The sequence below is a fragment of the Streptomyces harbinensis genome (assembly GCF_900116145.1).
GTDB classification, from domain to species: Bacteria; Actinomycetota; Actinomycetes; order Streptomycetales; family Streptomycetaceae; genus Streptomyces; species Streptomyces carpaticus.
In genome coordinates, this window is sequence record NZ_FPAB01000006.1 from 114583 (window position 1) to 333184 (window position 218602).

The 218602-nt window shown below is 72.9% G+C and carries 183 protein-coding genes, 1 tRNA gene, 2 rRNA genes and 1 other RNA gene (1 of these 187 cut by a window edge); 87 read left to right on the plus strand and 100 right to left on the minus strand.

Features of this window, described 5'->3' with window-relative positions:
- The 3 genes from pepN (BM385_RS18200) to pepN (BM385_RS18210) form a co-directional block, all read left to right on the plus strand.
- Positions 1–1819: the 3' portion of an aminopeptidase N gene (gene pepN / locus BM385_RS18200; protein ID WP_093843811.1), read on the plus strand. It extends 770 nt beyond the left edge of the window; only the last 1819 of its 2589 coding nucleotides appear in the window; the start codon falls outside the window, past its left edge; it ends in the stop codon at positions 1817–1819.
- Positions 1820–2149: 330 nt separating this feature from the next.
- On the plus strand, positions 2150–5482 hold the full coding sequence (locus BM385_RS18205; protein WP_093843694.1) for a S8 family serine peptidase: 3333 nt from the start codon (positions 2150–2152) through the stop codon (positions 5480–5482).
- A 119-nt stretch (positions 5483–5601) separates the two neighbouring features.
- A complete protein-coding gene (pepN, locus tag BM385_RS18210) occupies positions 5602–8175 on the plus strand; it encodes an aminopeptidase N (RefSeq protein WP_093843695.1) in 2574 nt (857 codons plus the stop codon).
- Between the two features lie 196 nt (positions 8176–8371).
- Here pepN (BM385_RS18210) and BM385_RS18215 read toward each other — a convergent pair whose 3' ends face one another.
- On the minus strand, positions 8372–9358 hold the full coding sequence (locus BM385_RS18215; RefSeq protein ID WP_019432819.1) for a helix-turn-helix transcriptional regulator: 987 nt from the start codon (positions 9356–9358) through the stop codon (positions 8372–8374).
- An 88-nt stretch (positions 9359–9446) separates the two neighbouring features.
- Here BM385_RS18215 and BM385_RS18220 point away from each other — a divergent pair, with 88 nt between their 5' ends.
- Positions 9447–10325, plus strand: coding sequence for an NmrA family NAD(P)-binding protein (locus BM385_RS18220; RefSeq protein ID WP_019432818.1), 879 nt, complete (start codon positions 9447–9449; stop codon positions 10323–10325).
- 96 nt (positions 10326–10421) lie between these two features.
- Here BM385_RS18220 and BM385_RS18225 read toward each other — a convergent pair whose 3' ends face one another.
- From BM385_RS18225 to BM385_RS18235, 3 genes are all read right to left on the minus strand, one after another.
- The gene (locus BM385_RS18225; protein ID WP_051131079.1) at positions 10422–10610 is read right to left on the minus strand and encodes a hypothetical protein; all 189 of its coding nucleotides are present in this window, start codon (positions 10608–10610) and stop codon (positions 10422–10424) included.
- Positions 10611–10761: 151 nt separating this feature from the next.
- Positions 10762–11052 carry a hypothetical protein gene (locus BM385_RS18230; RefSeq protein ID WP_019432816.1) on the minus strand — a complete coding sequence of 97 codons (291 nt, stop codon included), beginning with the start codon at positions 11050–11052 and terminating at the stop codon, positions 10762–10764.
- Between the two features lie 153 nt (positions 11053–11205).
- A complete protein-coding gene (locus tag BM385_RS18235) occupies positions 11206–11745 on the minus strand; it encodes an HNH endonuclease (RefSeq protein ID WP_019432815.1) in 540 nt (179 codons plus the stop codon).
- 191 nt (positions 11746–11936) lie between these two features.
- Here BM385_RS18235 and BM385_RS18240 point away from each other — a divergent pair, with 191 nt between their 5' ends.
- Genes BM385_RS18240 through BM385_RS18250 form a run of 3 tightly spaced genes read left to right on the plus strand, consistent with a single transcriptional unit; the run spans position 11937 to position 14454 of the window.
- Positions 11937–12845: a mechanosensitive ion channel family protein gene (locus BM385_RS18240; protein ID WP_019432814.1), complete on the plus strand. Its 909-nt coding sequence runs from the start codon at positions 11937–11939 to the stop codon at positions 12843–12845.
- Between the two features lie 31 nt (positions 12846–12876).
- Positions 12877–13785 (plus strand): NADP-dependent oxidoreductase, encoded by a 909-nt coding sequence (locus BM385_RS18245; RefSeq protein ID WP_093843696.1) that lies wholly within the window; start codon positions 12877–12879, stop codon positions 13783–13785.
- Between the two features lie 30 nt (positions 13786–13815).
- A complete protein-coding gene (locus BM385_RS18250; protein ID WP_093843697.1) occupies positions 13816–14454 on the plus strand; it encodes a GNAT family N-acetyltransferase in 639 nt (212 codons plus the stop codon).
- Here BM385_RS18250 and BM385_RS18255 read toward each other — a convergent pair.
- Together BM385_RS18255 and BM385_RS18260 are read right to left on the minus strand one after the other, a co-directional pair.
- Positions 14451–15026 carry a GNAT family N-acetyltransferase gene (locus BM385_RS18255; protein WP_026047255.1) on the minus strand — a complete coding sequence of 192 codons (576 nt, stop codon included), beginning with the start codon at positions 15024–15026 and terminating at the stop codon, positions 14451–14453. The two genes, BM385_RS18250 and BM385_RS18255, sit on opposite strands and share 4 nt — an antisense overlap.
- Before the next feature lie 118 nt (positions 15027–15144).
- On the minus strand, positions 15145–16224 hold the full coding sequence (locus tag BM385_RS18260) for a glycoside hydrolase family 5 protein (protein ID WP_093843698.1): 1080 nt from the start codon (positions 16222–16224) through the stop codon (positions 15145–15147).
- Between the two features lie 247 nt (positions 16225–16471).
- Between BM385_RS18260 and BM385_RS18265 the strand changes: the two genes are divergently transcribed.
- From BM385_RS18265 to BM385_RS18280, 4 genes are all read left to right on the plus strand, one after another.
- Positions 16472–17974 (plus strand): GlnX family signal transduction membrane protein, encoded by a 1503-nt coding sequence (locus BM385_RS18265; RefSeq protein WP_367889608.1) that lies wholly within the window; start codon positions 16472–16474, stop codon positions 17972–17974.
- 183 nt (positions 17975–18157) lie between these two features.
- Positions 18158–19300 (plus strand): glutamate ABC transporter substrate-binding protein, encoded by a 1143-nt coding sequence (locus BM385_RS18270; RefSeq protein ID WP_246338272.1) that lies wholly within the window; start codon positions 18158–18160, stop codon positions 19298–19300.
- Positions 19301–19415: 115 nt separating this feature from the next.
- Positions 19416–20663, plus strand: a complete 1248-nt coding sequence (locus BM385_RS18275) for a hypothetical protein (protein WP_019432807.1) — start codon at positions 19416–19418, stop codon at positions 20661–20663.
- Complete coding sequence (locus BM385_RS18280) at positions 20660–23212, plus strand: serine/threonine-protein kinase (RefSeq protein ID WP_093843700.1); 2553 nt, start codon at positions 20660–20662, stop codon at positions 23210–23212. The genes BM385_RS18275 and BM385_RS18280 overlap by 4 nt, the downstream gene beginning before the upstream one ends.
- Positions 23213–24839: 1627 nt before the next feature.
- On the opposite strand, the gene BM385_RS27230 is transcribed toward BM385_RS18280, so the two are convergent.
- Entirely contained in the window at positions 24840–25325 is a 486-nt protein-coding gene (locus BM385_RS27230; RefSeq protein ID WP_175543032.1) for a hypothetical protein, read from the minus strand.
- Positions 25326–25401: 76 nt separating this feature from the next.
- On the opposite strand from BM385_RS27230, the gene BM385_RS18290 reads away from it, so the two are divergent.
- The 5 genes from BM385_RS18290 to BM385_RS18310 all read left to right on the plus strand — a co-directional run bounded on the left by BM385_RS18290 (position 25402) and on the right by BM385_RS18310 (position 30390).
- On the plus strand, positions 25402–26289 hold the full coding sequence (locus BM385_RS18290; protein ID WP_093843701.1) for a PP2C family protein-serine/threonine phosphatase: 888 nt from the start codon (positions 25402–25404) through the stop codon (positions 26287–26289).
- Entirely contained in the window at positions 26286–27563 is a 1278-nt protein-coding gene (locus BM385_RS18295; protein ID WP_019432803.1) for a vWA domain-containing protein, read from the plus strand. Before BM385_RS18290 ends, BM385_RS18295 begins: the two co-directional genes overlap by 4 nt.
- Before the next feature lie 42 nt (positions 27564–27605).
- Complete coding sequence (locus BM385_RS18300; RefSeq protein WP_093843702.1) at positions 27606–28577, plus strand: FHA domain-containing protein; 972 nt, start codon at positions 27606–27608, stop codon at positions 28575–28577.
- A gap of 62 nt (positions 28578–28639) precedes the next feature.
- Complete coding sequence (locus tag BM385_RS18305; protein ID WP_019432801.1) at positions 28640–29317, plus strand: ABC transporter ATP-binding protein; 678 nt, start codon at positions 28640–28642, stop codon at positions 29315–29317.
- On the plus strand, positions 29314–30390 hold the full coding sequence (locus BM385_RS18310) for an ABC transporter permease (protein ID WP_237751260.1): 1077 nt from the start codon (positions 29314–29316) through the stop codon (positions 30388–30390). The genes BM385_RS18305 and BM385_RS18310 overlap by 4 nt, the downstream gene beginning before the upstream one ends.
- Positions 30391–30435: 45 nt before the next feature.
- Here the strand turns inward: BM385_RS18310 and BM385_RS18315 are convergent, their stop codons facing one another.
- Positions 30436–30840: a globin gene (locus tag BM385_RS18315; RefSeq protein ID WP_019432799.1), complete on the minus strand. Its 405-nt coding sequence runs from the start codon at positions 30838–30840 to the stop codon at positions 30436–30438.
- A 108-nt stretch (positions 30841–30948) separates the two neighbouring features.
- On the opposite strand from BM385_RS18315, the gene BM385_RS18320 reads away from it, so the two are divergent.
- The gene (locus BM385_RS18320; RefSeq protein WP_019432797.1) at positions 30949–31803 is read left to right on the plus strand and encodes a helix-turn-helix domain-containing protein; all 855 of its coding nucleotides are present in this window, start codon (positions 30949–30951) and stop codon (positions 31801–31803) included.
- Positions 31804–31903: 100 nt separating this feature from the next.
- Here BM385_RS18320 and BM385_RS18325 read toward each other — a convergent pair whose 3' ends face one another.
- The 4 genes from BM385_RS18325 to BM385_RS18340 form a co-directional block, all read right to left on the minus strand.
- Entirely contained in the window at positions 31904–32551 is a 648-nt protein-coding gene (locus BM385_RS18325) for a DUF8010 domain-containing protein (protein ID WP_037755638.1), read from the minus strand.
- Complete coding sequence (locus BM385_RS18330) at positions 32551–32979, minus strand: acyl-CoA thioesterase (RefSeq protein WP_019432795.1); 429 nt, start codon at positions 32977–32979, stop codon at positions 32551–32553. Before BM385_RS18330 ends, BM385_RS18325 begins: the two co-directional genes overlap by 1 nt.
- 13 nt (positions 32980–32992) lie before the next feature.
- Complete coding sequence (gene ettA / locus BM385_RS18335) at positions 32993–34657, minus strand: energy-dependent translational throttle protein EttA (RefSeq protein ID WP_019432794.1); 1665 nt, start codon at positions 34655–34657, stop codon at positions 32993–32995.
- Positions 34658–34850: 193 nt separating this feature from the next.
- Entirely contained in the window at positions 34851–36266 is a 1416-nt protein-coding gene (locus BM385_RS18340) for a thioester domain-containing protein (protein ID WP_026047252.1), read from the minus strand.
- Positions 36267–36692: 426 nt separating this feature from the next.
- On the opposite strand from BM385_RS18340, the gene BM385_RS18345 reads away from it, so the two are divergent.
- The gene (locus tag BM385_RS18345) at positions 36693–37556 is read left to right on the plus strand and encodes a DUF1684 domain-containing protein (RefSeq protein ID WP_093843703.1); all 864 of its coding nucleotides are present in this window, start codon (positions 36693–36695) and stop codon (positions 37554–37556) included.
- A gap of 199 nt (positions 37557–37755) precedes the next feature.
- Here BM385_RS18345 and BM385_RS18350 read toward each other — a convergent pair whose 3' ends face one another.
- Both BM385_RS18350 and BM385_RS18355 read right to left on the minus strand, forming a co-directional pair.
- Complete coding sequence (locus BM385_RS18350; RefSeq protein ID WP_019432791.1) at positions 37756–39783, minus strand: GTPase; 2028 nt, start codon at positions 39781–39783, stop codon at positions 37756–37758.
- A 56-nt stretch (positions 39784–39839) separates the two neighbouring features.
- A complete protein-coding gene (locus BM385_RS18355) occupies positions 39840–41480 on the minus strand; it encodes a GTPase domain-containing protein (RefSeq protein ID WP_078575894.1) in 1641 nt (546 codons plus the stop codon).
- A 246-nt stretch (positions 41481–41726) separates the two neighbouring features.
- Here BM385_RS18355 and BM385_RS18360 point away from each other — a divergent pair.
- From BM385_RS18360 to BM385_RS18375, 4 genes are all read left to right on the plus strand, one after another.
- Positions 41727–41799 (plus strand) — tRNA-Arg (locus BM385_RS18360).
- A 474-nt stretch (positions 41800–42273) separates the two neighbouring features.
- A complete protein-coding gene (locus BM385_RS18365; protein WP_093843704.1) occupies positions 42274–44175 on the plus strand; it encodes a heavy metal translocating P-type ATPase in 1902 nt (633 codons plus the stop codon).
- A gap of 44 nt (positions 44176–44219) precedes the next feature.
- A complete protein-coding gene (locus BM385_RS18370) occupies positions 44220–44927 on the plus strand; it encodes an RDD family protein (protein WP_093843705.1) in 708 nt (235 codons plus the stop codon).
- Between the two features lie 68 nt (positions 44928–44995).
- Entirely contained in the window at positions 44996–45400 is a 405-nt protein-coding gene (locus BM385_RS18375) for a hypothetical protein (RefSeq protein WP_026047249.1), read from the plus strand.
- Between the two features lie 227 nt (positions 45401–45627).
- Here BM385_RS18375 and BM385_RS18380 read toward each other — a convergent pair whose 3' ends face one another.
- Positions 45628–46353, minus strand: a complete 726-nt coding sequence (locus BM385_RS18380) for an alpha/beta hydrolase (protein ID WP_093843706.1) — start codon at positions 46351–46353, stop codon at positions 45628–45630.
- 159 nt (positions 46354–46512) lie between these two features.
- Between BM385_RS18380 and BM385_RS18385 the strand changes: the two genes are divergently transcribed.
- Positions 46513–46896, plus strand: coding sequence for a winged helix-turn-helix transcriptional regulator (locus BM385_RS18385; RefSeq protein WP_093843707.1), 384 nt, complete (start codon positions 46513–46515; stop codon positions 46894–46896).
- 275 nt (positions 46897–47171) lie between these two features.
- On the opposite strand, the gene BM385_RS18390 is transcribed toward BM385_RS18385, so the two are convergent.
- The 3 genes from BM385_RS18390 to BM385_RS18400 form a co-directional block, all read right to left on the minus strand.
- On the minus strand, positions 47172–47408 hold the full coding sequence (locus BM385_RS18390) for a DUF397 domain-containing protein (RefSeq protein WP_254791639.1): 237 nt from the start codon (positions 47406–47408) through the stop codon (positions 47172–47174).
- Between the two features lie 146 nt (positions 47409–47554).
- Entirely contained in the window at positions 47555–47764 is a 210-nt protein-coding gene (locus BM385_RS18395) for a DUF397 domain-containing protein (RefSeq protein ID WP_078575892.1), read from the minus strand.
- 8 nt (positions 47765–47772) lie between these two features.
- Positions 47773–48666, minus strand: a complete 894-nt coding sequence (locus tag BM385_RS18400; protein WP_343043580.1) for a helix-turn-helix domain-containing protein — start codon at positions 48664–48666, stop codon at positions 47773–47775.
- Positions 48667–48870: 204 nt separating this feature from the next.
- On the opposite strand from BM385_RS18400, the gene BM385_RS18405 reads away from it, so the two are divergent.
- The 6 genes from BM385_RS18405 (at position 48871) to BM385_RS18430 (ending at position 52121) form a co-directional block, all read left to right on the plus strand.
- Positions 48871–49299 (plus strand): ATP-binding protein, encoded by a 429-nt coding sequence (locus BM385_RS18405; RefSeq protein ID WP_078575890.1) that lies wholly within the window; start codon positions 48871–48873, stop codon positions 49297–49299.
- Entirely contained in the window at positions 49296–49562 is a 267-nt protein-coding gene (locus tag BM385_RS18410; RefSeq protein WP_019432782.1) for a hypothetical protein, read from the plus strand. Before BM385_RS18405 ends, BM385_RS18410 begins: the two co-directional genes overlap by 4 nt.
- Entirely contained in the window at positions 49559–49924 is a 366-nt protein-coding gene (locus tag BM385_RS18415) for a hypothetical protein (RefSeq protein ID WP_093843708.1), read from the plus strand. The genes BM385_RS18410 and BM385_RS18415 overlap by 4 nt, the downstream gene beginning before the upstream one ends.
- Before the next feature lie 61 nt (positions 49925–49985).
- The gene (locus tag BM385_RS18420) at positions 49986–50918 is read left to right on the plus strand and encodes a LysR family transcriptional regulator (RefSeq protein WP_093843709.1); all 933 of its coding nucleotides are present in this window, start codon (positions 49986–49988) and stop codon (positions 50916–50918) included.
- A 42-nt stretch (positions 50919–50960) separates the two neighbouring features.
- The gene (locus tag BM385_RS18425) at positions 50961–51503 is read left to right on the plus strand and encodes a DapH/DapD/GlmU-related protein (protein WP_093843710.1); all 543 of its coding nucleotides are present in this window, start codon (positions 50961–50963) and stop codon (positions 51501–51503) included.
- Between the two features lie 63 nt (positions 51504–51566).
- Positions 51567–52121 carry a GNAT family N-acetyltransferase gene (locus BM385_RS18430; RefSeq protein ID WP_093843711.1) on the plus strand — a complete coding sequence of 185 codons (555 nt, stop codon included), beginning with the start codon at positions 51567–51569 and terminating at the stop codon, positions 52119–52121.
- Between the two features lie 70 nt (positions 52122–52191).
- Here the strand turns inward: BM385_RS18430 and BM385_RS18435 are convergent, their stop codons facing one another.
- The 10 genes from BM385_RS18435 to BM385_RS18480 form a co-directional block, all read right to left on the minus strand.
- Positions 52192–52842: a hemerythrin domain-containing protein gene (locus BM385_RS18435; RefSeq protein WP_019432777.1), complete on the minus strand. Its 651-nt coding sequence runs from the start codon at positions 52840–52842 to the stop codon at positions 52192–52194.
- Positions 52839–53465, minus strand: coding sequence for a DUF6875 domain-containing protein (locus BM385_RS18440; protein ID WP_093843712.1), 627 nt, complete (start codon positions 53463–53465; stop codon positions 52839–52841). Before BM385_RS18440 ends, BM385_RS18435 begins: the two co-directional genes overlap by 4 nt.
- Positions 53466–53483: 18 nt before the next feature.
- Positions 53484–55280: an acyl-CoA dehydrogenase gene (locus BM385_RS18445; RefSeq protein WP_093843713.1), complete on the minus strand. Its 1797-nt coding sequence runs from the start codon at positions 55278–55280 to the stop codon at positions 53484–53486.
- On the minus strand, positions 55277–56383 hold the full coding sequence (locus BM385_RS18450; protein ID WP_093843714.1) for a pyridoxal phosphate-dependent aminotransferase: 1107 nt from the start codon (positions 56381–56383) through the stop codon (positions 55277–55279). Before BM385_RS18450 ends, BM385_RS18445 begins: the two co-directional genes overlap by 4 nt.
- 92 nt (positions 56384–56475) lie before the next feature.
- Complete coding sequence (locus BM385_RS18455; RefSeq protein WP_019432773.1) at positions 56476–57483, minus strand: acyl-CoA desaturase; 1008 nt, start codon at positions 57481–57483, stop codon at positions 56476–56478.
- 44 nt (positions 57484–57527) lie between these two features.
- Entirely contained in the window at positions 57528–58484 is a 957-nt protein-coding gene (locus BM385_RS18460; protein WP_093843715.1) for an SDR family NAD(P)-dependent oxidoreductase, read from the minus strand.
- 4 nt (positions 58485–58488) lie between these two features.
- Complete coding sequence (locus BM385_RS18465; RefSeq protein WP_093843716.1) at positions 58489–59496, minus strand: SDR family oxidoreductase; 1008 nt, start codon at positions 59494–59496, stop codon at positions 58489–58491.
- Entirely contained in the window at positions 59493–60821 is a 1329-nt protein-coding gene (locus tag BM385_RS18470) for an FAD-dependent oxidoreductase (protein WP_093843717.1), read from the minus strand. The genes BM385_RS18465 and BM385_RS18470 overlap by 4 nt, the downstream gene beginning before the upstream one ends.
- Before the next feature lies 1 nt (position 60822).
- On the minus strand, positions 60823–61734 hold the full coding sequence (locus BM385_RS18475; RefSeq protein ID WP_093843718.1) for an SAM-dependent methyltransferase: 912 nt from the start codon (positions 61732–61734) through the stop codon (positions 60823–60825).
- Positions 61731–61967 (minus strand): acyl carrier protein, encoded by a 237-nt coding sequence (locus BM385_RS18480; protein WP_246338276.1) that lies wholly within the window; start codon positions 61965–61967, stop codon positions 61731–61733. The genes BM385_RS18475 and BM385_RS18480 overlap by 4 nt, the downstream gene beginning before the upstream one ends.
- A gap of 218 nt (positions 61968–62185) precedes the next feature.
- On the opposite strand from BM385_RS18480, the gene BM385_RS27235 reads away from it, so the two are divergent.
- Genes BM385_RS27235 through BM385_RS18495 form a run of 3 tightly spaced genes read left to right on the plus strand, consistent with a single transcriptional unit; the run spans position 62186 to position 65689 of the window.
- Positions 62186–64072: a thiamine pyrophosphate-binding protein gene (locus BM385_RS27235; protein WP_093843719.1), complete on the plus strand. Its 1887-nt coding sequence runs from the start codon at positions 62186–62188 to the stop codon at positions 64070–64072.
- Positions 64073–64079: 7 nt separating this feature from the next.
- On the plus strand, positions 64080–64676 hold the full coding sequence (locus BM385_RS18490) for an SRPBCC family protein (RefSeq protein ID WP_019432766.1): 597 nt from the start codon (positions 64080–64082) through the stop codon (positions 64674–64676).
- Positions 64673–65689 carry a 3-oxoacyl-ACP synthase III family protein gene (locus BM385_RS18495; protein ID WP_093843720.1) on the plus strand — a complete coding sequence of 339 codons (1017 nt, stop codon included), beginning with the start codon at positions 64673–64675 and terminating at the stop codon, positions 65687–65689. The genes BM385_RS18490 and BM385_RS18495 overlap by 4 nt, the downstream gene beginning before the upstream one ends.
- Positions 65690–65736: 47 nt before the next feature.
- Here BM385_RS18495 and BM385_RS18500 read toward each other — a convergent pair whose 3' ends face one another.
- Both BM385_RS18500 and BM385_RS28250 read right to left on the minus strand, forming a co-directional pair.
- Positions 65737–66462: a 4'-phosphopantetheinyl transferase family protein gene (locus BM385_RS18500; RefSeq protein WP_019432764.1), complete on the minus strand. Its 726-nt coding sequence runs from the start codon at positions 66460–66462 to the stop codon at positions 65737–65739.
- 2 nt (positions 66463–66464) lie between these two features.
- Positions 66465–68339 carry a LuxR C-terminal-related transcriptional regulator gene (locus tag BM385_RS28250; RefSeq protein ID WP_107407824.1) on the minus strand — a complete coding sequence of 625 codons (1875 nt, stop codon included), beginning with the start codon at positions 68337–68339 and terminating at the stop codon, positions 66465–66467.
- A gap of 435 nt (positions 68340–68774) precedes the next feature.
- On the opposite strand from BM385_RS28250, the gene BM385_RS18510 reads away from it, so the two are divergent.
- Entirely contained in the window at positions 68775–70418 is a 1644-nt protein-coding gene (locus tag BM385_RS18510) for an AMP-binding protein (protein ID WP_093843722.1), read from the plus strand.
- A 20-nt stretch (positions 70419–70438) separates the two neighbouring features.
- A complete protein-coding gene (locus BM385_RS18515; RefSeq protein ID WP_019432762.1) occupies positions 70439–71455 on the plus strand; it encodes a beta-ketoacyl-ACP synthase 3 in 1017 nt (338 codons plus the stop codon).
- 91 nt (positions 71456–71546) lie between these two features.
- Here BM385_RS18515 and BM385_RS18520 read toward each other — a convergent pair whose 3' ends face one another.
- The 3 genes from BM385_RS18520 to BM385_RS18530 all read right to left on the minus strand — a co-directional run bounded on the left by BM385_RS18520 (position 71547) and on the right by BM385_RS18530 (position 74870).
- Complete coding sequence (locus BM385_RS18520; protein ID WP_019432761.1) at positions 71547–72938, minus strand: C4-dicarboxylate transporter DctA; 1392 nt, start codon at positions 72936–72938, stop codon at positions 71547–71549.
- 152 nt (positions 72939–73090) lie between these two features.
- Positions 73091–73540 carry a universal stress protein gene (locus tag BM385_RS18525; RefSeq protein WP_093843723.1) on the minus strand — a complete coding sequence of 150 codons (450 nt, stop codon included), beginning with the start codon at positions 73538–73540 and terminating at the stop codon, positions 73091–73093.
- Between the two features lie 7 nt (positions 73541–73547).
- Positions 73548–74870, minus strand: coding sequence for an SLC13 family permease (locus BM385_RS18530; RefSeq protein WP_093843724.1), 1323 nt, complete (start codon positions 74868–74870; stop codon positions 73548–73550).
- A gap of 170 nt (positions 74871–75040) precedes the next feature.
- On the opposite strand from BM385_RS18530, the gene BM385_RS18535 reads away from it, so the two are divergent.
- Positions 75041–77302: an MMPL family transporter gene (locus BM385_RS18535; RefSeq protein ID WP_093843725.1), complete on the plus strand. Its 2262-nt coding sequence runs from the start codon at positions 75041–75043 to the stop codon at positions 77300–77302.
- Positions 77303–77393: 91 nt separating this feature from the next.
- On the opposite strand, the gene BM385_RS18540 is transcribed toward BM385_RS18535, so the two are convergent.
- Positions 77394–78437 carry a zinc-dependent alcohol dehydrogenase gene (locus tag BM385_RS18540; RefSeq protein WP_217650959.1) on the minus strand — a complete coding sequence of 348 codons (1044 nt, stop codon included), beginning with the start codon at positions 78435–78437 and terminating at the stop codon, positions 77394–77396.
- Positions 78438–78611: 174 nt separating this feature from the next.
- On the opposite strand from BM385_RS18540, the gene BM385_RS18545 reads away from it, so the two are divergent.
- The 3 genes from BM385_RS18545 to BM385_RS18555 are packed head-to-tail and all read left to right on the plus strand — an operon-like array spanning position 78612 to position 82189.
- Positions 78612–79997, plus strand: coding sequence for a dihydrolipoyl dehydrogenase family protein (locus BM385_RS18545; RefSeq protein ID WP_093843727.1), 1386 nt, complete (start codon positions 78612–78614; stop codon positions 79995–79997).
- A gap of 44 nt (positions 79998–80041) precedes the next feature.
- A complete protein-coding gene (locus BM385_RS18550) occupies positions 80042–81802 on the plus strand; it encodes an ABC transporter ATP-binding protein (RefSeq protein WP_093843728.1) in 1761 nt (586 codons plus the stop codon).
- 42 nt (positions 81803–81844) lie between these two features.
- Positions 81845–82189: a heavy metal-responsive transcriptional regulator gene (locus BM385_RS18555; RefSeq protein ID WP_093843729.1), complete on the plus strand. Its 345-nt coding sequence runs from the start codon at positions 81845–81847 to the stop codon at positions 82187–82189.
- A gap of 53 nt (positions 82190–82242) precedes the next feature.
- On the opposite strand, the gene clpX is transcribed toward BM385_RS18555, so the two are convergent.
- The 11 genes from clpX to BM385_RS18610 all read right to left on the minus strand — a co-directional run bounded on the left by clpX (position 82243) and on the right by BM385_RS18610 (position 93033).
- A complete protein-coding gene (gene clpX / locus BM385_RS18560; protein WP_093843730.1) occupies positions 82243–83496 on the minus strand; it encodes an ATP-dependent Clp protease ATP-binding subunit ClpX in 1254 nt (417 codons plus the stop codon).
- Between the two features lie 96 nt (positions 83497–83592).
- The gene (locus tag BM385_RS18565) at positions 83593–86562 is read right to left on the minus strand and encodes a BTAD domain-containing putative transcriptional regulator (RefSeq protein ID WP_093843731.1); all 2970 of its coding nucleotides are present in this window, start codon (positions 86560–86562) and stop codon (positions 83593–83595) included.
- 24 nt (positions 86563–86586) lie between these two features.
- A complete protein-coding gene (locus BM385_RS18570) occupies positions 86587–87039 on the minus strand; it encodes a TadE/TadG family type IV pilus assembly protein (RefSeq protein WP_093843732.1) in 453 nt (150 codons plus the stop codon).
- The gene (locus tag BM385_RS18575; RefSeq protein WP_282614202.1) at positions 87036–87419 is read right to left on the minus strand and encodes a TadE/TadG family type IV pilus assembly protein; all 384 of its coding nucleotides are present in this window, start codon (positions 87417–87419) and stop codon (positions 87036–87038) included. Before BM385_RS18575 ends, BM385_RS18570 begins: the two co-directional genes overlap by 4 nt.
- 35 nt (positions 87420–87454) lie before the next feature.
- Positions 87455–87925: a TadE family protein gene (locus BM385_RS18580; RefSeq protein ID WP_093843734.1), complete on the minus strand. Its 471-nt coding sequence runs from the start codon at positions 87923–87925 to the stop codon at positions 87455–87457.
- A gap of 82 nt (positions 87926–88007) precedes the next feature.
- Entirely contained in the window at positions 88008–88253 is a 246-nt protein-coding gene (locus tag BM385_RS18585; protein ID WP_093843735.1) for a hypothetical protein, read from the minus strand.
- Positions 88254–88275: 22 nt separating this feature from the next.
- The gene (locus tag BM385_RS18590; RefSeq protein WP_175543042.1) at positions 88276–89178 is read right to left on the minus strand and encodes a type II secretion system F family protein; all 903 of its coding nucleotides are present in this window, start codon (positions 89176–89178) and stop codon (positions 88276–88278) included.
- 50 nt (positions 89179–89228) lie between these two features.
- Positions 89229–90158, minus strand: a complete 930-nt coding sequence (locus BM385_RS18595) for a type II secretion system F family protein (protein WP_093843737.1) — start codon at positions 90156–90158, stop codon at positions 89229–89231.
- A gap of 10 nt (positions 90159–90168) precedes the next feature.
- On the minus strand, positions 90169–91470 hold the full coding sequence (locus BM385_RS18600; protein WP_093843738.1) for a TadA family conjugal transfer-associated ATPase: 1302 nt from the start codon (positions 91468–91470) through the stop codon (positions 90169–90171).
- Positions 91467–92366, minus strand: coding sequence for a hypothetical protein (locus BM385_RS18605; protein ID WP_093843739.1), 900 nt, complete (start codon positions 92364–92366; stop codon positions 91467–91469). The genes BM385_RS18600 and BM385_RS18605 overlap by 4 nt, the downstream gene beginning before the upstream one ends.
- A 25-nt stretch (positions 92367–92391) precedes the next feature.
- The gene (locus tag BM385_RS18610) at positions 92392–93033 is read right to left on the minus strand and encodes a hypothetical protein (RefSeq protein WP_093843740.1); all 642 of its coding nucleotides are present in this window, start codon (positions 93031–93033) and stop codon (positions 92392–92394) included.
- Positions 93034–93387: 354 nt separating this feature from the next.
- Between BM385_RS18610 and BM385_RS18615 the strand changes: the two genes are divergently transcribed.
- Both BM385_RS18615 and BM385_RS18620 read left to right on the plus strand, forming a co-directional pair.
- Entirely contained in the window at positions 93388–94224 is an 837-nt protein-coding gene (locus BM385_RS18615) for a hypothetical protein (RefSeq protein ID WP_175543034.1), read from the plus strand.
- 151 nt (positions 94225–94375) lie between these two features.
- A complete protein-coding gene (locus BM385_RS18620; protein ID WP_093843742.1) occupies positions 94376–94636 on the plus strand; it encodes a WXG100 family type VII secretion target in 261 nt (86 codons plus the stop codon).
- A 93-nt stretch (positions 94637–94729) separates the two neighbouring features.
- Here BM385_RS18620 and BM385_RS18625 read toward each other — a convergent pair whose 3' ends face one another.
- Entirely contained in the window at positions 94730–99241 is a 4512-nt protein-coding gene (locus BM385_RS18625) for an FtsK/SpoIIIE domain-containing protein (RefSeq protein WP_093843743.1), read from the minus strand.
- Between the two features lie 151 nt (positions 99242–99392).
- Here BM385_RS18625 and BM385_RS18630 point away from each other — a divergent pair, with 151 nt between their 5' ends.
- The 3 genes from BM385_RS18630 (at position 99393) to BM385_RS18640 (ending at position 101355) form a co-directional block, all read left to right on the plus strand.
- Positions 99393–99659 (plus strand): WXG100 family type VII secretion target, encoded by a 267-nt coding sequence (locus BM385_RS18630; RefSeq protein WP_093843744.1) that lies wholly within the window; start codon positions 99393–99395, stop codon positions 99657–99659.
- A gap of 91 nt (positions 99660–99750) precedes the next feature.
- Positions 99751–100758 carry a hypothetical protein gene (locus tag BM385_RS18635; protein ID WP_093843745.1) on the plus strand — a complete coding sequence of 336 codons (1008 nt, stop codon included), beginning with the start codon at positions 99751–99753 and terminating at the stop codon, positions 100756–100758.
- A 60-nt stretch (positions 100759–100818) separates the two neighbouring features.
- Positions 100819–101355 (plus strand): hypothetical protein, encoded by a 537-nt coding sequence (locus tag BM385_RS18640; RefSeq protein ID WP_093843746.1) that lies wholly within the window; start codon positions 100819–100821, stop codon positions 101353–101355.
- On the opposite strand, the gene BM385_RS18645 is transcribed toward BM385_RS18640, so the two are convergent.
- Together BM385_RS18645 and BM385_RS18650 are read right to left on the minus strand one after the other, a co-directional pair.
- Complete coding sequence (locus tag BM385_RS18645) at positions 101339–102724, minus strand: PE-PGRS family protein (RefSeq protein ID WP_254791643.1); 1386 nt, start codon at positions 102722–102724, stop codon at positions 101339–101341. The genes BM385_RS18640 and BM385_RS18645 overlap by 17 nt on opposite strands.
- Positions 102725–102840: 116 nt before the next feature.
- Positions 102841–103524: a hypothetical protein gene (locus tag BM385_RS18650; protein ID WP_093843748.1), complete on the minus strand. Its 684-nt coding sequence runs from the start codon at positions 103522–103524 to the stop codon at positions 102841–102843.
- Positions 103525–103707: 183 nt separating this feature from the next.
- Here BM385_RS18650 and BM385_RS18655 point away from each other — a divergent pair, with 183 nt between their 5' ends.
- From BM385_RS18655 to BM385_RS18670, 4 genes are all read left to right on the plus strand, one after another.
- Entirely contained in the window at positions 103708–104604 is an 897-nt protein-coding gene (locus tag BM385_RS18655; protein WP_139275202.1) for a DUF8017 domain-containing protein, read from the plus strand.
- Positions 104594–105706, plus strand: coding sequence for a hypothetical protein (locus tag BM385_RS18660; RefSeq protein WP_093843750.1), 1113 nt, complete (start codon positions 104594–104596; stop codon positions 105704–105706). The genes BM385_RS18655 and BM385_RS18660 overlap by 11 nt, the downstream gene beginning before the upstream one ends.
- Positions 105707–105881: 175 nt before the next feature.
- The gene (locus tag BM385_RS18665; protein ID WP_093843751.1) at positions 105882–106550 is read left to right on the plus strand and encodes a hypothetical protein; all 669 of its coding nucleotides are present in this window, start codon (positions 105882–105884) and stop codon (positions 106548–106550) included.
- Entirely contained in the window at positions 106547–107593 is a 1047-nt protein-coding gene (locus tag BM385_RS18670) for a hypothetical protein (RefSeq protein WP_093843752.1), read from the plus strand. Before BM385_RS18665 ends, BM385_RS18670 begins: the two co-directional genes overlap by 4 nt.
- Positions 107594–107603: 10 nt before the next feature.
- On the opposite strand, the gene BM385_RS27885 is transcribed toward BM385_RS18670, so the two are convergent.
- The 7 genes from BM385_RS27885 to BM385_RS18700 all read right to left on the minus strand — a co-directional run bounded on the left by BM385_RS27885 (position 107604) and on the right by BM385_RS18700 (position 118604).
- Positions 107604–108059, minus strand: a complete 456-nt coding sequence (locus tag BM385_RS27885; protein WP_254791645.1) for a N,N-dimethylformamidase beta subunit family domain-containing protein — start codon at positions 108057–108059, stop codon at positions 107604–107606.
- Between the two features lie 5 nt (positions 108060–108064).
- On the minus strand, positions 108065–109141 hold the full coding sequence (locus BM385_RS27890; RefSeq protein WP_254791647.1) for a N,N-dimethylformamidase beta subunit family domain-containing protein: 1077 nt from the start codon (positions 109139–109141) through the stop codon (positions 108065–108067).
- A gap of 65 nt (positions 109142–109206) precedes the next feature.
- Positions 109207–109926, minus strand: coding sequence for a Clp protease N-terminal domain-containing protein (locus BM385_RS18680; protein WP_093843753.1), 720 nt, complete (start codon positions 109924–109926; stop codon positions 109207–109209).
- 89 nt (positions 109927–110015) lie between these two features.
- Complete coding sequence (locus tag BM385_RS18685; protein ID WP_093843754.1) at positions 110016–110672, minus strand: hypothetical protein; 657 nt, start codon at positions 110670–110672, stop codon at positions 110016–110018.
- Positions 110673–110785: 113 nt separating this feature from the next.
- A complete protein-coding gene (locus BM385_RS18690; RefSeq protein WP_175543035.1) occupies positions 110786–115636 on the minus strand; it encodes a DNA repair ATPase in 4851 nt (1616 codons plus the stop codon).
- A 189-nt stretch (positions 115637–115825) separates the two neighbouring features.
- On the minus strand, positions 115826–117856 hold the full coding sequence (locus BM385_RS18695; protein WP_093843755.1) for an SPFH domain-containing protein: 2031 nt from the start codon (positions 117854–117856) through the stop codon (positions 115826–115828).
- Positions 117857–117977: 121 nt separating this feature from the next.
- Positions 117978–118604, minus strand: a complete 627-nt coding sequence (locus BM385_RS18700) for a hypothetical protein (RefSeq protein ID WP_237751355.1) — start codon at positions 118602–118604, stop codon at positions 117978–117980.
- 420 nt (positions 118605–119024) lie between these two features.
- On the opposite strand from BM385_RS18700, the gene nhaA reads away from it, so the two are divergent.
- The gene (gene nhaA, locus BM385_RS18705) at positions 119025–120248 is read left to right on the plus strand and encodes a Na+/H+ antiporter NhaA (RefSeq protein ID WP_093843756.1); all 1224 of its coding nucleotides are present in this window, start codon (positions 119025–119027) and stop codon (positions 120246–120248) included.
- A gap of 126 nt (positions 120249–120374) precedes the next feature.
- Here the strand turns inward: nhaA and BM385_RS18710 are convergent, their stop codons facing one another.
- The 8 genes from BM385_RS18710 to BM385_RS18745 form a co-directional block, all read right to left on the minus strand.
- A complete protein-coding gene (locus tag BM385_RS18710; RefSeq protein ID WP_254791649.1) occupies positions 120375–121616 on the minus strand; it encodes a CehA/McbA family metallohydrolase in 1242 nt (413 codons plus the stop codon).
- 154 nt (positions 121617–121770) lie between these two features.
- The gene (locus BM385_RS18715; RefSeq protein ID WP_093843758.1) at positions 121771–122856 is read right to left on the minus strand and encodes an ABC transporter ATP-binding protein; all 1086 of its coding nucleotides are present in this window, start codon (positions 122854–122856) and stop codon (positions 121771–121773) included.
- Complete coding sequence (locus BM385_RS18720; protein ID WP_019435258.1) at positions 122856–123683, minus strand: carbohydrate ABC transporter permease; 828 nt, start codon at positions 123681–123683, stop codon at positions 122856–122858. Before BM385_RS18720 ends, BM385_RS18715 begins: the two co-directional genes overlap by 1 nt.
- The gene (locus BM385_RS18725; RefSeq protein WP_093843759.1) at positions 123680–124582 is read right to left on the minus strand and encodes a carbohydrate ABC transporter permease; all 903 of its coding nucleotides are present in this window, start codon (positions 124580–124582) and stop codon (positions 123680–123682) included. The genes BM385_RS18720 and BM385_RS18725 overlap by 4 nt, the downstream gene beginning before the upstream one ends.
- Positions 124557–125924: an extracellular solute-binding protein gene (locus BM385_RS18730; protein WP_093843760.1), complete on the minus strand. Its 1368-nt coding sequence runs from the start codon at positions 125922–125924 to the stop codon at positions 124557–124559. Before BM385_RS18730 ends, BM385_RS18725 begins: the two co-directional genes overlap by 26 nt.
- A 78-nt stretch (positions 125925–126002) precedes the next feature.
- Complete coding sequence (locus BM385_RS18735; RefSeq protein WP_019435255.1) at positions 126003–126743, minus strand: GntR family transcriptional regulator; 741 nt, start codon at positions 126741–126743, stop codon at positions 126003–126005.
- Positions 126744–126777: 34 nt separating this feature from the next.
- Positions 126778–127824, minus strand: a complete 1047-nt coding sequence (locus BM385_RS18740; protein WP_019435254.1) for a Gfo/Idh/MocA family protein — start codon at positions 127822–127824, stop codon at positions 126778–126780.
- 32 nt (positions 127825–127856) lie between these two features.
- On the minus strand, positions 127857–128753 hold the full coding sequence (locus tag BM385_RS18745; protein WP_019435253.1) for a sugar phosphate isomerase/epimerase family protein: 897 nt from the start codon (positions 128751–128753) through the stop codon (positions 127857–127859).
- Between the two features lie 177 nt (positions 128754–128930).
- Between BM385_RS18745 and iolC the strand changes: the two genes are divergently transcribed.
- The 7 genes from iolC (at position 128931) to BM385_RS18780 (ending at position 135856) form a co-directional block, all read left to right on the plus strand.
- Positions 128931–129932 carry a 5-dehydro-2-deoxygluconokinase gene (gene iolC, locus BM385_RS18750; protein ID WP_093843761.1) on the plus strand — a complete coding sequence of 334 codons (1002 nt, stop codon included), beginning with the start codon at positions 128931–128933 and terminating at the stop codon, positions 129930–129932.
- Positions 129929–130816 carry a Cgl0159 family (beta/alpha)8-fold protein gene (locus tag BM385_RS18755; RefSeq protein ID WP_093843762.1) on the plus strand — a complete coding sequence of 296 codons (888 nt, stop codon included), beginning with the start codon at positions 129929–129931 and terminating at the stop codon, positions 130814–130816. Before iolC ends, BM385_RS18755 begins: the two co-directional genes overlap by 4 nt.
- Positions 130817–130865: 49 nt before the next feature.
- Positions 130866–131771, plus strand: a complete 906-nt coding sequence (iolB, locus tag BM385_RS18760) for a 5-deoxy-glucuronate isomerase (RefSeq protein WP_107407825.1) — start codon at positions 130866–130868, stop codon at positions 131769–131771.
- A complete protein-coding gene (iolD, locus tag BM385_RS18765) occupies positions 131768–133648 on the plus strand; it encodes a 3D-(3,5/4)-trihydroxycyclohexane-1,2-dione acylhydrolase (decyclizing) (RefSeq protein WP_093843763.1) in 1881 nt (626 codons plus the stop codon). Before iolB ends, iolD begins: the two co-directional genes overlap by 4 nt.
- Positions 133649–133664: 16 nt before the next feature.
- Positions 133665–135158, plus strand: a complete 1494-nt coding sequence (locus tag BM385_RS18770; RefSeq protein WP_093843764.1) for a CoA-acylating methylmalonate-semialdehyde dehydrogenase — start codon at positions 133665–133667, stop codon at positions 135156–135158.
- A 179-nt stretch (positions 135159–135337) separates the two neighbouring features.
- The gene (locus BM385_RS18775) at positions 135338–135526 is read left to right on the plus strand and encodes a MerR family transcriptional regulator (RefSeq protein WP_019435247.1); all 189 of its coding nucleotides are present in this window, start codon (positions 135338–135340) and stop codon (positions 135524–135526) included.
- Between the two features lie 111 nt (positions 135527–135637).
- The gene (locus tag BM385_RS18780; RefSeq protein ID WP_019435246.1) at positions 135638–135856 is read left to right on the plus strand and encodes a heavy-metal-associated domain-containing protein; all 219 of its coding nucleotides are present in this window, start codon (positions 135638–135640) and stop codon (positions 135854–135856) included.
- Between the two features lie 290 nt (positions 135857–136146).
- Here BM385_RS18780 and BM385_RS18785 read toward each other — a convergent pair whose 3' ends face one another.
- The 6 genes from BM385_RS18785 to BM385_RS28255 form a co-directional block, all read right to left on the minus strand.
- Positions 136147–137451 (minus strand): citrate synthase, encoded by a 1305-nt coding sequence (locus tag BM385_RS18785; protein ID WP_175543036.1) that lies wholly within the window; start codon positions 137449–137451, stop codon positions 136147–136149.
- 225 nt (positions 137452–137676) lie between these two features.
- A complete protein-coding gene (recD2, locus tag BM385_RS18790; protein WP_093843765.1) occupies positions 137677–139887 on the minus strand; it encodes an SF1B family DNA helicase RecD2 in 2211 nt (736 codons plus the stop codon).
- 191 nt (positions 139888–140078) lie between these two features.
- Complete coding sequence (locus tag BM385_RS18795) at positions 140079–141020, minus strand: LLM class flavin-dependent oxidoreductase (protein WP_026047690.1); 942 nt, start codon at positions 141018–141020, stop codon at positions 140079–140081.
- A 43-nt stretch (positions 141021–141063) separates the two neighbouring features.
- Positions 141064–142098, minus strand: coding sequence for a DUF1015 family protein (locus BM385_RS18800; protein ID WP_246338347.1), 1035 nt, complete (start codon positions 142096–142098; stop codon positions 141064–141066).
- Positions 142088–143326 (minus strand): ATP-grasp domain-containing protein, encoded by a 1239-nt coding sequence (locus BM385_RS18805; protein WP_093843767.1) that lies wholly within the window; start codon positions 143324–143326, stop codon positions 142088–142090. The genes BM385_RS18800 and BM385_RS18805 overlap by 11 nt, the downstream gene beginning before the upstream one ends.
- Positions 143327–143380: 54 nt before the next feature.
- A complete protein-coding gene (locus BM385_RS28255; RefSeq protein WP_019435242.1) occupies positions 143381–143509 on the minus strand; it encodes a hypothetical protein in 129 nt (42 codons plus the stop codon).
- A gap of 214 nt (positions 143510–143723) precedes the next feature.
- On the opposite strand from BM385_RS28255, the gene BM385_RS18810 reads away from it, so the two are divergent.
- Together BM385_RS18810 and BM385_RS18815 are read left to right on the plus strand one after the other, a co-directional pair.
- Positions 143724–144653 (plus strand): helix-turn-helix transcriptional regulator, encoded by a 930-nt coding sequence (locus BM385_RS18810; RefSeq protein WP_019435241.1) that lies wholly within the window; start codon positions 143724–143726, stop codon positions 144651–144653.
- Complete coding sequence (locus BM385_RS18815) at positions 144654–145643, plus strand: helix-turn-helix transcriptional regulator (RefSeq protein ID WP_019435240.1); 990 nt, start codon at positions 144654–144656, stop codon at positions 145641–145643.
- A gap of 36 nt (positions 145644–145679) precedes the next feature.
- Here the strand turns inward: BM385_RS18815 and BM385_RS18820 are convergent, their stop codons facing one another.
- On the minus strand, positions 145680–146624 hold the full coding sequence (locus tag BM385_RS18820) for an AraC family transcriptional regulator (RefSeq protein WP_093843768.1): 945 nt from the start codon (positions 146622–146624) through the stop codon (positions 145680–145682).
- An 81-nt stretch (positions 146625–146705) separates the two neighbouring features.
- Between BM385_RS18820 and BM385_RS18825 the strand changes: the two genes are divergently transcribed.
- Together BM385_RS18825 and BM385_RS18830 are read left to right on the plus strand one after the other, a co-directional pair.
- Positions 146706–147545 (plus strand): NmrA family NAD(P)-binding protein, encoded by an 840-nt coding sequence (locus BM385_RS18825; RefSeq protein WP_093843769.1) that lies wholly within the window; start codon positions 146706–146708, stop codon positions 147543–147545.
- Between the two features lie 53 nt (positions 147546–147598).
- Positions 147599–148222 (plus strand): NAD(P)H-dependent oxidoreductase, encoded by a 624-nt coding sequence (locus tag BM385_RS18830; RefSeq protein ID WP_093843770.1) that lies wholly within the window; start codon positions 147599–147601, stop codon positions 148220–148222.
- A 120-nt stretch (positions 148223–148342) separates the two neighbouring features.
- Here BM385_RS18830 and BM385_RS18835 read toward each other — a convergent pair whose 3' ends face one another.
- Positions 148343–149350: a LysR family transcriptional regulator gene (locus BM385_RS18835; protein ID WP_093843771.1), complete on the minus strand. Its 1008-nt coding sequence runs from the start codon at positions 149348–149350 to the stop codon at positions 148343–148345.
- 90 nt (positions 149351–149440) lie between these two features.
- Between BM385_RS18835 and BM385_RS18840 the strand changes: the two genes are divergently transcribed.
- Positions 149441–150826, plus strand: a complete 1386-nt coding sequence (locus BM385_RS18840) for an MFS transporter (RefSeq protein WP_107407826.1) — start codon at positions 149441–149443, stop codon at positions 150824–150826.
- Here the strand turns inward: BM385_RS18840 and BM385_RS18845 are convergent.
- From BM385_RS18845 to ftsE, 6 genes are all read right to left on the minus strand, one after another.
- Positions 150715–152655 (minus strand): penicillin-binding transpeptidase domain-containing protein, encoded by a 1941-nt coding sequence (locus BM385_RS18845; RefSeq protein ID WP_254791651.1) that lies wholly within the window; start codon positions 152653–152655, stop codon positions 150715–150717. The genes BM385_RS18840 and BM385_RS18845 overlap by 112 nt on opposite strands.
- 98 nt (positions 152656–152753) lie before the next feature.
- Positions 152754–153124: a transfer-messenger RNA gene (ssrA, locus tag BM385_RS18850) on the minus strand.
- 94 nt (positions 153125–153218) lie between these two features.
- Positions 153219–153725: an SsrA-binding protein SmpB gene (smpB, locus tag BM385_RS18855; RefSeq protein WP_019435233.1), complete on the minus strand. Its 507-nt coding sequence runs from the start codon at positions 153723–153725 to the stop codon at positions 153219–153221.
- A 44-nt stretch (positions 153726–153769) separates the two neighbouring features.
- Complete coding sequence (locus BM385_RS18860) at positions 153770–154912, minus strand: S41 family peptidase (RefSeq protein ID WP_175543037.1); 1143 nt, start codon at positions 154910–154912, stop codon at positions 153770–153772.
- 78 nt (positions 154913–154990) lie between these two features.
- Positions 154991–155902, minus strand: a complete 912-nt coding sequence (gene ftsX, locus BM385_RS18865) for a permease-like cell division protein FtsX (RefSeq protein WP_019435231.1) — start codon at positions 155900–155902, stop codon at positions 154991–154993.
- 46 nt (positions 155903–155948) lie between these two features.
- Complete coding sequence (ftsE, locus tag BM385_RS18870; RefSeq protein ID WP_019435230.1) at positions 155949–156638, minus strand: cell division ATP-binding protein FtsE; 690 nt, start codon at positions 156636–156638, stop codon at positions 155949–155951.
- Positions 156639–156866: 228 nt separating this feature from the next.
- On the opposite strand from ftsE, the gene BM385_RS18875 reads away from it, so the two are divergent.
- Positions 156867–157067 (plus strand): hypothetical protein, encoded by a 201-nt coding sequence (locus BM385_RS18875; protein WP_019435229.1) that lies wholly within the window; start codon positions 156867–156869, stop codon positions 157065–157067.
- A gap of 114 nt (positions 157068–157181) precedes the next feature.
- Here the strand turns inward: BM385_RS18875 and BM385_RS18880 are convergent, their stop codons facing one another.
- The 4 genes from BM385_RS18880 to BM385_RS18895 form a co-directional block, all read right to left on the minus strand.
- Positions 157182–157946, minus strand: a complete 765-nt coding sequence (locus BM385_RS18880; protein ID WP_093843774.1) for a hypothetical protein — start codon at positions 157944–157946, stop codon at positions 157182–157184.
- Between the two features lie 248 nt (positions 157947–158194).
- Entirely contained in the window at positions 158195–159301 is a 1107-nt protein-coding gene (gene prfB / locus BM385_RS18885) for a peptide chain release factor 2 (RefSeq protein ID WP_026047684.1), read from the minus strand.
- A 140-nt stretch (positions 159302–159441) separates the two neighbouring features.
- The gene (locus BM385_RS18890) at positions 159442–160689 is read right to left on the minus strand and encodes a serine/threonine-protein kinase (protein WP_093843775.1); all 1248 of its coding nucleotides are present in this window, start codon (positions 160687–160689) and stop codon (positions 159442–159444) included.
- Positions 160690–160817: 128 nt separating this feature from the next.
- A complete protein-coding gene (locus BM385_RS18895) occupies positions 160818–162560 on the minus strand; it encodes a serine/threonine-protein kinase (RefSeq protein WP_019435225.1) in 1743 nt (580 codons plus the stop codon).
- 355 nt (positions 162561–162915) lie between these two features.
- On the opposite strand from BM385_RS18895, the gene BM385_RS28260 reads away from it, so the two are divergent.
- The 4 genes from BM385_RS28260 to BM385_RS18915 all read left to right on the plus strand — a co-directional run bounded on the left by BM385_RS28260 (position 162916) and on the right by BM385_RS18915 (position 171272).
- On the plus strand, positions 162916–167373 hold the full coding sequence (locus BM385_RS28260) for an FtsK/SpoIIIE domain-containing protein (protein WP_139275203.1): 4458 nt from the start codon (positions 162916–162918) through the stop codon (positions 167371–167373).
- Between the two features lie 288 nt (positions 167374–167661).
- A complete protein-coding gene (locus BM385_RS18905) occupies positions 167662–169008 on the plus strand; it encodes an ABC transporter substrate-binding protein (RefSeq protein ID WP_019435223.1) in 1347 nt (448 codons plus the stop codon).
- A gap of 24 nt (positions 169009–169032) precedes the next feature.
- Complete coding sequence (locus tag BM385_RS18910; protein ID WP_093843777.1) at positions 169033–170343, plus strand: ABC transporter permease; 1311 nt, start codon at positions 169033–169035, stop codon at positions 170341–170343.
- Positions 170340–171272 carry a carbohydrate ABC transporter permease gene (locus BM385_RS18915; RefSeq protein ID WP_019435221.1) on the plus strand — a complete coding sequence of 311 codons (933 nt, stop codon included), beginning with the start codon at positions 170340–170342 and terminating at the stop codon, positions 171270–171272. The genes BM385_RS18910 and BM385_RS18915 overlap by 4 nt, the downstream gene beginning before the upstream one ends.
- A gap of 63 nt (positions 171273–171335) precedes the next feature.
- Here BM385_RS18915 and BM385_RS18920 read toward each other — a convergent pair whose 3' ends face one another.
- Positions 171336–171929 carry a GNAT family N-acetyltransferase gene (locus tag BM385_RS18920; protein ID WP_093843778.1) on the minus strand — a complete coding sequence of 198 codons (594 nt, stop codon included), beginning with the start codon at positions 171927–171929 and terminating at the stop codon, positions 171336–171338.
- Complete coding sequence (locus BM385_RS28485; protein ID WP_496560006.1) at positions 171929–173341, minus strand: NsdA family TPR-like regulatory protein; 1413 nt, start codon at positions 173339–173341, stop codon at positions 171929–171931. The genes BM385_RS18920 and BM385_RS28485 overlap by 1 nt, the downstream gene beginning before the upstream one ends.
- Before the next feature lie 37 nt (positions 173342–173378).
- Here BM385_RS28485 and BM385_RS18930 point away from each other — a divergent pair, with 37 nt between their 5' ends.
- The 12 genes from BM385_RS18930 (at position 173379) to BM385_RS18985 (ending at position 183851) form a co-directional block, all read left to right on the plus strand.
- On the plus strand, positions 173379–173816 hold the full coding sequence (locus tag BM385_RS18930) for an ATP-binding protein (protein ID WP_093843780.1): 438 nt from the start codon (positions 173379–173381) through the stop codon (positions 173814–173816).
- Entirely contained in the window at positions 173806–174084 is a 279-nt protein-coding gene (locus tag BM385_RS18935) for a hypothetical protein (protein WP_093843781.1), read from the plus strand. Before BM385_RS18930 ends, BM385_RS18935 begins: the two co-directional genes overlap by 11 nt.
- Positions 174081–174446: a hypothetical protein gene (locus BM385_RS18940; RefSeq protein WP_093843782.1), complete on the plus strand. Its 366-nt coding sequence runs from the start codon at positions 174081–174083 to the stop codon at positions 174444–174446. The genes BM385_RS18935 and BM385_RS18940 overlap by 4 nt, the downstream gene beginning before the upstream one ends.
- A 49-nt stretch (positions 174447–174495) precedes the next feature.
- Positions 174496–174786 (plus strand): putative ATP-grasp-modified RiPP, encoded by a 291-nt coding sequence (tgmA, locus tag BM385_RS18945; protein ID WP_093843783.1) that lies wholly within the window; start codon positions 174496–174498, stop codon positions 174784–174786.
- 3 nt (positions 174787–174789) lie between these two features.
- Positions 174790–175758 (plus strand): ATP-grasp ribosomal peptide maturase, encoded by a 969-nt coding sequence (gene tgmB, locus BM385_RS18950; protein ID WP_093843784.1) that lies wholly within the window; start codon positions 174790–174792, stop codon positions 175756–175758.
- Positions 175755–176930 (plus strand): methyltransferase domain-containing protein, encoded by a 1176-nt coding sequence (locus BM385_RS18955; protein ID WP_093843785.1) that lies wholly within the window; start codon positions 175755–175757, stop codon positions 176928–176930. Before tgmB ends, BM385_RS18955 begins: the two co-directional genes overlap by 4 nt.
- Positions 176931–177183: 253 nt before the next feature.
- Complete coding sequence (locus BM385_RS28265) at positions 177184–179337, plus strand: bifunctional glycosyltransferase/CDP-glycerol:glycerophosphate glycerophosphotransferase (protein WP_175543038.1); 2154 nt, start codon at positions 177184–177186, stop codon at positions 179335–179337.
- Positions 179334–180923, plus strand: a complete 1590-nt coding sequence (locus BM385_RS18965) for a glycosyltransferase family 2 protein (RefSeq protein ID WP_093843787.1) — start codon at positions 179334–179336, stop codon at positions 180921–180923. Before BM385_RS28265 ends, BM385_RS18965 begins: the two co-directional genes overlap by 4 nt.
- A gap of 14 nt (positions 180924–180937) precedes the next feature.
- Positions 180938–181912 (plus strand): UDP-glucose 4-epimerase GalE, encoded by a 975-nt coding sequence (galE, locus tag BM385_RS18970; protein ID WP_019435209.1) that lies wholly within the window; start codon positions 180938–180940, stop codon positions 181910–181912.
- 25 nt (positions 181913–181937) lie between these two features.
- A complete protein-coding gene (locus tag BM385_RS18975) occupies positions 181938–182420 on the plus strand; it encodes an ArsR/SmtB family transcription factor (RefSeq protein ID WP_093843788.1) in 483 nt (160 codons plus the stop codon).
- A gap of 9 nt (positions 182421–182429) precedes the next feature.
- Complete coding sequence (locus tag BM385_RS18980) at positions 182430–183236, plus strand: M23 family metallopeptidase (RefSeq protein WP_093843789.1); 807 nt, start codon at positions 182430–182432, stop codon at positions 183234–183236.
- A 27-nt stretch (positions 183237–183263) separates the two neighbouring features.
- Entirely contained in the window at positions 183264–183851 is a 588-nt protein-coding gene (locus BM385_RS18985) for a helix-turn-helix domain-containing protein (RefSeq protein ID WP_019435205.1), read from the plus strand.
- Positions 183852–183879: 28 nt separating this feature from the next.
- Here BM385_RS18985 and BM385_RS18990 read toward each other — a convergent pair whose 3' ends face one another.
- Together BM385_RS18990 and BM385_RS18995 are read right to left on the minus strand one after the other, a co-directional pair.
- On the minus strand, positions 183880–184284 hold the full coding sequence (locus BM385_RS18990; protein ID WP_019435204.1) for a GtrA family protein: 405 nt from the start codon (positions 184282–184284) through the stop codon (positions 183880–183882).
- Complete coding sequence (locus tag BM385_RS18995; protein WP_019435203.1) at positions 184281–185342, minus strand: glycosyltransferase family 2 protein; 1062 nt, start codon at positions 185340–185342, stop codon at positions 184281–184283. Before BM385_RS18995 ends, BM385_RS18990 begins: the two co-directional genes overlap by 4 nt.
- Positions 185343–185483: 141 nt before the next feature.
- Here BM385_RS18995 and BM385_RS19000 point away from each other — a divergent pair, with 141 nt between their 5' ends.
- The 3 genes from BM385_RS19000 to BM385_RS19010 are packed head-to-tail and all read left to right on the plus strand — an operon-like array spanning position 185484 to position 190949.
- Complete coding sequence (locus tag BM385_RS19000; RefSeq protein ID WP_093843790.1) at positions 185484–187031, plus strand: DUF6056 family protein; 1548 nt, start codon at positions 185484–185486, stop codon at positions 187029–187031.
- A complete protein-coding gene (locus BM385_RS19005) occupies positions 187028–189811 on the plus strand; it encodes a bifunctional glycosyltransferase/CDP-glycerol:glycerophosphate glycerophosphotransferase (RefSeq protein WP_093843791.1) in 2784 nt (927 codons plus the stop codon). Before BM385_RS19000 ends, BM385_RS19005 begins: the two co-directional genes overlap by 4 nt.
- A gap of 1 nt (position 189812) precedes the next feature.
- Positions 189813–190949, plus strand: coding sequence for a glycosyltransferase (locus tag BM385_RS19010; protein ID WP_093843792.1), 1137 nt, complete (start codon positions 189813–189815; stop codon positions 190947–190949).
- A gap of 46 nt (positions 190950–190995) precedes the next feature.
- On the opposite strand, the gene BM385_RS19015 is transcribed toward BM385_RS19010, so the two are convergent.
- From BM385_RS19015 to BM385_RS19040, 6 genes are all read right to left on the minus strand, one after another.
- Positions 190996–191508: a hypothetical protein gene (locus BM385_RS19015; protein WP_093843793.1), complete on the minus strand. Its 513-nt coding sequence runs from the start codon at positions 191506–191508 to the stop codon at positions 190996–190998.
- A gap of 44 nt (positions 191509–191552) precedes the next feature.
- Positions 191553–193355, minus strand: a complete 1803-nt coding sequence (locus tag BM385_RS19020) for an alpha/beta hydrolase (protein WP_139275204.1) — start codon at positions 193353–193355, stop codon at positions 191553–191555.
- Positions 193355–193753 (minus strand): hypothetical protein, encoded by a 399-nt coding sequence (locus tag BM385_RS19025; protein ID WP_019435197.1) that lies wholly within the window; start codon positions 193751–193753, stop codon positions 193355–193357. The genes BM385_RS19020 and BM385_RS19025 overlap by 1 nt, the downstream gene beginning before the upstream one ends.
- 114 nt (positions 193754–193867) lie before the next feature.
- Complete coding sequence (locus tag BM385_RS19030) at positions 193868–198841, minus strand: NAD-glutamate dehydrogenase (protein WP_093843795.1); 4974 nt, start codon at positions 198839–198841, stop codon at positions 193868–193870.
- A 283-nt stretch (positions 198842–199124) separates the two neighbouring features.
- Positions 199125–199814, minus strand: a complete 690-nt coding sequence (locus tag BM385_RS19035) for an HAD family hydrolase (RefSeq protein WP_093843796.1) — start codon at positions 199812–199814, stop codon at positions 199125–199127.
- A gap of 40 nt (positions 199815–199854) precedes the next feature.
- Positions 199855–200316, minus strand: coding sequence for a DUF6912 family protein (locus tag BM385_RS19040; RefSeq protein WP_093843797.1), 462 nt, complete (start codon positions 200314–200316; stop codon positions 199855–199857).
- 117 nt (positions 200317–200433) lie between these two features.
- Between BM385_RS19040 and BM385_RS19045 the strand changes: the two genes are divergently transcribed.
- Entirely contained in the window at positions 200434–200943 is a 510-nt protein-coding gene (locus BM385_RS19045) for an Rv3235 family protein (protein ID WP_107407827.1), read from the plus strand.
- 142 nt (positions 200944–201085) lie between these two features.
- Here the strand turns inward: BM385_RS19045 and secA are convergent, their stop codons facing one another.
- Positions 201086–203878 (minus strand): preprotein translocase subunit SecA, encoded by a 2793-nt coding sequence (gene secA, locus BM385_RS19050; protein ID WP_093843798.1) that lies wholly within the window; start codon positions 203876–203878, stop codon positions 201086–201088.
- A gap of 123 nt (positions 203879–204001) precedes the next feature.
- Between secA and BM385_RS19055 the strand changes: the two genes are divergently transcribed.
- Complete coding sequence (locus BM385_RS19055) at positions 204002–205222, plus strand: winged helix-turn-helix domain-containing protein (protein ID WP_093843799.1); 1221 nt, start codon at positions 204002–204004, stop codon at positions 205220–205222.
- A 9-nt stretch (positions 205223–205231) separates the two neighbouring features.
- Here BM385_RS19055 and BM385_RS19060 read toward each other — a convergent pair whose 3' ends face one another.
- The 6 genes from BM385_RS19060 to mtrA form a co-directional block, all read right to left on the minus strand.
- The gene (locus BM385_RS19060; RefSeq protein WP_175543039.1) at positions 205232–206020 is read right to left on the minus strand and encodes a response regulator; all 789 of its coding nucleotides are present in this window, start codon (positions 206018–206020) and stop codon (positions 205232–205234) included.
- Between the two features lie 140 nt (positions 206021–206160).
- Positions 206161–206859 (minus strand): ribosome hibernation-promoting factor, HPF/YfiA family, encoded by a 699-nt coding sequence (gene hpf, locus BM385_RS19065; protein ID WP_019435189.1) that lies wholly within the window; start codon positions 206857–206859, stop codon positions 206161–206163.
- Positions 206860–207016: 157 nt separating this feature from the next.
- Positions 207017–207739 carry a ComF family protein gene (locus tag BM385_RS19070; RefSeq protein WP_037756385.1) on the minus strand — a complete coding sequence of 241 codons (723 nt, stop codon included), beginning with the start codon at positions 207737–207739 and terminating at the stop codon, positions 207017–207019.
- 49 nt (positions 207740–207788) lie between these two features.
- Positions 207789–209654 carry an LpqB family beta-propeller domain-containing protein gene (locus BM385_RS19075; RefSeq protein WP_139275205.1) on the minus strand — a complete coding sequence of 622 codons (1866 nt, stop codon included), beginning with the start codon at positions 209652–209654 and terminating at the stop codon, positions 207789–207791.
- On the minus strand, positions 209644–211449 hold the full coding sequence (gene mtrB / locus BM385_RS19080; protein ID WP_093843802.1) for an MtrAB system histidine kinase MtrB: 1806 nt from the start codon (positions 211447–211449) through the stop codon (positions 209644–209646). The genes BM385_RS19075 and mtrB overlap by 11 nt, the downstream gene beginning before the upstream one ends.
- Positions 211450–212127 carry a two-component system response regulator MtrA gene (gene mtrA, locus BM385_RS19085; protein ID WP_019435185.1) on the minus strand — a complete coding sequence of 226 codons (678 nt, stop codon included), beginning with the start codon at positions 212125–212127 and terminating at the stop codon, positions 211450–211452.
- A gap of 194 nt (positions 212128–212321) precedes the next feature.
- Here mtrA and BM385_RS19090 point away from each other — a divergent pair, with 194 nt between their 5' ends.
- Genes BM385_RS19090 through BM385_RS19110 form a run of 5 tightly spaced genes read left to right on the plus strand, consistent with a single transcriptional unit; the run spans position 212322 to position 217925 of the window.
- Positions 212322–213575 carry a DUF7544 domain-containing protein gene (locus tag BM385_RS19090; RefSeq protein ID WP_093843803.1) on the plus strand — a complete coding sequence of 418 codons (1254 nt, stop codon included), beginning with the start codon at positions 212322–212324 and terminating at the stop codon, positions 213573–213575.
- 39 nt (positions 213576–213614) lie between these two features.
- Positions 213615–214307 carry a DUF4129 domain-containing protein gene (locus BM385_RS19095; RefSeq protein ID WP_019435183.1) on the plus strand — a complete coding sequence of 231 codons (693 nt, stop codon included), beginning with the start codon at positions 213615–213617 and terminating at the stop codon, positions 214305–214307.
- Positions 214304–215638, plus strand: coding sequence for a DUF4350 domain-containing protein (locus BM385_RS19100; RefSeq protein WP_093843804.1), 1335 nt, complete (start codon positions 214304–214306; stop codon positions 215636–215638). Before BM385_RS19095 ends, BM385_RS19100 begins: the two co-directional genes overlap by 4 nt.
- On the plus strand, positions 215635–216618 hold the full coding sequence (locus BM385_RS19105; protein WP_019435181.1) for an AAA family ATPase: 984 nt from the start codon (positions 215635–215637) through the stop codon (positions 216616–216618). The genes BM385_RS19100 and BM385_RS19105 overlap by 4 nt, the downstream gene beginning before the upstream one ends.
- A complete protein-coding gene (locus tag BM385_RS19110) occupies positions 216618–217925 on the plus strand; it encodes a DUF58 domain-containing protein (RefSeq protein WP_019435180.1) in 1308 nt (435 codons plus the stop codon). The genes BM385_RS19105 and BM385_RS19110 overlap by 1 nt, the downstream gene beginning before the upstream one ends.
- Positions 217926–218247: 322 nt before the next feature.
- On the opposite strand, the gene rrf is transcribed toward BM385_RS19110, so the two are convergent.
- A 5S ribosomal RNA gene (rrf, locus tag BM385_RS19115) occupies positions 218248–218364 on the minus strand.
- A 52-nt stretch (positions 218365–218416) separates the two neighbouring features.
- Positions 218417–218602, minus strand: a 23S ribosomal RNA gene (locus tag BM385_RS19120); the annotation flags it as partial.

Consider the following 218602-nt stretch of genomic DNA (forward strand, 5'->3'; position numbering starts at 1 on the left):
CGACCACTTCGACTTCCCGTACCCCTTCGGCAAGTACGACCAGGCGTTCGTGCCCGAGTACAACCTCGGCGCCATGGAGAACCCGGGCCTGGTCACCTTCCGCGAGGAGTACGTCTTCCGGGGCCGCACCACCCGCGCCTCCTACCAGGCCCGCGCCAACACCCTGCTGCACGAGATGGCGCACATGTGGTTCGGCGACCTGGTCACCATGGAGTGGTGGGACGACCTGTGGCTCAAGGAGTCCTTCGCCGACTTCATGGGCGCGTACGCCTCCCACGGCGCCACCCGCTTCGACGAGGCCTGGATCACCTTCGCCAACCGCCGCAAGGCCTGGGCGTACCGCGCCGACCAGCTGCCGTCCACCCACCCCATCACCGCCGACATCCGCGACCTCCAGGACGCCAAGCTCAACTTCGACGGCATCACCTACGCCAAGGGCGCCTCCGTCCTCAAGCAGCTGGTCGCCTACGCCGGCGAGGAGGCGTTCCTCGAAGGTGCCCGGCGCTACTTCAAGCGGCACGCGTACGGCAACACCCGGCTGTCCGACCTGCTGTCCGTCCTCACCGAGACCTCCGGCCGCGACATGGCCGAGTGGGCCCGCGCCTGGCTCCAGACCGCCGGGCTCAACTCGCTCACGCCGCAGGTGCGATACGACGCGGACGGCCGGATCGCCGAGCTGGCCGTCGAGCAGGACGCGCCCGAGGAGCACCCCACGCTGCGCCCGCACCGGGTGCAGATCGGGCTCTACCGGCTGGACGGCGGCCGGCTCGTCCGGTACGCGCGCGCCGGCGCCGATGTGACCGGCGCCCGTACGGTGGTCGACGCGCTGGCGGGCGCCGAGCGGCCCGAGCTGGTGCTGGTCAACGACGAGGACCTGACGTACTGCAAGACCCGGTTCGACGCGGCGTCCCTGGACACCCTGCGCCGGCACCTGGGCGACATCGAGGACCCGCTGGCCCGCGCGCTGTGCTGGTCGGCGCTGTGGAACCTCACCCGCGACGCGCTGCTCCCGGCCGCCGACTTCCTGGAGCTGGTGCGGCGGTTCGGCGGCGCCGAGACGCAGATCGGCGTCCTCCAGATGGTGCTCACCTGGGCCGATTCGGCCCTGGAGTGGTACCTGCCCCGGGCGCGGCGGGAGGCCGAAGCCGTCCGGCTGGCGGAGGCGGCCCGGGCGGAGCTGCGGCGCGCCGAGCCGGGCAGCGACCACCAGCTGGCCTGGGCCCGGTTCTTCGCCGGCCGGGCGGTCACCGACGCCGACTTCGGGCTGCTGGAGGGGCTGCTGTCCGGCAAGGAACGGATCGCGGGGCTGGTCGTCGATCAGGAGCTGCGCTGGACGATGCTGCTGCCGCTGGCCGCGCACGGCCGGGCCGGTGAGGCGGAGCTGGCGGACGAGCTGACCCGGGACGACACCGCCTCGGGCCGCCGCCACCAGGTGCGCTGCCTGGCGGCGCGGCCGTCCGCCGAGGTGAAGGAGGCCGCCTGGGAACAGGTGGTGGAGTCGGACGCGCTGTCCAACGCGCTGGTGGAGGCCACCATCGACGGCTTCGCCCGGCCGGGGCAGGACGCGCTGCTGGCGCCGTTCACCGACCGCTACTTCGCGGCGATCGAGCGGGTGTGGCGGGAGCGGTCGATCGAGATCGGCATGGCGGTGGTCCGCGGGCTGTTCCCGGGTCTCCAGCAGGAGCGGGCGACGCTGGACGCCACCGACGCCTGGCTGGCGGCGCACCAGGACGCGGCCCCGGCGCTGCGCCGGCTGGTGCTGGAGCAGCGGGACGATCTGCACCGGGCGCTGCGCGCGCAGGAGGACCGGGCCGGCTGACCGGCGGGCGGGGGCGGGGGCGGACGGCGCGGGAACGTACCGTCCGTCCTCGCCTCGGTACGCCGGGGTCGCGCCGGGGATCCGGCGGCGCCCGCGGTCCTGAGCCGCCGTCACCCGTGGGGCCCGCGGGGTGCCGGTGGCGGGTTCGGCCGGATCGGTGGGGCGGTTCGCCCCTCATTGCCCCGATCCTTGCGCGTAGATACCCCGGGCACGATTTCTTCAATCGTCCCTGACAGGAATGCGACAACTATCTTGTAAAGCCATTACATCAGGTGATCATTTACGTATGATGACCGGTCATCCGGTTCCGGAATCCGAACAAGGATGCCCATGTCACATACTTCTCCCCTGTCCCCCGCTGCCCCACGCAGGAGACGATCGGCCCGGGCCACCCGGGTCGTGCTCGCCACCGGGCTGGTCAGCGCCCTGGCCATCACGGGGGCGCTGCCCGCGTTCGCCGCCGAGAGCGACGCGCTCACCCGTTCGGCCGCCGACAAGCCGATCGACGACAAGTTCGGCACCCACGACGCCACCCTGCTCGCCGAGGCCAAGGCGTCCGGTGAACCGCACGTCACCCTGATGATCGCCACCGAGCCCGGCGAGACCGACGAGGTCAGCGACGCGCTCGACGCGCTCCCGGGGGCGTCGGTCGGCTACACGCTCGACGAGATCGGCTACGTCCGCGCCACCGTGCGCACCGGCGCCGCCGACGACGCGATCGACGAGGCCCGCGCGCTCTCCTCGGTGTACGCGATCGACCTCAACGAGGAGATCCAGGTACCGGATCCGCTGCCCGACGCCGGGCGCGGCCCCGGCGGCGGGAACGGCAGCGGCACCAGCTACCCGGCGCCCGACGCGACCACCAAGGCCGCCAACCCGTACCAGCCCTCCCACGAGACGGGCGCCGTCGACTTCGTCAAGCAGAACAAGAAGTACGACGGCCGCGGCGTCACCATCGGCATCCTGGACACCGGCGTCGACCTCGCCCACCCCGCGCTCCAGGAGACCACCACCGGCGAGACCAAGATCACCGACTGGGTGACCGCCACCGACCCGATCGTCGACAACGACGGCTCGTGGCGTCCGATGACCACCAAGGTCTCCGGAGAGACGTTCAGCTACAACGGCCGCGACTACAAGGCGCCCGCCGGCGAGTACTACGTCTCCATCTTCCGGGAGAACATCGCCGCCGGTGAACTGGGCGGCGACGTCAACCGCGACGGCCGCACCGACGGCTCCTGGGCCGTGCTGTACGACCCGGCCGCCGGCACCGTCCGGGTGGACCTGAACAACGACGGCGACTTCACGGACGAGACCCCGATGAAGCCGTACCGGGAGAACCACGACGTCGGCTACTTCGGCACCGACAACCCGGACACCGCCGTCGCCGAGGCCGTCCCCTTCGTGGTGGAGATCCGCGAGGACGTCCCCATGGACCCCTACGGCGGTGACTGGATCGGGCAGACCGCCGACTTCGTCAACATCGGCATCGTCTCCGGACGGCACGGCACCCACGTGGCCGGCATCACCGCCGCCAACAGCCTGTTCGCCGGCCAGATGAACGGCGCCGCCCCCGGCGCGCAGCTCGTCTCCTCGCGCGCCTGCCGCTTCGGCGGCGGCTGCACCGCCACCGCCATGTTCGAGGGCATGATCGACCTCGTCGTCAACCGCGACGTGGACCTGGTCAACGTCTCCATCGGTGGCCTGCCCGCGCTGAACGACGGCAACAACGCCCGCGCCCGGGTGTACAGCGAGCTGATCGACACCTACGACGTCCAGCTCTTCATCTCGGCCGGCAACGACGGCCCCGGCGTCAACACCGTCTCCGACCCGTCGGTCGCCGACAAGGTCGTCAGCGTCGGCGCCGCCATCTCCAAGGAGACCTGGGCGGCCAACTACGGCTCCGGCGTGACCACCAAGTACGCCATGCTGCCGTTCTCCTCCTCAGGACCGCGCGCCGACGGCGGCTTCAAGCCCACCATCACCGGGCCCGGCGCCTCCATCAACGCCATCCCGATGTGGCAGCCGGGCGCCCCGGTCGCCGAGGCCGGCTACGACCTGCCGCCCGGGTACGGCATGCTCCAGGGCACCTCGATGTCCTCGCCGCAGGTCGCCGGCTCGGCCGCGCTGCTGCTGTCCGGCGCCAAGCAGCGCAACATCGAGCTGTCGGCCGCCGATCTGCGCACCGCGATGATCTCCTCCGCCGACCCCATCGCCGGGGTGCAGGCGCACGAGCAGGGCGCCGGTCTGGTCGACACCGTCGCCGCCTGGAAGCTGATCACCAAGGGCGCCACCGCCCACGAGTACACGGTGAAGGCCCCGGTGAGCAGCGATCTGGCCGAGTACCTGGCCACCCCGGGCTTCGGCACCGGCGTGTACGACCGGGAGAGCGCCCCCAAGGTCGGCGAGCGCAAGACGTACGACATCACCATCACCCGTACCAGCGGCCCCGACCGCAACGTCCAGCACAAGCTCACCCTGGACAACAACCACGACAAGACCTTCTCGCTGGTCGGCAAGAGCACCGTCTCGCTGCCGCTCAACAAGCCGGTCACCGTGCAGGTCCAGGCCAAGCCGCGCTCGACCGGCGCGCACAGCGTGCTGCTCGGCGTCGACGACCGCTCCACCAAGGGCGTCGACCTGCACGTCCTCAGCACCATCCTGGTGACCGAGAAGCTGGCCGCCCCCTCCTACGCGGTCACGAAGTCCGCCACGGTGCAGCGCAACGCCAGCACCTCGTACTTCGTGAAGGTTCCCGAGGGCACCAAGACCCTGGAGGTGCGGCTCGACGGCCTCACCGAGGGCAGCCAGACCCGGTGGATCGCCATCACCCCCTGGGGCACGCTCGCGGACAACTCCTCGACCGTCAACTGCTACCCCAACTACGACAACCCGGCGAACACCTGCCGCCCCGACCTGCGCTCCTACGACAACCCGACCCCGGGCGTCTGGGAGATCGAGGTCGAGGCCCGGCGCACCTCGCCGCACCTCAACAACCCCTACACGCTGACCGCGACCGCGCTCGGCACCGTCTTCGACCCGGACACGGCCACCGTCGAGGAAGCCGTCATCGGCACCCCCGTCCCGGTGAGCTGGGAGGTCAGCAACGCCCTCGCCCCGGTGGAGGGCACCCTCGCCGCCGGTGAGCTGGGCTCGGTCCTCACCGACCGGCCCACCATCGCCACCGGTGAGTACCAGACCAGCACGATCGAGCTGGCCGAGGGCGTCACCCGCTTCGAGGCCGTCATCGGCAACACCTCCGACCCGGCCGCCGACCTGGACCTGTACGTGTACCGGGACGGCACCCTGGTCGGCCAGGCGGCCTCCGGCGGCTCCGAGGAGAGCGTGGTGCTGACCGACCCGGCGGCCGGCACGTACACCGTCGAGGTGCACGCGTACGCCGTACCGTCCGGCTCGACCGCCTACGACTACCGGGACGCCTACCTCTCCCCCGACCTCGGCTCGGTCGCCGTGGACGAGGAGCAGGTCATCTCGCTGGCCAACGGCGCGACCGCCGCGATCGACGCCGAGGTCACCGTCGTGGCCGCGGCCGGCGACGCCTCCGCCGGACGTGAGTTCTTCGGCGAGGTGCGGCTGCTCAACGCCGCCGGCACCGTCACCGGCAGCGGCGGCATCATCATCGAGAAGGTGAGCGGCGCGTAAGGGGTCTCCCCCTGCCGTTACGGGCACCGGGGCGGGCGCGGCACGGTCGCGCACCGCCCCGGTGTCCGTATGGCGTGGAAGGATGACCGGACGGAGTACGGACGCACAAAGGAGAACTGGTGCCTGGCACGAATCTGACCCGCGAGGAGGCCCGGGAGCGGGCCCGGCTGCTGAGCGTGGACAGCTACACGATCGCGCTCGACATCTCCGGTGCCCAGGAGGGCGGCACCTTCCGCTCCGAGACCACCGTGCACTTCACGGCGCGGGAGGCCGGGGCGAGCTTCATCGATCTGGTGGCCCCCTCGGTCCGGCACATCGCGCTCAACGGCGAGGTCCTGCCGGCCTCCGACGTCTTCGCCGACTCCCGGATCGCCCTGCCGAACGTCCTGGCCGGCCACAACGAACTGGTCGTCGTCGCCGACTGCGCCTACACCAACACCGGCGAGGGCCTGCACCGCTTCGTCGACCCGGTGGACGAACAGGCCTACCTCTACACCCAGTTCGAGGTGCCCGACGCGCGGCGGGTGTTCGCCTGCTTCGAGCAGCCCGACCTGAAGGCCACCTTCCAGTTCACCGTGCGGGCGCCCGAGGGCTGGACGGTCATCTCCAACGCGCCGACCCCGCAGCCCGCCGACAACGTCTGGCGGTTCGAGCCCACCCCGCGCATCTCCAGCTACATCACGGCGCTGATCGCCGGCCCGTACCACTCGGTGCACAGCAGCTGGGAAGGGCCCGGCGGGCGTTCGGTGCCGCTGGGCATCTACTGCCGGCCCTCCCTCGCCGAACACCTGGACGCCGAGGCGATCTTCGCCGTCACCCGGCAGGGCTTCGACTGGTTCGAGGAGAAGTTCGACTACCCCTACCCGTTCGCCAAGTACGACCAGCTGTTCGTCCCGGAGTTCAACGCCGGCGCGATGGAGAACGCGGGCGCCGTCACCATCCGCGACCAGTACGTCTTCCGCTCCAAGGTCACGGACGCGGCGTACGAGATGCGGGCCGAGACCATCCTGCACGAGCTGGCCCACATGTGGTTCGGCGACCTCGTCACCATGGAGTGGTGGAACGACCTGTGGCTGAACGAGTCGTTCGCCACCTACACCTCCATCGCCTGCCAGGCCCACGCGCCCGGCAGCCGCTGGCCGCACGCCTGGACCAGCTTCGCCAACTCCATGAAGACCTGGGCGTACCGGCAGGACCAGCTGCCGTCCACCCACCCGATCATGGCCGAGATCCGCGACCTGGACGACGTCCTGGTCAACTTCGACGGCATCACCTACGCCAAGGGTGCCTCCGTCCTCAAGCAGCTGGTCGCCTACGTCGGCATGGACGCGTTCTTCGCGGGCGTGCAGGCGTACTTCAAGCGGCACGCGTGGGGCAACACCCGGCTCAGCGATCTGCTGAGTGCCCTGGAGGAGACCAGCGGCCGGGACCTGGGGGCCTGGTCCAAGGCGTGGCTCCAGACGGCCGGCATCAACGTGCTGCGCCCTGAGATCACGGTCGACGGGGACGGCGGCATCACCTCCTTCGCCATCCGCCAGGAGGCCCCGGCCCTGCCGGCCGGCGCCACCGGCTCCCCGACGCTGCGCCCGCACCGGATCGCGATCGGCCTGTACGAGCTGACCGACGGCGCGCTGGTGCGGCGCGAGCGGATCGAGCTGGACGTCGACGGCGAACTGACCGAGGTGCCGCAGCTGATCGGGCAGATCCGGCCCGCCGTCATCCTGCTCAACGACGACGACCTGTCGTACGCGAAGGTGCGGCTCGACCCGGAGTCGCTGACCGTCGTCACCCGCCACCTGGGCGACTTCACCGAGTCGCTGCCGCGCGCGCTGAGCTGGGCGTCGGCCTGGGACATGACCCGGGACGGCGAACTCGCCACCCGGGACTACCTGGACCTGGTGCTCTCCGGCATCGGCAAGGAGAGCGACATCGGCGTGGTGCAGTCGCTGCACCGGCAGGTGTCCCTGGCGCTCGACCTGTACGCCGACCCGGCGTGGCGCGAGAGCGGCCTGCTGCGCTGGAGCGAGGCGGCGCACCGGCATCTGACGGAGGCCGCGCCGGGCAGCGACCACCAGCTGGCGTGGATGCGGGCGCTGGCCTCGGTGGCCCGCACGGACGAGCAGCTGGAGCTGCTGGCCGGGCTGCTGGACGGTACGCGGACGGTGGAGGGGCTGGCCGTCGACACGGATCTGCGCTGGTCGCTGCTCCAGCGGCTGGCGGCGACCGGGCGCGCGGACGAGAAGGAGATCACGGCGGAGCTGACGCGGGACCGCACCTCGGCGGGCGAGCGGCACGCGGCGTACGCGCGGGCGGCCCGGCCGACCCGGGAGGCGAAGGCCGAGGCGTGGGCGCTGGTGGTGGAGAGCGACAAGCTCCCCAACGCGCTCCAGGAAGCGGTGATCGGCGGCTTCGTGCAGACCGACCAGCGCGAGCTGCTCGCCTCGTACACGCCGGAGTACTTCGCGGCGCTGAAGAACGTGTGGGAGACCCGCAGCCACGAGATGGCGCAGCAGATCGCGGTGGGCCTGTACCCGTCGATCCAGGTGAGCGAGGCGACGCTGACCGAGACGGACGCCTGGCTGGAGGCGGCGAAGCCGTCGGCGGCGCTGCGGCGGCTGGTGACCGAGTCCCGGGCGGGCGTGGAACGCGCACTGCACGCCCAGGCGGCGGACAAGGCGGCGGCCCGGCGCTGAGCCCTTCCCGGGTGGGCGGCCGGGCTCCGTGGAGTCCGGCCGCCCGCCCGGTGGGTCGTGGTCCGGTGGGCCGTGGTCCGGTGGTGCCCGGCGGACGCCACCGCGGGAAACGGGCCGCCCGGGCCGGCCGTACCCGCGCGGCCCCCGCCATGACGGTCAGCCGGGTGCCGGCCGCGCGCGCTGTCACGGCGGCCCGTCACATATCGGTGTCAGGTGCCGCCGCGGCCGCCCGGGCGACCAGGGCGCGGGTGGCGCGGGCCAGTTCCGGTGGGCCTTCGACGCGGTACGGCACGCCGACCGCGGCGAGGGCGGTGGCCAGCCACTCCCAGTCGTCCGGGCCCGTGCGGTATCGGCAGCGGTCCGGGCCGGCCGGTTCCAGGACGCCGGCCCGCGCCGTCAGCCGCCCCGCCACCGCCGCCGCCGGGGCGAGGAACAGCACCGATCCGCCCCCGGCGGGCGGCTCGGACGACCCCGCCGGTATGGCCGGAGCCGCCTGTCCCGCCGGTGCGAACGCGCCGGGTGGCAGCGGTCGCGGGCCGAACGTCGTACCCGGCACCCGCAGGGCGGAGATCCGGTCCACCCGGAACGTACGCCAGTCCGCCCGCGCCTCGTCCCAGGCCAGCAGGTACCAGCGGTGGTCCAGGAGCAGCAGGCGGTGCGGCTCCGCGCGCCGTTCGGTGGTGGTGCCGTCCCGGGCCGTGTGCCGGAACCGGACCCGGGAGCGCAGATGGGCGGCGGTGGCCAGCCGTCCCACGGTGTCGGGGTCGCCCGGATCTCCGGCGCCCGGTTCACCCGGCCCGGGCCGGGCTTCGGTGGCCGCCAGCAGGGCCTCGATCCGGCCGCGCAGCCGGGCCGGCAGCGCCGCCTCCAGCTTGCGCAGCGCGGTGTCGGCGGCCGGACCCGCCCCGTATCCGGCGGCGTGCCGCAGTCCCACCGCCGTGGCCACCGCCTCCTCGGCGGAAAGGACCAGCGGCGGTACGCCCTGCCCGGGCGGCAGCCGGTAGCTGCCTGCCCCGCCGGGGGACGACTCCACCCGGTAGCCCAGTTCCCGCAGCCGCCCGATGTCCCGGCGCAGGGTGCGCGGCGAGACGCCGAGCCGGGCCGCGAGGTCCGCTCCGGTCCTGGGCACTCCGGCGGCCAGGAGCGACAGCAGTTCCAGGGTGCGGGCACTCGGATGGGACACGCGCTCAAGCCTCGCACCGTCGCGGCCGGGTTGTGGCCGCGACGGCCTCTACCGTGACCGACCGATGGACGAGATGCGAGGAGGTCCCATGACGGTTGTCGTCACCACCCCCACCGGACAGGTCGGGTCGCGGGTGGTCGGGTTGCTGCTTCAGGCCGGGGTGCGGCCGCGGGTGCTGGTACGCGATCCGGCGCGACTGGCGCCTGGGGTCCGGGACCGGGTGGAGGTGCGGCGCGGTGATCTGACCGACGCCGATTTCGTGGCCGGGGCGATGGCGGGGGCCACGGCCGCGTTCCTCGTCGATCCGACCCCGCACGCGGTCGAGGACCCGGTGGGTACGTCGCGCCGCACCGGCGCCGGGCTGGCGCGGGCGGTACGGGAGAACGGGGTGGGGCGGGTGGTGTTCCTCAGCAGCGGCGGGGCGGAGCTGCGGCACGGCGCCGGGCACATCGACGGACTGGCCGCGATCGAGGAGCAGCTGGACGCCACCGGCGCCGACGTCACGCATCTGCGGTGCGGCTACTTCTACCCGAACCTGCTGCTCTCCCTGGAGGAACTGGCGGCCGGGGAGCTGAGCACGGCGGGCGACCCGGACCGTCCGCAGCCATGGGTGGACCCGCGTGACATCGGGGAGGTGGCGGCGGCCCGGTTGCTGAGCGATGCCTGGCGCGGGCGGGTGGTGCAGGGCGTGCACGGTCCCGAGGACCTGTCATGGCGGCAGGTCGCGCGGACGCTGACGGGGGCGCTCGGGCGCGGGATCCGGCTGCGCGTGGTGTCGGACGACGAGGTGCGGGCGGCGCTGGGCGGGGCGGGGCTGCCGCCGGGCGCGATCGAGGGGATCGTCGGGATGACGGCGGGCACCCGCGGGCTCACTCCGGAGCCGCCCCGGGACGTGCTCACCACCACCCCGACCACGCTCGCCGGCTGGGCGTACGCCCGGCTGCGGCCGCGGCTGGACGTGCGCTGACCCCCGCGCTCGCCGCGCGGGGGCGGCGGGCCGGGGGTGTGGGACCGCGCGGGGCGGTGGGGAGCCGATCCGTGCGCGGCGGGGCCGCGCGGGCGGTCAGCTCTGCTTGCCGCTCGGCTGCTTCTTGCGGTCGCCGAGGATCACCAGGCCGGTGATCAGGGCGAACAGCGCGATGGGGGCGGCCACGAACAGGCCCAGGGTCTCGATGGCGCTCAGGCCCGGGCCCGGGTCGTCGCCGTCCTCCCGGTGCGCCGCCTGGGCGAGCGGGGAGGTCATGAGCAGCATCAGCAGCGTGCCGGCCGTGAGGGCTCCGGCGCGCAGACCGTGCCTGCTCGCCTGCTTCTGCCCACGGGCGTTCTTGTTCGCGTTCACCACGCCCCCACAGTAACGAACCCCTTCCGGGCCTTCTCCCACGCCCCCGCCGTTTCGTACCGGATCAGTGCGGATCGGCGTGCGTGAGCCCGGCGGTCGGCTCGGAGGTCAGGGGCAGCTCGGCGGCGGACAGTGGCTGCTCGGAGGTGAGCGGGGTGGTACCGGCGGGTGCGGGTTCGCTGGTCAGCGGCGGGTCCAGGGCGCGGGCGGCGGCGTCGGGGTCGGTCAGCTCGGACAGGTCGAACTCACCGGTCTCGTCCCACGGCATGGGGGGCAGCTCGTCCTGCGGGACGGCGGGCTCCCCGATCAGCGCGGGCGGAAAGGGGGCGACGGCGGGTTTGCTGGGTGCGGCCACGGGCCTCACTCCGTTCACGGGCGGTAACGCGGACTTCGGTGCCCTCGTTGCCCTACCCAGTCAACGCCACCCCATCCGTCCCCGCGACCGGAATTGCGGGAAAGCGAGCGATATCACCCACGGTCGGCGAAAAGATTTGCGGTCGGCCCGGGGTCAGGCGGAGGACCGTCCCTCGATCCGGGCCAGTGCGTCGTCCGCGCCGTACGGCTGGAGATACGGCAGCCACCGCGGATCGCGGTGGCCGGTACCGATGATGCGCCAGGCGAGACCGGACGGCGGCCCCGGCTTGTGGCGCAGCCGCCAGCCCAGCTCGGCGACCTGCCGGTCGGCCTTGATGTGGTTGCAGCTGCGGCAGGCGGCGACCACGTTGTCCCAGGCGTGCGCGCCGCCCCGGCTGCGCGGGATCACGTGGTCGACGCTGGTGGCGACAGCGCCGCAGTACGCGCACCGGCCGCCGTCCCGGGCGAACAGCGCCCGGCGGGTCAGGGGCACGGCGCCCCGGTAGGGGACACGCACGAACCGTTTGAGCCGCACCACGCTGGGGGCGGGTATGGCGTGGGTGGCGCTGCGCATGAGGGCGTCCGAGTCCTCCAGACTCACCGCCTTGTCGTTGAGCAGCAGGATGAGCGCGCGGCGGATGGGGACGACGCCGAGAGGTTCGTACGAGGCGTTGAGGACCAGGACTTGTGGCACGGATGCCCTCCAGTTCCGTCGGCGGCACGTGGCTCGCGCCGGGACGATCTCCCACAGTGTGTCCCGGCCACGGGGGATGGCGCCACCACGGACCGGTAATACACCGATGGTGTCATTCGCCACACCCGCCCCGTCCTGACCGTTTTTCCCCGGCGTCCCGGGGTGCGCGGCGCGATTACGGTGGACGGGTGATGAGGGAGCACTGGGAAGCCTGGCTGGGCACGGGCCTGCGGATCGCGCTGATCGTGGTGATAGCCCTCGTGCTGCGCGTGGTCGTGCGCCGGTCGATCAGCCGGCTGATCAAGCGCATGCACCGGGACGACAAGCGCCGCGCCGGCAGCCCCTCGCGCGGCTCCGCCCTGCTGGCCAACCCCGAGCGGCGCATCCAGCGCGCCGCCGCCATCGGCTCGGTGCTGCGCTCGGCCGCCTCCGTCCTGGTGCTGGGCACGGCGGCGCTGATGGTGCTCTCCCAGCTGAGCATCGAGCTGGGCCCCCTGGTGGCCAGCGCCGGGATCCTCGGGGTGGCGATCGGCTTCGGCGCCCGCAACCTGGTCACCGACGTGCTCAGCGGCATGTTCATGCTGCTGGAGGACCAGTACGGGGTCGGCGACCGGATCGACGCCGGCGAGGCGAGCGGCACCGTGGTCGAGATCGGGCTGCGGGTCACCACGCTGCGCGCCGACAGCGGCGAGCTGTGGTACGTGCGCAACGGCGAGATCAAGCGGGTCGCCAACCTCAGCCAGGGCTGGGCCACCGCGCAGCTGGACGTCGAGGTGCGGGCCGAGGCCGACTACGCGCAGGTGCACAAGGTGATCACCACCGTCGGCGAGGAGCTGCACGGCGGCGGACCGCCCTGGGACGAGCTGCTGTGGGAGCCGCTGGAGGTCCTGGGCCTGGAGTCGGTGTCGATGGACACCATGGTGGTACGGGCCAAGGGCAAGGTCGCGCCCGGCAAGGCCGCCACCGTCGAGCGCGAGCTGCGCCGCCGCGTCAAGGAGGCGCTGGACGCCGCCGGGATCGCGCAGGTGGACCCGGCCGCCGTCACGCTGGAGAAGCTCCGAGCTGCGCCCCCGGGAACGCTCCGTAACACTGAGGGGTGAGGAGCGAAGCGACCTGGGAGGCGATTCCACGATGCGCGCACTGACGTACACGGATTACGACGACCCCTCGGTGCTGCGGGTCACCGACCAGCCCGAGCCGCACGCCGGACCCGGCCAGGTCCGTATCGCGGTGCACGCGGCGGCGGTGAACCCGATCGACTGGAAGATCAGGCGCGGACTGTTCGACGACACCTCCCCGCTCGCCTTCCCCGCGATCCCCGGCTCGGACGCCTCCGGCGTGGTCGACGAGGTCGGCCCCGGGGTGGCCGGGGTGTCGGTCGGCGACGAGGTGTTCGGCTCCGGGCGCAGCGCCTCCGCGCAGTACGCGGTGCTCGACCACTACACGGTGAAGCCGCCCGAGCTGACCTGGGAGCAGGCGTCCGGGCTGCCGATGGCCACCGAGACCGCGCGGCGCGCGCTCGGACTGCTCGGGCTGCGGGCAGGCCAGACGCTGCTGATCGAGGGCGCGGCCGGCGGCACCGGCAGCGCGGCGGCGCAGTTCGCGATCGCCGACGGCCTCACCGTCATCGGCACCGCCAGCGACCGCAACCAGGACTATCTGCGCTCGCTGGGGGTGCGGCCCACCACGTACGGGGCCGGGCTGAAGGACCGGGTGGCGCGGCTGGCGCCGGACGGGGTGGACGGGGTCTTCGACACGGCCGGCTCCGGCTCGCTGCCCGAGCTGATCGAGATCGCCGGCGATCCGGGCCGGGTGGTGACCATCGCGGACTTCTCGGCGCCGCAGTACGGGGCGCGGGTCACCTCCGCGATGTCGGACGACCCGGCGTACGACGCGCTGCCGCAGGCGGCCGAACTGGCCCGGGAGGGGCGGTTCACGGTGGCCATCGACTCGGAGTACCCGCTGGACGCCGGCGCCAAGGCGCACGAGCGCAGCGAGGGCGGCCATGTGCGCGGGAAGATCGTGCTGAAGGTCTGGTGACCCACCGGGGCGGGTCCGAGAATGATCCGCATGACACGCACTGCTGGGGATGTACGGATCCGCCCCTACCGGCCCAGAGACGCCGTGGACGCGGCGGCACTGCGGCGGATCTGTGTACGCACCGGGGAACTGGGCGGGGACGCCCGGGGCCACTTCCACGACCCGGGCGTCCTGCCCGCGCTCTTCGCCACCCCGTACGCCGAACTCGACACCGGCCTGGCCTTCGTGGCGGACGACGGCGACCCGGACGGGCCGATCGGCTACATCGTGGGCGCGCCCGACACCGAGGCGTACTACCGCGACTTCCGGGCCCGGTGGCTGCCGCGGATACGCGACCGCTTCCCGGTGCTGCCCGGCCGCACGGACCGGGACGGGGAGTTGCGCGCGCTGCTGCACGAGCCGGAGCGCATGATCGACGCCGAGGTGGTGCGGGAGTACCCGGCACACCTGCACATCGACCTGCTGCCGCACGGGCAGCGGCGCGGTCTGGGCACCCGGCTGATGACGGCGTACCGCGACGCGCTGCGCGAGCGCGGCGTCCCGGGCCTGCATCTGGCGATGAACCCGGCGAACGCCGCCGCGCACGCGTTCTACCTGCGGTACGGCTTCCGTACGCTGCGCGAGCCGAGCGAGGAGAGCCCGGTGCTGCTGCTGGGGCTGCGGCTCTAACCGGGCGGCGCGTCCTGCGGGTACCGCTCCCAGGTGAGCAGGGTGACGGGGCGGCCCCTGATCTCGCGGTGCAGCGGCGGGTCGGGGGCCACCACGAAGCCGGCGGCGCGGGCGACGGCGTTGGAGGGGGCGTTCTCCGGCTCGATCCGCAGGATCACCCGGCGCACGGCCAGCTCGCGCAGCGCGTACTCGGCGAGCACCCGCACCGCGCGCGCCGCCAGGCCCCGGCCCCGGTGGGCGGGCCCGACGGTGTAGCCCAGCTCGGCCTCGCGCGGGGCGTCCGGGTTGGGGAAGAGCACCACCTCGCCGAGCGGGGTGCGGCCGTCGACGGTGATGGCCAGCTGGACCCGGCGGCCCTCGGCCCGGTGATCGAACGCCTTGGCGAGGTAGTCGTGCGCCGCCTCCAGGTCGAACGGGGAACGCAGCGGGGTGAAGCGGGCGATGTCCGGGTCGTCGAACAGCGCGACCATGGCCGCGCTGTCCTGCACCGTCCACTCCCGCAGCCGTACGCCGTGGCCGGCCGGCCGCAGCGGGGCCGGGGGCAGCTCGTATACGGATTCGTCGCCGGTCATGCTGGTGATCTTGCCCAATGATCACCGATCTTGGAAGCGGTTGATCAGCGGAGGGAAACCGGCGCGGCGGCCGGCCGGAGGGTTCCGTCCGGCCGGCCGCCGCACCGGCGCGCGCGGGTCACACGCGGTCGCGGACCCAGATACCGGCCTCCTTCAGCGGGGCGGTGCCGCTGAACTGGCCGGCCGCGCAGGAGCCCTCGCGGAAGACGGCGCCCGAGCGCCAGTCGTCGGAGAAGTTCCAGTTGGTCCAGCCGATGCCCTTGGCGGCCATCAGGTCGAGGTAGCGCTGGGCGTTGGCGAAGTCGTTGGCCCCGTCGCCCGTGTAGTCCTGGGTGCCCCACTCGGTGACGAACACCGGCAGCTGGTCGGAGGCCCGGTCCAGGGCGGCGAGGTAGTTGTCGCGGTGCGAGGCGGCGTAGAAGTGGAAGGTGTACGCGATGTTCTCCGCGTCGACCGGGTTCGCGATGATCTCCCGCTCGTCGGAGCCCTCGGAGACGCCGAGCGAGGACCAGCCACGGGTGCCGACCAGCACGACGGCGTCCGGGGAGCCCGCCCTGACCACCGGGATCAGCTCCTCGGCATAGCTCTTGATGCTCTGCCAGCTGACGCCGTTGGGCTCGTTGGCGATCTCGTACAGCAGGTTGTCCTGGTCGCCGTGGCGGTCGGTGATGTCGGTGAAGAACCGCTTCGCCAGGTCGGTGTTGGCGTTGGGGTCGCCGGGGGTGAGCATGTGCCAGTCGACGATCACGTACAGGCCGCGCGCGGTGGCCTGGTCGATGACGCGGCTCGCGAGGTCGGTGAAGTACTGCGGATCGGTCGCGTAGCCGTCCTCCTGGACGTAGGTGGACAGCCGCAGCACGCTCGCGCCCCAGTCGTGGGCGAGGGCGTCCAGGGACGCCTCGGTCAGGCAGTGCTCGAACCACTGGGTGCCGTGGCTGCTCATGCCGCGCAGCTGGACGGGGGTGCCGTCCTCGCCGCACAGCCGGGTGCCGCAGATCTCCAGGGCGCCGTGCTGCTGGTACGGGGTGACGGCCGACGGCTCGGGCCCGGTGGGGGCGGGCCCGTTCCCGGTGGAGGTCGCGGTGGCGGTGCCGCCGCCGAGCCAGAGGGCGGCGGCCGTACCGGCGGCGGTGAGCAGGGCGGCGAACGAGGCGAGCGCGCGGGTGGGGCGGGCCGGGCGGGATAACGAGCGGCTCATCGGATCTCTCCATTCGTGGTGGGGGGACGGAGAAAAGACCGATGCGACGGTAGGTGCAACCTGACGGGTGGTCAATGCGTGTCAGGGGATGACGGGACGGGCGACGGAGCGGGAACGGGGACGCGCGCCGGGCGGCCCGCGCGGAACAACATCGCGATCGCGACAAGATCCCCGCAAACCCTGTCTGGAATCCGTCCGGGCGGCCATACTTCTGGCCGTGGCCACACACGAGGGGGGAGGCCCGACCGTGACGCAGCCACCGCACTCCCCGGCGCGGCCCGGCCTGCCTCCACCCGGCCCGCCACCACCGGCCCTGCCGCCGGCTTCCCTGCCTGCCCCGCCGGCCGTACCGCCCGTACCGCCGCCCGCCCCGCCGGTGCCGCCCCGGCCGCCCGGCAGACCCCGGCTGTCGGACTGGGCGAAAGGGGTGCGCTCGCTGCGCGCGGCGGCCCGTACCGAACCCGGCCGGCTGCGGATCATCGGCGCGGCCGTGGTCGCCGCCCTGCTGCTGTTCGGCGCGGCCACCGCCTGGCAGATCGCCGACCGCGCCGAGGCCGCCGACACCCTCATCGACTCCAGCCAGCCGCTGAGCGCGGAGGCCGCCGACATCTACCGCTCGCTCGCGGACGCCAACACCAGCGCCGCCGTGGCGCTGCTGACCGGCACCGGCTCCGACCCGCAGGTACGGGAACGGTACGAGGAGCGCGTCGCCACCGCCGCCGCCCTGCTGACCCGGGCCGCGGCGCACACCGGCAACTCGCCCCGCGCGCAGGAACTGACCGCCGAGCTGAACGCCGAACTCCCGGTCTACACCGGCCTGGTGGAGACGGCCCGGGCCAACGACCGGCTGGGCCTGCCGCTGGGCGGCGCCTATCTGCGGTACGCCGACAGCCGGATGCAGGAGGTCCTGCTGCCGGCCGCCGCGTCGCTGTACGCGCTGGAGACCGAGCGTTTCCAGCACGATGCCCGGCGGGCCGCCGACTGGCCGTGGTTCTCGCTGGCCGCCGCCGGCCTCGCGCTGGCCGTCCTGGCCTGGGTCCAGCGCCGGCACTGGCTGCGTACCCACCGGGTGTTCAACCAGGGGCTGCTCGCGGCGACCGGGGCGGCGCTGGTGCTGCTGCTGTGGCTGACCGGCTCGCACACCCTGGCCCGGGCGGCGCTGCACGACGCGGACCGGGGCGGCGCGCAGTCGCTGAGCGCCCTCAACGACGCCTGGATCGCGGCGCTCCAGGCCCGCGGCGCCGAGGGCATGACCCTGGTGGCGCGCGGCTCGGGCACCGGGTTCGAGGAGAGCTACCAGGAACGCATGACCGAACTGGCGGGCCTGCCCGCCGGCAACGGGGAGAACGGCGCGGCCGACGGCGACGCGGCGGACACCCCGCAGGGGCGGCTCGGCACCGCCTGGCAGCTGGCCGACGACGAGGCCGGCCGGGCCCCCGTCGAGGCGGCCCACGCGGCGGTCGGCGAGTGGCGCGGGCTGCACGAGGAGGCCAGGCAGCGGGAGAATGCCGGGGAGTACCAGGAGGCGGTGGAACTGGTCATCGGCGAGGGTTCCACGGGGGAGGCCTTCGACCGGGTGGACGAGGCGCTGGCGCAGGCACTGGCGCACGAACAGGACCAGTTCACCCGGGCCGCCGAACGGGCCGTGACGGCCAGGACCGGGCTGCTGGTCGGCGCGCTGTCCCTGGCGGTACTGGCGGCCGGCTGCGCCGTGCTGGGGATCAACCAGCGGCTGGCGGAGTACGGGTGAGCGGGTGGGTGCGGGGGCGCGTGCGGGTGCGGGTGCGGCTGTGAGGGAGGAGGGACGACGGTGACGGAACGGGCGCGGACAGACGCGGCGGGAGCGGCGAACGCGACGGGAGCTGAGCGCGCCGACGCGACGGCGGCAGGACCCGCGGGTACGGCAGGAGCGGACACCACGGCAGCGGGACCCGTGGACGCGACGGACCCGGCCGCGTCCGCGGCCTCCGCCGCGGCTGCGGCCCTCGCCTCGGCGCCAGCCCGGGCACGTACCCGGACCGGGACGCGTACCCGCCGACGGCGGCCCGGCGGCGGCCGTCCGCTGCTCACCGCCGCCTGCGGCCTGGCGCTGGCCGGCTGGATGCTGGCCGGCTCCCTGCCCTCCCCCGGCGACACCGCCGGTGCCGGCCACGCCCACGGCGAGCCGCCACCGGTCGCCGGCGGCCGGGTGGTCCAGGTGGACGACACCACGGACGACGACGACACCATCGGCTCGCTCGCCGCCCGCGAAACCTGCGCGAACGGCACCGACCCCGCCGCGTACAGCTGGTCGCCCTCCCGCGACGGCGGCGAAGCGGTCCGGCGGATCACCGAACGCGGCCGGCTGATCGTGGGCGTCGACCAGAACAGCTACCTGTGGGGCTACCGCGCCCCCGACGACCCGCAGACCGTCATCGGCTTCGACATCGACCTGGCCCGCGCGGTGGCCGCCGATCTGCTCGGCGACCCCGGACGCGTCACCCTGCGGCCCATCCCCACCGACCAGCGGATCCCGCTGCTGGAGAACCGGGAGGTGGACATGGTCATCCGCAGCATGTCCATCACCTGCGACCGCTGGGAGGCGGTGGCGTTCTCCGCCCCGTACTTCGACACCGGCCAGCAACTGCTCGCCCCCCGCTGGTCCGGCATCACCGGCTTCGACTCCTCGCTGGCCGGCATGCGGGTGTGCAGCGGCGACGACACCACCGCCCGCGTCCTGCTGGAGCGGGAGCCGCACGGCGCCGAACTGGTCACCGCCGGCGGCCACCTGGACTGCCTGGTGCGCATCCAGCTCGGCGAGGCCGACGCCCTGATGACCGACGGCGCGCTCGCCGCCGCCCACGCGGCGCAGGACCCCACCATGCGGCTGATCGGCGAGCCGATCAAGGAGGAGTCCTACGGCATCGCCATGAACCTCGACGACCAGGACCTGGTGCGCCGGGTCAACGCCATACTGGAGGACTACCGCTCCGGTGGCGACGGCAGTGCCTGGCAGCTGGCGTACCGGACCTGGCTCGCCGACTGGTTCCCGCCGGACATCTCGCCCGAGCCGGCCGCGCCCCGCTACCGGGACTGACGGTGAACCGCACCCGGGCGGGGGAAGGATCAAGCAGCAGTCGGAACCGAGCAGATCAGACCAGGTGAGCAGGCATGCAGCAGAAGCAGTGGCGGACGGGACAGAGGGGAGAACAATGGCCCCGGATTCCGGTCAACGGGTGCTGAGCCGGGAGGAAGTGGACCGCGCCCTCGTACGGCTCGCCGCCGAGCACGAGGCGATCGAGTCCTCCCTGCTCACCCTCCAGGACCACGCCGGCCGCCGGCTGCTCGAAGGCGCGCGGCTCACCGGGCTCACCCGCGAACGCTGGCAGCGTGCCGAGGCCACCGTCGCCGACCTGTGGTCCTGGTTCGAGACCTGCACCGAAACGCTCACCACCGCCCGTGAGCTGCGCGCCCGCCGCCGCTTCCCCGGACGCGAGGAACTGACCCGGCTCAGCCTGCTCCTGGAGGGCCGCAACCTGGTGATCTCCGGCGGCGAACTGCTCGCCGAACACACCAGCTGGCAGCAGCTGGTGGCCCGGATGAACCGCGGGTACGCCGAAGTCCTCGACGTCGTCGCCGCCGCCGACGCCGTGTGGTCCGCGCTGCCCGCCCGCATAGACCTGCTCTCCGCCGAACTGCGCCGGGTCAGCGAACTGGCCCACTCCGCCGGGGTGCGCCCCGGTACCCACCCGGCCGGCGACGACCTGGAACGGGTCACCGGCGAACTCACCGCGCTGCGCGCCGAGGTGATCTCCGACCCGCTGGCGTTCTGGCTGCCCGACCCCGGCCGGGCCACCCCCGGCGGAGGCCGCCCCGACACCGCACGCTACGACCGGGCCGCCCGCACCCTGGACGACATCCGGCGCGAGGTGGACGCCGTCTTCGGCGTGCGCAAGGACGCCGAAGCCCGGCTGCTGGGCCTGCGCGACGTGCTCTCCCGGGCGGACCGCACCCTCGCCGAGGCCCGCGCCGCCCGGGTCGAGGTGCTCTCCAAGATCGCCGCCAGCGAGGTGCCGGCCGTCAGCGGGCCGCCCGTCGCCCTCCAGCAACAGCTCGCCACCGCGGGCGACTACCGGCGCCGCGCCCAGTGGCACCGGCTCTCCCCGCTCCTGGACGCCCTGGAGGTGCGGGCCGAGGAGGAGCTGGAGCGGGCCCGTTCCTCCCTCTCCGCCGTCACCGCCCCGCTCGCGATACGCGCCGAACTGCGCGGCCGGCTCGACGCGTACCGCGCCAAGGCCGTCCGGCTCGGCAAGGACGACGACCCGCTGCTGGCCGAACGGTACGACGCCGCCCGCCGGCTGCTGTGGACCGCGCCGTGCGATCTGCGCGCCGCCGAGGGCGCCGTCCAGCGCTACCAGGAGGTGGCGGCCGACCTGCTCTCCCCGAGGAGCGAGCCATGAGCGGCACCGGGTCCGGGCCGCTCCCCTGCCAGCGGCCCGACTGCGCCGGCCGGTACGAGGACGTCGGCGACGGCCGGCTGTACTGCGACCTGTGCGGGCTCGCCCCGGTGCTGTCCCCGCGCGGCGACATCGGGACGGTGGCCACCGGGCTGACCGTTCCCCCGCAGCGCGGCCCCGCCCCTTCCCCTGAGCCGGAGCCGGAGCCGGCCTCGGCCTCGGCCGGTTCTGCCCCCCGGCCCGCCCCCGGGCCCGGCCCGGATTCCGGCGCCGGGCCCGGCTCCGCGCGGTCGCTGCCCAGCTCCCGCCTGTCGCACCGTTCCGTCTCCGGTTCGCTGTCCCGCTCCGGCGCCCACCCGTTCGCGGACCGCTCGGTGTCGGTCCGCAGCTCCCGGTCCACCGCCACCGGCTCCCGCCACCGGCTCGGCGCCGGCCTGGTGACCGTTCCCCCCGTACCGCGCCCCGACCCGCTCGACCAGGTGCTCGCCGACCCCGAAGTACCCGAGCGCAAACGCTTCTGCGGCAACAGCGACTGCGGCGAACGCGTCGGCCGCACCCGGGGCGACCGGCCGGGCCGCAGCGAGGGGTACTGCACCCGCTGCGGCCACCCGTACTCCTTCGTGCCCAAGCTGCGCCCGGGCGACCTGGTGCACGACCAGTACGAGATCGCCGGCTGCCTCGCCCACGGCGGCCTCGGCTGGATCTACCTCGCCCGCGACACCAAGGTCAGCAACCGCTGGGTGGTGCTCAAGGGCCTGCTGGACACCGGCGACGACGACGCCATGGAAGTGGCCATCTCCGAACGCCGCTTCCTCGCCGAGATCGAACACTCCACCATCGTGCGGATCTACAACTTCGTCGAACACCTCGACCGCCGCACCGGCAGCCTCGACGGCTACATCGTGATGGAGTACGTGGGCGGCCGGTCGCTGAAGGAGATCGCCAACGCCCGCCGCACCCCCGACGGCCGCCGCGACCCGCTGCCGGTGGAGCAGGCGTGCGCGTACGGCATCGAGGCGCTCGACGCGCTCGCGCATCTGCACAGCCGCCAGTTGCTGTACTGCGACTTCAAGGTGGACAACGCGATCCAGCAGAACGACCAGCTCAAGCTCATCGACATGGGCGCGGTGCGGCGGATGGACGACACCGGGAGCGCGGTGTGGGGCACGGTCGGGTACCAGGCGCCCGAGGTCGCCGAGATCGGGCCGTCCGTCGCGTCCGACCTGTACACCGTGGCGCGGACCCTCGCGGTGCTGACCTTCGACTTCCAGGGCTACACGACGGTCTTCCAGGACAGCTTGCCGGAGCCGGAGCACGTGGAGGTCTTCCAGCGGTACGAGTCGTTCTACCGGCTGCTCGTCCGGGCCACCGATCCGGACCCGGAGCGGCGGTTCTCCTCGGCGCAGCAGATGTCCGAGCAGCTGACGGGCGTGCTGCGGGAGGTGGTGGCGCTCCAGTCGGGGCAGCCGCAGCCGGCGCTGTCGCAGCTGTTCGGCCCGGAACTGCGGGTGCCGGACACCGAGCTGATGCCGGCCGTGGGCCGCGAGGTGTCGGCCCTGGGCGCGCGGCGGCGGCGCGGGAAGCACCCCCGGCCGGCGCCGGCGTCGCCGGCGGCGTCCGGCCCGCTGACCATGCCGGTGGACATCGAACGGACCGCCCTGTCGCTGCCGGTGCCCAAGGTCGCCCCGGACGACCCGAACGCGGGTTTCCTGTCGGGCCTGACGGCCGCCGCCCCGTCCGATCTGCTGGGCGCCCTGAACGCCGCCCCGGCGGACTCCGTGGAGCGGCGGCTGCGCGAACTGCGCGCGCTGCTCGAACTGCCGGACAGCCGGGGCCGGGAGAGCGCCCGCCTGTTGCTGGCCGGACTGGAGAACGAGTACGGCGACGACTGGCGGGTCGTCTGGTACCAGGGCGTGGCGGCACTGGCCACCGGCGACCTGGGGACGGCGGCGCTGTCCTTCGACGCGGTGTACGACGCGTTCCCGGGCGAGGTGGCGCCGAAGCTGGCGCTCGCGGTCTGCGCCGAGACCCTGGGCCAGCTGGACAACGCGGCCGACTACTACGAGCTGGTGTGGCGCACCGATCCCAGCCATGTCAGCGCGGGCTTCGGCCTGGCCCGGGTACGGCTGGCGGCCGGCGACCGCGAGCGGGCGGTGGCGGCGCTGGAGTCGGTGCCCGACACCTCGGCCCACCACATCGCCGCCCGGGTGGCGGCGGTACGGGCCCGGCTGCGGCAGCGTTCACCTGCGGAATCGCTCCTGCCGGACCTGCTGGCGGCGGGGCGGCAGGTGGAGGCGCTGCTCGCGGGCGGACTGGAACCATCGCTGGGTGAACAGCTGTCCTGTGAAGTGCTGGGGTCCGCGCTGGACTGGCTGCTGTCCGGCCATTCCGGACAGGATGGGCGGCTTCTGGGCACGCCACTGGAGGAGACGGGTATCAGACTGGGTCTGGAACGCTCCTACCGGCGGCTCGCGCAGTGGGCGCCGGACAGTAGTGAACGGATTGAACTGGTGGAGGCGGCCAACCGCTTCCGCCCGAGGACATGGGTGTGACGATGCCGCAGCTCGACCAACTCTCCGCCTGCCCCGGCTGCGGTGAGCCGTTGGATGCCGACGACGAGTTCTGCGGCAACTGCGGCCAACACCTGCGCACCCCTCCCCCGATGACAGCCCGCCCCGCCGCCCGCCGCCCCACCGCGCCGGGGGCGCGGGGCGCGGGAGCGCAGGGAACCGGACCGCAGAGCCCGGCCGCACCGGGCGCGGCAGCACCGGGCGCGGCAGCGCAGGGCACCGGACCACAGAGCCCGGCCGCACCGGGCGCGGCAGCGCAGGGGGCAACTCAGCGGGGCGCGGGAGCACAGGCCACCGGACCGCAGGCCACGGCACAGCCGGGCACCACGGACGGCGCCGGTGCCCGGCCACAGGCCACGGACCCCGCTGGTGCGGCGCCCCGCACCCCAGCGGCCCCCGCAGGCAACGGCGCGACGGTGCCGACCGGCACGCAGCCCCCCGGAAAGACGGCCCCGGCCGCGCCGCAGACCCCGGACGCGGCATCGACGTCCACACCCGATCGGCGACCGAACGACCCCGCCACCGGGGCCCCCGCCCTGGGCGGGCGGCCCCCGGCCGCCGGCCGGGCCCAGGCGCCCGCTCACCCCGGCGCCACGCCACCGGCGCCCGGCACCGGCGCGACCCCGGCCCGCCCCGCCGGGGCGCAAGCACCGGCCGGCGCGGTCTCGAACACCCCTGCCGCACCTCCGGATACAGCGGCGCCCGGCCCCGGAACCGCCCCGGTCCGGCCGGCTGGCACGGCACCGGGCAGCCCGGCCATGCCGGGCACCGGCAGCACGCCGACCGGTGCCCCCGGAACACCGGCACCGGCACCGGACGCCGCGCAGGCGCCTGCACCGCAAGCCCCCGGTATCGGTACACCCCAGCAGCCCACCGCCGCGAACACCCCGGCGCACGGCGCGGGTCCGAACCCCAGCGCGCCCGGCACCGCTCAAGGCCGCACCACCAACCCCGGTGCGGCAACCGGCAGCGACAACGCACCGGTCACGGCTCCCCCGGCCCAGGCCCCGGGCACGGCCGCCAACGGACCAGCCACCCCCACCGGTACGGCCTCGCAGCGCGCCGGACAGGGCCCGGAATCGCCACCGGCGGTAGGCGGAACCAGCGGCAGCAACGACAAGCCGTCCGCCGCACCCCGCGCACACACACCGGCGCCGAACCCCGGAAGCGCCCCGCAGCAGCCCGCCCCAGCGCCCGGCGCCGGACAGCACCCCGCAGCCAACAGCCCGCACCCGTCACCGGCAGCAGCTGCCCCCGGCAGCGGCGCCCCTTCGCAGGCGCCGGCGCCCGGTGCCGCGTCCAGCACCCCGGCCGCGCCCGCTGGAACCGCGCCGCAGCAGCCCGCCGCGACCACCCAGGCACACGACGGCAAGCCGAACGTTTCGGCTGCGGGTCCGGGTACCACTTCCCCGGCCATCCCCGGCCACTCCGCGGCAGGGGCCGGCAAGGGCAACGGCAAGGCCACGAGCCCGGCTCCCGCTTCCGCCCAGCGGTCCGGTTCGGCCGGGGCCGCCGCCGGAGCGACGCCCGACAACCCCGCACGGCCCGCACCCAGCGACCCGGCAGCGCAGGGGCCCGGGGCGGGTTCCGCCGCCGCTGCTCGTCCGGCTCAGCCTGCCGCCCCGGCAGCGTCGCCGAACGCGCCTTCCGCCGCCCCGGCGGCTCCGCCGCAGGGCGGGGCGTCTTCCGGGCCGGCCGGCGGGCAGGCCGGTGCGGGGCGGGGGGAGGCGTACACGCCCACCGAGCCGGACTTCACCCTGCCGCCGCCGCAGCCGCAGCCGCAGGGGCCCGCCGGGTCGGCGCGGGGGAAGGCCGCGCCCCGGGCGGCGTCGGCGCCGCCGTCGCAGCCGCCGTCCTCGGCCGCCCCGGCGCAGCCCGCCCCCGCGCAGCCCTCGTCGGCTCCGCGGCTGCCCTCCCTCGATCCGCGGGCCACTGCCGCCGCCTCCGTCGCAGCGTCCGCGTCCGCCGCGTCCGGGCCCACCTCCCCGTCCTCCGCGTCCGGGTCCACCTCCGCCTCCGCCGCGTCCGGGGCCCCCGCCTCCGCCTCCGCCGCCGGTTCCGGGGGCTCCGCCTCCGCCGCCAACTCCCTGGGCACCGCCCCCGCCGATCCGCGGGCCGCCGCCGATCCGCGGACGCGGGACGCTCGGCCGCCGAACCGCGAGACCCATCCCGTGCTGTGCGCGCTCTGCTCGAAGGGCCGGGTCGACGCCGACGGCTACTGCTCCGACTGCGGCCGGGCGCAGCCCGGCGAGCGTGATCATGTCGAGCGGGCGCTCGGCGGGGTGGCCGCCGTGACGGACCTGGGGTTGCGGCACCACCGCAACGAGGACTCGTTCACCGTCTCGGCCACCGCCCTCGCCGACGGTTCACCGGCGGTCATCGCCGTCGTCTGTGACGGCGTGTCCTCCTCCTCCCGGCCGCACGAGGCGTCCGCCGCCGCCTCCGAGGCGGCGGCGGAATCGCTGCTCGCCTCGCTGCCGCGCGGCGTCTCCGGTCAGCAGGCCATGCACGACGCCGTCCTGTCGGCCGCCCGCGCGGTCGCCGATCTGGCCGACGCCGCCGCCGAGCCCGGGCAGAACGCCCCGGCCTGCACGCTGGTCAGCGCGGTCACCGCCGGCGGCATCCTCACCGTGGGCTGGGTCGGCGACAGCCGCGCCTACTGGATCCCCGCCGAACGCGGCGCCGCCGCGGCCCGGCTGACCGAGGACGACTCGTGGGCGGCCCAGATGGTGGCCGCCGGGCTGCTCAGCGAGGCGGAGGCGATGGCGGACCACCGCGCGCACGCCATCACCGCCTGGCTCGGCGCGGACGCGGTCGAGGTCGAGCCGCACACCGCGTCGTTCAAGCCGGACCGGCCCGGCGTGGTGATCGTGTGCACGGACGGCCTGTGGAACTACGCCGAGTCCGCCGAGCAGCTGGCGCGGCTGGTGCCCGCCGGGGCCCGGGAGACCCCGTTGCCGACCGCCCAGCAACTGGTGCGGCACGCCCTGGAGTCGGGTGGCCACGACAACATCACCGTCGCGGTCATCCCGTTCCCGGTGGTGGATGTGGCGCGATGAGTACGGGGCCGGTCTTCGGCGTCGAGGTCTACCAGAACGAGTATCTGCACCGAGGCGCCGACGAGATGCACGCGATCGTCACGGTCACCGCCACCGGCGGTGACCGGTCCTCGGACGCCGCCGTGGTGATCATGGTGGACTGCTCGGGGTCGATGAACTACCCCTCCGCCAAGATGGACGCGGCCCGCCGCGCCACCGAGGCGGCCCTCGACACGCTGCGCGACGGCACCGCGTTCGCCGTGGTGGCCGGTACGCACCGGGCCAGGGAGGTCTATCCGGGCGGGGGCCGGCTCGCGGTCGCCGACGCGGCCACCCGCGCGGCGGCGAGGCGGTCGCTGGGCGGGCTGACGGCGGACGGCGGCACCGCCATCAGCACCTGGCTGCTGCTCGCCGACCGGCTGCTGGCGACCTCCGGCGCCGCCGTCCGGCACGGGCTGCTGCTCACCGACGGCCGTAACGAGCACGAGGAGCCGGAGCGGCTGCGCGCGGCGCTGGAGCGGTGCGCGGGCCACTTCACGTGTGACGCGCGTGGCGTCGGCACCGACTGGGAGGTGCGGGAGGTCACCGAGATCGCCGGCACGCTCCTGGGCAGCGCCGACATCGTCGCCGAACCGGAGGACCTGACGGCCGACTTCACCGCCATGATGGAGGCGGTGATGGGCAAGGGCATCGGGGATGTGAGCCTGCGCCTGTGGACGCCGCTGGGCGCGTCGGTGCGGTACGTGAAGCAGGTGGCCCCCGCAGTCGCCGATCTCACCGGGCGCCGTGCCGAGGCACCGCCGCGCGCCGGGGACTATCCGACGGGTTCCTGGGGCGAGGAGTCCCGCGACTACCACCTCAGTGTGCGGGTGCCGCCGTGCGACGTGGGCCAGGAGATGCTGGCCGCCCGGGTGTCCCTGGTCGGCCCGGACGGGGTGACGGTCAGTGCCCGGCCCGGTCTGGTGCGCGCCGTGTGGACCGCCGATCCGGCCGCCGCCACCGCGCTCCATCCGCAGGTCGCCCACTACACCGGGCAGGAGGAGCTGGCCCGCGTCATCCAGCAGGGCGTCGATCTGCGCAAGCGCGGGGACACCGCCGGCGCCGCCGCCCGGCTGGGCCGGGCCGTCCAGCTGGCGCACGTCTCCGGCCACGAGCAGACCTCACAACTGCTCGCAAAGGTAGTGGACGTGGAGGATGCGGCGACCGGTACTGTTCGGCTGAAGGCGAAAGTCGCCGAGGCCGACGCGATGACCCTGGAGACGAGGTCGACGAAGACGGTCCGGGTAAAGAAGTAGTCGACATGAGAAGAATCAGCGGAAGCAGGGGGAGGCAGTAACATGCCGACGTGCCCGAACGGCCACCAGTCGGCGGCCGAGGACTGGTGCGAGGTGTGCGGGTACCGCATGCCGGCGCCCGCGCCCGCCGCCGCGATGCCCCCGCCGCCCGGAGCGTTCGGCCAGCAGCCCCCGGGTCCGCCCGGTCCCCCCGCGCCGCCGCCCGGCCCGCCCGGCTATCCGGCGGCCCCGCCGATGCAGCCCGCGCCGGCCGGCGAGCACTGTCCCCAGTGCCGTACGCCGCGTGAGGCGCAGGCCCCGTTCTGCGAGGGCTGCCGGTACAACTTCCTGACCAACTCCCCCACCACCTACATACCTCCGCTGCGTGCCGATGGGCCGCCGATACCCGGCGCACCGCCCCAGCACCAGCAGCCCCAGCACCAGCCTCCCCACCAGCCGCCGGCCCCGCCCCACCCCTACGGCCACGGCCACGGTCACGGCCACCAGCCGCCGCCCGCCCCGCCGGCGCCCGGTGGCGCCCCCGGCCAGACCGGCGACTGGGTGCTCCCGCCGCCCGCGCAGCAGCCCCCGCAGCAGGCCCCCGGCGGCTACGGCTACCCGCCGCGCGGCGGCGCGTGGATGGTGACGGTCGGCCCCGACCCCGACTACTTCCAGGCCATGATGCGCCGCTCCGGCCCCGAGGCCGCGCAGCTGAGCCTGCCGCCGTACGCACCACCCCGCCAGCTGCCGCTGAGCGGACCGCAGGTCACCGTCGGCCGCCGCCGCCAGTCCACCGGCGAGAGCCCGGACATCGACCTGTCCCAGCCGTCCGAGGACCCGGGAGTCTCCCACCAGCACGCCGTGCTCGTCCAGCAGCCGGACGGCAGCTGGGCGGTGGTCGACCAGGACTCCACCAACGGGACCACGGTCAATGGGTCGGAGGATCCGATCCAGCCGTTCGTTCCGGTACCGCTGCGCGAGGGAGACCGCGTGCACGTCGGTGCCTGGACCACCATCACGCTCTACAGGGGATAGGAGCAGTCTCAGTGGACCAACCCGCCATATCTGTCAGCGGGCTGCGGAAGACATACGGGGATGTGCAAGCGGTCGACGGGGTGACCTTCGAGGTGGCGCCCGGCGAGTTCTACGGCATTCTGGGGCCCAACGGCGCGGGCAAGACCACCACGCTGGAGATCGTCGAGGGGCTGCGCCGCCCCGATGAGGGCACGGCCGAGCTGTTCGGCATCCCCTCCTGGCCGCGCAACTACGAGCTGCTGCGCCGGATCGGCGTCCAGCTCCAGGCGACCGCGTTCTTCGAGAAACTCACCGCGCGCGAACAGATCCACACCTTCGCCGATCTGTACGAGGTGCCGCGCGAACGCGCGGACGCCATGCTGGAGTCGGTCGGCCTCACCGAGAAGGCCGACGTGAGCGACACGGAGCTGTCGGGCGGCCAGGCCCAGCGGCTGTCGATCGCCTGTGCCCTGGTGCACGATCCGGAGCTGGTGTTCCTGGACGAGCCGACCACCGGTCTCGATCCGCAGGCGCGCCGCAACATGTGGGATCTGCTGCGCGAGATCAACGCCGCCGGCCGGACCGTGGTGCTGACCACCCACTATCTGGACGAGGCCGAGGTCCTGTGCGACCGCGTCTCGATCATGGACGCCGGCCGGATTCTGCGCACCGGCCCGCCCGCCGAGCTGATCTCCGAGCTGGGTGTGAAGACCCTGGAGGACGTGTTCCTCCAGCTGACCGGCCGGGAGTTCCGCCAGTGAGCCGTAGCCTCGGGGGGCTCGTTCCCCTCTCCAGAACCATGGTGCTCGGCCTGGTGCGGGACCGCACGGCCGTGTTCTTCATGCTGATCTTCCCGCTGATGTTCCTGGTGCTGTTCGGCGCGCTCTTCCAGGACACCTCGGTCTCGCGCTCGCCGATCGCCCAGGTCGGCGACGTCGAACTGCTGGAGGAGTTGCCGGCGGACTACCGCGCCGACCTGGACAAGGTGGTGGAGCTGCGGCGCGCCGCCGATCTCGACGAGGCGCTGAAGCAGGTCCGCGACGGCGATGTGGCCGGCGCGATCTGGCAGGACGGCACCACCATCGAGGTGCGCTACTCGGAGGCGGACGGGGTACGGGCGGGCACCGTCCGCAGCGTGGTCCAGACGCTGGTGGAGTCGGCGAACCTGGCCGCGACCGGCCAGCCGCCGACGTACACGATCGCGATGGACACGGTCGAGGACGACTCGGTCAAGCCGATCCAGTTCCTGGCGCCGGGGCTGCTGGGCTGGGCGGTGGCGATGGGCGGGGCGTTCCTGTCCGCGCTCACCCTGGTCAGCATGCGCAAGACCCGGCTGCTGCGCCGGCTGTGGCTGGCCCCGGTCCGTCCGTGGGCCGTGGTCGCGGGCCGGGTGGGGGTGACGCTGGGGCTGGCCGTGGTGCAGACGGCGGTGTTCCTGGGCGTCGCGGTGATCCCGTTCTACGGGCTCCAGCTGAGCGGGGCGTGGTGGCTGTCCATTCCGCTGGTGCTGTGCGGCTCGCTGGCGTTCATGTCGATCGGCCTGATCATCGGGGCGGTGGCGAAGACCGAGGAGGCGGCCAACGGCATCCTCCAGGTGACGATCATGCCGATGGCGTTCCTGTCGGGGTCGTTCTTCCCGGCGGACGTGATGCCGTCCTGGCTGTCGACGATCGCCCAGGTGATGCCGCTCAAGCACCTCAACGAGGCGCTGATGGCGGTCCTCAGCCGCGACGACAGCTGGGGCACGGCGCTGCCGGTGATGGGCGGGCTGCTGCTCTTCACGGCGGTGTGCACGGCGATCGCGGCGAAGCTGTTCCGCTGGGACAGCGCCTGACGGGAGCGCGCCCGATGCGGCGGGGCGGGCCCGGGCCCGTCCCGCTCAGCCGGGGGTGTTGATCATCGAGCCGGCCGCGTAGACCATGTAGCGCCACATCTCGGCCTCGTCCTCCGGGTCGAGGCCGAGGGTGTCGATGGCGTCGCGCATGTGCCGCAGCCAGGCGTCGTGGGCGGCGCGGTCGACCGTGAACGGAGCGTGCCGCATCCGCAGCCGGGGGTGACCGCGCCGGTCGCTGTAGGTGCGCGGGCCGCCCCAGTACTGCATGAGGAAGAGGGCGAAGCGCTCCTCGGCCGGCCCGAGGTCCTCCTCGGGGTACATGGGCCGCAGCAGCGGATCGTCGGCCACGCCCTCGTAGAAGCGCTTCACCAGCTTCCGGAAGGTGGCCTCGCCGCCGACGCGCTCGTAGAAGGTCTCGGTGGGCAGGGTGCCGCGTCGGATCTCGTTCACCCTCCCATGGTCGCAGACCGGTTCCCGGGGGCGGGAACTCACGGAGAGTAGACCGGGGGCGACAGCGCGCGGCAGACTGATCCGGTCGCGGATGAGGAGGGCAGGCAGATGCCGCCGAGGGATCTTCCGAGCGCACGTGAGGCGCGGCTCGGGGCGGAATTGCGGAAGTTGCGGGAGCGGGCCGGGAAAGCGGCGCACGAGGCTGCCGCCTGGATCGGCACGGATCGCGCGAAGATGTCGAATATCGAATCCGGCCGGCGCGGTATCAGTGAGACACGGATCCGCCGGCTCACCGAGTTCTACGGCTGCGAGGATCAGCGGCTCATCGGGGAATTGTGCGCGATGGCCAGGGAACACCGGGGCGGGAACTGGTGGGACGCGTTCCGGGGCCGGGTGCCGCAGGGGAATGTGGACATGGCGGAGCTGGAGCATCACGCCACCCGGCTGCGGATGGTGCACATGCTGCTGGTGCCCGGGGTGTTCCAGACGCCCGGGTACGCGCGCGCGGTGATGGGGGGTTCGGTGCCGCCGCCGGACGAGGAGCTGCTGGCGGCGCGGGTGGCGCTGCGGATACGGCGCGGGGAGCTGCTGCGCGGGGAGGACCCGCCGCCGTGCCAGGCGATCATCCACGAGGGCGCGCTGCGGATGCGGTACGGGGGCCGCCGGACGGCGCGCGAGCAGTTGGAGCGGCTGCTGGACGTGGCGCACTGGCCCTCGGTGGAACTGCGGGTGATTCCGTTTTCCCGGGAGGACATTCCCGGGCACGGGCAGTCATTTCTCTATGCGTACGGCCCGGTGACCGAGTTGGACACGGTGGAGGTGGACACGCCTTTCGGCGGCGATTTCCTGCACGATGCCTCGGAGTTGGAGAAGTACCGGAAACTTCTGGAAGTTTCGGAGCGGATCGCGCTCGACGTGGTGGAGTCGCGGCAGCTGATCCGGTTCATCGCGCGCGAGATGTGACCCGGCGGCCGGGCCACCGGTGGGCCCCTCGCGGGGCCCTGCCGGAGGGCCCGCGCCGGACCGAAGTCAACCCGACGGCCGCCCGTCACCCGAACGAGCGTCAGCGCGGGGTGACGGTCAGCCCGGGGGTGGTGCTGCCGGGGCGGCGGACCGCGATGGACCCCAGCGGGGTGCGCAGCCGCAGCCACACGCCCCGGGCCAGCACCGCCGCCGGGGCGGCGGCGCGCAGGAAGCCCAGCGACCGGGCCGCGTGCACGGCCCGCAGCGGCAGCGGCGTGCCGGGCAGCGGACGGCTCCAGATCTCCTCGGCGAGCGCGTCCAGCGCCTCCCGGGTGCGCTCGGCGTCGGCCAGGGCCTCGGTACGCTTCCGGAACTCCGCCACCACGGCCTCGGCCGCGCCGCGCAGCCCGCCGTGCTCCAGCTCCGCCAGCGGCTCCCAGCCGCCGCGCGGGGGCAGCACCCCGGCCCAGGACGGGCCGGTCACCGGCGCCGGCACCCGGGCCGTACCGGCCGCCTCGTCGATCCCCTCCAGCAGCTCACCGGCGGAGACCGTGACATCGAGCCGCGCCGGCTCGGCCAGCCGCAGCGGCCGGATGGCCAGTACGCCGAACCGGGCCGGCCGGGCGAACACGCCCAGCACCGGACCGTCCGCCTGCAACCGGGCGGCGGCGGCCTTCTCCCAGCGCAGCAGCCGGGCGAGGAGGGCCGCCAGATCGGCGGCCTCTCCCCGCTCGGCGAGCGAGATCATCACGCGCCACCGCTCCCGCCGGCCGCGTCGTCCTGGTAGTGCCCGAGGAACCGGCGTTCCTCCTCGGTGATCCGGCGCGGCCGGCCCGCCTGGAGGTCGTAGGGCACGACCACCGTGGAGGCGCGCACGTACACCTGCTCCGTGTCCTTGATCTCGTAGGCCACGGTGACCGAGGCGCCGCCGAGCTTGGCGACCCACAGCTCGACGGAGACCGGCGCGTGCCGGTGCACCAGCGGGCGCAGATAGTCGATCTCGTGCCGTGCGACCACCGAACCCCCGGTGAACGCCCCGGAGTCGGCCTGCCGAGCCAGCCGGAACATGAAGTCGATCCGGGCCTCTTCCAGATACCGCAGGAAGATCACGTTGTTGACGTGCCCGAACGAGTCCATGTCCGACCAGCGCAGGGGGCACTCGTACACATGCCGCACGGCGTTCCGCCCCTCAGCCCCGGGTGAGCTTCTTGTAGGTGGCCCGGTGCGGACGGGTGGCCTCCGGGCCCAGCCGCTCGGCCTTGTTCTTCTCGTACGCCTCGAAGTTGCCCTCGAACCAGAACCACTTGGAGTCGCCCTCGTACGCCAGGATGTGCGTGGCGATGCGGTCCAGGAACCAGCGGTCGTGGGAGACGACCACGGCGCAGCCGGGGAAGTCCAGCAGCGCGTTCTCCAGGGAGGACAGGGTCTCCACGTCGAGGTCGTTGGTCGGCTCGTCGAGGAGCAGGAGGTTGCCGCCCTGCTTGAGGGTGAGGGCCAGGTTCAGCCGGTTGCGCTCACCGCCGGAGAGGACGCCGGCCGGCTTCTGCTGGTCGGGGCCCTTGAAGCCGAAGGCGCTGACGTAGGCGCGCGAGGGCATCTCGACCTGGCCGACGTTGATGTAGTCGAGTTCGTCGGAGACGACCGCCCACAGCGTCTTCTTCGGGTCGATGTTGGCGCGCGACTGGTCGACGTAGGAGACCTTGACCGTCTCACCGGTCTTGATGTTCCCGGAGTCCGGCTGTTCCAGACCCATGATCATCTTGAACAGGGTGGTCTTGCCCGCGCCGTTGGGGCCGATCACACCGACGATGCCGTTGCGCGGCAGCGTGAAGGTGAGGCCGTCCACCAGCACCTTGTCGCCGAACGACTTGTGCAGATCGTTCACTTCGACGACGACGTTGCCGAGCCGCGGCCCCGGCGGGATCTGGATCTCCTCGAAGTCCAGCTTGCGGGTCTTCTCGGCCTCCGCCGCCATCTCCTCGTAACGGGCGAGACGGGCGCGGGACTTGGCCTGCCGGCCCTTGGCGTTGGAGCGGACCCACTCCAGCTCGTCCTTGAGCCGCTTGGCGCGCTTGGCGTCCTTCTGGCCCTCGACCTTGAGCCGGGTGGCCTTGGTCTCCAGGTACTTGGAGTAGTTGCCCTCGTAGCCGTGCAGCCGGCCCCGGTCCACCTCGCAGATCCACTGCGCGACGTTGTCCAGGAAGTACCGGTCGTGGGTGATGGCCACCACGGTGCCCGGGTACTTCGCCAGGTGCTGCTCCAGCCAGTTCACCGACTCGGCGTCCAGGTGGTTGGTGGGCTCGTCCAGCAGCAGCAGGTCGGGCTGCTCCAGCAGCAGCTTGCACAGCGCCACCCGGCGCTTCTCGCCACCGGAGAGGTTGGTGACCTGCCAGTCGCCGGGCGGGCAGCCCAGGGCGTCCATGGCCTGCTCCAGCTGGGCGTCCAGGTCCCAGGCGTTCGCGTGGTCCAGCTTCTCCTGAAGCTGTCCCATCTCCTCCATGAGCGCGTCGGAGTAGTCGGTCGCCATCAGCTCGGCGATCTCGTTGAACCGGTCGAGCTGGCCCTTGACCTCGGCCACGCCGTCCTGGACGTTCTCCAGCACGGTCTTGGACTCGTCCAGCGGCGGCTCCTGGAGCAGGATGCCCACCGTGTAGCCCGGCGCGAGGAAGGCGTCGCCGTTGGAGGGCTGCTCCAGCCCGGCCATGATCTTCAGCACGGTGGACTTACCCGCGCCGTTGGGGCCCACGACACCGATCTTGGCCCCGGGCAAGAAGCTCAGGGTGACGTCATCGAGGATCACCTTGTCGCCGTGCGCCTTGCGCGCCTTGCGCATGGTGTAGATGTACTCAGCCAACAGAAACCGTCCGGCAGATCAGTGAAGGGGCGGAAGAGTGGATGCGTCCATCCTGCCGCATGGCATGCCCCGGGCGGAAACCGGACCGGGGCGCGGGACGCGGAAGGGGCGGGCCCCCGCGGGACCCGCCCCTGTGCGCGCGTACGGCGGTGTTCACCGTACGTAGCGGTTCTGCTCGCTCAGCTCACTCGGCTCACTCAGCGGCGGAACCGGCGCTCCGCTTGCGCAGGAAGAACACCGCGCCACCGCCGACGGCCAGCAGGGCCACGGCGACACCGGCGATCATGCCGAGGTTGGAGCTGGAACCGGTCTCGGCCAGGTCCGGACCGCCGTTGCCACCGGTGGTGTCCGGGGTGGGCTCGTTGTCGGCCGGGGTCTCGGGCTCGGGCTCGGCGATGGGCTCCTCACCGGCGGTCTCGCAGTTCAGGACACCGGTGAAGACCCAGGGCTCCTTGCCCTCCAGGTTCTCGACGGTGATCTCGTACGCCTGGCCGTTCTCGACCGGGACGATCACCTGCTGCTCGGCACCGGGGGCGATCTCGTAGGACTCGCCGTCCAGCTCGAAGGTGAAGGGCTGGTCACCGTCATTGGTGACGTTCAGCCGCACGCCGCCCTCGACGCAGACCTCCTCGGCGGTGATCGCCGGGTTCGGGCCCTCGCTGGCCCAGTGGACGGTCGCGCCGGAGCTGACGGAGGACTCGGAGGACCCGGCCAGGATCATGGTCTGGGTCCGGACGTCGATACCGGTGAGCACACGGCCGACCGGCACCGGGGAGGTGGCGGTGGCGGTCAGGGAGGCGGAGCCGTCCTCGGCGCCCTCGGGCACGGAGAAGAACAGCTCGGTGCCGTCGGTGACCGGGGTGGACTCGGTGACGGTCTCACCGTTCGCGTCGACGACGGTGACACCGGCAGCGGCGGCGGCCGGGTCGGTGGAGATGACCACGGAGTCGGCGCTGGTGTGGACGGTGATCGGGTCGGAGAGCCCGCCCGGCTTGGCCGTGACCTCCTGCGGGGACAGCCCCAGCGAGGCGCGCGGCTCCTCGACGGCCTGGGCGTTCTCGCCGAGCCAGTCCGCGAGCTTGGCGGCGTTCTCGTCCTTCGGGGTGGCCTCGACGCCGTCCGACAGCTCCCAGATGGCGGCCTGGGTACCGGCGGCAGCCTGCTTGTCGGTCAGCGAGTTCGCGCCGGCCGCCTCGGCCAGGGCGTTGAGGTCATCGACGGCCGGGTAGGAGTTCTGCAGGATCCAGTGGATCTTGGCGGCCTCGTCCGGGATGTCGTGCAGACGCGAGGAGTTCCAGTCGGTCTCCTTGTACTTGGCCTTCGGCGAGGTGGGCGTGCCGAAGTCGATGCAGTACGTCTTCAGGGTGCCGCCGTCGTCCGCGTTCAGGTAGAACAGACCACCGCTGTAGGTGTTGGTCCGTCCGTCCTTCGTCACGTCGATCTTGTCGCTGACCCGGAGCCCGTCCAGCGTGGCGGTGGCACCACCGTTGCCCGGGGTCTGGTCGGCGAGGGCCGGGCCGGCGGTGGCCAGCACGCCGGCGGCGGCGAGCCCGGTGGCGACGGCGGTAGCCGCAAGGCGGGCGGCGACCCGCTTGCGTGCAAACATCATGTAAGTCCCCTCCACGGCGATCACGGGGGCGCGCAGCCGCACTTGAGGCGGCACGCTCATCAACTTCCCCGTGCGTACTGCCGGATCGTAGAGAGGCAGTCGCTCTATGTCCCCGTCCGTAGACAGTCTTAAGCCTTCCGACGTGGAATCGTTACCTCGGAATCGCGCGGAATGGGAACAATCACGGCACCCGCCCGACCGCCCGGTCGGAGCGGCCCGGGCACCGGCCGCCGGTGCCGGGTGTGGCGGACGTCCTTGACGAAACGGGGCGTTCCGGCCCAGGGTCGTCCGCATGCGCGCAGCCGCCCTGACGTCCCGTCGGCACATCGACCTCGGGCGGGTCACCACGGCCTCCTGTCCGGCCTGACGCCGCCCCGGCGACCCCGGCCCCCGCCCGTACCCCACTCCCCCGACCGGAGACCCGCTGTGCCGAACCCGACCCTGCCCCCGAACCCCCCGCACCCCGACCCCGGCTCCGGCTCCGACCCCGAGGCGTTCGTCCGCGACTGGACCACCTGGCGCCGGGCCCGCGAGCGCTCCCTCGCCGCCCCGCACGGCTTCCTGGCCATCACCAGCATGCGCTGGCTGACCCCCGAGCCCACCCGGTTCGACGACGCGCCCGGCGCCTGGTCCACCGGTGACGACGGCGCGGTGCTGGTCACCCTCGCCGACGGCGAGACGCTCACCGTGGACGGCGAGCCCGTCCACGGGCGGCACCGGTTCGACGCCCTGGCGGACGGCGGCAGCGTCTTCCCCGTCTCCGGCGATCTCGTCATCGAGGTGGCCCGGCGCGGCGGGCAGGCGTTGCTGCGCCCCCGGGACCCGGCGAACCCGCTGCGTACCGGCTTCACCGGTACCCCCGTCTTCGCCCCCGACCCGGCCTGGGCGCGGCCCGGCCGTTTCCTGCCGTTCGACGCGCCGCGCCCGGTGACGGTCGGCGCGGTGGTGGAGGGGCTGGAGCATGTGCTGGAGGCGCCGGGGCAGGTGGAGTTCGAGCTCGACGGCGCGGCCCACCGGCTCACCGCGTTCAACGGTGGCCGTCCCGGTGCGCTGTCCGTGCTGTTCACCGACGCGACCTCGGGGGTGAGCACGTACGCGGCGAACCGTTCGCTGTCGATCGAGCCGCCGGACGCGGAGGGGCGGGTGACCGTCGACTTCAACCGGGCGGTCAACCTGCCCTGCGCGTACACCGATCTGGCGACCTGCCCGCTGCCGCCGCGCGAGAACCGGCTGGCGCCGGCCGTCGAGGCCGGTGAGCGGCTGCCGCTGGAGCGCGGCGGGAGGCCCTGAGCGGGGCGGGGCGGCGGGCCCCGGTGGTGCCCGCCGCCCCGCGCGTGGCCGGTACGCGACCGCTGCGTGGCCGTCGCGCCTCGCGCGGGCTGCCGGTCCGCACGACCCGGCCGCTGACCTGCTGCGGGTTGATGCCGAGAGTGCGCGCCGCACCCATCCTTTGCCCGGCCGCGGCGGGACGGGTGCGGCGCCTGTGTCCTCAGCTCTCGGACAGCACGGCCGGGGGGATCGGGTCGTCCGCCGAGCCGGTCGGGGAGGCGGCGATCGCGTACTGCTCGCGGACCTCCCGGTAGCGCAGCAGTTCCGCCGCCACCGGTTCCAGGACGTGGCTCTGGCCGGCCTCGGCGGCCAGTCTGCGCAGCCGCCACTCCTCCTTGCGGCCCCAGCTGTGCGCCGGGCCACGGGCGGCGAGCCGGCAGGTCCAGGCCAGCAGCGGGCCGCCGACCGAGCCGCCGAGCAGCAGCGCGAGGGGCAGCCAGCGGCCGGCGACGGGGAAGCCGATCAGCGCGGCGAGCAGCCAGCTCACGCCCAGCAGCTGGGCGGCCAGCAGCATCGCCTGGCCGAACGCGGCCACCGACCACCAGCCGGGCCGGGGCAGTTGGAGGGCCGGGGCGGCGGGGCCGGTCGGTACGGGGGGCGCGGGGACGGTACCGGGCGGCGGCTTCAGCACGGTCAGTTCGGGCTGCCGGTGCCGGGCGAACCAGCGCCGGCCGCGCCCGGCGGCGGCGACGGTCCGCCCCGGCTTCTCCGGCCGCGTCTTCTCCTCCTTCCCCTCCGTCCCCTGCGTCCCCGGGTTCCGCTCCGCTGTCCCCTTCTTCTTCTGTCGCGATGTCGACATGTCGCCGTCCTCCCGGGCCGGCGGGCGGGCCAGCGCCGTCTCCAGCGCGCGCGGCAGCCCCTGCGCGCCGCGCCAGGCGGCGTCGTGGACGGCCGTGGACCACGGCAGCGGCAGCCCGTGCGAGGCGTCCTCGGCCAGCTCCCGTACCGCCTGTTCCAGCGCCGGACGGGAGACGGCGGGCGGCGGGTCGCCGGCCAGCCGCCGGGCCAGCAGGGCGGGCGGCTCGCCGCGCCGCTGGGCCTGCCGGAACGCCATCCGGCGGGCCAGCTGCGCCCACGGCGTGCCGCAGGCGCGGTCGGCGCGCCGCAGCCAGCCGCGTTCGGCGGCCTGCCCGGCGGCCTGGGCGCCGACGGCCAGCGCCAGCCGTTCCTCGAAGTCCTCCCGGGTGCGCTGGGTCAGCCCGGCCGGGGATTCGGCCTCCTCGCCCACGTACAGCGGGCGCAGGCGGCGGGCGACGCCGTCGACGTCCGCCGCGATGCGCTTGGCCGCCGCGCTCCGGCCGCCGACCAGGTCGCCGACGAGCTGCCGCAGTTCGGGCACGCCCTGCCCGGTGAGCGCGGAGACGGCCAGGACGCCCGCGCCCGGTTCGCCGTGCTCGCTGAGCGCGATGCCGCGCTCGTCCAGCAGCCGGCGCAGATCGTCCAGGACGGCGTCCACCGCGTCGCCGGGCAGCCGGTCCGCCTGGTTGAGCACCACGATGCTGACCTCGGCGTGTCCGGCGAAGGCCCGCAGATAGCGCTCGTGGAAGACGGCGTCGGCGTACTTCTCCGGGTCGACCACCCAGATCACCGCGTCCACCAGGCCGAGCAGCCGGTCCACCTGTTCGCGGTGGTCGGGGGCGATGGAGTCGTGGTCGGGCAGGTCGAGCAGGATCAGGCCGCGCAGCGCCGGGTCGGGGACGTGGGCGCGGCGCCGGGCGCGGACCGGGATGGCCAGGCGTTCCAGCAGCCCGTCGCCGCCGCGTCCCTTGCCGGCGGGCCAGCTGCACGCGACGGCGTTGGCGGTGGTGGGGCGGCGTACCCCGGTCTCGGACAGGTTGGCGCCGGCCATGGCGTTGAAGAGGGTGGACTTGCCGCTGCCGGTGGCGCCGGCGATGGCGACCGTGGTGTACGTCCTGGGCAGCCGGTCCCGGGCGGCGGCCTCGTCCAGGACCTTGCCGGCCTCGGCGAGCACTCCGGCTTCGAGGCGGGCGCGGGAGAGGCCGATCAGCTCGCGCAGCGCGCCGAGCCGGGTGTGCAGGGCCCGGTCCTCGGGGGCTTCGGCGCCGTGCGCGGGGGCGGGGACGGCGGTGGCGAGTTCGGTGCTGCGCCCGGGGGGCGCGTCGTCGATGAGCGCGCGGCGGGCGATGAGGCCGTCGTCCCAGCCGTTGCCCTGGGCTTCCGCCGTCATGGTTCTCTGCGGCACCGGCGGTCTCCTTGTCGTGGATCGGGTGGGGGCGGGCGGACTCAGGCCGCGGTGCGCAGCCGTTCCGCCTGGAGGGTGGAGAGGGCGGCGATCAGCTCGACCTGGGGCCGGGCGGTGATGCCGAGGTGGTGCAGGGGCGCGCCGCGCCGGTCGCGTTCCTCGCCGAGGACCTGGTCGACGCAGTCGCCGAGGATGCGGCGGCCGTTGTCGCGCATGCGGTTGGCGGCGAGGGTGCCGAGGACGCCGGCGAGGGTGTGCTGGGCGATCTGGGCTTCCTTGCCGCCGAGGAGTCCGGCGGCGAGCAGGGCGGCGAGTTCGCCGTCGTCGCCGGTTCTGACCCGGGCGGGGCCGCCGCGTTCGCCGATGACGGGGCCGCTGTGGCCGCCGGAGGCGGCGCGGGCCTCGTCGGCGAGTTCCTCCAGGCAGCGGCGCAGGCGGCGGACGCGGATGCCGACCCGTTCGCGGACCTCTTCGGGGGTGTCGCAGCCGCCGGGCGGGGCGCCGGGTTCGCGGCGCCAGGCGGCGGTGGTGTGTTCGTCGGCGGCGGCGACGGCCTCGGTGAGCAGGGCGGTGAGGGCGTCGGTGAGGGCGTCCAGGAGTTCGGAGCTGCTGGTGTCCTCGGGGAAGGCGGCCCAGTGGGCGCGGGCGGCGCCGGTGAGGACGCCGCCGGTGGTGAGGCACTGGCGGACCCGGGTGACGGATTCCTTGTACGCGCTCTGGAGCTGCTGGTCGAGCCGGACGGCGGTGGCGTACTGGGCGGCGGACGCGGCGGCCAGCGCGCCGACCGAGCCCTTGAGCGCGGCGAGCGCGCCGGTGGCGGTGCGGGCGGCGGCCCGGGTGCGGGCGGCGGGGCTCTGGGCCTGGTGGGCGAGCCATTCGCGCAGCGCGGCCACGGCGGTACGGGGCAGCAGGCCGTTGCCGCCGCCGGCGGATTCCGGCAGTTCGGGGACGGTGAAGCGGGGGATGTCGTCCAGGCCGGCCCGCTCCAGGAGGGCGGCGTAGTGCCGGGAGACCTCGGCGGCGATCTGGTGCGGCACGCGGTCGAGGACGGTGGCCAGGGTGACGTCGTACTCCTGGGCGCTGCGCAGCAGGTGCCAGGGCAGGGCGTCGGCGTAGCGGGAGGCGGTGGTGACCAGGATCCAGATGTCGGCGGCGCACAGCAGGTCGGCGGCGAGGTCGCGCTGGCCGGCGACGAGGGAGTCGATGTCGGGGGCGTCGAGGAGGGCGATGCCGGGGGGCAGGGTGCGGGTGGTCTCGGTGGTGAGTTCGCCGCGTTCCCGGTCGAGCTGGGGCAGGACGCGGTCGCCGGCGAACCAGTGCCGGTCGTCGGGGTGGCAGACGAGCACGGGGGTGCGGGTGGTGGGGCGCAGGACGCCGGCCTCGGTGACCGGGCGGCCGATGAGGGAGTTGACCAGGGTGGATTTCCCGGCGCCGGTGGAGCCGCCGATGACGGCGAGCAGCGGGGCGTCGGGGCGGCGCAGTCTGGGCAGCAGATAGCCGTCGAGCTGGGCCAGCAGCTCCGCCCGGGTGCGCCGGGCGCGGGGTGCGCCGGGCAGCTCCAGCGGGAAGCACGCGGCAGCGAGGCGCTCCCGCAGTACGGTCAGCGCTTCGAGCAGTTCGGGCCGTGCGTCCAAGATCGCCACATGCGAAGAATGCCCAATTTCACGCGGTTTCCAAAGCATATTCGCCCGAACGCGCCCGATTCCGGGTGGCAAACCCGGCTCTGTGGCATAACGAGTGCGCAACACCCCTCGCGGGAGCCCGCGAAATCGCTGCGCGCATCGCACTCGCCTGCGATTATCGGGGCTGCTTCACTGGATCTCCACACGACGGCGTCGCCGTGAAGCATCCGGGACGAACCTCGCGACGCTCTATCCTGTGCGTCGAGGTCAGCGAGGGCATCCGTCCCGGGCCGTGCCGGAGTCCATGCCCCCGTAGCTCAGCGGATAGAGCAGGTGCCTTCTAAGCACTTGGCCGCAGGTTCGAGTCCTGCCGGGGGCGCTTGCCTCGTACCGGCGTTTCCGCAGGTCAGAGCGGGTGCCACGGTCGTGTGGGGTGCCGCGTGGGGGCGCCGGCAAGCGGGGATCCGCCGCCGGTCCGCCCGGCGGGGAGGACGGCCGGACCGTGGTGGCGGCCGGCTCACCCGATGCGTACGCCGCGGGTCACGGCCCGCGTGCCCGGGGTTACGGATCTTCACCCACGCGGCCACCGGGGCGGCCGGGACGGTCGGGGCGGCCGGGGCGGAACGGGACACGGGTGGCCATCGGCCGGTGGATCGGGTTGGATGCCCCCGAGCACCGGACCGCCGCGCACACCACCGCCGGGAGGCCGCGTCGGATGCCGCTCCGGCCTCCGCGCCGGCCCCGTCCAGCGAGGCCCGGAGCGCCTGAGTCCCGACCCCCGGGCACCTCGCTGTGACCGGCGTCACCTCCCCCGCGCCCTGTGGCCGCCCCGGCATGGCCTATATATGAATAGGTGTTCACGTCTACGTATGTACGGCTCCCCGAGGCGCGCTGGGCGCTCGCCGCCCTGCTCCTCTTCCTCCTCGCCCTCCCCACCCACCTGCTCGGCGCACCCGCCTGGCTCTGGGGCCCGCTCTACGCCGCCACCTACGTCTGCGGCGGCTGGGAACCCGGCTGGGAAGGGCTCAAGGCGCTGCGCGAGAAGACCCTGGACGTGGACCTGCTGATGGTCGTGGCCGCCCTCGGCGCCGCCGCCATCGGCCAGGTCCTGGACGGGGCGCTGCTCATCGTCATCTTCGCCACCTCCGGCGCCCTGGAGGCCATCGCCACCCACCGCACCGCCGAGTCCGTCCGCGGTCTGCTCGACCTCGCCCCCGCCACCGCCACCCGGCTGCGGCCCGGCGGCGACGGCGAGGAGACCGTGCCCGCCGACCGCCTCGCCATCGGCGACACCCTGCTGATCCGGCCCGGCGAACGGATCGGCGCCGACGGGCTGGTCCTCTCCGGTGAGAGCGAGGCCGACCAGGCCACCATCACCGGCGAACCGCTGCCCGCCGCCAAGGCGCCCGGCGACGAGGTGTTCGCCGGCACGGTCAACGGCACCGGCGCGCTGCGGGTGCGCGTCACCCGCGACCCGGCCGACTCCGTCATCGCCCGGATCGTGAAGATGGTGGAGGACGCCTCCCGCACCAAGGCCCCCACCCAGTTGTTCATCGAGAAGATCGAACAGCGCTACTCCTGGGCGATGGTCACCGCCACCCTCGCGCTGTTCCTCATCCCGCTCGCCCTCGGCGCCGCCCTCGACGCCACCCTGCTGCGCGCCATGACGTTCATGATCGTGGCCTCCCCGTGCGCCGTCGTGCTGGCCACCATGCCGCCGCTGCTGTCCGCGATCGCCAACGCCGGACGGCACGGCGTCCTCGCCAAGTCGGCCGTCGTCATGGAACGCCTCGCCCAGGTCGACGCCGTCGCCCTCGACAAGACCGGCACCCTCACCGAGGGCACCCCGCGCGTCACCGCGCTGCGCCCGCTGCCCGGCAGCGGACTCGACGAGGACGCGCTGCTCGCCCTCGCCGCCGCCGCCGAACACCCCAGCGAACACCCCCTCGCCCGCGCCATCACCGCCGCCGCCCGGGAACGCGGCCTCGTCCTCGCCGACGCCACCGCCTTCAGCTCCGCCCCCGGCACCGGGGTCACCGCCACCGTCAAGGGCCAGGAGATCCGGGTCGGCGCCCCGGCCCGGCTCCTCCCGGACGACGACCCCACCGAGTTGGAGAAGGAGGGACACACCGTCGTCGTGGTGCTGCGCGACGGCGACCCGGTCGGGTACCTCGGCCTCGCCGACCGCCCGCGCCCCGGCGCCGCCGCCACCGTCGCCGCGCTCACCGCGCACACCGGCCGTCCCCCCGTCCTGCTCACCGGCGACAACGCCCCGGCCGCCCGCCGGCTGGCCGACGAGGTCGGCATCACCGAGGTACGGGCCGGGCTGCTGCCGCAGGACAAGGCCGCCGCCGTACGGGAGTGGGAGAGCGCCGGCCGCAAGGTGCTGCTGGTCGGCGACGGCGTGAACGACGCCCCCGCGCTGGCCGCCGCGCACACCGGGGTGGCGATGGGCCGGGCCGGCTCCGACCTCGCCCTGGAGACGGCCGACGCGGTGGTCGTCCGGGACGAACTCGCCACCCTCCCCGCCGTCCTGCACCTCGCCCGCCGCGCCCGGCGGCTGGTCATCCAGAACCTGGTCATCGCCGGGACGTTCATCGCCGTCCTGGTCACCTGGGACCTGGTCGGCCACCTCCCGCTGCCGCTGGGCGTGGCCGGGCACGAGGGCTCCACGGTGCTGGTCGGCCTCAACGGGCTGCGGCTGCTGCGCGAGTCCGCCTGGCGGCGGGCGGCGGCGCCCCAAGAAGGGCCCTAGGATGCGGAGTTGATCATCACAACACCACATCTTCGGGGGACACCATGGCCCAGCAGGACCCGGCTCCACCGCCCGCCCGCGCCCCGCGCACCCGCCGGCTGCTCGCCTGGCTGCTGGACTTCACCGTGATCCTCGCGATCGCCGCGCTGCTCGGCTGGCTCACGTTCAACCGGATCAGCGCCAAACTGACCGGCGTCCCCGGCCTCGTGGGCATCTCCGCCTGGCAACTCGTCACCTCCGGCGGTGACCTGGTGGGCGCGGGCCAGGGCGTGGGCTCTTCGCTGTGGCGCTCCTCGGTGCGCGCGGTGTGGCAGGGGTTCGCCGGGCTGGTGGTGTTCGCGTTCGCCTACCGCTTCGCGTCCCTGGCGCTGATGGGCCGCACCCCCGGCCAGGCGCTGCTGGCGCTGCGCGTGACCGGCCGCCGCGACGGCGAGCGCCCCACCCGCGCCACGATGGCCACCCGGGCGGCGGCCGGCACCCTGGTGGACATCGGCTGGTACGCGCTGGCCTGCTGCCTGCTGGTGGGCGGCGCGATCGGCCTGTCGGTGCTGTGCTGGATCCTGGCGGTGGCGGTCTTCGGCCTCAGCGCGCTGCTCTCCCTGGCCGGACCCCGCCGTTCACTGGCCGACCGGGCGGCGGGCACCACCGTCGTCAGCGTCTTCCGCATCACGACCGTCTGGACCCGGCTGTCCGCCACCGTACGGCGCCGCACCCCCGACGAGGAACAGCCGCCGCTGGCCCCCGTCGCCTGAGCCCACATCACCCGCACGGCCCGGTGCGCTTCCCCGCGAACCGGGCCGCGCGGTCCTACGGTGCACCCGTGACGGCCACCGAACTGCTGCCCATCATCGCCCTCTTCTCCCTGGTCACGGTTGAATTCGGCGGGCACGCCCTGCTGCGCTTCATCACCGTGGACCGCACCGAACTCGGCCCGGCCCGCGAACAGTTCTTCCGCGCCGGCCACGCCCACGCCGGGGTCCTGCTGATCCTGTCGCTGGCGTACTTCCTGTATCTGGACCGCACCGACTGGGGCGGCTTCCTCCAGTGGCTGTTCGGCATCATGCTGCTGGCGGGCGTCCTCGCCCAGTCCGGCGGCTTCTTCCTCCACCTGGTCGCGGGCGCCCCCGAACGCACCACCCCCGGCACACACCTGACCCGCCTCGGCGCCCTGCTGATCGCTGCCGCGCTGATCGCCCTGGGCATCGGCCTGATCCAGGCCCTGTGAGGCCGGTCCGCCCCGGTCAGCCGAACCGCGCCTGCTGAAGGCCGGCTGTCCGGCCGGGGTGCGTCCGGATCCGGACGATGACGACGGAGGCGGTGGCGCCGCCCGCCGATGACCGGGCTGCGCCGGAAGGCGTCACGCTACCCGGCCGCCCCGCCGACAGGACGAGAGCGGCAGCGGCCGATTGCGGCAGCGATGGGCCACGTCCGCAGTTCGACGGCCGGAGGCGGTCAGAGGCCGACCCTCAACAGCAGTTCGCTCAGCCTGTCCGGCATGGTGATCATGCAGTCGTGCCCGGTCGGCAGCTCCCACACCTGGGCCGGAGAGCCATTGGGCTGCAGGGCGGGGACGGGTCGCCGGGCGATGCCTTCCGGCTTCACGGCGCAGTGGATGTGCGTGCGGGGAATCGCGTCCACGGCCGGGTTGTCCAGCCGCACCGGCTGCCGCAGGCAGCCCACCGGCTGATCGGTGAGCATCGTGCGCAGCCACGCGACGTCCGCCGGGTCGGTGACCCCGAACAGACCGAATGGCGGCGGCATCTCGGGCAGCGGCGGGATGCGCCAGCCTCCGCCGGACGCCTCGGCCCGCTCGATCAGTTGCCGGGTCATGGGCTGGACATCGATGGCCGCCTCGCCGTGTTCCGGGACCATCGCGTCCAGGTACACCATGTGTGCGATGCGTTCCGGGACGTCGTTGGCGACGGACGAGATCACCAGACCCGCGTAGCTGTGCCCCACGAGCGTCGCTTCGGTCAGTTCCTCCTTGTGGAGGAGCTTGACGATGTCCTCGACATGCGTGTCGAGCCCCACCTCGGGGCTGAGCAGGTGCGCCTTGTCGCCGTAGCCGGTGAGCGAAGGCGCGTACACGCGGTGTCCGGCCGACTCCAGGAGCGGCACCACCCGGTCCCAGCACCGGCCGCTGTGCCAAGCGCCATGGATCAGCAGAAACGTTGACATGGGGGAAACAGTCTTCCTATTCGGGGAGGGCGAGGCGCGGAGACATCATGGTTCCGATCCGTGCCTCGGTACCCTTTGAGAACCGATGTCATCGTGGTGCACCTGCCGCGTAAAGCGCAATAAGGCACATTTCGGTGCCCCGGTTCTCTGGAGGTAACCATGAACCCAGTCGACGGTGAGTCACGGCCGGCCCGTCAGGAGGACCCGTGCCGCACCCGCGAAGTGCTGGACATCGTCGGTGACAAATGGGCACTGCTGGTGGTGCGCACCCTCAGCCAGGGGCCGCGCCGGTTCACCGAACTCAAGCGAGCGATCGACGGAATCAGCCAGCGCATGCTCACCGTCACCCTGCGCGACCTGGAACGGGACGGAATCCTCACGCGGACGGTCCGCAACGTCATGCCACCGCACGTCAGCTATGAACTCACCCCGATGGGCACGACCCTTCGGGAGGCGACCGCGCCGCTACTGGAGTGGAGCGTCCTGCATCTCCCGCGTATCGACGCCGCCCGCGCCGCGTACGACGCCCGCCCGGACGCGTAGAGGCTGTGCCGCACGCGAACGGGCCCGGTACGCGTCCCCCGCCGCCCCCGCGCCGCCACGTCCTCCGCTCAGGCGTCCCCCTGCCCCCAGGTACGGCGCGGACGCGCGCGCCCGGTGATCGCCGTCAGTCATCCCCCCACTCCTCACCGGCTCCGGACCGCGCACCCTGTCGCGCTCCACGGTAGGTCTCCCGCCCGAGGGCGCCTGAAACCACAGCTCAAGAGGACGGCCCTCCCCATGGGTGTGGGAAGGGCCGGTTGCACGCCGGAGCGCAGCTACAGCGTTCCTTCGTTCACAGCCTGGCAGAAGGCACCCCACTGGCCGGCGGGGCAGCGCAGGGTTCCCTTGGCCGGGTCCTTCGAGTCCCGGACAGCGATGCCACCCGGCAGGCCGGCGACCTCGACACACGGCTCCCCGCCGGCACTGAACGACGACGTGTACCAAGCAGCGTCGCTGAGGTCGAAGGCATACAGATCGGCTTCTCGCAGCTTTCGCCGACTGCTCTGGAGCACCGGCTACGACCCGTACCACCGGATTCCTACCCGATGAGATCGGCCGAGTCACGGCACGAAAAGGCCATGACACGGGCGCTGTTGATGCACGTCTGCCGTCTCACCGGAGTCGGACAGCTCAAGGTGTGCGCACGTCTCGCGGCTGCTCAGGGGCCCAGTCGCGCGTTTTTCACTGCCCGTATGAAGTTGCCCCACGGGACCGGGCCGGACACAAGCGCTCCCCTGGCACGATCCTTGCTGTCTCCTACGGCGAGGAACCCTTCCTCCGTGAACTGCACCTCGACGCACTGGCCTCCGTTGTCGGCACTGTACGAAGAACTGCGCCACCGATGTGCGGGCAGGTTATGCCGGACCATGAGATCCCTCAGACTTCTCTCTCCAGGTCCCGCGAGAGTCGCGAGATGAGTGACATGGATTGCCGAGACGATAGGGCCGAGGCTCTGAGCTGGTCAAAGGCCCGGTGGTATCGCCCGACACTGGCATCGTCCTCCAGGTACAGGGCGCCGTCCAGGTAGTCCACGGTCACGACGTCCAGGTGCAGCGGGTCGGGGTAGGAATACACGCTGAAGCCACCGTCGAGTCCCGCGTGCCAGCCCTGGCCAAAGGGGATCACCTGAATCGACAGGTCCGGCGGGGAGTTGATCTCCAGCAATCGATCCAGTTGCCCCTTCAGGGCGGACGCGCCGCCGACACGTCGGTGCAAGACCGCCTCGTCCAGCAAACACACCAGTTGGGGCGCGGTTGCTCGACGGAGGATCGCCTGTCGTGCCATGCGCATCTCGACCCAGTGCTCGACTTCTGCCTCAGTAGCCGTCCTCTCCGCACTCCGGATGACCGAGCGGGCGTACTCGGTGGTCTGGAGCAATCCCGGCACCAGGAGTGGCTGAAAGGCGAGTATGCGAGCGGCGTCGTCCTCCAGGTCCATCCGTTCCTCGAAGTGCGGATGAAGGTCCTGGCTGTACTGATGCCACCACCCCTTGCGCCTGGTCTGCTTGGCCATGGCAACCATCGCGGTGACGACCTGTTCGTCGCTGACTCCGTACAGGCCGAGCAGGGCCTCCAACTCCAGTCGACGGATGGAGGCAAGGCCGTTCTCAATCCTGCTGATCTTGGGCTTGTCGGCGTCGATCCGGCGGGCTGCGTCTTCCATCCGTACACCGGCCGCCTCACGGAGTCGGCGCAACTTCCCACCAAGCCGCCTCAAACGCACGCGAGGCCGCGGACGTGCTGCCATGTCATTCGCTCCTTCGCCTGCCATCCGGAGGCCGAACCGGTGAAACCTCGGACACAGAGCGTATCTGCTTCCTGTCCGATGCCATCTAACAACGTTGTGAATCCGGCTGGTTGCAAAATCCGGATATTGCCTGCACTCTAGGCCGTAGCGACACAGCGTGCCTTCGGGGTGACTGTTGGTGGTGCCCCTCTTGGCGACAGGGTCGCGCCTACCGGCCTGGAGGGTGCCATGAGCAGTTCCGTACGAGTGGCCTACGACCAGAACGTGTACGGGCAGTCGTTAAGGGCCGATGGCCGCAGCATCGAGTGGTGGCGGCGGGAAGCGGCTGAGGTGTTGCTGGCCTGGGGTGGGTCGGCGGGGGCGGTCGAGCTGGTGCGGTTGGGGGTCAGTGAGTTGCTGTCCAACGTCATCCGGCATGTGGCCGAGCCCCGTTGCTACCTGCGGATCGTCCGGATCGGGAGCGAGGTCACGGTGCAGGTCTTCGACCGTTCCGTCGAGATGCCCGTCATCGGGGAAGCGCCCGACTGGGACGCGGAATCCGGGCGCGGATTGTGGCTGCTGCGGGAGATGGCCACCCGCTTCGGGTGTGAACGCACCGGGCACTGCGCCGGGAAGATCGTCTGGTTCAGCTGCGACCTGTTCGGGGACCCGCGATGAGCGCGCACGACACCGACGAGCCGCCGCAGTGGGTCAGCGTCACGCTCGACGTTCCGGTGCAGCGGGTCCGGGAGTGGGACCGGATCGAGGTGGGGGGCCGGACGGAAAAGGTGGAGTCGGTGACGGTGCTGCACAACGGGCGGCGGCTCAACTTCGTTCGGGGTGGGCGGCTGACGCTCAGCACCGGACGGGTGCTCACCGTCCGCCGGATCGTCGACGGGCGGCGTACCGAAGAACCACCGCACGGAAGCCGAGGCGCATGACCGCTCCCACTCCTCTCGCCTGGCTGCACGCCGGGGAGTTCACCGGCTGGGCGCAGACCGGCCGGTGCTCCATGTGCCGCACCGACGACGTACCGGTCCTGTGGGCCGGGTCCGTCGTCGCCCACGGCCGTGCCCGGGCCGTCCGTGCCTGTGGCTCCTGCCTCGCCACCCTGCGCGCGTTCGTCCGGGGCGAGCAGGACGGCCCCTGCGCGCCGACCCGGCACACCACCGGCGACTTGCGCCGGCCCGCCCCGGCCGCCGGGCGCCGCGCCTCGGTGGACCGGGCGTTCACGACCATCACCGTGCTGGGCCTGGCCGCGCTCGCCGCGAGTGTGGCCAGCGCCTGGTGGACGGTCCGGTGATCCCGGACAACCGGCCTCCGGTGAGCCACAACCGTTGGTTGTGGCTCCCTAGGATCCAGTCGTGGACACCGAAGCACTGCGATCATTCGTCCGGGCCGCCGAACTCGGCCAGTTCCGGACCGCCGCCGACGAACTGGGCGTGACCCAGCAGGCGATCTCCAAGCGGATCGCCGGCCTGGAACGCGAACTGGAAGTACGCCTGTTCACCCGCACCGCACGCGGCGTCGAGCTGACCCGGGACGGCCACACCTTCCTCCCGCACGCACGCGGCGTCGTCGCGAGCGTCGAACGCGCCCTGACCGCCGTCCGGCCCGGCGCCCGCACCCTGCGGATCGACGTGCTCGGCCTGCGCACCGCCCAGGCCGTCATCCTGCACGAGTACTGGCGCTCCCGCCCCGGCAGCCGGATCGACGTGGTCACCCTCAAGGTCACCGACCCCTGGGAGGCGGTCGCCGCCGTGGCGGCGGGCGAGGTGGACGCGACGTTCCGTACGGTCACCGACCCGGCCGGGCTGCCGCCCGGCATCCGGATGCGGCACGCGTTCGACTCCCCGGTGGAACTGCTCGTCGGCCCGAAGCATCCGCTCGCCGGTGCGGTGAGCCTGACCCCGCGCCAGTTGCGCAAGCACCGCATCTGGGTGCCGGGCATCGCGCCCGGCAGCGAATGGGCCGACTTCTACGACCAGTTGGTCACCGAGTTCGACCTGCGCGTGGACGCGGCGGGCCCGCACTTCGGGGACGAGGTGCTGCTGGACGTTCTCGCGGAGTCCGGGGACGTGGCCACCCTTGTCGGCGCCCGCGACCGCTACGTATGGCCGGAGCACCAGGACCTGCGCCGCATCCCCATCGCCTCGCCCAGCCTCGCGTACCCGGTCTCCCTCATCCTGCCCAGCACCCATCCGCATCCCGAACTGCGGGGCGTACTGGCCCACTTCGCGTCCCTGCCCCGGCTGCCGGAGGACACCTGGGTGCCGTCCTGGGCCACCCGGCCCTGATACGGCCCCCGCTCTCCCTGCCAACCGAAAGGACACACCACCATGCCCAGCGACCGTCTCATGCTGGTCGACAGCGACCAGTTCCGTACCCACATCGAACGGGTGCAGCAGGTCACCGACCTCACCTCCCGCCTCAACGTGCTGCCGTTCGGCGACGAGGACGGCAAGGCCGCCCTGTTCGAGCAGATCCTCGGGAAGCCGCTGCCGGAGGGGACGGTGATCTACCCGCCGTTCTTCACCGACCACGGGTTCCGGCTCGACCTGGCCGAGCGGGTGTTCATCAACCAGAACTGCACCTTCCTCGACTACGCCGGTATCCGGCTGGCCGAGGGCGTGTGGGTCGGCCCGAAGGCCACGTTCATCACCGGCGGCCACCCCGTCGACCCCGCCGAACGGCAGCTCTACATCACCGGCGCACCCATCGACGTGGCGGAGAACGTGTGGATCGGCGCGGGCGCCACCATCCTGCCCGGCGTCAGCATCGGCCGGGACGCGGTGATAGCCGCAGGTGCGGTCGTGGCCGACGACGTACCGCCCGCCTCCCTGGTCACCGGGGGCAAGGCGACCATCCGCCGCCAGTGGTGAGGCACCCGGGCGGGCCCGGGAGACGGTGGACGGCCCGTCGCAGCCTTCGGTAGGTTGCCCGGCATGACCGGCACCGGTACCGCCTCCGCCGACTGGCCGCCCACCCCGATCCGTACCGGGCGGCTCGTGCTCCGCGCGGCCGAGGGGCGGGACCGGGCGGCGTTCATCGCGTTGTTCGCCTCGCCCGAGGTGACGGCTTACACCGGCGGACCCCGGCCGCGCGATGAGCTCGAACGCACGGCCCCGGCCGTCCCCGGGCAGCGCCCACGGTGCTTCGTCGCCGAACTCGACGGGACGATGATCGGCATGGTCACGCTCGATGAGCGGGACCCGGAACGCCCCGGACCGGCCAGGCCCGATGCCGGACGGGTGGAGCTGGGCTATCTGTTCCTCCCGCACGCCTGGGGCCACGGGTACGCGGCCGAGGCGTGCGCGGCGGTACTCGGCTGGTACGCCGCCGCCCACCCCGGCGAGCCGGTGGCGCTGTGCACGCGGACCGACAACGACCGGGCGTTGCGGCTCGCGGTCACGCTGGGGTTCACCGAGGTGGAACGGTTCGCGGCGTACGGCGCCGAGCAGTGGCTCGGCGTGCGGCACCCGGCCCGGCCGGCCGGCTGAGGCGAGGCGGGGCGGTCCGGGCGGCTCGGGCGGCCCCGGCAGCACCGGCAGCACCGGCACCCCCTCAGCGTCAGTAGTGCTCGCCGAACGCCGCGCGCTGGCGGCGTTCCAGGCGGGAGCGCATCAGGGCCGCCACCGGCTTGGCCGGGACGCCGCCGCGTTCGGAGTCCTCCGCCACCGAGGCCAGCCACGGCGGCATGAACGTCAGCGTCCAGCGGGCCGCCGACTTCACCATCGACTTCTCGAACCGGGCCCACAGCTTCGGGTCCAGGGCCGGGGCCAGCCGGCCGGCGAGTTCGCGTTCCTCGTCCGCCGTGTGCACGGCGAGGAGTTCGCGTACCCCGGTGGCCGCCTTCGCCAGGTCGGCGGCGCCGGTGCCGTCCGGTGACAGCGCCTCGATCGCCCGGCCGAACCCGTCCAGCCGGCCCTCCAGCGCGGCGTGTTCCTCCTGGAGCAGGGTCAGCGCCTCCTCGTCCGCGCCGCGCTCGCGCAGCGCCGGCCACAGCACCTCGTCCTCGCCCTCGTGATGGTGGTGGATCAGCTCGGTCAGCCTGCGGGCGTACGCCGCCAGGTGGCGGGTACGGTCCGGGTCCGGGGCGCCGGCGAGGGCGGTCGCGGTGCGGGCGATCCGGTCCAGGTCGCGCAGCATCGCGCGGTGGGCGAGGATCATGGTCTTCAGGCCCGGGGAGGTCACGGTCTGCTGCCTTTCGTCGTCGGTCACACCAGGCTGCCGCCGGCCGCCACCAGCGCGCCGGAGTCGAAGAGGCGGACGTAGTGCGGGTCCACCCGGTCCGGTGAGCGGTACAAGTGGCCGTAGTGCTCCTGGTACGTGGTGAACCAGTCGGGGCGGTGGTGGAGGAACAGGATGTCGTGGAACGCCATCCGGCGCACCACCATCTGCGGCAGCGGTGAACGGTTCGCCGGGAACGCGGGGTTGCGGGCGGCCCGCGCGTCGCACTCCGGGTGCATCTGGCCGAGCATCAGCCCGCGCGAGACGGCCTCGTCCTTCACCTCCTCGTACACGTCGTCGATCAAATGCCACTGGTGGGGCCGGAGCCCGTCGAAGACGACGATCAGCGAGTCCAGCGAGGTGGGACGGTCGGCGTACCGCTCCTCGAAGGCGTCCATGGCGGTACGGATGAGCGCCGTCATGCGCGGCGCGCCGTCGCCCGGCAGCCAGCGGCAGCGCACGCCGTGCAGCACGCCGGAGCGCCGTGCGGGCGCGACGAACGGGCACACCGGACCGTCCCGGCCCAGCTCCGGGTGCGGTGCGGTGACGTAGCCGGTCAGCCAGCCGGACAGCGCCGCCTCCTGTTCGGCGGTCAGCGGCAGGAAGGGATGCATCGATGGGCCTCCTCGGGCTCAGAACGCCGCGTCCGGCAGGCTCATCAGCCGCTCGTCGCGGCGGCCGACCGTGTGCAGCTGGGCGGCGACCAGCGGCAGGACGTCGTGGGCGAAGACCGACGCGGCGGCGATCTTCCCCTCGTAGAACGCCCGGTCGGCCGGGCGCACTTCGCCGGTCAGCCGCTCGGCGGCCACGGCCGCCCCGCGCAGCAGCAGCCAGCCGGTGACCACGTCGCCGGCCGCCATCAGCAGCCGGGTGGTGTTGCGGCCGACCTCGTACAGCGCGTCCGGGGTCTCGAAGCTCGTGAGCAGATGGCCGCCCAGCGTCTCGGTGATGCGCCGCAGCGCGTCCGCCGCGTCGCTCAGTTGCTCGCGCTCGGCGGCCAGTTGCCCGCCGCCCGCCTCCGAGGCGGCGAACGCGGTGATCTCGGCGGCCAGCGCGGTGAGGGCGGCGCCCTGGTCGCGGGCGATCTTGCGGAAGAAGAAGTCCATGCCCTGGATCGCGGTGGTGCCCTCGTACAGGGTGTCGATCCGGGCGTCGCGCAGATACTGCTCCAGCGGGTGGTCCTTGAGGTACCCGGCGCCGCCCAGGATCTGGAGCGCGGCGCTCAGCTGCTCCCAGGACCGCTCGGCGCCGTACCCCTTGACCAGCGGCAGCAGCAGGTCGCTCAGCGCCCGGTTGCCGTCGTCCTGGGCGCACGCGGTGTACAGGACGAGGGCGCGCAGGCCCTCGGCGTACGCCTTCTGGGTGAGGAGGGAGCGGCGCACCTCGGGGTGGCGGATGATCGGCACCCGGGGCGCGCTCTTGTCGGTCGCCCGGGTGAGGTCGGCGCCCTGGAGGCGCTGGGTGGCGTAGGCGACGGCGTGCCGGTGGCCGCTGGAGAGGGTCGCCATGGCCTTGGTGCCGACCATCATCCGGGCGTGTTCGAGGATGGTGAACATCTGCCGGATGCCGTCGTGCCGTTCGCCGACCAGGTAGCCGACGGCCGGTTCCGCCTCGCCGAAGGTGAGTTCGACGGTGGCGGACGCCTTGAGGCCCATCTTGTCCTCCAGGGCGGTGGCGCGGACGCCGTTGCGCGCGCCCAGGGCGCCGGTGGACCAGTCCGTCACCCGGTACTTGGGGACGACGAACATCGACAGGCCCTTGGTGCCGGGGCCGTGGCCCTCGGGGCGGGCGAGCACGAAGTGCACGATGTTCTCGGACAGATCGTGTTCGCCGGAGGTGATGAAGCGCTTGACGCCCTCGATGTGCCAGCTGCCGTCGTCCTGCGGTACGGCGCGGGTGCGCAGTGCGCCGACGTCGCTGCCCGCGTCGGCCTCGGTGAGCACCATGGTGCCGCCCCACTCGCGCTCCACCATGGTGCGGGCCAGGGTGCGCTGCTCGTCGGTGCCGAGGGCGTGCAGCACGGAGGCGAACCCGCCGAAGGACTGGTACATGTGCAGCGCCGGGTTGGCGCCCATGAGGAGTTCGGTGACCGCCCACTGGAGCGAGGGCGCCACCTGCGAGCCGCCCAGCTCGGGGGGCAGCCACAGCCGGTGGTAGCCGGTGTCCATCCAGGTGCGGTACGCCTTGGTGAAGCTGTCCGGCAGCGAGACGGCCTGGTCGAGCGGGTGGTACGCGGGCGGGGTGCGGTCGGCGTCGACGGTGGCGTCGGCGAGGGCGTCGACGGCGAGCCGGGCGACCTCGGCGAGCAGGGTGCGGGCGGTGTCCTCGTCGGCGTCGGCGTACGGGCCCCGCCCGTACACCTCGCCCCGGCCCAGTACCTCGAACAGGGTGAACTCGATGTCCCGGACGTTCGGCAGGTAGTGGCTCATGCGGCGTGCTCCATGGTGCGCAGGACGGCGGCGAGGGCGGTGACGGCCCGTTCGACCTGGGGGACGGTGCCGACGGTGATCCGCAGGTGTCCGGGCAGGCCGAGCAGGGTGAGGTCGCGGACGAGGACGCCGTGTTCGGCGGCGAGCCGGGCGGCGACGCGGGTGCTGTCGGCGACGGGCAGGGCGGCCAGCACGAAGTTGGCGGCCGAGGGGGTGACGGACACGCCGATGGTGTCCAGGGACTTGGTGAGGTGTTCGCGGGCGCGGGCGGTGCCGGTGCGGACCCGCTCCAGGTGGCCCGGCTCGGCCAGGGCGGCGAGCACGGCGCGCTGGGCGGGGCGGCTGACGCGGAACGGCAGGGCGCGGGCGGTGCGTTCGATGCGGGCGACGCGCTCGGGCGGGCCGATGAGGACGCCGAGCCGGACCGAGGCCAGGCCCCAGGCTTTGGAGAAGGTGCGCAGCACGAGGGCGGGGGCGCCGTCCCGTACCCGGTCCAGGGCGTGGTCGTGTTCGGGGCCGGCGAAGTCCAGGTAGGCCTCGTCGAAGACGAGTTGGCCGGGCGCGCCGTCGGCGGCGGCCAGCAGGGCGGCGGTCCCGGCGCGGTCCAGGACGGTGCCGGAGGGGTTGAGCGGGTTGCAGACGAACGCCAGGTCGGTGCCGTCGGCCAGGGCGTGCGCGAAGGCGGTGGCCGGGACGGCGTACCCGGGGGTCAGCGGCAGGGCGCGCAGCCGGGCGCCGACCGCGCGGGCGGCTTCGCCGTAGCCGGGGAACGTCCGCTCGGTGCAGGTGACTTCCGCCTGCGGGCCGGCGGCGAAGGTGAGGGCGGTGAGCAGGATGAGTTCGTCGACGCCGTTACCGACGGTGAGCATCGCCGGGTCGACCGCGAAGTGCCGGGCGAGGGCGGCGCGCAGCGTGCGGGCGGCGGGGTCGGGGTAGTGCGGGAGATGGCCGGCGGCCTCCTCGCGTACCGCGTCGACGGCGCCGGGCGGCGGGCCGTACGGGCTCTCGTTGAGGTGGAGCCGCAGCCGGCCGGGGGTGCCGGGGCCGGTGCCGGGACCGTCCTCGTCGTCGTCGGACCGGAAGAAGGAGGCTTCCTCGCTCATCGTGTACTCCCTGGGGTGGCGGCGGTGGGCGGTGCGCCCGGCCGGCCGCCCGGGCCGGTGGCACCGGGCGGCCGGGTGGGTCGGCCGGGCGGCTACTCGACGTCCACCAAGGAGGGCTTGGCGTCGGCCGAGCGCTCCGCGAGCGGGACGATCTCCTGCTGGCTGGCGAGCAGTTGCTGCCGGTCGGCGCCGGCCGCGCTGACCCGGGAGATGCCGGCCTCGCGGAGCGTGAGCCGCTCGGTGTCGATGCGGACGACCTTCCAGGCGAGCCGGGTCTTCTCCAGGCTCCAGATGAAAATGGCGCTGATGTCCACCTCGTACCAGCGCATGCCGTGCCGGGCGGAGCGCGGGAACGCGTGGTGGTTGTTGTGCCAGGCCTCGCCGAAGGACGGGATGGCGAGCCAGGCGACGTTGCGGGACTCGTCGGTGGTGGTGAAGCGGCGGCGGCCGAAGACGTGGCCGATGGAGTTGACCGCGTACGTGAGGTGGTTGACGAGGAACAGCCGCACCAGGCCGCCCCACAGCATGCCGGTGAGCAGCGCCGTCCAGTCGCCGCCGGTGAAGGCGAAGCCGAGCAGGCCGGGCAGGGCGATGCCGGCGAGGACGACGAGGACGAAGTTCTCACTGATCCAGCGCAGCGGCTTCTCGCGGGTCAGGTCGGGGCAGTAGCGCAGCGGGTCGGAGGTGAGCCCGGTGTCGAAGAGCCAGCCGAGGTGGGCGTGCCAGACGCCGGCCAGGGTGCCCTTGACGCCGGGCTCGAAGCCCAGGTGCGGGCTGTGCGGGTCGCCTTCCTTGTCGGCGACGCGGTGGTGCCTGCGGTGGTGGGCGGCCCAGATGATGGGCGGGCCCTGGCCGGCCATGGCGCCCCAGGTGGCCAGGGTGTAGCGGATCGGCTTGTACGTCTCGAAGGAGCGGTGGGTGAGCATCCGGTGGTAGCCGGTGGAGACGCCGAACCCGCAGATCACATACATGATCACCAGGACCGCGAGGTCGCTCCAGCCGAAGATGCGGTTCCACAGCAGGACCATCGCGGCGATGATCCCGATCAGGGGGATGATGGACGCCGCCAGGATGAACCAGCGGTGTTCCTTGCCGTCCATGCGTCAGGTGCCTTTCCGGGTCGGGTCGGTCAGGGAGTGCCGGTTCAGGAGGTTCCGGCGGAACCGGCGGACGTACCGGTGGCGGCTGCCGTGGCGGCGGCCACCACGCGGTTGAGCCGGTCCATGCGGGTGGCCAGCGTCATCCGGCCCTCCAGCCGGAAGGCGGGCGGGCGGCGGCCGTCCACGTCGTCGAAGCCGTACTCCTCGGCCAGGTCCCCGGTGGTGAGGACGGTGCCGGCCCGTTCGGCGACGGCGGGGTCGGCGGCGAGGTGGGCGACGGCGCGGCCCACGTACTCCACGGAGTGCAGGACGGCGGCGGGCCCGGCGCTCAGCGCCTCCCAGGCGGCCTCCACCCGCTCGGTGCGGACGAACCCGGGGTGCAGGGCGAGCGCGGTGACGCCGTGTTTGCGCAGGTCGGCGGCGAAGGCGCGGTTCAGGCGGTCGGAGCCGTGCTTGAACACGTCGTAGGCGGCCTGCCCGAGGTAGGTGTCGCCGTCGGTGAAGCCGATGCCGATGACCAGCCCGGCGCGCTGCGGCAGCATGAGCGGGACGAGCAGCCGCGTCACGTCGTACTGGGCGCGCAGCGAGGCGGCGCACAGGTCGTAGCGCCACATCGGCTGCTGCCAGAACGGGGCGTCGAAGCGTACTTCGGCGGAGCGTTCGTAGCCGGCCCAGGCGTTGTTGACGAGCAGGTCGAGCCGGCCGTGCCGCTCGCGCACCAGGTCGGCGAGCGCCCGGTTTCCGGCGTCCTCGGTGTGGTCGCAGCGCACGGCGATGCCGGTGCCGCCGCGTGCGGTGATCTCCTCGGCGACGTCCTCGACGGTGCCGGGCAGGCCCTCGGTGCGGTCGCCGGTGCGCGAGGAGCGGCCGGTGACGTACACGGTGGCGCCGGCCGCGCCGAGCGCGAGCGCGATGCCGCGGCCCACGCCGCGGCTGGCGCCGGTCACCACGGCCACGGTGCCGTCCAGCCGGGGCGGCTGCCAGCCTTCGCCTTCTGCCATGGGTTCAGTTCCCTTCGGGTGGGGCCGACGCGTACCGCAGGGTGCGCAGGTAGGCGTCGGTGTCGCGGACGTCGGGCAGCCCGAAGCGGGCGCGCAGTTCGGGCAGGGAGGTGGGCAGGACGCCGCCGGAGGCCATGGTGACCTCGCTGACGTCGCGCAGCACCGACAGATAGGAGCGGGCGAGCGGGGTGAGGCCGGACAGGTCCCGGCCGCGCTCGCTGTCGGGGTGCACGACGGGCACCTGCGGCAGGGTGCGGCCCAGGCTCGCGGCGTGCTCGGCGCACACGGCGAGGGTGGTCTCCATGTCCATCGCCTCCGGGCCGTAGGTGACCCAGAACTCGCCCTCGTCCACGCCCTGTTCGATGGCGCGCAGTACCGCCTTGGAGAGCAGGTCCTGGGGCACGATGTCAGTGCGGTTGCCGGGGTGGGCGAGGATGAACGGGGCGCGGCCCCGGCACATCCAGTCCGACAGCAGCTGGACGACCTGGCCGCGCGAGGTCCAGCCGGTGCGGGAGTCGCCGATGAGGTTGGTGGGGCGGAAGACGGTGTGCGGGACACCGCTCTTGGCCAGCAGCTGTTCGGCGGTGAGCTTGGAGCGGACGTACGGGGCGGTGATGTTGGTGTCCGGCAGCGGGGCCGCCGCGCCGGGCAGCAGGGCGGCGACGAACGCGGTGGACATGAAGTGCACGGCGGCACCGGCCGTTTCGGCGAACTCGGCGACGCGGCGGGTGCCTTCGATGTTGACCGGCTCGTACCGTTCGGCGGGCAGGCCCCATTCGGTGAGCCCGGCCGAGTGGATGACGACATCGACCTCGGCGGCCAGCGCCCGGTAGGTGCCGGCGTCCAGGCCGAACCGGTCCCGGGTGAGGTCGCAGTGCACGGTGCGCACCGCGCGGCCGGCGTCGATGGGGCCTCGGGCGGCGGCGATCAGCCGGACGTCGGCGGGCTCGCGCAGCAGCGACTGGCCGACGACGCCGCCGGCGCCGGTGAGCAGGACGGTGGGGGCGCTCATGACCGGCCCTCCCGCCACTCCATCAGCCGGGTCACGCCGCGTACTCCGGCCGCCAGCAGCGGCTCGGGCGGGAAGGACGGCTGGGAGCGGCCGGGGCCGTCCACGTACAGCAGCCGGGTGAAGTCGGAGTCCTTGCCGAGGACGAGGTCGCGCAGCACCTTGCCGCCGGTGTGGGTGGCGGAGATGCCGTTGCCGCAGAAGCCGTACCCGTACAGGATGTTGCCGGGCAGGGTGCCGAAGTGCGGGGCGAAGTCGCGGGTGATGTCGATGGTGCCGCCGTAGGCGTAGCGGAACCGTACGTCGTCCCACATCGGGAAGAACCGCCGGAACTCGCGGAGCAGTTCGCGGTAGGCGCGCGGCTCGTTCATGCGGCGGCGGCGCAGGTCGCGGCCGGCGAAGTACAGCACCGGGCCGCCCGCCCACAGCACGCGGTTGTCGGCGGTGAAGCGGGCGCAGGTGAGGAACGTCTTGGCCTCGACCAGTCCCTCGCGGCCGGCCCAGGCGATCCGGCCCAGCTGGGCGTCGGTCAGCGGGTCGCTGACCAGGGCGTAGCTCCACACCGGCAGGACCTTGTTGCGGAAGCCGGGGAAGGTGAACTGGTGGGCGTTGGCGGCCAGGACGACCTTGTCGGCGGTGATCTTGCCGCCGGGGGTGTGCACGGTGGGCCGGACGCCGGGCCGCACGCGCAGCGCCGGGGTGCGGTCGTGGATCGTGACGCCCTGCTCGCGGACGACGCGGGCCAGGCCCCGGGCCAGCTTGTACGGGTTGATCAGCGCGCCGCCGGTGCGCAGCGCGCCGGTGAGGGCCGGGGAGCCGATGATGTCGCGGGTGGCGCGGGCGTCCAGGAGTTCGGGCGCGGCGCCGCCGCTGAGCCGGGCGGCGAGCGCCCGGTCGTGGGCGAGCCGTTTGAGCTGGGCGGGGCTGGTGGCGGCCAGCAGGTAGTCGTTGGCCTCCCAGTCGGCGTCGATCCTGTTGCGGCGCAGGAAGCGGCCGATCTCCAGGATGGAGCGGCCCACGGCCTGGGACGCCTCGGCGGTGCGGCGCTCGCCGAACCGCTCGACGAGGGCCTGGATGTCCTTGCCGATGGTCGGGGTGACGAAGCCGTCGGCGCGGCCGGAGGCGCCGTAGCCGGAGTGTTCGGCCTCCACGATGTGGATGTCGAGGGCCGGTTCGGCCTGCTTGAGGAAGTGCGCGGTCCACAGGCCCGCGTAGCCGCCGCCGACGACGGCGACGTCGCAGTCGATGTTCTCGCGCAGCGGCGGTCCGGGCTCTGCCGGTGCGGTCTCGTGCCAGTAGACCACCTTTTTCAGCTCGTCCAGGCGCATGTCACCGCACCTTTTCGAAGGTGATGCGGGCGAGTCCGAGGTGCCGCCGGTCGAAATGGTCGGCGGCGGAGCGCAGATAGCGCTCGTAATGCGCGGTGGTCTCCTCGCCGACGAGCGCGATCGCCTCGGTGCGGCGGGCGGTGAGGCGGCGGTGCCATTCGCGCAGGGTGCGGCTGTAGTGCGGGGCGTCGTTGCGGAGCGAGACGACGTCGAATTGCCGCTCGGCGCCGTGGATCACTTCGGAGAGCGCGGGAATTTCCGACTCCGGGAAAATCATGTCCATGATGAACAGCTGATCGCGGACCGTGGCCCGGTCCATGACGACGTTGTTTCCCTTGACATTGGTCTGGAGCGCGAGCCGGCCGCCCGGCGGCAGCCAGCCGGCGCACCGCTCGAAGAACTCCCGGTACGCCGCCACCCGTTCGGCGCGGGACAGCCCGGGCGCGGCGAAGTGCTCGAAGGCGCCGATGGAGATGATGGCGTCGTAGCCGTCCCCCTCGGGCCGGTGCTCCTGCCAGGGTTCGAGCCGCACCTCGACGCCGGGCAGCGCCTGCTCCCGTACCCGGGCGGCCTGCGTCGCGCTCAGGGTGAGCCCGACGGCGGCCGGCACCTCGTACACCTCGGCGAGCCGGCGCAGCAGGCTGCCCCAGCCGCAGCCGATGTCCAGCACCCGGCGGGCGCCGCCGGCCCGGGCCTGCTCGACGAGGTGGTCCAGCTTGCGGCGCTGGGCGCACTCCAGGGTCTCGGCCGGGTCGGCGGGCTCCTGGTAGAGCGCGCAGGTGTAGGTGAGCGAGGTGTCCAGCCACAGGGCGTAGAAGTCGTCGGAGACGTCGTAGTGGTGCTGGATGGCCTCGGCGGTGGCGCCCTGGTTGAGAACGGCGCCGGGCGCGGTGGCGGGGGCGGGGGCGCTCATGCCTCCACGCTGCCGAGCTTGGTGGCGCGGGCCAGTTCGACCAGGTCGCCGACGGTCTTCACATTGGCGGCCTGACCCGGGTCGAATTCGATGCCCACCTCGTCCTCGATCGCGTAGACGATATCGGCGATCTGGAGGCTGGAAAGGCCCACGGTTTCGAATTCCGTATCGGCGTTGAGCGTGTGCTGGGCGGCCTTGGCGCCCAGCTTCTTCGCCATGAGATCGCAGACCATGGAAACGGTGACCATCGGGAACTCCCTGGCTGTCCGGTGGATGGAGGACCACACCCTAGGTCGGCGGCACCGGGCGGCGGCATGGCAATCCGATAGCAGCAATCTGTCAGGGCAAGCGCCCTGTCATGGATGGCAAGTTGCTGCGGGTGGCGGGGCGTTGGCGCGCGGCATAGAAAGGCCGGACCCCCGCACCACGACTTCCGGATCGGGCCACCACCATGGGTCACTCATCGCGCACGGTTGATTACATCGTCGCTTTCCTGAGGAATCAGGGGCTGCACGATGTGTTCGGAGTGGACGGAGCGAATATCGAGGATCTCTACGACGCGGTGCAGTCGGCCGGGGCGCCGCTGCGGGCCCTGGTGGCCAAGCACGAGTTCTCGGCCGCGACGATGGCCGACGGCTACCACCGCGCCTCGGGCCGCCCGGCGGCGGTCGCCGCCACCTCGGGCGCCGGGGCGATGAACCTGGTGCCCGGGCTCGCCGAACTGCGCGCCTCACGGGTCCCGGCGCTGGCGCTGATCGGCCAGCCCCCGGCGGCGCTCGACGGCACCGGCTCCTTCCAGGAGACCTCGGGCGCGGCCGGCACGATGGACGCGGAGCGGCTGTTCGCGGAGATCGGCGTGTTCTGCGCCCGGGTGCGGGAGCCCGGGGAGATCGTGACGCTGCTGCCGCGCGCGTGGACGGCCGCGCTCACCGCGCCGGGACCGGCCGTGCTGCTGCTGCCGAAGGATGTGCAGCAAGCGGTACTCGGTGCCGGTGCCGCACCGGGGGGCGGACCGGGCCCGGTCGAGGTGCCCGCGCGCCCGCTCTCCCCGCAGCGGACCCGCCGGGAGGCGGCGCGCGTCCTGGCGGACGCGGCGGCGGGCGGCGAGGTCGTCGTGCTGGCGGGTCCCGGGGTGATCCGCGCCGACGCCCGGAGCGAATTGGCTTCGCTTGCCTCGGCGCTGGACGCGCCGGTAGCGGTGGCGCCGGACGCCAAGGACGTGTTCGACAACGGCGATCCGCGCTGCCTGGGCGTGCTCGGGCCGTCCGGGGTGCCGGAGACGGACCGGCGGATCGGGGCGGCGGCGGCCGTGGTGCTGGCCGGCAACCAGCTGCCGCAGCTGGCGGGCGGCGCGCTGCGCGCGCGACTGGCGGACGTCCCGGTGGTGAGCGTGGACGGCGGCACGGCGCCGCTGCTGCCCGTGGACCACCCGCGCCTGATCCGGCTGACCGGCCCGATCGGTGCGGAACTCGACGCGCTGGCAGACGTGTTGCGGGCGGCGGCGGGAGCGACTGCGGCGGGGGCGGGGGCGGCGGGGCTCGCACCGGCTGCGGCGCCCGCCGCATCGGCGACGGCGGCGACGGCGGCAGCGGCCGACGTACCGCCCGCACCGGCGACGGCCGACATACCGCCCGCACCGCCCGCACCGCCCGCACCGGCGACGGCCGACGTACCGGCCGGATCGCCCGTGTCGGCGACGGCCGACATACCACCCGCATCGGCGACGACCGCTGCGACCGCGACCGGCGTACCCGCCCCGCCGGACGGCGCGGCGCTCGATCTGCCCACCGCTCTCGCCGTCCTCGCCCGCCGGCTCCCCGACAACGCCCAACTCGTCGTCGACGCCGGGAACACCGGCGCCACCACCGTCCACCAGGTGCCCGCCCCCGCCAAGGGCCGGTTCATCACCGCGCTCGGCATGGGCGGCATGGGCCACAGCTTCGGCGCCGGCATCGGGGCCGCGCTCGCCACCGGTGCGCCCACGTACGTCGTGGCCGGGGACGGCGCCTTCTACATGCACGGCATGGAGATCCACACCGCCGCCGAACTCGGCCTCCCCATCACCTTCCTGATCGTCAACAACAACGCGCACGCCATGTGCCACACCCGCGAGCAGGTGTTCTTCTCCGGCGACTACACCTACAACCTCTTCCGGCCCGCCCGCATCGGGGCCGGGGTCGCCGCACTGTTCCCGGGCGTGCGGGCGCTGCACGCCGCCGACGCCGCCGCGCTCGACCGGGCGCTGGCCGAGCCGCCGGACGGGCGCCCCGTCCTGATCTCCATCGACACCGACCCGCACCAGGTACCGCCGTTCCGGCCGTTCCACACCCACAGTTAGGACCGCCATGTCCAGCAGCATCGACGACATCCCCGGCCTGATCCGGATCGAGAACACCCCGCAGGAGCAGGCCATCGGCCTCGCCGCCTCCTACACCCCCGGCCCGTCCCCGTTCGTCACCGTCGAGGAGTACATCGACGCCCCGCCGCAGGCCGTCCACGCCTACCTCAGCGACATCCGCAACCTCGACGAGTTCACCTACAGCACCCGCGCCTTCCAGCCCGTCGAGGGCAAGCCGGGGCTGTACGAGGGCCGGGACCCGCTCGCGCACCCGGACACCAAGATCTTCATGCGGGTCGAGTCCGACCCGTCCGCGCTCACCGTCGACATGCACTGCGCCTGGGACCAGGGCGAGGAGCTGTGGATGGTGTACCTGCACCGGATCGTCGACGCGCGCACCGTCCTCGGCAAGCCCGGCTCCGTCGTGCTGTGGACCAACAGCCGCCACCCGTACTACGACAAGAACCCGTTCCCCGAGCTGGCCCCCACCCCCGAACGCCCGTGGGTCGGCGACTTCTGGGACATCTTCGCCGCCGCGCACGCCCTCGAACTCCAGAACCTCAAGCGCATCCTGGAGCACCGGCACGGGGGCGGCGCCGCGTGATAACCGTCAGCCTGCTGGAGGTCGCCTCCTACCTCCCGCCCCGCAAGGTGCCCACCCAGTACTTCCTCGACCACCAGGACCCGGACAGCCCGCTGGCCGACAGCACCATGTTCGGCGCGCCCGCCTTCCGGCACCACGTGGACCGCGACGAGAGCGCGGCCGACATGATCGAGAAGGCCGCCCGCGTCCTGCTGGACCGCATCGGGCCGCGCGAGGCGTCCCAGATCGATGTGGTGCTCACCAACGTCCTGCTGCCCGACCTGCCGATCACCGGCGCCGGGGCCGAGGTCAGCCACCGGCTCGGGCTGCGCCCCGACTGGGTGCTGGACGCGCACAACGGCGGCTGCGCCTCGTTCATCCACATGCTGCGGCTGGCCCGCGCGCTGATCGGCAGCGGGCAGGCGCGCGCCGCGCTGCTGTGCAATGTGCAGAACTGCGCCGGGAACGTCATGACCCAGTCCGAGGTGCGCAAGCTGCCCGAGGCGGTGGTGCCGGGCGACGGCTGCGGTGTCGCCTACGTCGCCGCCTCCGAGGAGTCCCCGGTGCTGGCGATCGAGACCCGCAACCTCGGCGAGTACGCCAAGGACTGCGGGCTGACGCTCGCGGACGGCCGCAAGTACTGGGAGCCGGGCGAGTCCCAGGTGCACGTCGGGTTCACGCCCGGCAAGATCGCCGACATCGTCGAGCGGGGCAACCGGCTGGTGCCCGAGACGGTGCGCGCGGTGTGCGACCGGCTCGACATCGAACCGGGCGATCTGGACACGCTGATCACCAACCAGCCGAACCGGGTGTTCCTGCGCAAGTGGCAGGAGCGGCTGGACATCAAGCCGGACCGGCATCTGGACACCTACGACCGGTTCGGGAACCTGTTCGGCGCGGCGGTTCCGGTGACCCTGGACCACGGGCTGCGGGAGGGCCGGATCCGGGACGGCTCGCTGCTGATGCTGGCCGGGTTCGCGCACGCCGGCGACTTCGCCGGGGCGGCGGCCGTCCGGTGGCGGGCCGCCGCGTGAGGATCCGGGGCCCGGTGCGGCTGCACCCGCGCCGGGCCCCGGTGCGCCTACGTCCGGGCGGTGCCGGCCAGGGCCGCGTCGCCGCCGTCGCCCGGGCCGGCGACGGCGGCCACCAGCGCGCGGCCCAGCGGGAGTTCGGCCACCGGCCAGCGGCTGCCGCCGGGCGGGCGGACCGTACCCGTCCGGTGCCCGGCGGGCCAGGCGCCGGCCAGCACCTCGATCGCGTGCAGCCCGGCGGCCGTTCCGGTGCCCAGCACCTTGCCGACCGCTTCCTTGCGCACCCAGCCGCGCAGCGCCTCGCGCTGCCGCCACGCCGCCGGGAGGCCCGCGATGCGCTCCCGCTCGGCGGCGCTGAAGCAGCGCCGCAGCACGGCCGGGCCGACGCCGCCGCCGGGTGCGTCGCCGGCCGCCTCCACATCGACGCCGACCGGTCCCGCGTGCGACAGCGCCAGCAGCCACCAGGGGCCGGAGCGGGACACGCTCAGCCACAACCGCCGCTCCTGGCCCAGCAGGACGGGCGGCCCGTGCCGCTCGCTGCCGCAGCCGGGGCACGGGGTGCGGCCCCAGGCGAGCCGTTCCGGCGCGGTGCCGAGCGCGGCGCCCAGGGTGCGGCGGATGCCGGCCCGGGCGGCGATGTAGTGCGCGCGGGCGGCCGGGTCGGCGATGCGGTGGGCGCGGGCCCGTTCCGTACCGTCCAGCAGGGCGCCGTCCACGGCCGGGCGGGGCGCCGCCGGGGCGTGGCCGAGCCAGACCGCGCACCGCAGCCCGGGCACGGTCAGCCGGCGCGCTGCCCCAGAATGCGGGCCACATGAACGCGCGAGGGGCAGCCGAGCTTGCGCATGACCTGCCGCAGATGGTTGACGACGGTCCATTCGGAGATCTCCAGTTCCCGGCTGATCTGACGGTTGGTGAGGCCCTTGGCGACCAGCAGGGCCACCTCGTGCTGGCGCGGGGTGAGTCCGGCGCCGGGCAGCACCGCGGGTACCGCCTCCGGTGGCGCCGGGGCCGGGGGCGGCGGTGGCCCGGGCACGACCAGGGGCACCGGTACGGGTACGGCGACCGGTGCCGGTACGGCCAGGACCGGGGGCGCGAGTTCGGGACCGGGACCGGGCGCCGCCCGCCGGGCGTCCTGGAGGGCGGCGAGCACTTCTTCGGCCTGGTACGGCAGGCCCGCGTCGCCGCGCCCGCTGAGGGCGATGGCGCGGCGCAGGGCGTCGGCGGCCCGGTCCGGGTCGCCGGTGCGGGCGGCCAGCCGGGCCAGGGTGAGCAGCGCCGCGGTCGCCGGGCCGCGCGCGGGCGGGCCGCCGTGGGCGGCGGCGTGTCCGGCGCTCTCCTCCAGCTGTGCGGCGTACTCGGTGCCGCCCGGACCGTCCGGGCCCGCCATCACCAGCAGCAGCCGCAGCACGTCGGCGTACCGGCCGGCCGTGCGCAGGTGGCGGACGGCGGCCCGCAGGTCGGGCATCCGCTCGGCGATGGCGGCGGCCCGGTGGGTGTCGCGGTCGCCGGGGGTGAGGGGCGCGGCGCGGCCGACGCGTTCGGCGAAGGCCAGGCAGATCCCGGCGTGCCGGGCGCGGGCGGTGGCCAGGGCCGCCGGGTCGCGTTCCAGCTCGCGCCGGTAGTGGCTGCGCGCCATGTGGGTCATGGCGAACGAGTAGCCGCCCAGGCCGTTGTCGACGCTGACGAGCAGCCCCTGGTGGACGAGGCGGCGCAGCCCGCCGGAGATCTCCTCGCGGCCGATGCCGCTCAACTGCCGTGCGGTGTCCAGGTCGATGCGGGACTCGCACACCGACAGCCGTTTCAGCAGGGTGATGTCCTCCTCGCGCTGGGCGCTCTCGCCCCAGCTGAGCGCGTGGCCGACGGAGCGGTGGCGGGCGGGCACGTCGCGCAGCCGGGCGCGGGCGGGGTACTCGCCGCGCCGCAGCCGGCCTTCGAGTTCGCCGGGGCTGAGCGGGCCGATGGCCTCGGCGGCGATCTCCAGGGCCAGCGGGATGCCGTCCAGGAGGGCGCAGACGCGGGTGACGGCGGCGCGTTCGGGGGCGCCGGTGATGCCGTGCCGGTAGTACGGACTGACCCGTTCGGTGAACAGCCGCTCCGCGTCGCCGTCCTCGCCGGTCGGCAACGGGCCGACGGGGATGAGGTGTTCGGCGTAGACGTCGAGCGGGGTGCGGCTGGCGCACACCACCACCGTCCAGGGTGCGGCGGCCAGCAGCCGCAGGACGCCGTCTGCGACCGCGTCGACGACGGGGTCGCAGTTGTCGAGGAGGACGATCTGCCGGCCGTCCGCGTTGCGCGGCCCGGTGCCGGCGAGGGCCGCCAGGGTGGAGCCGACCGCCGTGTCCGTGCCGGCGTCGGCGAGGTCGAGGGCGACCACGGCGCTGTCGCCCCGGGCGGCACGGGCGGTGACGGCGGCGCGGGCGAGCGCGCTCTTGCCGATGCCCGCCGGGCCGCAGAGGGTGACCAGCCGGGGCCCGGGGGCCGCCAGCAGATCACCGAGGCGGCCGAGTTCGGGGGCGCGGCCGATGAGCGGCGGCGCCGGGTGGGCCCATATGGAAGGTTCCTCGTCGTCGCGTCTGGCGGCCTCCTGGATGTCGGCCCCCGTGTATTCTCGGCGAATCCTGTTCGTCCGGCTTACTTCAGAGCGAATGCGCATGCGCGTCGCCCCCGTTCGCCAGCGTCTCTGCACACATTGTTCCCCGTGATGCGCTTTCGATTTCATCCCGCCGCATCCAGTTCACGGTTTTCGGCGAGATCAAACCGGTTGACAGATAAACTTGCTGGATGGTGCAGCCGGCCCGGCCGCGGCCGTCGGATAAGTGCCGCTCATCGAGGGTCCGGCAGCCTCATCCTGCCCCAAACCCGTCCCCTTCGCCAGTACTTGGGGGACATTGCTTCCGGCTACACATAACCCCCGGGAACCTTGCCCGTTCGGCGCCCCGGCGCTACTGACGAGCCCGGCGCCGACCGCGGCACCGGATTCCCCATACGGCTTCTCCACCATTCCGGGCGGCATTGCCCGGACACCGCGAAAAGACCCGTACCAATGGCCGTCTCCGTCCGATCGACAAGAAACAAGGGGGACATTTCGATGCGGTTGTGGAAGGCGCTCACCGACGGCTCGGCGCGCGGCACCCTGCACGCCTGGGCCGGCGAGGGCTTCGAGCACACCCCGTGGCGCCGGGTCGCCGAGGACGCCCACGCCTGGGCCGCCGGGCTGCGCGCCGCCGGGGTGCGGCCCGGCACCACGGTGGCCGCCGTCGCCACCAACAGCCCGGCCACCGTGCGCGGACTGCTCGCGATCTGGCTGGCCGGCGGCGTACCGGCCTCGCTGCCGCTGCCCACCCGGGGCCAGAGCCCGCGCGAGTACGGCCAGGTGCTCACCGCGCTGACCGAACGGCTCGACCCGGTGCTGCTGCTGGCCGACGACGCGATCCTCTCGCTCGTCCCGCCCGCCCTCACCCGGTCGCTGCCCACCGGCACCTGGCACCTGCCCGACACCGGGCGGCGCCTGGACCCGTGCCCGCCGGGCCCCGACGACCTCGCCTTCATCCAGTACTCCTCCGGCTCCACCAGCACCCCCAAGGGCTCGGCGCTCACCACCCGCGCCATCGAGGCGCAGCTGGACCTGCTGCGGCATCTGACCGGCGGCCGGCCGGGACGGGACACCGGAGTCTCCTGGCTGCCGCTCTCCCACGACATGGGCATGTTCGGCTGCCTGCTCTACTGCTGGGCCCACGACTTCGACTTCGTGCTCTCCACCCCCGAGCGCTTCGCGATGGCCCCGCGCAGCTGGTTCCGGGACCTGGCCGAGTACGGGGCCACGCTGACGGCCGGCACCTCCACCGCCGTCCACCTCGCCGCCCGCGCCCAGGGCCGGGGCGCGCTGCGCGGCGGCCTGGCGCGGCTGCGGACGGCGGTGATCGGCGCGGAGCGCGTCGACTGGGGCAACCTGGCGGCGGCCCAGGAGCGGTTCGGCCCGCACGGCCTGTCCCGCACCGCGTTCCAGCCCGCCTACGGCATGGCGGAAGCGACCCTGGCGGTGGCCGGCAAGCCCTGGCAACAGGAGCCGCTGGCCCGGGACTTCGACGGGGAAGCACTCGGCGCGGGCCTGGTGCGGGAGGTCGGCGCCGACCATCCGCGCGCCACCCGGCTGGTGTCCTGCGGCCGGGCGCTGCCGGGCGTCGAGCTGGCCACCGGCGGGACGGCGGCGGACGGAACCCTCGGCGAGATCACCGTCGGCTCGCCCTCGCTGGCCACCGGCTACTACGCCGACCCGGACCGTACCGCGGCCCGCTTCCCCGGCGGCGACCGGCTGCGCACCGGCGACCTCGGCTTCCGGCACGGGGGCGAACTGTACGTCGTGGGCCGCGAGGACGACATGCTCTCGGTCGGCGGCCGGAAGGTGTACGCGGGCGAGATCGAGTCGGCGATCGAGGGGCACACCCAGGTCCGCAAGGGCTGTGTGGCGGTGGTGGACGCCGGGACCGGCGGACTGCCCCGGCTGGTGCTGCTGCTCGAACCCCAGGGCAGGCCGCGGGACTTCGTGCCGATCGCCGACCTGGCCGCCTCGGTGGCGCTGGAGAAGTCCGGGGTGGCCCTGGCCGAATGCCTCTTCCTGCCGCGTGGGACCCTGCCACGAACGCCCAGCGGCAAGATCCAGCGTTTCCGCTGCCGGACACTGCTCGACAGCGGGCGTTTCGACCCGCTCGCCCGGGTAACATTCGCCGACTGAGGATGAGAAAGGCCAGCACGATGAAGCCTCGGATCACCCCCTCCGGCCGGCATGCCACCGGCGGCGCCCCGCACGCCCGGATCTCCGGCGTGGGTGGCTACCGTCCGCACCGGCTGGTCGGCAACGCGGAGGTGTGCGAACGCATCGACTCCTCCGACGCGTGGATCCGCGAGCGCACCGGGATCGTCACCCGGGGCTGGGCAGGACCGGAGGAGACCCTGACCGAGATGGGCTCGGCCGCCGCAGGCAAGGCACTGGCGGCGGCGGGGATCACGGCGGACGCGCTGGACTGCGTCATCGTGGCCACCTTCACCCATCTGTGGCAGACCCCGGCCGCCGCCACCGCGATCGCCCACCGGCTCGGCGCGCACGGCGCGGCGGCCTTCGATCTGTCGGCGGGCTGCGCGGGGTTCGTCCACGCGCTGTCGCTGGCGGCCGACACGGTACGCGCCCGGGGCGGCCACGTCCTGGTCATCGGCGCCGAGCGGATGACGGACCTGCTGGACGTGGAGGACCGCGCCACCGCGATGATCTTCGGTGACGGCGCGGGCGCGGTGGTGGTCAGCCCGTCCGCCACGCAGGCGATCGGCCCGGTGGTGTGGGGCGCGGACGGCGGCCAGTGGGACGCGGTGACCCAGACCGCGCCGTGGGACGCGCTGCGCACCGACCCGGGGCTGCGCTGGCCGGCCCTGACGCAGAAGGGGCCGCAGGTCTTCCGGTGGGCGGTGTACGAGGTGTCGAAGGTGGCGCAGGAGGCGGTGACGGCCGCCGGGCTGACGCCGCGTGATCTGGACGCGTTCATCCCGCACCAGGCGAACGTCCGCATCATCGACGGGATGGCCAAGCGCCTCGGGCTCACCGGTGACACGGTGATCGCGCGCGACATCGTCACCACCGGCAACACCTCGGGCGCGTCCGTCCCGCTGGCGATGGAGGCGGTGATGGCCACCGAGGACGTCGGCAGCGGTGATCTGGCCCTGCTGGTGGGCTTCGGCGCCGGCCTCTCGTACGCGGCCACGGTGGTCGCGCTGCCCTGAGCCGCCGACGCGACCCGCCCGACCTGCCCGGGACGCACCACGGCCGCGCCCCCGGGTGAGGGGCGCGGCCGGGCAAGAGGGGGCGTACGGCTCAGACCTTGGCGGGGGCCCGCTCCAGCGGTGCGGTCTCCTCCGGCGGGGGCGGCGGCGCGCCGTGGCCGTCGTCCACCAGCGTCGCCTCGTCGAACGGGCGCTGCCCGGAAAGGACCTCGCGCATCCGCTCCTTGTCGACCTCCTTGGTCCAGGTGCCGATGATCACGGTGGCGACGGCGTTGCCCGCGAAGTTGGTCAGGGCGCGGGCCTCGCTCATGAACCGGTCGATGCCGATGATCAGGCCGACGCCGTCCAGGAGTTCGGGGCGGTGCGAGGAGAGTCCGGAGGCGAGGATCGCGATGCCGGAGCCGGAGACCCCGGCCGCGCCCTTGGAGGCGATGATCATGAAGAGCAGCAGGGAGAGCTGTTCGCCCAGGGCCAGCGGGGTGCCCATCGCCTCGGCGATGAACAGCGCGGCCATGGTGAGGTAGATGGCGGTGCCGTCCAGGTTGAAGGAGTAGCCGGTGGGCACCGTGATGCCGACGACCGGCTTGCTGACGCCGGCGTGCTCCATCTTCGCGATCAGCCGCGGCAGCGCGGTCTCGGAGGAGGAGGTGGAGACGATCAGCAGGAACTCGCGGCCCAGGTACTTCAGCAGCGCGAAGATGTTGACGCCGGTGGTGAGCTTCAGCAGGACGCCGAGGACCACGACGATGAACAGCACACAGGTGACGTAGAAGCCGATCATGATGACGGCCAGCGACTTGAGCGCGTCCACGCCCGTCTCGCCGACCACCCCGGCGATCGCGCCGAACGCGCCGATCGGGGCGGTCCACATGACCATGCCCAGCACCCGGAAGACGACCTTCTGGAGGTGGCCGATGCCGCGCAGCACCGGTTCGCCGGCCTTGCCCATGGCCTGGAGCGCGAAGCCGACCAGCAGCGCGACCAGCAGCGTCTGGAGGACTTCGCCGGCGGTGAAGGCGGAGACCAGGGTCTCGGGGATCATGCCCAGCAGGAAGTCGACCGTGGACTCGCCGGCCTTCTCGGCGGCCTCGGCGCCGGCGTTGGTGTCCACCTCGGCGAGGTTCAGCCCGTGGCCCGGCTCCAGGAAGTTGCCCACCAGCAGGCCGATGCCGAGGGCGAACGTCGACATCACCATGAAGTAGCCGAGGGCGAGCCCGCCGACCGCGCCGACCTTGGCGGCCTTCCGGACCGAACCGATCCCGAGCACGATGGTGCAGAAGATGATCGGCGAGATCATCATCTTGATCAGGGCGATGAACCCCTGGCCCAGCGGCTTCAGCTCCACCCCCACCCCGGGCGCCGCCAGTCCGATGGTGATGCCCGCGGCCACCGCGATGATGACGGCGATGTAGAGCCAGTGCGTACGGTCGCGGCGTTTCACGCGGGGGGCGGTGGGCGCCCCGGGCGGGCTGGATGCGGCCACGGTGGTCTCCTCGTCCTTGTGGAGTCTTGCGGCCCGGGGGCCGGATTGCACGTGACGCAATATCCACCAGGGGGTGACCGAGGTCTCGGTTACGGTCATTACGTTCGCGAGGATTTTCGTACGGCTGTCATCCGGGCGTCACCCGGCCGACATCACCACACCAGCAGTACGGGGCACGGCGCGTGGTCCACCACGAACCGGGTGGGTGGCGCCAGCGTGTGCGGCCCCGGCCGGGACCGGTCCCCGTCCCGGGCGCAGACCAGCACGTTCTCGCTGTCCGGCCCGGACAGCGCCGCCAGCACCTCGTCCTCGGTGCGGCCGGTCCGCGCCAGCCGCCGCACCGGCCCGCCCAACCGCTGCGCCGCCCGCTCCAGCAGCGCGGCGGCGGCCTCGGCCGCCTCCCGCTCCAGCCGCCGGGCCGGGTCCTCGCCGGGGCGGTGGCCGCGCCCCAGCAGCCCGGCGAACGCGCCGTGCGCCGCCGCCGTCACCTCCTCGTCCGTGACATGAAGCAAGGTCACCGGCTCGTGCGCCGCGCGCCGGGCGCGGGCCGCGTCCACGCACGCCGTCCAGTGCGCCTCGGTGATCCACACGATGAGCGTCATACCGGCCTCAGCCTCCGATCAGGGACAGGGACCCCCACAGCGCCACGGTCGCGGCCACCAGGGAGGCGGGCACCGTCAGCAGCCCGAGCCGGGTGAAGTGGCCGAGCCCCGGGTCGGTGCCGTGGGCGTGCAGCACCCGCCGCCACAGCAGCGTGGCCAGCGAGCCGACATAGGTCAGGTTGGGCCCCAGGTTCACCCCGATCAGCGCCGCCAGCACCGGACCCGGCCCGCCGTGCGCCGCCAGCACGGGCAGGATCACCAGGATGGCCGGGAGATTGTTGATCAGATTGGCCAGCACCGCCGCCACCGCGGCCACCGCCAGCAGCGCGGCCAGTGACGAGCCGTCCGGCAGCAGCCGGGCCACCGCGTCCCCCAGCCCGTGGTCCACCACCGCCGCGACCACCACCCCGAGCGCGAGCACGAACAGCAGGAACGGCACGTTCACCGCCCGTACCAGCACCGGTACCGAGGTACGGCGCGCGGTGAGCGCCCGGACCGCCAGCACCAGCGCCCCGCCCGCCGCCGCCCAGGCCGGATCGAAGCCGAGCAGCGAGGTCACCGCGAACCCGGCCAGGGTCAGCCCCAGCACCGCCAGCGCGAACACCGGGCGCGGGCCGGGATCGCGACCGGCACCGGCCGCCGCTTCCGCGCCCCGCTCCACTGCCGCTCCCTGCTCCTGCTCCGGCACCGCCGCCGTCCCCGTTCCCGTCCCGGCCAGTTCGGCGGCGTACCAGCGGCGGAACACCACGTACTCCACCGCGATCGCCGCCAGCCACGGCAGCACCATCAGCGCCGCGAACCGGGTGAACGTCAGCCCGCTGGCCGCGAACGCCAGCAGATTCGTCAGATTGGAGACCGGCAGCAGCAGCGAGGCCGAGTTGGCCAGATGGGTGCAGGCGTACACGTGCGGGCGCGCCGCCACCCCCAGCCGGGCCGCCGTCGCGAACACCACCGGAGTCAGCAGCACCACCGTGGCGTCCAGGCTCAGCACCGCCGTCACCCCGGCCGCCACCGCGAACACCCCCGCCAGCAGCCGCCGCGGCCGGCCCCCGCACCAGCGCGCCACCAGCCGGCCGGCCGCCGTGAACAGCCCCTCCTCGTCGCACAGCCGGGCCAGCACCAGCACGGCCGCCAGAAACCCCGTCACCGGCAGCAGTTCGCGGATCTGGTGCCAGGCCCCGCTCACCGGCACCAGACCGAACGCCACCGCCGCCCCGGCCGCCGGCACCGCGGCCACCGCCTCCGGCAGCCCGCGCGGGCGCGCCACCGCGAACCCCAGCACCCCCAGCAGCAGCACCGCCGACAGCGTCCCGGCCACCCACGTACTCAGCGCATGCCTCCCGGCCGGTGCCGCCCCGGATCTCCCGGCTCACCGCACCAGTTTCCCACCCCATGTGACCCACGTCTCACCGCATCCCCCCGCGGCCATGTCACATCCGCGCCCGCGCCGCCCCTCTCCCCTGGCGAGAGACCAACACTCCCGGAGAGGGGAGAAGAACCATGTTCGCGAGGCTTTCCGCACTCGTGCTCGGGCACCGCCGGGCCGTGCTGTGGGTGGCGGTGCTGCTGGCGCTCGTCGGCGGGGCCAGTAGTGCGACGCTGTTCGACGACGTGAAGGGAGGCGGCTTCACCAACCCCGGCGCGGAGTCCGGGCAGGCCGCCGACGTCCTCGCCGAGCGCTTCGGCCAGCAGGACCCCAACGTGGTGCTGCTCGTGCACGCCCCCGGCGGCGTCGACGAACCCGCCGCCCGGGCGGCCGGCAGCGCGCTGGCCGAGCGGCTCGCCGCGGAGGACGGCGTCAGCGGCGTCCTCTCGTACTGGACCGCCGGCGGCGGCGCGGGACCGCTGCGCTCCGCCGACGGCGAGCGCGCCCTGATCCTGGCCACCGTCGCCGGGGACGAGACCGAGGCCGGGCGCCGGCTCGCCGCACTGCGCCCCGATTACGAGGGGAACGCGGACGGCCTGGAGGTCGCCGTCGGCGGACCCGCCATGATCAACCACGAGGTCGGCGAACTCAGCGAACGCGATGTGATCAAGGGCGAGACCATCGCCTTCCCCGTCATGCTCGTCGTCCTGGTGCTGATCTTCGGCAGCCTCGTCGCCGCCTCGCTCCCGCTGGTCACCGGGCTGATCACCATCCTGGTCTCGCTCGGCCTGCTGTGGGCCATGGCCCAGCTCACCGACGTCTCGGTGCTGGCCGTCAACGTGGTCACCCTGCTGGGCCTCGGCCTGGCCGTCGACTACAGCCTGCTGATGGTCAACCGCTACCGCGAGGAACTGCGGGCCGGCCAGGACAGCGCCACCGCCATCCGGGTGATGATGGGCTCGGCCGGACGCACCGTCCTCTTCTCGGCCGTCACCGTCGCCGTCACCCTGGCCGGACTCGCCTGGTTCCCGCTGCTGGCGCTGCGCTCCATCGCCTACTCCGGCATCGCCGTGGCCGTCCTCACCGCGCTCACCACCCTCACCGTGCTGCCCGCGCTGCTGGCTGTGCTCGGCCCGCGCTTCGAGTCCGGCCGGGTGCTGCGCCGCCGCGCCACCGCCCGCCAGGAGCAGGAGCAGGACGCGGAGAACGGCTTCTGGCACCGGCTCGCCTCGCTGGTGATGCGCCGCCCCGTGCCCTTCGCCACCCTCGGCACCCTGTTCCTGCTGCTGCTCGGGCTGCCCTTCCTCTCCCTGAACATGGGCGCCCTGGACGAGCGGGCCCTGCCCACCTCTTCCGCCGGGCGGCAGGTCGCCGAGGTGATGCGCGCCGAGTTCGACAGCGGCGAGGCCGGCGCCGTACGGATCGTCCTGCCCGAGGGTGCCCCGGAGGCAGACCTGGCTACGTATGCCGCCGGGCTCTCCGCCCACCCGGACGCCGCCCGGGTGGACGCCCCCACCGGCTCCTACGCCCAGGGCACCCAGGTCGCCGAGGCGGGACCGCAGCACGCCGCGCTGACCGCCGCGGACGGCTCGGGGGCCGCGGCGCTCAGCGTGGTGCCCGCCCCGGGCGAGCAGACCCGCGCCGAGCAGTTGGTGCGCGACATCCGCTCCGGCGCCGCCGCCGAGGCGCCGTCCGCGATCCTGGTCGGCGGACAGGCCGCCGTCGCCCTGGACGGCATCGCGGCCATCACCGACCGGCTGCCGGTCGCCGCGCTCACCCTGGGCCTGGCCATGGTGGTGCTGCTGTTCCTGCTCACCGGCAGCGTGCTGCTGCCGTTCATCGCGATGCTGCTGAGCGCCCTCGGCCTCACCGCCACCTTCGGCGCCCTGGTGTGGGGCTTCCAGGACGGGCACCTGGCCGGGCTGCTGGGCTTCACCGCCACCGGCACCATCAACGGCACCGTGCCGGTGCTGCTGTTCGCGGTCGCCTTCGGCCTCGGCATGGACTACCAGGTGTTCCTGCTCTCCCGCATCCGCGAGGAGTACGAGCGCGGCGGCGATCCGCGGGCCGCCGTCGCGCTCGGGCTGGAGCGCATCGGCCGCATCGTCACCGCCGCCGCGGCCGTCCTGTCCATCGTCTTCCTGGCCTTCCTGATCTCCGACATCAGCTTCATGAAGGCCATGGGCATCGGGCTGCCGCTGGCCGTCCTGATGGACGCCACCCTCATCCGGGGCGCGCTGCTGCCGGCCGCCATGCGGCTGGGCGGGCGCGCCATCTGGTGGCTGCCGGCCCCGCTGCGCCGCGTCCACGACCGGTACGGGCTGCACGACGCCGACCCGGCCGGCCCGCCCGCCGCCCGCCCGGCGGAGCCGGCGCGCTCGGGCCGGGCGTCGTGACCCGCGAGGCCGGCGGCGCCGGGGGGTGAACGGGGGGTGGGGGCCGCCCGCGTGGGTGCGGGCGGCCCCCACCATCACCCCCCGCGCGGGGTCAGGCGCGCGGGTCGACGAGCACCTTGGTGTGGGCGCTCTCGCCCGAGTCGAGTTCCTCCAGGAGGTCGCCGAGCTGCGACAGGCCGACGGTGCCGGTGTGCAGGGCGGCGACGTCGATCCGCCGCCCGGCGATGGCGCGCATGGTGCCCACGAAGTCCTCGTGGTTGTAGGCGAGCGACCCGATGACCGTCAGCTCCCGGCTCTGCCAGTCGCCGTAGCTGACCGTCGACGGGGTGAGGGGGAAGCCGAGCAGCGCGAGCGTGCCGCCGCGCCGGACCAGTTCGGCGGACGGCTGGAACAGGGACGCGACCCCCGTGCACTCGAACAGCACATCGGCGCCGAGCCCGTCGGTGGCCCGCTCCAGCACCCCGGCCAGCTCCGGTGGCGCCACCACGTCCCGGAAGCCCAGCTTCCCGGCGGTGCCCCGGCGGGCCGCCGAGGGCTCCGAGACGATGATGCGCCCGGCGCCCGCGTTGCGCGCGTGCTGGGCGGTGAGCAGGCCGATCGGTCCCGCGCCCTGGACGACCACCACCGAGCCCAGCTCCAGGGCGGTGCGGCGTACCGCGTGGAAGGTCACGGTCGCCGGCTCCACGAGAGCGGCCTCGATGTCCGAGAGCGCGTCCGGCACCGGGATCACCCGGCGGGCGGAGACCCGGACGCGGGTGGCGAACGCACCGTGGGCGGGGGCCGCCTCGTCCACGCCGTTGGCCTCGGCGAACACCGTGTCGCACTGGCGGGCGTGCCCGGCCAGACACTGGCGGCAGCGCCCGCAGGCGGGTCCGACCCCGCCCACCACCCGCTGGCCGGCCCGCACCCCGGTGACCTCGGCGCCGACCGCGCGGACCGTCCCGGTCCACTCGTGCCCGAAGACGGCGGGCGGCAGCATGTGCCCGTCGGTGTAGCCGTGGACGTCCGTACCGCAGATCCCGCTGTAGGTGATGTCCACGATCACCCCGTCCGGCGCGGGCGGCTGCTCGTCCCCGGCGCGTTCCTCCAGCTGCCGCGGTCCGGAGACCCGCACGTAGCGCTGCTCAGCATTCATGACCAACATGTTCCTTCGTTCCCGGTGCCGCGACCCGGGACGAGTCCGGCACATCGGACCCATACAACACCTTCGGTCGAAGAGCCGTGCGGGCACCCCGGCGGCGCGCGGCCGGGTGCCGGGCGGACGGCGCGGCCCCGCGAAGAATCCGAAGACGCGTCCTAATCTGACGGGATGGCTGAAGAGACGGATGTGATTGTGCTGGGAATGGGCCCCGGCGGCGAGTACGTCGCCGGGCGGCTCGCCGCCGCCGGGCTCGACGTCGTGGGGGTCGAGGCGGAGCTGGTGGGCGGCGAGTGCCCGTACTGGGCCTGTGTGCCCAGCAAGATGATGGTCCGCGCCGCCGGTCTGCTGACCGACACCCGGCGGGTGCCCGGCATCGCGGGGAGCAGCCAGGTCCATCCCGACTTCGGCACCGTCGCCGCCCGCATCAGGACCGAGGCCACCGACAACTGGGACGACACCGTCGCCGCCGACCGCTTCACCGGCGCCGGCGGGCGCCTGGTGCGCGGCCGGGGGCGGCTGTCCGGACCCGGCCGGGTGGCGGTCAAGCCCTCCGACGACGGACCGGAGACCGAGTACGGGGCGCGGGTCGGCATCGTCGTCGCCACCGGCAGCCGCCCCGTGATCCCGCCGCTGGAGGGGCTGGCCGGCTCGCCCTACTGGACCAACCGCGAGGCCGTCTCCGCCGAGAGCCCGCCGCGCTCGCTGCTGGTGCTCGGCGGCGGCCCGGTCGGCCTCGAACTCGCCCAGGTGTACGCCCGGTTCGGCACGGACGTGACCGTCGTCGAGGGCGGCGAGCGGCTGCTGTCGCGCGAGGAGCCCGAGTCCTCCCGGCTGATCACCGACGTCCTCACCCGCGAGGGCCTGGTCGTCCACGTGGCCTCGCACGCCACCCGCGTGGCGTACGACGACGCCCACGGCTTCACCCTGTTCCTGGAGGACGGCGAGGAACTGACCGCCGAACGCCTGCTGGTGGCCACCGGCCGCGCCCCCGACCTGGCCTCGCTCGGCCTCGAACACGCCGGCATCGAACTCGACCCCAAGGCCCGGGCGCTGCCCGTGGACGAGAAGCTGCTGGCCGCGCCCGCGCTGTGGGCGATCGGCGATGTGACCGGCGTCGGCCAGTTCACCCATGTCGCCATGTACCAGGGGCAGCTCGCCGCCCGCACCATCCTCGGGGAGGAGACGCCGCCCACCGACTACCGGGCGCTGCCCCATGTCACCTTCACCGACCCGGAGATCGGCTCGGTCGGCCTCACCGAGGCGGCGGCCCGCGCCGAGGGCATCGACGTCCGCACCGGGATCGCCGACCTCGCCGCCAGCACCCGGGGCTGGATCCACAAGGCGGGCAACGAGGGCTTCATCAAGCTGGTCGCCGACGCCCGCCGCCAGGTGCTGGTCGGCGCCACCTCCGCAGGGCCGGCCGGCGGCGAGGTGCTGTACGGGCTGGCCGTCGCCATCCAGGGCGAGGTGCCGCTGGAGCGGCTGCGGCAGATGATCTACTCCTACCCCACCTTCCACCGCGCGGTGGAGACGGCGCTCGCCGACCTGTCCTGAGCCGGCTGATCAACCCGGCGGGCCCGGCCCGCGTCCCTGCGGGTATGACCACCGCCGCCCCCGCCCCGAAGTCGTCCGCGACGCCGCCCGCCTGGCGGGTCCTGCTGAGCTACGTCCGGCCGCACCGCTGGGCGCTGATCGCCGGGGCGGTCCTGGCGCTGGCCACCGGGGCCACCGGGCTCGCGCTGCCGCTGCTGGCGCAGCGGCTGATCGAGGATCTGTCGGCCGACCGGGCCATCGGCGGCGCGCTGGCGGTGATGACGGCGCTGATGGTGGCCAACGCCGTCCTCGGCGGCTTCGGCAGCTATGTGCTGCACCGCACCGCCGAGTCGGTGGTGCTCACCGCCCGCCGCGCGCTCACCTCCTATCTGCTGCGGCTGCGCGTCACCGCCGTGGACCGCTCCGAGCCGGGCGATCTGCTGGCCCGGGTCACCTCCGACACCACGCTGCTGCGCGGCATGACCACCAACTCCCTGATCGGCCTCGCCACCGGCGGGCTCACCCTGCTGGGCACGCTGGTGATGATGGCGATCGTCGACCTGGTGCTGCTCGGTGTCACGGTCGCGGTGGTCGGGCTGATGGCGGTGGTCATCGGCGTCATCGCGCCCCGGATCAACCGGGCCAGCAAGTCCGCCCAGGAGGCGGTCGGCGCGATGGGGACGGCCGTCGAGCGGGTCCTGGGCTCGCTGCGCACCGTCAAGGCGTCCGGCGCCGAGGCGCGGGAGGAGGCGGTGGTGCACGACGCGGCGCAGCGGGCGTGGCAGGCCAGCATCCGGGCCGCCAAGTGGCAGGCCATCGCCGGGAATCTGTCCGGGGTGGCGCTCCAGGCGGCGTTCATCATCGTGCTGGGCGTGGGCGGCGCCCGGGTGGCCACCGGGGCCATCGAGGTGGGCGCGCTGGTGGCGTTCCTGCTGTACGTCTTCTATCTGATGTCCCCGATCAGCGAAGTGGTCGCCGCCATCACCGGATACCAGGTCGGGGCCGCCGCGATCACCCGCATCCAGGAGGTGCGCGCTCTGCCCGCCGAGCCGGTGGCCGCCCCGGCCGGTCCCGGGCCGGCCGCCCCGGCCGCCGTCGCCTTCGAGGCGGTGCGGTTCCGCTACAGCGAGGATCTGCCGGAGATCCACCACGGGGTGACGTTCTCGGTGCCGCCGCGCGGCATGACGGCCTTCGTCGGCCCGTCCGGCGCGGGCAAGACCACCGTGTTCTCGCTGATCGAGCGGTTCTACGACCCCACCGGCGGCCGGGTGACCGTGGACGGCCGGGACGTGGCCGACTGGGACCTGGGCGAACTGCGCGCCGCCATCGGCTACGTCGAGCAGGACGCGCCCGTCCTCTCCGGCTCACTGCGGCAGAACCTGCTGCTCGGCGCCCCGGACGCCGACGAGGCTGCGGTGGCCGAAGTGCTGCGCACCACCCGTCTGGAGGGTCTGGTGGCGCGGCTGCCGGACGGTCTGGAGACGCTGGTGGGCCACCGGGGCACCAAGCTGTCCGGCGGCGAGCGGCAGCGGATCGCGATCGCCCGGGCGCTGCTGCGCCGTCCCCGGCTGCTGCTGCTGGACGAGGCGACCTCGCAGCTGGACGCGGTCAACGAGGCGGCGCTGCGGGACACGGTGGCGGATGCGGCGCGGGAGACGACCGTCCTGGTGGTGGCGCACCGGCTGTCGACCGTCACCTCGGCGGACCGCATCGTGGTGATGGACGCGGGCCGGGTGCAGGCGGTGGGGACGCACGCCGAACTGGTAGCGCGGGACAGCCTGTACGCGGAGCTGGCGGCCACACAGTTTCTGGCCACGAGTTCATGAACACCGGCCGTGGCCAGGCATGGCTCACCTAAGCTACGGGGCATGCGCATTGGGACGCTCGCACATGTGGCGGGAGTGACCACCAAGACGGTGCGATTCTACGAACAGGCCGGTCTGCTGCCCGAACCCCCGCGCACCCCTTCGGGCTACCGGGACTATCCGCCGGAGAGCGCCGACCGGCTGGTGTTCATCCGCACCGCGCAGTCCGCCGGGCTCTCGCTCGCCGAGATCGGCGAGTTGCTGCGGCTGTCCGAGACGGACCGGCCGCCGCCCGCGGACACCGCCCGGCTGATCTCCGCCCATCTGCACCGCATCGAGTCACGGATCGCGGCCCTGACCCACACCCGCGACGCGCTGCGCGCCCTGCGGGCGGCTCCGGGCGGCTGACGCGCGGCCGCCGGGCCCGCCCGGGCCGGCCGGGGATCTCCGTGCGGCACGCCCTAGTTGGTCCGCTGCCGGGGGATGCGTCCGCCGTCGGTGTGCCGGCGGACGGTTCCCTCGTCCACCACCACGTGGGTGATGTCGGCGCGGCCGGGGATCTCGTACATGAGCGGCTGGAGCACCCGTTCCATGACGCCGCGCAGCGCGCGGGCGCCGGTGCCGCGCAGCAGCGCCCTGTCGATGATGGCGTCCAGCGCGGGGCGGTCGAACTCCAGCTGTACGCCGTCGAGTTCGAACAGCCGCTGGTACTGCTTGACGAGCGCGTTGCGGGGCTCGGTGAGGGTGCGCAGCAGGGCGGCCCGGTCCAGGGCGGTGACCCGGGTGATGACCGGCAGCCGACCGATGAACTCCGGGATGAGCCCGTACTTCACCAGATCCGCCGGCTGGACCCCGGCGAACGGGTCGCCGGGCGGCGGGGCGGCGGCGGAGCGCAGTTCGCCGCCGAAGCCGATGCCGTGTCCGCCGAGCCGGTCGCCGACGATGCTCTCCAGGCCGGCGAAGGCCCCGGCGGCGATGAACAGCACCTGGGAGGTGTCGAGTTCGATCAGCTCCTGCTGCGGGTGCTTGCGCCCGCCCTGCGGCGGTACGGCGGCGACCGTGCCTTCCATGATCTTCAACAGGGCCTGCTGCACGCCCTCGCCGGAGACGTCGCGGGTGAGGGAGGGGTTCTCGCTCTTGCGGGCGATCTTGTCGATCTCGTCGAGGTAGATGATGCCCTTCTCGGCGCGGGCCACGTCGTAGTCGGCGGCCTGGAGGAGCTTGAGCAGGATGTTCTCGACGTCCTCACCGACGTAGCCGGCCTCGGTGAGGGCGGTGGCGTCCGCGATGGCGAAAGGGACGTTCAGCGACCGGGCCAGGGTCTGGGCCAGGTAGGTCTTGCCGCAGCCGGTGGGGCCGAGCAGCAGGATGTTGGACTTGGCGAGCTCCACGGGCGGCGGGCCGCCGTCCTCGGCGCTGTCGCGCACCCGTTTGTAGTGGTTGTAGACGGCCACCGCGAGCGCGCGTTTGGCGTCCTCCTGGCCGATGACGTACTGGTCGAGGAAGCGGTGGATCTCACGCGGCCGGGGCGGCTCGACGGGCTGGTCCGTCTCGGGGCGGCCCAGCTCCTCCTCGATCAGGTCGTTGCAGACCCCGACGCACTCGACGCAGATGTAGACCCCGGCGGGCCCGGCGATCAGCCGGCGCACCTGCTCCTGGGTCTTGCCGCAGAACGAGCACTTGAGCGAGTGGTCGGCGTCATCGTCGCGCGCCATGACCAAGAGTCAGCCCTCCTCGGTGCCCTTCACGACAGGTCATCAGATGATCTTGCCACCTGATCGCAGGTGAGGAACCGGGGAGGGCCCCGGCCGTTACCCAGCCGCCCCCACAGTGCTCCGCCACCCCGGCAGCAGCTCGTCCAGCAGCGCCTCCGTCTGGGCCGGCAACGCCTGCGCCGGACCGTACAGATGCGCGTGGTGCGCGATCAGCCAGTCGGCGGCGCCGCGCAGCCACTCGGCCTTGCCGGTCGCCTTCGCCGACCGCAGCAGCTCGTTCCACAGCCGCTCGTCGGTCGGCGAGGCGGCGAGCGCGGAACGGATCGCCACATACGCCTGCTCACTGCCCCCGCTCGCCAGCTGCTCGGCCGACAGCTTCAGCGCGATCTCCGAGACCAGCAGCGGGTATTGCGCATCCACGATCTCATGCTCCAGCCAGCCGAACCGTCCGCCCTCCCGCACACCCGCGAGCAGCGGCCCGCGCGCCAGGCTCAGCGCGTCCGTGAGCTGCCGCTTCCGCTCGGCGGCGCTGCCGCCGCCCACCGAGACCGCCCGGTGGTGCAGCGTCCGCAGCACGTCCCAGTCCGAGACGACGCCCGCCGACAGCGACAGCCGCCCGTCCTCGGCCACCAGCAGCCGCGGCGCGCCCGCCGCGTCCGCCCCCAGCCAGTCGCGCAGCCGCTCGATCAGGGCGTCGCGGACATCGTCCGGCACCCCGCGCGGCCACAGCGCCGACCCCAGCACCCGGGGGTGGACCCCCTCCCGGTGCAGCAGCAACAGCGCCAGCGCCTCACGCAGTTGCTCCGCGCGCTCCGCGCCCGGGGCGTCCAGCCCGCTGATCTCGTACCCGCCCATCACCTGGGCGTACACATCCGGCTTGCCCCGCTGGCTCAGATCCACCGTGAAGGCCGGACCCGGCACGCCCGCCGCGCCGCCGGACGGCTCGCGGGTCAGCTCCGCGAACAGCTCCACCACGGCGGCACGCTGCGCGGCCGGCAGCAGCTGGGCGGAGAGTTCGAGGCCCATCTCCGGCTCGGTGAGCACCCCCGCGTCCGAGATCTCGAACTCCCAGGCGATGCCCGGCAGATCCGGCCGGTCCGAGGTCACCAGATAGCCGATGCCCAGCTGAGCGGAGACCGCGGCGAGCGCGGCGAGCCGGTCCGCCTGCTCGGCGGTCGGCACCGCGCCGATGAGCACCAGATGCGGCGCCCACTGCTGCTGCCGGGCCGGGCCCGTGCGTCCGGTGAGGATCGACTCCTGCCCGGTGTGCCGCAGCGCGCCGCGCCGCAGATTCGTCTCCGTCTCCATCACTTCGAGCAGCCCGGCCACATCGTCCAGGTAGCGCACCCGGGTCGGGGCCAGGGCGGTCAGCTCCCCGCCGAAGCCCACCAGCGACACCGTCATCCGGTCCGCCCAGCCGCTGGTCGCCAGTTCGGCGGCGATCGAGGCGAGCACCGCCTCCCGGTCGGCGCGGGCGCCGGTCACCGAGACGATGCCGGGCACCGCCTCCAGGTTGAGCAGCAGCCGCATGTCGTCGCGGACACCCAGGGAGACCAGACCGGGGTACGGGGCCTCCGCGTCCGGCGCCTCACCCGCGGCCGCGGCGGCCGGCAGCCGGTCGCGCCGCACCGTCCAGTACGTGTCGCTCTGCCCCGGCTCCCACGGCGCCGGCGGACGGCCGGCCGGGGCGGCCAGCTGGAGGTGCAGTTCGTGCTCGGTCAGCCAGGCCGCGTACACCGGCGGCAGCACCTTGCCCTCGGCATCCAGCGCGGCGGACAGCCGGCGCAGCGCCCGGTCCAGGAAACCGACCGCCTCCGGGGCGGCGCCGACCAGCAGCGCGTCACGGATGTCGTGCGCGGCGGGGGTGGTGGGCGCCAGGTCGTCGCCCACGCCGCGCCCGGCCAGCGTCCCGGCGGCCGAGGCCCACAGGGCGTTGCGCCGGGTGCGGCCGAGAGCCATCAGCAGCCCGGCGGCCAGCAGCGGGGCGCCCAGCAGCGCCTCGGGGAGCCCGAACCCGGCCTCGTCCCCGGCCTCCTGCGCCTCCTGGATGGGGGTGGTGTCGAAGGCGGGCAGCGAGTGACCACCTCCGGGCTCCTCCGGAACGAGACCCAGTTCGGGGACCCGCAGGTCGGCCCGGTCGACCCCGGAATCGTCCGGGTCGGCCCACTCGGTGTCCCCGGTGCGCTGGTAGTCCTGGAACTCCTCGACCTCCTCCTGCGACAGCTCCTCCACGTCGTGGGGCATCTCGACCAGTTCGCCGCCGTGGGCGTCGGCCGGCATCTCCAGGATCCAGCCCGGACGGATCAGCGAGGCCTCGGTCAGCTTGGAACCGTCCGGCTGCACCCGGTCCTTGTTGAGCTGGTAGATCTCCTTGTACCGCAGCCCGTCGTCCAGATGCCGCTCGGCGATCCCCCACAGCGTGTCGTGGTGCCGGCCCTCCGGTGGCTGGATGCGGTAGTACTTGGTCGGCGCCTCGGCCGCCTCATCCGCCTCCGGAGCCTCGTTCGGCAGCGCCATGGTGGGATCGGCCCGGTTCACGCCGTCGCTCTCATAGGCGTGCTCGGCCTCCCCGCCCGGCGTCCGCTCGGCCTCCGCCACCACCTGCGAGGAGCCGCCGCCGTCGAAGGCCCCGCCGATGCCGCTGATACCGGGCACGAACGACGCGGCCGAGGCGGTCACCAGCAGCAGCATGCCCACCAGCTGGCGCGCCAGCAGCTGGCTCGGCCCGGCGCCCGGCACCCGGGCCGGGATGCCCACCCCGGACAGCGCCGCCTTGACCTCCACCAGCACACAGGCGGTGAACTGCGCCCAGGCGATCCAGACGCACAGCGCCAGCACCTTCAGGAAGACGGTGGTGGAGATCTCGTTCTGCAAGGTGTCCAGGGACGGCATCGTGCGCGGCAGCGGCCAGCCGATCAGCACGGCCAGCGAGAAGGGCACGCCGACGACCAGGGCCGCCAGCGCGACGAAGGCGAACAGCGCCTTCATGATGTCGCCGAAGCTGCGCCCGACCTTCACGGGCACGGGCGTACGGTTCCCGCCGCCGGTGGGGGTGGTGCGCGCCATGACGGAACTCCCGTTGGTGGTGGATCAGTTGGTCTGGGCCTCGGCGGTGGCCGTGCCCCAGACCGTGAGCGGTTGATCGAAGAAGAACCCGGTGAACACCGGGCGGTAGGTCAGCCGGATCCGTACCGTGACCCGGTCGACGGACGCCTGCGAGCACTCGGAGGCGGCGGTGTCCGCCGCGCTCAAGTTCACGGAGGCAGCGTACTCGGCGACCCTGGCCGGGCAGTTGCCGAAGTTGATGGGGGCGTTGCCCAGGCCCTGGCGCAGCGCCTCCTCGTCCAGGTCCTGGGCCGCGTACCGGGCGGCCTGCTCGGCGATGTCGGCGGCCCGCTCCCGCTGGTGGATGGCGAGCCCGCCGTCCACCACGAACGCGGCCAGCGCCAGCACCACCAGCGCGAAGAAGATCACGATCACCGCGCCTGAGCCCCGGTCGCCGTGGCCCCGGCGGCCGAGACCCCGGCCTGGCAGCCGCCTCATCCGGACCTCCGGTACGGGTCGATGGGTGAACTGGAGGCACCGGTCAGGGTGGAGGTGACCGGCACACCCAGCATGTCCAGGGCCCGCACCCGGCAGCTGACCCGCACGCTGAACAGCGAGCCCGGTTCGTGCCCGCCGCCCGAGGTCACCTCGACGCGCACCGTGCCGCCCACGCACACCTCGCCCAGTTCGCGCTCGGCGGTGCCCGCCGCCGCGGCGGCGGCCGAGGCGCTGTCGCGCTCCAGCGAGCCGGCCCGCGCCGCGTCCCTGGCCGCGCCGCTGACCGCGCTGCGGCCCGACACCTGCTGGCCGATGGCCACCAGCAGCAGGATGAACGCGATCATCAGCGGTGCCAGGAACACCACCTCGACCGTGGACACCCCCCGGTCGTCACGGAATCTCCGCCGCACCGCGCTCACCCCCCGCCGTCCGGGACGAACCGCTCGACCGGCCCCTCCGAGGCGGCCCGGACGGTCAGGGTCATCCCCGGCACGATGGACGGCACACTGGCGTGCACCTCCACCCGTACGGTGTCGGGGCCCGGCAGCGTGGTGAACACCGACGGCTGCCGGTCGAACATGCCCCGGCCGAGCTGATCGATGTAGTCGTAGGACTTCTCCCGCGCCTTCGCCTGCCAGCCGACCGGATCGGCGTCCGCCTCCGCGCGGGCGGTGCGGGCACCGGCCTGTGCGGCGGCCTTCGCGACGTCCTGCGCGAAGGAGTACAGGGCGAACTGCACGGCGCCGAAGATCAGGAAGAACATCAGCGGGGTCAGGAACACGAACTCGATCGCCGTGCTGCCCCGGTCGCGGCACAGCACGGCCCCGCCCCGGTCGGAGCCCGCTCCGATCCGGCGGCGCAGCCAGCGGGCCGCTCGCTTGGTCATCCCCGTACTCCCCGTACTCCCCGTGTCCCCGTGTCCCCGTGAAACCCCGTGAACCCCGTACTCCCCGTGGCTGGGCCGCCGCTCAGCAGTCGGCGTAGTCCACCGCGCCCGCGATGCACTCGCTCACGCTGCCGGCCCGGTCGTCGATCGCGTTCATGATCACGGCCGCGACCCCGGCGACGATGCCGACGACGACCGCCGCGATGATCACCCACTCGATGGCGGAGGCACCGCGGTCCCGGTCGGCGTCGAGCGCTCCCGCCCGCCGCATCCGGGTCCTCACCAGGGCGGCCAGATAGTCGGCCGCCGGAAAACGCAACTTCCTCATGGTCACTTACCTCTCAAGCTGGTCATGCCGAGAACACCCGCATTCCGGCCGGATAGATCAGAAAGATCAGGAATCCCAAGCACAGCAGCAGCTGTGCGATCAGCATCGACTGCGACTTCTCCCCCGCGCTCCCCTCGATCTCGGCGAGCTCGCGGTGGCGCATCGTCTCCGAACGGGCGGAGAGCGAGGCGCGTACCTTGGCGCCGTCGTCCGCGACCAGCGCCAGCGACGCGGACAGGTCCTTCAGCTCGTCCACCCCGACCTCGTCGCCGAGCTTGCCCAGCGCCTGCCACTGGGTCAGCCCGGTGATCCGGGCGTCGGCCAGCGCCGTCCTGATGCGCCGCAGCGCCCAGCCGTCGCTGACCTCGGCGGCCGCCTTCAGCGCCTCCGGCAGACCGCGCCCGCCGGCCAGGCTCATGGCCACCAGGTCCAGATAGGCCGCCACCACCCGGCGGAAGTCCCGCCGCCTGGCCTTGGCGTCCCGGCGCACCTCCAGGTCGGGCAGGAAAAAGAACACCCCGGCGAACAGCAGCGCCAGCCACACCGGGACCACCGGGCTGACGCCGAAGCCGATCAGCCAGCCCATGGAGAACAGGAACGGACCGAAGAACAGCCCGGCCGCCGCCAGCACCACCTTGCCGGCCAGGAACGACTCCCAGGTCCGGTCGAGCAGGGCCAGATCGGCGCGCAGCGACCGCTGTTCCCAGCCGCGCTGGAGGTACAGCTCGGCCAGCCACTCACCGGCCCGCTGCTGGACCTCGGCCAGCAGGCTGGGCTTCTTCGCCCCCTCGGCGGCGCTCTGGGCGGCGGTCGGGACGTACGGGGCGTGCCCCGTACCGCCCCGGTGCCGCAGGGCGTCGATCCGGGCGACGGTGGCCACCGGGCTGCGCCGGGTGGGCATCAGCGCCCGGACCGCGGCGTACATCCCGAGGCCGAAGACGGCGCCGACCACGACGGCTGTGGTGATGTCCGAGTTCACGACCGCGCTCCCCCCTGTTCGGCCGGCTGCCGCTCGCGCAGCTGGGCGCTCTCGTCCGAGCGCGCCATGAACCGCTCGGGCACCTCGATCCTGGCCAGCCGCCGCATCCACCAGAAGCCGAGGCCGAACAGGCCGCAGACGATGGCGAGTACGGCCTGGCCGAGGGTGTCGCCGAACGGTTCGACGAAGCCCGGGTTGAAGATCGCCAGGCCCAGCGGGAAGGCCACCGAGACCCCGACCACGATCTGCACGCTGCGCCGGGTCGAGGCGCGCTGGGCCATGACGCGCTGGCGCATGTCCACTTCCTCGCGGGCGGACTTGGCGAGCGCGCCCAGCACCTCGCGCAGCCCGGGGCCGCGCAGCCGGGCGTTGAGGATCAGCGAGGCGATGATGATGTCGGCCGAGGAGTCGTCGAGTTCGTCGGCGAACTCCTGGAGCGCCTCGGGCAGCGGCATCCGGGACCGCAGCCGGTCCACCAGGTTGTTCAGCGGGACGCGCAGCGCGGGGGCGGCGGCCCGGGCCGAGGCGGGGATGGCCTGTTCGAGGCCCACCGCCCCGGCGATGGTGTCGCGCAGCGACTCGGTCCAGCCGGCCAGCGCCTCCACCCGGCGCATGTTGGCGCGCTCCTCGGCGGCGCCGCCGAACAGCTTGCTCCAGGAGAAGACGAGCAGCGCGGTGCCGATCGCCGCGATCGGCCAGCGGGTGAGCAGCAGCACGACCAGCGCCGAGGCACCGGCGATGGTGCCGCGGCGGCCGGCGAAGCGCGCGAGTTCGGAGCGGCGCCGCTCGGCGCGGTCGCGTTCCTCCGCGGTCTTCGGCTCGATGCCCCGCACGGCCGCCACCAGCAGCGCGATCCCACCGCCCACGGCGACGCCGCAGAGCAGCGCGTACAGGGCGGTGAGGGAGAACAGTCCTGATCCGCTCATGATGTGCGTGTCACCCCCAGGCCCCTCGGTAGCCGAACTGCGCCAGTTCGTCGCCGCAGGAGAGCGCGGCGTGGGCGCGCGGTACGCCGTCGGGGCCCTCGGCGAACACCTCGCTGGAGAGCACCCGGCCGTCCACGCCGTTGACCTCGCGGATGGAGGAGACGATGCGGTGCAGCTTGCCGCCCTGGGCGTAGGTGTTGCGGCGTTCGATGAAGACGACGAAGTTGACGGCACCGGCGATCAGCATCTGGCTGGCCTCGATGGGCAGCCGTTCGCTGGCCTGGAGCGCGTAGGTGGAGATCCTGTTGAACACCTCGGCCGAGGAGTTGGCGTGGATGGTGGAGAGCGAGCCGTCGTTGCCCTGCGACATCGCGTTGAGCATGGTGACGATCTCATCGCCCAGCACCTCGCCGACGATGACGCGGGAGGGGTTCATGCGCAGCGAGCGCCGCACCAGTTCGGCCATGGAGATGAGGCCCTGGCCCTCGGAGTTGGGCAGCCGCTCCTCGAAGGCGACGACGTTGGGGTGCAGTTCGGGGAACTGGTCCAGCCCCAGCTCCAGGGCGCGTTCGACGGTGATGAGCCGTTCGTCCGGCGGGATCTCGTTGGCGAGTGCCCGCAGCAGGGTGGTCTTCCCGGCGTTGGTGGACCCAGCGATCATGATGTTCTTGCGGGCCCTGACGGCGGCGGACAGGAAGCTGCCCAGCTCCGGGGTGAGGGTGCCGTTGCCCACCAGGTCGGCGAGGAAGACCTTGCCGAGCCGGGCCCGCCGGATGGACAGCGCGGGGCGCCGGGTGACGTCCATGACGGCCGAGAGCCGGGAGCCGTCCGGCAGCCGCAGGTCGAGCTGCGGGTTGGCGGAGTCGAAGGGCCGGGAGGACAGGCCCGAGTAGGCGCCGAGGATCTGGATCAGCTCGACCAGTTCCTCGTCCGTCTCGGCCACCGGGTCGCCGCGCACCTCGCGGCCGTCGGCGTAGCCGATGAAGACCTGGTCGCAGCCGTTGATGTCGATGTTCTCCACATCGGGGTCGTCCAGCAGCGGCTGGAGCCGGCCCACGCCGAACAGCGCGGCGTGCACGGCCGAGGCGTAGTCCTCCTCGGACTGGGCGTCCAGCGGCGCCCGGCCCTCGGATATCTCGGCGCGCGCGTACTCCTCCAGCACCTGCGCGATGACGGCGCGGGCGTAGTGCCGCTCGTCCTCGGACGTCATCGGGCGGACGCCGCTGGCCTGGTCGATGCGGCGCTGTTCGGCGATGCGGTCGCCGGCCTCCTGCCGGAACCGCTTCACCAGCTGGTGGTTGACCTCGCTCATGCGCCCGCTCCCGGCCGGCCGTAGGACGGCGGCGGGGCGTAGCCCTGCGGCGGGGCGCCCTGCTGCTGCGGGAGGGCGGGACGTACCGGGTTGAGGTCGGCGCGGAAGGTCTGGTGCACGTCGGTGACGACCTTGCGGGCGGACCGGACCAGCAGCGACTTGTCGAGCCGGCCGCGGCGGCGCCCGGCCAGTTGCTCGGCCCCGGCCGGGTCCTCGGCGATCAGTCCGACGACACGGGCGCCGCTCTGCGAGGCGATCAGCATCTCGTTGACCTGCGCGGCGATCTTCGACCCCTGCTGCGGCTCGGCGATCAGCAGCACGCCGATCTGCGGCTTGGCCAGCTGGGAGGCCCCTCGCTGCTGTCCGTGCAGCTTGTTGTGCAGCGCGGCGGCCCGGTCCCGGACGTGGGCCAGGTTCTCCGGCTGGCCGCGGGTGACGAGCAGCAGCAGCGCGGCGTGCGGGAGCAGCGCCTGCGCGGGGGAATGGGCGTCGAGACGCCCCAGGTCGGCCAGGACGTCGGCGGCGGCCTCCTGGTGCGGGGAGTCGGCCAGCTCGGCGAAGACCCGGCCCAGCGCCCCCCACTGCCCGGTGAGCCCGCCGGACTGGTCGGAGGAGGCGAGCCCGATGATCACGTCCAGGCCGCCGGCCATCCGCTGCGAGTGGTCCCACAGCTGCTCGGCGGCGATGCCCCGGCGCGCGGTGGCGGCCAGGGAGAGTATCCCGGTGCCGGGGTCCAGCGGGCGGCCGTTCGCGCCGACCGACCGGTAGACGAGATCCCCGCCGGCCGGGTCGGCCTCGGCGAGCAGCACACGGCGCGGCCACAGCGCGGCCAGCGCGACAGCCGTGGTGGTGACCCCGGGGGCCCCCTTGTCCGCGGCCAGTGCGATCAGCGCCATCTGCTCAGCTTCTCCTTGTCCTCGGTCACTTGGCGGCGGGGATGATGACGAGCGAGACCTCGCCGGCGGAGGCCGCCCGGGTGAGCGCGGCGGCGTCCGCGCGCGCCACCCGCAGGGTCACCGGCAGCGAGGTGTTGCCGATCGAGTCGCCGCCGCCGTGCACGACGGACACATGGGCTTCCTCGGTGATGACGGTCTGCTGGGTCGAGGTCTCCTCGTCGCCGCTGTTCCGCTCGCGTCCGACCCAGTAGGCGGCGACGGTGTCGCCTGCCTTGAGCCCGGCGGGAAACTGTCCGGGCTGGAGGGAAACACCGACGATGACCTCGTCGTCGGGCAAAGTCTCTTCGCCGGTGAGCATTTCCCCGACCAGAATGGTGCCGCCGACGAGATCGGTGGCGGCGCGGAGTTCTTCTTTCAGCTGTCCGCGCTGTTCCCAGCGCACATAGTTGACAGATGAATCATCTGCGACGAGGACCGAGGTCATGGCGGATTCCGGAATGACGCCGCCCATGGGCACCCGTTCCGTGATCTTGATCGCCTCGATACGGTCCCCGGCCTGCATCACCAGCATCGTGGCCCCCAGCGCCCCGGCCAGCACCAACAACGCGGCCAGGGCGGCCAGCGCGGGCTTGCGCTCACGCGGCGGAGCGGGCAGCCGATCCCCCATCACGGGTCCGGCGGCAATGGACTTCTTCGCAGCCGCAGATGCCCGGTCCTGAGTTCTCATGCCCATCATCCCCGTGATCCACATACCCGAGCAAACATGCAATCTTCACTTCTCTATCAAGTCGCGGGAAACGCTATCAGCCGCCTCGCAGCGCCTACAACGGCGAGACTGTCACGCCCATGCAACAGAACCGCCCACGCGTCGCGCCCGGTCGGGAGGGGTCCCACCGCCCTGGAACCCCGGCCCGCCGGCACCGCGTGTTGAATGGCAGGAGCACTCGCCGGTGCCCCGGGAGGAAGAGCCTCCGCCGCCACTACCGTAACCAGAAGAGAGCGCTTGATGCCCTCCTACGACATGAGCCGTGACCGCTTCCGACTCTCCCACCAGCACGTCGCCGTCCTGGGACAGCTTCATGACGGCGAACAGGTCATCGAGGAACTGACAGCCGCCCGCGACGAACTGATCGCCGTCGGGCTGGTGAGCGAGCAGGGTGAACTCTCCCCCGTCCTCAACGATCTGGTCACCGCCCTCGCCAAGCCCGTCATCGTGGTCGACATCGAGATGACCGGCCCCCATGGGATCACCACCCACGGCGTCCTGATCGGCGAGGAGGCGGTCTTCAGTTTCGAGGAGTGGCCGGGCTTCGGAGAAAGCGAGTACACCCGGATCGAGCCCAGGACCCTGGTGTTCGAACTCGCCCGGCTGGTTGGCCTGCGCGACCGTACGACCGGTGATCCGGCCGGCGGCATCACCACGGTCGAGAGCACCATGAAGCCGGTCGACGATGTGTTCACCGGTCTCGCCCAGCTGCCCGAAGGCGCCGTCAGCAGCCAGGCCGATCTGGTCAAAGCGGCCGACGACATTCTCAAGACGAGCGCCGGCGACCTCCCCGAGGATGTCCGCACCCTGTTCGCCGGGCTCATCGTGGGCATGCGCTCCAGCTGGCGCATGACCGTGGCCTGGCCGGGCACGGAGAACGGTGCGGCCGGCACGAAGGTCTCCGCCTTCGCCGTGTGGGACTGCGACACCCTCGGCCACTGGCTGCGAGAGCTGCCGGCCGAACCCATCATGGAAGGCCAGATCACACCGCAATCGCCCCTGCGGCTGGTGCGAACCTCGGCGAAGGACCTGTGGGAGAAGATCGCCGACACCCTTCCCAACGGCGACGAAATCCGCTCGGCGGACAACTGATCCGGCCTCAGTCCATAGCCCCGTGACCGCCACTGCACAGGATTGTCACGAAGCAGAACTCTCGTTCCGCACGCCACATGCCGTGCGGTAGCGTGCCGGTCAACGGGGGACGGGCTGGCTGTCCCGCAGTTTGGTACCTGGAGGATTGAGTATGGATCGCGGTGCAGATCTCGAGAGGCTGAGGACACTCGCCGGTAAGTTCCGGGACTCCGCGGGCGACCTTCGCGGGCTGATCTCCACGCTGGACACGGAGACGCAGAGCAGCGAGAGCTACTGGAAGGGTCCGAAGTCCGACCAGTTCCGCTCCGAGTGGCAGGACGTCAAGCCGACCTTCGAGTCGTTCGCGGACGCCCTCGACGACGCCGCCCAGAACGCGGACACCAATGCCGACAACATCGAGGCGGCCACCTGAGCCGACCGGCTCGCCCTTCGGCACACCGCGAGGTGCCGGGTCCCTTCCGGGGCCCGGCACCTCACTGGTTTCCGGCGCGTACCGGCGGGTGGCTCAGTCGTCCTGCGACGCGGCCTGGATCGGGGTGAGCGCTCCACCGGTGATCAGCAGGCCACTGCCCACCGGGCCGCCACCGCTGTTCGCCGGCAACCGCACTCCGAACAGCTCCCCTTCACTGGGGTTGCGCGGCATCAGCAGCAGACCGTTGCGCGACTTGCGTGCGGTGGAGACGAATCCCCGGTACTGCGACGAGAGTGAATCCGTGGTACCGGCCGCCAGCACCGCGTGCCCGCCATCCATGCCCGTGCGCATGACCTCGGTGATCGCCTTGTCCACCGGGGTGTCGTACACCAGCTCCGCGTCGTCCACCACCACGACGTACGGCTCGCTCAACCCCTTGACCAGCTCCTCCACCTCGTTCTTCGTGCTCTCTCCGTTCAGCAGACCGGCTACCCCCTCACGGCCGGCCAGCGCCCGCAGCGGCGAGCGGCGCGGAGTCACCAGGATCAGCGATGTCCCCCGGTCCAGCAGCGCGGTGGCCGCGGTGACCAGTGATGTGGACCTCCCCGACTTCGGCGGGCCGGCGATGACGAACCCCGGGCCGAACTCTTCCAGGTCGATGCCGATCGGCTGCAACTCGTCACCGCCCACGCCGAGCATGACCCACAGCGGGGACGGCGGGGCAAAGTCCGGTGCGAGCGCGAGGGCCTGGGACAGCGTGATCCGGTTGGGAAGCGCGTCCACCCGCATCGGGGCCTGCGAGGGACGCGGCGCGGGCATGACCTCCCGCGCCCGGCGGCCGATCTCCTGGAGCGCCGCGACCTGGGCCTGCCCGGAGGGGTCCTCCGCCAGCAGCGCCAACTGGCTCTCCAGCATGCCGTCGTTGCTCATCTGAAGAGCACGGCCCGAGGGCATCTCGGAGGGGATGTCCTTGGGCCGGAAACCAGCCGAGGTGTAGTCGGTGACGTCCGCGAGCCGCAGGATCAGCTTGTCGGGGAAAGCCGAGGAGATCTGGCCGGTGAGCCCGCGCCGATCACCCGTGATGACCGCCTTGAGCCCGACCGCGGCGCCTTCCCGGAAGATCTGCTGCATCGACTCGATGAGCTGTCCGTAGTTGAACTTCTCGAAGGCCGATACGAAGCCGTCCCACGCGTCCAGCAACAGCACCATCCACGGCAGCCGTTCCTCCGCGGGCGCGCTCGCACGCTGCTCGGCGGCGCTCGACACACCGAGATCGGCGAGCAGTTGCTGCCGCCGGGTGATCTCGTTGCGGAGCCGGTCCACCAGCCTCCGCACCCGCTCCGGCTGGTCGCGGGTAACCACCGCGCCGGTGTGCGGCAGTCCCACCAGCGGCAGCATCGCGTTCGAGCCGCAGTCGATGGCGTACAGGTGCACATCGCCGGGCGCGTTGTCGCGGGCGAGCGAACCGGCAAGTGTCCGCAGTGCGGTGGAGCGGCCCGACCGGGGGCCGCCGACCAGCATCAGGTGACTGCCCCGCACCAGGTCGAGAGCGAGCAGGGCGCGCCGCTGCTGTGAGGGGAGGTCGGTCACGCCGAATCCGGCGGGTGCGACCTCGGCCGGGTCCGAGGGGGCCTCGGCGTACGGCTCCAGCTCCGAGAGCTGGATGCGCTCGGGCAGCGGATCCAGCCAAGGGCTGCGCGGCGGCGGGAACGCCATACGCCGGGCACCGTCGCGGATGGCGTCCACCAGAACGGCGAGGTCGGTCACCATGGACCCGTCGTCCTGACCGCCGGACGCCACGGCGAGCGGACGTCCCAGAGCCGGCCAGCCCACCGGCGTCACCACCACGCTCGCGGCGCCGGTGTCCTGCCGGGGCCTGCGGCCACCGATCCGGGCCGACTGCACGCCCACGAGCGACTGGGCGCCGGAACGCACATAGGCGCGGCCAGGGGTGGCCTTGGCAATGGCGGCCGAGTCGGGGGCGTCGATGACATCCACCGATTCCTTGGCGTCCGTCACCCGCAGAGCGATCCGCAGGTTGGTGTTGGCCTTGATGTCGGCACTGACCACACCGGCCGGCCGCTGCGTGGCGAGCACGAGGTGCACACCGAGTGAACGGCCCCGGCGGGCGATGTCGACCAGTCCCGCGATGAAGTCCGGCAGTTCGGCCACCAAGGAGGCGAACTCGTCGATGATGATGACCAGCCGGGGCATGGGCGCCAGCTCCGGCCGCTGCTTACGGTCGTCGTTGTAGTCCTCGATGTCCTTGTTCCCGCTGTTGAACAAGATGGTCTCGCGCCGGTGCAGCTCGGCGGCGAGGGAGGCCAGGGCCCGCTCGGTCAGGTGCGCGTCCAGGTCGCTGACCATGCCGACCGTATGCGGCAGGTTGGCACAGTCCTGGAAGGCGCTGCCGCCCTTGTAGTCGATCAGTACGAAGTTCAGGGACTCGGGATGGTTGACGACCGCGAGCGAGGCGATGATCGTCTGCAGCAGCTCGGACTTACCCGCGCCTGTGGTACCGGCGACCAGGGCGTGCGGCCCGTCCCGCCGGATGTCCAGCACGAAGGGCCCGTCCGCCGCGAGCCCGATGGGAGCGGCGGTGGACTCACCCCCGGCCCGCCAGACACGTTCGATGTCCTCACCGGCAGGGTTGGGCATACCCAGCAGGGACAGCAGACGTGCCGCGGTCGGCAGCGCGCCACCCGCGTCGTCCCGGCTGACGTCGCGCACCGGAGCCAGCGAGCGGCTCAGCAGCTCGCACCACTCGACCGGTACCTGGTCGGCGAGCACCTCCCCCAGCTGCTCGAGCCCGGCGCCGCGCAGCAGCACCCGGCTGACGGAGCCGGCCGGCCACGACACCACCGCCCGGCACTCCTCCGGGAGCAGCCGCTCCTCCTCGTCGATGCACAGGGCGTAGATCCCGTGCTCGGGCCCCTCCTGGAGGAGCTGCGGGACACCGGGCATCCGGCGCAGCAGCCTGGCACCGTCCAGCACGACCAGTACGGCCGGATCGGGACGCAGAGCCTGCTGCGAGAATCCGGCGGTACGGCGCAGCGCCTGCCTCCTGTTCAGCTCGGTGAGCACCTCGCTCACCCGGCGGCTGATCAGTTCGGGCTCCGTTCCCAGCAGCGCGACACAGCTCTGTCCCTGCCGGGGCTGGGTGTGGGGCAGCCAGTGCACCCAGTTCCACACGGACGCGGCGTCCGGAGAGCTGGAGAGCAGCACAACGGACAGATCCCGCGGACTGTGCAGCGTCGCCGCCTGGTCGAGGAACCAGCGGGCAGTGGACAGAGCCCGCGCTCTGGCCCCGGCCACTCCCACGACACCCAGTTCGGGAAAGGACAGCGTGACCGGAACGTTGGCGATCACCGGAGGGTCGGGTACCGGGTCCGACATCCGGGTGCTCCCGGAGGCCACCATGGTGATGTCGGCCGGCTGATGGGCCATGCCCACGCGCAGTTGCATGGCGTCGTGGTCGGTCAGCCGCCGTTCCCAAAGACGTCCGCGCGGGCCGGAGGCGATCAGCAGGATCTCCGCCGGGTCCGGGAACGCGGTGCGCCGCACCCGCTGGTCTTCCCGGCTCATCGCGGTCAACATCGCGTGGAAGTCGATCATTTCCTGGCGGTACTGCCCGACCGACTTCTGATACGTCTTTTTCCGGTACCGCGATTCATTGACGAAGTGCCCCACCGCCATGATGGGTGACATCAGACAGAAGAGCAGCATGTACACGTAGCCGGTGATGAGATACATCATCACGCCGAAGACCAGGGGGACGATCGCGGTGATCAGATTGAAACGCGCGTTTCCCGCCCGGGTGGGTTTGCTCGGGATCACCAGGCGGGGCGGGGTGTGCGGGGAGGAGAGCCGGGGTGGGCGGTTGTACGCCGCGCCGCCGTCGCCGGTGGGCGCGAGATGGGCGTCCGGTGGCATCGGACGCTCCAGGGTGATCAACGACTCGCCCACGGCGAGCAGTGCCCCGAGTGGCCATTCCTGTTCCGCAGTCAGTTCCTGGTCGTCCAGGTATGCGGGCACGCCTGGCTGCGGGCGTACCGTCACGCGGCCGTGAATGTCCACGGCGGCCCGCGCCGCGAGGGGGGCCAGCAGCGGATCGGTGACGATCACGGTGTTCGACGGGGCCGACCCGATGGTGGCGGCCCCGAACGAGAGCCGGGCCACCCGGCCCGCGCCGGGCCCGGCCACCACTCTCAGTTCGTAGTGGCCGGTGGGTTCCCCGGACCACAGCAAGGGGCCGATCCGATCGTCCAGGGTGATGCGCATGCCGTCGCGCAGCAGGGTGCCCACCGGGGTCTGCGGGGGCGCGGCACGGCCGTCGACCCACAGCGTCGGATGGGCGGGGTTGTCGCCGGGCACGGGCGGGCCCGCCTGGGCGTACGGCTGGTGCGCGTACGGCTCGTGCTGGGGCCCGGATTCCAGTAGGGAGGCGGCCAGGGACGGGGGGAGAGGGCTGCGTTCGGTGCCGGCCGCGTCGAGGAAGGCCGCGAGCTGCTGCGCCACCGTGGCGGCGGTGGCGGATTCATCGGCCTTGATGAGCACGTCCTGTGGCTCTGCCCCCGTACGGATCACCGTTACCAGAGCCTGCATCGTGGTTTTCCTCTCCCCGTGTCGAACGCGGGCAGCCTATCGGCCACCCTCCCGGAGGGTCCACAGAAGGCCGTCGCCACCACCATGTTCCACGGGAACCGCGAAACGCGCGACAATCGTCATCGCAAGCGTTCACGGGGAAGGGGACGTCATGTCTCAAGAGATAGATGTGCTGCGGGAGCGGGCTCGCGATCTGCGGGACCTCGCCAGGGATGTCGACGGGCTGATGACAGCGGCCCGGGATTACGCCCGGGACAGCATGGAGTCCTGGGAAGGGCCGAACGCCACCGATGTGCGGGGCGATCTGGACAGCTGGAACACGAAGTGCGGTGAGGTCGCCGAGGCACTGCGCCAGGAGGCGACCAACTGCGACAACGAGGCGGACGACCTCGAAGAGGAACAGAACGAGGACGGGTGACGCTCCCGTTCCGCGCCTCCCGGTAGGTGACTCTGCTCCAGCACTTTCTTTCCCAGCCCCTCGGTCTCTTCCGTAGAAGGACATGCCCGTCATGCGCCAAGCCAATCCCGATCATCTCGATCATCTCGCCGAACTGCTCGACGGACTGTCGGGGGACTCGGGCGTCGCCGTCGAGTACGCGAATCTCTCGACACGTGCCGCCGGTCTCAACGCCACCGGCCATCTCGCCCCGCTGTCCGCGCTGCAGCAGTGGGCCGGGGACACGGCCTTCGAACTGCGGGACAACGCCAGCATTCTGCGGGGTGGCCCCAGCGCCCTGGACATCGCCATCTTCGGCAAGGACGTCACCACCACGGCGATGGCGGCCTTTTACGGCAGCAAGGGATTCTGGAATCTGGTGCGCGGCGGTACCCCGCTGTCCATTCCGGCGGGCAACTCGGCCGTCTACATGGCGAACTTCGGTGCGGGAACGCCGTCCAGCGGCTTCATGGCCAGGATGGCGACCCGGGGAATGTCCCCGGCCATGGCCCGGCTGCTGGGTGGTTCGCACAACGCCGCGATGTACATGCGCGCGGGTTCCGGTTTCGTTCCCACGGCCCAGCAGGCGAATCTGCTGCGCCTGGGCGCGGCCGAGTACTCCATGATGCGCGGAGTCCGGTTCAACGCCGGACGCCTCGCGAGCTTCCGTTCGGCGGCCGGCACCGTGGGCCGGGCCGCCGGCGTCATCCGGGGTGCCGGGGTCGTCGGCAGCGTCTTCGGGACGGTGACCGGTGTCGCCGACATCATTTCGCAGGGCAATCCGATCGACGCGTTCCAGCGGGACCCTTCCGGATACGCGGTGACCGTGACGGGTACCGCCTTCAACGCGTCGATGACAGCGGCGCTGGTCGCGCCCAACCCGGTCACCGTGGGAGCGGCGGTGGTGACCGGTGTCGCCTACGCCGGCACCCTTATCTGGGACAACTGGGACACCATCACCAATCCTCAGACGTACCGGGACATCGCCAATGCGGCCGGAGATGCCGTCAGCACCGTGGGCAATGCCGTGAAGGACGGCCTCAACAGTGCCAAGAACTTCATCGGAGGCCTCTTCGGCTGACCGCCCATGGCACCCTGGTGGTCCAGCAGCACACGAGAACGGACGGACAGGATGGCGGTCATGTACCAAGAACGCGGATCGAAGATCTGGTCCCTCACCTGCGTCTCGGTCTATGTCGTCGGTGTGGTGTGGATGGCGGTCGACGCCCTGCCCGAGGATCTGGTCGCCTGGCTGGCCGTATCCGCGATGTTCTCGCTGGTGCTGCTCGCCTTCGTCGCGGTCCCCGTCAGCAAGTACATCTACCACCGTATCGATCTGACGCCCGACACCCTGCGGGTGGGCCGGGAGCGGATCGCCGTGGCCGACCTGGACCCGCAGAGCATTCAGGACGCCCTCCGCCTGGCCCGGGGCGGCAGCCTGGTACAGCCGCACCGCTCGGCGCTCACCGCGCCCGAGCCGACCGGCAAGGGCTACCTCGTGGACACGTCCCGGGCCCGCCTGGTGGGCGGGGCCTGGGGCGTGCCGATGGGCATGCGGCCCACGGTGATCGCCAACGTGAACGGCGAGCAACTGCTCATCGCCAGCCGGGACCCGCAGGCACTGCTCACCGCACTGGCGGCGGCCTGCGGCCCGGCCGGGGTCAAAACCAGCTCTTGACCCAGTTCTTCGCTCCGTCGACGGCTCTGCCCGCCGCGTTGACGGCCGAACTCGCGCCGTCCTTGACGCTGTTCCAGGCATTTTTGTAGGTGTCCGGGTTCGAGATGGTGTCCCAGTGCTCGACCACCTTGAGCCCGCCGTACACCACGCCAGTGACCACGGCCGCCCCGACAGTGACCGGGTTGGGTGCCACCATGGCCGCCGTGAGGGACGCGTTGAAGCCGACCTCGGCCCAGTCGGCGAGGTAGCCGGCCTTGCCGGACACACCCTCGGCCTCTTTGAACGCGTCGATGGGGTTGCCCTGGGCCACCAGGTTGGCGACGCTGAACCCGGTCGCCAGCACACCGCCGCCGACTCCCATGAAGCGCAGGAAACCACCGGCCCGAGCCGCTCCGGCGACGCTGCCAGCTACCGAGGCGAGCCGGGTGTTGCCCAGGCCGCGCAGTCCCTGGTAGGCGTTGCGCGCCACGAAGTCGAGGCGGGACTGGGCGGCACGTGAGCCCCAGGTGGCCGCCTGTCGCTCGGCAAGGCTCCAGGCGGGGTTGCTGCCCAGCCGGTGGGCGAACCGGTCGTTGCCGACCAGGAAGTTGATCACCCCGTTGGCGTTGACGCCTCCGAAGGCCGCCCGCATCATCGGCAGGCCGCGGAACCAGTTGTAGCCGCGGCTGATGAGGTCGCCCCGGACACCGGTGGTCCCGGGAACCGACAACAGCCGGTTCACGCCGGGGACGCTGCGGAACCAGCCGGCCAGCTGGCCCGGCAGCCAGGTACCGGGGGCGGACAGGAACCGCTGCGGTGTGTTCGGCCGGATGGAGCGGAGCCACGGGTTGATCGCCGTGACATTGACCAGGTTGTACCCCTGGGTCACCACGACACCGGCGGTCACCGTGAAGGTGGCCCACTCATTGCCGAGCTTCATCAGGTTGAACATGGTCTGCTCGTGCGGCTCCATCCCGGGCAACTGTGCGGCGCCATGCGCCATGATCCGCATGAGATAGTCGTCGATCTTCTCCCGGTGCTGCCGTTCGAAGACGCTGCCGTCCTCGCCGTCCCCCTCGGCAGCCATGGAGTTGGCCATCAGCAGCGCGTCCACCGGCACCGGCCCGTCGAAGGCGGCGATCTCCTCGTCGGTGAACCCGGCGATGCGCAGCCCGGCGGTGGGGTCCCCCTCATCCAGCCGGGCCAGCCCGGCACGTCGGCGCAGATCCGGTCCCGTTTCCGACACCCAGCTCTGCAAGCCGTCGATCCGCTGCAACTCGCCGCTGACGCCCAGTGTGGACGCGCGTGTCAGCACACCGGACAGCTTGCTGTCCAGACTGTCGTCGCCGTCCAGCAGCCGAGCGAGCTGCTCCAGGTCATCAGGGTTCACCTGACGCACAACATCCCCCTTGGTCGATCCCCTTCAACTCTCCCAGATTCGACGCGGAATGGAACCCAGGTGGTGGCCGAGATCACGAGGCTGGACATGCCAAGCCGGCCACGCTCTCACTGGTCCCGGAGCAGCGCGTACGCGAAGGCCAGCCTGCGGTCCAGCCAATCGGCGGACAGCACGTACGTACCCAGGTACTGCGACGTCATCACGGCCTCGCCGTCCGCCGTCCACTCCAGTGTCCTGGGCTTGCGCGCGCTGTCGGATTCGTCACCCGCGGTCGCGCTGGCGAGGGCTTCCCCGATCATCCGGCCCACCGCCCACTTCGCGGCACCCGGGCGGGTGCGCGCCAGCTTGTTCCGGCCCACGATCTCCGGGCGGCCGGGCTGGTCGATGCGCCAGGTGTGCTTGACCATCCGGTTCGCCGGAGGGATGCGCCGGATCGCCCCGATCTCCTCGCCCGCGCCGTCACGCACCCGGTACCGCCACACCCCCTCCTCTCCGGATGCCTCGCGAGGGTCGTAACTCACGAGGACGTGCTGGGCCGCCGCGTCCTCGTACAACCGGGACGCCGAGATGCCCTGAACGTCGGGCGCGAAGAAGGCGCAGGGCAGGAGCAGCGGGTCCTGCGGGTCCCCGGTCGGCACACGCACGGCGTACGGCCCGCCCACCGGCTTGCGGCGCTTCTTGCCCACCCGGCGCAGCTCCCGGCCGAAGCTGAACTCGGAGACATCCCGCCAGTCCAGCACCGGCGCCTCCTCGCCCCGGTCCGCCGAGCTCTCCTTGCCCTTGCCGAACATGTCCGCCTCCGCTTCCGATCGCTCGCGGAAAGCCTACGGTGGGAACACTCGCGGACGTTCGGGCGCTGCGCCCCGCGCCGGAAGACGACAGGCACGGGCACAGCACGCGGGCCCGCCGGAGCCCGGGGCCTTTCCGCCGACCGTCATGTCGCCGGCCGGCTCCCGCGGGTTACGATCCGGAGCATGACGGAGCGAGACAACCGGCCGGTGAGCCAGCCCAGTCCGTACTCCCCGTCCTTTCCACCGCCTCCCCCCTCCGGCTCTCCGGCGTGGGGATCGACGGGGCAACCGCCCCAGCCGCGGCGTCGTTTCCGCAAGGGCATACGCGCCGCCGTCGCCGGCGCCGCCCTGTTCGCGGTGACGGCGGCCGTGGCCGTCGTGGTTGTCACCACCCGCGACGCCGGAGCGGACCAGGCCTCGGCTCCGGCCGAGGAGCCGCCCGCACAGTGGCAGCCCACCGGCCCCGCCGATCCGCGGCGGAACCCGTCCTCCGAGATGCGTCCGGTCGTCGCCGATGACTGGCAGGTGGTGATCAGCCCGCGCGGCACCATGGCCTGGGACGTCCCACCGGAGTGGAACGTCCACGCGGTGGGCAGCAACACGTTCTGGCCGGCGGACGATCCCGAGGCAGGAGGCTCGGAGCACGCCTACACCCTTCGTGACCCGGCCCACCACTCCCCCGAGGCGTGCACCGACCAGCGGGTCGCGTACGTGGGCACCCGCTACGTGCAGGGCGCCACCGACACGGAGGAGGCGGTGCGGTCCGTCTCCAGCAACCTGGCCTGGGCCGTGTTCGACCAGGGTCTGGAAGGCGATCTGACGACCACGGAGGCCGAACCGTTCGAGAACGAGCACGGCGTCGTCGGACACATCGCCTATTCGACCTCCTCCGGTGCCCCCCTCCGCAGGGAAGGTGAGTGCGCCACCACCGAGGGCCGGGCCCTGAGCGTCTCGTTCATCAACGCCACCTCGGACATCGTCGCCTGGGGCCTGGTGGCCGACACCGGGCACGAGCACGCGGTTTCCGAGGAGACGGTCGACCTGATCGTCAGCAGTATCCGTCCTTACGATGCCGGCTGACCGCACGGGCCGGCCGAAGCCCGCCCGCAGCGCCAAGTCGCTCAAACGCCAGGAGAAAAGGGACCTGCGCCGGCGGACAGCCGCCCTGTATGCGCCCCGGCGGTTGAGCACGACCGGCCGGTGGACCGTCGCCGCGATACTGGCCGGCACGGTCGTGGCCCTCCTCCTGGCTGCCGCCACCAGCGGGACGCAGATCGCCTGGGCCGGATCGTGGGTCGGCGGGCCGACCGGTTTCACCGTCACCGTGGGGATGATGGCCGGTCTCTCGCTCCCGCTGGTGTGCTCCGCGATCCTGGCCGGCGAACATCCGCACCGGGTGCCACCCCGCCTGCGATGCGGCAGGCCGGTCCGGATCGGTGTCGTCGGGCTGGGCACCGCGGGCGCCGTCGCCGGTGCCGTCCTGCTCATCGTCGCGCGGGCACCGGGCAAGGGGCTCGACCCCGCCGCCTGTACCGACCTCGGCTGCTGGCTGGCGGTCCACGAACCACGCGCCGCCCCATGGGGCGTCGTTACCGCCGGCACGACGCTGGTGCTGGGCGTCATCGCACTGTCACTGTGGCTGTCGGACGACGATCCGCGTGAGCGTCGCAGGAATGCCGGGCACACCGCTGTCGCCGCTGTGGGGGTGGGGGTGTTCATCGCCGCCATGGCCCTCCCGCACACCTTCTCGGCCGAACTCTATGCCTTGGCCGAGCACTGGCCGGGCGGAGCACCCGTCTTCCTCCTCTGTGCCGGCGTAGGTGCTCCGGCCGGTTGCGCCGCGGCGGCCCTTGCCTTGCGGAAAGGGAGCGTCCTGCCGAGGTGGTTCGCCCGGGTATGGGCAACGATTCCCCTCGCGATCGGTCTGACTGCCGGGGGCGTTCTCGTCTCAGCCGTTCGGCCACGCCGCTACAAGGGGCCGGTGCTGTGCGAAGAGGACTTCTACTGCCTGCTCGACCAGGCCCATGGCCGGGCCACGATGCATGTCTGGTTCGGCTTTCTCGCCGCCGCCGTCACCGGAGGACTGCTGCTCACCATCCTCTGGCGCAGAGCCCGTCGTCAGGCCGCGCACCATGGGTACACCGGTACCGCTGTCGCGACGACCGTCCACTCCGACCGTTGATCGGATCCTCGGCAGCATCTGGTTCAACGCCCGCCGACCCGGTTCCATGGCGAGGTGGTGGGGCCGGGCGCCGGACCACGGGTTGGTAACGGAAGAGGGGCGAACGTCGCGGCGTAGCGGTACTGGTTCGTAGGGTGAGGGGCAAAACCCCACACTTCACCGATACGGAGCCGCCGTGACCCGCCGCCGGACGAGGACCGCCCTGATCGCCGCTTCCGCGGCCACCGCCCTGTTGCTGACCGCCTGCGGCGGCAGCGACAACGGTGGTGGGAGCGACGACATTCCGGGGGTCGACGACGCGACCGTGGAGCCGGGCGGGCCCGGGGACGAGCCGGAGGACGAGCCGGCCGATGAGGGCCGGGAGGGGCGCCCGGAGATCGACTTTGGTGGAGAGTTCGAGCACATCCATGAATCAAGTGATGTGAACGACCCGGAGCTGATGGATGTCATCCTCGATGTCCAGGGCTTCCAGGATGCCGTTGCCGAGGGCATCGCGAGTCATGACAATGAAAGGCCCGCACTCAGCTACTACATCGCCGGACCGGCCCGCACCGCCACGTTGACGCTGCTGGACAATGTCACTGAACAGGGAATCTCCTCGATCGGCACTGCACGGTACTTCAATTACAGGGCAACGCTGGTGGGTGACGGCGCGGCCACCTTCAGCTTCTGTCGTGATTTCAGCGAAGTTGCCACTATTGATTTCGAGACAAAGGAAGTCGTCGAAGAGGCGGATTCCGAGGCGAATCCCACACTTTATGCCGGACGCGCAGAGCAGAACGATGACGGTGTGTGGCAGACCGTCGAATACAACCTGACCCAGGATGCGCAGGAGTGCCAATGAAGCCTATCGCCTTCCGCACCGCATGCATCGGGGCCGTAGCCGTGGTGTTGTCTCTCCCCGCCACGGCTCGCGCAGACGCGGCCAACGCCGACCAGGGAACGGCTGGCGGCGACCACACTGACCGAGATATCTCGGCCCATGTCAGCTTGCCCGGCCAGGAGCGGATTTCCTTCACCGGAGATGGCACTGGTGGGAGCGGAGGACTCACCAGTGCCGAGAACACCTGGACACCACCCGCCTGCTACTACGCCCCCATGTATACGCCTGAGGAATTTCAGGCCTACTGGGACGATCTTTCCAGGGGCGTCTACAGCTCCGGCTGGCCGCAGGAAGACAAGGATCTGCTGCGGCAGAACTTGGAGGACTCGTACGGCGAGGAGGGCGAGTACCCCAACTACAACATCGACAAGCAGGGCGAGGGGATGTTCTGGCAGGTAGTCAGGAATGAGGAGCATCCTGACTACGAGGCCCGGTACGCGTGCGAATTCCGGACTTTCTGGGTCGACTTCGGTGACCCGCCCCCCGACCTTCCGGGCGTGGTGGACATCGCCACCCTCGCCGAGCTGGCCTACGAGCGGGTCCGGGTGCCCGATACCGAGATCGAGCTGAATCCCGATGGCGACCAGACCGTCAATCTCGCGACCTGGGTGTGGCTCGATCAGGGGGCCTTCGAGCCCGTTTCCGTGACCGCTTCGCTCGATGACTACGGGCTCTGGGCGACCACCACCGCCACGCCCACCACGCTCACCATCGAACCGGGGACCCCGGACGCCCGGCTGCATCCGGCCTCCGGTGAGTGTGCCGTCAGCGGCGACGGCGGCATCGGGGAGCCGTACAGCCAGGGGCGGTCCGGGGAGGAGCCGCCGTGTGGGGTGACGTATCTGCGGGCCACCCACGCCACCGGCTCGTACGGGCTGACGGCCAGCCTCACCTGGGAGATCTCCTGGGAGGGGTCCGACGGCAGTGGGGCCACGCTGCCGGCCGGGGTGTTCGAGACCACGCATGAGATCACCGTGCGCGAGGTCCAGGCCATCGTGCGGTAGTCCGGCGGGGTCAGGCCTGCTCGCCGTAGATCTCCGGCGCGTTGCCGTGGGCGGGGTGGGTTTCGGCGGCGGGGCCGGCGGCGAAGGTGCGCAGGATGTTCTCCGTCACGCGGGTCACGAACCGGCCCGTCCTGGCGTCCATGCCGTGGTTGGCGCCGTTCTCGTCCGTGCCGGCCATCAGGGCCTCCACCCAGCGCATCGTGCCGGTGGCGAAGACCCCGGCGCCGCTGGGCACCGTGTAGTACGCCGAATCCTGGTGACTGGCCGTGCCGTTGCACACCAGCGGTGAGTGGGCCACGATCTCGATGCCCTCCGGGGTGGGGGCCTCCGGGGTGACCCGGTCGTACTCCACGCCCACCAGGTGGGGGAAGGAGTCGCCCGCCCGTACGCCGGTGCCCTCGAAGGCCCAGTGCTCCGGGCGGTGCACCACGTACGGGGCGTCCACCGGGTAGCCCTCGTACAGCACGCCGGTCAGGGACGATTCGGGGTCGGGGGCGGGGGCGGCGCGGAAGTCGGTGGTGACCAGGGTGTCCTGGTGGCCGTGGTGGGGGTCCTCGGTGTACGCCGACTTGTAGCAGGCGACGATTCTGCGGTCGCCCCTGTGCGGCGGCTCCAGGGGGTGGGGTCGAGGCGGACCCGGCGGAAGCAGGTGTTGGCGCCGAGGATCGCGATGTTCGTGCCCGCGTCGCGGGCCCGGGTGAGGTGGGCGCGCTGGGCCGGGGTCATGTATTCGTCGTGGCCCAGGATCACCACCTGGGCCGCGCCGTCCAGGACGCCGGGGTCGCGGTCCACGTCGAGGCCGGTCGTGTACGCCAGGGGGAGGTTCAGGCGTTCGGCGAGGACCACGGCGGCGCGTTCGTACACCATGAACTTCTCCGCCCCGTCCTTGTCGTAGGGCCGGTCGAAGCTCACCACGAGGGAGCGGGTGCGGTAGTCGCCGTCCTTGCCCTCGTACAGGTTGTAGCCGCCCCACAGGTTGTACGCCTGCCAGGTGGCCGGGGCGTGCATCAGGACGGTGCGTCCGGCCGCTTCGCTTGAGCGGACGACGAGCGGGACGTACCGCTGGCCGCCGGCGCCGCCCTCCGCGTCGAGCCGCAGCAGGTAGGCGCCCTCCGGCCAGCCTTCGGTGGACACCACCGGGCCGCGTTCCCAGTCGGCGCGGACGGTGTGGGCGGTGGGGAAGAACGCCGGTTCCTGCTGCACCGCGCCCGGCAGCGGCTCGGAGCGCCAGACCCGGCGGGCCTGCGCGCCGTCGTACCAGCCGATCCGGTACGCGGAGACCCGGTACGCGGGTGCCGGGGTGGACACGTACAGGCCGAACTCCTCCCCCGGGTCCACGCTCACCCGGTCGGCGTACCCCTGAATGGCGTCGTCCGCGCCGGTGTCGGTGATCCGCCAGTGGGGGTCGCCGCTCCGCTCGTTCTCGGACGGCGGGTCGGAGCCTTCGGCGCCGGAGCAGGCGCCCGCCATCGCCGCCCCGGCCGCGACGCACACGCCGAGGAAGGCTCTGCGGTCCAGGCCGTCCGGCCCGCCCTCCGTCCCTGTCATGTGCTCAGGCTGGGTGACCTCCCGGAGCCGGGCAACCGCTCCGGGAGGCGTCCGGCCGGTCCCGCTCAGGCCCGCCGCTGTTCCAGGTAGACGGCGAGCGCCTCGGTCAGGGCGGTCTCGGTGGCGTCCTTGCGCAGGCCGAGTCCGCTGAGCACGCCGTCGCCGTCCTCCAGTTCCAGCAGGGCGAGCAGGATGTGCTCGGTGCCGACGTAGTTGTGGCCGAGCAGCAGTGCGGCGCGGAAGGTCAGTTCGAGCGCCTTCTTGCCGCGCGCGCTGTACGGGATCAGGGGCGGCAGTTCGCCGTCGGTGGGTGCGGGGAGGGCGGCGGTGGCCGCCCGGCGCACCTCCTCCAGCGGGACGCCCTGGCCGGTGATCAGCTTGGTGGCCAGGCTGTCGGGGTCGGCGACGAGGCCGAGCAGCAGGTGCTCGGGGGTGGTGGCGGTGTTGCGGGCGGCCTGGGTCTCGCGCTGGGCCGCGATGGCGGCCTCTTTGGCGCGCGGGGTGAACTGGGCGAAGTCGGGGGCGGACCCGTCGCTGGGCACGAACCGCTTCTGGGCGGCCTGCCGGGTGACGCCCATGCTCTTGCCGATGTCGCTCCAGGAGGCGCCGGAGCGGCGGGCCTGGTCGACGAAGTGGCCGATGAGGTGGTCGGCGACGTCGCCGAGGTGGTCGGCGGCGATGACGGCGCTGCTGAGCTGGGCCAGGGAGTCGGTGTGGGTCTTCTTGATGGCCTCGATGAGGTCGTCGAGGCGTACGGAGGCGGTGGGTTCCTGCGCTGCGGTCATACGTCAACGTTAGGTTGACACCCTGGCGAGTGTCAACCCTCGGTTGACGCGGTGGCCGCCGGTACTGGGACCGGCGGCCACCGCCGCGCTCAGTTCAGCTTCCAGGTGAACTCACTGTCGTCGGCACCGGTCCACACGGTCTCCCCCAGCTCGGTGCCCTCCGGGATGAGGAACATGTCGCAGTCGGTGAAGCCCTCGCCCTCCGCCAGCGTGTCCGGCTCCTCGCTCGCCGGGCAGCCGCCGGGGATCCCGAGGTCGCCGATCATGATCACCGACGGCACGTAACTGCCGTCGCTGAGCGTCGTCCGCAGCTCGCTGCCGGGCCGGCCGTACTTCAGCTCCTCGCCCCCGACGTGCTGGTAGTCGACGTACAGGTAATACGGCGTCCGGCCCGCGATGTCCTCGGCGTCGAAGACACCGGCCGCCTCCACATCGGCGATGTCGCCCTGCTCCAGCTTCTGCACGGTGATCTCCAGCTGGGCCGTGGCGTCGCTGTACTCGTACGGCGCGGGACCGGCCGTCTCGCCGAGCGCGAAGCTGCCCGAGGACGGCTCCTCGGACGCCTCGTCCTCCGCCGGGGCGTCCTCCTGCGCGTCCTGGTCCTGGTCCTGGTCCTGGCTCTGCCCGGTCTCCTGCGCGCCGGCTCCGTCGGACGCGTCGTCGTCCCCGCCGCACGCGGTCAGGGCCAGGGCGAGGACGGTGGCCGGAACGGCGGCGCGCAGCCAGAGCTTCTTGCGGTGTGACACGTGGAACTCCCCCGTGATGCTGTTGCGTACTGCTTCTTTCAGGTGATTCCCACCTTAGGAACCGTACGTCCGCGTTCTGTCACACCGCCGTAGCAGCGGGGAACGTCCCGCGCTCACCGCCGATACGCCCGCTTGATCTCCTCCCAGCGCTCGCGCTGCTCCTCGCTCAGCCGCCCGCGCAGCTCCGCCAGCTTCAGCAGGTTCGCCTCGGCGCCGGTGGTCAGGGTCTGCGCCTCCGCCAGATAGTGGTCGTCGATGAGCGCTTCCAGTTCGGCGTCGTTCATCACCGGGACGATCCGCTCCGCCAGCTTGTTGGTGTTGCGGTAGGAGCCCTGGAGACGGAACGGCGGCTCCGTGCGGCTGGCGTCGTCCTGCGTCGCCGAGGCGATGTACGCCGCGTTGACCGCGAGCGTCGTGCGCTGCACGTACAGCAGCTTCCGCAGCACCGACAGGATCTGCTCCAGATCGGCCGCCCCGTACGGGTGCGCCAGCCGGTCGGCGGTGACGGACTCGTCGCCGCGCGCCAGCCGCACCAGCAGGTCCACGTCCGAGCGTTCGCGCGCGGCCAGCGGGGCCAGCACCGGGTTCGCCGTGAGGGCGTTCTCGATGTGGCTGAGCGCGAACAACTCCTCGCGCCCGGACAGCACATCGCCCAGGTTCCACACGTCCGCGCGGTTGGCCAGCATGTCGGGCACCCGGAACCGGGTCCCGGACTCGGTGAACGGGTTGCCCGCCATGCACACCGCGAACCGCTTGCCGCGCAGGTCGTAGGTGACCGCCTCGCCGTCCCCGATCCGCACCCCGTCGATCCGGCGCTGCGCGTCGCACAGCGGGATGAAGCGCTGGAGCAGCTCGGGCGAGGTGTGCTGGATGTCGTCCAGGTAGAGGAAGACGTTGTTGCCCATCTCCAGACCGAAGTTGAGCTTCTCCACCTCTCGGCGGGCCGCCGCGTCGGGGGCCGCCGCCGGGTCGAGGGAGGTGGTGTCGTGGCCCAGCGCCGGACCGTCCACCTTGACGAACACCAGGCCGAGCCGGGCCGCCACGTACTCCATCAGCGTCGTCTTGCCGTAGCCGGGCGGCGACAGCAGGAGCAGCAGGCCCTGGCTGTCGGTGCGCCGCTCCTCGCCGGCGGTGCCCAGCTGCTTGGCGAGGTTGTCGCCGATCAGCGGCAGATACACCTCGTCCAGCAGCCGGTTGCGGACGAACGCCGACATCACCTGCGGCCGGTAGGCGTCCAGCCGCAGCCGGCGCCGTTCGGCCTCCAGCAGCGCGTTGCGCTGCCGCACATAGCGCCGGTGGGCGGGCACCCGGTGGGTGCTGAACTCCGCCGTCCGGGACAGGAACTCATCCAGGCGCAGCGGCAGTTCGCCGGAGACGACTCGCGGGTGGGTGCCGAGCAGGCCGTCCACGGCGGCGGTCAGCGGGGCGTCGACGGCGCGGTGGTCCACCTCCTCGCCGCACAGCTCCAGCACGGCCGCCTCGGGCAGGTCGGTGGCCTCGCGGCCGGCCGACTCGGTGAACGCCGCCAGCCACGCGGTCACCAACTGGTGCCGGGCCGCCAGATCGTCGCCGAGCGAGGCGACGTCCTGCGCGAACTCCTTGGCGCCCGAGGTGCCCAGCGCGGTGCGGAAGTCCTCCAGCAGGGCGCGGGCCGCGGCGCTGGTGGCGAAGCGCGGGGCCTGCCCGGTGGCCAGCGCCAGTTCCTCGAAGAGATAGCCGCCGCTGTCGCCCGGCGCCTCGGGCAGCCCGCGCTCGGCCGCGAACGCGCCGATGGCCGCCGTCAGTTCGGCCGACAGCCGCTCCACCGCCGCCACCTGGCCGAACGCGGTACGGGCCCGGCCCAGCGACTGGGCGCGGGTGGTCCACGCCCGCCGGTCGGCCTCGGCCGCCCCGTACGCCCAGAACAGCTGGGCGGCGGCCCGGGTGCCGGGGCCGTAGCGCAGCAGATCGGCGTGTTCGCGCAGTCGCAGCAGGACCGCCAGGATGCGGGCGGCGTCGTGGTCGTGGACGCCCCGGTCGTACCCCTCGTCGTACGCCGCCTGGGCCGTCTGCCGCACCAGCGGCAGCAGCGCGGCCTCGTCGTCCCCGGTGACGCCCTGGGCCAGGACGGTCGCCGCCAGGTACTCCGACCGGTACACGCGCGGCGACTCGGACGCGAGCGGCTGGTCCCAGAAGTCCTGGGTGGCCGCGAACTCCGGGTCGGTGACCGGGGCCCGGTAGTCGGTGCCGGTGACCGCGAAGGACAGCGCGCCGTCCTGCGGCACCAGCGTCAGATCGATCGGCTGGGTGTTGACGCCGAAGCTGTGCCGGCCCAGCCGCACCGTGCCGTCCGCGCCGAACAGGTCGGTGCGGTCGCGCAGGGCGCGCGCCGCCTCCTGCCGTACCGCCTTCAGCCGGCCGGTCAGCTCCTCGGCGCGCACCCGCTCGCCGATGTCGCGCAGTTCGCCGGCGGTCGCCCGGACCCGTTCGACCAGCGGGTCGGCGGCGAAGTAGGCGTTGATGTCGTCCAGGCCGGTGAGCGCGGTGGCCCGCCGGGTGATGGTGGACAGGATGCGGGCGGCGGAGGCGGCCAGCCGCTCCGCGTGCCGGGCCCGTTCGTCCAGCTGGGCCTGCTTGCGCGCCGAGAAGGTCTCGTAGATCTCCTCGCGCTGGGCGGCCAGCCGGGTCAGGAAGTCGTCGAAGGAGCCGAACCGCGACTCCAGGTTCTCCAGTTGCAGCAGCAGCCGGCCCAGCTGCTCGTCGCACTCCTCGGGGGTGCGGGCGGCGGCCAGCGCGCCGGAGACGGCCTGGCCGAGCAGCGCGTACTCGGCGGTGAACTCCGCCCGGCCCTCGCTCTCCAGCAGCTCACGGCGGCGGCCGTCCAGGACGGCGCGGGCCCGGTTGACGGCGCCCATGACCTCGCCGATGCGCTCCAGCAGCCCGGTGCGCACGGTGGCGTCGGCGATGTCGAGGCCGCCGATGACGTCGGTGACGATCCGCAGCCCGTCGGCGTGTTCGCCGATCTCGGTCAGCAGCGGATCGGCGACCGCCACGCTGTCGACCGCCGCCGCCCGCTCGGTCAGCGCCTCGATGGCGGCCCGGGTGTCGTCGAACGCCTCCTCGCGGGAGAGGAACGCCACCGCGCGGCGGCCGGTGGCCGCCAGCGACTCGGCCAGCCGCTCGCCGACGGCGGTCAGCGCCGCCAGATCGATGTGCCGCACCTCGCGCAGCGACTCGGTGTGCCCCTGGGCGCGGCGCAGTTCGGTGAGGACGGTGACCCACTCGGCCGCGCCCTTGGGTGCCTCGCCGCGCGCCCGGCGGATGAGCCGGTCGGCGTCCGCCTGGGCCTCGGCGAGCGCCTCGGCGGCCCGGGCGCGCTGTTCCTGGACCCGCTGGTACTCGTCGATGACCTGCTCGGCGGTGGCGCGCAGGGTGGCGGTCGGCTCGTCAAGACCGGCCAGGCCGTCCAGGCCCAGCCAGTGGTACTGGTCGGTGAGCCGGTCGCAGGCGGCGGTGATCGCCTCGAACACGGCGGTGCCGGGAGCGAGTTCGCCCGCCATCCGGGCCACGGTGAGCGCGTCCGAGATACCGCGCACCAGCTCGGCGTTGCCGATCCGGGTCAGCGGTCCCTCGTCGAGGGCCGGCGCGGCGGCGGCGTACGCGTCGGAGGTGAACGGGCTGCGCCACACCTGCACCGGGTGGACCCGGGCCGGCTCGCCGCCCTCGGGGGCCCGGCTGATCGCCAGGGTGCCGTCGTCGAACAGCGCGTAGCCGTGCGAGGGCAGCGGGTTGGCGACCTCCTTGCGGATCAGGTTGTAGGGCAGCAGGAGGGTGCGGCCGGTGGCCTGGGCGTGGAAGACGTACAGCACGTCCTCGCCGTTGGGCGAGCGGATCGCCTTCTCGAACTCCAGGCCCTCGGTGTCGGTGGCCTCGAAGGTGCGGGCGGCGGCGCCGGGCGGGGCGGCGGCCAGGTAGTAGCCGCCGGGGAAGATGACGCCCTGGTCGTCGGGGAGGGTGCGGCACGCCTTGCCGATGCCGTCGAGCCGCACGACCTCCTGGGTGCGCGGGTTGAAGACGAGGTAGCGGTGGGTGCTCTCGTTGTACGGCAGGACGCGCAGCAGGATCAGCGGGCCGACGCGGGCGTAGGCGATGTCGGCGTCGGCGAGGGACTGGAGGGGTTCGTCGACGGGCTCGTGGTGGATGCCGTCGGCGCTCTCGGTGTCGTTCTCGGTCTTGACGGTGAGCCGGCCGCCGACGGTGGCGACGTACAGCGTGTCCTCGATGGCCACGTGCGGGTGGGTGCCCAGCACGTGCTGCTCGCGCCCGGTGGCGGTCCAGGTGAAGTCGTACGGGTCGGGGAAGACGTGGTCGCGTTCGCCCTTGGCGTCCAGGTACTCGGGGCGGCCGTCGGGGTGGACGCGCCAGCGCAGCACGCGGATGTCGGTGAGCCGGTCGCCGGTGCGGAAGACGGCGAGCAGCAGTCCGGCGGTCAGCCGCAGCCGCAGCAGCTGGGCCTGCCGGAAGTAGCGGTGCAGGCTCTCGAAGTCGCGCCGGAAGCCGGGGTCGTCCAGCAGTCCGGGGACGGTCTCGGGCGGGGCGGGCAGGAAGTGGCCGCCGGAGGCGGCGCCTTCGCCGCTGACCCGGTGCAGGGTGAAGACGTCGCCGACGGCGGTGGTCTCCTGGCCGGTGCCGCCGGTGGTGCGCGGGTTGTAGCCGGCCAGCAGCGCGCCGCCGACCTGCACGATGTCGCGCGGGACGCTCTCGCGGTCGGTGCGGACGCGTTCGGTGGCGAGCAGGGCGAGTTCGCTGCCGCCGAAGGTCTCGATCCGGCGGGCGTTGAGCGTCTGCGCGCGGGCCGCCAGCTCGGTGGCGGCGGCGGACATCCGGGCCCGCAGCACGTCGTAGGTGCCGGCGTCCAGCCGGGTGTCCCCGGCGGTGCGACCGTCCTGGGTGTCGTGGGTGTCCTGGGTGTCCTGGGTGCTCACGTCGTCAACCGTTCCCGTATCCCGTATCCCGTTGCCTACTCCCGATCCACGGGCCCGGTGCGGGGCCCGGTGGCGGTGCCGGGGTGCCGGGCGGGGCGGCCGGGCCCGGTGCCGTGCACCGGGGCCGCGCGGCCGTCCCCGTCCCTCCCGGCCCCGTCCGGGCCGCCGTGGCGGCCCGGACGGCGGGGCCTACTTCTCCAGGGCCACCGTGCCGTTGACCTGCGCGAGGTCGGCGAGCCTGACGTCGCCGAGCCCCTGCGCGGTGACGGCCTTCAGCACGCCGCGCAGCTGCCCGGTGTGCTCACCGCCGCCCGCGATCAGCGAGCCGAGCAGCCCGGCCAGCGTCAGATCGCGCATGCCGCCCGCGCCGAGGCCGGCGACCATCGCGCCCAGGTCCTGGGTGAACGTCGAGCCGTCCTTGTCCAGCCACGGGCCGGCCAGCGTCCGGGCGTGCTCGGAGCCGTTGATGAACCCGTCCAGGCCCTTGCCGGCGGAGATGGAGCCGATGAGCTTGTCGAAGAAGACGCTGTCGCCGCCCACGATGTCGATCTTGGCGTTCTCCAGCCCGGCGGCCACCAGGGTGGCCTGCGCCTCGGCGATCTGCCGCTGCACGTCGATGCCGGCGATCCGGACGTCCTTCTCCGCCTCCAGGCGCAGCCGGTACTCCTCGTGCTCCCGGCTGGCGGAGTCCAGCGCGGCCATGGAGTCGGCCTTGAGCTTGAGGCCATCGGCCTCGGCGGTCATCTTCTCGCGCAGCGCCTCGGCCTCGGCCAGGCCCATCTCCTTGGCCGCCTCGGCCTCGGCGTGCCGGGTCTTGGCGATGGCGTCGGCCATCCGCTCCTTGACCTCGGCCTCGGCCAGGCCCTCGGCGGAGGTGTCGGCGCGCTTGCCCTCGGCCAGCCGGATGGCGGCCTGGGCGTCGAGGTCGGCGGACTTCAGCCGCGCCTCGGCGAGGGTCAGTTCCTCCTTGGCCTTGTGGATGGCCGCGGCCTCGGCGGCCTCGGCCGCCTTGATGTCCTTGACCAGCCGCTCCTGGGCCTCGGCCTCGGCGGCGATGATGAGGGCCTGCCGCTCGCGCTCGGCCTCCTCGATCGCGCGCAGCTTCTTGATCTCCTCCTCCTGCTGGGCGACGGTCTTCTCGACCGCGATGCGCTCGCGCACCACGTCCGCGATGTCGCGCTTCTCGCCCTCCAGCTCCTTGTCCTTGGCGATGCGCTGGAGTTCGGTCTCCCGCTCGCGGGCGATGACCTCCAGCAGCCGGTCCTTCTCGATCCGCTCGTTCTCGATGGCGACGACGCGGTCGCGGTTGAGCTTGGCGACGGCGACCTCGCGCTCGCGGTTCTCGTTCTGCACGCCGAGGGCTTCCTCGGTCTTCAGGTGCGCGGTCTGCGCGCGCAGCCGCTCCTCGGCCTGGACGCGGGCGGTCTCGGCCTCCTCGCGGGCGCGGACGGACTCGATCTCGCGGTGCTGCTTGATCTCGGCGTCGGCCTGGCGGCGCTCCAGTTCCAGAACGGCCTCGCGGGCGTCGACGTTCTGCCGGGTGATCTCCTTCTCCTCGTTCCGGCGGAACTCGTTGGTGAGGACGTTCTGCTCGGCCGTCAGCTCGGTGATCTTCCGGATGCCCTGGGCGTCCAGGATGTTGTCCTTGTCGAGCTGGGAGAGCGGCGTCTGCTCCAGGTAGTCGATCGCCGCGTCCTCCAGGCTGTAGCCGTTGAGGTCGGTGCCGATGACGGCGATGATCCGGTCGCGGAACTCGTCGCGCTTGGTGTACAGGTCGGCGAAGTCCAGCTGCTTGCCGACGGTCTTGAGCGCCTCGGAGAACTTGGCGTTGAACAGTTCCTGGAGGGTCTCGCGGTCGCTGGCGCGCTCGGTGCCGATGGCCTGCGCCACCTTGATGACGTCCTGGACGGTCTTGTTGACCCGCACGAAGAAGGAGATGCGGATGTCGGCGCGGATGTTGTCCTGGCAGATGAGACCGTCGCGTCCGGTCCGGCCGATCTCGATGGCCTTCACGGAGATGTCCATGGTCTCGGCGCGGTGCAGTACGGGGAGCACCACGGCGCCGGTGAAGGTCACATCGACCTTGCGCACCTTGGAGATGATGAGCGCCTTGCCCTGCTCCACCTTGCGGAAGAGCCGGCTGAGCATGAAGACGACGGCGATGATGATGATCAGCCCGGTGGCGATGAGCACGCCGAGGCTGGTTCCTATCGTGTCCATCCGGTGGTGAACCCCTCGTGTCGGTCGAGAAGATGTGCTGCTGAAGAAGGAGATGCGGTGAAGACCGCGGGGCGCGCGGGTGCGCCGGTCGGGGGGCGGTGCCGTTGTGGGGTGGACGCGCTCAGCGCGGCAACTGGTTCTCGAAGTGGCCGGTCGCCGGGCCGGCGTCGTACGGCGCCACCCAGAAGATTTCGCGTTCGGGTTCGTAGCCGAAGATGAGCGCCCGGCTGCCGGCCCCGAGGTCGGCACCCTCGGGCCCTTCGGCGCGTACCTGGACGATGGCGGTGCCGCCGTCCTCGGCGGTGACCTCGGCCTGGCCGAAGTCGGCGGTGACGCGGCTGGTGCGCACGACGCACACCTTGCCGACGAAGTCCTCGCGCAGCGCGCCGGTCTCGGTGGGGAAGACCCGGCGCAGCGGCAGCACGAGCAGCCGTGCGACGCCCCAGCCGGCCACGAGCGCCACCGGAACGGTGGCGATGCGCGCGGCGGTGGCGTCGAGCAGTTCGGTGCCGGCCATGGCGGTGAACCAGGCGACGGCGATGAGCAGGGAGAGCGGGATCGCGGCGGGCACACCGCTCAGTCCGAGCAGGGCCATGACACCCGTGAAGCCGCCGACGCCGTCACCGCCGTCCCCACCGGCGTCGCCGCCCTCGGCGACGGAGCCGCCGACGCCGAAGAGCACGCCGAAGGTCCAGTAGAGCAGCACCACGGCGAGGGGGAAGGTGAAGATCACAGCCGGAAATGCCATGGCCGTCGTGAAGAAGTCCCCCATCTTCTGACCCCCCTATGGCGATATTGACATTATTTATACGCGACGAACGTTCGAACCGGTACCCCGGGGGGTATCCGGCGTCATCACGCTCCGGACATATACGGACATCGAGCGCATCCGGCGGCCGACCGTTCGACGTGACCGGGCTCACCCACCTAGACACCGGATCGCCGGGAACGGTTTCGGTGCAGTCGTGATTTCCTGCCCGATCCGGCCCCGATGCCCGGCACGCACCCCTCTCGACACCCGCCACGGGCGATGTGATCATCGTCACCGGCGAGACGGCCGTCATGGAGGCCGACGGGGATCTGGGTTAGCTTTGCGGTCAGGTGTGCCGGGAAGTCTGGTCGGCGATGTGCAAGCATTTGTCCGTTTCCCGTGCCCCCGGAGGCCTTCATGACCACCGCACCCCCACAGAACGACACCACCCGCGACCGCCGTTCCCTGGCGGAGTTCCTGCGGCTGGAGGTCACCGGTGGTCTGGTTCTGCTCGTCGCCGCGCTGCTGGCGCTGATCCTGGCGAACTCGCCGCTCAGTGACACCTACACCTCGGTGCGCGACCATCACCTCGACATCCCCTGGCTCGGCCTGAACCTCTCCATCGGCCACTGGGCCTCGGACGGACTGCTGGCCGTCTTCTTCTTCATCGCCGGTATCGAACTCAAACGGGAACTCGTCGTCGGCCAGCTGCGCAAACCGGCCGCCGCCGCCCTGCCCGTGGTCGCCGCGATCGGCGGCATGGCGGTCCCCGCCCTCATCTATGTGACGGTCAACGGCCTCCAGGGCGGCTCCATGGACGGCTGGGCCGTACCGATGGCCACCGACATCGCCTTCGCGCTCGGCGTCCTCGCCGTCGTCGGCCGCCGGCTCCCCTCCGCGCTGCGCACCTTCCTGCTGACCCTCGCCATCGTCGACGACCTCATCGCCATCATCATCATCGCGGTGTTCTTCGCCTCCGGCCTCAACCTGTGGGCGCTGCTCGGCTCCCTCGCCGGCCTCGCCCTCTTCGGCTTCCTGCACCACCGGGGCGTCGGCGGCTGGTACCTCTACGTGCCCCTCGCCCTGATCATCTGGGGCCTGATGTACAACAGCGGGGTGCACGCCACCATCGCCGGTGTCGCCATCGGCATGCTGCTGCGCACCACCGCCGAGCCGGGCGAGAGCCAGGCGCCGGCCGAGCACATCGGCCACCTGGTGCACCCGTGGTCGGCGGGGCTGTGCGTGCCGCTGTTCGCGCTGTTCGCCGCCGGGGTCGCCGTGTCCGGGGACACCTTCGCCGACATGATCCACGAACCGGAGGCGCTGGGCGTCACCCTGGGCCTGGTCCTCGGCAAGATCATCGGCATCTTCGGCGCCACCTGGCTCGTCGCCACCTTCACCAAGGCGACTCTCCACCCGACCCTGAAGTGGCCCGACATCTTCGGCGCCGCGATGCTCGCCGGCATCGGCTTCACCGTCTCGCTGCTGATCGCGGAACTCGCCTTCGCGGGCACCCCGCACCTGGAGGAGCACGTCAAGGTCGCCGTCCTGCTCGGCTCGCTGATCGCCGCCGTGAGCGCCTCCGTCCTGCTCACCGCACGCGGCCGGGCCCACGAGCGGGCCGGCACCTCGCTCGACTGAGCCCGGTCCGGACCGTACGTACGCGGGCCGTCCGGATACGGTCGCGGCTTCCGGACGGTACGTACGCGTGGCGCCGCGCCGTCCCTCCCCAGCCCCCGGCGCCCGGGGCCACACCGGCCCCGGGCGTCACTGGCACAGGGCCAGTACCTCGTTGCCGTGGCCCTCCAGCCGGAACGGGCCGGCCGGCACGCCCACCGGTGCCCGCAGCACCGCCCGCTCCCCCGTCACCAGCTGCCGCGCCCCGTCCGGGCGCACCAGCACGGTGCCCGCCGCCCGCAGGGCCAGCAGGTCGTCCCCGGTGCGCAGCAGCAGCGGGGCGCGCGGCCCGCCCGCGTGCACGGCGGTCCGGCCGGCCGCGAGCGCGGCGAGGATCGCGCGCGGGCTGTCGTCCTCGGCCAGCACCCAGGTGGTCGGCGAGCCGGGCGGGGGCCGTTCGCCGCCGGGCCGGTGGAAGTCGCTGCCGCCGATGGCGATGACGTCCGGCCGCCAGGCCAGCGCCCAGGCCAGCGGCGCACCGTGCGTGCGATCGCGCCAGGTCGGGTGCCACAGCTCCACGTGCCGGGGCCGGCGGCGCGGCTCCAGCGGCTGCCGCCAGGCGCAGTCGGTGGCCAGCGGGTGGTTGACGGACAGGACGCCGCCGCGCCGTTCGATCTGCGCGCCCCAGGTGTCGGCGGGCTCCCGGAAGTCCACCCAGCCGGTGTCGCCGAAGACGCCTGCGTGCCCGAGGTCGGTGGTGACCTCCTGCCCGGGGACCAGCGTGATGCCGTACCGGGCGCCCACGGCGGGGAGTTCGGCGTGGTGGGAGACGGTGTTGTGGTCGGTGACGGCGAGGAAGTCCAGGCCCCGGGTGACGGCGAGGGCCGCCAGTTCGGAGACGGTGAGCGCGCCGTCGCTGTGCACGGTGTGCGCGTGGAAGTCGCCGGCCAGCCAGCGCATCCCGTCCACCGGCGGCAGCGCCGGGCGCGGCGGCCGGACCGGCGGCGCGGGCGGCGCGGCCTGCGCGGGCGGTACGGGGCGGCGGCCGGTGATGACCACCCGCAGGGTGTACGGCACCCCCCGGGGCGGTACCCGGTGCAGCCGCAGCAGCACGTGCCACAGCCCGGGCTCGGGCGCGCCGGGCAGATAGCCGGGCGTGGCCCAGTCCTCGGCCACCGTGAAGCTCTCCCGGGCGCCGCCCGACCAGCCGCGGAACCCGCCGGGGCCCCAGCAGCCGAGATCGAGGACGCCACCGCCGTCCCGGTCGTAGGCCAGCTCCACCCGGACCCCGGCCACGCCGCGCGGCACCTCGAACGGCAGCCGCCGCACCTCCTCGGCCAGCCGGTCCTCCGGACTCCAGCGGCCCCGGTGCACCACCTCGCTCAACCCCACGCCACCTCCCACTCACCAGCGTCCCCCCATCCGCGCCCGCGCACCACCCCGCCGGTGGCGGGTGGGGCGGGTGGGGCGCTCTGCCCGGAAAGGCAGCCCCGCGGCCGGTGCCACCGACGACGGCATCACCTACGGGCGGCTCTGCGGGCAGCACTCACAGCAGGTTCCCGTCCCGGTAGATCAGGACGCGTTCCGGCCGGGGCAGCGCGTAGCCCGGCTCGCCCACCGTGACCGGCAGGTCCTCCGGGACCGTCACCTGGAGCGGCGGGCCGCCCGCCACCGGGTCCAGGGTGAGCAACTGGGTGCTGCCCAGGTTCTCGATCACCGTGACCCGCCCGGGCAGCGCGCCGGGGACGTCCGCCGCGTGCTGGGCCGTGTAGCGCAGGTACTCGGGGCGGATGCCGTACACCACCTCGGCGCCGTCCGGCAGCGCGGCGGCGGCGTCGGTGCCGATCGGCCCCGGCAGCAGGGCGTCGCCGACCCGGATCCAGGCGCCGCGCACCGTGCCGGGCAGCAGATTCATCGGGGTGGAGCCGATGAAGGAGGCGACGAAGGTGTTGGCCGGGCGCCGGTAGATCTCGGTCGGGGTGCCCAGCTGGCGGATGCGGCCGGCCTCCAGGACCGCGATCCGGTCGGCCAGCGCCAGCGCCTCGGCCTGGTCGTGGGTGACGAAGACGGTGGTGACGCCGAGTTCGCGCTGGAGCCGCTTGAGGAAGGTGCGCGCTTCGAGACGCAGCCGGGCGTCCAGGTTGGACAGCGGCTCGTCGAAGAGGAACACGCTCGGGTGGCAGGCCATCGCCCGGGCGAGCGCCACCCGTTGCTGCTGGCCGCCGGACAACTGCCCCGGGCGGCGGGCGAGATAATCGGCCAGCCCGAGTTCGGCGGCGACCTCGGCGGCCTTGGCGGACCGCCGGGCGGCCGGCGTCTTCCTGATCTTCAGCGGGTAGCCGATGTTGTCCCGCACGGTCATGTGCGGGAAGAGCGCGTAGTCCTGGAAGACCATGGCGACATCCCGCCGGCCCGGCGGCAGCGCGGTGACCTCCCGCTCCCCGATCGCCACCGTGCCGCCGGTGGCCGACTCCAGGCCGGCGATGGTGCGCAGCAAGGTGGTCTTGCCGCAGCCCGAGGGGCCGAGCAGCGCGAAGAACTCGCCGTCCCGGATCTCCAGGTCCAGGGCGTCCAGGGCCGTGACGTCGCCGGGGTACACCTTCGTCAGCCCGGTCAGGGAGATGGCCGCCATCAGCTCTTGATCCCTCCGTGGAAGCGGAAGCCGTAGCGGGAGCTGACGAAGAGGAACATCAGCACCACCGGCAGCGAGTACAGCAGCGAGAAGGTGGCGATCAGCGCGAGGTCCGGCTGGCCGCCCTCGGTGTAGAAGGTGTACATGACGACCGCGGCCGGGGATTTCTCCGGCGAGCGCAGCAGCAGGAACGGGATGAGGAAGTTGCCCCACACCTGCGCCACCGACCACACGGCGATGGTGGCCAGGCCCGGCCGCACCAGCGGCACCACCACGTGGCGGACGATCTGGAGCGGGGAGGCGCCGAAGACGCGGGCCGACTCCTCGTACGAGCGCGGGGTGCCGTCCATGAAGTCCTTGAGGATGAAGACGGCGCTCGGCAGCAGCCCGCCGCCCAGCACCAGGATCACGCCCAGCTGTTCGTCGATCAGGCCGAGTTCGAAGGCGAGGTTGAACAGCGGCACCATGGCCGCCGTGCCGGTGACGATGGAGGACAGCAGCAGCAGGACGTACAGCAGCGCGTCCCGGCCCGGCAGCCGTACCCGGCTGAGCGCGTAGGCGGCGAGCGCCGAGAACACCACCACCAGCGCGCCGGTGCCGGCCGCCAGCAGCGCGGAGTTGCGCAGCGAGCGCAGCGCCTGCGGGTTCTCCAGCAGCTGCCGGAAGTTGTCGAGGGTGAACCGCGGCAGGGAGGCGGCGATGGTGGGGGTGCGGTCGAAGGGGGCGAAGGCCAGCCACAGCAGCGGCAGGGTGAAGAAGGCCAGCAGCAGGGAGAGCGCGGTGTAGCGGGCGATCGTGGTCAGGGCGCGGGTCACGCTCTCGTTCATGCGGCCGGCTCCTTGGTCCGCGACCGCAGCAGCCGCACGTACACCAGGGCGATCACCAGGTTGGCCAGCAGCATGAGGACGGACAGGGCCGCGCCGTAGCCGAGTTCACCGCCGTGCAGGGCGGTGCGGTAGAGCAGGACCGGCATGATCTCGGTGCGGTTGTCGGGGCCGCCGCCGGTGAGCAGGAACGGCGTGAAGTCGTTGAAGGTCCACAGGCTGATCAGCAGCAGATTGGTGAGGACGTGGCCCTTGATGCGCGGCAGCACCACGTCCCGCAGTTGCTGCCAGGTGGAGGCGCCGGCCAGCCGGGCGGTCTCCAGCTGCGAGGGCGGGACGTTCCCGAGGGCGGCGGCGTAGAGCATCATCGAGAAGGCGGTGCCGCGCCAGATGTTGAAGACGATGATGGACGCCATCGGGTGCTCCAGCAGCCAGGCGGTGCCGGGGGTGCCGAGCAGGGCGTTGAGGGTGCCGTCGTCGCGGTCCAGCAGGGCGATCCACAGGAACGCCACCACCGAGGACGGCAGGATCCAGGCCAGCAGCACCAGCGCCTCGACGAGGCGGCGCAGCACTCCGGTGCGCTCGCGCAGCAGCCAGGCGATGGTGAAGCCGAGCAGTGCCTGGCCGAGGACGGCGGAGCCGATCACGAACTGGACGGTGAGCCAGAGGGAGTCGGTGAACCGGTCCTCGTTCAGGGCGCGTTCGAAGTTGTCCAGGCCGACGGTGCTGGGGTCGGCGGCGGCCAGGCCGGTGAGCCGGTAGTCGGTGACGCCGAGGTAGAGCGTCCACAGCGCGGGGAACAGCAGGAACGCGACGATCAGCAGCAGCGCGGGGGCGGTGAACAGGGCCGCCCTGAGCCGGCCGAGGCCGGCCGCGTCACCGCCCGGCGATGTGCTCGGCACCGCCGACGACCTCCGTGAGCGCGTCCTGGTACGTCCGGGCCGCCGTCGCCGGGTCGGTGCCGGAGATCACCCGGGCGGTGGCCTCCTGCAACAGCAGGGACACCTGCGGATATTCGGCGAGGGGTGGACGGTAGAAGGTGAGCGGCAGCACCTCGTCGGCGACGAAGGACAGCATCGGGTCGCCGGCCAGGACGATCTCGTTGACGTCGGTACGGGCGGTGATACGGGCGTCCTGGCCGTCCGTCGCGGCCTGGAGCGCTTCGGCGGAGTTCATGAACGCCAGGAGTTCGGAGGCGAGTTCCGGGTGGTCGCCGGCCGGGTTGAGGACGCGGACGCTGCCGCCGGACATGCTGACGAAGTTTTGTCCGCCGGCCCCGGCCCCCGGGGTGAGGGCGGGGATCTTCGCATAGCCGACGGCGGTGTCGCGGTCGGCCATCGGCGCGGTGCCGCTGTCGGGGTCGAGCACGCCGCGCCACAGGTAGTCGCCCTCGGCCAGGATGCCGACGCGGCCCTCGGCGAACCGCTGGAAGGATTTGTCCCGGCCCTGGGCCTCCTGCTGGAGCAGCGGGTCGCCGAGCCCGCCGCCGTACACGTCCGCGTACAGCCCGAGGACCGCCTCCAGTTCGGGGCCGGCGCCCAGCCACCGCGTCCCGTCGTGGATCGGCGCCCCGGCGCCGGCCAGCAACGGCAGGACGCCCTGCATGGTGGTGGCCTCGCCCATGGCGGTGCCGCCGTTGAGCTGGATCGGGATCACCTCGTCCAGGGCGGCCAGCGCGCGGCCGGCGGCCAGGATGTCCTCCCAGGACCGCGGCTGCCAGTCGGTGGGCAGGCCGGCCTCAGCGAACAGCCCCTTGTGGTAGTAGAGCACCCGGCCGTCGGTGCCCCACGGGATGCCGTACAGCTCGCCCTCGAAGCCGGCCAGTTGCCGGACGGCCTCGGGGATGTGCTCCCAGCCGTCCCAGGCCAGCTGCGCCGCGTCCAGCGGCTCGATGTAGCCGGCCTGCGCGAACTCGCCGACCCAGATGCCGTCCAGGGTGATGATGTCGGGTCCGGCCCCGGCCTGGAGGTCGAGGGCGGTCTTGGTCTTGTACTGCTCGTCGTCCACGCCGCTCGGTTCGAAGGAGACCGAGACCTCCACGCCGCGCGCCGCCTGTTCCTGTTCGAAGCGCGGGATGACCCACTCCTCGATCCAGGCGGCCTCCTCGGCGTTCTTGCCGCCGGCCACCGCGTTGGCGCTGATGGTGAGCCGCGCCGTGCCGTCCCCCGTACCGTCGCCCGCTCCCCCGCAGCCCGCCAGCAGCAGCCCCACGGCCACCGCGCCGCCCACCCACGACACCCGCACCGCACTCAGCCCCTCTCCGCATCGAGACGCCTACCAGAGGGATGTACCCGAGGAGCGGATCACCGTAAAGGCCCGCCGTCAGGGCCTGATGAGGAGTTGCAGCTCGAAGGCGTAGCGCGAGGCGCGGTAGAGGTGCGTGCCGTACTCGACCGCCCGCCCCGTGTCGTCGAACGCGGTGCGCTGCATCGTCAGCAGCGGCGCGCCGGGTTCCTCGGCGAGGGCGGCGGCCTCGGTGGCGGTGGCGGCCTTGGCGCCGATGGACTGCCGGGCGCTGTGCAGGGTGGTGCCGGCGGCGCGCATCAGCCGGTAGAGGCCGGTGGCCTCCAGGTCGGCGTGGGTGAGCGTCAGCAGGTCGAGCGGCAGGTAGTTGCGCAGCCGGGCGATGGGGTCCTCGCCGTGGGTGAGCCGCAGCCGCTCCACGCGCCGTACCGGGGTGCCCTCGGCGAGGCCGAGGGCGGCGGCGACCTCGGCCGGGGCCTCGGTCTCCTCGATGGACAGCACGCGGGTGGCGGGCCGCTGGCCCGCGCTCTCCAGATCGTCGTAGAGGCTGCTCAGTTCGAGGGGGCGGCGGACCCGGCTGTGCACCACCTGGGTGCCGACGCCGCGGCGGCGCACCAGCAGGCCCTTGTCGACCAGGACCTGGATCGCCTGCCGGACGGTGGGGCGGGAGAGCCCGAGCCGTCCGGCGAGGTCGATCTCGTTGCCGAGGAGGGTGCCGGGCAGCAACTCACCGTGTTCGATGGCGGCTTCGAGTTGCTGGGACAGCTGGAAGTACAGCGGTACCGGACTGCCTCGGTCGATGCTGAACGTCAGGTCCACCCCGGGTCACCCTCTTCTGAACACCGCGCTCCGGTCAGTTTGTCCGGACATACGATACTGGGCTGTAGAAGGCCGGCCGCTCGGCCATCTCCACGGGCGTGCGCACCCCGCTGCGCTGCGCCGCCACCCCGGCCGCGCACACCGCCGCCGCCGCGTACCCGTCCCAGGCGCTGGGGCCGGTGACCCGCCCGGCGCGGGTGGCGTCCACCCACTCCCGCAGCTGCCGGTCGTACGCGTCGGCGAACCGCACGATGAAGTCGTCCGCGATCTCCCCGCCCCACCGCCCCGCGGTGTTGGTGAGCAGCCCGTGCGCGTCGCCGATGCGGGCCGTGCCCCGCTCGCACACCGCCTCGGCCTGCACCTGGTAGCCGAAGCCGCAGTTGACGAAGATCTCCACGTCCACCAGGGCGCCGCCACTGGTCTCGAAGATCACCAGCTGCGGATCGCCGAGCCCGTCCGGGGCCCCCGAGGAGGGGACGGGCCGCAGCACCGTGACGGCGGTCAGCTCCTGCTCCAGCAGCCAGCGCGCGGCGTCCATCTCGTGCACCACCGAGTCGTTGATGAGCATCTCGGTGGTGAACAGCGGGTGCGAGACGGTGTTGCGGTGCCGGCAGTGCAGCATCAGCGGCCTGCCGTACCGCCCGTCGGCCAGCAAGTGCTTCAACTGCCGGTACTCGTGGTCGTACCGGCGCATGAAGCCCACCTGGATCCGGCGGTGGCCCAGCGCCTCCTCGGCGGCCATCACCCGCAGGGCCGCCTCCGGGTCGGGGGTGAGCGGCTTCTCGCACAGCACCGGCAGATCCCTCTCCAGCGCGGCGAGCAGCTGCGCCTCGTGCGCGGCGCCCGGGGAGGCGATGAGGACGGCGCCCACCCCGGGGGCGTCCATGGCGGCGGCCGGATCGGTGTGCGCGGTGCAGCCGGGTCCGGCGGTGCCCGCCACCTCCTTGGCGCGGCCCTCGTCCACGTCCGCGACGGCGGCGACGTACGCGCCGCTGATGACCCGGTCGATGCGCCGCACATGGTCGGCGCCCATCCGGCCGGTGCCGATGACGGCGATGCCCAGCGGGTTCTCAGTGTTCACGGGGAGCCTTTCTCCGTTCGGCGGTGCGATCCTCACGCCCCGCAGGAGCGCAGGTAGCGGCGGGTGCGGGTGGCGATCGGCAGCGGCTGGTCGGGCGGGCAGGGGTACATGTCCTGCTCGACGATGGCGAACAGATCGACCCCAAGGCCCTGGGCGGCGGCCAGCACGGGCGGCAGGTCCGGGACGCCACGCGGCGGTTCGCACATCACGCCGCTGGCGACGGCCGGGCCGAACGGGGTGCCGTCGCGGCGCACCTCGGCCAGTATCGCCGGGTCCACCTGCTTGAGGTGCAGATAGCCCAGCCGCTCCCCGTAGGTCTTGATGAGCCGGACGCTGTCGCCGCCGCAGTACGCGTAGTGGCCGGTGTCCAGGCAGAGGGAGACGGCGGCCGGGTCGGTGGCGTCCAGGAAGCGGGTGACGTGCTCCTCGGTGGCCAGATGGGTGTCGGCGTGCGGGTGGACGACGACGGTCAGCCCGTACCGTTCGCGCACCTCGCGGCCCAGCCGCTCGGTGCCCTCGGCCAGGTCGCGGAACTGATGGGGACTCAGCTGCTCCGGGTCGGTGCGCTCGCCGGTCACCGGGTCGCGCCAGAACTCGGGGATGACCACCAGGTGCCGGGCGCCCATGGCGGCGGTCAGCGAGGCCACCTTCGCGACGTGCTCCCAGGTGGCGTCCCACACGGCCGGGCCGCGGTGCAGGGCGGTGAAGACGGTGCCGGCCGAGACGGTGAGCCGGCGGCCCTCCAGCTCGTCCCGCAACCGGGCGGGGTCGGTGGGCAGATAGCCGTACGGGCCGAGTTCGATCCAGTGGTAGCCGGCCTCGGCCACCTCGTCGAGGAAGCGCTGCCAGGGGGTCTGCTGCGGATCATCGGGGAACCAGACACCCCAGGAGTCGGGGGCGGATCCGATGCGGATGCGGTCGAGGTCCATGCACACGCCTGCCTTCCAACGTCGTCCACGTCGTTGCGTCCACGCCGGTAACGACCGTACCCCCGGGGGAGTATGGATGTCATTATGTAAAGACAAACCATTGACAGGTGGTTCCGCCCGGTCTACATCTGAGAGGCGATCAGCGCGCTCGGCGGCAACCGGAAGGGGCGGTTCGGCATGGCCATGGACCTCATCACGATGGGCCGCATCGGGGTGGACCTCTATCCCCTGCGGACCGGCGTCCCGCTCGCCGAGGTCGACACCTTCGGCCGGTTCCTCGGCGGCTCCGCCACCAACGTGGCCGTCGCCGCCGCCCGGCTCGGCCGGCGCACCGCCCTCATCAGCCGCACCGGCGCCGACCCGTTCGGCGACTTCTGCCACCGGGCGCTGCGGGAGTTCGGGGTGGACGACCGCTGGGTGACGCCGGTGGCCGAGCACCCCACCCCCGTCACCTTCTGCGAGATCTTCCCGCCCGACGACTTCCCGCTCTATTTCTACCGGCGGCCCAAGGCCCCCGATCTCGTCATCCACCCCGGCGAACTCGACCTCGCGGCCCTCGCCGCCGCCCGGATCTTCTGGATGACCGGCACCGGGCTGAGCGAGGAACCCAGCCGCACCGCCACCCTCGCCGCCCTCGCCGCCCGCGACCCGGAACACCGGGACCACGTCGCCACCGTCTTCGACCTCGACTGGCGGCCGATGTTCTGGGGCGAGGAGCCCGAGGCCACCGCCCGCCCCCGGTACGCCGAAGCCCTCGCGCACGCCACCGTCGCCGTCGGCAACCTCGCCGAGTGCGAGATCGCCACCGGAGAACGGGCACCGCGCGCCGCCGCCGAGGCCCTGCTGGCCGCCGGCGTCGAACTCGCCGTCGTCAAACAGGGCCCGGCCGGCGTCCTCGCCGTGCACCGCGACGGCCGCACCGCCGAAGTCCGGCCGCACACTGTCGAGGTCGTCAACGGCCTCGGCGCCGGCGACGCGTTCGGCGGCGCGCTCTGCCACGGCCTGCTGGCCGGCTGGGACCTGGAGCACGTCACCCGCTACGCCAACGCCGCCGGTGCCATCGTCGCCGCCCGGCTCGCCTGCTCCACCGCCATGCCCCACCCGCACGAAGTGGACGCCCTGCTGGACGGCACACCCCCCGCCCCCGACCCCGTCCCCCCGAAAGTGAGCCTTCCGTGAGCCCGAGCATCAGCATCCCCGACCTCGTCACGGTGCGCGTGCGGCACCCCGAGGCGATCGCCGAGGCGGCGGCGCGGCGCGAACGCCGCCCGCTGACCGGCGACAGCGGACGGCTGATGATCATCGCGGCCGACCACCCGGCGCGCGGCGCGCTCGCCGTGGGCGGCGACCGGCTCGCCATGGCCCACCGGGCCGGCCTCCTGGAACGGCTGATGCTCGCCCTCTCCCGCCCCGGCGTGGACGGCGTGCTCGCCACCGCCGACATCCTGGAGGACCTGCTGCTCCTCGGGGCCCTCGAAGGCAGGATCGCCATCGGCTCCATGAACCGCGGCGGCCTGGCCGGCGCCGCCTTCGAACTCGACGACCGCTTCACCGGCCACCGCGCCCAGGACCTGGCCCGGATGCGCTTCGACGCCGGCAAACTGCTGCTGCGCATCGACTACGACGACCCCGGCTCGCTCCGCACCCTGCACTCCGCCGCCCGCGCCGTCGACGCCATGGCCGAACACCGGCTGCCGGTGTTCGTCGAACCCTTCCTCACCCGGCGCACCGACGGCGGCAAGCTCGTGAACGACCTCGGCGCCGAGGCCGTCACCACCTCCATCGCCATCGCCTCCGGGCTCGGCGGCACCTCGGCCTACACCTGGCTCAAGGTCCCGGTGACCGCCGACCCCGGCGCCATGGCCCGCGTCATGGCGACCTCCACACTGCCCGCCGTCCTGCTGGGCGGCGAGGTGAACGGCGACCAGGAGGGCGCGTACGAGAGGTGGCGCACCGCGCTGCGCCTGCCGACCGTACGCGGCCTGGTGGTCGGCCGCTCCCTGCTCTACCCGGCGGACGGCGACGTGGCGAAGGCCGTGGACACGGCCGTCTCGCTCCTGTGAACCCCTGAACTCCTGAGCTCCTGAACTCCCCCGAACGAAAGGCATCGACGTGACGACAGGTTCGGCCCACCGGGCGGCCGGGACAGTGGCCTCCGACGTCTACCCGGTGGACATCGCGCCGCCCGACGCCGGCTGGGAGTTCTGCGCGCTGCGGATCCTGCAACTGCCGCCGCGCGGGACCCACTCCTTCGCCACCGGCGGCAGCGAGTGGATCCTGCTGCCGCTGGCCGGCGGCGCGGCGGTGACGGTGGACGGCGAGGAGTTCACCCTGCACGGCCGGGAGTCCGTCTTCACCGGCGTCAGCGACTTCCTCTACGCGCCGCGCGCCGCCGAGGTGACGGTCCGCGCCCCGGCCGGCGCCGGGGTACGGCTCGCGCTGGCCGGCGCCCGCTGCACCGAGCGGCTGCCCGCCCGGTACCGGCCCGCCTCCTCGGTCGGTGTGGAACTGCGCGGCGCGGGCGCCTGTTCCCGGCAGGTCAACAACTTCGCCGCCGCCGATGTCTTCGCCGCCGACCGGCTGATCGCGGTGGAGGTGCTCACCCCGGGCGGCAACTGGTCCTCCTACCCCCCGCACAAGCACGACGAGTTCCGCGCCGAGCAGGAGAGCGAGCTGGAGGAGATCTACTACTTCGAGATCGCCGGGGACGGTTTCGGCTACCAGCGCGTCACCCCCTCCGGGCACGGCACCGGCACCGAATTGCTGGCCGAGGTGCGCACCGGCGACGTGGTGCTCATCCCGGACGGCTGGCACGGCCCGTCCATCGCCGCCCCGGGCCACGACATGTACTACCTCAACGTCATGGCCGGGCCCGGTACCGAACGGGCCTGGCGCATCACCGACCACCCCGACCACGCCTGGATCCGCGACCGCTGGCGGGACGAGCCCACCGACCCCCGGCTGCCGTTCTACCGCGCCTCGCGCACCACCGAGGCTCCGGAGGTGGCGCCGCGATGAGCCCCACCCTGCGGCTGACCGTCGCCCAGGCGCTGGTCCGCTTCCTGGCCGCCCAGTACACCGAGCGGGACGGCGCCCGGCACCGGCTGATCGACTCCTGCTGGGGCGTCTTCGGGCACGGCAACGTGGCCGGGCTCGGGCAGGCGCTGGTGGAGTCCGGTCAGGGGCCGGACGCCCCGCTGCCGTTCCACCAGGGCCGCAACGAACAGGCCATGGTGCACGCCGCCGTCGGCTTCGCCCGGCAGCGCGACCGGCTCAGCGCGCAGGCCGTCACCACCTCCATCGGCCCGGGCGCCACCAACCTGGTCACCGGCGCCGCGCTGGCCACCATCAACCGGCTGCCGGTGCTGCTGCTGCCCGGCGACACCTTCGCCGGCCGGCCCGCCGACCCGGTGCTCCAGCAACTCGAACACCCGGGCGCCGGCGACATCTCCGTCAACGACACGCTGCGGCCCGTCTCCCGCTGGTTCGACCGGGTGCACCGCCCGGAGGCGCTGATCCCGGCCGCGCTGGGCGCGATGCGGGTGCTGGCCGACCCGGTGGAGACCGGCGCCGTCACCCTCGCGCTGCCCCAGGACGTCCAGGCGGAGGCGTACGACTGGCCGCGCGCGTTCTTCCGGGAGCGGGTGTGGCGGGTGCCGCGCCCGGCGCCCGACCCGGACGCGCTGGCCGAGGCCGCCGCGGTGGTACGGGCCGCCCGCCGGCCGCTGCTGATCGCCGGCGGCGGGGTGCACCACAGCGGGGCGCACGACGCGCTGCGCGCGCTGGTGGACGCGACCGGTATCCCGGTGGCGACCACCCAGGCCGGCAAGGGCGCGCTGCGCCACGACCACCCCGGCGAGGTCGGCGGCGTCGGCCACACCGGTACGGCGGTGGCGGCCGGACTGGCCCGCACCGCCGATCTGGTGATCGGGGTGGGCACCCGGTTCACGGACTTCACCACCGCCTCGCACAGCCTGTTCGCCGATCCGGCGGTGCGGTTCGTCCACCTCAACATCGCCTCCCACGACGCCCACAAGCTGGCCGCGCTGCCACTGGTGGCCGACGCCCGCACCGGGCTGCGCGCGCTGGCCGGGGCGCTGGCCGGGCACCGGGTCCCGGCGGCGTACACGGCGGAGTACGCCGAGGGCAGGCGGCGCTGGGCGGAGGTGGTGGACGCCGCCACCGCGCCCGCTGCCGGCGGCGGTCCGCCGACCCAGCCGCAGGTGATCGGCGCGCTGGCGGACGCGGTGGGCGACGAGGACGTGATCATCAACGCGGCGGGGTCGCTCCCCGGCGATCTGCACAAGCTGTGGCGGGCCCGCTCCCCGCGCCAGTACCACCTGGAGTACGGCTACTCCTGCATGGGGTACGAGATCCCGGCCGCCATCGGAGTGGCGCTGGCCGCACCGGAGCGCGCGGTGTGGGCGCTGGTGGGCGACGGCACGTATCTGATGATGCCCACCGAGATCGTGACGGCGGTGCAGGAGGGCCTTCCCATCAAGCTGGTGCTGGTCCAGAACCACGGCTACGCGTCCATCGGCGGTCTGTCGCAGGCCACCGGCGCGGAGCGGTTCGGCACGGACTACCGCTTCCGCGCGCCGGACGGCACGTTCACCGGGGCGCCGCTGCCGGTGGACCTGGCGGCGAACGCCGCGTCGCTGGGCATGGAGGTGCTGCGCGCCACCTCCGGCGACACGCTGCGGCAGGCGCTGGCGGCGGCGCGGGCGGCGGAGGGGCCGGTGGCCGTGTACGTGGAGACCGATCCGGAGCCGGCCGCCCCGGCCGCCCCGGCGTGGTGGGACGTGCCGGTGGCGCAGACGGCGACCCGCCCGGCGGCGGTGGCGGCGCGCGCCGGGTACGAGCGCGAGGCGGCGGCCCGCCGCCGCTATCTGTGAGGAGACAAGGAGCCGCATGAGGACCATCGGTCATTTCATCGACAACACGCCGGTGGCGCCCGCTTCCGGCCGGTACGCGCCCGTTTTCGATCCGGCGACGGGGCAGCAGCCGGCCCGGGTCGGGCTGGCCTCGGCGGCCGAGGTGGACGCGGCGGTGGCGGCGGCGCGCGCCGCGTACGCGTCCTGGCGCACGGTGCCGCTGGCGCGCCGTACCGCGCTGTTGTTCCGCTACCGGGAGGTGCTGGACGCGCGACGGGACGAGCTGGCGCGGCTGATCACCGCCGAGCACGGCAAAGTGCACGCGGACGCGCTGGGCGAGGTGGCGCGCGGTCTGGAGATCGTGGAGCTGGCCTGCGGCATTCCGCAGCATCTGAAGGGGCAGCTGTCGACGCAGGTGTCCAGCGGGGTGGATGTGGCGTCGATCCGGCAGCCGCTGGGGGTGGTGGCGGGCATCACGCCGTTCAACTTCCCGGCGATGGTGCCGCTGTGGATGTTCCCGCTGGCGCTGGCGTGCGGCAACACCTTCGTCCTGAAGCCGAGCGAGAAGGACCCGAGCGCGGCGCTGCGGCTGGTGGAGCTGGCGGCCGAGGCGGGGTTCCCGGAGGGGGTGCTGAACGCGGTCAACGGGGACCGGGAGGCGGTGGAGCGGCTGCTGGCGCATCCGGAGGTGGCGGCGGTGAGCTTCGTCGGCTCCACTCCGGTGGCGCGGGCGATCCAGCGCGGCGCGGTGGAGCACGGCAAGCGGGTGCAGGCGCTGGGCGGGGCGAAGAACCACATGCTGGTGCTGCCGGACGCCGACCTGGACGTGGCGGCGGACAACGCGATCAACGCGGCGTACGGCAGCGCGGGCGAGCGCTGCATGGCGGTGTCGGTGGTGGTCGCGGTGGGCTCGATCGGGGACGCGCTGGTGGAGCGGATCGCCCGGCGGGCGGCGGCGCTGCGGATCGGTCCCGGCGAGGACCCGGCCTCCGAGATGGGTCCGCTGATCACGGCGGAGCACCGGGCCAAGGTCGCCTCGTATGTGACGGGCGCCCGGGAGCAGGGCGCGCGGGTGGTGGTGGACGGCACCGGGTACACGGTGCCCGGCCACGAGGAGGGCTTCTTCCTCGGGGTGTCGCTGCTGGACGGGGTGACACCGGAGATGGACGCGTACCGGGACGAGATCTTCGGTCCGGTGCTGTGCGTGGTGCGGGCCGGCTCGTACGAGGAGGGGCTGGCGCTGATCAATGCCTCGCCGTGGGGGAACGGCACGGCGGTGTTCACCCGGGACGGCGGGGCGGCGCGGCGATTCCAGCTGGAGGTGGAGGCCGGGATGGTCGGGGTGAACGTGCCGATCCCGGTGCCGGTGGGTTACCACTCGTTCGGCGGCTGGAAGGACTCGCTCTTCGGGGACCAGCACATCTACGGCGAGGACGGGGTGCGGTTCTACACCCGGGGGAAGGTCATCACCTCGCGCTGGCCCGATCCGGCGGACGGCGGCATCAACCTGGGGTTCCCCAGCGGGCATTGACGATCGTTCCAGCTCATGAGCGCATGAGCGCACTATCAGCGGTCCGCAACATCCGTAGCGGTTACGCGTCTTCGCCGTCACAGCCGGTCAACGGACGGCTGCGGTGCGCCGTCCCGCCGTGCGGGGCGGCGCAGGCTCGGTGCTGATCATCAGCCCCCGAGTGCGAAGAGGTGTGGAAGATGGCCGACCGCGGACTGTGGTCCTACAAGGAGATCGCCGCGCACATCCGGGTGCAGCCGGACACGGTGCGCTCGTACCGCAAGCACGGCCTGCTGCCGCCCCCGGATGTGACCGAGGGCGGCAGGCCGTTCTGGTATCCGCACACCATCGAGCTGTGGGTGAGCCGGCGGCCCGGCAACCGCCGCTGAGCCGCCCGTCCCGCATACCCCCTCCGGGTAGGTGTATACCCGGAGGGGGTATACACTTTCCGCGAGGAACGGCGGCACGGAGCCGCCCCGGAGCGGAAACGAGGACGTCCCATGAGCACCACGACCTACCGGGTCTCCGGCATGACCTGCGGCCACTGCGAGTCCTCGGTGCGCGAGGAGATCTCCGCACTGGAGGGCGTGAGCGAGGTGACCGCCAAGGCGAGCAGCGGCCTGGTCACGGTGGTCTCCCGGGCCCCGCTGGACGAGGCGGCGGTGCGGGCGGCGGTCGACGAGGCGGGTTACGAGCTGGTCGGCCGCGCGGAGAGCTGAGCACGCTTCCCAGGGGGCGCCCGTACACCCGTACGCCCCCGGACATGGAAATGCGCCCCGCAGCGGGTCCCCCCACAGGGCCCGAAGCGGGGCGCTTCCTGCCGTCCGTTCGAAGCGTCCCCCCACGGGACCCCGGCCGGACGACCGACAGCGTGAATCCAGCCGAATCCGCGCTGTCGTTGCCCGGTTAGACCCGCGGAACGGCAAAAGGTTGCACGCCCGGAGATGTGACCTGCGTCACATCTCCGGGCGTGCGGTGTTCCGGCCCCCGAAGCAGTCGTCCCCGAGGGTTACCGCTGCTCGACCGGCACGTAGTCGCGCTCGACGACACCGGTGTAGATCTGCCGCGGACGGCCGATGCGGGACCCCGGCTCGGTGATCATCTCTTCCCACTGGGCGATCCAGCCGGGCAGCCGGCCGATGGCGAACAGCACGGTGAACATGCTGGTCGGGAAGCCCATCGCCCGGTAGATGAGACCGGTGTAGAAGTCCACGTTCGGGTAGAGGTTGCGCGAGACGAAGTAGTCGTCGCTCAGCGCGTGCTCCTCCAGGCGCAGGGCGATGTCCAGCAGCTCGTCGGACTTGCCCAGCGCGGAGAGCACATCGTGCGCCGCCGACTTGATGATCTTGGCGCGCGGGTCGAAGCTCTTGTAGACGCGGTGTCCGAAGCCCATGAGGCGGACACCGTCCTCCTTGTTCTTCACCTTGCGGATGAAGGTGTCCACATCGCCGCCACTGGCCTGGATGGACTCCAGCATGTCCAGGACCGCGGCGTTCGCGCCACCGTGCAGCGGGCCCCACAGGGCGTTGATGCCGGCCGAGATCGAGGCGAACAGATTCGCCTGCGAGGAGCCGACCAGCCGCACGGTGGAGGTGGAACAGTTCTGCTCGTGGTCCGCGTGCAGGATCAGCAGCTTGTCGAGCGCGTTGGTGACCACCGGGTCCGGGACGTACTCCTCGGCGGGGACCGAGAAGGTCATCCGCAGGAAGTTCTCCACGTAGCCGAGGTCGTTGCGCGGGTAGACGACCGGCTGGCCCACGGACTTCTTGTAGGCGTACGCCGCGATCGTCGGCACCTTGGCCAGCAGCCGGATCGCCGAGATGTTGCGCTGCTGCGCGTCGAAGGGGTTGTGACTGTCCTGATAGAAGGTGGACAGCGCGCTGACCACGGAGGACAGCATCGCCATCGGGTGCGCGTCCCGGGGGAAGCCGTCGTAGAAGCGCTTGACGTCCTCGTGGAGGAGCGTGTGCGTGGTGATCTCGTTCCGGAACGAGGCCAGCTCGTCCACGGTGGGCAGCTCGCCCTTGCGCAGCAGGTAAGCCGTCTCCAGGAACGTGCCCCGCTCGGCGATCTGCTCGATCGGGTAGCCCCGGTACCGGAGAATGCCCTGCTCACCGTCGAGATAGGTGACCGCCGATTTATAGGCCGCGGTGTTGCCGTAGCCGGAGTCCAGGGTCACCAGACCGGTCTGAGCCCGGAGCTTGCTGACATCGAAGCCGGTGTCCCCGATGGTGCTGTTCACGATCGGGTAGCTGTAGGTGGCGCCGTCGTAGTTCAGTTCTACGGACTGCGCGCCGTCGCGGTGTTCGCTCACGTCATCCCTCACCGACGTTGTCCTCTTCTTCGAGGTCCTTCGAGATTCCTTCGGGGTGCCCTGACTCCCTCCCAGTGTCCCCCATCCGGGCCCAATATGTGCACTCAGGGTCGGCAATCGGCCCAGTTTCTGGCACGCCGTGCCGCCGGAACCGGGATGATGCGGACTATTCTGCCCCGAGCCCCGCGCCGGCGCCCGCCGACGCTCTCCGCCCGCGCCCCCGCGTCACCCCGCGAGCCGCATCGCGAGACCGGTGCACCGGCGCCCCGCCGAGACGCTCCGTACCGCCTGCTCCAGGGCGCGCCGCGAACCCACCAGCACCACCAGCCGCTTGGCGCGCGTCACCGCCGTGTACAGCAGATTGCGCTGGAGCATCATCCAGGCGCTGGTCGTCACCGGAACCACCACGCACGGATACTCGCTGCCCTGCGAACGGTGGATGGTCACCGCGTACGCGTGCGCCAGCTCGTCCAGCTCGCCGAACTCGTACCCCACCTCCTCGTCCTCGTCGGTGCGCACCACCAGCCGCTGCTCGTCCGGGTCGAGGGCGGTCACCACCCCGACCGTGCCGTTGAAGACGCCGTTGGCCCCCTTCTCGTAGTTGTTGCGGATCTGGGTGACCTTGTCGCCCACCCGGAAAACCCGCCCGCCGAACCTCTTCTCCGGCAGCCCCGGCCGGGCCGGGGTCACCGCCTGCTGGAGCAGCCCGTTCAGCACCCCGGCCCCGGCGGGACCGCGGTGCATCGGGGTGAGCACCTGCACGTCCCGGCGCGGATCGAGCCCGAACCTGGCCGGCACCCGGCGTGCCGCCACGTCCACCGCCAGCTTCCCGGCCTCCTCCGTGTCCTCCTCGGCGAACAGGAAGAAATCGCCGAGCCCCCGCGTCACCGGCGGTTTTCCCGCGTTGATGCGGTGCGCGTTGGTCACCACCCCCGATTGCTGCGCCTGCCGGAAGATCCGGGTCAGCCGCACCGACGGCACCGGCGACCCGTCCGCCAGCAGATCCCGCAGCACCTCGCCCGCGCCCACCGACGGCAATTGGTCCACATCCCCCACCAGCAGCAGATGCGCCCCCGGCGGCACCGCCTTCACCAGCTTGTTGGCCAGCAGCAGATCCAGCATCGACGCCTCGTCCACCACCACCAGATCCGCGTCCAGCGGCCGGTCGCGGTCGAACGCCGCGTCCCCGCCCGGCTTCAGCTCCAGCAGCCGGTGCACCGTGGACGCCTCCGCCCCCGTCAGCTCCGCCAGCCGCTTCGCCGCCCGCCCGGTCGGCGCCGCCAGCACCACCTTCGCCCGCCTGGCCCGGGCCAGCTCCACGATCGAGCGCACCGTGAACGACTTCCCGCACCCCGGGCCGCCGGTCAGCACCGCCACCTTCTCGGTCAGCGCCAGCCGCACCGCGCCCTCCTGCTCGGGCGCCAGCTCCGCCCCGGTCCGCCCGGCCAGCCAGCTCAGCGCCCGCCTCCAGTCCACCCCGGCGAACGCCGCGAGCCGGTCCTCCTCCGCCCGCAGCAGCCGCCGTACCTGGCCCGCCAGCGACAGCTCGGCCCGGTGGAACGGCGGCAGATACACCGCCGTCAGCGTGCCGGCCGGATCCTCCGGGTCGGGGACGCGTTCGCGCACCGCGCCCTCCGGGTCCTCCGCCAGCTCGGCCAGGGAGTGGATGACCAGCCCGGTGTCCACCTGGAGCAGCTTCACCGCGTCCGCGATCAGCCGCTCCTCGGGCAGGAAGCAGTGCCCCTGGTCGCTCGCCTGGGACAGCGCGTAGCGCAGCCCGGCCTTCACCCGCTCCGGGCTGTCCTGCGGGATGCCGACCGCCCGCGCGATCCGGTCGGCGGTCAGGAAGCCGATGCCCCACACATCGGCGGCCAGCCGGTAGGGCTGGTTCTTCACCACCGAGATCGAGGCGTCCCCGTACTTCTTGTAGATCCGCACCGCGATCGAGGTGGACACCTCCACGCCCTGGAGGAAGACCATCACCTCCTTGATGGCCTTCTGCTCCACCCACGCCGCCGCGATCAGCTTGGTGCGCTTGGGCCCGAGGCCCGGCACCTCGATCAGCCGGCCCGGATCCGCCTCGATCACCTCCAGGGTCCGCACCCCGAAGTGCTCCACGATCCGCTCGGCCGTCCTCGGCCCGATGCCCTTGATCAGCCCCGAGCCCAGATAGCGCCGGATGCCCTGCACGGTGGCGGGCAGCACCGTCGTGTAGTTCTCCACGGTGAACTGCCGCCCGTAGCTGGGATGGGAGCCCCAGCGGCCCTCCATCCGCAGCGACTCCCCCACCTGGGCGCCGAGCAGCGCCCCGACCACGGTGAGCAGTTCGCCACCGCCGCGCCCGGTGTCGACCCGGGCGACGGTGTACCCGTTCTCCTCATTGGCGTACGTGATGCGTTCGAGGACCCCCTCGACCACAACGCTGTGCGACGACATGCACCGACGGTATCCGCCCCCACCGACAGCCCGGGCGGTCCCCGGAGAACTCCGAAGGGCCCGGCTCCCCCGCCGGGCCCTTCGCTCCCCTCCTGCACCCCCGTGCATCCCCGACCCCTACGACACCGCCCGGGCCGGAACGGTTGCAGTGAATTTCCGGCGGGCTCTCCCGCGGGCTCTCCGGCGGGATCTCAGCACACCGCGCCCAGCGCCTCCAGCGCCGCCGGGGCATCGGACCCGGCCGGGATCAGCACCACGCTCCCGGCGCCCGCCGCGTGCAGCGCGGCGATCCGCTCCCGGGCCGCGCCGGGGGTGCCGACGACGGCCAGCCGGTCCACCCAGGCGTCCGGCAGCGCCCGCGCGAACGCCTCGCGGTCCGCGCTGCGCGCCCGCAGCGCGGCGAACTCGGCGGCGAACGGCAGCGGCGCCAGATGCGGCGCCCAGTCCGGCTCGCCGATCCAGGCCAGCGCAGGCCGCACCGCGTCCCGCGCCGCCCGGGGGTCCTCGTCCACAGCCGCCACGTTGTACGCCACCACCCGGTGCCCGTCCGCCACCGCCGCCGCGCCGATGTGCCCGCGCGCCACCGCCAGATACTCCTCGGTCACCGGCTCGGCCAGGACGGTACCGTCCGCCTCCCGGCCCGACAGCGCCAGCGACTTGGGGCCGCGCACCCCGGCCAGCACCGGCGGCACCACCTCCACCGGCAGATCCAGCCGCACCGCCGACAGCCGCCCGTCGTCCACCGTCTCGCCCCGCAACAGCGCCCGTACGGTGCGCAGATGCTCCTCCAGCGCGCCCAGCGGGCTGGCCGGGTACGCCCCCACCTGCCGCATCCAGCCCGGCATCCCGTGCCCGACGCCCAGCACCAGCCGCCCGGGGAAGAACTGCGCCAGCGCCGCCGTCTCCATCGCGGTGAGCGCCGGATTGCGCAGCACGGCGGGGACGATGCCGATGCCCACCCGGATCCGCTCCGTGGCCGCCAGCGCGACCCCGGCCTGGGAGAACCCGCCCCGGAAGAAGCAGTCCTCCACCAGCCACACCTCGGCGAAGCCCAGTTCCTCCGCCCGCCGCACGTACGCCACGAAGTCCCCGGCCGCCAGATCACGCGGCGCCATCACACCGATATCCGTCATGCGGGGAGCCTAAATGCCGGCTCGGGTCCCGGCCACGGTGCGATCAGCGCGGCAGCGCGGACAGCAGCCCGGGCAGCGGGCCGGGGCCCAGCGAGGTGGTCCTGGGCGGCATGACGGTGCCGCCGGCCGCGCCCGACCAGATCTGCTCCCAGGTGGGCGGCGGCAGGATCAGCCCCGCCTCGTCATCGGCCGGGTACCGCTCGGTGTAGCCGGGGACCGGGTCCAGCCCCTGGTCCTCGCACAGGATCGGCAGCAGCACATGGTCACTGATGGCGGCGGACAGCTCGGCCCACTCCGACGGCAGGAACCGCAGCCGGCGGGCGGTGGTGACCGGGGAGATCCGGGAGATCGCCCAGCGGCGGGACTTGCCGGTGAGCAGGAACGTGCCCGCCCGCGGCACCGGGCGCGGCGCGGCGGCCGGCAGCTCCGTCACCCGGGCGAAGCGGGCGGCGACATCGGCCGCCCGGTGCGGGTCCAGGCCTGGCACCGTCCGGTGGGTGGCCGCCAGCCGCAGCGGGTGGCGGCCGTGGTCGACCACCAGCGCGGGCAGCCGGTCGCCCAGCACCGCCGGGTGGGAACGGTGCAGCCGGCGCGCGGCCTCGAACCGGTGGTGGCCGTCCGCCAGCAGCACCGGGGGCAGGGCAGGGGGCCGCCGGCTCCACGCGCCGCCCATCGCCCACAGCCGCTGGACGCCGCCGTGCGGGGTGGCCACCGTACGGTCCGGCGGCCGGTTGAGCGCCTCCTCGACGCAGCCGAGGAACGCGCCGAGGTCCGGGGCGGCCAGCAGCAGCGGCTCGACGGGGGCGTGGCGTTCGCGCAGCAGCCGGGTGTGCAGGCGCACGTCGGGTTCGGCCACGTGCTGGTGCCGCAGGACGTGGCCCGTTTCGCTGCCGTGCAGGCTCAGGGCGCCCAGCACGCCGCGCTGTTCGACGCGGCCGTGCGCGTCACGGCGTTCCAGGACGAGGTAGCCGGGGCGGGCGGGAGGTCCGGGCAGCAGGCCGGGGAAGGGAAGCAGCAGATCTGCCCGTGGGGCCGGGGTGGCGGGGAACGGCAGCCCGGGGAGCAGCTCAGGCAGCAGTGTGCTCCTCCTTCGGCTCGGGTGCCGCCTCGCCCACCACGGGGCGCAGCAGGGACAGCGCCTTGCCGAGCAGCGCCTCCAGTTCGCCGGGGCAGGACGCGACCGCGGTGACGAAGCCATGCCCGGCGGCCCGGCTGGTGGCCTCCGGGACATGGCTTCCCACGCGAACGGTGATGCCGATGTCGGCGACGCCCGGCAGGGCGTACGCCTCGTCGATCCCGTGCACGGCTTCGAGCAGCCGGCCGGGGGGCAGCCGCAGGATGCGGATGCCCGCGCACCGCCCGCCGGACGGGGGGTGGAACTCCGGCACGGGCAGTCGCAGAGCGGTGGCGACGGCGAGGGCGACCGGGTCGGTGCCGGTGGCCAGCGCCAGCAGGTCGCCGAGCCGGCCGGGGCCGGGGTGGGCGTGCGACTCGATGAGCCGGGGCCCGTGCTCGGTGCGGACGACCTCGGTCAGAGAGAGGCCGCTGCGGTGTCCGGCCGCCCCGAGGGTGGCGGTCACCAGGTCTTCGACGCGGGCGCGGTCCCCGGGATCGAGTGGGGCCGGCAGATCGTGGCCGTCCTCGGTGAAGCCGGGACCGTCCGACAGATGTTTTTCGGCCACGGCGAGCACGGTGTGCTCACCGTCCCGGGAATGGGCGAGGACGCTGTACTCCGGGCCGTCCAGGAATTCCTCGACGATCAGCACCGGATCGCTCACCAGTTCGGCGGCCAGGAGCGCGGCATCCGCCACATCACGCAGCAGATGCACCCCCTGGCCGCCGGAACCGGTGCGCGGCTTGGCGACGCATGGGAAGCCGACCTGCTCGGCGGCGGCCACCAGATGCGTCACCCGGTCGCACTGCTCGAACCGGACGGGGGTACCGGTGAGCTGATTGACCTTGCCGCGCAGCGCCACTTTGTCCGTGAGATACGCGACGGCGGCGTGCGGATTGCCCGGAAACCGCAGGGCCTCGTTCACTCGCGCGGCGACCAGCGCACTGGCCTCCGCGAAGCCGAACACCGACACCCTGGCGGGATACGCGGACAGCTGCCCGATCGCCATCAGCAGCCCTGGGTGATCCAGCCAGTCCACGGTTAGCGCGTCGTGCGCGACCGCGACGGCTTCCCGGATCCCCGGGGCCGACAGATCGGGGGCGAGGACAAGAGTACGGGCGCCGACCTCCCGGGCCGCCCGCACTTCCGCGGGCCGCGGGCTGAGCAGCACCGCCAGCGGGGCCTGGGACATCACCGCACCACTTTCCTGTCCACCGGTCCGGTCCGTCGTGTCAGTGGCCGGAGGTCAGTCCCACAGGCTGTCGGTGGTGACGACCTCACCCTTGGCCGCCGGGGCGCCGGCCGCCATGGCGACCCCACCGGAGGCACCCACGAGCAGGAGAGCTGCGACAACGCTCAGAGCAAACTTCTTCACGGGATCCCTCTTCCGTGTCCACATAGGCGAACATGAATGGCATGTTGGCCCAATCATGCTCACGAGCATTCACGAGGAAGTCGATAGAGTCCCTGTGGCATCATCTCGCCTGTCCAGTTGACGCCAAGGGACTTACTGACGTCATGCGAGGAAGATGAGCGTGTACGAACCCGGGGAAATAGACGCCGCGACTACCCGAGTTTACCGGTTTCGCGTGATTCATCCCACCGACTCCGTGGCCCAGATCGCCGCCCGCGCCGGTATTCCGGCCACCGAGGCGGAAGCCGCCGAGGCGCGGCTGACCGAACTGGGCCTGCTGCGCCCCTCACCCGGCGGCGGCCTGGTCGCCATCTCCCCCGAGAGCGCCGCCGACGCACTGCTCGCCCCCATCGAACAGGACATCCTCCAGCGCCGGATCGCCATGGCGGCCACCCGCGCCCGGCTGCACGCGCTCTCCGGCGACTACCTCGAAGCACGCAGCATGCGCTCCGCCAAGAGCAGCATCGAGGTCGTCGAGGGCATCGACAACACCCGCGCCGTCATCGCCGATCTGGACCGCACCTGCGCCAAGTCGGTGGACGCCCTGCACCCGGGCGGCGGCCAGAGCCGCGCCGCCATCCAGGCCGCGACCCCCGGCGACCTCGAAATCCTCGAACGGGGTGTGAAGGCCCGCACCCTCATGCAGCACACCGCCCGCCGGCACCAGCCGACCGTCGGGTACGTCACCACCCTCATCGAGGCCGGCGCCCAGGTGCGCAGCATCACCGCGCTGCCCTCCCGGATGCTGATCTACGACGGCAGCTGCGCCGTGCTGCCGCTGGACCCGCTGCACACCAAGACCGGCGTGGCACTGGTCCGCGACCCGACCGTACTGGGCTTCCTCCAGCAGCTCTTCGAGCACTACTGGGACCGCGCGGTGGACTTCGTCGAGGGCCCCAAGAAGTCCGGCACCGCGCCGGTCGGCGTGGACCGCGACGTCCTGGTGCTGATGGCCGCCGGGAAGAAGGACGAGGCCATAGCGCACCAACTGGGCATGTCACCCCGCTCGGTGAGCCGGGTGGTGGCCCGGCTGCTGGAACAGCTCGACGCCGACAGCCGGTTCCAGGCCGGCGCCCGCGCCGCCCTCAACGGCTGGCTGTCGTAGATGCACGACGTCGAGGACATCGATGCCACCGCCGTCGAGGTCTACCTGCTGCGGGTACGGCACCCGGCCGACGACGCCGAACGGCTCGCCGCCCGCGCCGGACTCGCGGCCGGTGACGTGGCCCGTGCCGAAGCCCTGCTGTACGGGCTCGGCCTGCTCCAGCCGTCCCCCGCGGGCGGCTGGGTCGCGGTCAGCCCGGAGAGCGCCGCCGACCAGCTGCTCGCGCCCGTCGAGGCGGACATCCTCGCCCGGCGCATCACGATGGCCGCCGCCAGGGAACAGCTCCAGTCGCTGTCCGGCGCGTACGTCGAGGCCCGCAGCATGCGGTCGGCGGAGATCAGCATCGAGGTCGTCGAGGGCATCGACAACACCCGCGCCGTCATCGACGACCTGGCCCGTACCTGCACCGAGTCGCTGGAGGCCCTGATCCCGGGCATCCCCAGCGAGGAGGCCATCGAGGCGGCCCTCCCGCTGGACCTCGAACTCCTCGCCCGCGGCGCCCACATCCGTACCCTCCTCCAGCACAGCGCCCGCAGCCACCGGACCGGCCTGCGCTACGCCGAGACGATCCGCGCCGCGGGCGCCCGGGTGCGCAGCGCCGGGGTGCTGCCGACGCGGATGCTGATCTACGACCGGCAGTGCGCGGTGCTGCCGCTGGACCCGCTGCACACCGGCGCCGGCGTCGCGCTGGTCCGCGACCCCTCGGCGGTGGGCTTCCTGTACCGGGTGTTCGACCACTGCTGGGACGACGGCATCGACATCCCGGTCACCCCGGGCGCGCTGGAGGCGAGCGAGGGGGTGCCCACCGGCCTGGAACGCGAAGTGCTGCAACTGATGGCGGCGGGCAAGGCGAACGACGCCATCGCCGAACAACTGGGCATCTCCCGCCGCTCGGTGAGCCGGGTGGTCTCCCAGCTGATGACCCACCTCGGCGCCACCAGCCGCTTCCAGGCCGGTGCCCGCGCGGCGCTGAACGGCTGGCTCAGCTAGCCCGTCGAACGCCTCCGCCGCCCACCCGGCACGGCGTCAGCGCGCCCCGGCCAGGCGGCGGAAGTCGCTGGGGTTGGTCCCCCTGACCCTCTTGAACGCCACACTGAACGCGAACGGATCGGTGTAGCCGACGGCACGGGCGACGTGCGCGACGGTCTGCGCCCCCTGCTCGGCCAGGAGATCCGCCGCCAGGGTCATGCGCCAGCGGGTGAGGTAGGACAGCGGTGGTTCACCGAGCAGGCCGGTGAACCGTTTCGCGAGAGTCGAGCGGGACACCCCCGTGCGCCGGGCCAGCTCGCCCACCGTCCACGGCGCCGCCGGCTCGCCGTGCAACAGGCGCAGCGCGTGGCCGACCACCGGGTCCCGCTGGGCGGTCCACCAGGCCGGGGGGCGGCCACCGGGCCGGTCCAGCCAGGTGCGCAGCGTGCAGACCAGTATCCAGTCCAGGAGGCGGTCGAGCACGACCTGCTGACCGGGTTCGTCCCGGGCCACCTCGTCGGCGAGGTGGTCGAGCACCGGGTCGCGGGTGTCCCCGGAGTCCACCCGCAGCACGACGGGCAGCGTCTCCAGCAGCGGCCGGCTGATCTCGCCGCGGACCGGGTAGGCGCCGACCACCAGAGTCGTCGCGCCGCTGTCCCCGGCGTCCCGTCCGCCGGCGTCGTGCCAGCCCAGCCGGTGCCGGGTACCGCCCTGTTCGGGCGTCGCGCACTCCTCCCCGCAGACGATCGGCTCGGCCGTGCTGCCGGGCTCGTCGACGAAGGTGAAGGTCGCGGGGCCGCGCACCACGACCGTGTCGTGGACGCCGAGGCGCTCGGGCGGATGTCCCTCCGGCACGATCCAGCCCGCCCCGGTGAGGACGGTGCACAGGGTCAGCGGCGCGCCGTCCACGAAGTGCAGCGACCAGGGCGGGGTGAGCGTCGAACTGCCGAACAGGGAGCCGCGGGCCCGCACACCGCGGAAGAGGTCACTGGTCACGTCCACACCACCAGGCTAGACGATGACAAAGGCATTCCGGCCTTTCACCCATGTCATCGTGTACTTCCTGGGGTGTTCAGTGGAGCCATGACGCGAAACACTCACCTCGTTCTCGGTGCGACCGGCAAGACCGGACGCAGGATCGCCGCCCGGCTGCGGGTGCGCGGCACTCCGGTGCGCGCCGCCTCCCGCTCCAGCCGCGTCCGGTTCGACTGGTCCGAGCCCGACGGCTGGGACACGGTCCTGCGGGATGTCGATGTGGCCTACGTGGTTCCCCCGCCCGTGCCGGGTCCGGTGCACGCATTCGTCGCCCGGGCCTCGGCCGCCGGGGTGCGGCGGCTGGTCCTGCTCTCCGGGCGCGGCGCGGACGACTGGGGCGACTCCGCCTTCGGGGAACACATGCGGTCGGCCGAGGAGGCGGTCCGCGGCTCGTCGCTGGAGTGGACCCTCCTGCGGGCGTCGAACTTCGCCCAGAACTTCGACGAGGACATCTTCCACGCCCCGCTGGTCGCGGGCGGACTGGCGCTTCCGGCGGGCGAGGTACCCGAGCCCTTCGTGGACATCGAGGACCTCGCCGACGCCGCGGTCGCGGTGATGACCGGAGGGAAGCGGCACGCCGGGCGGGTGTACGAGCTGAGCGGCCCCCGCGCCCTCACCTTCGACCGAGCCGTCGAGCTGATCGCCCTGGCCTCCGGGCGCCCGCTCACCTACCGGCGGATCACCCCGGACGCGTACATCACGGACCTCATCGGGCAGGGCCTGAGCCGGCCCGAGGCCGAGGACATCGCCGCCATGTTCGTGCTGATGGAGAGCGGGGTGATCGCCGGGACGACCGACGACCTGCCCGCCCTGCTGGGACGGGCGCCCCGGACCTTCGAGGAGTACGTCGCCCGGACGGCGGCCACCGGCGCCTGGGACGAGCGGTGACCCGCCCCGACCCCGGCCCCGATCCCGTATCCCGCACCCACGGAAGCACCGGCATGACCCCTGATGACACCGGTCCGCTGACCCTGCTGGTCACCGCGCACCCGGACCCCGACTCGCTGACACACCACGTGGCGGACCGACTCGCCGCGGCCCTGCGCCCCCGGGCCGTCGAGGTGGCGGACCTGCACCGGGAGGGCTTCGACCCCCGGTTCACCCCGGCGGACCGCCGCCACTACCGCGAAGGCGGCACCCACCCTGCCGATGTGGCCCGGGAGCACCGCCGGCTCGACCGCGCCACCGACCTCGTGCTGGTCTTCCCGGTGTACTGGTGGTCCGTTCCGGCGCTGCTGAAGGGGTGGATCGACCGGGTGTTCGTCAACGGCTGGGCCTTCGAGCACTCGGCCGACGCGGGTCTGCGCCCCAGGCTCCAGCGGCTGACGACGCATCTGCTGCCCATCGCCGCCGACGACGCCGGCAGCTTCGAGCGCCACGGGTACGACCGGGCGCTGCGGACACAGCTGGAGCACGGCTTCGTCGACTACATCGGAAGCCGCCGCGGTGCCACCGCGTTCATCCACGAGTCCGAGCAGCCTTCCGCCGAGGCCACGGCGGCGAGCGTGGCCCGCGCCGTACGCGCCGTCAGCGAGGCCGTACGGGCCGGCGCCCCCACGGCGTGATCGCTTCCCGCCCGTACGCGGCGGCCCTCGCTCACCACGGCCGGTGAGCGAGGGCCGCGCACCACACCCCGGCGGTACCTCACCCCAGGACGCCGCGCCCTCCCGCGCACCGGCGCACGGCTACCCGCCCGGGAGCGCTTCCCGGCCGGCGTCCGCCGGCGGGAGGAGCCCCCGGTCCGGCTCGGGAAGCCAGGCCCCGGGCGGGCGGTGCAGCCAGTCGCCCGGCGTCGCCAGGGTCGTCGCCGCTGCGGTGAGGGCGGCCAGGCCGGGGTGCCGCAGGGTGCGGGGCCACACCATCGAGACCGGGGAGAGCGGCACCGGGTCGGTCAGCGGGCGCAGCACCATGCCCGGTACCTCGGTGAACTCCTCGCTGGCCAGCACCGTCCAGCCGCGCGCCAGGACCAGCCGGACGAACTCCTCCTCGCCGTCGATCCTCGGGAACGGCGGCGCCACCGCGATGGAGCGGCCGGCGAAGAGCCGGCGGGCGAAGTCGGTCCACTCGGTGGTCTCCGGGTTGCCCGCCCCCGCGTACAGTTCGCGGCCGGCCAGCCGCGCCAGCGGCACCTCGGCGAGCGCGGCCAGCGGATCACCGGCCGGCAGCAGCACCGCCACCCGCTCGTACCGCACCGGGCGGTGCGCCAGCACCGCCCGCAGCTGAGGGTCCAGCCCGGCGAACCGGCCGAAGGACACATCCAGTTCGCCGGTGACCAGCTCGGCCGCCGCCCCCACCAGACCGCTGTGGAACCGCGCCACGAACTCCACCCCGGGCGCCGCCTCCCGCGCCGCCGTGAGAATCCGCCGCGCCGTGCTCGCCGGTGCGCCCACGTCCACCACCAGCGGCCGGTCCGCCGCCCCGGCGCCCGCCACCGCCGCCGCCAGTTCCTCCTGCGCGGCGATCGCCCGCCGGGCCGGTTCCAGCAGCCGCTCGCCCTCGGCCGTCAGCGTCACCTGCCGGGTGCTGCGGACGAACAGCCGTACCCCCCACCGGTCCTCCAGCCGCCTGATGTCGCGCGACAGCGCTTGCTGGGCCACGAACAGCCGGGCAGCGGCCCGGGTGAAGTGCAGTTCGGTGGCCACCGCGACGAAGGCGCGCAGCAGCCGGGGGTCGGTGTCCTGGAGTCCCGGCATGCCGCCATTCTCAATTGACAACAGGAGTGCGTCAATCGCCGCTGAACAGGTGTTGGACGTCCGGCGGTGCCCGGCCGGAGGGTGAACGTCATGCAGTTCGCGCTGACCGGCCACACCCTCGTCGTCCTTCCGCCCGACCCCGCACCCGCACCCGGCCGCGGGCCGCGCCGGCCGCGTCCGCGCGGCCCGTACGCCCGGCTGTTCGAGACGCCGGGGGCGCTGGCGTTCACGCTGCCCAACGCACTGGCCCGGCTGCCGATGGGCATGTTCTCGGTGTCCGCCGTGCTGCTGATCACCACCGTGCACGGCTCGTACGCGCTGGCCGGCGCGGTCGTGGCCGCCACCCTCGGGGCCTCGGCGGCCGGCGGCCCGCTGCTGGCCCGGCTCGTCGACCGGTACGGGCAGGCCCGGGTCACCGTTCCCGCCGTGCTGCTGACGGGCGCCGGGCAGCTGGGGCTGCTGCTGTGCGTCACCGGCGGCGCCCCGCTGTGGGCGTGGTTCTGCTGCGTCCCGCTGACCGCCGCCACCCCGAACACCGGCGGCATGTCCCGGGCCCGCTGGGCGCATCTGTACCGGGACGCGCCGGCCGCCCGGCACACCGCGAACTCCTTCGAACAGGCCCTGGACGAACTGTGCTTCCTGCTCGGCCCGCTGCTGGCCGCCGGGCTGTGCACCGGGCTCGCCCCGGCGGCCGGCACCCTCACGGCGGTGGCGCTGCTGGTCACCGGCGGCCTGCTGTTCGCGGCCCAGCGCCGTACCGAACCGCCCGCCGCTCCCCGCCCGGCAGGGACGGCGCGGGCCGGCCGCACTCCGCTGCTGCTCCCGGGCATGCCACCGCTGCTGGTCACCTTCCTGTGCACCGGCGGGGTGTTCGGCTCCCTGGAGGTGGTGACCATCGCCTACGCGGACGGCCTGGGGCTCAAGGGCTGGGCGGGCGCGGTGCTGGCGGCGCAGGCGGCCGGGTCGGGGGCGGCGGGCCTCGCGTTCGGGCTGCTGCCCCCGCCGGGCGGGCCGGTGCGGCGGCGGATGGTGCGCTGGGTCGGGGTGATGGCGGCGCTGATGACGCTGCCACTCCTGGTGGCCGCCGCCACCGGCGCACTGCTCCCGCTGGTCCCGGCCCTGTTGATCGCCGGGATGGCGACCGCGCCCGCCATGGTGACCGGGATGACGCTGCTCCAGGAGCTGACGCCGCCCGCCCGGCTGAACGAGGGCATGTCGCTGGCGGTCACCGCCCTGCTGTCCGGCATCGCGGCGGGCGCGGCGGCCGGCGGCTGGGTGGCCGAGCACCTGCCGCCGGGCGCCGCCGGATATCTCACCCCGCTGACCGCCGCCGCGCTGGCGGCGGCGGTCGCCCGGGGCGCGTTCTACTCCTGGAACCCGGTGAGGAAGTCCACCGCGATGGGCCCGGCGGTGGCGCCGCCCGAGCCGCCGTCCAGCAACAGCACCGCGAACGCCAGGTCGGCCTCGCCGAGGTAGCCGATCAGCCAGGCGTTGGTGGACAGTTCACCGTCGCCGGTGTCGAACTCGGCGGTACCGGTCTTGGCGTGCGCCACCCCGGGCACGTCCGCGAGCACCGTGGCGGTGCCCTGGGTGACGGTGTCGCGCATCATCGTGCGCAGCGCGTCCACCGTCTCCGCGCTCAGCTCGCGCGGCGCCGCCGCCGGGTCCGGCACCGCCTCCGGCACCAGGACCGGCTGGTGGAAGGTGCCCTCGGCGACGGTCGCCGCGACCGAGGCCATCACCAGCGGGCTGGCCTGCACCCGGCCCTGCCCGATCAGGGAGGCGGCCAGGTCGCTGGCGCCCTCCGCGTCCGGCACGCTGCCGTCGAACGAGCCCGCGCCCAGGTCCCACTCCACACCGATGCCGAACGCCTCGGCGGTCAGCCGCAGCGTGTCGTTGTCGAACCGGTCGCGGTTGCCTATGTACGCGGTGTTGCAGGAGGCGGTGAACGCCTCGTGCAGCGTGGTGTCCGGGCCCAGCTCGAACTCGTTCTGGTTCTGGAAGCGGTACCCCTCGACCGTCTCGTACTTCGGGCAGCCGATGGCCTCGCCCGGTGCCGTGCCGCTCTCCAGCAGCGCCGCCGTGGTGATCACCTTGAAGGTGGAGCCCGGCGCGAGCTGCCCGCTCAGCGACCGGTCACCGCCGTCCAGCGGCGAGTCGGCCGCCGCCAGCACCTCACCGGTGGACGGCCGCACCGCCACGATCGACCCGGCCTGGTCCGTGCCCTCCAGCGCCGCCTCGGCCGCCCGCTGCATCCCGGCGTCGATAGTGGTCTGCACCGGGGTGCCGGGCTCGCCGCCCTCCTGCTCGTACAGCACCTCCACCGCGTCCCCCGACTCCCGGTCGGCGATCACCACGGTGGCACTGGCGGTGCCGGCCAGCTGCTCCTCGTACCGGCCCTGGAGCCCGGAGGAGCCGGTGCCGGTGGCCGGGTCGATGCCGCCGACCACGGTGCGGGCCAGATGGGCCAGCGGCCGGGTGTCCTCCGCGAACTGAAGGCCCTCGACGGCGCGCAGCTCGTCCTCGTGCTCCCGGAAGACCTGGTCGCGCAGGCTCACCACGGAGACGGCCTGGTCCGGGTCGGAGTCCGCGACCCGGTCGGCGAGCGCGTCGGTGTCCAGGCCGACGTCGAGCCCGTCCAGCGCCTCCCAGGCGGCGTCCGGGTCGGTCAGCCGGGCCGGCCAGATGCTCAGGTCCCACACGGCGGACGGGCCGGCGAGCTGGCTGCCGTCCGCGGCGAGGATCGGCGCCCGCTCGGGGCGGTCGGTGCTGAGCACCAGCGTCTGCCCGTCCACCAGCTCCGGGTGGACCAGCGGCGACTCCCAGTGCACGTGCCAGCCCTCGTCCTCGGGGCCGTCGCGCACGACGTACAGGCTGGACTCGTAGGACCACTCGCCGAGCCCGGGCAGCGTGAAGGCCGCGGTGAACGGCACCGCGTACGACGCCTCGGGGGCGCCCGCGCTCAGATCGCCCCGCGCAGGCTCCCCGCTGACGGTCAGCGCCGTCTCCTCGGCGCCCAGGTTGCGCTGCACGGACTCCAGCAGGGAGGCCGCGGCCTCCGGGTCGTCCGTGAACGCGGCGGCTGCCTCCGGGTCGCCGTCCGCCCAGGCGCCGAGGAACCGTTCGGCCTCCGCCCGCGCGGCGCCCTCCGGGCTGTCGCTGTCGCCGTCGCGGAGCAGCAGGACCGCGCCGATCGCCAGCACGGTGACCCCCACCGCCCCCGCTATGATCCACTTCGTCCGATGACGTCCGGTGTCCTGGTCCTGCTGGCGCGGCAGATCCCACCCCGGTGCGCTGTCTCCCATGCCGGTGACCCTACCGGGCCCCACCGACACCGGGCCCGGGCCGTCGACGACATCAGGCCCCGGTCCGCGCGAACGCGGACCGGGGCCTGACGGTGAAACGGTGGAGATGGCGGGAATCGAACCCGCGTCCAACGATGTGGAAGGAGGGCTTCTCCGAGCGCAGTCCGCTGCGATTTTCTCGGCCCCGGAGATCACGCGGACAAGTCTCCGACGGGCTCAGTCACTGTGAAATGTCCCGTTACCCCCCGTGACCGGGGCTAACGGTGAAGTTCCCTAGCTGATACCAGGAACCGGGACGGGAACAGGCCCGGGCTGGCACCTCACCAGTCGCTACTTATGCAGCGAGGGCGAAGGAATCGCGCTTGGTATTGGCGATTATTTTTTTGCGGCATATGGTTAACGAGATCATTGCCGCTTCCTCGGCTCGCTTCCCCTGCTTCGACAACCGCTGTCGAAACCGATCATCCCCATGTTGAATTAACAAACAGCCGAACCCTCACCGGGTCCGCTTCCCCCAGTATAGGGCACGCCCTCGCGCCGTGCCCGGGCTTTTTCCCCGGGACTCAGGCCCGCTGCCTGCGCCGCGCCGCCGACATCGCCCGCTGCGCCTCGCGGGTGTCCTGCTTCTCCCGCAGCGTCTGCCGCTTGTCGTACTCCCGCTTACCGCGCGCGACGGCCACCTCGACCTTCACCCGCCCGTTCGAGAAGTACAGCGCGAGCGGCACCAGCGTCAGACCGGTCTCCTGCACCTTGCCGATCAGCTTGTCGATCTCCGCCCGGTGCAGCAGCAGCTTCCGCTTGCGGCGCGCCGCGTGGTTGGTCCAGGTGCCCTGCGCGTACTCCGGGATGTGCACGTTGTGCAGCCACGCCTCACCCCCGTCGAGCTGCGCGAAGCCGTCCACCAGCGAGGCCCGGCCCTGCCGCAGCGACTTCACCTCGGTGCCGGTCAGCACCAGGCCGCACTCGTAGGTGTTCAGGATCTCGTAATCGTGCCGCGCCTTCTTGTTCTGCGCGATCAGCTTGCGGCCGGACCCGATCTTGGTCTCTTTGCCCTTGTTCCCCTTAGCCATGACGTGATCAGTCTACGGCGCCGGGCCCGCCCGGCGCCGCCCCTTTACGCCAGGCCCGCCAGCACCGTACGCGCCTTCGCCTCGGCGTCCTCGCCCGCGCCCACCGGCAGATCCGGCTCCACCGGCCGTTCCTCGTCCACCGTCCGCCCCGAGGGGGTCACGTAGTGGCCCACGGTCAGCTCGGCCACCGAACCGTCCGGCTGCTCGCTCGGCATCTGCACCGTCCCCTTGCCGAAGGTGCGCGACCCGACGAGCACCGCCCGGTTGCGGTCCTGGAGCGCGGCGGCCAGCAGCTCCGCCGAACTCATGGTGCCCCCGTCCACCAGCACCACCAGTGGGGTCGCGGTGTCCCCGCCCGGCTCCGCGTGCAGCGCCCGCTCATCGCCGTGCACGTCGTAGGTGGCGACCAGGCCGCCGTCCAGGAAGACCGACGCGGCCAGCGCCGCCTCGGTGAGCAGCCCGCCGCCGTTGCCGCGCAGGTCCAGCAGCACCGCGTCCCCGGCCGGGACCCGCTCCACCGCCTCCCGCAGCTGATCCGCCGCGCCCCGGGTGAAGGAGGAGACATGGATCCGGGTCACCCCGGGCACCTCCCGGGTCACGGTCACGGTCTCCGCCGTCAGCCGCGCCCTGGCCACCTCCGTCTCCCACTGCTCCCCGCCCCGTGCCAGGCCCAGCAGCACCGTGGAACCGGGGCCGGCCGCCGTCGGCCGGTCGCTGCCGCGCAGCCGGCCCACCGCGTCGGTGACCGCGCCGCCGTCCAGGCCCGCGCCGTCGATGGTGACGATCTCGTCGCCCGGCAGGATGCCCGCCTCCTCGGCGGGGCTGCCGGCGTGCACCTCCCCGACCACGATCCGGCCGTCCGGGGTGCGGCTGACCGCTATCCCGGTCCCCACGTACTCCCCCTCCAGGGAGAGCCGCAGCCGCTCGTACTCCTGCGGCGAGTACGCCGCCGCCCACCGGTCGCCGCTGCGGCTCACCAGCCGGTCCGCGTCCCCCGCGTCCCGGGGCGCCCCGTCGTCACCGGCCGCCTCGGGCGCCCGGCCGGCCCACCCGCCGCCGCCCGGCTCCGGGTCCTCGACCCAGGAGCCGGTCGCGGCCCCCGACATCAGCACACCGGCGAACACACAGGCCAAAGCCGCCCCACGCCGGACAGACCGGGGCGTCAGCCGATCAGTCGGACCTGACATGGACGGGAGTGTAGGACACCGAACCGGGGCGCGCGGAAGGCCGTTCGGGCCCGCGTGGCGTGATTCATCACACCCCGATCACACCTTCAGGTACTTGCGCAGCGCGAAGAAAGCTGCCACGGACGGCATGAGCGCGCCGACCGCCAGCACGAACGGCAGCACCGAGATCACCGCGTCCCAGCCGATGAAGTTGATCAGCGGGATCTCCTGTGCCAGGAAGTTGTTGATCGCGAAGTACTTCACCCCGACCAGCAGCACACACGCGAACAGGCCGCCCAGCAGCCCCGCGATCGCCGCCTCCAGGATGAACGGCATCTGGATGTAGAAACTGGACGCGCCCACCAGCCGCATGATCCCGGTCTCCCGGCGGCGGCTGAACGCCGACACCCGCACCGTGTTGACGATCAGCAGCAGCGCCACCACCAGCATCAGCGCCATCAGCCCCAGCGCCGCGTAGTTGACGCCGTTGAGCAGCGCGAACAGATTCTCCAGCTGCGCCCGCTGGTCCTCCACCGAGTACACGCCGTCCCGGCCGGCGAACGCGGTCGCCACCACGTCGTACTTCTCCGGATCCACCAGCTTGACGCGGAACGACTCCTGCATCTGGTCCGGCGTCACCACGGCGGCGATCGGCTGGCCCTCCTGCTGCTCCTGGTACCGGTCGTACGCCTCGGCCGCCGACTCCTGGTAGACCTCGTCGACCAGTTGCATCGACTCCAGCTCGCCGAGGATCTCCTCCTTCTGGTCCTCGGTCACCGCGCCGCGCGCGCACTGCGGCGCGTTGTCGGCGTCGTTCTCGTTGCAGAGGAAGATGGAGACCTGGACCTTGTCGTACCAGAAGTCCTTCATGCTGTTGACCTGCTGATTGGCCAGCAGCGAGCCGCCGAGGAGCGCGAGCGAGAGGGCGACCGAGACGATGACCGCGAAGGTCATCGTGAGATTGCGGCGGAGACCGACTCCGATCTCCGACAGGACGAAGTGGGCGCGCATGGCGTCCTTTCAGTGCGGGGGTGGGGTGCCTTCGGAACGCCCGAGGTCAGTTCTGGTAGCCGTACACACCGCGCGTCTGGTCACGCACGAGCCGGCCCTTCTCCAACTCGATCACCCGCTTGCGCATCTGGTCCACGATCTGCGCGTCGTGCGTCGCCATCACCACGGTGGTACCGGTGCGGTTGATGCGGTCGAGCAGCTTCATGATGCCCACGGAGGTGTCCGGGTCGAGGTTGCCCGTCGGCTCGTCGGCGATCAGCAGCATGGGGCGGTTGACGAACGCGCGGGCGATGGCGACCCGCTGCTGCTCACCACCGGACAGCTCGCCCGGCATCCGCTCCTCCTTGCCGCCCAGACCGACCAGATCGAGGACTTCGGGGACGGTCTTGCGGATCTTGCCGCGCGACTCCCCGATCACCTCCATCGCGAAGGCGACGTTCTCGCCGACGGTCTTGTTCGGCAGCAGCCGGAAGTCCTGGAAGACGGTGCCCAGCTGGCGGCGTACCTGCGGCACCTTCCAGTTGGACAGCCGGCCCAGGTCCTTGCCGAGGACGTGCACGGTGCCGGTGCTGCACCGCTCCTCACGGAGCAGCAGCCGCAGGAAGGTGGACTTGCCGGAGCCGGAGGAGCCCACCAGAAAGACGAACTCGCCACGCTCGACCTCCAGGGAGACATCGCGCAGCGCGGGCGCGGTCTGCCGGGGGTACGTCTTGGAGACATTGTCGAATCGGATCACGGTTACACCACGTCAAGGCTGGGTACATGCGGCGGAAGCCCTGGCGGTATCTCCCGGCCGATGGCTGGGGGAGGCTCCCCCCTCGCTGGGCACAGACCTTACGCGACGCGGCGCATGGTCCGCAGACACCGACCGCTACCACCCGCTTTGTACCGATGTGGTGTCTGCGGCTCCGGCCAAAGCCTGGCACAGTAGGTAAGGAGGGGGCTGTGAGAGGAGACGATCGCCATGACCGCCGCCGACTGGCTGGTGTGCGCGAACTGCGCGGGGCGCGTGAGCGAGGGCCGGTGCGCCGTGTGCCGGGACCGGCTCGCGCGGATGCGCGAGGAGCGGGGGGCGTGGGGCCCGCTGGGCGCCCCGGGGGCGTTCCTGGTGGCGGCGCTGGTGGCGCTGGCGGCCGTACTGCTGCTGGTGGCCAGACCGGCCTGAGACGACCCGCGCGCCGCGCCGTACCGTACGCGGACGCACGCCGGGCCCGGAGCGGGATTCCTCTCGCTCCGGGCCCGGTCGCGTTACGCGTTACGCGGTGGGTGCGGGACGCCGTCAGGCGGCGGCAGCACCCTTGTTCACGAGGCGCGGCAGGTAGCGGAAGGCCACCCCACCGGCGATCATGGTCGCGGCGCCGATGATGAGCAGCGCCTCACCGCCGGACGCACCGGTCTCGGCCAGCTCACCACGGTCCCCGTTCGGGGTCTCCCCGGCGGGAGTGGTGGTGTCCGGGACCGTCTCGGTGATGTCCTCGGTCGGCGGGTTCTGCTCGATCGGGCTGGTGCCGCCCTCGGTCTGCGGGCCGGGACCGGTGGAGCCCTCGCTCACCCCGGGGCCGGGGCCACCGGAGCCGCCGCCCTGCTGACCACCGTCGGAGTCGCCACCGTCGCTGTCGCCACCGTCGGAGTCACCACCGTCGCTGTCACCGCTGCCACCTTCGGCGTCACCGCCGTCGGAGTCACCGCTGCCGCCCTCGGCGTCACCGCCGTCGCTGTCACCGCTGCCACCTTCGGCGTCGCCACCGTCGGAGTCACCGCTGCCACCTTCGGCATTGCCACCGTCGCTGTCGCCGCCGTCGCTGTCACCGCCGTCGGAGTCACCGCCGTCGCTGTCGCCGCCGTCGGACCCGCCGTTGTCCTCGCCACCGTCCACGCCGGCGGTCGTGATACCGGGCAGCAGGTCATCCAGGCCGGAGGTGGTCTCCGCCTTGGGGCTGTCGGTCGCGTTGGCCGTACCGACCACCGCGAGGGACGCGCCGGCCGCGAAAATCGCCGCTGCGGCAACCCGCGCGACGTTGGCCCGCGTCTTGGAACTGGCCATAAATCCACTACCCCCTGTAGTTATTGATTCTCGACAATGACTGTCGTGGGGTCGCAGCCTCACTCAAGGGCTGCGGCGGCGCTGCGGGGAGGCATCCTCGGCGGCTCAGGCCGGTCCGTACTGACGTACCCCGCTGCAACTCGCACCCCAGAACACAGGCATGCCGCGAACAGCTTTCCCGCTCGTCATGCGAGCGTCAAGCGGGATGTCCGTTAAATGCCGTTCAACACGTGAGAATTGGGTGAAGGTTACTTCTCCTGCTGTTTGCGCCACCGGATACCCGCTTCGAGGAAGTCGTCGATGTCACCATCGAGAACACCCTGCGGGTTACCGACCTCGTGCTCCGTCCGCAGATCCTTCACCATCTGGTACGGCTGAAGCACGTAGCTGCGCATCTGGTTGCCCCAGGAATTCCCGCCGTCTCCCTTCAGAGCGTCCATCTTGGCCTGCTCCTCGGCGCGCTGATGCGCCAGCAGCCTCGCCTGGAGGACGCGCATCGCGGCGGCGCGGTTCTGGATCTGGGACTTCTCGTTCTGACAGGAGACGACGATCCCGGTCGGCAGGTGGGTCAGCCGCACCGCCGAGTCCGTCGTGTTGACGGACTGGCCGCCGGGTCCGGAGGAACGGAACACGTCCACCCGGATCTCGTTCTCCGGGATCTCGATGTGGTCGGTCTGCTCCACCACCGGCAGCACCTCGACGCCCGCGAAGGACGTCTGCCGCCGGCCCTGGTTGTCGAACGGCGAGATCCGCACCATCCGGTGCGTGCCCTGCTCGACGGAGAGCGTGCCGTACGCGTACGGCGCCTTGACGGTGAAGGTGGTCGACTTGATGCCGGCCTCCTCCGCGTACGAGGTGTCCAGCACCTCGGTCGGGTAGCCCTTGCGCTCGGCCCAGCGCAGATACATCCGCTGGAGCTGTTCGGCGAAGTCCGCCGCGTCGACCCCGCCCGCCTCGGCGCGGACGCTGACCATCGCCTCGCGGCCGTCGTACTCGCCGGAGAGCAGCGTGCGGACCTCCAGCTCGTCCACCGCCTTCTGCACGGCGGCCAGTTCGGCCTCGGCCTCGCGCCGGGTGTCGGCGTCGTCCTCGGCCTCGGCCAGTTCGAACAGCACTTCCAGATCGTCGATCCGGCCGCGCAGTTCGTCGGTCTTGCGCACCTGGCCCTGGAGGAGGGCCAGCTTGCTGGTCACCTGCTGGGCGTTCTCGGGGTCGTCCCACAGCGAGGGCGCCGCGGCCTGCTCCTCCAGCGCGGCAACATCGGCCCTCAGCTGGTCGAGGTCGAGGACAGCCTCGATCGACTCCATGGTGGAGGCGAGAGACTTCAGAGCTTCGGATACATCGACTGCTGCCACATACCCCAGCCTAACGGCTGCCGCATCCCACCCGGCCGCGCACTGCCTTCCCGGCCTCCTGGGCCCCCGCCGGGGCCGGTCCAGGGGGACCAGCGGCGCACCGTCCCCCGGGCTCCGGGACCCGGGGGACCGGGGGACGGTCAGGGGGTGGCGGTCGGCGGGAGGTCCTGCTCCGCCGTCCCTCCCGGGCCCCGGCCGTCGTCGGTGCCGTCGTCGCCGCCCGCCAACAGCCAGCCACCGAGCGCGACGGCCGCCGCCAGACCGGCCGCCACGGTGACCGCCAGCCGGCGCTTGCGGCGGGTGGCCGCCTGGTGGCGCGCCGATCCGGCGCGGGCCTGGCCGGGCGCGCGGGGCGTACGCGCCGTACCGTGCGCGCCGCCCGCCAGTTCCTCCGCGTCGGGGACCCGCATCCGGGTGTGGGTGGCGCGTTCGTCGTCGAGAAGGTCGGGGTGCACCAGCGGGACGGCGGCCGGCAGCGGCCCCGGGTCGGCGCCGCCCGGCTCCGTCGGCGCCGGGAGTTCGTCCGGCCCGTCCGGGTCCCCGATGTCCAGCGGCGGCAGCCCCTCCAGCGACGGCAGCACCTCCCGCAGCCGGGAGGCCAGCTCGCCCGCCCGCAGCCGGGACGCCGGGGCCTTCGCCAGGCACTGCTGCATCAGATCCCACAGCGCCTGCGGCAGGCCGGGCAGCGGCGCCGCCTTCTCCGTCACCTGGCGGCGCAGGACGGCCCCGGGGTGCCCGCCGCCGAACGGCGTGAAGCCGGCCAGCGCCTCGTACAGCACCGTCACCAGCGCGTAGATGTCGACGGCGGCGCGCGGCGGCAGGCCCTCGACGATCTCGGGGGCGATGTAGTCGGGTGTGCCGACGACGCCGCCCTTGCCGCCGTGCCGGGGCTCGTCGATGAGCTTGGCCACGCCGAAGTCCGTCAGCAGCGCGGTGGGCGGCCCCGAGCCGTCCGCGGCCGGCTCCAGCAGGATGTTCTCGGGCTTGATGTCGCGGTGCACGATCCCGGCCGCGTGCGCCACCGACAGGCCCGAGGCGATCTGGGCGGCGACGGCCACCGCCTCGTACGGGGCGAGCCGCCGCTCCCGTTCCAGATGGGTGCGCAGGTCGGGGCCGCGCACCAGGTCCATCACCAGGGCGAGGTCGCTGCCGTCCGGTCCCCCTATGACCAGATCGCGGACGCCGACGATGTGCGGGTGCTCCAGGCCCAGCAGGGCGTGCCGCTCGTGGGCGAAGCGTTCCGCCAGATCCGGGTCGGCGGCGAGGTCCTCGCGCAGCAGCTTGATCGCGACGGGGCCCTCGGGCCCCTCACCGAGCCACACCGTTCCGGCACTGCCGCGCCCGAGGACGCGGTGGGTCGTGTACTGGCTGCCGATGTTCCGTGCCATGGCGTGAGGCTACGACGGCCGTCCGCCGGAGGGACCCGCCGGCCGCCCGGCTTGCCCGGGTTTGATGGCAAGCGGCGGCCGGAATCCGTCCCGGGAAGTCGACAAATCCCCCAGGTCGGCGTCGCCGGTCAGTTGCTCGGAACGTTGTCCACGGCGTCCTGTGCCTGCTCCACCAGACCCAGCCACTCGCCGACGGAGCTGAACCAGTCCTTGGTCGCCTCCCAGAAGCTCTGGCCCTCGGCCACCCACTCCGGCAGCGGCGTGAAGTTCCAGAGCAGGAACGCGATCACGACCAGGATCACCACCATGAACAGGCAGCCCTTGAGGCAGCCGAGCCCGGGGATGCGCATGGGGTTGGCGCTGCGCGACCGGCCGCGCGGCTCGCGCTCCGGCTCCCGCTCGCGGCGGCGCGGGGGCTCCTGGTACCGCTGCGGCGGCGGCTCGTGGTACCGCTGCGGCTGGGGCGCCTGGTACTGCTGGGGCTGCGGCTGAGGCTGTTGCTGGTAGCGCTGCTCGTCCGCGTAGCCGAAGTGCCCGGCGGCTGCGGCCGTGCTGCGCCGCTGGGGGCGGCGCTGCGGGGGCTGCTGCTGCGGCGGGGGCTGGCGGCGCTGCGGCTGACGCTGCGGGGCGCGGTAGAGCGGGTCCTGTTCCGGGTCGAGCTGCTGGAACTGCGTCTGCTCGTTGCGGTCCCGGGCGGCGCGCATCTGGTCCGCCCACGGCGGCGGCTCGGCCGGCTCGGCGGGTCCCGGCTGCGCGGGCATCACCCGCGTACCGTCCAGGCCACCGTTCCCGGCGCCGCCGGCGCCTGCGCCTGCGCCGCCCGCCGCACCGCCCGGGCCGGCCCCGGCGGAGGGCAGCACGCTGGTGGCGGCGTTCGGGTCGTGGGAGCCGCCGGGCATGGCCTGCGTCGGCTGGGCATCGGGCCCGCCGGGGCCCGCGACCTTCACCGGCGCGGAGTCCGGCAGCAACAGCGCGGCCACCCCGTACGCGGCGTCGGCCTGCTCACGGGTGGCGTGCTCGCCGATCCCGGCCACCACCGTCCGCAGCGCCTTGGCCAGATTGACGGCGCTGGGCCGCTCGTCGGGGCTCTTGCGCAGACAGCGGTCGATGACCGTCCACAGCGGCTCGGGCAGCCCCTCGATACGGGCCGGCTGCTCGCTGAGGTGGCGCTGGAGCACCTGGAGGGTGTTCTCCCCGGCGAACGGCGGGCGGCCGGTCACCAGCTCGTACAGCAGGATGCCGGCCGCGTACACGTCCACGGCCGAGGTCTGTGGGCGGCCCTCGGCGGATTCGGGGGCGATGTAGGAAGGGGTGCCGACGAACTCGTGGGCGCGGGTGACGCCCGGGGAGTCGGCGAGCCGGGCGATGCCGAAGTCGGTGAGCAGGGGGCGCAGCGGGGCGCCGTCCTGGCCGCCGCCGGCCATCAGGACGTTCGCGGGCTTGAGGTCGCGGTGCACCACACCCTTGGCGTGCGCGGCGGCCAGCGCATCGGCGACCTGCGCGGTGACGAGCGCGGCGCCGATGGGGCTGAAGGGGCCGTTGTCGCGCAGGTAACGGTGCAGGTCGGGGCCGTCGACGAGGTCCATGACGAGGGCCAGCAGCTCGCCCTCGACGACGAGGTCCCGGGTGCGGACGATGTTGTCGTCGGTGAGCCGGAGCAGGACGGAGCGCTCGCGCAGGAAGCGCATCACGACGTCGGGGTCGTGGGCCAGCTCCTCCTTGAGCACCTTGATGGCGACCAGCTCGCCCGGGGAGCCGGCGACGGCCGCCTCGTCCCCGGCGGTCTCGCGCTGGCGGCCCCGCCACACGGTCCCGGTAGCGCCGCGCCCGAGGGGCTCTTCGAGCAAGTATTTGCTGCCGACCGGCCGCACGTGTGCTCCCTGATGCTTCGCTGATGGTGGTGATGACGAGTGGTGACGAGACCGAGTTCTCCACTCTAATGCCGCCGCCGGTGACCCCGGGGCGGCCGTCTGTTCGGAAGGTTACGATGCGCCGTCCCGGGGCGGCGGTTCCCGGTGGTGGCGGGGGCCGAGCGATCAGATCTGGTCAGATCCGGGCAATCAAGATCATTAACTGCGGCTGACGGGGCCAGGTGTCGGCGTCGGGTGCGAGGATGCTTTCACCATCAGCATCCGATGCGATCGAACGGGTGCGATCGGGCGAACGAGCAGACGACCGGCCGGAGTCACTCCGGGCGGGCCGGGGCGAGCGGGAGGGCCGATGCCGATGCAGATCAGGTTGACCGTTCTGGGACGGGGCGCCGCCGGCGGCGCCGTGGACGTCCAGATCACCGCCCCCGCCGACACCCCGCTGGACGCCGTACTCGGCTCGCTGGCCGCCACCGCCACCCCGGGCGCCGGAGCGCCGGCCGCCGTCTACTGCGAGGACCAGCGGCTCGACCCCCGGCACGCCGTGCTGGGCGTGCCGCCGCTGGTGGATGGCGCGGTACTGGCGTTCCACCAGCCGCTGGCCGCCCCGCGCCCGCCCGCCGAGGCGGCCCGGCTGCTGGTGGTGGCCGGCCCGGACGCGGGCGGGGTGCATCTGCTGCTCGGCGGCGAGGTACGGATCGGACGATCCTCCGGCGCGGATGTCGCGCTGCGCGACCCGGATGTGTCGCGGCTGCACTGCGCGCTGACCCTCGGCGCCGACGGCACGGTGACGGTCACGGACCTCGGCTCGACCAACGGCACCCAGATCGACGGCCGCCCCGTCACCGCCCCGGCCACCCCGATCCCGCCGGGCGCCCAGCTCCGGGTCGGCGAATCGACCCTGCGGGTCGTCCCCCCGGGCACCCAGGACCACTCCGGCGGGCCGCAGGACCACCCCTCGCACCACCCGGAGCAGCCGCACCGCCCGGAGCAGCCGGACACCAGCCCCGGCTCCGCCCGCCGGGCGGCGGCACGGGCGGCGACGGACCACCCCGGTCCGGCTACGGCCGCCCCCGACGCACCCCGCGCGCGGATGTCGCGCGGCGGCGACGCGTCCCCGGCGGGGCACCCGGGTCCGGAGCGCACCGGCCCGTCCGCCACCCCATCCGGCCGGCCGACGCGGGACCACTCCGCCCCCGGGGCACCGTCCGCGCCCGGCACGGGCGGTACGGTCCCCACTCCCCCGGCCACCGGACCGTCCCGCCCCGGAGCGGAACGGTCCGCAGCGGGCGACCCGGGCCCGGCACCCGCCGCTCCGCCCGCCCCGTCCACCTCCGGAACCGGTCGGCCGACAGCGGACCGCGCCGCCTCCGGGGCACCGCACCCACAGGCATCGCGCGGCACCGTGCCCGGCCCGGGCCACGGCGGTATCCCGTCCCAGCACGACGGGCACAGCGCCGACCGGGGCGCCTCCGTCGCCGGGCAGTCGCACGACAGATCCCGGGACGCCGCGCGGACCTCCGACACCGGCGTCCCCCATGCCCGGGAGAGCGCCGACACGGGGTCGGACGTGTTCTCCCCGGAGACCAGCCGCACCGTCCGGGGCACGCGGTACGACCGCGCCGGTGATCCCCGGCCCTACCCCAGCACCGACATGGGCCCCTTCACCCCGGGCCACCAGCCCGGCGCCCGCACGCAAGCCGCCGACGCCCCGACGAACGGGCCAGGCACCGGCGACCCCACCCGAGGCACCGAGCGCCACCAGACGCAGGGCCCGGAGAACGGCAGCCCCACCGCCGAATCCCGGACATCCCGACCCGGCACGGGCACCGCCGTCGGGCGGACCAGCGACCCCCGCACCAGCGCTGCCGCCGGAGCGAACAACAGCACCGCTGCTCACGGCACCCCACCGGCCCGCCCGGGCGCGCAGGGCGCGGACCCGCGTACAGGCCGAGCGCCGACGCACGCGGACTCCGCGCTCGACGCCCGGGCGCTCCGGACCGGTCCGGGCGGGGACACGGATACCGGACGGAACGACACCGCCCGTCCCCGCAGCGGCGCGCCCTCCCAGTTCGGCGCAGCCGCCGCCCAGGGCTTGGAATCACACGCGGGCCAGGGCTCCGGCACCACCGGTCCCGCGCACGACACCCGTACCTTCCGTCCCGGCACCGGCAGGGACACGAACCCCTCCCGGGGCGAGGGCGCCCGGGCCCACGGCTCTCTCGCCGACCGCCCAGGTGACACCGATCCCGGGAGGAGCGTCGAGCCACCCACCGGGGGCCACACCGGATCCGCCGCCGCCATGGCCTCCGGACGCAGCACCACGGCCCGCACGAGTACCAGCGCGGACGACCCCACCAGCCACTCCGATGAGGCCCGGGCCTCCCGGCCCGGCACGACCCCGCCGCAGGACGCCGGACCTCGCGCTGGCAACACCGCCACCAGCACCAGCACCAGCAGCGCTCCGGCCGACCGGAGCGGTCTCCGCCCCGGCGATGCCGGCCCCGTGCGGGGCGTCGAGCCGCCCACCGGCCCCGGTGGGACCAGCCACGCCGCCGCACGGAGTGCCACCGCCCGCGCCGGAGCCGACGCCGCCACGCCCGCCCCCTCCCCGGGCACCGCCCCCTCCCGGGGCACCACACCCGGCGTTCCGCGCGCGCAGGGCGCGCAGGAGGCGGGGGCCGGCGCGCCGCAGGTGGCGGGCGGTGGGCCGGACGCGCACGTCACGCGCGTCGGGCAGCCCGCGCTGCGCCCGCCGCGCAAAGGGATCGTGGGATGGGCGCTGCGGATAGGGCGCGGCGGGCGGTCGGCGGACGCCGCCGAGGTCGCCGCCGCGCGGGCCGAGGCAGCCGCCGCCGATGCCCGGTGGCCCGACCCCGCCGCCATACTGCTCGCCGCCGTCGAGGGCGATCCCCTGCTGTGGGCGCGCGACGGCGCGCACCCGGACGCGTTCACCGTGCGGCTCGGCACCGTGCAGCAACCCGCCGGGCCGCTGCTTCCGGTGACGCTCCCCCTGCCGGAGGCCGGTTCGCTCGCGCTCACCGGGCCCCGGGAGCGGCTGACCGGCCTGGCCCGAGGTGTCCTGGCCCAGCTCGCCGCCCTGCACGACCCCGGAACGCTGCGGATCGTCGTTCTGGCCGACGGCGGCGCCCGCGAGTGGTCCTGGCTCGGCTGGCTGCCGCATCTGCGGCCCGCCCGAGGCGAGAACTGCCGGCTGCTCGTGGGGTTCGACCCCACACAGATCGCGGCCCGGCTGCGCGAACTGGTCCAGCACATGCAGCAAACCCGACAGGCACAGCAAGCCCGGCACCGGCAGGACGGACCGGGCGCACGGCAGGCGGCAGGTGTCCCCACCTCCGCCACCACCCCCCGTACCGTCGTCCTGATCGACGGGGATCCCGGTTCCCCCGCCGCCCGGGAGGCCGCCGTCCATCTGGCGGCCGAGGGGCCGGCCGCCGGCATCCACCTTCTGGTCCTGGCCGACACCGCGGGCGTCCGCGCGCCGGTGGCCTGCGCCACCACCGGGGTGCTGAGCGACTCCGTCACCGGTGTTCTCCATCTCACCGGCCCGGACGGGGCCGCCCGGCCGCCGGTCACGGCCGACGCCGTGTCCCGGGCGTGGGCCGAGCGGTTCGCGCGGGCGCTCGCGCCGCTCGGGGAGCGCGCGGAGAGCAGTGCCGCGCCCGAAAGCGGGTCCCCGCAGCCGCTGCCCGACAGCGTGCGGCTGCTGGACGTCCTGGCGCTGCCCCGGGTCACCCCGGCCGCCCTGCGCGAGCGGTGGGCCGGGCGCAGCGGGCTGCCCCTCGTGCTGGGCCTCGGCGGTACGGGGCCGGTGGAGGTCGATCTGGCCGCGTTCCGTGCCCCGCTGATGATTTCGGGTCCGCCCGGCTCCGGCCGTACCGAACTCCTCTGTTCCCTGGCGGTCTCACTCGCGGCGGGCGCGGACCCGGACGCCTTGTCCCTTCTGCTGATCGAGGGTTCCGCCACCGGCGGCGGGCTGCGTCCGGCGGCCGAACTGCCGCAGGTGGCGGGGCATCTGGCGGCCACCGATCCGATGCGGATGCGGTCTTTCGCGCAGGATCTGCGGGCCGAGCTGAAGCGGCGCGCCCTGCTGCTGGGCGAGGACGGGACGTTCGGTACGGCGGTGGTGGCGCCCCGGCCGCCCGCCGACGACGGCAGCGCCCGCGCCCCGCGCACCGTCCACGACGCACCATCCTCCCCTCCCTCCTCGGCCGGGCAACTGCCGCGCCTGGTGGTGCTGGCCGACGATCTGGACCTGCTGCTGACGCCGCCGCTCGGTGCGCCGGGCCGGCCCGCCGCCGGATCCGTCATACGGGTGCTGGAGGCGATCGCCCGCGAGGGGCACCGGCTCGGCGTGCATCTGATCGCCGCCGGGGCCGACCTGACGGAGGCACCCGGCGGCGGTCCGCTGATCGTGCTCGGCGGGTCACCGGCCGGCCGGGGCGAACTGCGCGCCGGCTCCGGGGCCCTTCCCGCCACGGGCGTCACCAGCGCGACCACCGCACCCCCGGCGACCGGCACGACCGGCCCGACCGCGGCAACCGGCCCGGCCGCCGTAACCCCCTCGCCCACCGCCGTCACCGCCTTCCAGGCGGGCCGGGTGACGGGCCGGATCCCGCGGACCGCGACCCTGCGCCCGACCGTCACCCGCCTCGACTGGTCCACGGCCGGCGATCCGCCCGCCCGGCGGCCGGTGAAGGAACTGGGGAACGGCCCCACCGACATCGCGCTGCTGGCCTCGGCGGCGGTCCGCGCGGGCCGCAACGACACCGCGGGCACCGCCTCCCTCGTCTGACCCAACCGCCCCCTCACACTCGCACATCCCCTCACACAACCGAACGCTTTCCCCCGCTGAGCTGCGATGACCGATAACGGGGTAGTCACAAAGGAAGGTTGGCGAGGCGGCTGGTCTTGCCTGTCCCCGGCCACGCGGCGTAGTACGAGGGACACAAGGACGTGCGGCGTGGCATGCCCGGTACCGCACAACCGAGTGCCGTGAGCCCGCCACGCCAGATGATGGAGGACGGAACTCATGCCCAGTTCGATTCGGGGACCCCGGAGAGCGGCCCGTGCCGCAGCGGCTGTGGCCGTCGCGTCCGCGCTCGCCTTCACGGCGGCGTGCGGCAGCGACAGCGACAGCAACGGGGGGAACGGCAGCGGCGGCGGCGACAACGGCGGCGATCACGCCCCCTCCATAGAACTGCCCGACCTGGCGGGCCAGTCCCTGGAGGTGGCGGCCGTGTGGACGGGCGCCGAGCGCGACAACTTCGTCGCCGTCCTCAAGGAGTTCGAGGACCGCACCGGCGCGAAGGTCAGCTTCGTGCCCAGCAGCGACAACGTCTCCAACTTCGTGGGCACCAAGATCGAGGGCGGCGCCCCGCCGGACATCGTGATGGTGCCGCAGGTCGGCGTGTTGCACGAGTTCGCCGAGAAGGGCTGGCTGGCCCCGGTCGGCCCGTCCGTCCAGGAGCAGCTGGACGCCAACTTCGGCCAGGGCTGGCAGGATCTGGGCGCGTACGACGGCGAGCAGTACGGCGTGTACGTGAAGGTCGCCAACAAGTCGCTGGTCTGGTACAACGCCAACTCCTTCGCCGCCGCCGGGGCCACGGAGCCGACCAGCTGGCAGGAGTTCATCGACACGGCCTGGCTGCTGTCGGACTCCGGCACCACGCCCGTATCGGTCGCGGGGGCCGACGGCTGGACGCTGACCGACTGGTTCGAGAACATCTACCTCTCGCAGGCCGGCCCCGAGGCGTACGACCAGCTCGCCGCGCACGAGATCCCGTGGACGGACGAGACGGTCACCAACGCGCTGACCACGCTCGGCGAACTGTTCGGCGAGGACACCCTGCTGGCGGGCGGCGGCTCCGGCGCGCTCCAGACGGACTTCCCGGCCTCGGTCACCAACACCTTCTCCGACCTGGAGGCCCCGACCTCCGGCATGGTGTACGAGGGCGACTTCGTGGCCGCGTTCATCGCGGGCAACACGGACGCGGTCGTCGGCGAGGACGCGCTGGTCTTCCCGTTCCCGGCGGTGGACGGTGACGCCCCGGTGGTGACGGCCGGCGACGCGGCGGTGGCGCTGACCACCGACGGGACGGCGACCGAGGCGCAGGAGGCGCTGCTGGCGTTCCTGGCGTCCACCGACGCGGCACGCATCTGGGCGCAGCCGGGCGGCTACCTGTCCCCCAACCACTCGCTGGAGCTGGAGGCGTACCCGGACCAGGTGACGCAGGACATCGCCGCCGCGCTGCTGGCCGCCGGTGACGACTTCCGCTTCGACATGTCCGACCAGGCGCCGGCGGCGTTCGGCGGCACCACGGGACAGGGCATGTGGCAGGGGCTCCAGAACTTCCTGCGCAACCCGGCCGACATCGAGGGCGCCCAGGAGTACCTGGAGGCCCAGGCCGTACGCGCGTACGGTCACTGACGCGGAGCGGGGCTGACACGGACCATGGCTTCCGCCAAGGCGGTAGCGGTCATCAGGGCTCGTCCCTGGGCCGTCGCATGTTTTCTGCTGCCCGCGCTGCTGCTGCTCGGCGCGCTGATCGTGTACCCGATCGGGTACACGATCCAGCGCAGTCTCTTCGACGCGTCGGGCAGTAGTTTCGTCGGTCTTGAGAATTTCCAGGACCTCTTCACCAATGAGGCGACCCGCAAGGCGCTCAGCAACACCCTGATCTGGATCGTGGTGGCCCCGGCCGTCGCGACCGGCCTGGGGCTGATCTTCGCGGTGCTGACCGAACGCATCCGCTGGGCCACCGCGTTCAAGCTGGTGGTCTTCATGCCGATGGCCATCTCCATGCTGGCGGCCGGCATCATCTTCCGGCTGGTGTACGAGCAGGACCCGGACCGCGGTCTGGCGAACGCCGCGCTGGTGACGGTGCACGACACCTTCTCCGGCGGCGCCGCCTGGCCCGACGCCCGCCCCCGCCCGGACACCGGGCTGACGGCGCAGGAGGACGGCGCGTACCTGGTGGACGCCACGGCGCGCGCCGGGGAGCCGGTGCTGCTGCCGCTGGTCGGCGTCAAGCCGGCGGACGCCTCGGGCGAGGCGGAGGCCGCGCCGGCCGCCGCCGACCCGGGCGCGGTCACCGGCACCGTCTGGCTGGACTTCGCGCCGGGCGGCGGCGGTACCCAGGACGTCATCGACCCGGGCGAGAAGGCACTGTCCGGGCTGAAGGTGGAGGCGGTACGGGAGGACGGCAGTGTCGCCGCCTCGGCCACCACCGGCGACGACGGGACGTTCAGCCTGCCCGCCGAGGACGCGGACGGCACCCAGCTGCGGCTGGCCGCCGGGAACTTCACCGCCGCGTACAACGGGGTGGAGTGGCTGGGCCCGACGCTGGTCACGCCCGCCATCATCGCCAGCTACGTCTGGATGTGGGCGGGCTTCGCCATGGTGCTGATCGCCGCCGGACTCGCGGCCGTGCCGCGCGAGACGCTGGAGGCGGCCCGGGTGGACGGCGCGAACGAGTGGCAGGTGTTCCGGCGGATCACCGTGCCGCTGCTGGCGCCGCTGCTCGCGGTGGTGCTGGTGACGCTGATGATCAACGTGCTGAAGGTCTTCGACCTGGTGTACGTCATCGCGCCCAGTTCCTCGCAGGCGGACGCCAACGTGCTGGCGCTTGAGCTGTACCGGTCGTCGTTCGGCGGCGGGGCCAACCAGGGGCTCGGCAGTGCCATCGCGGTGCTGCTGCTGGTGCTGTGCGTGCCGATGATGATCATGAATGTGCGGCGGCTGCGACAGGAGAAGAAGCGGTGAGCGCCTCGACCGAAGCGGCGGCCCCGTCCGCCCCCAACCCGCCGCCGCACCGTACGGACGCCCCGGCCGGGCCGCCCAAACCGTCCCTCGCCTCGCGCATCGGCGCGATCGCGGGCGGCGGCGCGGTCCGGGTGGTGCTGACGGTGCTGGCCGTGCTGTGGCTGCTGCCCACCGCCGGGCTGCTGGCGTCCTCCTTCCGGGACCCGCGGGACATCGCGTCCTCGGGCTGGTGGGAGGCGCTGACCGACCCGGGCCAGTGGACCGGCGCGAACTACAGCGCGCTGCTCAGCAACGACGCCTTCACCAGCTCGCTGTGGACGACGATCGCCATCACGGTCCCGTCCACGGTGCTGGTGATCGTGCTCGGCGCACTGGCCGCGTACGCCTTCGCGTGGCTGGACTTCCCCGGCCGCGACTGGCTGTTCGTGCTGGTGGTGGCGCTGCTGGTGGTACCGGTGCAGGTGGCGCTGATCCCGGTGGCGCGGCTGTTCAACACGCTCGGCATCTTCGAGACGACGGTCGGCGTGGTGATCTTCCACTCGGCCTTCGGGCTGCCGTTCGCCATCTTCCTGCTGCGGAACTTCTTCGCGGAGATCCCGCGCGAACTGCTGGAGGCGGCCCGGCTCGACGGGGCGGGCGAACTGCGGCTGTTCACCCGCGTGGTACTCCCGCTGGGCGGCCCGGCCATCGCGGCGCTGGGCATCTTCCAGTTCATGTGGGTGTGGAACGACATGCTGGTGGCGCTGATCTTCGCCGACTCCAGCTCCCCACCCATGACGGTGGCGCTCCAGCAGGAGATGCGCCAGTTCGGCAGCAACATCGAGGTCCTGGCGCCGGGCGCCTTCCTGTCGATGCTGATCCCGCTGGGCATCTTCTTCGCCTTCCAGCGCCAGTTCGTGACGGGCGTGATGGCGGGCTCCGTCAAGTAACACCGACTGCGACACGGAAGGGGGCCGCCCCGGCCGGGGCGGCCCCCTTGCGCATGGGTCAACTCAGGGCAGCAGCAAGTCCTGTTGCCCGCTCACGTGTGAACCTTCGGTCGACGAGGGTTCACGGATGCGGCGAAGCATGGCGGTGAGGACGGGCCCGTCGAGCGAGGGTTGCTGCACACTGATTTCCCGGTACCCCCAGGCCTCGTAGAGCGCCTTGACCTTGCCGTCTCCGGCGAGCGGGTTGACGAGGAGCGTGGCTTGTTCCTCGGGGCGTGCCGCGAGAAGCTCGTCGTGGATGCGGCGCGCGGCTCCGATACCACGCCAGGGCGTGCGCAGCATGATTTCCTTGACCGCGACGGTGGGGATATCGGTGCATCCGGCTGGAAGCGGCGTGGTCATGCGCCTCCACCAGCGGTCATCCGGCTGAAGGGTGTTGAGGTAGGCGTATCCGATGGGCTCGGTTCCATGGAATCCGATCACCGCCTCCCAGCCAGGCTCAGAAGCATGACGTGCCAGTCGTTCCCCGTAGCGCTCCACCGAGTAATGAGGCTCATGGAGACGGTCGGAGCGGACTTCGGCGTAGACATCGATGAGCATGTTCCACACGGCGTCGATCGCGGTCGCGTGACGGAGCTCGATCTCCCCGGAGTTCATTACCTTGTCCCTTCGCTGCTGTGGACATAGTCGTCCCAGGCCTGTGTCAACGGACTCGTGGGAGCGGTGATGCGCAGGGCATTGCCGAAGTTGTGCAGCATATTGCCGATGCGTGGGTGCTGGCCGGCCGGATTCTTGGGGATCGACATGGCAGTCGCTACCGCCGGTTCGAGATCCCCTTGACCGAGCTGGGCTTGCGCCAGCCGTGCCTTGGCGATCGCTTCACTGCGCTGCATGGTGGGCCGTAGCGCCGCAAGACTGCGGTGAGCATGGGCTTCGGCCTTCTCGTAGTCGCCGAGAGCGAGGTACGCCGCGAGGGCAAGACTTTCCAGTTCTGCCTGATCGTAGAAGGCGCTTATCCACATGGGACGCTGGGCCTCGGCATCAGCCTTGATGAGGGCTTCCTGCGCGTGTGCGAGTGATTGGCGCACTGCGCGGTGATCGCCTGTGAGTCCGTGAATCGCTGCGTGTCGCGCGTGTCCCAGAGAGGCGAACATGGGATCGCGCCTGGTGATGGAGAGAGATCGGGCCACGTCGTTCGCGGCCAGCGCGTCGGATGGGCGGTCCATATGGCGGTAGAGACTTCCGGCGTGCGACCAGATGCGGAACTGAATGCCGCCATCACCCGACATCGCGGCGAGACTGGACGCCCGGTCGAAGTGGCGTTGTGCGGCAGCGAAGCGACGCCCGTCAATGGCAGCCCACATCGCGCTTGAGGTGAATGATGCGGCGCATCCATAGAGAGCGTTACGCACCCGCTGGCTCGCGGTGCCTCTGCCCTGCAATGCCAGCGCCTCTCCCGCAAGAGCCGAAGCCTGGTTCTCGATGGTGAGCTTGCCACCGTAGCGGTGATCGCTGGCGATGATGACCGCGAACTTTGCGAGAAGGCGCTCCACGTCGCTCATACCGACATGCGATCGCGCCGCACGAGCTGGAGACGATGTCGCGGACAGGGCAGCGCCAGCAGAGACACTGATGAAGCGGCGACGCAGCATGGGATCAACCTCCGGCGGGGCCTGCGACCCGTCACGCTGCGCGAATCCCAGGCGGATGATGGGACAGTCGAAAACCTCCTCCAGAGCCTCCCGTTGTCGCCGGTGCGGCCATCGGGTTTTTCCGGTGAGCCAATTACGGACGGTACGGTCGCTTACGGTGCCCTCATACCCCGCACGCTGAAGAGCAGCGTTCACGGAGTCGGCCAATCCCGTTTGAGTCAGGCCGACCTCAGCCATGCGCACCCTGAGAGTGTCATTGACCTCCACAACCTCACGGTAGCCCTCCGGCTTCGTGCGCGGCGAATCAACGCAGCCGGAAATTTCCGGTTGCCGGTCTGGCACACGTCTGCTGGTTTTCCTGCCACTCCGCCCCCGCACGCCGTTCACTGAGCAGACGTCCGGCTGCGAGAACCCCATCAGCCACGGACATTGATCACTACCGGCTGGAGGTGTGATGAGGAATCCGGTGTTGGTTGCCCACAGCGAGAGGGTTTACGGGCAGTCCTTAACGGCGGATGCCAGGTGCATCGAGTGGTGGCGGCAGGAAGCGGCCGACGTGGTGCGGGCCTGGGGTGGCAGCCGGGACGCCGTTGAACTGGTGCGGCTGGGCGTGAGCGAACTCCTCTCGAATGTTCTGCGCCATGTCGGGGACCAGCCGCGCTGCTATCTGCGGATCGTGCTCATCGGCAGCGAGGTGACCGTGCAGGTCTTCGACCGCTCGGTCCGGATACCGGTCATCGGCGCGGCGCCCGACTGGGACGCGGAGGACGGCCGGGGGCTGTGGATGCTGCGGGAGATGGCCACCCGTTTCGGCTGCGAGCGCACCCGGCGCGGGCGCGGGAAGATCGTCTGGTTCAGCTGCGACCTCTCCGGAGGCTGCCATGCGCCATGACGAACCGCAGTGGGTCCAGGTGACGCTCGATGTGGCGTTGCACCAGGTGCAGGCATGGGACTTCATCGAGGTGGGCGGCCGGACGGAGCGGGTCGAGTCGGTGACCGTCCTGCACAACGGGCGACGGATCCACTTCATCCACGGCGGGAAGCTGACGCTGAGCACCGGCAGGGTCGTACGGGTGACCCGGACCGTCAGGGAGAGCGCACCAGCACAGGAACACGCCTCCCTCCCCCGGCCATCCGACTCCGAGGACCCGGCCTCATGACCGCTCCCACTCCCCTGGCCTGGCTGGTCGCCGAGGAGTTCACCGGCTGGTCCCGGACCGGCACCTGCTCGATGTGCCAGACCGAGGACGTACCGGTGGTCTGGGCGGGATCCGTGGTGGCCTACGGCCGTTCCCGGCCCGTACGGGCCTGCGCCACCTGCCTCGGCCGGCTGGCGCAGTTTGTTCGGGGCGAGGCTCCCGGGCCGTACGGCCCCACCCGGTACGCCAGCGGCGACTCCCGACTGCCGTCCGCCGCTTCCGCCCGCCCGACCACCACCGACCGGGCCTTCCACACGATCACCCTCCTGGGCATCACCGCAATGGCCGCCAGCCTCCTGCACACCTGGTGGACCATCCGCTGAACCACCCATCGAAGAACCGGAGATCTCAGCAAACAGAAGGAGACGCAGCATGAGCACCGCGCTCACACCCGCCCGTGTTGAAGGGGATGGGCCTCATCAGCGCCCGTTCGGCCTTCGCACGGCGAGGCCGATCACCCCCGAGAACACTATGTCCGTCCCGCAGACCACCTACTGTCCCGAGCAGCAGCTCGCTCTGACGGACGACGGCGTACCGCTCGTTACGGCCGCCGCCACCGGCACCACGTATGCCACCGACGCCGGGGCAACCAGGCGCGACATGCAGTGGTTCGACGACGCCGTTTCGGACAGCGACGTGGACGCGCCGGAAGAGGAGGAGTAGGGAATGACGGTCCTGGTGCTGACCCGCCAGTTGGTGGAGAGCCCGGCCGATCTTGTCGTCCACGAGCTGAACCAGCGGGGAGTCCCCGTACATCGGATCGACCCAGGAGACTTTCCCCGGCAGGTCATGCTCTCGGGCCGTATCGGTCCCGAGCACCACGACTGGACCGGCGGCTGGCGCGGTCAGCACCGGGAGCTGGCCCTCGGCGATGTCACGGCGGTGTACTACCGCCGCCCCAGTCCGCACGAGGTCGATCCCGCCCTCTCCGACGATGACGCCAGGTGGGCACGGTCGGAGGCGCGGGCCGCGTTCACCGGCATCGTGCAGTCGATGCGCTGCCGATGGGTCAACCACCCCCGGCACAACGTCATCGCGGACTCAAAGCCGCGAGCCCTGGCCACTGCCGCACGGAGCGGACTCCGTATCCCCGCCACCCTCATCACGAACGACCCCCGCGAAGCGCGAGCATTTGTCGCATCCCTGCCGAACAGAACGGCCGTGTACAAGCCGATCGCCCCACCGGGTCAGCGGGTGTTCAACGGGGAGAAGGCCGCCGTGTGGACGAGCCCGCCGCTGGGGCCGGATGACCTCACGGACGACATCGCCTTCACCGCCCACACGTTCCAGCAGTGGATCCCAAAAAAACACGAGGTCCGGCTGACTGTTGTCGGGGGGCACTTGTTCGCCGGTGAGATCCACGCCCACTCTGACGAGTCCCGCATCGACTTCCGCCGTGACTACGACGCGCTCACCTACCGGGTGTGCACCGTGCCGGATGACATCCGCTGCGGCGTCCAGCGCCTCATGTCGGCCTTCGATCTGCGATACGCCGCGCTGGACTTCCTCGTTGACCACGACGACACCTGGCATCTCGTGGACGTCAACCCCAACGGCCAGTACGGGTTCATACCCGAGCTGGCCCAACCCATCGCCCGCGCGATCGCCGATCTCCTGGAAGGAAGAATGTCATGACGGACACCGCCACGACTCGTGGCTTCGCAGCATCACAACCCGCACGACACCGGCTGACGCAGGAACTCGTCTCCTGCGGCGCCCTCCACAGCCCCGAGTGGATCTCCGCCTTCGAGGAGACGCCGAGGGAGGTCTTCACCCCGCGTTTCTGGCGTCGTCTGGAAGGAGGGGAGGAGAAGCTCTACGAGCCGCAGGACGCCGACTTCCTGGACACCGTCTACACCGATGACTCTCTTGTCACGAGGTGGGACCCGAACGGACAGGGCATCAGCTCCTCCACCATGCCGTCCCTGATGGCCTTGATGCTGGAGAAATTTCCGGTACGCAGCGGCGACCGCGCGCTGGAGGTCGGCACGGGGACCGGCTACAACCTGGCCCTGCTGTGCCACCGGCTCGGCGCCGACAACGTGACCAGCATCGACATCGACCCGGAACTCACCGCGACCGCCCGGGAACGTCTGGCCGACCTCGGGTACCAGCCGACCATCGTGACCGGGGACGGTCGCAGTGAACTTCCCGGGACCAGCGCCTACAACGGGATCCTCGCCACCTGTGCGGTCCGCCGGATCCCCACCGAGTGGCTGCGCGGAACCGCCCCGGGAGCTCCCATCGTGGTGAACATCGGCGCCGGAGTCGCCTGCCTGAGGAGGACTGCGGACGGCGGGGCCGAGGGGACTTTCCTGGAGGAGGCTTACGGATTCATGGATGCCCGTTCCTCACCGGACGAGCCGGCTGAGTCGCCCCTGGGCTACGTCGATCTGGTGAGGTCCACAGGTGGGAACCGGTCCGTGATCCCCCTTCCCTTGGGGATCGGTGATCCGCATGACTTCATGCGGCAAGTGCTCTTCGGCCACCCACAGGAGGTACATCTCAACGAGCCCGACGTTTTCGCGTTGCAGCTCACCGACGAGAACGGCCATCGCACCTACTGCCTCGCCCACCCCGCCTCCCGGTCGTGGGCCCGCATGACCCTGGAGAATGAGGCGGTGACCGTCCAGCAGGACGGCCCGCTGGCCAACCTCGCCTCCGACCGCATTCAGCGCCTCGCCGAATGGGACCGGGCCGGCCGCCCCGCCCCCGGTGCCTACCGGCTCCGTGTGGACAGCGACGGCCTGCACACCCTGTCGCGCGGTGACGGCGACGCCAGGAGGGAATGGGTCCTGCCCCGCTGACCTGACCGTCCGTTCCCAGGTCGGCGCGCGGACCCCCGTACCGGCCTGGTGGCGCCCCCACCCCCGCCCGGCAGCTCCACGCCCCATGGCACCGCCTTCTCCCGCCGCCCCGCAGGCGCCCCCAGACGTCCGGGTTGCTCCGAACGGACGGAGTCGGGGGCGACATCCCGGGCGCCCTCCCCCAAAACCCTCGCCACTTGAGGGATTGTCGGATGGTCCGTGTATTGCTCCCTCGTCCGGTGGATGTGGTGCCATGCCCCGCTTCAGCGTCATCATGACCGTCCACCGGGCCCCCGCCGAGCACCTGCACGCCGCCCTCACCTCCGTGCTCGGCCAGCGCTTCGCCGGCCTCGAACTCATCGCCGTCGACGACCCCGCCGACAGCGAGGCCGACGCCGTCCTGCGCGGCTACGCGGCGGCCGACCGGCGGCTGGTGCGGCTGCGGCTGCCCTGTCCGGTCGGCCCGGGCGCCGCCCGCAACGCCGGACTCGACCGGGCACGCGGCGCGTACGTCCTCTTCCTCGACGCCGCCGACACCCTCGCCCCCGGCGCCCTCCCGGCCATCGACGCCCGGCTGCGCGCCACCGGCGACCCCCAGCTGCTGCTGTTCCGCGACACCGCGACCGACCCCGACACCGGTCTGTACAGCGAACAGCCCCCCGAGGTGATGACCCTCGCCGACCGCCCCGGGCTGCTGTGGCTCGACCCCGCCGTTCACGCCCGCGCCCACCGCCGCGACCTCATCGACCGCCTCGGCCTGCGCTTCCCGCCCGGCCACTACGCGGATCTGCCGTTCAGCCAGCGCGCCCTGACCGCCGCCGGCTCGATCGCCGTCCTCGACCGGAGCTGCGTCCGCCGCGCCCCGTCGCCGGCGCCCGCCCACCGCCCCACCGGGCGCGCGCATCTCGACCTGCTGCGCCAGTACGACCGGCTGTTCGCCCAGCCCCTCCCCGCCCGCTGGCGCGCCCCGCTCTACCAGCGGATGCTCGCCGACCTCACCCGCCTCCACCAGCGGTCGGGGCTGCTCCCGCCCGCCGCCCGCGCCGAGTTCTTCCGGCATGCCGCCGCGCTCGGTGCCCGGCACCGCGCCACCTCCGGCGCCACCCCGCTCACCGACGGCCGGCACCGCGCCCGCCCCGCGCCCGCCCGCTGGCTGCGCGCCGGCGCCGCCTTCGCCGCCCGCGCCCGGCTCACCACCCGGCGCGCCGCCCGGGCGCTCGCGCCCCGCCTGCGGACGTACGGCCGGTGGCTGCGCGCCGCAGCACTGCGGCTGTACTACCGGCTGCATCTGCACCGACCCCTGCTCACCGACCTCGCCGTGTTCCTCCCCGCCACCGGCGGCTACGCCGGCCACCCCGCAGCGCTGGAGAGCCGGGTCCGCGCCCTCGCCCCGCACCTGCGCACCGTCTGGATCGCCGGGCCCGAGCACGCCCGCCACCTCCCCGAGGGCCCCCGCCGCCTCCACCCGGACTCCCCGGCCGCCGCCCGCGCCCTGGCCCGCGCCCGCTATCTCGTCAGCGACGCCCCCTTCCCCGCGCCCGTCCCGGACCACCCGCGCGCGGACCAGCACCGGCTCCAGACCCACCGCGGCACCCCCATCGCCCTCCCGCCCACCCCGCCCACCCCGGACGACCGGCAGACCGGCTGCTGGACCACCGCCCTGTCCACCGGCCCGCACGCCACCCGCGCCGCCCGCCGCGCCCACCCCGGCCCGTACACCCTGCTGGAGTACGGCTCCCCGCAGGCCGACCGGCTGCTCACCGCCGGCCCCGAGGACGTCCGCGCCGCACGCGCCGCGCTCGGCGTCCCGGACGGGGTACTCACCGTGCTGTACGTCCCGGCGTCCCGCCCGTACGAGCCAGGGCCCGGCATCCCGCACCTGGACGTGGCCGGCCTCGCCGCCCGCCTCGGGCCCGGCCATCTGCTGCTCAGCCGTGCCCCGCTCGGCCACCCGGCGCCCGGCGTCCGCGAGGTGCCCGCCGCCGGTCACCCCGACCTGATGACGCTCTGTCTGGCCGCCGATGTGCTGCTCACCGACTACCACCCGGTGATCTTCGAGTACGTCCTGCTGGACCGGCCGATCGTCGTCCACGCCGCCGACTGGGCCGACTACCGCACCGCGCGGGGCGTCTGCCTGGAACTGCCGGACTGCCCGCCCGGGCCGGTCACCCGCACCGAGGACGAGCTGCACGCCCTGTTCACCGACCCCGCCGCCGGGCTGTGGGACGCGCACGGGGCCCGGCTGCGGGCCGTGTTCCGGGCCGCGTTCAGCCCGCGCGACGACGGCCGCGCCGCCGAACGCGTCGTCCGCGAGGTCTTCCTGGACGGCCACGGGCTGCCCGCCGTCACACCGCCCGGCGCCCGCCGGGCGCACGACCCCGCCACCGACCCGGTGCCCGCCTCATGACCTCCCGCTCCATCAGCGTCGTCGTCATCGCCTACAACGACGCCGCCCACGTCGCCGACGCCGTCCGCTCCGCGCTCGACCAGGGCCCGGCGGTCGGCGAGGTCGTCGCCGTCGACGACGCCTCCACCGACGCCACCGCCACCGTCCTGGAACGGCTGGCCGCCCGCGAACCCCGGCTGCGGCTGCTGCGCCACGCCGTGAACAGCGGCGGCTGCGGCACCCCCCGCAACACCGGTCTGACGGCGGCGCGCGGCCGGTACGTGATGTTCCTGGACAGCGACGACGTCCTGCCGCCCGGTGCCGCCGCCGCCCTGCTGGCCGCCGCCACCCGCCACCGGGCGCCCGTCACCGCCGGTCTGTGCGTGCGCCGCGAACTGCCGGCCGGTACCGAACGCCCCTGGCAGCCCGCCCTGTACGCCGCGCCCGCCGTCCACGAGCTGCCGCGCGAGCACCCGGAGCTGGTGCACGACACGCTGTGCGTCAACAAGCTGTACGAGCGCGCGTTCCTGCGCGCCCACCAGATCACCTTCCCCGAAGGCCGCTTCCCCTACGAGGACTTCGTCTTCACCGCCCGCGTCCTGGCCGCCGCCCCCCGCCTGGCCGTCGTCCCCGACCCGGTGTACGTGTGGCAGGTACGCCGCCACTCCGCCGCGCTGTCCATCTCCCTCGACCGGGGCCGCATCGCGCACTGGGCCGGCCGGCTCGAAGCACACCGGCAGGCCGTCGAGGCGCTGCGCGCGGCGGGAGCGGAGCGGCTGGCGCGGGCGGCCCGCACCAAGTTCCTCGACCACGATCTGCCGCTGTACGTACGGGAGCTGCCCGCGCGCGGCGCCGCGTTCCAGCGCTGGTGGTGGTCTCTCACCCGGGCCCATCTCGCCGCGTTCGACCCGGCCGAGGTGGCGGCGGCCCGCCCCCCGCACCGCTGGCTGGCCGCCGTCCTGCTGGCCTCCCCTCTCCCGCGCGACCCGGCCAGGATGGCGGCGCTGACCGCCGACCCGCCCCGGCTGCTGCCGCCGCCCGCAACCGCCGGCGGGCGGCCGGTCTGGTCCGCCGACCTGCCCGGCGTCACCCTCGACGGCCTGGACGGCCTGCCGGTGGAGGCGCTGCCGCTGACGGTGGACGGCGCACTCGCCGGCCCCGGCGCGTGCCCCGTGCTGCGGCTGCGCGTCCACGAGCTGTACGGGCGGCTGGCGGCGGCCGGCGTCTACGGGGTGGACGTCGAGCTGCGCGACCGGGCGACGGGGCGGGTCGGGCAGCGGCGCAGCGTGGCGCTGTTCCCGGACGGGTCGGGCTGGGTCGCCGTCCCGCGGCTGGACCTGGCGGCGCTGCCCGCCTCCGGGGGCGGCCTGTCGGTGTGGGACGTGCGGGCGGTGGTCCGGTGTGCCAGGGGCCGGACCGTGGTCGCCGGCGTCCGGCCGGTGGGGCCTGCGCCGCGCCGTACCGTACTGCCCAGCCGGCGGCACGGGCTGCTGCTGGTGCAGCCGTACACCACGGGGCACGGCGCGCTCGCGGTGCGCACCGCGCCGGGCGTGCGCGGCGCGACCGGGGTGGCCGCGGCCCGACTGCAACGTCTGCTCAGAACCTGACTGGAGGAGTTCGGATGACGACGTTTCTGATCACCGGCGGCGCGGGCTACATCGGCGCGCATGTGGTGCGCGCCCTGCTGGCGGCGGGCGAGCGGCCGGTGGTGTACGACGATCTGTCCACGGGGGTACGGGCCCGGGTGCCGGAGGGGGTGCCGCTGGTGGAGGGCAGCACGCTGGACCGGGTGCTGCTGGACCAGACGATCGCCCGCCACGAGGTGGGCGGGGTGATCCATCTGGCGGCGAAGAAGCGGGTGGCGGAGTCGATGACGCAGCCGCTGCGCTACTACCGGGAGAACGTGCACGGGTTGCAGATCCTGCTGGAGGCGGTGCGCGGGGCGCGGATCGAGACGTTCGTCTTCTCCTCCTCGGCGTCCGTGTACGGGACGCCGGCGGACGGCCGTCCGGTGACCGAGGACACCGTGTGCGCGCCGATCAGCCCGTACGGCGAGACCAAGCTGATCGGCGAGTGGCTGGTGCGGGCGGCGGGGCGGGCGCACGGGATCTCCACGGCCTGTCTGCGGTACTTCAATGTGGCGGGCGCGGCCGCGCCGGAGCTGGGGGACACCTCGGTGGCCAATCTGATCCCGATGGTGTTCGAGCGGCTGGACGCCGGGCTGCCGCCGCTGATCTTCGGGGACGACTATCCGACGCCGGACGGCACCTGTGTACGGGATTACATTCATGTCGAGGATCTGGCGCAGGCCCATGTGGCGGCGGCGCGGGCGCTGGCGGAGCAGCCGTTCGCGGGCGATCTGACGCTGAACATCGGGCGCGGGGAGGGCGTATCGGTCCGGGAGATGGCCACCGAGATCGGCCGGCTGACCCATCACGAGGCGCTGATCCCGCAGGTGGCGGCGCGCCGGGCGGGCGATCCGGCGTGGGTGGTGGCGCGGACGGACGCGGCGGCCAAGCAGCTGGGGTGGAGTGCGCGGCGCGGGGTGCGGGAGATGATCAGCTCGGCCTGGGCGGGCTGGCGGTTTACTCGGTAATTACGTAAATGTAGAGTCCGGGGGTATGAGTGAGGAACTGGAAGCCAGGGTCGCCGCCCTGGAGCGCCGGATGGCGGCCCTGGAGGGCGGCGGCGCCGGGTTCTGGGCCCTGGAGGGCCTGAAGAAGCAGCTGGCGCCGGACGGGCCCGGCGGCGTGCTGTTCACCGGGGCGGCGCGGCTGCCCACCGACGAGGCGTACGAGTGGCAGTACGGGCTGACCACCGAGGATCTGCTGGCGATCGACTGGGAGCAGGCGGCCGAGTCGTTCGCGGCGCTGGGGCACCCGGTGCGGATGCGGCTGCTGCGCGAGATCGCACACGGCCGGCGCACCGTCGCCGAACTGGCCGCCCTGGAAGGGCTGGGCACCACCGGCCAGATCTACCACCATCTGCGCCAGCTGAGCGCGGCCGGCTGGCTGCACACCACCGGCCGGGGCCGCCACGAGATCCCGGCCACCCGCGTCATCCCCCTGCTGGTGGCCCTGGCCACCACCCGATCACCGAGCTGAGAGCCCCGCATGAGCACGTACCGCGTCTGCTTCTGGATATTCGTCGCCCTGGCCGCCCTGGAGGTCGTTCACGGCATCCCGGTGTTCCTGCCGTGGGCGTTCCTGCTGGTGGCGGTAACCTCCCAGTACCTCAGCACCCGCGCGCCCCGCCGCCACACCCCGCCGCCCGCGGTGGAGGTGGCGGCGCCGGTGACCGGACGCTGGCTGGCCCTCAACAGCCCGGCGGACAAGGTGCCCAGCCACGGGACGTACCAGTACGGGCAGAGCCACGCCATCGACATCGCCGCCGAGCCGGCGGACGGTTCGCGGCCCGCCTTCGGCTGGTGGCCGCTCTCCCGGCCGGCGCGCGCCTTCCCGGCGTTCGGCGCCCCGCTGCTCGCGGTGGCCGACGGCACGGTGGTCTCCGCCCGGGACACCCAGCGCGACCACCGCAGCCGCAACTCCTGGCCCGCGCTGCCCTATCTGCTGTTCGAGGGCCTCTTCCGCGATCTGGTCAGCGCGCGCCGGGTCATCGGCAACCAGCTGGTCCTGGACCTGGGGAACGGCACGTACGCGCTGTACGCGCATCTGCGGAAGGGCTCGCTGCGGGTGCGCGCGGGCGACCGCGTGACGGCCGGCCAGACCGTGGCGGAGTGCGGCAACACCGGCAACTCCTCCGAGCCGCACGTCCACTTCCAGCTGATGGACCACCCCGACCCCGCCCAGGCCCACGGCATCCCCTTCACCTGGACGGGGGTGGGCGTCCCGGCGAACCTGGAGACGTTCACCGCTCCCGACCCCGCGCCTGCCGTTCCCGGCAAGCGCCGTTTGCCATGAGCGGGACGGCGTGGTGGGCTGGCCGGTATGGAGTTCACGGAGGTCCTGGCCGAGGTCGGCGCGCGGTTGCGGCGGGTGCGGCAGGAGCGGGGGGTGACGCTGGCGGCGCTGTCGGAGGTCACCGGGATCTCCACCAGCACTCTGTCCCGGCTGGAGTCGGGGCAGCGACGGCCCTCGCTCGAACTGCTGCTGCCGCTGGCCAAGGCGTTCCAGGTGCCGCTGGACGAACTGGTCGGCGCCCCGCCGGTCGGTGACCCCCGGGTGCGGCTCGCCCCGCGCCGGATCCAGGGCGGACGTACCGTGCTGCCGCTGAGCGGCCGGCCCGGGCCGATCCAGGCGTACAAGATGATCATCCCGCCCGAGCCGGCGGGGCAGCCCGCCCCCGAACAGCGCACGCATGAGGGCTACGAGTGGCTGTACGTCCTGTCCGGGCGGCTGCGGCTGCTGCTCGCCGACCGGGACCTGGAACTGGGCGAGGGGGAGGCGGCCGAGTTCGACACCCGGCTGCCGCACTGGTTCGGCAGCGCCACCGAGCGTCCGGTCGAGGTGCTGAGCCTCTTCGGCGCCCAGGGCGAACGCATGCACGTCCGCGCCCGGCCCAAGAGCCGGCAGTAGCGCCGGCGGGAACGCAGGCCGGGCCGGCTCAGGGCGCGGTCCCCTCCCGGGGACGGGGCAGCAGGATGCGCCGGGACACCAGATACGTGACGGGCACGGCACCGGCGGCGGCCAGCAGCGGGGCGGTGGTGCTGTTCAGCCCGGCGCCGCTGACCAGCAGATACAGCCCGGCGCTCTGCGCGAGGTAGTTGGTGAGCTGGGTGAGCGGGAAGAACGCGAACTTCCGCCAGCTGGGGCGGGTGCGGTAGGTGAAGTAGGTGTTGAGGAAGAAGGAGCCGACCATGCTGGCGAGGTAGGCGAGGGTGAAGGCCGGGAAGTACGGCAGCCAGCGGTGCAGTGGGAGGTAGCAGAGGTAGAAGGTGCCGGTGTTGACGACACCGATGAGGGCGAACCGGCCGAACTGCGCCAGCCGGTCCGCGTCGGGCCTTCTCACGGCTCCAGGTCCTCGGCCGGCACCGCCGCCGGACCCGCGCCCGTACCGGTACCCGGATCCGTACCCGCGCCCGTTCCCGGATCCGCGCCCCTCCCCGTACCCGACCCCGGGGCGGCCGTCCCCGGGGCGGCGCCGACCTCGCCCGTCTCCTTCACCAGATAGTGCGGCCGGCGCTTGGTCTCGTAGTAGATCCGCCCGATGTACTCGCCGATCAGCCCGAGCATCAGCATCTGGAGCCCGCCGAGTCCGGCGATGATGGCGACCAGCGTGACGTACCCGGGCACCGAGACCCCGCCGGTCAGCGCCGTGACGACCACCCACGCGGCGTACGCCCCGGCCAGCGCCGCCAGGGCGAGACCAGTGTGGATGGCGAGCCGCAGCGGGCGGTTGTTGAACGAGATCAGCCCGTCCATGCCGTAGTCGAGCAGCGAGCGGAACCGCCACCGGCTGCCCCCGCCGCCCTCCCGTTCCGCGTCCCGGCAGTCGAAGGTGACGGTGTCGAAGCCGATCCACGAGAACAACCCCTTGGAGAAGCGGTTGCTCTCCGGCAGGGCCAGCAGCGCGTCCACCGCCGCCCGCGACAGCAGCCGGAAGTCGCCGACCCCGCTGGCCAGCGGCACGTCCACCCACCGGTTGACGGCCCGGTAGTACAGCCGGGAGAGCAGTCCGCGCACCGCCTTGTCGCAGGAGCGGTCGCGCTTGGCCACCACCTGGTCGTGCCCCTGGCGGTGGAGTTCGAGCATGCGCCCGATCAGCTCGGGGCGGTGCTGGAGGTCGGCGTCCATCAGGACCACCGCGTCCCCGCGGGCGGCGCGCAGGCCGGCGAGCATCGCGGCCTCCTTGCCGAAGTTGCGGCTGAAGGAGAGGTACCGGGTGTTCGCCGGGTGTTCGACGCGCAGCGCGCGCAGCCGGGTGAGGGTGTTGTCGGCGCTGCCGTCGTCCACGTAGCACAGCTCGTAGCCGACGCCGAGGCGGTCCAGGCTGGCGCGCAGTTGCTGGTCGAAGCGGTCGATGACGGCCTCTTCGTTGTAGCAGGGGACGACGACGGACAGCCTCATGCGGCAGCTCCCCTTCTCGGATGTCCCGCAGGTCCGGCACAACGCGCGGGGTCCGCGCTGCCGTGGACAGCCCGGCGTGCCTCAGTATGGTGCAATGCACCTATTTGATCCCATTTACGACATGCAGAGGAGGGCGTCCGGGTGACACCGCGCACCGCCGCAACGCGCCGCCGCCCCGCCCTCGCGGTGGGCGCCGCAGCCGGCGCGCTGCTCGTCGTGAGCGCCGCCCTCGGCCGGTACGTACGCCCCACCTCCGACGACTGGTGCGCCGCCTGGAAAACCCGGGAACTGGGCATCCACGGCATCACCTGGGACTTCTACACCACCCAGAACGGCCGGGTGGCCAACGCCTTCCTCAACGGGGTCACCTACACCGCCGGGCTCCTCGGCCCCCAGCTCCTGCCCACCCTCCTGCTGCTCGCCCTCACCGGCGGACTCGTCGTCCTCGGCCGCACCCTGACCGTCCGCACCGGCCGCGAGGCGCCGCTGCCCGCCCTCGTCGCCGCCGCCCTCGTGCTGCCCGCCCTGCTGGTGTACGCCTCCCCGCTGCCGTACCAGACCCTGCTGTGGGCGCCCGCCACCATCTCCCACACCCTGCCCGCCATCATCGGCCTCTGGCTCGTCAACGCAGCGCTCTGGGCGCAGCGGCGCGGCCGGCGCGCCCGCCGCACCGCCATCGCCTGCGCCCTGGCCGCCGGGGTCTTCCTCGGCACCCTCAGCGAGGCGTTCTCCGCCGCCGCCGGCGTTCTCGCCGCCCTGGCCGCGCTCGCCGCCCTGCCCCGGCGCCGTACCCGGGACGGCCGGTACGTCCTCGCCTGGTGCACCGCCGGCTGCCTCGGCCTGGCCGCCGGGCTCGCGCTGCTGTACACCTCACCCGGGGCGCGCGCCCGGCGCCGCGTCCACCCGCCGCCCGGCGACCCGTTCTCCACCACCGAACTCACCGCCACCGTCCGCGACTGGCTCCGGGTGTGGGAGTGGATCGCCGGCTCGGCCGGCTCCTGGGTCTGGCTCGGCGCCGCCACCGCCGGGCTGCTCCTGGGCCTGGCCCTGCGCACCGCCCCGCTGGCGCTGCCCCCGCTCGCCGCCCCCGACCCGCCGCCCGCCGCCACCGCGGCCACCGCCGCCACCCACGGGCCCGGTGCCGACGCGGGCCGGGTCGCCCTCCCCGGCCGGCTCGCCCTCGCCGCCCCGGCCCTGGCGGTCGCCCTCGCCTCCCTCGCCGTCGTCGCCGCCCTCCGCGTCGGCTACGGGCCGAGCGGCTGGACGTACTACCGCACCTGGAACAGCTTCCTGCTCCCGCTGCTGCTCGCCCTCTGCCTCTACGGCCTGCTCGCCGGCCAGGCGCTCGCCACCCGGCTGCGGCGGCCCCGTACCCGTACCGTGGCGGCCCTGCTCACCACCGCCGCCACCCTCGCCGCCCTGGCCGGGCTCCTCCCCGAGGTACGGGCGCTCACCTCCGAGACCCGCGCCCGCGCCGCCGCCTGGGACGCCCAGGACGCCCGCATCCGCGCCGAAACCGCCGCCGGCGCCACTACCGTCGGCTACCAGCCCCTGCACATCGCCGGGCTCACCGAGCCCTTCATGGCGAAGAACGCCGCCGGCGACTGGGCCGCGCGCTGCGTCGCCGGCTTCTACCACGTGGACCGCATCGAACCGCTCACCCCCCACCGAGGAGGCGGAACCCCATGACCGACACACCGCTGACGCCCGACGTCACGGTCGTCGTCATCGCCTACAACGACGCCCGCCGGCTGCCCCGCGCCGTGCACTCCGTACTGCGCCAGACCCTCAACAACCTGGAGGTGATCATCGCCGACGACTGCTCCACCGACGACACCCCCGAGGTCGCCGCCGGGCTCGCCGCCGGCGACCCCCGGGTGCGCGTCATCCGGCTCCCGGAGAACAGCGGCGGCTGCAGCGCCCCGCGCAACGCCGGCATCGACGCCGCCCGCGCCCCGTACCTGATGTTCCTCGACAGCGACGACGAACTGCCCCGGCACGCCTGCAAGTCGCTGCTGCTGACCGCCGAGACCACCGGCGCCGACTTCGTCACCGGCGAGGTCACCCGCGTCCACGAGGACACCGGCGCCACCGGCCTGTGGTACCCGGAACTCTTCGACAGCGACGTCCGCGTGGTGGACGGCATCGGCCAGGCGCCCGAGTTCTTCACCGACCACCTGTCCACCAACAAGCTGTACCGCGCCGCGTTCATCGCCCGCCACCGGCTCCGCTTCCCGGCCGGCATGCACTACGAGGACCAGCTGTTCACCGCCAAGGCGTTCACCCTCGCCGACCGGTTCGCCGTCGTGCCCTGGCCCGTCTACACCTGGTACCTCGCCCACGACCCCGGCCAGCTCTCCATCTCCTCCAGCCGCCACAAGATGGCCAACGTCCGCGACCGCGTGCACGCCGCCCGGCTCATCGACGCCTTCCTCACCGAGAGCGGCAACATCGCACTGCGCCCCGCCAAGGACGCCAAGTTCCTCCGCCACGACCTGCGGCTCTACCTCGGCGACCTGCCGTTCCGCGACGACGACTGGATCCGCGAGTTCACCGGCGTGGTCGGCCCCTACCTGGAGAGCGGCATCACCGAGGAGGCCCGCACCGGCCTCCCCCGCGAACAGCGCGTGTGCCAGTACCTCCTCACCGCCGGGCGCGTCGAGGACGCCCGCACCGCCGCCCGCGCCCTCGGGCGCCCCCTGCTCGCGCCGCGCGCCGTCGTCCGCGACGGGGAGCGCACGTACTGGGGCGACCACCTGCCCGACGACCCCGCCGCCCTCGCCGAACTCGACATCACCGAGTGGCGCATGGCGGACCAGCCCTTCACCTCCCGCCCCATCCGGCACGAACTCACCCGGGTCACCACCGACGGCCCCCGGCTCCGGCTCGGCCTGCGCACCTACGACCCGGCCCGGCTGCTCGCCGACCCCGACGGCATCACCGCCGCCCTGTGGCTGGCCGCCGCCGGCGAACCCCTGCGCGTCCCCTTCGGCTACGTCCCGGCAGGGCCCGACCGCTACGAGGCCGAACTGGAGGTGGACCTGCGCAAGGTGCCGCTCGCCGCCAAGGGCTTCAAGGGCCGCCGCCACCCGGTGATCGCCCTGGAGCGCCTCGGCCTGCGCCGCACCGACACGCTGCTCGCCCCCACCGATCTGCCCGCCCGCCGCACCCGACTCGCCGGCCACGCCATCACCGTCGCCCCCGAGGAACGCGGCGCCGGACGCCTCGAACTCACCTGGTCCCGCTCCGGACTGCTCGCCGGCGCCGAAGCCGTCGCACCCCGCCTCGGCCCGGTCCGCGCGAAAACCGCCCGCCTGGGCCGCCGGCTCTCCGGCCCGCGCCTCAAAGCCCTCACCTACCAGGAACTCAAACGCCTCCCCCGCGACCGCGACCTGGTGATCTTCGAAGCCCTCGAAGGGCGCGGCTACGCCGACAGCCCGCGCTACATCTACGAGGAACTGGTCCGGCGCGGCCTCCCCCTCAACGCCGTATGGGCGTACGCGGGCGACCCGGCCGGCTTCCCGCCCGGCGTCCCCCTGGTGCGGCGCGGCAGCTGGGAGTACGTCCGCACCCTGGCCCGCGCCCGCTACTGGGTCGACTCGCACGGCTTCCCCACCGCGTACGGCAAACCGCGCGGCACCCGCTACCTCCAGACCTGGCACGGCCAGGCGTTCAAACACATGGGCTTCGACATCCCCGACCTGCGGTTCGGCACCCCCGAACGCCAGCAGCAGCACCGGGACGCCGTCGCCCGCTGGGACCTGCTCATCGCCCCCAGCGAGGAGTTCGAACGCACCTTCGTACGCGCCAACGGCTACACCGGCGAACTCCTGCGCTGCGGCCTGCCGCGCAACGACGTGCTGGTGCGCTGGCGCGAGGTCGAGGCCAGGGACCGGGCCCAGGCCGCCCGGGTACGGCTCCAGATCCCGGACGGGCACAAGGTCCTGCTGTACGCGCCGACGTTCCGCGACGGCGCGCGCGGCACCGGCGACTCGATCCGGGTGGACCTCCAGCGGCTCGCCACCGGCATCGGCCGCGACTGGACGGTGGTGGTGCGCCCGCACTACTACGAACGGTTCGAGGTGCCGCGCGAGGTCGCCCCGGTGGTACGCGACGGGCGCGGCTTCCCCGACATCAACGATCTGCTGCTCGCCTCGGACGCGCTGCTGACGGACTACTCGTCGCTGATGTTCGACTACGCCAACCTGGGCCGGCCGATCCTGCTGTTCGCCGACGACTACGAGCACTACCGCAACAGCGCGCGCGGCACCTACTACGACCTGCACGAGATCGCCCCGGGACCGGTCCTGACCGAGACCGGCGAGGTCATCGAGGCGATCAGCGACCTGGACCGGGTGCAGAAGGAGCACGCCGACCGGTACGCCGCCTTCCAGCAGCGGTTCACCACCTACGAGACCGGCGGCGCCAGCTGGGCCGTAGTGGAACGCTTCTTCGAGGGGATGCTCTGAGATGAAACACCGCAACGTCTTCCTCGTCGGCATCGACGTCGACTCCATGGGCGGCTCCCAGCGCGTCCTGCACACCCTCGCCCAGGGCTTCGCCGGGCGCGGACACCGCGTCGAACTCGTCGGCATCCGGCCGAGCCCCGAACCGCACACCTACGTCGCCGACCCCGGCTACCGGCACACCACCCTCTACCCCGAACCCTCCCCGCGCCCCTGGCGGCCCGCCACCTTCGCCGAACGGCTCAACCCCTCCCGCATCAGGGAACAGCGCGCCCGCGCCGAACACCGCGAGGCGGCGGTCGAGAAACTGAACGCCCGCTTCGCGGACGTCCCCCACGGCTACGTGATCATCGGCTCCCCGTGGGCCGCCGACTGGCTGCGCGCGGTACGCCGGCCCCACCTGAAGGGCGTCGGCCAGTACCACGAGTCGTACGAACAGGCCCGCGCCTCCGCCAACCTGCGGCTGATCCTGCGCCACTACCCGGAGCTGGAGAAGTCGGTCTTCCTGAGCGAGGGCGACGCCGCGCGCTTCCGCCGCGACCGGCTGCCCAACGCCGCCACCATCCCCAATCCGCTGCCGTTCAGCCCCGGCCCGGCCGCCCGGCTGGACACCCGCCGCATCGGGGCGGTGGGCCGGCTGGAGCCGGTCAAACGCCTCGACCGGCTGATCGACGCGTTCGCGGACACCGGCGAGCGGGACTGGGAACTGCACCTGTTCGGCGACGGCCCGCTGCGGGACACCCTGGCCGAGCACGCCCGCTCGCGCGGGGTCGCCGAGCGGGTCCACTTCCGGGGCAGCGTCGGCGACATGGCGGCGGCCTACCGCGAACTGTCCCTGCTCGCCCTCACCAGCGACCGCGAAGGCCGCCCGATGGCGGTCGCCGAAGCGGCGGCGTGCGGGGTCCCCACGGTGAGCTTCGACCTGTCGGCCGGCGTCAGAGAATTGATCAGGGACGGCCACACCGGCACCCTGGTCCCCCCGGGCAACACCGACGCCTTCGCCCAGGCCCTCACCGCCCTGATGCGCGACACCCCCCGCCGCCACCACTACGGCGCGGCAGCCCGCACCCACGTCTCGGGCCTGGACCTGCCGCGCATCCTGGACCGCTGGGAATCCCTCTTCGAAGAAATCGACCGCTGACGCCGGACAGCCCGGGCCCGCTCCGCCGACGGCGGAGCGGGCCCGGTCAGTAGGAGCCCTTGGGGCTCTCCCCCTCCGGGGTACTGAAGCAGGCGGAGACCACGGTGACGTGCAGCATGGAGTCATCGTCCGTCTTGCCCCTGAGCATGACGTGAGCCGCGTACTCGACATCCCGGTTCTCGAAGAGAATGACGGGGGAACGGTTGGCGTTGTTCGCCTCTCCTTCCTCGATGATCTCCCATCCCTCTTGTGGCAGTTGTTCCCTGAGCCGTTCCATGCCCTCGCGCAGGACGTCCCGCGAGACACCGGAGATGGACCAGGGGTGATGCATCGTGTACAGCCGCTCCATGTCGGGATCGGCCTCGCACGTGGTGACACCCGGCCCCGGCTCCGATGTCTCTCCCCGCACGGAAGCGATGTCGAACAACTGACTGGAGATGTCCCTGGCCTCAGCTCGGGCGTCTTCCACGGACTTGACGGCGGGCGTGTAGTCCAGCTTCCCGCTGTTCGATCCCAGCACCGATGAACACCCCGTAGCCAGCGACGCGATAATGGTCATGGCAGCGATCACCTTCCCCTGTGGTGATCGCCTTTGCGACGACATCACTTCAGGAACACCTCGTCGTACTGGCCGACGACGACGGACGCCTGGTTGTGCAGGTCGACCGAGCCCTCATTCCAATACCCGCTGTGCACTCCCAGCGCGTCGGATTGCATGTGGTTCCCCCCAAACTCATTCATGGTCGGCACGATGGGCCTGAAGTGCGGGCCCATCGGCATGCCGAACAACCCTTCGCCATAGAGCTCGAACTCCCAGCGGCCGTGGGCGGGCGCCCCCAGAATCGGAACCGGGTCGCTGAAGGAACCCAAGGACCATACATGGTCCTCCCCGACCCCGAGTTCCCTCGCGTGATTCACCGTCATCCCTGGACTTCCGGCAACGATGATGTCGTCGACCGCAAGCTGCTCCTGCTGTGAGGCGACCCCCACGACCGTACTTCCGTAGCTGTGGGCGATCACGGTGGTGTGACTGGCCTCCGCACCGCCTTGCGCGACTTGAAGGCCAGTGGCAAAGCTGTTGAACAGCGGTGCTCCCGCCTCGGCGAAGCTCCGTTTCGCCGCCTCGGGGACGATACTCTGCGGGGCGTCATAGCCGATCCAGGTGATGGTGGATACCTCGCCTCCACCCAATGTCTCAGTAGTGCGCCACAGGTCCGTCATTCTCCTGATGTCACCCTCGGACTCCGAGAGCCGCGATGTCGTCCCCGGTACGTACACCGCGGTGTGATCGGCTGTGTCAGGGTTTCCGTTGGCGATGATGGCGTGGCCGAGGCCTTCGGTGTCGAAGCCGAGAAGGTAGGCCTCGGGAAGATTGTTCTCGCCCGTCATCGCGAAGCGTTCGTTGATGGCATCGATTCCGGTCAGCTGACCGGCGAGTAGTTCCCGCCGCTGATTCCACTCGGCCCACTCGTCCGAGACCGTGCGGACCGACACGCCTTCCTTCTGGCTCGTGCTGTACGCGTACTTCTCCGGCTCCGCCCGCAGCAACGCGTCCAGTTCCTCCCGCAGCCGGGCCTCCTCCACCTGGAGGACCGCGCGGTTGGCCGTGTCGCGGGTGGTGGTGGGGAGGCCGTCCAGGGTGCCGATTTCGGCGGGGTGCAGGGAGAGGTATGCCGCCTGTTCCTCGTCCGTCAGGGCGGCCCACCATGCGGCGTTTTCCGCCGGGGTCGCACCGGACGGGATGGCGGACGCGTCCGCGATGCCCAGGATCGAGGTGGCCGCCGTGGTCAGGTCCGCGTGGGCGTCCCGCCACATCGCGTCGGTGACGGCGATCCCGCGGTCGCAGATCAGTTCGCGCAGGGTGCGTGCGTAGCGGGTGTCGGTGTCCGTCGCCCGCTGGAGTGCTGCGCCAATCGTGTTGGCCAGCTGCTGGGCCGTCTCCCGGTGGCCGGGGAAGACCAGGGACAGGCCGTCCAGGGCGCGGTCCAGCAGGCCGGCCGCGGGGGTGGCCGTGCCGGCCTCCTGGCGGACGCTGCCGTCCTCCGCGAGGGTTTCGGGGTAGCCGACCGCGCCCGCGTCGTCCACCGGGTAGCCGTGGGCCGCCGCCTCGTCCAGGGCGGTGCGCAGCCGGGCCTTGGCTTCCGCCAGTTCTTCGGCCAGGCCCAGCAGCGCCGCGTGGACCAGGCCGGTCTGCAGCCTCGTGTACTCGCAGTTGTCCGCGATGAGCTGGAGCCGGGTCTCGGCGGCCGTCGCCGTCTCGCCCACCAGTTTTTCCCGCAGCGGGGCCAGCAACTGCCGGTCCACGTGGGCCCGGCCGTGCTCGCCCCACTCGACGGCCGTGTGCCAGTCGGCGGCCCGCGCGGTCAGGGTGTCGGTGCGCAGGTCCCGCAGCCGGGACACGGTCATCACCGGGCGCCGTCCTCGGTCAGCAGCTCGTCGGCCCAGGACGGGGCCGCCCGCTGGAGTTCGGCCCGTGCCCCGGCCTCGGTCTCCGCGAAGCCAGTGGCCGAGGCCGTGAAGCCCTCGTCCAGCCGGGCGCACTCCGCCGCCACGTCGCCGAGCCGGTCCCGCCAGGCGCTCAGCACCGACCGCAGCGCCGCCTCCGACTCCAGCTCCGCGCCGGTCTCCTCGGCGTCCCCGGCCAGCCGGGGCAGGACGTCCCGGGTCAGCCCGTCGCCCAGGGCCCGCACCTCGGTCCCCAGCCCGGTCAGCGTCGCCCCGTCGACCGCCAGGTCGAACAGGCCGCCGCCGTCCGCGCCCTCCGGCGCCGGGCCCTCGTCCCAGCCGTTGAGTCTCGTCCGCACAGCCCCTCCCCTCCCGTACCGGACAGGAGCGTAGCGGCAAAGGGGCGGCCGGCGCCTGAGTACGGGTACTCAGGTGCCGGCCGCCCCAGGTGCCGTCCGGCGCGGCGGTGCCGGTCAGCGGTTGCTGCGCAGCAGCGTCCGCATGGTCCGCATCGCCACCGACAGGTTCGCCAGATCGAAGGAATCCGAGGACTGGATCTCGCGCAGCGTGGCCCGCGCCCGGGTGAGGATCGCCGCGTGCCGGCCGGCCCAGGCCGCGTACAGTTCCTCCGGCCCGGCCTCGGCCTCGCCCGCCGCCAGGACGTCGGCCGCGATCAGCTGGTGGGCCGCGTAGAGGTCCTCGCGGATCGCGGTGCGCGCCATGGACTGCCAGCGGTCGGCCCGCGGCAGTTCGCTGATGCGGTCCTGGAGCTGGGAGATGCCGAGCTGGTCGCTGAGGTGGTAGTACACCTCGGCCACGTCGAACAGTTCACGGCCGCTGCGGTCGGCGACCGCCACGATGTCCAGGGCGGAGAACGCCGCCGAGAACCCGGCCACCTGCTGGGCCAGGTCCGCCGGGACGCCGTTGTCCACCAGCTCGTCGAACATTTTGCCGTGCCATTCCAGGTCCTGGCCGCGCAGCAGCTTCGGCAGCTCGGCCCAGACCCGGCCGACCCGCTCCTCGAAGAGTTCGATGGTGTCGGCCAGCTGGAGCGGCTGCGGCCGGTTGTTGAGCAGCCAGCGCGCGCCGCGCTCGACCAGCCGGCGCGAGTGCAGCCGCAGCCGGGTGACGACGTCGGCGGCGACCTGGTTGTCGAGCCGTTCGGCCGCGTCCCAGATGGCGTTGAGGCCGAAGATCGCCCGCGACGCGGTGTGCGCGCGGATGATCTCCTCGGTGGAGGCGCCGCTCTCCTCGCCCATCCGCTGGACGAACGAGCTGCCGCCGGTGTTGACGGTGTCGTTGACCAGCAGGGTGGTGATGATCTCGCGGCGCAGCGTGTGGCCCTCGATGCGCTCGGGGAACCGCTCGCGCAGCGCGGTCGGGAAGTACTGCGCCAGCAGCCGCTTCACGTACGGGTCGTCCGGCAGGTCGCTGCCGATGAGGTCGGCGGTGACCGAGAGCTTGGCGTAGGCGAGCAGGACGGAGAGTTCGGGCTGGGTGAGGCCCTTGCCGGCCGCGCGCCGCTCCCAGATCTCCTCGTCGTCGGGCAGGAACTCCAGCGCCCGGTCCAGCCGCCCGTCGGCCGTCAGCTTGCGCATGAGCCGCTGGTGGGCGAGGAGCAGCCCGGGGGCGTTGGCCTCGCTGTTGGAGAGGGCGACGTTCTGCGCGTAGTTGTTGCGCAGCACCAGTTCGGCGACCTCGTCGGTCATGGCGGCCAGCAGGGTGTTGCGCTGCTTGATCGTCAGATCGCCGCCGGCGACCAGCGAGTTCAGCAGGATCTTGATGTTGACCTCGTGGTCGGAGGTGTCCACGCCGGCGCTGTTGTCGATGGCGTCGGTGTTGCACCGGCCGCCGGACTGGGCGTACTCGATCCGGCCGCGCTGGGTGAGGCCGAGGTTGCCGCCCTCGCCGATGACGCGGGCGCGCACGTCGCGGCCGTCGATGCGGATGGCGTCGTTCGCCTTGTCGCCGACGTCGGCGTGCGTCTCGGCGGAGGACTTGACGTACGTGCCGATGCCGCCGTTCCACAGCAGGTCGACCGGCGCCTTGAGGATCGCCTTCATCAGCTCGGCCGGGGTCATCGACACGATGCCGGGGCTGATGCCGAGGGCGGTCCGCACCTGCGGGGTGATGGCGATGGACTTGGCCGAACGGGCGTGGATCCCGCCGCCCTTGGAGAGCAGTTCGGTGTTGTAGTCGGCCCACGAGGAGCGCGGCAGGTCGAACAGCCGCTGCCGTTCCGCGTAGCCGGTCGCCGCGTCCGGGTCGGGGTCGAGGAAGATGTGCCGGTGGTCGAAGGCGGCCACCAGCCGGATGTGCCGCGACAGCAGCATGCCGTTGCCGAACACGTCGCCGGACATGTCGCCGATCCCGGCGACGGTGAAGTCCTGGGTCTGGGTGTCGTGGCCCAGCTGCCGGAAGTGCCGCTTGACGGACTCCCAGGCGCCGCGCGCGGTGATGCCCATGCCCTTGTGGTCGTAGCCGGCCGAGCCGCCGGAGGCGAACGCGTCGCCGAGCCAGAAGCCGTAGGACTGCGCGACCTCGTTGGCGATGTCGGAGAAGGTGGCGGTTCCCTTGTCGGCCGCGACCACCAGGTAGGTGTCGTCGCCGTCGTGCCGCACGACGTCGCGCGGCGGGGTGACCTTGCCGTCCACCAGGTTGTCGGTGATGTCGAGCAGGCCGCTGATGAACGTCTTGTAGCAGGCGATGCCCTCCGCCAGCCAGGCGTCGCGGTCCTCGGCGGGGCTGGGCAGCTGCTTGCCGACGAAGCCGCCCTTGGCGCCGACCGGCACGATCACCGTGTTCTTGACCTCCTGCGCCTTGACCAGGCCCAGGATCTCGGTGCGGAAGTCCTCCTTGCGGTCCGACCAGCGCAGCCCGCCGCGCGCGACCTTCCCGAACCGCAGGTGGACGCCCTCGACCCGGGGCGAGTAGACCCAGATCTCGTAGGCGGGGCGCGGCTGCGGCAGGTCGGGGATGGCCTGCGGGTCGAGTTTGAGGGAGAGGTACGGGTGCGGGTTGCCCTCGTCGTCGAGCTGGAAGTAGTTGCAGCGCAGGGTGGCCTTGATGACGGTGAGGAACGCCCGCAGGATGCGGTCCTCATCGAGGTTGACGACCTGCTCCAGCGCGCCGTCCAGCTCCTCCAGCAGGCCGTCGGTCAGCTCGCGTCCGGCGCTGATGCGCTGCGGGGAGAGCCGGGCCTCGAACAGCGAGACGAGCAGCCGGGTGGTGTGGACGTTGCGGCGGAGGGTGGCCTCCATGGTCTCCCGGGCGAAGCGGGCGCCGGCCTGCCACAGGTAGCGGGAGTAGGCGCGCAGCACCATGGCCTGCCGCCAGGTGAGTCCGGCGGAGATGACCAGGGCGTTGATGCCGTCGTTCTCGGTCTGCCCGGTCCAGGCGGCGGCGAACGCCTCCTGGACGCGTTCGCGGGCGTCGCCGCCGAGCAGCGGGGCCAGCGGTTCGGGGATGCGCAGCCCGAAGTCGTAGATCCAGGCGGTGGCGCCGTCGGTGGGCCGCAGTTCGTAGGGGCGCTCGTCGACGACCTCGACGCCGAGGTGCTGGAGCACCGGCAGGACGGCGGAGAGCGAGACGGGTTCGCCGCGCCGGTAGATCTTGAAGCGGCGTTCGCCGGTCGCGGCGCCGACGGGCTCGTACAGGTTGAGGGCGAAGTCGGCGCCGGGTTCGCCGGGCCGCAGCCCGAGGACGTACTGGAGGTCGGCGACGGCGGCGCGCGGCGGGAAGTCCGCCTTGTAGCCCTCGGGGAAGGCGTTGTAGTAGCGGCGGCCCAGCTCGGCGGCCTGCTCCTCGCCGCACTCGGCGAGGAGCGCGTCGGTGAAGCCGTCGCTCCAGGACCGGGACGCCTCGGCCAGCCGGGCCTCGATGCGGTCGATGTCCGTCTCGGTCAGCTCGGGCAGTTCGGTGCCGGGTTCGACGCGGATGACGAAGTGCAGCCGGGAGAGCACCGATTCGGTGTTCCAGGCGGTGAAGTCGACGGAGGATCCGCCCAGTTCCTCGGTGAGGATGTCGATGAGGCGGATGCGTACCGAGGTGGTGTACCGGTCGCGCGGCAGGTAGACGAGCGCCGAGTAGTACCGGCCGTACTCGTCCTGGCGCAGGAACAGCCGCAGCCGGCGGCGTTCCTGGAGGTGCAGGACGGCGGTGGCGATGGAGCGCAGTGTCTCGACGCCGGTCTGGAAGAGTTCGTCGCGCGGGTAGGTCTCCAGGATCTGGAGCAGGTCGCGTCCGCTGTGCGAGTCGGGCGCGAAGCCGGCGGCCGACAGCACTTCGGAGACCTTGCGGCGGATGACGGGCACCCGGCGCACGGACTCGGTGTAGGCGGCGGACGAGAACAGGCCGAGGAAGCGCCGTTCGCCGATGACCCGGCCGTCCGCGTCGAACTTCTTCACCCCGATGTAGTCGAGGTAGGAGGGGCGGTGCACGGTGGCGCGGCTGTTGGCCTTGGTGAGGATGAGCAGCCGGGGCTCGCGGGCCTTGGCGCGCGCGGAGGGCGACAGCCGGGCGAAGGCGGGCGAGGCGGAGGGGTTCAGCGGCTCGGGGTAGGCGGGGTGGCCGTCGGGGTAGTGCTGCGGGTCGGAGCGCAGGATGCCCAGGCCGCTGCCGGGGACGGCGCGCAGTTCGTCGTGCTCGGCGCCGTCGTGCCGGGTCAGTTCGTACTCGCGGTAGCCGAGGAAGGTGAAGTGGTCGGCGGCCAGCCAGCGCAGCAGTTCGCGGGCCTCCTCCACCTCCTGGGTGCGCAGTTCGTCGGCCCCGGGCTCGGCGGGCAGTTCGTCGGCGATGCGCAGCGCGGCGCCGCGCATCTTCTGCCAGTCCTCGACGGCTTCGCGCACGTCGCCGAGGACGCGGCGCAGGTCGGTCTCGATGCGGACGAGGTCGTCGCGGTCGGTCTCGCGGTCGATCTCGACGTGGATCCAGGACTCGGTGACGGCGTCGTCGGGGAGTTCGGCCGGGTCGTAGGTGGTGGCGGCGGGGCCGAACGGGTCACGGCCGGCGTCGAGGACTTCCAGCAGCTTGCCGGTGACGTCGCGGCGCACGATCACCTGGGGGTGGATCACGATGTGGATGCCGCGTTCCTGGCGGGACAGTTCGTTGGTGACCGAGTCCACCAGGAACGGCATGTCGTCGGTGACGACTTCGACCACCGTGTGGCTGCACGTCCAGCCCATCTCGTCGACCGTGGGGGTGTAGACCCGCACATTGGCCGTGCCCTGCGGGCGGGTGGCGGCGAGCCGCAGATGGGCGCGGGCGGCGCCGTAGAGGTCGACGGGCTCGCGTCCGCTGACGTCCTCGGGCGAGATGTACTGGTAGTACCGCTGGAGGTAGGCCGAGAAGGCCGCGGCGTCCATGCCGGCCGGGCCCTGCTCCCCCACCCCTACCTCGGCGGCCTGTGCCAGCCGCGCGGCTTTGGCTTCATCCAGCTTGGTGTGCATGTCCTCAGGCTCCTGTCGCGCGCCGTTGCGTGACGTCGGGAAACGGTCACCGGGCAGCGCTCGGTCTCACGTGACGGATGCTCCCGGCAGAACGGATCAGTGGCGGACCTCGCCCCGTGAACCGGGCCCCGAGGGGAGGCGGCACCGCCTCCTGCCGATATCGCACTGATCACGTAGGCAAGGCTATCGCCCCCGATGGGACGAGCGGATGAGAACGGTGTGAACAAAATCGCAGTACAGGGCCGGGTCGGGGCGCACGGCGCGCCGCGCGACCCGGCGCCGCTCATGCGGCCAGTTCCGCTGCCAGGGCGACCGCGTCCGCGAGGCTGTCCACGACGGGGACCCCGGCGCGTTGGAGGCTGCGGCGGCTGTGCGATCCGCCTGTATACAACACGGCGTGCGCCCCGATGTGCGCGGCGGCCAGCGCGTCGTCGGTGGCGTCGCCGATGACGACGGTGCGCTCCGGGGGGACGGAGCCGAGGGCGGCCAGGTGACGGGCCATCTGCTCGGCCTTGCCGGTCCTGTTGCCCTCGCCGGTGCTGCCGTCGACGCGGGTGAAGTGGCCGGCGATGCCGAGCCGGGTGACCAGCGGGGTGAGCTGGTCGTGCAGGGCGAGGGAGCACAGCGACTGGGTGTGGCCGGCGCGCTGCCAGGAGAGCAGCAGGTCGGTGGCGCCCTCGGTGAGCGCGGCGCGGCCGGCGTGCTGGGCGTAGTGCCGCTGGAAGGCGCCGTCGAGCCGTTCCCACTCGGGGCCGCTCAGCTCGCGGCCGAGGAGACGCTGGTAGAAGCGGGGTATGGGGACGCAGTACTCGTCGCGGTAGCGCTCCACGGTGATGGGTCCGGCCTCGAAGACGGCGAGGCAGGCGTTGACGGACTCGACGACGACGTCGGTGTCGTGCAGGAGGGTGCCGTTCCAGTCCCACACGATGTGGGCGGCCCGGTGCGGGGCGGCGGTCTGGGTGTCCACAAGCATGGTTCCGACGGTACGGGGCGGCGCCGGGCGGTGCGAGCCGTTAAGGGAGGAGGTGGGGGATCTCCTGGACGCCGTACCAGAGCAGTTCGTGGCCGGGGTCGTCGGCGTCCGTACCGCCTGCGAGGGCGGCGGCGATGTCGGGTTCGGCGGTGGCGGAGTCGAGGTGGACGGCGGCGAGCCGGGCCAGCGGGACGGGCGCGGTGAGGATGACGGCGCCGGGTGCGCCGGGGTCGGTGCCGGGTACGACGGCGCGGTCGGGGACCTCGGCGGCGAGGACGACACGGCGCCGGGGCGCGGCGGGGTCGGCGGCGAGCAGCCGCAGCGAGGCGTCGGCGGCTTCGCCGAGCGCGGCGTACTCCAGTTCCTCCTCGTCCGCGTCCCCTCCGTACCAGGCGCGCAGCGCGGGGGTGACGGCGACGGCGGCCAGCGGCGCGGGTCCCCGTTCTCCCGTCCGGTGCAGGGCGGCGAGCCCGGGGAGGGTGAGGGGGAGGTAGACGCGCATGGACTGCCGCTTTCATCACAGGACTTGACGGGTGCGATCCCAGGGTACGCCTTGCCGCTCCGCTGTCGGCTGACTACACTGCGTCATAGTTACTCGTGAGTAGATACAGGGGGCGGCGTGCGTACCACCACCGGGCCGAGCAGGATCGACCGACGCCGCCGTACCGGTGCGGGGCCCGCGCCCCGCACCCGGCGCACCGACTCCCGGCGCCCCGGCGTACCGCTGCCCCGCAGGGGCGGCACCGCCGTCGGGCCGCCGCGCTGGTTCGCCGAACGGCTGCTGCTGATCCTCAGCGGGCGCCGGCCCGTCCACCTGCTGATGGGCCACACCACGCCCGAGGCGTACGAGGCGCTGGCCCGCGCCGCCGACCATCCGCCGCTGGGCAGCTGGGGCATCCCGGTGCTGCGCCGGGTGGACGCCACCAGCCCGGCCTCCGGGGTGCTCGAAGCGTTCGCCCGGGTGACGGAGGGCGACCGCACCCGGGCCATCGCCTTCCGCCTGGAGGAGGCCGCCCCGGGCAACTGGCGGTGCGCGGCGCTGGAGCTGGACACGATGCACCCCGGGCACCAGGACCCGCCGCATCCCACCGCCCCGCCCGCCCGCCGCATCGACGGCAGCCGCCGCTGAACCGGCCGGGCCGGCCGGGCCGGGAACAGCGGCCCGGCACCGCAACACCGCCCCCGTACACCGCCCCCGCACGCCGGAGGGGCGGCGGTACCGGCTTCCGCCGGCCCCGCCGCCCCTCGTCACCGCTGCCGCGGCCCGTGCGTCACTTCTTGCGGCGCCGGCCGCCCTTCTGGGCCTTCCGGCGGTCCGCCCGGCCACCCGTCGCCGGCTGGTCGCCACCGGTGACGACATCGCTCTCCACGACACCGCCCTCGCCGTCCACCGACGGCGCCGACAGCCGCAGCCGGTCCGCCCGCTTCGGCGCTTCCAGGCCCTTGGCCAGGATCTTCGGCGCCGCACCACCGGCAGCACCACCGGCCGCCGCGCCCGGCGCCGCCGCCTGGACCGGCACCTGCTCGACCTTCCGCTCCACCTGGACCTCCAGGTTGAACAGGTAGCCGACCGACTCCTCCTTGATCCCGTCCATCATGGCCGTGAACATGTCGAAGCCCTCGCGCTGGAACTCCACCACCGGGTCACGCTGCGCCATCGCGCGCAGACCGATGCCCTCCTGGAGGTAGTCCATCTCGTACAGGTGCTCGCGCCACTTGCGGTCCAGCACCGAGAGCACCACGCGCCGCTCCAGCTCCCGCATCACCTCGGAGCCCAGCTCCTCCTCGCGGGCGTCGTACTGCTTGTGGATGTCCTCCTTGATGGACTCCGCGATGAACTCCGGCGTCAGCCCGTCCCGGCCGCCCGCCTCGTCCTCCAGGTCCTCCACCGAGATCTTCACCGGGTAGAGCTGCTTGAACGCGCCCCACAGCCGGTCCATGTCCCACTCCTCGGCGAAGCCCTCCACGGTCTCCGCCTGGACGTAGGCGTCGATGGTGTCGTCCATGAAGAAGCGGATCTGCTCGTGCAGGTCCTCGCCCTCCAGGACCCGGCGGCGCTCGCCGTAGATGACCTCGCGCTGCCGGTTCAGCACCTCGTCGTACTTGAGGACGTTCTTGCGGATCTCGAAGTTCTGCTGCTCGACCTGGCCCTGCGCGGAGGCGATCGCCCGGGTCACCATCTTGTTCTCGATCGGCACGTCGTCGGGCACATTGGCCATCGCCATGACCCGCTCCACCATCTGCGCCTTGAACAGCCGCATCAGGTCATCGCCCAGCGACAGGTAGAACCGCGACTCGCCCGGGTCGCCCTGACGTCCGGACCGGCCGCGCAGCTGGTTGTCGATACGCCGCGACTCGTGCCGCTCGGTGCCCAGGACGTAGAGCCCGCCCAGCTCCTTGACCTCCTGGAACTCGTCCTCGACGGCCTTCTCGGCCCGCTCCAGCGCCTGCGGCAGCGCCGCCGCCCACTCCTCGACGTGCTCCACCGGGTCCAGGCCGCGCTTGCGCAGCTCCGCCTCGGCGATGTCGTCCGGGTTGCCGCCGAGCTTGATGTCGGTACCGCGGCCGGCCATGTTGGTGGCCACCGTGACCGCGCCCTTGCGGCCGGCCTTGGCGACGATCGCCGCCTCCCGCTCGTGGTTCTTCGCGTTCAGCACCTCGTGCCGCACCCCGCGCTTGTTCAGCTGCTGGGACAGGTACTCCGACTTCTCCACCGACGTCGTACCCACCAGCACCGGCTGCCCGGTGCGGTGCTTCTCCACGATGTCCTCGACCACCGCGTTGAACTTGGCGACCTCGGTGCGGTAGATCAGGTCCGCCTGGTCGACCCGCGCCATCCCCCGGTTGGTCGGGATCGGCACCACACCCAGCTTGTAGATCTGGTGGAACTCGGCGGCCTCGGTCATCGCCGTACCGGTCATGCCCGACAGCTTGCTGTACAGGCGGAAGTAGTTCTGGAGGGTGATCTTGGCGAGCGTCTGGTTCTCGTCCTTGATCTTCACCCCCTCCTTGGCCTCGATGGCCTGGTGCATGCCCTCGTTGTAGCGGCGGCCCGCGAGGATACGGCCGGTGTGCTCGTCGACGATCACGACCTCGCCGTCGATGACGACGTAGTCCTTGTCGTTCTTGTAGAGCTCCTTGGCCTTGATCGCGTTGTTGAGGTAGCCGACCAGCGGCGTGTTCACCGACTCGTACAGGTTGTCGATGCCCAGCCAGTCCTCGACCTTGCTGACCCCCGCGTCATGGATGGCGACCGTGCGCTTCTTCTCGTCCACGTCGTAGTCGCCGGTCTCCGGCTGCTGCCGCGAGGGCACCGCCGCCTCGCCCTTCTCCAGCCGCTTGACCAGCTTCGCGAAGTCCGCGTACCACTTCGTCGCCTGGTCGGCGGGGCCGGAGATGATCAGCGGGGTCCGCGCCTCGTCGATGAGGATCGAGTCGACCTCGTCCACCACCGCGAAGTTGTGGCCGCGCTGCACGAGTTCGTCCTTCGACCACGCCATGTTGTCGCGCAGGTAGTCGAAGCCGAACTCGTTGTTCGTGCCGTAGGTGATGTCGCACGCGTACTGCGCCCGCCGCTGCGCCGGGGTCATCCCGGCCGTGATGCAGCCGACCTCCAGGCCCAGGAAGCGGTGGACGCGGCCCATCCACTCCGAGTCGCGCTGCGCCAGGTAGTCGTTGGTCGTGATCAGGTGCACGCCCTTGCCGGACAGCGCGTTCAGATACGTGGGCAGCGTACCGACCAGCGTCTTGCCCTCACCGGTCTTCATCTCCGCGACATACCCGAGGTGCAGCGCTGCGCCCCCCATCAGCTGCACGTCGTAGTGCCGCTGGCCCAGCACCCGCTTGGCGGCCTCCCGGACCGTGGCGAACGCCTCGGGGAGCAGATCGTCGAGCGACTCGCCCTGGGCCAGGCGCTCCTTGTACTCGTCGGTCAGCGCCCGCAGCTCCGCGTCGGAGAGATCAAGGAAGTCCTCTTCAATGGAATTCACCTGAGCGGCGATGCGGTGCAGCTTGCGCAGGATCTTGCCTTCGCCTGCACGCATGAGCTTGTTGAAGACGGACACGAGGGCTGGTCTCCTTGGGTCGGGCCTGCTGGGACGCGGGCACAGCGAGAATGGCCCCGCCGCACCGGCCATGGTATGCGAGCGCCGACGCGACTGTCAGTGGTCGGCCCTACGATCGCCACCATGACTGTTGCTCCTGCCCGCCTGACCGCCGATGAGGCCCGCCGGATCGCGCTGCGCGCCCAGGGACTGCTCGGCGCGGTGGACCGCCGGGCCGGGGTGCGCGGCGTCCTGCGCCACCTCGGTCAGATCCAGCTCGACACCATCTCGGTGCTGGCCCGCTCGCACGAACTGCTGCCGTACGCGCGGCTGGGCGCGGTCGGCCGGCAGGCGGTGGAGGAGGCGTACTGGTCGGGCGGCACCTCGTTCGAGTACTGGTCGCACGCCGCGTGCGTGCTGCCCATCGAGGAGTGGCCGCTGTTCGCCTTCCGGCGCCGCGCCTTCCGCGCGCGCGAGTCCTGGTACCACGGGCTGCCCGAGGGCGTGTACCAGCGGGTCGTGGACCAGCTGCGCGCGGAGGGCCCGCTGACCGCCACCGAGCTGGGCGGCGCGAAGAACGGCGGCCCCTGGTGGGACTGGAGCGACGCCAAGGTCGCCGTCGAGCGGGCACTCATGTTCGGGGAGGTGGTGTGTGTCGAGCGCCGCGGCTGGAAGCGGGTGTACGACCTGGCCGAGCGGGCCGTCCCCGACGCGCTGCTGCACGACGACCTGGACGACGCCGCCTGTCTGCGCCGGCTGGTCGCCCAGGCGGGCGCCGCGCTCGGCGTGGCCACCCAGGCCGACCTGGCCGACTACCACCGGCTGAAGACCGCCCAGGTCGCCTCGGTCGTCGCGGACTCCGGCCTGGTGGAGGTCACGGTGGACGGCTGGGCCCCGGCGGGCGGACGCGCGGAGGGCCGGCACCGGGTCTGGGCCGACCCGCGGGCCCTGGAGAGCGCGCCGCGCGGCCGGCACCGCACCACGCTGCTCTCCCCGTTCGACTCGCTGATCTGGGACCGCGCCCGCACCGAGCGGATCTTCGGCTTCGTGCACCGGCTGGAGGCGTACGTGCCCCGGCCGCGCCGCGTCTACGGCTACTTCGCCATGCCCCTGCTGTCCGGCGGCCGGCTGCTGGGCCGGGTGGACCCGGCCCGCGAGGGCGCCACGCTCGTCGCCCGGCACGCCGCGTTCGAGGGCGGCCCCGAGCGGGCCGCGAAGTCGGTGCCGGCGATGGCCGAGGCCCTGGTGGAGGCGGCGTCCTGGGTGGGCGCCGAGGCGGTCCGGGTGGAGCGCACCACCCCCGAGGAGTTGCACGTCCCGCTGGAACGCGAGCTGGCCGCGGCCTTCCGCGCCGCCTACCGGTAAGGGGGCGTTCTAGCCGGTCTCCAGATCCAGGATCTTCTCCCGCATCGCGTACACCACGGCCTCCATCCTGGAGTGCAGCTGCAGCTTCTCCAGGATGTTGCGCACATGGTTCTTCACGGTGTTCTCGGAGATGAACAGCGCCTTGGCGATGTCCCGGTTGTTCTTCCCGGTGGCCACCAGCTTCAGCACCTCCAGCTCCCGGTCGGTGAGCTTGGGCGCCGGGACCAGCCGCCGCTCGTCGGTGCGCTGGATCATCGACTTGAACTCGGTGAGCAGCTTGGCCGCCATCGACGGGCTGATCTGCGACTGACCGTCCGCCACCGCCCGGATCGCGGCGGTCACCTCGTCGGTGGAGATCTCCTTCAGCAGATACCCGGTCGCCCCGGCCTTGATCGCGTCATAGAGATCGGCTTCCTCGTCGCTGATCGTCAGCATGATGATCCGCGCGCTGGGGGCCACCTCCTTGATCGAGGTGCACGCCTCGATCCCGCCCCGGCGCGGCATCCGCACATCCATCAGCACGATGTCGGGCAGCAGGTCGGCGGCCTTCTCCACGGCCTCGGCGCCGTCCCCGGCCTCCCCGATGACCTGGATGTCCTCCTCCTGCGCCAGCACGATCTCCAGACCGCGCCGGAACAGCTCGTGGTCGTCCACGACCAGCACCCGGATCGGCTCCCGGCGGGTGGGCACACCGTCCATACCGTCCGTACTCTCCGTCTCCGGCGCGCCGTCCGGCAGGACCCGCCGCTCCCGCGCCGGCCCGGTGCGGGGCATCACGGGTCCGAAGCCGTCCACCATCGTCGTATCCCCCTGCACAGGCCGGTACCGCCCACCGGACAACGGATGGCCACCGTAAGCCGGTTGGCACGCCCATGATTCCATGACGGACGCCCCCGCCGGATCCACGATCCGGCCCGGGGGCGCCCCTCGGAGCGGCCTCAGCCGCCCAGCACCGCTCCCGCGCCGACCGGGGCCTGCTCGGCCAGCGGGTCACCCTCCAGGTGGATCACGCCGTAGTCGTACCCGTGCCGCCGGTAGACCACGCTCGGCAGCTTGGTGTCGATGTCCACGAACAGATAGAAGTCGTGGCCCACCAGCTCCATCTCCTCCAGCGCCTGTTCCAGCGACATGGGGGCGGCCGTGTGGGTCTTCTCCCGGACGACGAGCGGCCCGTCGCCCTGGACGACGATCGAGCCCGCGCGGCGCACCGGCACCGCGGGCTCCTCCGGCTCCCGTGGGCCGACCTCCAGCTCGCCCTCGTCGTTGATCACCGCCGCGTCGCGGACGGCCGCCCCCACCTCACTGGCGGGGATGCGCCCCTTGCCGCGACGGCACTTGCGCTTGTCGTGCTGCCTGCGCAACCGGGCTTCCAGCTTCTCGACGGCCAGGTCGAGCGCGCCGTAGGGATCGGCCGCCGACGCCTCGGCGCGGACCACGGGCCCGCGGTGGCGCAGGGTGATCTCCACCCGGTCGGAACGGTCTGCCTGGCGTGGGTTGTGCTCCTTGGACACTTCCACGTCGAGGCTGGTCACCTTGCCGTCGAATTTCTGGATGCGGTCCAGCTTCAGCTTGTCGGCCACGTGCCGCCGGAATCGCTCCGGCACCTCGGTCTTGCGGCCCTTGACGACGATGTCCACGCAGAACTCCGTTCCCGGAACGCCCCGCCTGCGCCGGCGAAGCGGCTCCCTTGGTACAGAACGAATATGAACTTTTACGGTGGTTGGTACCACCACGCCTTGTTTCGAACGTACCTCCAATGGCGCACTCTCGGCACCCTTACCAACGCGTAGTTCCCTACCCACGTTCCCCAGGGGCACTCCGTGTCCCCGCGACCACCGCCGCGCCCAGCAGCCGGCCGCCCGCCGCCCGGACCGCCCGCGCGGCCTCGGCCAGGGACGCCCCGGTGGTCACCACGTCGTCCACCAGCACCACCGGATCACCCGCCGGCAGCGCCCGGCCACCCTCCGCCGTCAGTGCGCCCGCCAGATTGGCCCTGCGTGCCCCCGCGCCGAGACCCGCCTGATCGGCCACCGCCCGCGTCTGCCGCAGCACCGGCAGCACCCGCACCGCGCACCCCTCGCGCCGCAGCCTCGCCGCCGCGGCCAGCGCGATCCGGCGCACCGGGTCGTGCCCGCGCCGCGCGGTGGCCGCCCGCGCCGACGGCACCGGTACCAGCGCCAGCACCCGGCCCGTACCCGGCCGCGCCGTCCGGTCGCCGTCCGCCCGCACCGCCCCTACGCTCAGCGCCAGCGCCCGGCCCAGCGGCGCGGCCAGGGACAGCGCGCCCCGCTCCTTGTGCGCCAGCAGCACGGCCCTGGGCGGCCCCGCGTACTCCACCGCGGCGTACACCACCGGAAGCCCCGCCGGCTCCGGCACGGGCCGCACGGGGCGCGGCACGGCGCCCGCCCCGCACAGCAGGGCCCGGCAGCCCCCGCACAGCACCGCCCGTGCCGTACCGCAGCCGGCACAGACGGCGGGCAGCACCAGGCCGCCCAGCTCCCGCCACAGGCCCCGCAAGGTCTCCACCGCTCCACCGTCCCGCCCGCGCGGGCCGGGTTCTCCGGCCCTACCCCGGGTAGAACGGCGCGGACCCCCGATCGGTCACCAGCTTCCACTGGCTGCGGTCCTGGAGCCGGACGATCCGGTCGCCGGTCTCGGCCAGCAGCGGCAGCGTGTCGTTCTCGGACGCGGCCACCCCGGTCACATCGTTGAGGCCAGGGGTGTTGGAGGACGCCACCGGCGACCCGTCGGTGCCCAGGTACTGCAACTGCTCCGCGCCGTCGGCCGGGCGGCCCACGACCACCAGCCGGCTGACCCCGGCCCACGAGAGGGCCGTCACCTTCTCCAGCACCGGCGTCACCGCGCGCAGCCCCTGCACCGACACCTCGACGGCCTCCCCGACGGCGGCGCGGTGGATCCGCCCCAGCCACAGCGTGGAGGTGTCGTCGTCCCCGGCCAGCAGCATCGCGATCCGCACACCGTCCGAGGAGACCCGCACCGATTCGATGTACCGGCCGGCCGGCAGGTCCGGCACCGGCACCTCCTGCGGGGTGCCCACCCCGCCCGACAGCCGCAGCAGCCGCGGGTTCGCCGGGTCGCGGTCGGCGACCCACAGATCGCCGAGCCCGTCCCAGCTGGGCCGGGACAGCCCGGCCTCCGCGCCGGGCGCGGCGCTCAGCGGCAGCGCCTCGGGCACCGGGTCGGTGCCCCACATCTCGGTGACCAGCAGCGCGGTGCCGTCCTCGGTGACCCCGGCGGCCCGGTTCTCGTCCCGGCTGACCGCCGCCTCCCGCAGCGGCACCGTGCCCTGCCCCAGCGCCCCGGTGACCGGCTGCGGCTCGGCGTCCACGTCGGGCACGGTGATCAGCCGGTCCTCCTCGTCCAGGTAGTACGAGCTGCCCGAGCGCGCGTCCAGCAGGCCGGGCGCCAGGTTCTTCGCCTCGGCCCGGGAGAGCGCGCACAGCCGGGTGCCGGCGGGGTCGGTCAGCCGTACCTCGGAGACCTCGCCCGAGTACTGCGCCTGCACGGTGTGCAGCAGCTGCGCTCCCATCAGCTCGCAGCGGTCGCGGTTCACCCCGGGGTCCACGCCGGTGAGGGCCACCGTCAGCACCCCGGAGTCCATGACGATGGCGTTGCGCTCCGGGACCAGCCCGGCCTCCTGCGGGAACTCGGTGCGCGCCACCGGCGCCAGCCACTCGCCGGGGCCGGACAGCAGCTCGCCGACCGCCTCCCCGATGGGGTCGATGCGCCACCGTACGTAGATCGGGTCGGCGACCAGCGTCTGGCCCAGCTCCCCGGCCTTGCCGGACTCGGGCCCCAGATCGGCGTAATAGAACGTGTTCACGGAGTGGTAGTTGCGCTGGAAGTCGGCCGCGCTCATCACGAGCCCGTCCGGCAGCTCGTCGATCCGCCACTCGCCCTCGACCCGCTTCAGCCGGAACGACGCCTGGTAGGCACCCTCCTGCGGGGTGTAGCCGTGCGCGGTGTCCACCGTCGCCAGCAACGTGCCGCTCAGCTCCACCACCGCCGTCTGCGCCACCTGCTCGGCGCCCGCGTCCTGCCCCTCGCCCGGCTGCTCGCCCTCCGGGAGCCGGCTGGTGGTGTCCGGCCCCGACGCCAGCACCGTCGTACTCGCGAACGGGTCCCACACCTGCTGCCGCTGCGGCGTCAGATACTCGCGCGCCGTGTCGAACTGCGCCTCGTCGCTGGTGATCGCCTCCAGGAAACCCCGGACGATCTGCTGCTGCGTCGCGTTCTCCTGCGGCGAGACCCCGAAGATCCGCACCGGCGACTCGTTCTCCGCCCGGTCAGCCGTCTCCACCCGCTGCACCGGACCGCTGGAGGGCATCGAGGCGCAGCCGCCCACCAGCAACCCGCCGGCCAGCAGCAGCCCCAACGACCGCACACCCCCGCGCCACCGCTCACCTGCCACGGCCACTGTCCTCCCCGGGCTCCGCCGTCCGGCCGGCCGGCGCACCGGCCCGCGCCTGCGTACCGCCCCGGCCCTGCGCCGGGATCGCCGCCACCCGCCGCGCGTCCGCCGGCTCCAGCGGCAGCGGGGAACCGCGCAGCACGCCGCCCGCCGCCTTCGGCAGCGTCAGCCGGAACTGCGCCCCGCGGCCCGGCTCGCCCCACGCCTCCAGCCGGCCGCCGTGCAGCCGGGCGTCCTCGATCGCGATCGACAGGCCGAGCCCGGTGCCCCCGGTGGTACGGGCCCGGGCCGGGTCCGCCCGCCAGAACCGGTTGAACACCCGCTCCGCCTCGCCCTCGCCGAGCCCGATCCCGTAGTCGCGCACCGCGAGCGCCACCGCCGTACCGTCCTCGCCCTCCGCGAGCCGCACCACCACGTCACGGCCCTCGCCGTGCTCGATGGCGTTGACCACCAGATTGCGCAGCACCCGCTCGATCCGCCGCGCGTCCACCTCGGCCACCACCGGCCGCTCCGCGCCGCGCACCAGCAGCCGGCTGCCCTTGCGCTCCGCCAGCGGCTCCGCGCCCTCGACCACCCGGTGCACCACGTCCCGCAGATCGCTGTGGTCCGCCTCCAGGCTCGCGGCGCCCGCGTCGAACCTGCTGATCTCCAGCAGATCCGCAAGCAGCGACTCGAACCGCTCGACCTGCCCCAGCAGCAGCTCCGCCGAGCGCGCCGTCACCGGGTCGAACTCCTCGCGCGCCTCGTGGATGACCTCGGCCGCCATCCGCACCGTCGTCAGCGGGGTCCGCAGCTCGTGCGACACATCCGACACGAAGCGGCGCTGCATCCGGGAGAGTTCCTCCAGCTGGGAGATCTTCAGCTGGAGATTGCGGGCCATCTTGTTGAACGACTCACCGAGCCGGGCGATGTCGTCCTCGCCGGAGACCTTCATCCGCTCCATGAGCCGCCCGGCCGCCAGCCGCTCGGCGATCCCGGCCGCCATCCGCACCGGCGTCACCACCTGCCGCACCACCACCCAGGCGATCGCGCCCAGCAGCACCACCAGGAAGATCCCGGCCGTCGCGATGGTCCCCATCACCAGGCTGAGCGACTTCTCCTCCTGCGTGAACGGGAAGAGGTAGTACAGCTGGTACTGGCCGTTCTCGTTGTCCGTCAGCCGCCGCCCCACGATCAGCGCCGCCTCGGAGCTGCCGTCCGGCCGCACGATCGTCCCGTACTGCCGGTGCGTGGCCGGATCGCGGTCCAGCGCCTGCCGCAGCTCCGCCGGGATGCTCTCCTCCGGCCGGATGTCGGCCGAGGCCCGCGGCCCGCGCAGCGCCGGGCCCGCCTCACTCACGAACGGGGTGGACGACAGCTGCGAGCTGAGCGCCACCACCGAGTACACGCCCTGGCCGCCGGACGCCAGCTGCTCCACGATCCCGGTGATCCACGACCCCGGATCGACCGCCTGCCCCGCCCCCGGGTCCGAGCTGTCCGGCGCGCTGGCGGCCAGATCCTCCGCCACCGCGAACCCGCCGTCCGCCTGGCTGATCGCCGTCTGCCGCTTGGCCTCCAGCAGACCGTTGCGCACCTGCCCCATGACGACGATGCCCAGCACGAGCACCACCGCCACCGACATCAGCAGCGTGGTCGCCACCACCCGCAGCTGGATATTGCGGCGCCACAGGCGCAGCACCGGCAGCAGCGGGCCACGCGCCCACCGGCCGAATATCCGTATCGCGGGCTGCGCCCGGCCGCTCGTCGCCCCTTCGGGGAGCAGCCGGGATCCACGCCGCCACAGCCGGGTGCCCACCTAGGCAGCCCCGGCCTTGTACCCGACCCCCCGTACGGTCACGACGATCTCCGGGCGCTCCGGGTCCTTCTCGACCTTGGAGCGCAGCCGCTGCACATGCACGTTCACCAGGCGGGTGTCGGCCGCGTGCCGGTACCCCCACACCTGCTCCAGCAGCACCTCGCGGGTGAACACCTGCCACGGCTTGCGGGCCAGCGCCACCAGCAGATCGAACTCCAGCGGGGTCAGCGAGATCGTCGCCCCGCCGCGCTTCACCGAGTGCCCGGCCACATCGATCACCAGATCGCCGATGGCCAGCTGCTCGGGCGCGGGCTCCTCGGACCGGCGCAGCCGCGCCCGGATCCGTGCCACCAGTTCCTTGGGCTTGAACGGCTTCACGATGTAGTCGTCCGCGCCGGACTCCAGGCCGACGACGACGTCCACCGTGTCGCTCTTCGCCGTGAGCATGACGATCGGCACACCGGATTCACCCCGGATCAGCCGGCACACCTCGATGCCGTCCCGTCCGGGCAGCATGAGGTCGAGCAGCACCAGGTCCGGCTTGATCTCCCGGAAGGCCGCCAGCGCCTTGTCGCCATCTGCCACGAACGACGGTTCGAATCCCTCGCCGCGCAGCACGATGCCCAGCATCTCCGCCAGCGCGGTGTCGTCATCGACGACGAGTACGCGTCCCTTCATGCCTTCATCATCCCATCCCCTGATCGTGACTTCCCCGAACGTGATCTGGAACACATCCCGAGCGGGCCGCTGTCCAGCCGGGTACGGGAACTACCACGGCCCGCAGCACCCGGCGGACCACCGTGGCACCATGAGCATCCAGATCCCGTTGAATCGACAAACACCCAGCGATACGAGCGTAGGAGTACGAAGCCGTGAGTGACGCGCCAGGCTGGACCTCGCCCGGCTCCCAGCCGCCCGAGCAGGACCCGGACCGCACCACGGCACCCGCTCCGCCCCCGCACCAGCAGCAGCCGCAGCAGCCGCAGCCGCAGCCGCAGCCGCAGGGCTGGACGGCCGGCCCCGGCGTCCCGCCCCAGCCCGGCCCGCAGGCCCCGTACGGACAGCAGGGCCCGTACGGCCAGCAGCCGCCGTACGGGCAGCAGCCCGGCTACGGCCAGCAGCCCCCCGCCGGCTGGGGCGCACCGCCCCCCGCCTGGGGCCCCCGCGAGTACGCCGCCAAACCCGGCGTCATCCCGCTGCGCCCGCTCGGCCTCGGCGAGATCCTCGACGGCGCCGTCTCCACCGCCCGCGCCCACTGGCGCACCGTCCTGGCCATCTCCCTCGGCATCGCCGTCGTCATCCAGCTGCTCTCCAGCGTCGCCATGAAGCTGTGGCTCTCCGAGAACTCCGGCTTCGCCGCCCTGGAGAACAACCCCGACCCCACCACCGAGGAACTCCGCGACGGCCTCGCCGACCTCGGCGCCTTCTCCTCCGTCGCCGGCATCGCCACCCTCATCGGCAGCGTCCTGGCCACCGCCATGCTCACCATCGTCGTCAGCCGCGCCGTCCTCGGCCGCAGCGTCACCCTCGGCGAAGCCTGGGACGACTCCCGCCGCCAGCTCCACCGCCTCCTCGGCCTCACCCTGCTCACCGGCCTCATCGTGGTCGCCGCCGTCGCCGTCCCCGTCCTCCTCGGCGTCCTCCTCGGCAGCCCCCCCATCGCCATCCTCGGCCTCATCGGCGGCATCGTCCTCGCCGTCTGGCTGTGGGTCCGGCTCTCCCTCGCCGCCCCCGCCCTGATGCTGGAACGCCAGGGCGTCTTCACCGCCCTGCGCCGCTCCTACAAGCTCGTCAGCGACTCCTGGTGGCGCATCTTCGGCATCCAGCTGCTCATCACCGTGCTCGTCACCATCGTCGCCGGCATGCTGGACATCCCGTTCACCGTCATCGCCGAAATCGTCGGCTCCGACGGCGGCTTCGACAGCTTCATCAGCGGCTCCCTCAGCGACCTCACCTGGACCTACCTGCTGATCTCCGGCATCGGCGCCGTCATCTCCTCCGCCATCACCCTCCCCATCAGCGCCGGCGTCACCGCCCTCCTCTACATCGACCAGCGCATCCGCCGCGAAGCCCTCGACCTGGAGCTGGCCCGCGCCGCGGGCATCACCCCCCAGCCGGGAAGCTGACACCATGCGGGGGGACGGGCCGACGGGGAGAGCGACACCATGAACAGCACCGGCACGGCCATGGCCATGGCCCACACCCTGGCCACGGCCGGCGACAGCGCGACGGAACCACCCCTCACCATCGGCCGCGAGGCCGCCCGCGAGGCGGCCGAACGCGAACTCTCGAAACAGATCTACGCCGAACACGAACCCGGCCTCGTCCGCCGCGTCTTCACCTGGGTCATCGACCGCGTCTTCGGCGCCCTCGAATCCGTCGCCTTCCACGCCCCCGGCGGCTGGCTCGGCCTGCTGATCATCGCCCTCCTCGCCATCGGCCTCCTCCTCGCCCTCCGGCTGCGCCTCGGCGCCCTGCGCACCGCACGCGGCGCCGCCACCGGCGCGCTCTTCACCGACCGCCCCCGCACCGCCGCCGAACACCGCGCCGCCGCCGAACACTTCGCCCAGGCCGGACAGTGGGACCAAGCCGTCCAGGAACAGCTGCGCGCCCTCGTCCGCTCTCTCGAAGAACGCGCCCTCCTCGACACCCGCCCCGGACGCACCGCGGGCGAAGCCGCCGACGAAGCCGCCCGCGTCATGCCCGCCCTCGCCCCCCGACTGCGCGCCGCCGCCACCACCTTCGGCGCCGTCACCTACGGCGGACGCCACGCCACCCCCGCCGACCACCACGAACTGCGCGACCTCGACACGACCGTGCTGCGCACCAAGCCCGACCTCACCGGAGCCGCCCGATGACCGCCACCGGCACCGGCCCCGGCACCGGCCCCGCCACCACCGCGCCCGCGACCGCGACCGGCGACACCCCCGGCACGGGCACCGGCAGCTCCGTCTCCCCCACCGCCCGCCGCATCTGGCTCCGCAGCCGCGGCCTGCTCGTCGCCGCCGCCGTCCTCGTCCTCACCGGCCTCGTCCTCGCCCTGCTCCGCTCCGGCGACAACAGCGCCCTCCACCCCTCCTCCGCCGCCCCGCTCGGCAGCCGGGCCATCAACCAGCTCCTCACCGACCACGGCGTCGACATCACCGTCGCCACCACCTCCGAGGAAGCCCTGGCCGCCCTCCGCCCCGGCACCACCCTCCTCATCACCCACCCCGAAGACTTCACCCCCGAACGCCGCGAGACCCTGCACCGCGCGACCCAGCGCACCGGCACCCGCACCGTCCTCGTCGCCGCGGGCCCCGGCACCACCGCCGTCTTCGCCCCCGGCACCGAGGCCATCGGGCACCTCCCCACCGGCGAACTCGACCCCGGCTGCACCACCGATCTCACCGACCGCGCCGGCAGCGCCCAACTCGGCGGCTACGGCTACCTGCCGCCCACCGACCCGGCCACCGACCCCACCACCCTCGCCTGCTACCCGTACGAGGGACTGCCCACCCTCCTCACCCTCGACGCCGGCGCCCCCACCGAAACCGTCCTGCTCGGCGCCCCCGACATCCTCCACAACCAGAGCCTGGCCGACCACGGCAACGCCTCCCTCGCCCTCCAGCTCCTCGGCGCCCGCGACCACCTCGTCTGGTACCTGCCCACCGGCGCCGAAGCCCCCGGCTCCGACGACGAACGCAGCCTCACCCAGCTCATGGCCCCCGGCTGGCGCTGGGCCGCCCTGCAACTCGCCATCGCCGCCGCCCTCGCCGCCTTCTGGCGCGGCCGGCGCCTGGGCCCCGTCCTCACCGAACGGCTCCCCATCACGGTGCGCGCCGCCGAGACCACCGAGGGCCGCGCCCGGCTCTACCACCGCAACGGCGCCCGCGACCGCGCCGCCGACGCCCTGCGCACCGCCGCCCGTGGCCGGCTCGCCCCCCGCGTGGGCCTCCCCGCCGCAGCCGCCCACACCCCCGACACCCTGGTCCCCGCCCTCGCCGCCCACACCGGGCAGCCCGGCCACGACCTGCACCAGCTCCTCTTCGGCCCGCCACCCGCCGACGACCCCGCGCTCGTGGCCCTCGCCGACGCCCTCGACGCCCTGGAAAACCGCCTCACCCCCGACCGCCCCGAGACCACCGACACCACCAAGACCAGCGACACCACCGACACCACCGACACCGCGAAGGACCCGCGCCAGTGACCAGCCCGACCGGACCCGCCGAGCCCGCCCCCGCCTCCCCGCGCACCGCCCTGGAAGCCCTGCGCGGCGAGATCGGCAAGGCCGTCGTCGGCCAGGACGCCGCCGTCACCGGCCTCGTCGTCGCCCTGCTCTGCAAGGGTCACGTCCTCCTCGAAGGCGTCCCGGGCGTCGCCAAGACCCTGCTGGTCAAGACCCTCGCCACCGCACTCGAACTCGACACCAAGCGCGTCCAGTTCACCCCCGACCTGATGCCCTCCGACATCACCGGCTCCCTCGTCTACGACACCCGCACCGCCGAGTTCTCCTTCCAGCCGGGCCCCGTCTTCACCAACCTCCTCCTCGCCGACGAGATCAACCGCACCCCGCCCAAGACCCAGGCGTCCCTCCTGGAGGCCATGGAGGAACGCCAGGTCTCCGTCGACGGCACCCCCCGCCCGCTGCCCGAGCCCTTCCTCGTCGCCGCCACCCAGAACCCCGTCGAGTACGAGGGCACCTACCCCCTCCCCGAAGCACAGCTCGACCGCTTCCTCCTCAAGCTCACCCTGCCGCTGCCCACCCGCGAGCAGGAAGTCGACGTCCTCAACCGGCACGCCGCCGGCTTCGACCCCCGCGACCTCGGCGCCGCCGGCGTCCGCACCGTCGCAGGCCCGGACGAACTCGCCGCCGCCCGCGCCGAGGTCGCCCAGGTCACCGTCTCCCCCGAGATCAGCGGCTACGTCGTGGACCTCTGCCGCGCCACCCGCACCTCCCCCTCCCTCGCCCTCGGCGTCTCCCCGCGCGGCGCCAAGGCCCTGCTCTCCACCGCCCGCGCCTGGGCCTGGCTCTCCGGCCGCACCTACGTCATCCCCGACGACGTCAAGGCCCTCGCCCTGCCCACCCTCCGGCACCGCGTCCGGCTGCGCCCGGAGAGCGAGATGGAGGGCATCACCGCCGACACCGTCATCAACGGCCTCCTCGCACACGTCCCGGTTCCCCGCTGATGGCCCTGACCGGACGCACCGCCCTCATCGCCGCCCTCGGCGCGCTGATCGCCGGGCTGCTGCCCGGCTGGACCGGCATCGCCGTCGTCGGCCTGCCCCTGCTCGCCGCCATCGGCTACGACCTGCTGCGCGCCGCCCCGGTCCGTACGCTGCACCTCTCCCGGCCCGCCACCCAGTCCATCCGGCTCGGCGAGACGGCGGACGTCGAACTGACCGTCACCAACCCGTCGGGCCGGGACCTCCGGGCGGAGCTGCGCGATGCCTGGCCGCCCAGCAGCTGGCAGCCCGGCGGCGCGTACGCGGCCTCCCGCCACCGCCTGACCGTCCCCGCCGGCGAACGCCGCCGCGTCACCACCGTGCTCCACCCCACCCGCCGCGGCGACCGGCAGGCGGCCCGGGTGACCGTACGCTCCCACGGGCCGCTCGGACTGGCTGCCCGCCAGGGCAGCCACCACGTCCCCGGTACGGTGCGGGTCCTGCCGCCGTTCAGCAGCCGCAAACACCTGCCGTCCAAGCTGGCCCGGCTGCGCGAACTCGACGGCCGCACCAGCGTGCTGCTGCGCGGCGAGGGCACCGAGTTCGACAGTTTGCGCGACTACGTGCCCGGCGACGACATCCGCTCCATCGACTGGCGGGCCACCGCCCGCCAGTCCGCGGTCGCCGTCCGCACCTGGCGGCCCGAACGCGACCGCCATCTCCTGCTCGTCCTGGACACCGGCCGCACCTCGGCCGGCCGGGTCGGCGACATCCCGCGTCTGGACGCGGCGATGGACGCCACCCTGCTGCTGACCGCGCTGGCCGCCCACGCCGGCGACCGCGTCGACCTGCTGGCCTTCGACCGCCGCACCCGCGCCTCGGTACGGGGCCGCACCGGCAAGGACGTGCTGCCGGCCGTGGTCCAGGCCCTGGCCCCGCTCGAACCGGCGCTGATCGAGAGCGACATGAACGCCCTGGCCACCGCAGCCCGGGCCGGCGCCCCGCGCCGCTCCCTGATCGTGCTGTTCACGTCCCTGGACACCGCACCGGTGGAGATGGGACTGCTCCCGGTGCTGCCGCAGCTGACACAGCGCCACACGGTGCTGGTCGCGGCGGTGGCGGACCCCCGGATCGAGGAGATGCGCACGGCCCGGGGCACCGCCCCCGCCGTGTACGAGGCGGCGGCAGCGGCCCAGCACGAGGCCGAACGCCACCGGACGAAGGCCCGGCTGGCCCAGCTCGGCGTCACGGTGGTGGAGGCCCCGCCGGCCGATCTCCCCCCGGCGGTGGCGGACGCCTACCTGGCGCTGAAGGCCGCCGGCCGCCTCTGACCATCTCCCGGAGGGGAAAGGCGCGGAGGGGCGGCCCGCTCAGCCGGACAGCCGCTCCCCTCCCCCGCCCCGGCAGTCCCCCGGAACGCTCCCCCGTCACGGTGGTGGAGGCCCCAGCCCCCAGCCCTCGGCCGGCGCCCGGTACGACCCGTCCCGTGGCTTCCGGGGCACGTTCTTCCTCTTCTCGGGCTGGTGGTGATACGCCACCGAGCCGGCCCCCGTCCCGCTTTCCCCGTTCCCGGGAATGGGGGAAAGAAATGTCCCCACAAACGCAAGTGAGCCCTACCGGATATCCGGTAGGGCTCACTTGCTATCAATAATTGTTCGGCGGCGACCTACTCTCCCACACGGTCCCCCATGCAGTACCATCGGCGCTGGAAGGCTTAGCTTCCGGGTTCGGAATGTAACCGGGCGTTTCCCCTCCGCCATGACCACCGAAACACTAAAAGGTTGTCATCGAAGAAAAAATTTCACAGTGGACGCGAGCATCTGAGGACAAGCCCTCGGCCTATTAGTACCAGTCAACTCCACCTCTCACAAGGCTTCCATATCTGGCCTATCAACCCTGTCGTCTACAGGGAGCCTTACCCCATCAAGTGGGTGGGAGCCCTCATCTCGAAGCAGGCTTCCCGCTTAGATGCTTTCAGCGGTTATCCCTCCCGAACGTAGCCAACCAG

What these genes read in the sequence shown, in the direction of transcription:
- BM385_RS18205 (WP_093843694.1), top strand. Translation starts at nt 2,150, where the DNA reads ATGTCACATACTTCTCCCCTGTCCCCCGCTGCCCCACGCAGGAGACGA.
- BM385_RS18220 (WP_019432818.1), top strand. Translation starts at nt 9,447, where the DNA reads ATGACGGTTGTCGTCACCACCCCCACCGGACAGGTCGGGTCGCGGGTG.
- BM385_RS18225 (WP_051131079.1), bottom strand. Translation starts at nt 10,610, where the DNA reads ATGCTGCTCATGACCTCCCCGCTCGCCCAGGCGGCGCACCGGGAGGAC.
- BM385_RS18240 (WP_019432814.1), top strand. Translation starts at nt 11,937, where the DNA reads ATGAGGGAGCACTGGGAAGCCTGGCTGGGCACGGGCCTGCGGATCGCG.
- BM385_RS18245 (WP_093843696.1), top strand. Translation starts at nt 12,877, where the DNA reads ATGCGCGCACTGACGTACACGGATTACGACGACCCCTCGGTGCTGCGG.
- BM385_RS18250 (WP_093843697.1), top strand. Translation starts at nt 13,816, where the DNA reads ATGACACGCACTGCTGGGGATGTACGGATCCGCCCCTACCGGCCCAGA.
- BM385_RS18255 (WP_026047255.1), bottom strand. Translation starts at nt 15,026, where the DNA reads ATGACCGGCGACGAATCCGTATACGAGCTGCCCCCGGCCCCGCTGCGG.
- BM385_RS18260 (WP_093843698.1), bottom strand. Translation starts at nt 16,224, where the DNA reads ATGAGCCGCTCGTTATCCCGCCCGGCCCGCCCCACCCGCGCGCTCGCC.
- BM385_RS18275 (WP_019432807.1), top strand. Translation starts at nt 19,416, where the DNA reads ATGGCCCCGGATTCCGGTCAACGGGTGCTGAGCCGGGAGGAAGTGGAC.
- BM385_RS18280 (WP_093843700.1), top strand. Translation starts at nt 20,660, where the DNA reads ATGAGCGGCACCGGGTCCGGGCCGCTCCCCTGCCAGCGGCCCGACTGC.
- BM385_RS18295 (WP_019432803.1), top strand. Translation starts at nt 26,286, where the DNA reads ATGAGTACGGGGCCGGTCTTCGGCGTCGAGGTCTACCAGAACGAGTAT.
- BM385_RS18300 (WP_093843702.1), top strand. Translation starts at nt 27,606, where the DNA reads ATGCCGACGTGCCCGAACGGCCACCAGTCGGCGGCCGAGGACTGGTGC.
- BM385_RS18320 (WP_019432797.1), top strand. Translation starts at nt 30,949, where the DNA reads ATGCCGCCGAGGGATCTTCCGAGCGCACGTGAGGCGCGGCTCGGGGCG.
- BM385_RS18325 (WP_037755638.1), bottom strand. Translation starts at nt 32,551, where the DNA reads ATGATCTCGCTCGCCGAGCGGGGAGAGGCCGCCGATCTGGCGGCCCTC.
- BM385_RS18340 (WP_026047252.1), bottom strand. Translation starts at nt 36,266, where the DNA reads ATGATGTTTGCACGCAAGCGGGTCGCCGCCCGCCTTGCGGCTACCGCC.
- BM385_RS18350 (WP_019432791.1), bottom strand. Translation starts at nt 39,783, where the DNA reads ATGACGGCGGAAGCCCAGGGCAACGGCTGGGACGACGGCCTCATCGCC.
- BM385_RS18355 (WP_078575894.1), bottom strand. Translation starts at nt 41,480, where the DNA reads ATGCTTTGGAAACCGCGTGAAATTGGGCATTCTTCGCATGTGGCGATC.
- BM385_RS18370 (WP_093843705.1), top strand. Translation starts at nt 44,220, where the DNA reads ATGGCCCAGCAGGACCCGGCTCCACCGCCCGCCCGCGCCCCGCGCACC.
- BM385_RS18380 (WP_093843706.1), bottom strand. Translation starts at nt 46,353, where the DNA reads ATGTCAACGTTTCTGCTGATCCATGGCGCTTGGCACAGCGGCCGGTGC.
- BM385_RS18385 (WP_093843707.1), top strand. Translation starts at nt 46,513, where the DNA reads ATGAACCCAGTCGACGGTGAGTCACGGCCGGCCCGTCAGGAGGACCCG.
- BM385_RS18395 (WP_078575892.1), bottom strand. Translation starts at nt 47,764, where the DNA reads ATGGTCCGGCATAACCTGCCCGCACATCGGTGGCGCAGTTCTTCGTAC.
- BM385_RS18400 (WP_343043580.1), bottom strand. Translation starts at nt 48,666, where the DNA reads ATGGCAGGCGAAGGAGCGAATGACATGGCAGCACGTCCGCGGCCTCGC.
- BM385_RS18405 (WP_078575890.1), top strand. Translation starts at nt 48,871, where the DNA reads ATGAGCAGTTCCGTACGAGTGGCCTACGACCAGAACGTGTACGGGCAG.
- BM385_RS18410 (WP_019432782.1), top strand. Translation starts at nt 49,296, where the DNA reads ATGAGCGCGCACGACACCGACGAGCCGCCGCAGTGGGTCAGCGTCACG.
- BM385_RS18415 (WP_093843708.1), top strand. Translation starts at nt 49,559, where the DNA reads ATGACCGCTCCCACTCCTCTCGCCTGGCTGCACGCCGGGGAGTTCACC.
- BM385_RS18425 (WP_093843710.1), top strand. Translation starts at nt 50,961, where the DNA reads ATGCCCAGCGACCGTCTCATGCTGGTCGACAGCGACCAGTTCCGTACC.
- BM385_RS18430 (WP_093843711.1), top strand. Translation starts at nt 51,567, where the DNA reads ATGACCGGCACCGGTACCGCCTCCGCCGACTGGCCGCCCACCCCGATC.
- BM385_RS18440 (WP_093843712.1), bottom strand. Translation starts at nt 53,465, where the DNA reads ATGCATCCCTTCCTGCCGCTGACCGCCGAACAGGAGGCGGCGCTGTCC.
- BM385_RS18445 (WP_093843713.1), bottom strand. Translation starts at nt 55,280, where the DNA reads ATGAGCCACTACCTGCCGAACGTCCGGGACATCGAGTTCACCCTGTTC.
- BM385_RS18450 (WP_093843714.1), bottom strand. Translation starts at nt 56,383, where the DNA reads ATGAGCGAGGAAGCCTCCTTCTTCCGGTCCGACGACGACGAGGACGGT.
- BM385_RS18455 (WP_019432773.1), bottom strand. Translation starts at nt 57,483, where the DNA reads ATGGACGGCAAGGAACACCGCTGGTTCATCCTGGCGGCGTCCATCATC.
- BM385_RS18460 (WP_093843715.1), bottom strand. Translation starts at nt 58,484, where the DNA reads ATGGCAGAAGGCGAAGGCTGGCAGCCGCCCCGGCTGGACGGCACCGTG.
- BM385_RS18465 (WP_093843716.1), bottom strand. Translation starts at nt 59,496, where the DNA reads ATGAGCGCCCCCACCGTCCTGCTCACCGGCGCCGGCGGCGTCGTCGGC.
- BM385_RS18470 (WP_093843717.1), bottom strand. Translation starts at nt 60,821, where the DNA reads ATGCGCCTGGACGAGCTGAAAAAGGTGGTCTACTGGCACGAGACCGCA.
- BM385_RS18475 (WP_093843718.1), bottom strand. Translation starts at nt 61,734, where the DNA reads ATGAGCGCCCCCGCCCCCGCCACCGCGCCCGGCGCCGTTCTCAACCAG.
- BM385_RS18480 (WP_246338276.1), bottom strand. Translation starts at nt 61,967, where the DNA reads ATGGTCTGCGATCTCATGGCGAAGAAGCTGGGCGCCAAGGCCGCCCAG.
- BM385_RS27235 (WP_093843719.1), top strand. Translation starts at nt 62,186, where the DNA reads ATGGGTCACTCATCGCGCACGGTTGATTACATCGTCGCTTTCCTGAGG.
- BM385_RS18490 (WP_019432766.1), top strand. Translation starts at nt 64,080, where the DNA reads ATGTCCAGCAGCATCGACGACATCCCCGGCCTGATCCGGATCGAGAAC.
- BM385_RS28250 (WP_107407824.1), bottom strand. Translation starts at nt 68,339, where the DNA reads ATGCGCATTCGCTCTGAAGTAAGCCGGACGAACAGGATTCGCCGAGAA.
- BM385_RS18510 (WP_093843722.1), top strand. Translation starts at nt 68,775, where the DNA reads ATGCGGTTGTGGAAGGCGCTCACCGACGGCTCGGCGCGCGGCACCCTG.
- BM385_RS18515 (WP_019432762.1), top strand. Translation starts at nt 70,439, where the DNA reads ATGAAGCCTCGGATCACCCCCTCCGGCCGGCATGCCACCGGCGGCGCC.
- BM385_RS18525 (WP_093843723.1), bottom strand. Translation starts at nt 73,540, where the DNA reads ATGACGCTCATCGTGTGGATCACCGAGGCGCACTGGACGGCGTGCGTG.
- BM385_RS18535 (WP_093843725.1), top strand. Translation starts at nt 75,041, where the DNA reads ATGTTCGCGAGGCTTTCCGCACTCGTGCTCGGGCACCGCCGGGCCGTG.
- BM385_RS18540 (WP_217650959.1), bottom strand. Translation starts at nt 78,437, where the DNA reads ATGAATGCTGAGCAGCGCTACGTGCGGGTCTCCGGACCGCGGCAGCTG.
- BM385_RS18545 (WP_093843727.1), top strand. Translation starts at nt 78,612, where the DNA reads ATGGCTGAAGAGACGGATGTGATTGTGCTGGGAATGGGCCCCGGCGGC.
- BM385_RS18550 (WP_093843728.1), top strand. Translation starts at nt 80,042, where the DNA reads ATGACCACCGCCGCCCCCGCCCCGAAGTCGTCCGCGACGCCGCCCGCC.
- BM385_RS18555 (WP_093843729.1), top strand. Translation starts at nt 81,845, where the DNA reads ATGCGCATTGGGACGCTCGCACATGTGGCGGGAGTGACCACCAAGACG.
- clpX (WP_093843730.1), bottom strand. Translation starts at nt 83,496, where the DNA reads ATGGCGCGCGACGATGACGCCGACCACTCGCTCAAGTGCTCGTTCTGC.
- BM385_RS18565 (WP_093843731.1), bottom strand. Translation starts at nt 86,562, where the DNA reads ATGGCGCGCACCACCCCCACCGGCGGCGGGAACCGTACGCCCGTGCCC.
- BM385_RS18570 (WP_093843732.1), bottom strand. Translation starts at nt 87,039, where the DNA reads ATGAGGCGGCTGCCAGGCCGGGGTCTCGGCCGCCGGGGCCACGGCGAC.
- BM385_RS18580 (WP_093843734.1), bottom strand. Translation starts at nt 87,925, where the DNA reads ATGACCAAGCGAGCGGCCCGCTGGCTGCGCCGCCGGATCGGAGCGGGC.
- BM385_RS18585 (WP_093843735.1), bottom strand. Translation starts at nt 88,253, where the DNA reads ATGAGGAAGTTGCGTTTTCCGGCGGCCGACTATCTGGCCGCCCTGGTG.
- BM385_RS18590 (WP_175543042.1), bottom strand. Translation starts at nt 89,178, where the DNA reads ATGTACGCCGCGGTCCGGGCGCTGATGCCCACCCGGCGCAGCCCGGTG.
- BM385_RS18595 (WP_093843737.1), bottom strand. Translation starts at nt 90,158, where the DNA reads ATGAGCGGATCAGGACTGTTCTCCCTCACCGCCCTGTACGCGCTGCTC.
- BM385_RS18600 (WP_093843738.1), bottom strand. Translation starts at nt 91,470, where the DNA reads ATGAGCGAGGTCAACCACCAGCTGGTGAAGCGGTTCCGGCAGGAGGCC.
- BM385_RS18605 (WP_093843739.1), bottom strand. Translation starts at nt 92,366, where the DNA reads ATGGCGCTGATCGCACTGGCCGCGGACAAGGGGGCCCCCGGGGTCACC.
- BM385_RS18610 (WP_093843740.1), bottom strand. Translation starts at nt 93,033, where the DNA reads ATGGGGGATCGGCTGCCCGCTCCGCCGCGTGAGCGCAAGCCCGCGCTG.
- BM385_RS18615 (WP_175543034.1), top strand. Translation starts at nt 93,388, where the DNA reads ATGAGCCGTGACCGCTTCCGACTCTCCCACCAGCACGTCGCCGTCCTG.
- BM385_RS18620 (WP_093843742.1), top strand. Translation starts at nt 94,376, where the DNA reads ATGGATCGCGGTGCAGATCTCGAGAGGCTGAGGACACTCGCCGGTAAG.
- BM385_RS18625 (WP_093843743.1), bottom strand. Translation starts at nt 99,241, where the DNA reads ATGCAGGCTCTGGTAACGGTGATCCGTACGGGGGCAGAGCCACAGGAC.
- BM385_RS18630 (WP_093843744.1), top strand. Translation starts at nt 99,393, where the DNA reads ATGTCTCAAGAGATAGATGTGCTGCGGGAGCGGGCTCGCGATCTGCGG.
- BM385_RS18635 (WP_093843745.1), top strand. Translation starts at nt 99,751, where the DNA reads ATGCGCCAAGCCAATCCCGATCATCTCGATCATCTCGCCGAACTGCTC.
- BM385_RS18640 (WP_093843746.1), top strand. Translation starts at nt 100,819, where the DNA reads ATGTACCAAGAACGCGGATCGAAGATCTGGTCCCTCACCTGCGTCTCG.
- BM385_RS18650 (WP_093843748.1), bottom strand. Translation starts at nt 103,524, where the DNA reads ATGTTCGGCAAGGGCAAGGAGAGCTCGGCGGACCGGGGCGAGGAGGCG.
- BM385_RS18655 (WP_139275202.1), top strand. Translation starts at nt 103,708, where the DNA reads ATGACGGAGCGAGACAACCGGCCGGTGAGCCAGCCCAGTCCGTACTCC.
- BM385_RS18660 (WP_093843750.1), top strand. Translation starts at nt 104,594, where the DNA reads ATGCCGGCTGACCGCACGGGCCGGCCGAAGCCCGCCCGCAGCGCCAAG.
- BM385_RS18670 (WP_093843752.1), top strand. Translation starts at nt 106,547, where the DNA reads ATGAAGCCTATCGCCTTCCGCACCGCATGCATCGGGGCCGTAGCCGTG.
- BM385_RS27890 (WP_254791647.1), bottom strand. Translation starts at nt 109,141, where the DNA reads ATGACAGGGACGGAGGGCGGGCCGGACGGCCTGGACCGCAGAGCCTTC.
- BM385_RS18680 (WP_093843753.1), bottom strand. Translation starts at nt 109,926, where the DNA reads ATGACCGCAGCGCAGGAACCCACCGCCTCCGTACGCCTCGACGACCTC.
- BM385_RS18695 (WP_093843755.1), bottom strand. Translation starts at nt 117,856, where the DNA reads ATGGACACGATAGGAACCAGCCTCGGCGTGCTCATCGCCACCGGGCTG.
- BM385_RS18700 (WP_237751355.1), bottom strand. Translation starts at nt 118,604, where the DNA reads ATGGCATTTCCGGCTGTGATCTTCACCTTCCCCCTCGCCGTGGTGCTG.
- nhaA (WP_093843756.1), top strand. Translation starts at nt 119,025, where the DNA reads ATGACCACCGCACCCCCACAGAACGACACCACCCGCGACCGCCGTTCC.
- BM385_RS18715 (WP_093843758.1), bottom strand. Translation starts at nt 122,856, where the DNA reads ATGGCGGCCATCTCCCTGACCGGGCTGACGAAGGTGTACCCCGGCGAC.
- BM385_RS18720 (WP_019435258.1), bottom strand. Translation starts at nt 123,683, where the DNA reads ATGAACGAGAGCGTGACCCGCGCCCTGACCACGATCGCCCGCTACACC.
- BM385_RS18745 (WP_019435253.1), bottom strand. Translation starts at nt 128,753, where the DNA reads ATGGACCTCGACCGCATCCGCATCGGATCCGCCCCCGACTCCTGGGGT.
- iolC (WP_093843761.1), top strand. Translation starts at nt 128,931, where the DNA reads ATGGCCATGGACCTCATCACGATGGGCCGCATCGGGGTGGACCTCTAT.
- iolD (WP_093843763.1), top strand. Translation starts at nt 131,768, where the DNA reads ATGAGCCCCACCCTGCGGCTGACCGTCGCCCAGGCGCTGGTCCGCTTC.
- BM385_RS18770 (WP_093843764.1), top strand. Translation starts at nt 133,665, where the DNA reads ATGAGGACCATCGGTCATTTCATCGACAACACGCCGGTGGCGCCCGCT.
- BM385_RS18775 (WP_019435247.1), top strand. Translation starts at nt 135,338, where the DNA reads ATGGCCGACCGCGGACTGTGGTCCTACAAGGAGATCGCCGCGCACATC.
- BM385_RS18780 (WP_019435246.1), top strand. Translation starts at nt 135,638, where the DNA reads ATGAGCACCACGACCTACCGGGTCTCCGGCATGACCTGCGGCCACTGC.
- recD2 (WP_093843765.1), bottom strand. Translation starts at nt 139,887, where the DNA reads ATGTCGTCGCACAGCGTTGTGGTCGAGGGGGTCCTCGAACGCATCACG.
- BM385_RS18795 (WP_026047690.1), bottom strand. Translation starts at nt 141,020, where the DNA reads ATGACGGATATCGGTGTGATGGCGCCGCGTGATCTGGCGGCCGGGGAC.
- BM385_RS18805 (WP_093843767.1), bottom strand. Translation starts at nt 143,326, where the DNA reads ATGTCCCAGGCCCCGCTGGCGGTGCTGCTCAGCCCGCGGCCCGCGGAA.
- BM385_RS18815 (WP_019435240.1), top strand. Translation starts at nt 144,654, where the DNA reads ATGCACGACGTCGAGGACATCGATGCCACCGCCGTCGAGGTCTACCTG.
- BM385_RS18825 (WP_093843769.1), top strand. Translation starts at nt 146,706, where the DNA reads ATGACGCGAAACACTCACCTCGTTCTCGGTGCGACCGGCAAGACCGGA.
- BM385_RS18830 (WP_093843770.1), top strand. Translation starts at nt 147,599, where the DNA reads ATGACCCCTGATGACACCGGTCCGCTGACCCTGCTGGTCACCGCGCAC.
- BM385_RS18835 (WP_093843771.1), bottom strand. Translation starts at nt 149,350, where the DNA reads ATGCCGGGACTCCAGGACACCGACCCCCGGCTGCTGCGCGCCTTCGTC.
- BM385_RS18840 (WP_107407826.1), top strand. Translation starts at nt 149,441, where the DNA reads ATGCAGTTCGCGCTGACCGGCCACACCCTCGTCGTCCTTCCGCCCGAC.
- BM385_RS18845 (WP_254791651.1), bottom strand. Translation starts at nt 152,655, where the DNA reads ATGGGAGACAGCGCACCGGGGTGGGATCTGCCGCGCCAGCAGGACCAG.
- smpB (WP_019435233.1), bottom strand. Translation starts at nt 153,725, where the DNA reads ATGGCTAAGGGGAACAAGGGCAAAGAGACCAAGATCGGGTCCGGCCGC.
- BM385_RS18860 (WP_175543037.1), bottom strand. Translation starts at nt 154,912, where the DNA reads ATGTCAGGTCCGACTGATCGGCTGACGCCCCGGTCTGTCCGGCGTGGG.
- ftsX (WP_019435231.1), bottom strand. Translation starts at nt 155,902, where the DNA reads ATGCGCGCCCACTTCGTCCTGTCGGAGATCGGAGTCGGTCTCCGCCGC.
- BM385_RS18875 (WP_019435229.1), top strand. Translation starts at nt 156,867, where the DNA reads ATGACCGCCGCCGACTGGCTGGTGTGCGCGAACTGCGCGGGGCGCGTG.
- BM385_RS18880 (WP_093843774.1), bottom strand. Translation starts at nt 157,946, where the DNA reads ATGGCCAGTTCCAAGACGCGGGCCAACGTCGCGCGGGTTGCCGCAGCG.
- BM385_RS18890 (WP_093843775.1), bottom strand. Translation starts at nt 160,689, where the DNA reads ATGGCACGGAACATCGGCAGCCAGTACACGACCCACCGCGTCCTCGGG.
- BM385_RS28260 (WP_139275203.1), top strand. Translation starts at nt 162,916, where the DNA reads ATGCAGATCAGGTTGACCGTTCTGGGACGGGGCGCCGCCGGCGGCGCC.
- BM385_RS18910 (WP_093843777.1), top strand. Translation starts at nt 169,033, where the DNA reads ATGGCTTCCGCCAAGGCGGTAGCGGTCATCAGGGCTCGTCCCTGGGCC.
- BM385_RS18920 (WP_093843778.1), bottom strand. Translation starts at nt 171,929, where the DNA reads ATGAACTCCGGGGAGATCGAGCTCCGTCACGCGACCGCGATCGACGCC.
- BM385_RS28485 (WP_496560006.1), bottom strand. Translation starts at nt 173,341, where the DNA reads ATGGGGTTCTCGCAGCCGGACGTCTGCTCAGTGAACGGCGTGCGGGGG.
- BM385_RS18930 (WP_093843780.1), top strand. Translation starts at nt 173,379, where the DNA reads ATGAGGAATCCGGTGTTGGTTGCCCACAGCGAGAGGGTTTACGGGCAG.
- BM385_RS18935 (WP_093843781.1), top strand. Translation starts at nt 173,806, where the DNA reads ATGCGCCATGACGAACCGCAGTGGGTCCAGGTGACGCTCGATGTGGCG.
- BM385_RS18940 (WP_093843782.1), top strand. Translation starts at nt 174,081, where the DNA reads ATGACCGCTCCCACTCCCCTGGCCTGGCTGGTCGCCGAGGAGTTCACC.
- tgmA (WP_093843783.1), top strand. Translation starts at nt 174,496, where the DNA reads ATGAGCACCGCGCTCACACCCGCCCGTGTTGAAGGGGATGGGCCTCAT.
- tgmB (WP_093843784.1), top strand. Translation starts at nt 174,790, where the DNA reads ATGACGGTCCTGGTGCTGACCCGCCAGTTGGTGGAGAGCCCGGCCGAT.
- BM385_RS18955 (WP_093843785.1), top strand. Translation starts at nt 175,755, where the DNA reads ATGACGGACACCGCCACGACTCGTGGCTTCGCAGCATCACAACCCGCA.
- BM385_RS28265 (WP_175543038.1), top strand. Translation starts at nt 177,184, where the DNA reads ATGCCCCGCTTCAGCGTCATCATGACCGTCCACCGGGCCCCCGCCGAG.
- BM385_RS18965 (WP_093843787.1), top strand. Translation starts at nt 179,334, where the DNA reads ATGACCTCCCGCTCCATCAGCGTCGTCGTCATCGCCTACAACGACGCC.
- galE (WP_019435209.1), top strand. Translation starts at nt 180,938, where the DNA reads ATGACGACGTTTCTGATCACCGGCGGCGCGGGCTACATCGGCGCGCAT.
- BM385_RS18975 (WP_093843788.1), top strand. Translation starts at nt 181,938, where the DNA reads ATGAGTGAGGAACTGGAAGCCAGGGTCGCCGCCCTGGAGCGCCGGATG.
- BM385_RS18980 (WP_093843789.1), top strand. Translation starts at nt 182,430, where the DNA reads ATGAGCACGTACCGCGTCTGCTTCTGGATATTCGTCGCCCTGGCCGCC.
- BM385_RS18985 (WP_019435205.1), top strand. Translation starts at nt 183,264, where the DNA reads ATGGAGTTCACGGAGGTCCTGGCCGAGGTCGGCGCGCGGTTGCGGCGG.
- BM385_RS18995 (WP_019435203.1), bottom strand. Translation starts at nt 185,342, where the DNA reads ATGAGGCTGTCCGTCGTCGTCCCCTGCTACAACGAAGAGGCCGTCATC.
- BM385_RS19005 (WP_093843791.1), top strand. Translation starts at nt 187,028, where the DNA reads ATGACCGACACACCGCTGACGCCCGACGTCACGGTCGTCGTCATCGCC.
- BM385_RS19010 (WP_093843792.1), top strand. Translation starts at nt 189,813, where the DNA reads ATGAAACACCGCAACGTCTTCCTCGTCGGCATCGACGTCGACTCCATG.
- BM385_RS19015 (WP_093843793.1), bottom strand. Translation starts at nt 191,508, where the DNA reads ATGACCATTATCGCGTCGCTGGCTACGGGGTGTTCATCGGTGCTGGGA.
- BM385_RS19020 (WP_139275204.1), bottom strand. Translation starts at nt 193,355, where the DNA reads ATGACCGTGTCCCGGCTGCGGGACCTGCGCACCGACACCCTGACCGCG.
- BM385_RS19030 (WP_093843795.1), bottom strand. Translation starts at nt 198,841, where the DNA reads ATGCACACCAAGCTGGATGAAGCCAAAGCCGCGCGGCTGGCACAGGCC.
- BM385_RS19035 (WP_093843796.1), bottom strand. Translation starts at nt 199,814, where the DNA reads ATGCTTGTGGACACCCAGACCGCCGCCCCGCACCGGGCCGCCCACATC.
- BM385_RS19040 (WP_093843797.1), bottom strand. Translation starts at nt 200,316, where the DNA reads ATGCGCGTCTACCTCCCCCTCACCCTCCCCGGGCTCGCCGCCCTGCAC.
- BM385_RS19055 (WP_093843799.1), top strand. Translation starts at nt 204,002, where the DNA reads ATGACTGTTGCTCCTGCCCGCCTGACCGCCGATGAGGCCCGCCGGATC.
- BM385_RS19060 (WP_175543039.1), bottom strand. Translation starts at nt 206,020, where the DNA reads ATGGTGGACGGCTTCGGACCCGTGATGCCCCGCACCGGGCCGGCGCGG.
- mtrA (WP_019435185.1), bottom strand. Translation starts at nt 212,127, where the DNA reads ATGAAGGGACGCGTACTCGTCGTCGATGACGACACCGCGCTGGCGGAG.
- BM385_RS19095 (WP_019435183.1), top strand. Translation starts at nt 213,615, where the DNA reads ATGAACAGCACCGGCACGGCCATGGCCATGGCCCACACCCTGGCCACG.
- BM385_RS19100 (WP_093843804.1), top strand. Translation starts at nt 214,304, where the DNA reads ATGACCGCCACCGGCACCGGCCCCGGCACCGGCCCCGCCACCACCGCG.
- BM385_RS19110 (WP_019435180.1), top strand. Translation starts at nt 216,618, where the DNA reads ATGGCCCTGACCGGACGCACCGCCCTCATCGCCGCCCTCGGCGCGCTG.